This window comes from Granulicella sp. L60, from assembly GCF_009765825.1.
In the GTDB taxonomy this organism is placed as follows: Bacteria; Acidobacteriota; Terriglobia; order Terriglobales; family Acidobacteriaceae; genus Edaphobacter.
Genome location: NZ_LMUR01000003.1, coordinates 154,314 through 379,666 on the forward strand (window position 1 = coordinate 154,314; position 225,353 = coordinate 379,666).

Below are 225,353 nucleotides of genomic sequence, written 5' to 3' on the forward strand. Positions count from 1 at the left end.
AGCCTTCTCTAAATATTTCCAAATAAAGGGGTTACGGGTAAATATTTGGAAACAAAAGAGTTGCTAGCGCCGTTACGGAGCATGCAAAAAAGCCCCCGACGGTTCTCAGGGGCTTTTTTACTCTAATTCAAGTATAGAGCTTGGAGAGAAACTAGTACGCAACGCGAAACTCATTGATTAGGAATGATTTGCCCCATTCTTGGGGTTGACAACGTGGGCCAGAGACTGGCGAAAGCCAGGCGGAATAGCATGCAGACTATTGGGCCAAATGGGACGATCTTGCTGCTGTCGGTTTCTGATGTCGCGTCACGTTGACGCATATTTTCCGATATGGACGAATCATGTTGACCGATGATCTTCGCTGAGACATGATCTCTCTACCCATAACCAATCCAGAACGCGGAGAAGAACTCATGAACCGCCAGACCGGACTCGTGCTCTTTCTTTGTCTCGGAACCGCGATCTGCCACGCCCAGGAGAGCCAGAGCGGCCCTGAACGGTTGCAGATTGAAGGCGCTGAGCGTGCCGTCGGTAAGGCGATCGGCATGAGAGATTTTGCCACAGTCGAGAGGCTCTGGTCCCCGCAGATGCTCGTCAACAGCCCGGGCAATCGGGTCCTGACCCGCGAACAGGTTATCGCCGCCATTCACGAAGACAAACTGAGCTACTCCGGCTACACCAACGAGATTGAAGCCTTCCACCTCTACGGTGACATTGCTGTTCTGATGGGAAACGAGACCCTTATCCCTAATACTGGCCCCGAAGCGGGAACCAGGCTCTACCGTCGCTACACCGACATCTGGCAGCGCACGAACGGGAGTTGGGTCCAGATCGCTCGCCAAGCGACCTATACCGACGATAAGAAGATTCACTACAACAACAAAGAGAAGTAGGGCTTGATGCGCTTCTGACAGCGTTGCGATCAACCTACAGGGTCAATCTACTTTTTCTGGGATGATGCCGCGAAGGCAGATTGCTAAGAGGTATGACTGGCAAGGTCATGGTGTGGGATGGAAGGCTCAAAAGAGAGGGCAGGCATCTTTAGAGATGCCTGCCCTTTCTTTTCTACTGTTGCTCTGGTGCTGATTTGGTTTTACTGGAAGGCTTTGTTCCAGTTATTGACCAGGTTGTTTACGTTGAGAGTTCCGATACCGGTTGCGAAGTCCCATCCGGCGTTGCTGTTGTAGGCCTTCTGGTAGGCGTTGGTCTTGACCGAGAGAACGCCGTTGGTTCCGGAAGGTGTGTAGCAGTTGAAGGTGCCGAGGCAGTTGACGTCCATGTCGCCCTGGGTGATGTCGTAGAAGGTGCAGGACGCGTCGGTGCCGTTGCCGAGGGTTGAGTTGCAGGAGTTGTTGCCGCTGCCGCCAAACTCCTGGGCTGCGAGCGCGTAGTAGACGTAGTTGGGATTGCCCTGAACGGTTCCGGTGGACTGGTTGACCAGGGCCTGAATGCCGGCCACGATGGGAGAGGCGAAGGACGTTCCGCCGGCTCCGGACCAGTTGGCCGGGTCGCCGACGCAGGGTGCGCCGCCGGCGTTGGGTGTGGGATCGCTGTAGCAGAAGACGTAGTAGTGACCCCAGACTCCGTTGGCGGCGAAGAGAGAGACGTCGGGCAGATCGCGAACCTTATCGGTCGGATTGCCAAAGGCTCCGGTCTGGTAGTTGGGTTTGGGATAGCCCTTGCAGGTTCCGCTGACGGCAGGTGTGCCATCGAGCGGCGAGGTGTTGCCGTAGGCGCAGCCGCTGGGGCCTCCGCTTCCGCTGGCGGTGGTGAGGAAGAACGCCTCGCCCTCGGCGGAGTTGCAGAAGCCGTTGGCTCCGAAGGGAACGTTAAAGCCGACGGTGTTGGTGATGAGGGTGCTGGCGCAGGAGTCGTTCCAGGGGATCTCGGGAATGTAGGACTTGGCTGAGCCGAAGGTGGCGTTGTCGTTCTTCTTCCAGTACTGGCTGTTGGTCCCGGCGTAGGTGTCGCCGAAGTCGGTACCGCCGACGGCTACGTTATAGGGGGTGGAGGCAAAGCCGCTGACGGCGATGCCGAACTGCGCGGTGGGCTGGTCTGCATCGCAGCTTGCGGCACCCTCATCTCCGCTGGAGACGAAGACCGAGACGCCTTCGGAGGCTGCCTGTTCGTAGGCGAAGTTGAAGGAGGCGTTGCCCGCGGCACCGAGTCCGGCTTCGCACTCGCCGTAGCTGATGCTGATGATGGGCGGAGGAAGCGGCTTGTCGATCAGCGCCTGGAAGGCTATGAGGCCGCCGAAGGTGGTTTCGGTGTTGGCGCAGGAGGCCAGGACGATGTCTGCGTTGGGTGCGGCGGCGCTGGCGTACTCGGCGTCGAGGATCGCTTCTCCGTCGTCTCCGTTGACGCCGGGATTTTTGCAGCTGCTACCGGGATGGGTCTGCGTAAACGTGGCCTTGGTGTACTTCGAAAGGCCGAAGGTGTCGCGGAAGACGGCCCAATCTTTGAGCGAGTAGACGTTGGTGTCTTCGATGACGACGATGGTCTGATTTTTGCCGGTGATGTTGTTCTTGTAGACAGGGTTGAAGTTGTAGATGGTGTGGAGGTCGTCGGGAACAACGAGCTGCTCGTCGGCGCTGACGGTGAGGTCAGGGCTGGCGGCGGCAGCGGCTTTGGCTACGGCTGTTCTTGCGACGACGGCTTTGGAAGCCGAGTCGATGCGGGCGGAGCTGATGCCCTTATTGGCTGGGCGGGGGCGGAAGTTGTTGAGGGAGGTGATGCCGGTGACGACGCCGGCGAGGGCTGCGGGGATCTGGGGATCCTGCATGTTCGCGAGGTGGGTTTCGCCACGGACGCTGAGGTTATGGAGGTTGGCGTGGAAGGCGGTGTTGACCTGGGCGGCGGTGCCGGAGAAGTCGATGCTGATGCCGCTGGCGGAGACGCCGTTGACCTGGAATCCGTTGCTCTCGAGCCACTTGGTGACGGCGGCGATGTCAGAGGGGTTGGGGCCGTACTTTTCGCCCAGCTCGGTAGCGGTGAGCCAGTGATGGAACGAGGAGCTGCCGGGGCGGTAGAGGTCTTCGATCGCGGAGGTCAGTGCGGCTTGGCGGTCGGCGGGACGCTTGAGCTGGAGGAGCATGTGGTCGAGCTGGAGATCGTCGCTGACCTTGCCGCGGTCGTTGGCGGCGGTGGCTTCGTGACGCGTGTTGCCGGAGAGCGTGACCATCTTTGACTGGTTGATGGGTGCGGTGACGAGGACCTGTGCGGCAGAGGAAGTTTGGGCGGGGGCGAGCGGCGCGAAGGCGAGCATTGGCGCTGCGAGACAGAGACAGTAAGTCACTGTGCGGGGCAGGTGGAAGTGGTTCACGTAAGCCTCCAGAGATGGAATGTTTCTCACGATCTGCTGAGTGTCGAGAGAACGGCGTACTTATACAACTTCAGTTGTAGTGCTGGTGGAGGAATAGTAGAGGGTAAGGCGTGTCCCGTCAAATAACAAATATTGACGCGGATCAGGAGGGGAGTTGCCTTCGGCTGGGCATGCAAGTACTTGCAGGGTGTGTTTTTAGGATGAGGACTAACTCAGGGGGTTGGTTCGCCGAATCTTTGGCGGACCATCTCTATGCCTTCTTCCGTGGTTGTTGCTGTGCCTTCGAGCTGTGCGTCTTCGGCGGCTTCAAGCATGGCCTTGAAAGTTGGACCGGGAGGATATCCGGCGGCGATGAGGTCGCGGCCGGTGACCAGAAGCTTTGGGGCGATCGTCTCCGGTGGCGCGGTCTCGTAGTGCTGCTTTGCGAACTCGTAGAGGCGCAGATCGCCGTGCGCGGAGGTGCAGTCCATCCAGTGAAGGGCGAGGTGCTCGGGGAACTTCGGAAGGCGCAGGAATCGCTTCAGCGTGGACTCGCGCATCTGCAGGATGTCGCCGAAGCGCATGTGGATTTTGACCAGCGCGACGATCTGCTCTGTGTCTTCGTTTGAAAAGCGCAGACGAGCAAGAATCTCTTCGGCCATACGGACGCCTACTTCCACGTGGCCGTCGAAGCGGATGCGGTCGCCGGGTTTGTTTGGATCGGGCGGGCGAAAAGTTGCCGGCTTGCCGATGTCGTGCAGCAGTGCGCCCCACGCCAGCGTCGACGGCGCGCCTGGTTGCAGCTTTTCGAGCAGAAGCATGGTGTGGACCCAGACGTCGCCCTCGGGATGGTACTGCGGAGGCTGCGCAACGCCGTGCATCTTTACTGCCTCCGGCAAGACGTGCGCCAACAGGCCGGTGGTGTCGAGGAGTTCGAAGGCGCGTCGCGCATGGCCCTCGGTCAGCATCAGAGTCAGCTCGTCGCGAATGCGTTCGTTGCTTACCTGTTCGATCTCCGCTGCTGCGGCTCGCATGGCGGAGATGGTGCGTGGCTCGATTTCAAGCCCGAGATGTGCTGCAAATCGTACTCCGCGGAGCATGCGCAGCTTGTCTTCGGCGAAACGCAGTGCCGGATCGCCGATGGCGCGGAGTACTTTTGCTGCGAGATCTTCGCGGCCGCCCACGTAGTCGAGCGTTGCTGCTGCGGCGTTGTCGGTCTGGTGAAACACCACCGGGTCGAGCAGCATTCCGTTGATGGTGAAGTCGCGGCGTAAGACGTCTTCTCTTGAGTCGGTTGAGAAGCGCACCGCGTCCGGCCTTCGTCCGTCGGTGTATGCGCCGTCGTGGCGGAAAGTCGCAACCTCTGTGGCGATCTCGGCGTCATCGCCCTCAGGTGTGCAGACCAGCACCACACCGAAGTGTGCGCCCACGGAGTAGGTCTTCGCGAAGATGTCCATGACTACGTCCGGCGTCGCGCTGGTCGCTACGTCGAAGTCCTTCGGCCCCACTCCAAGCAGCAGGTCGCGTACGCATCCGCCCGCGAAGTAGGCCTGATGGCCAGCGGATCGCAGCGCGAGGACGATCTCTTGCGCTGCAGCGTACTTCGGGTTGTCGTTCCAGCGGTCTGCCATCTCTGTCCCTGTGCCACGCCTCTTCTCTATGATAGAGAGATGCGTGAAAACCTCCACATCGATCACAGGAGCGGGTCCAGCGGCAAACCTGTTGGTGGCCTGATACTCGGCATCGAAAGCTCCTGCGATGAGACCGCGGCAGCCGTGGTTCGCGCTGGAGGCGAGGCGCTCTCGAACGTTGTGGCTTCGCAGATGTCGCTGCATGCGAACTACGGCGGCGTCGTACCTGAACTGGCTTCGCGCGAACACCTTCGCAACATCGTCCCTGTCGTTCGAGAGGCGATGGCACGAGCCGGGGTAAGTTTCGCGGAGCTCGACGCTGTCGCGGTCACTGAAGGTCCGGGGCTCGCGGGTGCGCTTCTGGTCGGCATCACCTATGCGAAGGCTCTTAGTTTCGGGCTTGATAAGCCGCTGATTGCAGTCAACCATCTTGAAGGGCATATTCATGCCGTACTGATGGAGGCTCGCCAGCGTGCGGAAGCGCCGATGGAGCTTCCGCTGCTCGCGCTTGTCGTCTCCGGCGGCCACACTCATCTTTATCTTGCAACACATCAGCAGGGAAGTGCCGAGAGCTGGACCTACCGCAACGTCGGTCGTACCGTGGACGACGCCGCTGGCGAGGCCTACGACAAGGTTGCGAAGCTGCTTGGACTTGGCTATCCCGGTGGCCCGTGGATCGACGCGCTTGCACCGCTTGGAAACCCTCGCGCCGTGCAGTTTACCTTCGGCCAGATCAAGACCCGCGCACCACGCGAGGGCATCACCAATAAAAAAGCTCCCGCGCCCAGCGAAGGGCCGCACTTCGACTTCTCCTTCAGCGGCATCAAGACCGCCGTTTTGCGCTACGTCGAGACGCATCACCTGCGCGAGAGTATCGAGGCTCGCCGTGCTGTCCTCGCAGCCGACGCGACCATCACGCCGAAGAATGCGCAGGGTCTATGCGACCAGCAGACGCTCGATCTGATCGCGTCGTTCCAGTACGCCGTCGTCGGCAACCTGATGCGTCAGACCTTCGCTGCAGCCGAGGCGTTCGGTGCACGCAGCATCGTCGTCTCCGGTGGCGTGGCCGCAAACTCGGAGCTTCGCCGCCGTCTTCAGGCTGAGGGCGACCGCCGCGGCCTTCCTATCGCCTTTCCTTCGCTTGCGCTCTCTACCGACAACGCCGCTATGATCGCCGCCGCCGCGTGGCCGAAGTTTCTGGCACGAAACTTTGCCCCAGACAGCCTCGGAGCCACGCCTCAGCTCCGGCTCGGCCAGCAGTGATTCCCACCGCAGGCGCCTCCCACGCGAAGATGCCCATATATCAGCTAGAATCATCAAGGAATCCCAAGCGAGAGCAGTCTGCACCGCGCCACGCGCCCGGCTGCGGCGGAAGATAGAATACGTGGCAACGATTGAACTCTTCAACACTTTGGGCGGCAGGATCGAAGCCCTCGTCCCCGTCGATCAAAAGGCGCTGCGCATGTATTGCTGCGGCCCAACCGTCTACGACTATGGTCACATCGGCAACTTCCGCACGTTCCTGCACGTCGATGTGCTGCGCCGTGTGATTCGTCAGCAGGGCATCGCGGTCGAACATGTGATGAACATTACGGACGTGGACGACAAGATCATCCGCAACGCCGGGGCTGCTGGCGTCCCCATCGCACAATATACGGAGAAGTTCGAACGCGCCTTCTTCGAGGATCTGGATGCGCTTGCCATCGAGCGTCCCGAGTACATCTCCCATGCCACGGCGTGCATTCCCGACATGGTGGACCTGATTCAGAGGCTCGCCGCGAAGGACATCGCCTACCAGACCGAGGATGGGTCGTGGTACTTCCGCATCGCGCGTTTTCCGGAGTACGGCAAGCTCTCGAAGAAAGACTTCGACGGCATTGAGGACGGCGCTCGCGTCGATGTGGATGAGTACGAGAAAGATGCGGCACGCGACTTCGCGCTGTGGAAGGCGGTCAAGCCCGGCGAGCAGTCGTGGGAGACGTCGCTGGGCACAGGCCGTCCGGGCTGGCACATCGAATGCTCCGCGATGGCGACGAAGTTTCTCGGCGAGAACATCGACCTTCATGCGGGCGGCGAAGATCTTATGTTTCCGCATCACGAGAACGAGATCGCACAGTCGGAGTCCGCGACCGGTCATACGTTTGTTCGCCACTGGATGCACGTCCGTTTTCTGCTGGTCGAAGGCAAGAAGATGTCGAAGTCCGAGGGCAACTTCTACACGCTCCGCGACCTGCTGCTGAAGGGACACCGCGCCTCGGCCATTCGTTTCCTGCTGATCTCCGTGCCCTACCGGCACCAGATGAACTTCACCTTTGACAGCCTCATCGAATCGACCAATGCGATCGACCGTCTGCGCACCTTTCATCAGCGCATGTTGAAGGGCGGTTTTCCGCACGGCTGCGACGAGGTACTCTCGCAGCTCACCGGCGAAGCGCGGACCGCGTACACCATCGCGCTTGCGAATGACCTGAACACAGCTGAGGCACGTGCTGCCATCTTCGATCTCGTCCGCGCCGCGAACTCCGCTGCCGATGCGGGCACGCTGCGCTCGGAGAATGCGACGGAGATTCTCGGCGTCCTCTCGCTCTTTGATGAGGTCTTCGCTGTACTCGAAGACAAAGACGCCGCCATCACACGCGCTGCGCTGACGTGGGCCGAGGCTGAAGGACGCATCGACGAGGCCGCACCCGAGCTGGTAGCCACGCTCTCGTTCTCCGACGCCGACATCGACGCACTCGTTGCTGAACGCACCCAGGCGAAGAAGACACGCAACTTTGCTCGCGCCGACGCCATTCGCAACGACCTTCTCGCCAAAGGCATCCTAATGGAAGACTCCAAAGATGGCGTGCGCTGGAAACGCAAATAAATAGATGATCTTCTCCTTCATGCACCGAATCGCCGCCGCTTCCATACTCGCGGCAGTGTCTCTTGTGGCGGCTGCACAGACACCGGCTCCCAACACGACAGCGTGGGAGAGCGACACGCTCAATCTGCGCCTCTTCTATCCCTCCGATCTTGTTAAATCCGACGCGGCTCAGGTGATGCACGATGGCCACCTCACTCTGTCCGGCATCTCCGGAACCGCCGACCCGCAGGTCGCAGACGCTACTCATTGTCTGCGGCCCATACTTTTGCTGGAGCACCCGGCGTCGAGCACGCCTGACACGGCCAAGCCGCAACCTACCCCGGATGGCGGCCTCACGGAGACGGCCACAGCTGCAGCCTCCGCGACCGTGCTGCTTGCTGAACTCGACCTCGACTGCCTTACGCCCGAGCAGCAGATGAAGGCGACGAATCTGCTCTCCGAGATGGCCGAGACAGTGAACAAAGTTCCAGGCATGAAGTCCATCGCGCAGCCGTCCACGTACACCATCGGCTGGCAGAAGGTTCACATGGCCGCCGCGCAGGGTGTGCCTTCGGGCGCTGCCGCGCAACTTTATACCATGGGCATCTCGACCAACTGGAACAGCCATCTGCTGGTCTGGTACTTCTCTTCGAACAACATCGACGCGCTCAACCGCATCACCAAGACGACGGTGCGATTTGGCCGCGCCCAGGCTGAACCGCTCTATCCCGTAGCTATCGGCACAACGGCCCGCTGATTCGTTCGACCAATTCCATCTCGCAATAATTTTTTAGAGGTTCCGTGACTAAAGATCTCCTTCCTATCGAAGCCATCGTCGCAAAGCTTAACCTGCCCGAGAAGTACGTCGAACGCCTTGGGCTTTACGGCGCAAAGATCAAACTCGATCTGCTCGAAGACGCCGCACTCCCGGTTCGCGGGAAGCTGATTCTCGTCACGGCGACGACGCCCACCGTCTCGGGCGAGGGCAAGACCGTCACCTCCATCGGCCTCGTGCAGGGGCTGGAGAAGATCGGCAAGAAGGCGATCATCACCTCGCGTGAACCGTCACTCGGCCCGGTCTTCGGCATGAAGGGCGGAGCGGCAGGTGGTGGACGTTCGCAGGTCGAGCCGGCGGAGAAGATCAACCTGCACTTTCACGGCGACTTCCACGCCATCACCTCGGCGCACAACCTTCTGGCTGCGCTTATCGACTCGCATCTCTTCCACGGCAACCCGCTCGATCTCGATCCCGATGCGATCACATGGCCGCGCGCGCTCGACATGAACGACCGTGCCCTGCGTCATGTCATCGTCAGTGCGGGCGGCAAGCGTGACGGCGCCAATCGCCACACCGGCTTTCTCATCACGGCTGCCAGCGAGATCATGGCGATCATGACGCTGGCCGACAGCAGGGAAGACCTTCGCGCGCGTCTGGGCCGTATCGTCATCGGCCAGAACCGCTCCGGCAAGCCTGTCTTTGCGCGCGACCTGAACGCCACCGGACCGATGATGGCGCTATTGAACGAAGCCATCCTGCCCAATCTCGTCCAGACCACCGAAGGCACACCCGCGTTCGTCCACTGCGGCCCTTTCGCCAATATCGCTCACGGCACCAGCTCCGTATTGTCGCAGCACATGGGTCTGCGACTGGCTGACTACGTCGTCAACGAGACAGGATTCGCCTCCGACCTCGGCTTCGAAAAGTATCTCGACATCGTGATGCCAAGCTCCGGCATCAAGCCTGCTGCCGCCGTGCTGGTCACCACCGTGCAGTCGGTGCGCAATCAGGGTGCGGGCGATCTCGAAGCGGGGTTTGAGAATCTGAAAAAACACATCGGCATCGTACGCGGCTTCAACCTTCCCGCGATCGTGGCGATCAACCGCTTTCCCAACGACACTGACGAAGAGTTGAAGTTCCTCGAGACCTACTGCGAGGCACAGGGCGCGGCGTTCGCGCTGTCGGAGGCCTTCGCCAAGGGTGGAGAAGGCGCAACCGCACTCGCCGAGAAGGTCGTCAGCGTCATCGCTGCAAATCCAAACGTCGCTCCGACGAGTAGCTACGAGAGCAGCGCATCTCCGCTGGAGAAGATCACTGCGGTAGCGCAGAAGGTCTACGGTGCGGCTGCGGTCGAACTCACGCCGCAGGCCGAAGAGAAGCTTGCACGCTTCACCGAGTGGGGTTACGGAGCGCTTCCGGTCTGCATCGCGAAGACGCAGTACTCGCTTACCGACGATCCGAAACAGATGGGTGCGCCTACGGGCTGGACGCTGCACATCTCTGACATTGTCCTCTCTGCTGGCGCGGGTTTTCTCGTCGTCATCTCCGGCTCCATGATGCTGATGCCGGGGCTTCCCAAGACCTCTCGTGCGATGAGCATCGACGTCGATGCAGCGGGCGAGATCACCGGCATGTCGTAGCTTTCGGCGTCGAAGTGACAGCAGAGATCGCATTGCACGAGGGCGCAGAAACGACCTTTCGAATGACGAGAAAAGTGGCGTCCAGGATTCATTTTTTTCTCTTATTTTTTTCGTGTGTAAGGCGCCTTACACGCGTCTCCCAACCCTGCTCCCGGTGCTACGATATTTGCATGATGCTTCGTTCTACGGCATTTTCCCTTGCTCTCCTCGTCTGCGTTTCGGTCTGCGTTTTGGCTCAGTCTCAAAGCTCCGCTCCGGCCAATCCGAATATGCCCAGGAGCTTCCACGACCCTTCTCTGAACGTGACGTACTTCTACCCTGGACGCTTCGTTCCTGATACCGCGAGCACAAGCACCTCGGCGGATGCGTCGGCCGCGCCGAAGTGTGCGCAGTCCACGCTCTTCGCCAGTTCCGTCACGCCAGTTGATACTTCGTCTTTCGTGCTTTCGACGATCGACAACACCTGCCCCAATATTCTGCGCGGCGCCATCACGCTTGGCCCCTTCATTCGCGAGCAGATCCTCCGCCAGCTTAAGCAGTTCGGCGAGCCGACGGTCACGCAGGAGCCTACGAACTACGCCATCAACGGCCACCCTGCGGCCATCGTCCTTGCCTCCGTTCCCATGACCGAATCTGCGGGCAAGATTCCTCGCATCACGTACGCCGCCAAGGTGTGCATGCTCGGCAACATTCCCGTCAAGCCGCGCAAGCGATCCGATCCCGTCGAGCCCACGCGCCACGTCCTCTGCTTCGACTTCACCACGCTGCACAGCGACATGCTCAACCTGATGTTCGGCTTCACGATGCAGTTCGACAACGATTCTCCGCAGGCTATGGTTCCTGGCAGCGTGATTCGCTAGCGCCGTTGGTTCGCACCGACGCTCGCGGGGTAGTTCGTGCAATGAAGTTTGATGCCTTTTCATCTGCATCTCTATTCTGACGTAGCCTGTTCTGATGGAGCCATTTTTAACGACAGGCCCCGCGCTCGCCGTCGTCCTCGAAGAACTGACGCAGCGCGAGCCAATCTTTCATCGTCCGAAGTTCGGCAGATCGCGAACCGACTTTGAGAATATGATGCACTCCGACTTCTGGGAGATCGGAGTTTCGGGCAAGCGGTACAGCCGCGAGTATGTTCTCTCCGAACTCGAGAAACGCTTCCCGCACAACGCCGACAGCGCAGAGGGCTCCGACGGCAAAGAAGACGACATTTGGGAGACCAGTGACTTTCACTGCCGCCAGCTCGCTCCCGACATCTATCTTCTGACCTACACGTTGCTGCAGGACCACATCCGCAAGACCCGTCGCACCACGCTCTGGCAACGCAGCGATGCTGGCTGGAAGATCCTCTTCCATCAGGGAACCGTCGTTCAGGAGCCGTAGCTAGGGATAGCTTTATGCACTCTTAATGCGATCTGTGGTAAGCTGGGCGGCACAGGCACACGGCGCATGAAACTCCTTTTCTCCATCGACGCAGCCCGGACACAACGAGGCAATATCTCGGAGTGCCGGTCCAAGCGGCACCAGATGCCGCGTCGACACCTGCGCGTCCTGCCCAGCCTTACGCGACCTAGTCTCTTCGCCGGCGACTAACGCACACCAGCCGGCGAAGTCCCGCCCTCAGAGCACCGTTCCTGCATCTCGCAGATTTGCCGCTGTTCCTCCCTGAAACCAACGGGAGACAGCCTGGCACGAACGGATAGACTCAACGTACCGCTGCCCAGAAGGAGAAGACTCGCATGACCACACTTACTGAAAATCAGATCGAACGCAAGGCTGAGAGTGCTTACACCTCGACCCAGGCATACAGCCAGTACGGCCCCAAGCTGAAGACCGCGCTTCCCGGGCCGCTCGCCCAGAAGATCGTCGCAGAAGACGACCGCCTCATCTCCCCCAGCTACACCCGCAGCTACCCCATGGTGGCCAAGTCCGGTCGCGGCATCCGCGTTACCGACGTTGACGGCAATGAGTTCCTCGACTTCGCCGCCGGCATCGCCGTCAACTCCACCGGCCACTGCCACCCTGAAGTGGTGAAGGCGATTCAGGATCAGGCTGCCGAACTCATCCACATGTCCGGCACCGACTTCTACTACGAGCACATGACCGCGCTGGCCGATCGTCTCTCCGCCATCGCGCCCATGCCCGGACCGCACAAGTTCTACTACGGCAACTCCGGCGCCGAGGCGGTGGAGTGCGCCATGAAGCTCGCGCGCTACCACACCGGCCGCCAGAACATCATCAGCTTCTTCGGCGCCTTCCACGGCCGCACCATGGGCGCGCTCTCGCTCACCGGCTCCAAGCCACAGCAGAAGCGCCGCTTCGCCCCACTGGTTCCCGGCGTTCACCACATCCGTTATCCGTATGCGTATCGCGGCACCACCGGCGGTCCCGATGAGCAGGAGGCCTTCGCCTTCGACTGCGCACGCTACATCGAAGAGCGGCTCTTCAAGACCATCCTGCCGGCGGAAGAGGTCGCCGCGATCATCCTCGAACCGATCCAGGGCGAGGGCGGCTACGTGGTCGCGCCTGATAACTTCCTCCGCGAGATCCGCAGCATCTGCGACCGCCACGGCATCCTCCTCATCGCCGATGAGGTGCAGTCCGGAGCAGGCCGAACCGGCAAGTGGTGGGCGATCGAGCACTCCGGCGTGCAGCCCGATATCGTCACCATCGCGAAGGGCATTGCGTCCGGCATGCCGCTCGGCATCTGCATGGCCAAGGCCGAGATCATGGACTGGGTTCCTGGCTCGCATGCCAGCACATTCGGCGGCAATCCCATCTGCATCGCAGCCGCACTTGCGACGCTGGACATCATCGAGCGCGAAGGCCTGCAGAACGCCTCTACCGTAGGCGAGAAGATGCTAAGCCGCCTGCGTCCCTGGGTGGCTAAGCACGCGACTGTCGGCGATGTGCGCGGACGCGGCCTCATGATCGGCGTCGAGATTGTCAAAGACAAGCAATCCCGCAAGCCCGTAGGCCCGATGCGCGACAGGATCGTCGATCTGGCATTCGAGCGCGGCCTGCTTATACTTGGCTGCGGCGAGACCACACTGCGTCTCTGTCCGCCGCTCATCCTCAATCAGTCTGAGGCCGATGTCGCGCTCGACATCCTCGAAGAGTGCATCGCCGTGGCTGCCAGCGAGAGCAGTTCAGCCGCCTAACAAGACACTTCGTCCTTCATTCAAACTTCATCACTCCAAACGGACTTCGACTCATCTTGTCGAAGTCCGTTTTTTTCTTGCGCAATTTCTCTTGCTGAGTGCGAGCGAGGCTTATCCGAATCCGGCAGGAGCGATGCACCGCGCGCAACTCTCATCGGCAAGCTATCCTTTTAGAAGCATGCCTTCCGCCGCACAACACGAACTCTTCATGCAGCGCGCTCTTAAGCTCGCCGCCGAGACCACAGCCCTCACCTCGCCGAATCCGAAGGTAGGCTGCGTTCTGGTTCGCTCCAGCGCGGCGACGGACGTTCCCAAAGTCATCGGCGAAGGCGCACACCTCTACGACAACTTCGACCACGCCGAGATCGTAGCCCTCAAGCAAGCCGCCCAGCGCGGCCTCTCGCCCAAAGGCGCCACCGCCTACGTCACGCTGGAGCCGTGCAGCCACCACGGCCGCACCGGCCCCTGCGCCGACGCGCTCATCGCCGTCGGAATCGCACGCTGCGTCGTCGCAACGCAGGATCCCAATCCGCAGGTCAGCGGGCAGGGAATCGCCCGACTCCGTGCCGCCGGTATCGAAGTCACCGTCGGCGTCCTCGAGCAAAGAGCACGCGATCTCAACGAAGCCTTCGCCCACTTCATCCAGCATCGAACGCCCTTCGTCACGCTCAAGGCCGCGATCTCAGTAGACGGCAAACTGGCGCCACCGCCAGCCTCCCGCTTTCCCAACCAGCCACACTGGCTCACCGGACCCGCAGCCCGCTACGAGGTCCAGCTCCTCCGCCACGCCTCTGACGCCGTCCTCACCGGCATCGGCACCGTGCTCGCGGACAACCCCCAGCTCACCGACCGCAGCGGCGTCTTCGGACCAAATAATCTCCCACGCCGCCGCCCGCTTCTGCGCGTCATCCTGGACACCCACCTCCGCATCCCGCTCAGCTCGCAACTCGTCCGCTCCGCTGCGAACGATCTCCTCATCCTCTGCGCAAAGACCGCGCTGAGCGCCAAACGAACTGCACTGGAAGAACAGGGCGCCGAGATCGCCATCCTTCCCGACCACGCAGGACGCCTCAGCCTTCCGGCCGTCCTCACCACGCTCGGCGAGCGCAACATCCTCAGCCTCCTGCTGGAGTGCGGCTCGCACCTCAACGGTAGCTTCATCCGCCAGAACCTCGTCGACAAGGCCATCCTCCTCGTCGCCGAGACCGAGCTTGGCGAGCAGGCCATTCCGTTTGCTGAGGGCATCGCCTCACCCTACCTCTTCGAGCAATCCCTCCGCCGCGTCACACACGTCAGCTACGGCCCCGACGCAGGCATCACCGGCTACCTTCACGACCCATGGCAATCAACCTCAGCGCCTAAACCCTAAGTTTTTTTCAAACACCGTACCTCTGTCGTCGAACCCTCAAGCCTTGTAACCTATAAGTATGTTCACCGGACTGATCGAGACCACCGGCACTCTCCTCGCCATCACCCCCACCGCAGGCGCGACCCGCATCACCATAGCGTCGCCCACGCTCACTGCTCGCCTCAACACCGGCGACAGCATCGCGGTCAACGGCGTCTGCCTCACCGCGCTCAGCATCGAGCCCAACGCCTTTCCCCCGCGCTTCTCCGCCGACCTCGCCGCCGAGACCATCGCCCGCACCACCCTCATACATCTTCGCCCGGACTCCGTCGTCAACCTCGAACTCCCCACCCCCGCCGGGTCACCTCTTGGCGGTCACGTCGTTCAGGGCCACGTGGACGGCACCGCAACGCTGCTATCGCTCACGGCCATCACGCCCGACCAGACCGAGACCGACTGGCGCCTCCGCATCCAACTGCCCGAGACCCTCACCCGCTACGTCGTCCCCCAGGGCTCGATCACCATCGAAGGCATCAGCCTCACCGTCGCCTCCATCCAGGGCGGCATCGTCGAAGTAGCGATCATCCCACACACCTACGCTGCCACCAGCCTCCACACTCTCACTCCGGGTAGTCTGCTCAACATCGAGGTCGACGTCCTGAGCAAGTACGCCGAGCGTCAGCAGAGCTCGCCCGCAGGATTCACTCTCACCGAGCAGTACCTCATCGCCAACGGCTACTAGGACGCCCTGCGCGGACGGCGGTCACTTCGTGACTTATATACCCCTTCGGGTGCTGCTCCCGTTGGTCGCCTGATAAATCTTTCCGCCGACCATCGGGAGGCCCATGCGAAGCGGCATACACCCCACGAAGTGGGCGCTCTCCGCGTAGGAGGCCCGTCCGGCAGGACGTGTTTGCTTTGCGCAAAAACAAAAGAGCGCAGCCACAAAGGGCTGCGCTCTTTCGCATATACGGCTCGACTAGATCGAGCTCATGTTGTGCAGGAACTCCTGATTGTTCCGAGTCTTCGCCAGCTTATCGGTCAGCAGCTCCATCGCCTCTACCGGCGAAAGCGGATTCAGCACCTTGCGCAGAATCCAGGTCCGCTGCAGGTCTTCCTTCGGAATCAGCAGCTCTTCCTTACGCGTACCGGAGCGCTGGATATCGATCGCCGGGAACACGCGCTTATCGACCAGCTTGCGATCCAGGATCACTTCCATGTTGCCCGTACCCTTGAACTCTTCGAAGATGACCTCGTCCATGCGCGAGCCCGTATCGACGAGCGCCGTCGCAATAATCGTCAGCGAACCGCCCTCTTCGATGTTGCGTGCCGCACCGAAGAACCGCTTTGGCCTCTGCAGCGCATTCGAGTCCACACCGCCTGAGAGCACCTTGCCCGAAGGCGGCACAATCGTGTTGTACGCACGCGCCAGACGCGTAATCGAGTCCAGCAGAATCACCACATCGCGCTTATGCTCGACCAGGCGCTTGGCCTTCTCGATCACCATCTCGGCGACCTGTACGTGGCGCGCTGCCGGCTCGTCGAAGGTAGAGGAGATCACCTCGCCTTTGACGCTGCGCTGCATGTCGGTAACTTCTTCCGGCCGCTCGTCGATCAACAGAACGATCAGCACAACCTCAGGGTGATTCGACGTAATGCTGTTCGCAATCGACTGCAGCAGCATCGTCTTACCCGTCCGAGGAGGAGCGACGATCAGACCACGCTGTCCCTTGCCCACCGGCGTCAGCAGATCCATCACGCGGCCCGAGATATGCTCCCGCACCGTCTCCATCTTGATCCGTTCCTGCGCGTACAGCGGCGTCAGGTTATCGAACAGAATCTTGTTCCGCGTCTCTTCCGGCGACTCGAAGTTGATCGCCTCGATCTTCACCAGCGCGAAGTACTTCTCACCCTCATGCGGCGGCCGCACATTGCCGCTGATGGTGTCGCCTGTCTTCAGGTCAAACTTGCGGATCTGTGAGGGCGAGACGTAGATATCGTCCGGTCCGGGAAGGTAGTTGTAGTCAGGCGAGCGCAGAAAGCCATAGCCGTCGGGCAGGATCTCGAGCACGCCCTCCGCGAAGATGTGTCCTTCCTTCTCGCTCTGCGCCTGAAGGATCTTGAAGATGAGGTCTTGTTTGCGAAGTCCGCTGGTTCCAGCGATGTCAAGGCCGCGCGCGAGCTTGCCCAGCTCCGCAATATTGTGTTCTTTCAATTCAGAAATAGTCATGTTTTACCTGGGATTTTTAACTTTTAGGGGGGATTGTTTGGAACGGAGGCGGGATCTGCTTGACTCTGCTTGTAGAAGAGGGGTCGTGCGGAAGGCCAGAATTTAGAGAACTTTGAAGGCAGAAGGGGTAGTGCGGATAAAGGTTAGTTTTCGTGGAAGATCGGAGGTGAAACTGCCGCGCATTAAGCTGCGCGGCGTTCGCGTAATTGTACCTTTTCGACGACTGCTTCGGAAGACTCATCCATAGGAATCGTGTCCTTGAAGCGGTCGAGAACCTCATTGGTCGTGTCCTGGAGCCTCGTGTTCGGCTTGTGCAGCTTACGGGTCGCCTTGGAAGCCAGTTGGCAGAGCTCGTAGCGGTTGTTCACGTGCGTGAGAGCTCCAAAAATAAGATCCGAGCGCATAGTTTTCTCCCTTTCATTTCTGAGGCGTAAGCGTCTAGTTGGCGCTCACTCGCCTACATGTACACAGTTATGGCAGCCGAAATCGGGAAACTCAGCCGTGTTTCAACCACACTCTTTAGACGCGGACAATCCCGTAGGGGACTCATCATCCATCAACTCTATTCAAATAAACAACGTTAGCTTTCGGCAGACAGAACAATCTCATCTGGCAAGCCAGTGTCGCACCTCAAACTGTCTCTCCGTATGGTTCAGCGCTCGCCGCGCCCCAGGCTTGAAACAGAGGCAAACCAGAAACTCTGGCTCGCCGGAAATTTTCATCGCATCCTGCCCCGTTAGCTTTAATTGCAGCTCGGAATCAATTGCGACAGTCTGGAAAATAAACTGTATGGAAGCTCAGGTCAATACTTTTTTTGGGAACCTGTTAATAAAAGTATTCCAAAAATAGAATTATAGCCTAAATTCGACACGAAAAATCCCATTAAGACCAGTAACTGCGGTCCAACGTCCGGTACTGAATCGCCTCCGCGATATGCTTCACCGCCACATCCTGCTCCCCGCCCAGATCCGCTATCGTCCTTGCTACCTTGAGGATACGGTCATGTGCCCTGGCACTCAACCCCTGTTGCTGCATCGCACGCTCCAGCAGCCGCTCCGCGTCCGACGACAGCTCGCAGAACGTCCGTATCTGCTGAGTGTTCATCTGGGAATTTGCGAAGATTGGACGCGAAACGGCCTTCGCGGAGCCCTTCGTCCTCTCCGCAGCCTGCCCAAACCGCTCATGCTGCCGTTCCCTCGCCGCCAGCACGCGCTCCCGTATCTGCGCCGACCCCTCCGCCGCCGCCCCGCCACGCAACTCCTTATATTGAACCGCAGGAACCTCAATATGGATGTCGATGCGGTCGAGCAGCGGCCCCGAAACCTTGGAGACGTACCGCTGAATCATCGGCGGCGTACACATGCACTCCCGCGACTTGTCGTTGAAGTAGCCGCACGGACACGGATTCATCGCCGCCGCCAGCATAAACCGCGCCGGAAAACTCAGGCTCATCGCCGCCCGCGCAATCGTCACATGTCCATCCTCCAGCGGCTGCCGCAGCACCTCCAGCACATTCCGCGGAAACTCCGGCAACTCGTCCAGAAACAGCAGCCCATTGTGCGCCAGCGAGACCTCGCCCGGACGCGGCATCATCCCGCCGCCAATTAATCCTGCGTCGGAGATCGTATGGTGAGGCGAGCGAAACGGACGATGCGCCACCAGCCCCTGCTCCGCATCCAGCACGCCCGCCACCGAATGAATCTTCGTCGTCTCCAGCGCCTCTTCAAACCGCAGTGGTGCAAGGATCGAAGGCAACCGCTTGGCCAGCATCGTCTTGCCCGAACCCGGCGGCCCGATCATCAGAATATTGTGCCCACCCGCCGCCGCAACCTCCAGCGCGCGCTTGGCCACCTGCTGCCCGCGAACGTCCTTGAAGTCGAACGGAAAGTGCTGCATCTCGTTCAGCAGACTGTTCGTCTCCACCTTCAGCGGAGTCACCGTAATCCCGCCCATCGCCGCGGAGTTCAACAGCTCCCGAACCTCCAGCAGCGACTTCACCGGATAGACATTCACTCCCTCGACCACCGCCGCCTCGCGTGCATTGCTCGCCGGAATAATCAGGTTCGGAATCCCCTTCGCCCGCGCCGCCACCGCAATCGGCAACATCCCCTGAACTGCGCGCAGGCTGCCGTCCAGCCCCAGCTCGCCCACCAGCAGATAGTCCGTCAGGTCTTTGATATGCAGTGCGCCGTATGCGCCCAGGATTCCAATCGCAATCGGCAGATCGAAGCCGGAGCCTTCTTTTTTCAGATCCGCCGGAGCCAGATTGATGGTGATCCGTGTCGTCGGAATCTCAAAGCCGGAGTTCTTGATCGCCGACCGCACCCGGTCGCGGCTCTCGCGAACCGCCGCGTCCGGCAGTCCCACCGTGCTGAACTGTTCTTTGTCTAATTTGATGCCGGAGAAGTCGACTTCAACATCGATGATGTGGGCGTCAATCCCATACACAGCAGCGCTACGAGCTTTAAAAAGCATTATCTAGGCCTGATTCATCCCTGAGGCAGTGGAGTTCCGCGAGTATAGCATTTGGCGCATCTATAGATGATCATGTCCTGCCGGACGGGCCGCTTGCTCAGCGGGAGGTCACTTCGTGACATGCATACCTTGTCGGGGCGCCCCAGGCGGTGAAGGACCTCCCGCTGGTCGGAAATAAGATGATGATCCCGACCAACGGGAGGACCCAACCGATCATCCCATTAAGACAAGTTAAAGAGGCGTGCGAACGCCCGCCCTCCGCGCAGGAGGCCCGTCCGGCAGGACATCATCATGCCCAAACCCACTCAACAAATCGTCCTCTTCCGCAAACTCGCCCTCAGCCTTGAAGGAGCCGTCGAGAGCGCACACATAGACCATCCCGACTTCCGTCTCAACAACCAAATCTTCGCCACGCTCTACGGTCAGGAGAAGGGCTGCGGAGTCCTCAAGCTCACGCCCGAGCAGCAACAGTCCTTCCTCGCGGAACAACCACAGGTCTTCTCTCCCGTCGCTGGAGGCTGGGGTCGCAACGGCATGACCTACATTCATCTCGACCAAGCCGACGAGGCCGTCATCGCCGGAGCACTTACCACCGCCCATCACAACCTGCAGCAGAAGCAAGCCCAGAAGAGATCCCCAAACAAGAAGTCCCCAGCCAAATCAACCCCAAGCAAATCGAAGAAGACCAAGTAGAGAAATAGCTCCGCCTTGCACCAAATCACCGTGCTCTCATCTCCAGCGCCTACAATAAAACTCAACGTGAACACCAGCCTCTTCGAACTCTTCAAAATCGGCATCGGCCCCTCCAGCTCCCACACCGTCGGCCCCATGCGCGCCGCCCTCCGCTTCACCGGCATCCTCGAATCCACCGGCCTGCTCCCACGCACGGCAGCGGTCAACGTCGATCTCTACGGATCGCTCGCCCTCACCGGCATCGGCCACGGAACCGACCGCGCCATCCTCCTCGGCCTCCTCGGCGAAGCCCCCGACAAAGTCGATCCCGCAACCGTCGAATCCAAGATCGCAAACCTCCGCTCCACCGGCACCCTCGCGCTCAACGGCACCCACACTATCCCCTTCACCGAACCCGCCAACCTCCGCTTCCGCTGCGACCAGATGTACCCCGACCCCGCCGTCATCTCCCACCCCAACGGCATGCGCTTCATCGCCCTCGACGCCTCGGGAGCACTTCTAGCCGAAGCGATCTTCTACTCCATCGGCGGCGGCTTCATCGTCTCCGAGGCCGAGCGCACCGCCGAATCCCTCACCAGCGCACGCACCGTCCCCTATCCCTTCCGCAGCGCCGCCGACCTCCTCACCACCGCGAAGCAGCACAACCTCACCATCGCCAATCTTCTGCTCGCCAACGAGGTCGCCCTCCTTAATGATCCGAACATCTCCATCGCGCGTCCCGCAGAAGCCTCATCGCAGCCAAGCCAATCCGCCGAGCAGACGATCCGCACCAGCATCCTCACCCTCTGGCACACCATGCAGCGCTGCACCGAACGCGGCATCGCCACCGAAGGCATCCTCGCAGGAGGCCTCAACGTCCGTCGCCGCGCCCATCGTCTCGCCGAACGCCTAAACACCATCGGCTCCAAAGATCCGCTCGCGCCCATCGACTGGGTCACCGTCTACGCCATGGCCGTCAACGAAGAGAACGCTGCCGGCGGCCGCGTCGTCACCGCGCCCACCAACGGAGCCGCCGGCGTCATCCCCGCCATCGGCCACTACTACACGCGCTTCATCGAAGGCACACGCGAAGAGAAGGAAGACGGCCTCATCCGCTACTTCCTCACCGCCGCCGCCATCGGCATCCTCTATAAAGAGAACGCCAGCATCTCCGGAGCCGAGGTCGGATGCCAAGGAGAAGTCGGCGTCGCCTGCAGCATGGCCGCCGGAGGTCTCGTCGCCGCACTCAACGGCACCAACGCCCAGGTCGAACACGCCGCCGAGATCGCCATGGAGCACAACCTCGGTATGACCTGCGACCCCATCGGCGGCCTCGTTCAGATCCCCTGTATCGAACGCAACGGCATGGGCGCCGTCAAAGCCATCAATGCCTGCCGCATGGCCATGCACGAGACTGGCGATCACAAACTCTCTCTCGACCAGGTCATCGCCACCATGTACCAGACCGGCCTCGACATGCAATCCCGCTACAAAGAAACCTCGCTCGCCGGCCTGGCCCTCAACATCATCGAGTGCTGAACTTGGAGATATAAAGCTCATGCAAGTTACGAAGAGCGCTAAGCGTGTCCGTCTCTGTCAACTCCCCACTCCCGGCAATATTGCAGGACGATCCTCTAGCATCACAAACGCGTTTTTCAATTCCATTATTCCTATTGATAAGCCCTCAGAAGCTGAGGAGCTCGAAGCTCTAGCGATTCTAAAGATAGAGCCGAATGACATTCGTTGTGCGTATTGTGGCGATAAGGCTACAGAATGGGATCATCTTCGTGCCATTATCCAAGACCAAGAGCCCACCGGGTACATTACAGAAATAGCAAATCTAGTACCGGCTTGCGGCAAATGCAATCAGTCAAAGGGAAATCACATTGGCGCAAATGGATGGAAAGCAGTGCTCGTTTGTCTCCCAAGACTCGTGGCATTTCTGACCTCAAAGAGCGCGTAGCGCGCCTCACAACCTACGAAAATTGGCGTAAACCGAGGAAAATCTCTTTTGTAGAAGTAGTTGATGCTGATACGTGGGAGCAACATAAAGTGAACTGGCGAGCCGTTCTCGAACTTCTGGAACGAAGCCAAATTCTCGCGAAAGAGATTCGGCAAATTGTTGCGAAAGCTAAGTCACTCGATGCAATCGAGTGATTCAAGATTTCACGGCCTCTGCTTCGAGAAATCGGTAAGAAACCTCTCTCGCCGGTTTCGCCCTCAACATCATCGAGTGCTGACCCGCTAAGGCAACGCCACCGTCTCCTTCGGCGTAACGTTAATTGTCGTTCCCGTCGCGTTCGGCACAAAGTGCATCGTGACCACCGACCGCTTCCCACACGCACGCACCGTCCACTTCTCATCCCACGGCACCTTCGTATTATCGCTTGGCTCGCCGTTCGGCAGCGATGTCTCCAGAACATCCACCGCACAGTTATCCGCAGCGCCCGCGCCCACACCCGCATACTGCACCGCGTCATGCTGCAGCACCGCGCCCGCCGCCGACTGCCCGGGAAACAGCGCATACACCGCAGTCTTCCCATCCTTGATCGTCACCGACGCCACATACGACCGCTTCTCTCCACACGCAACTCCATCGGTCGTCTCCTTCCAGTGCGCGTTCACGATATCGCCGTTCGCATTCGTCTGAATCGATCCATACACCTTCGCCTGACTCGTATTCATGTTGATATCGATCTTCGCGCAGTGCGTCGAGAGCCGGCTCTCGTAGTCCTGATACACCCCGAGAACAGCCTGCCGATAAGAGTCGCTGCTGCGGATCGTATCGAATGCTCTGGGCGGGTCCTGTTGCTGCGCCACAACCGGAATGCAAAGCGTCGTCACAATCAAAGTCAATTCACAAAAACGCATCATCACTCTCCAGGCCGAGCCACAGCCGCCGATCACAATCTGTTGAACAGTTATCTTCCCGAACGGAAACCTCACCTAGCGGAATCTGCCGCAAGCCACCCGGCAGACCGTCCTCATCACCACCACGTCATCCGTCTGCCACTTCGAAAAGAAGTCCCGCAGCGCCGACTGCATACCCTCATACTTCGCATGCCCTTGCGCAGGCGTCACTGACAGCGACTGCGTCTGTCCCAGCAACTCTTCCAGCGTCAGCCTCTGCTCGCCGTAGATCTCCTCGCGGAACAACTCGCCGCCCGCAAAGAACGCATCCACCTTCGGAGCCATCTCACTCCGCTCCCGGTTCGCCGGATAGTCCGTGCCATGCTCCTGCAACACAGCTTCATATGCCACCGATATCGGCGACTCATCCCTCACGCGGCTATTGCTCGCCAGCACCACCCATCCACCGGGCCGCAGAATCCGTCGAAACTCCTTCGCCGCCTTCTCATGATCGAACCAGTGAAACGCACGCCCCACCGCAACGAAATCCGCCGAAGCGTCAGCGAGCGCGGTCCTCTCCGCCGTACCCTTCTTCACCGTCAGCCCAGGCCACAACGACGCCAGTCGTTCGCATCCGGCACGCATGTCATCGTTCGGCTCCACCGCGACCACAGCATTCCCATGCTCCAGAAACAGCTCCGCCAATATCCCCGTACCTGCGCCCACATCCACCACTTGGTGCTCTCGCTGCAGGCCGCATCGGCCCACCAGAATCTCGATCACCTTCGCCGGATAGCGCAGCCGATACCGCTCATAGTCCTCCACCCTGCCCGTGAACCGCTCCGTATGTTCACCCACGACAGCATCTTCGCTCATGCGCACCTCGTCACTCATGCCTAAGCCTTCGCTCATATAAAAGTTGGATGCACTTCGACCCTCGCGCGAAGTGCATTTCTCGAAGCTCATCCGTCTCTGTCGTCAGTTCATTCCCGTTTCTGTCCTCGCTAACTTCAGACAACCGAACTACCGTTCCACCGCCAGCGCTACTGAGTTCCCACCGCCCAGACAAAGCGCCGCCACACCCTTCTTCACATCCCGCCGCATCATCTCGTGGATCAGCGTCACCAGCACACGCGCCCCACTCGCTCCAATCGGATGCCCGATCGCCACCGCACCGCCATTCACATTCACCTTCGCGGCATCCAGCCCAAGCTCCTTCATCACGCCCAGCGCCTGCACGCTGAACGCCTCATTCAACTCAAACAAATCAACTTCGTCCCGCTTCCACCCTGCACGTTGCAACACCTTCTGCACGCCCGTCACTGGAGCCAGCATCACCCACTTCGGCGCAACTCCGCTCGTAGCCTGCGCCCGGATCGTTACCAGCGCCTTCAAACCCAACTCCTTCGCCTTCGCAGCCGACATCACCACCACCGCAGCCGCAGCATCGTTCACCCCCGGAGCATTTCCCGCGGTCACCGTTCCATCTTTTTTGAACGCAGGCTTCAACGCTGCCAACGCCTCAAGCGCCGCGGCCGGCCGATCGACCGCATCCTCCCGAACACTCTCGTCGCGGCTCACCACCGTCACCGCGCCCTTCTTCCCCGGTACACTCACCGGCACCACCTCCGCATCGAACCGCCCTTCCTTCCACGCCGCGCTCGCCTTCCCGTGCGAGGCCAGCGCATACGCATCCTGCTCTTCACGCGTAATCGAATGCTTCTCCGCGACGTTCTCTCCCGTGATGCCCATGTGATAGTCCTCGCAAGCGCACCACAGTCCATCCTTCACCATCGAATCCACCACCGCCGCATCGCCCATGCGAAATCCCTTCCGCCCCTGCGGCAGCAGATAAGGCGCATTCGTCATCGACTCCATTCCACCCGCGACGACGATCTCCGCATCGCCCGCCATCACCGCCTGCGCAGCCAGCGCCACCGCCTTCAACCCCGATCCGCACACCATGTTGATCGTCATCGCCGACACTGTATCCGCCAGCCCACCCTGCAACGCCGCCTGCCGCGCCGGATTCTGTCCCAGCCCCGCAGGCAGCACGCATCCCATCAGGCACTCGTCCACGCTGGCCGCGTCGATCCCGGCGCGCTTCACCGCCTCGCGCACCGCAATCGCTCCAAGCTGTACCGCCGTCATCTCCGCAAACGCACCTTGAAACTTACCCACCGGCGTCCGCACCGCAGCCACAATCACAACATCGTTCATCAGAAAAATACCTCGACCAAAACTCTACTCCTCCATCGCACTCCGCACTAGCGAACGCCGCGCATCCTTGTCATCGCTGCTCATTTCATTCATCCATCATTCGCCGATCACTCACACATCGTGTCTCTTCTTTATGTCTCTCTTATAACGCGAAGGCCTTCTCTTCCGTCGCGCAGGAAACCAACGCCGCATCGTCTCACTCTCTTTTTCACCATCGAGCCGACGACAGCGAGAGTCGAAACGAGCAAGAGAAAATCTCTCCGACGACGTTCTCCTCATCTCCACGCGACGTCGAAGCATCGTCCGCGCAAAAAAAAGAAGTGCCTTCGCATCATTTTTTTCTTGACAGTGAATTTACGTAAATCTATACCTTCGTTAGCTGCAATGAAGCGTGTTGCAGAGTCAATGTCTAATCACTAGGGAGAATAGGCAAATGGCAGTCAAAAAAGCAGCGAAAAAGGCTCCAGCGAAGAAGGCAGCAAAAAAGGCAACCAAGAAGTAATTCAACCAAGGCAAACAAAGAGGGGGACGCGATAAGCGTCCCCCTCTTTGCGTCTACAACTATCGTTCGCTACTGCGCGCTCGCCTTCCCACCGTTCTTCGGCGTCGACAGATATCCCGACACCTTGTTCTTCTCAATCACGTTCACCACCAGCTCATACAGCACCGGATCCTTGCCCGTGTAGAACTGCACCGGCTCATCCAGTCCCTTGTCCTTCTTCTCGATATTGCGATCGTCCGCGCTCACATCCAGCGTGTAGCGCGAGTGCTTTTCGTCCGCCTTCTTCAACTGCAGCTTGATCGTCGACAGCAGCGTCGGCTTCGCACCCTTCTGCAGTGTGAACTCCAGGTAGTTGCGATCGCCCTTGTGCTTCAACACCTCCAGCTCGTCGTGATTGGTCGCGATCAGCCCGCTCATCACGCCCGCATCGCCTACCACCCGACCCAGCTTCGTCTTCGTCTCTTCCAAATCGGACTTCGTTGTCGCAACATCCGTCTTCACGCCGCCCACATCCGTCTTCACGCTGGCCACATCGGTCGACACCGCGCCGATCTGCTTCGAGTTCTTCGCCTCTTCCTCTTCCAGCCTGCTGTTCGCAGCCTTCTGCTGAGCAATGATGCTCTGCGTCCGAATCTCAATCTGCTTCTGCGTCATACCGACGCTCTGTCCCAGCGTCTGGCTCGTCGCCCGCAGCCGCGCATTGGTCGCCTCCAGCTGTTGCGACAGTTCAGCGTTCTTCTGGTCCGCCGCCACGATCTTCTGCTCCGTGGCACCCAGGTGATTTTGCAGCGCATAGCACCACACCAATCCGCCCAGCGCGGCGATCAACGCCACCGCAACCACCGCAAACAGCGCTCCCGAATAAGACCTCTCGCCTACGTACTCTTCGCTCATCACACTCTCCTCGTTCTCTACTTCAAGTTCTCTGCACTTCCTCTGCTGCTTCTACATCATCTCGCTGCGGCACAACCAACCCGCAAATCCCGGTAAACCAACACACCCAAACTATATCTCTCCGTCCGACTTTCTCTCCCACTAAACTTATCCCATGCCCCATCCCGACGTCTGCATCGCCGGAGCCGGTATCATCGGCCTCTCACTCGCCCTCGAACTCCACCATCGCGGCCTTCGCGTCACCGTCTTCGATCAAGGCGCTCCCCTCACTGAAGCCTCCACCGCCGCCGCGGGCATGCTCGCCGCCGCCGATCCCGACAACCCGCCCCAGCTCCGTCCGCTCGCCGACCTCAGCCTCTCTCTCTATCCCGACTTCCTCGAACGTCTCCATCAGCTCTCCCACCTCCGCGTCCCCTTCCAAACCCACACCACGCTGCAGTCGCTCCCGCATCACATCCCCAGCCAGCCCAACGAACTCACCGCATCCGATCTCTCTCATCTACTCCCCGCGCTCGTCCCCGCCCACCACCGCTTCCTCCTCCTCGACGAGCACAGCCTCGATCCCCGCCAACTTGCCCCCGCTCTTCACGCCGCCGTTCGCGCCACCGCCATCGACCTCCGCCTCAACACCAAAGTCCTCTACCTCCATCAGACGGATCTCCATCAGCCGAAGTTCCAGCCGACGAATATTCCTCAGACGAACGTCGAGGTCCAAACATCATCCGGCAAACTCCACGCCGCGCGCTTCATCGACTGCACCGGAGCCTGGTCCAACTCCCTCTCCCCCCTCCACCATCTGCACGTCACGCCGAAGAAGGGACAGATGCTCTCCATCACGCTTCCTCCAAAGTTCCCCTTGCACTTCGTCGTCCGCACGCCGGAGATCTACATCGTCCCTCGCACCACCGGCCCCAGCGCCGGCCGCGCCGTCATCGGAGCCACCGTAGAAGACGCCGGCTTCGACAAGACCCTCCACCCCGTCGACCTCGATCATCTCCGCACCCTCGCCTCTGCTCTCATCCCACCGCTCGCCCACACCGCGCAGGCCGATGCGTGGGCCGGTCTGCGGCCTGCCACTTCAGACGGTCTCCCCATCCTCGGCGCCTACACCAGCCATCCCAATCACCTCATCGCCACCGGCCACTACCGCAACGGAATCCTCCTCGCCCCCGCCACCGCACACGTCATGACGCAACTCATCGCAGGCGAAACACCCTCCATCGATCTCGCCCCATTCTCCCCGCAGCGAACCTAGCCGCTTCCGCGCATAATCCCTTTCTCGCACAGCCATATCGATATTCGCCCACTCCGTCGTGACAATGCTTTCTCCGCTGCGCTATAACCAAATGTATTAGTTTCACACTCGGAGAAACGCCCATGTCTACTACTGTCGTCGCACCGAAAGGCCTGGAAGGCATTGTCGCCACCAGCTCCGCCATCTGCTGGATCGACGGCGACGCTGGCGTTCTCTCCTACCGCGGCATCGATATACATGAGCTCGCCCAGCACTCCACCTTCGAGGAGTGCACCTACCTCCTCTGGTTTGGCAAGCTTCCCAACGCCGCCGAGCTAGCCGACTTCTCCAAACACCTCGCTGACGCGCGCAAACTCGATCCCAAGATCATCGACCTCCTCCGCAGCGTCCCCACAGACGCCACGCCCATGCAGGTCCTCCGCACCGCCACCTCGCTCCTCAGCATCTACGACGCCGACGAAGCCGACTGCTCCCACGACGCCAACGTTCGCAAATCCTTCCGCCTCACCTCGCAGATCCCCATGATCGTCGCCGCCTTCGACCGCATCCGCAAAGGCAAGTCCGTCGTCGAAGCAGACCCCGCGCTCTCTCACGCCGCCAACTTCCTCTGGATGCTCAACGGCGAGAAGCCCTCCGCCACCGCCACCCGCACCTTCGACGTCGCCCTCATCCTTCACGCCGACCACGAACTCAACGCCAGCACCTTCGCCGCGCGCGTCATCGCCGCCACCCTGGCCGACATCCACTCCGCCATCACCGGCGCCATCGGCGCACTCAAAGGCCCGCTCCACGGCGGAGCCAACGAGGCCACCATGCGCCTCCTATACGCCATCGACAAAGCCGGTGCCGACCCCACCGAGTACGTCAAGCTGATGTTCGCCGAGAAGAAAAAGATCTCCGGCTTCGGCCACCGCGTCTACCACACCGAAGATCCACGCGCGACCCACCTCCGCCGCTTCTCCGAGCAGCTCGGCAAAGACTCCGGCGACTCCAAGTGGTTCGACATGTCCCGCAAGATCGAGCTCTTCGTCAAAGACGCCAAGAAGCTCAACGCCAACGTCGACTTCTACTCTGCCTCCACCTACACCATGCTCGGCATCGACATCGACCTCTTCACCCCCATCTTCGCCATCAGCCGCATCTCCGGCTGGGCCGCACACGTCATAGAGCAGCACGACGACAACCGCCTCATCCGCCCCCGCGCCGACTACACCGGACCATCCTACCCAGCGCCCTACATCCCCCTCGAAGCCCGTTAATCCGTCTCCTGCTGCGTGCGGAATACCCGCGCAAGCTGTCAAGCCCCAAAACAACGAGGACCCGCTCCAACCGCGGAGATTCGCGTGGCGTACAAGTTACCTCCAACCAGCTATACTGGATATAGAAGATAAAAAGCCTCGGCAGATGCCGAGGCTTTTTGCATTGGAACAGGATAAGGAGGCATCTGACGAATCCGCGCTGTAGCTTCTGTGTACCCAACGTTCCAGTAGCCTGTGCACTCCAAGACCTTAGCCTCGACGCTCTAGCCCTGTGCGCCAACGCTCTAGCCCCTGTGTACTCCAAGACTTCACCTTGGCACCCTCATGCTTTTGCTTCTGAGGTAACCCAAGGCTTTAGCCTTGGGCCTCTCAGCCTCGAAAAAAAAGGGGGCTTTAGCCCCTGGGGTATGCCTTCTCGTCAGCGGCCAAGCAACCCAAAGCACGGCAAATTTATCCCCCAAACGCACTAAATCCTTTGGATGGAAATATTTACCTGTAACCCACATAGAATGAATATTTTACAAGGAGCTAAATTATCAAGTATAAGAAAATAAGCAATTTAGATATACCAACCCCCAGGGGGTGGGGTACCCCGGACGACCCATCGAACGGACGCACTCACCTCCCATCGCAGTAAGGCGTCATAGTCCCCACCGACATCTAGTTCGACCTCGCGGAGTGTCTTCCGTCCAACACACGCCACATAACAAACCGCAATCTGCTCTAGACTGTTGAGTCACACGACCATGACGAACTCGCGCCGCCACAAACCGACAGGCCTCCTCACCACCATCCTCCTCACCGCCAGCCTCGCCGCCACTGCGCCCGCAATCCAAGCCTCTCCGCAACACACCACCGCACTCCAGCCCGACGCCACCGCCCCCCATCGCACCCGCCTCATCCTCAAGGACGGCACCTACCAGGTCGTCATGAGCTACCGCGTCACCGGCAATCTAGTCCGCTACATCAGTGCAGAGCGCGGCGGAGCCGAAGAAGAAGTGCCGCTCTCGCTCGTCGACCTAGACGCAACCCACCGCTGGGAGCAGAGACACGCCCAAGCTCCCACTCCCAACCCAAACTCTGACGACCAGCAGACCCCTCCTGCCATCGACCCCGAGCTCCTCAAAGAGGAGGCCGACCGCGCCGCCCTCACCCCCGAGGTCGCCAAAGATCTCCGCCTCCCCGAGCAGGACAGCACCCTCGCGCTCGACACCTTCCACGGCACACCCGAACTCGTTCCCCTCGCCCAGACCGACAGCGACCTCAACCGCAACACCGGCCACAATCTCCTGCGGGCCTCCATCAACCCACTCTCCGCCGCCCACCCCATCGTCCAGCTCAAAGGCGAGGCCTCTCCCCTGCAGCTCCATGTTCCCGATCCCGTCTTCTACCTCCGCATCGGCGACCAGAGCGTAGGCGACACCGCCGGCACCCCGCTCACCGTAGACACCCACGGCGCCACCAGCCGCGCCGAAAACGACCCCAGCGGAGGCGCAGCCACCAGCCGCTACGTCGTCGTCCGCGCCGACATCCGCACCAATGCTCGCCTCATCGCCAGCTTCCGCATCAACCTCTTAGGCTCCGGCCAGCGCCAGGAGGATGTCGTCGAGACCACCACCGAACTACTCCCCGGCGGACACTGGCTCAAGATCACTCCGAGCAAGCCTCTGGACTTTGGCGAGTTCGCGCTGATGGAGGTGATCTCGGACAAGGCCGTCAACCTCGGCGTCTGGGACTTCGGCATCCACCCCGTAGCCGCCGAAAACCGCGACGTCATCAAGCCCGAAGCCCGCCACCGAGTCAATCTTGAACGCCACGCCCCCGACTAACCCAATCCCGAGCAACGCGAGGACCCAGCCGATCACTCACCCCGACCGGTACAAAAGTCACGAAGTGACCTCTCCACGAGCAGTGGGCCCGTCCGGCAGGACAAATATCCCCAAGAAAGAGTTAACGAAAAAGAAAACAACAGGGAATCATCGATCGCGAGGCAGCGCCTCGCGCCCAGCATAGATCTCGCCAACTGCCTGCCGCGAACCGCTTCCCGTCCTGGCAGCATGCGGCCTTCCCACCAGGCCTCTGCCCGCAACCGCAACGTTGTCCCGCGTCACTTTCGCTTCATACATCATCGTGTCCGCGGAGCGCAGGATCGTCGCCACCGTATCTCCGTCCTCCGGATAAGTGGCCAGTCCAAAGCTTCCCGACACGCTCAGCGAAAGTCCCGCGCCCTCCAGAAACCGCGCCGCCCGCAGATCGTCGGAGAGTGCCATCGTGGTCCCGGTCGCCGCCGCCTTGCCCATCCCCGGCAGCAGCGCCACAAACTCGTCGCCGCCGTACCGGAACGCAGCATTATTCGGTCCAAGCGAGCGCTTCATCAACCCGCCGATCTCCGCCAGCAACCGGCTTCCTACCAGGTGGCCATGCGTATCGTTGACGGACTTGAAGTAGTCAAGATCAACGAACATCAAACTAAACGCCCCACGCTTCGCCACCTGCTCCTCCAGCATCGTGTACAGATGACGCGCATTGAAGAGCCCGGTTACGTCGTCCGTAATCGTCAGCTCCTGGATCAGCGTCATCGACCGTGCATTCTGGATCGCGATCGCAGCGTAGTCGCACAGAATGCGCAGAAAGGAGATCGAATACTCGGACATCAGGTCGAGCTTGCTGTTCAGCAGCTGGATCACGCCCAACGTTGTATTGCCGGACTTCACCGGTACGCAGGCAATCGACTTGATCTTCAGGTCCGGATGCTTGTTCGCAAACGCAGACCAATGAGCGTCCAGCGCAACGTCCGGCACCACCAGCGGATTACCCGTAGCCGCCACCCAGCCCGCCACGCCCTCGCCCAGCGGAACTCGTAGACCCTTCAGGCTCTCCGCGTTCTCCGCAACTGCGATCGCGTAGTACAGCTCCCCGGCCTTCTCGTCGACCATCAGCAGCGACCAGCGTTCAGGGCCGAAAAACTGTGCCATCTTGTTCATGATGGCCCCCAAGATCTCTTCCAGCTCCAGGCTCGAGGTCAGCGAACGCGCCACATCGTGAAACACCCGAAGGTGATCCATTTGACGGCTCTCGATCACCTCAAACGGTCGTCTGTCTTTCACTCACTGTTCCTTCTTCAGGTCTATCACAGCTCAGATATCACGGGTGCAAGGATCGCGTGATGTCCCCGGATCGGAAGCTCAGGAATACACACCAATCAACCACCAATATGAACCATGTTGCGAGACGGCTTCTGGAAATCGGATTCGCCAATGTGATGCCGCGCTTCTTTGCGCATCACGATCTTACGGATATACGCAGCCAGTTCATCATCCGTTCCGCCGCGTACCATTTCACCATACAGGTCATGGTCACTCTGAGAAAACAGGCAAGTTCTGATCTTCCCATCCGAGGTCAGGCGAACGCGGCTGCAATGACCGCAGAACGGCCGAGATACCGGAGCGATAATCCCGATCTCACCCAGACCATCGTCAAAGGTAAACCGCTTCGCCGTCTCGCTGGCCGCATGCGGAGGCAGTTCCACCAGTGGACGGTACCGGTGAAGCCGCTCCACAATCTCGTCCATCGAGATCACGGACTCCCTCTTCCAGCTTCGGTCCTCTTCAAGCGGCATCCACTCAATGAATCGCACGATCACGCCCTCGCGCCGAGAGAACTCCGCAAACTGCTCGATCTGTCCGTCGTTGAACCCGCGCAGCAACACGCAGTTCACCTTCACCGGTCCCAGTCCGACCGCCTGAGCCTTCCGCACACCTGCCAACACCCTGTCGAAGCTACGCGGGACGCGAGTAATCGCAGTAAAGGTCTCCGCATCGACAGCGTCCATGCTCACCGTGACGCGACTGAGCCCAGCATCTTTCAGGGGTTGGGCGAGACCTTCCAGCAGATGGCCATTCGTCGTCAACGCAATATCCAGCGGCAGACCCGCCTTCGCCGAATCATCGGCCTTGGTTCCATCAGGAAGGTAAGCCGTGCGCATCGCCGACAGCTCGCGCACCATCTCCACCAGTCCTGACCGCAGCAAAGGTTCACCACCCGTCAACCGGACCTTCTCTACGCCCAACGAGACGAACACCCTCGTCATCCGGAGATAGTCTGCGATTGCAAGCTCGGTGTACTGAGCGCCCTCGTTACCGGTCCGGCAGTAGACACACTTGTAGTTGCAGCGATCGGTCACCGAAACGCGCAGGTCCGTTATGGCCCGGCCAAACTTATCCCGTAGCCTACTCAGGCCCTCAGGGGTTTGCTCCAGAACCGCGGTACTTCCATCGCGAATCGTTCGAGAAAACATCGTGGCCGCCATGTGCTTCGCTTCTATGGAAATTAGATGCGTTCGCTCAAAAATGGGACCAAAATCCGCGCCCATCCCTCTCTATTCAGGGTAAATGATCCAAACATCGGAGTTCGAGCTAAATTTCCGTCCTAGGCGATACGTTACTGCGTCCGGCACTGAAAAAATAGTTCAAACTCATGGCGTACTTTCAGGTCCCGAGATGCGACCTGCTCATAACCACGTTTACCACGCAATTCACCACAACTCACCAGCGAAAGACCACGTTCGGGCATTCATTTTTTACAAAATACGCCCAAATAAGCGAAAAACGTCAGCCGGCCACCACGCAGATTTTTGGCAATAGCGAGCAAGGCAGATGTCGCCAAAAGGGACAACCCAGCGTTGGCTGCTCCCTCGCAAACGCGGCCCGGCAGTCCACTCGACCGTTAGTAGCTGATGAACTCGTTGCTTCCGCGCTTCAGACGAACGCCCAGAATGCCGAACACAAGAGCCGCTGTGAACGTGATTGCGTTCCAGTACACGATCGGATGGGCGAACCCAGGCGACAACGTGCTGTCCTGCCCGCTCCACAGCGTCAGCAACGTCGCAACGATCAAGCTCTGGAAGCAGAGTACGAGAAACAATTGGCCGCGACGCCGGCGCTTATCCAGCAGTTCCACCTCATCCGGTGTCAGGTTGCGTTCTTCGATGGGAAGCAGGGTGTTCGCCATTGCGTCTTGATCTCCGCGTACTCTTCGGTCTGTATGAGGAGACGATATCTTGCGGACATCATCTCCTGATGTATTAAATCACAGCCTGTGCAAATGAAACCAGATCAGAGAAGACTCTGGTTTGAAAAGTTCGAAAACGGGCTAAATAAACGCGACAGACTGAATTCCGACTACATCGAAGCGTTTGCGGCAACGGACGTTTTTGCAGCCCATCGGGTCGTCGCGACGGACCATGTAGCTCTGGGCTTTGGCAAATCTGGCGCGGTCGCGATCATCGGCTCCCCGAGGCAGTTGTGCCTTCTTCCGCCTTACGACCCATTCGATCTGATACTCCCCCTGCTGCCCGCAGTGCGGACATGTCATGACATGGGTACGTTGTTCCGGCCGCTCATCAAAAAAATCTCTTTCTTCCATAAATCACCCCTTGGCCCGCATCCTGGAGAGCGCTACTACATGGCTGATAGTCGAGCTTCAGACGATCCGCGCAGTCGCTTTTATTGTATAAGCTCAGGAGTACTTCGGCGGGTTATGACTGAACCTCAGGACCAACACTCAGGCATAATCACGAAGTACGTTCGAGAGGATATGGACGGTTCAGGTTCATCATGACTAAATCGAAGAAGAAGACATTTTCGAAGATTAAAGCGGTCAAAGCAAACGCCAGGACTCGCGTCGGCTCTCCGCCACCAGAACGCGTCCTGCCTGATCCTAAACAGAGGGCCGCGTCTAACCCGAAGCACAAAGAGACCCTTGCGAACCTGCTTGCTACGGAAGGAGATCCAGCATGAACATCTCTCGCCTCACTGCCATCGCGCTGTGCAACATCGCGTTTGTATTCGCCCTGCCTCTCGGTGCTCAGACCATCGCAGTCAATAAGGAAAACCGTACTATCGCGATCACCGCGACGGACAAGGTCGTCGTCATGGCTGACACCGCCAGCGTCCATATCGGCTTCATCGCCTACGGCCCCGACAGCGACTCCGCCTACGCCACAGGATCGCGTAGCTCAAACGCAATCATCAAGGCAGTGAGTGCGGCAGGTGTTCCCTCTGACGCGATCGAGAGCGAGAGCCAGAACGTCGCGCCGGTGCAGGAGTACCAGGTAGATAAGCTGACTCCTGCCGAGAAGGCCCAGCGCAAGTTCCAGGTCACCCTGAGCTGGACCGTCCGCACCTCTGCCGACGACGCTGCACGGATACTGGACCTCGCCGCTAAGGCAGGAGCGAATCAATCCGGCCAGATTGATTGGATGCTGAAGGATGAGAATGCTTCTCAAGCCGAGGCTGCAGCGAAGGCTCTGCAGCGGGCCCGTACTGTTGCGGAGCAGATGGCAAAGGGGCTCAGCGTACGGCTCGGAGCGCTTATCTACGCCAGCAACGAGACCCAGGCTGAGCCGCCGCGTCCTATGATGATGCGTGCCGCACCCGCAACCATGGCTATGGCGGACAAGGTGCTTCCTTTGGCGATCAACCCTCGCCGTATCGAAAAATCAGCTACCGTTTATGCCGTCTTTGCCATCGAATAAGAAGACAGGCAAATCCGAGACAACCGAAAGTTACTGAAAACTATGCCAATCCTTCCATACCGCGAACTCAAGCCGACTCCCGAGGCCGAATCCATCTATACCCGTTGGCTGGCGTATCTGAACGAAGAGTTCACCCGGCACCCATCGCCTGACCGCCGGGCCGACGTCGTGCGCGACGAACTCTATCAACTCTACCTGGGACATCCTCGCGGAGGCCGCGGCAAGCCGACTCTCAACAGCGAACTTGGTATGTACTCTCTGCAAGAGTCCTTTGACTGTCGCAATGTAACTCTTGAGCCGGAGTACTACGGAGACGTCAACGCCGAGCAGTATGCGCTGCGTAAGCCTTTGATCTGGTTCTGGCAGATGTTCGACCGCTCGCCTCTGGGACTCAACCACTGGCTGGGCTTCCGCTTTCGCTGCATGCTCGGAAAGCACATCTTCAAACATCTCGGTCAGGGCGTGAAGATCTTTCACAATGTCGAATTTACCTATGGCTATAACCTCACCATCGAAGACAAGTGCACGATCCACAAGAACGTCATGCTCGACGATCGTGGCGAAATCATCCTTCACGAGGGGACGAGCGTCTCCGACTACGCGAATATTTATAGCCACACCCACGACATCAATCACCAGGCCGACGTTACGAATAAGGTCACTGAGCTTGGGCCGCGTGCGCGGGTTACATATCATGCGACTGTGCTGGCCGGCGCCAGTATTGGAGAGGATGCGATGCTGGGTGCGCTCGGCCTTGCGACGAAGCCAGTTCCACCGGCTACAGTTGCGGTTGGCATTCCAGCTAAGGTCAAACGCAGCAAGAGTGCCCCGGAACAAGCACAAGAGCAGAAGTAGATGTTTACGGTTTCATCACGCGAAATTAAGTAGACTTGAAGCTCTATGAATCAGCAAGTTGTTCTTATCGTCTTTCAAGTCGTTGTTTTGATTCTTGCGTTTAGCGTTCATGAGTGTGCGCACGCCTGGACTGCATGGCGTCTTGGCGATCCCACTGCGCGGATGCTGGGCCGTGTGACGCTCAATCCGATGAAGCACCTTGATCTATTTGGCTCGGTGATCTTTCCGCTGATCTCGCTTGTATATGGTGGATTTGTGGTGGGTTGGGCGAAGCCTACGCCAGTAACGGCGCGTAACTTCAAGAACTACAAGCGCGATGACATTCTGGTGACGCTTGCCGGGCCTGCGAGCAATCTGCTTTCGGCGAGTATTGCGCTGGTGCTGCTTTTGTTGATGAAACACCTGGTTCCAGATGGTATTCAGTCGATTGCGACTGCCATGGCGCTGGCGCAGCATGTTCCGGGCGTAACGACAGAGGGTTTGCCTGCGCTGTTTCCGATTGCGCTGTTTCTTTACTTCGTTATCCTCATCAATCTGTTGCTGTTTGTTTTCAATCTGATTCCGATTCCTCCGCTGGATGGAAGTCATGTTCTGCGGCACTTTCTGCCGTATAGGGCGGTGCAGGTGTATGACCGGATGGGCATGTTTGGGCTGATCATTCTGTTCCTGGTGGGGGGGCGGTTCATCTCGGCTCTGTTCTCGCCGCTTTTTGCTACGTTCAACCACATTTTGTTTACCCTTTAGGACATTTTTTTCGCAGAAAAAATCCGCGCTGGTGGGGTGCGGTTTTTTTGCGGTTTATGGGCGTTTTTGAGGGGTGTTTTGGGAAAAGCGGGTGGTTGGATGTGGTTTTTTGCTGGTGAGTTGTGGTAGTTAGCGTGGTGGATGTGGTGGCTTCGCGGTCACTTTTGAGAGCGGAAAAATACGCCACGGTTTTCAACTATTTTTTGCCTCCTTCCTGGACCCGGAGAAGGCTCTGTCCTGCCGGACGGACCGCCTGCTCGGCGAGAGGTCGCTTCGTGACTTGTATACCCCTTCGGTGGGTGCTCCCGCTGGTCGCAAGTCAAGAATCTTTCCGCCAACCAGCGGGTGGCCCAGGGAGGAGCCGGTGTACCTGTCACGAAGTGACCGCTGCCCGTGCAGCGCGAGAAGGTGGCTGGGTGCTCTATTTTCGGCCTGGATCATTTACCCTTGCAGTTGACCGTAATGACTGAAAACTTCGAAGACTCCAAAGGCAATAGAGATACTCTCGTTTCCCCCCGCGCGCGGGTGCTCTCCGGCATGCGCCCCACGGGCAAGCTGCATCTGGGGAACTACATGGGTGCGCTGTATAACTGGGTGCGGCTTCAGCACGAGTACGACTGCTTCTTCTTTATCGCCGACCTTCACGCGCTGACGACTGACTACGCCGATCCGACGGCGCTGCGGCAGAACATCCGGGACGTTGCGCTGGATTTTCTCTCGGCGGGATTGGACCCTGAGGTTTGTACTGTGTTCATCCAGTCTCATGTTCCCCAGCATGCGGAGTTGTTTACGCTGTTCAGCATGTTCACTCCGCTGCCGTGGCTGGAGCGCGTTCCTACGTACAAGGATCAACAGGAGCAGCTACGGGAAAAGGACCTGAACACGTACGGATTTTTGGGCTATCCGCTGCTGCAGTCGGCAGATATTCTGCTCTACCAGCCGGACTTTGTTCCTGTGGGGCAGGACCAGGTGGCGCACGTTGAGCTGACGCGCGAGGTCGCACGGCGATTCAATGCGCTCTACTGTTCGCAGGCGACTCCGGCGATTGCGAAGGCGAGGGAAGACCACTCCGACAAGGAGATTCTGACTGCCGAGCTCTCTGCGAACAGCGTGGTCACGGGGATTCTGCCTGAGCCTAAGGTGCTGCTTACGCCTTCGCCGAAGCTGCCGGGGCTGGATGGCCGCAAGATGTCGAAGAGCTATGGGAACACGATCATGCTCTCGGAGCCTGAGGCCGATCTTCGTGCGAAGTTGAAGACGATGGTGACCGATCCAGCTCGGGTACGGCGCACGGATGTCGGCAATCCGGAGATCTGTCCGGTGGGCGATCTGCACAAGGTATTTTCGACCGAGGAGGTTCGTGCCGAGGTGTGGCAGGGCTGCAGGACGGCGGGAATCGGCTGCATTACGTGCAAGGGATGGTTGGCCGATGCGATTGTGCGGGAGATTGCGCCGATCCAGGAGCGCCGCCGTGCGCTGGAAGCAGACCCGAGCCAGGTAGATGCGGTACTGTGGGATGGCTCCGCACGTGCTCGGCAGCGGGCGATCCAGACATTGCAGCATGTACGCCAGGCCATCGGCCTCGAATAATGACCATGCCAGATGAAACCCTACCTCCCGAAGTGAACGCCGAAGAGGTGAAGCCCTCTGAAGTGAACGCGGCTCCGTCCCTTGCCGCTGACGAGTCGGTTGCTGAAGAGACTGTCTCTGATGGTGAGAGTCTTTCGGCTGAGACGACGGATGACTCTGCTTCGGACGCTTCTGTTTCGGATATCTCTTCGGATGTTATTCCGGAGGCGAGCGAGCCCTTTGCGTTGCAGCATCCTCCTGTGCCGCCCAAGGCGCCGGAGCCAAAGCGGGCTGCGGCAAAGGGGAAGGATAAGGATAAAGAAGAGGCCTCGCAGTCGCCGTTTTCGATTACCGTGGGGCTGGTCTATGACGGGCCGCTCGATCTTCTGCTGGACCTGATTCGCAAGCAGAATATCGACATCTACGACATTCCGATTGCGAAGATTACGAGCCAGTTTCTGGAGTACACGCACCATCTTAAGCAGGTGGACGTGGATGCGGCGGGCGAGTTTATCTATGTGGCCTCGCTGTTGATCCATATCAAGTCGAAGACGCTGCTGCCGCGCGATCCTTCGGACGTGCTTGGCGGCGATGCGGAAGATCCGCGGCGTGAGCTGGTGGAGCGTCTGCTGGAGCATGAACGCTTCAAGGCTGCGGCGCAGATGTTGTTGCAGAAGCAGCAGATTGAAGAGGCGACGTGGACCAACTCCGGGCTGAAGAACTTTCGGCGTGATATTGGCGAGACCGGCGCTCCGGTGCTGGATGAGGACCGCGAGATTGCTGCGGATACGGTCGACCTGGTGCGGGTGTTTCAGGATGTGTTGAGCAGGCTGCGCGAGCGTCCGATTCTGAATGTAGATGAGGAGTCGGTGACGGTGGCGCAGATGATCGAGTATGTGAAGCGGCGGCTGATGATGGAAGACAAGCCGGTAAGCCTGCGCCGCATGCTGCACAACACCCATACGGAGCGTGCGGTGATCTGCATGTTCCTGGCGATGCTGGAGCTGGTGCGGCTACAGGCTGTGCTGCTGCATCAGCCAGTGATCCAGGGCGACATTCTCATCAAGAAGACCGAGAACTTCGAGCAGGTCCTTACGGATCATGCACAGGCTCGGGACGACTGGCGTTAAAAAGGGAAAAGATTCTGTCCTGCCGGACGGGCCGCTTGCTCAGCGGGAGGTCACTTCGTGACTTTTGTACTTGTGTTGCCCGTGCTGGCGGTGGAAGTCCTCCCGTTGGTCGGAATGATGATTGTGCCGACCAACGGGAGGCCCTTTGCCAATGACTCGCCCCGACGAGGTATACATGTCACGAAGTGACCTCCCCACGAGTAGTGGGCCCGTCCGGCAGGACCTTCTTTCGATCTTTTAGGGGGCGGAAGGGGCTTTGTTGCAAAGGTTTGCAGAGTAAAGAGCGCGGGGGGCCGCGAGGGTGGGAGGCCAAAAGAACTCCCCACTTTCACAGTCCTGTAACACGGTGTTCGCAATTACGGCCTATCTTGAGGCTGACCGCACAATACTCTGCATTCAAGGTGACCTTATGGCAACTCCAACACTATCTCCTCCCGGCTCACTGCTCGACCAGAAGATGAAGAAGTCGTCCCCCGGCAAGATTGGGATGATCGCGTTTGCGGTTATGCTCGTCGGCGGCGTTGGCTACATTGCCAGTCGGATCTACTCCGATCTTCTGCCGGTTCATGAGGGCTCGATCTTTCCTTATCTTCTGCTGGGCGTGGCGCTGCTGATTGCGCTTGGCTTCGAGTTCGTCAACGGCTTCCACGATACGGCGAATGCGGTGGCGACGGTGATCTACACGCATGCGCTGGAGCCGCATGTGGCGGTGGTGCTGTCGGGTATATGCAACTTTATCGGCGTGCTGACGAGCTCGGGCGCGGTGGCGTTCGCGATCATCTCGCTGCTGCCGGTGGAGCTGATTTTGAAGGTGAGCAAGGGCTCCGGATTTGCGATGGTGTTTGCGTTGTTGATCGCGGCGATTTTGTGGAACCTGGCTACGTGGTGGCGCGGACTGCCGGCGTCGAGCTCGCACACGATGATCGGGTCGATCATCGGCGTGGGCGTGGCGAACCAGTTGATGCATGGTTCGAGCGGCACGAGCGGCGTGGACTGGGGACAGGTCACGAAGGTGTTCCAGGCACTGCTGATCTCTCCGGTGATCGGGTTTGGTTGCGCGGCGCTGCTGTTTGGGCTGTTCAAGCTGGTGATGAAGGATCCGCGGCTGTATGAGGCACCGAAGGGCAATGAGCCGCCGCCGCTCTACATCCGCGTGATGCTTTGGGCTACGTGCAGCGGCGTCAGCTTCTTCCATGGATCGAACGATGGACAGAAGGGCATGGGATTGATCATGCTAATCCTGGTCGGTACGGTGCCGACGGCGTATGCGCTGAATCATACGGTCGGGTACAACCAGGTGGAGACGTTTGCTGCGGTGTCGCAGCAGGTGATCGGCGCGGTAGGGAACTACGTGGATCCGAACACAACGGTGGGAGACAGCGGGCCGGAGCTGGAGGCGTTTGTGAGCACGCACCAGTTCACGCCGCATACGATGCTTGCACTGCAGGAGATGGTCGGCGATATCCGCAACGAGGCGACGCAGTACAAGTCGCTTGGAGCGGTGCCGTCGAACATGCAGGCTAACGTCCGCAACCAGATGTACCTGACGAGCGAGACGCTTCGCCTTCTGCCGAAGTATGGGCCGAAGGTGAGTGAAGGCGATCAGAAGGTGCTGACGAACTACAAGGGTCTGCTCGACCATTCGACGAAGTTCATTCCGACGTGGGTGAAGGTCGCGGTGGCACTGGCTCTTGGCCTGGGAACGATGATTGGCTGGAAGCGCATCGTTGTGACGGTGGGCGAGAAGATCGGCAAGACGCACCTTACGTATGCGCAGGGGCTCTCGGCGGAGATTACGGCGATGTTCACGATCGGATTGGCGGATGGGTATGGGCTGCCGGTGTCGACGACGCACGTTCTCTCTTCGGGGATCGCGGGTACGATGGCGGCGAATAAGAGCGGACTGCAGATGTCGACGATTCGCGATATCGCGCTGGCGTGGATCTTTACCCTGCCGGTGGCGGCGCTGCTCTCGGGCTGCCTGTTCTGGTTGTTCAGCAGCATGGTGAAGTAGCTTCGGCGGAACTGTAACGAGGACGGCCTGCGATGATTGCGGGCCGTCTTTGTTTGCGCTGAAGGGTCTTTTCCGGGGATTGAGGCTAGCGCTTCTTTGCTTTGTCCAGGGCTTGTCGCAGGGCGAAGAAGGCGGGTGTGGGGGCGTAGTCGGCGTCGAAGGGCAGGGGGCGCTGGAGGCGGTCGGGATGCTGCTTGCGGAACTTGGTTCCTTTGTTGAGCCAGGTGTTCCTGTCGCTTGCTCCCCAGGTGAGGACGGCTTTGACTTCGGGGCCTTCGAGCGCTGTTTCGAGATAGCTGCGATAGACCTCGGCTACAATCTTGTCGCGTTCGGCGATGTCTTCCGTGGCGACTGCGTCGTCGTTTACGTCGAGCTCGGTGAGGAAGACCTGGAGGCCTAGCGCCTTTGCGCCGTCGATGAGCTCGCGGAGGCCCTGGTGGAAGCCAACGGTGCCGCCTGCCTTGATGTGGGATTGAATTCCGAGGGCGTCGAGTGGAACGCCGTCGGCTTTCATTCTTCGGATGAGGGCCAGGACTGCGGCTCTCTTTTTGCCGTCTTCGTCGTTGTCGTACTCGATGCTGTAGTCGTTATAGGTGAGCAGGGCGTTCGGATCGACCTCGCGGGCGGTTCGGAAGGCGAGGTCGATGTAGCCGGGACCGAGCATCTCGAACCAGGGTGAGGAGCTGCGCAGACCGTCGGGGCGGTTGTCCGGTATCCAGATGGCCTCGTTGACGACGTCCCAAGAGTGGATCTTGCCCTTGTAGCGTCCGCCTACGGTGCGGATGTGGTCTACGAGCATCTTCCTGGCGTTGTCCTTGTTGACGGTTCCAGCGAACCAGGTGGGGAGTGCCTGGTGCCAGACGAAGTTGTGGCCCCGCACCTTCATGCCGTGTGCCTCGGCAAAGGCTACGAGGCTGTCTGCGTCTTCGAAGGCGTAGGTGTCGGGCGTGGGGCGCAGGATGTTCCACTTCAGGCAGTTCTCCGGCACGACGATGTTGTACTGTTCGGCGAGCAGATTCCGGAAGTTTTCATCGTCGCGGAAGAGGGCCGCGTTTACGGCGCATCCGGTCAGCAATCCACGCGCGGCGGCGTGTGCCTTCAGCGAGCCCGGTCCTGTCGTCCCTTCGGGAGCGGGGCTGCCTGCTGCTAGGGCGGACTGCCTCAAAAACAAAGGCGTTGCGGCGGTTGCGGCGACTCCAGCGGCCTGCCTGAGCCACTGCCTGCGGGTGATCCTGTTCTTCGTCTTCGTCATCGATGCCGTCATTTTTTCCTGCTTCTGAACTTTGCTCCGGACGCCTGCAGGAGATCATACCCGGCGATTGGTATGCTTAGAAGTACACCTAAGAGACCATGAGCCTTAAAGCAAAGATCGAAGCAGTCATCTACGCCTCCGAAGAACCAGTCACACTTGCGCAGCTTGCGGGGCTGCTTGGCCACGAAGCCCAGGCAGAGCTGGACCACCTTGACTCCGCCCAGCACCAACTGGCCCTGGACGAGCCTGCTGTTGGAGGGGATGCGGTCGACCCCGACTCCCTGAACAGCGAGGTACTTTCCGGCGCCGACGAGCCTGCGACGGGCGATGACAACGCCGGTGTTCAGGCTGACGATCAGTCTGAACTTCGGGCCGAGCATGAACACGCGGAGGTTCTGGAGCAACACTTGCATCAGGCCGCCGCGGAAGAGGCTGCTCATGCCAAGGCTCTCCGTGAGCACGCTGCTGCCGATGCCGCTGCGATGAGCTCCGCGGATTCGGACGAGGCTTCCGATGGCGAAGTTTCCGCTGCGGAGGCTGAGGATGGCTCCGCAGGGGCTGAGGCCGCGTCGGCAGGGCAGGGGATTGATGTTCCTGCTGTAGTTGCTGAGGCTGCGGTAGACGAGAAGAAGCTGGCGCGCGAGTCCAAGGAGAGGGAACGCCGTCTGCGTGAGTACTTCCGCACGATTCTTGATCAGCTCATCGCGGACTATGCGACCTCCGACCGTGGGCTTGAGATCCGCGAGGTGGCCGGGGGCTACCGTCTGGCGACCAAGCCTGAGTACCACGATGCGGTGCGTGGATTTGTGAAGTCGCTGAAGCCTCCGTTGAAGCTGTCGCTGCAGGCGCTGGAGACGCTGGCGGTGGTGGCTTACAAACAGCCGGTGACCGCGCCCGAGGTCTCCGAGATTCGCGGCGTCGACTCCGGCGGCGTGCTGGGTTCGCTGATGACGCGCAAGCTGGTGGCTACGGCGGGACGTAAACAGGTGATTGGACGACCAATCCTGTACAAAACAACCAAGGACTTCCTCCTTCGCTTCGGTCTCAAAGACATCAACGAGCTTCCGAGCATCGAAGAGTTTGAGAAGATGGCCGGCGAGCTGGCCGAGCAGGAGGAGATTCCTATGGAGCATCACGCACCCGAGACCGCCGACGAGGTGGAGCAGGAGAAGGACCAGAGCGAGCCTCAGGCTGACGGCGACAGCAGTGGGCCAGCCGAGACCGTGGCGGACGAGGCAATCGTGGACGGGCGTCTCTCTAGTTTGCCACCGAACTATGACACCGACGCGCAGGTCGATGGCGCGGATTCGCCGGCAGTGGATGCCGAGGTTCAGGTGCACTCGGAGCACGAACCTAAGGAAGATTAGGGAAGGCTAGCAAGGCTAAGGAGGGAACGATGACGGACGGCAACCTCGATCCTGCACCCGATCCCCGGGACTCGCCTGACTCACCGGAAGATAATGAGCCCGACACCGTCGGCACGCCGCAGGGTGACGGCGAGGGACTGCCCGACGCTCCTTTGCAGCCTGTGCCCGAGGGTATGCAGAGGCCTCCGTCTATCGATACGAATAAGCTGTAGAGTCCTTCGAGACTATTATCTTCTCGCCGCTGTTCAATGAAAAAAGGGCGCGAGCGCGTAGAAGCTCTGGTACGCTATTGCTGTTCTTCCGGGCCCCCACTTCGTACGATAGGAGCTTCGATGCAACCTGTGAAGTCGTTTACAGTCTTTGGTGAGCCGGACGACCTGCTCGTCGACGGCGCCATGAGCCACGGCACGGCAGCTGTGATGATCCAGACAACGCGGCCCGGAGGCGGGCCACCGCCGCACATGCATACCAGAGAGGACGAGACCTTTACCGCTCTCGAAGGCGAGTTCGAGATTCTCAGCGAGGGAAAGTGGTCAAAGATAGCGGTCGGCGATGTTGTCTTTGCGCCGCGTGGCCATGTCCATACCTTTCGCAACTGCGGAAGCACCTCAGGCAAGATCCTCATCTTTGTGTCGCCCGCAGGCTTCGAGAACTATCTTCAGGAGGTAGGTCCACTCTCGCCCGCGACCGACATGGAGAAGATCGTTGAGATCTCGAAGCGGTTCGGCATATCGTTTCATCCTGCCTGACCTGGCTCTGATGTATCTCATTGGGACATCATCCTGAATCGAGCTTAGCTTTCTGAATCGAGCTTAGTCCGGCCTATGACCTCTCCGCCCTCGAACTCCGACCTGCTCGTTCACATCCGCGTCGTCATCTCGATCATCGTCGGTCTGTGCATCACGACGCTGCTCAGTGGATTTGCGCGCTTTGTGCAGCACCCGAAGCGAGCTAAGGTCTCGATTCTGCACCTGGGCTGGGCGGTCTCGCTGCTGCTGTGGATCATCCACTTCTGGTGGTGGGAGTTTCGCCTGTCGATGGTGGCGCAGTGGACCTTCGAGATCTACTTCTTCGTCATCCTGTACGCGATCCTGTACTACTTCCTGTGTACGCTGCTGTTTCCTTCGGACCTGACCGACTATGCGGGGTATGAGGACTACTTTCTCTCGCGGCGTAAGTGGTTCTTCGGTATTCTTGCTGCGACGAATATTGCCGACATCGCCGACACCACCCTGAAGGGCTCGGCCTATCTGCACTCCTTCGGGATCGAGTATCCCATCCGCATCCTCGGGATGCTGACGATCTGCATCCTTGGGATGATTACGCCGAAGCGTCGCGTCCAGCTTATATTGCTGGCTGTGTCGTTTATCTATCACATCGGTATCATCATCTTCATTTACAGTATCGAGTAGCACGACGGGCCAGATGAGATTTTACGAAGCGGTTGTTTGCAATAGCTTTGATCGAAGTTTGATGATCCTCTGGAGGTCCTATGCTGCGTTCTCTTCGCATCCTCTCGTTCTTGTTATCGCTGCTTCTGCTTAGCGCGAGTTCGTTCGTTCATGCGGAAACGCTGACCTTCAACGACCTTGTCTCGTCGGACGGGGCGCTGTACACAGTCGGAGACTATCGTGGCTTCGCCTTCTACTACTTCGACTATGCGAGTCCCTCGTCTTATGGCGAGGCGTTTCCGGGCGACAATACGACCTACCTGCTCTCCGCGTACTATCCCTTCGAGCCGCCTCCGTATCCCTTCTACTCGGTGCTCGATCAGAACGGAAATCCGGTAGATCCTTCGGAGACTCCGAGCTTCTACACGACGGATGGTCAGGCGTTTACGCTCAATAACATGTTGATCGCGCCTACCTCCGCTGCTATCTCGATTCTTGGATATCGCGATGGCGTTCTGGTCGATTCGACGACCTCCCTTGCGGCTGGGCCGGATGGACTACTTACTCTGAACTGGACAGGCATCGATGCGATTCTGTTTCCGAATACGCTGGGCTTCGTCGGCGTCGAGCTCGACACGATCAACATCAATGAACCAGTAACGCCGGTGGGATCGACGCCTGAGCCATCGACCTTCGTTCTGCTTGGTTCCGGTCTTGTGGGTTTGGTCACGCTTGCACGACGAAGGCTTTCGGCGTAAGGCAGCGCAGTTTCTCGTAAAACAGGCGATAATAGTGGAAGAGCTTCGAAGTTCGCTTTGGAGCGATGATGCGTTCGGCCTCGATGCCGGGCGCAGGATCCACCCGACCGCGATGAGCATCTCCGCAGTCAGAAAGCCGGAAACATATGACGAAGTCCCCCTCTACCCCGAAGCCTGAACCGAACGACGAACCCAAGGGCGACCGCCTGCAGAAGATTCTTGCGCAGGCCGGAATCGCGAGCCGCCGCAAGGCCGAGGAGATCATCCTCGAAGGACGCGTGCAGGTGAACGGCACGGTGGTGACGACGCTGGGCACACGCCACGATGCGACGAAAGACCACATCCGCGTGGACGGCAAGCTGCTGCAGGGACCGGAGCAGCAGCGCTACTACATGTTGAACAAGCCGCGCGGTTATGTGACGACGCTGGACGATCCGGAGAAGCGTCCGACCGTGATGCAATTAATGACGCAGAAGCGTGGTCCTCATGGCGATCAGGTGCGTCTGTATCCTGTAGGCCGGCTCGACTACCTGAGCGAAGGTTTGCTGTTGATGACCAACGACGGCAACCTTGCCAACTCGCTCTCGAAGGCGGCCGCTGGTGTGGAGAAGACGTATCTGGTGAAGATCAGCGGCATGCCGACGGCCGCAGGGCTGGAGCAGATTCGCCGCGGCATCATGATCGATCGCGGACGATTGGACGAGGTTCGCAGCGGACGCCGCGACCGCATCATTACGTCGCCCGCGAAGGTGGAGCTTGTGCGTGGAGGCGATAACCCGTGGTACGAGCTGACGCTGACCGAGGGACGCAATCGCCAGATCCGCAAGATGTTCGAAGAGATCGGCAACCATGTGGAGAAGATTCGCCGCATCGGTTATGGTGCGCTGCGTCTGGACGTGCCGCCGGGAGACTACCGCGAACTCACGCTGGGTGAGGTGATGGCGCTGGATCGCGCGGCGAAGGGCAAGAAGGTTGTACCGAAGAAGAAGACGCCGGAGTTCGCGCAGTTGAAGGCTCCAGCGAAGAAGAAGTTCTCGAAGCCTCGGCGACAGCCAACGGGGACGAAGTCGGCGAGCCGTCCGCGCAGGCCGAGCTAGCTGCTTCTAAAAAACGATCCGGTGATCGAGATAGTAAAGAGCCGATAGGGGAACGCAGAAAGTTGCAACATCTGCTTAATCGATCTTTCTTCTGCGATTCATAGTGATCCACGGCAATATCAAAAGGTCTGCTTCACTGTGGAAATTCACAGTTGGCTTTACTGTTTTTTTACAACTTCTGTTCGCTTGACACTTCTCTCTGTGTGCGCCCAGAATACTCCCGCTATTAACCTTTTGCGTGATGACAATCCTGGATCGAGAGCATCCAATAGGTGCAGTAAAGGAGCAACAGAGTGGCAACGGAAAAAGCAGTATTTGGTGCAGGATGTTTTTGGGGTGTAGAGACCCGTTTTGGTGAGATTACCGGTGTTATCGATACAGCCGCAGGATACGCAGGCGGCGATCTCGAACACCCAACATATAAAGAAGTCTGTACGGACCGCACCGGCCATGCGGAGGTTGTGCAAGTCACCTTTGATCCATCCCGTCTATCGTACGAGACGCTGTTGGACACATTCTTTGCGATGCACGATCCTACCCAGGTGAATCGCCAGGGTCCGGACTGGGGCTCGCAGTATCGCAGCGTCATCTTCACAAACTCGAACGAGCAGTATGCGCAGGCTCGCGCAAAGATCGCCGAGCTGAATGCGTCCGGCTCTTACCGGCAGCAGATCGCAACTCAGGTGGTGCCATCGATGACCTTCTGGAAGGCGGAAGAGTATCACCAGAGATACCTGGAAAAGCGTGGCATGGTGAGCTGTCACATCTAACAAACAACGCCCGAGTCGCAGGTCACAGGAGCCATGGGCCGCCAAACTCATGGCTCGGACTTTTTAAGGACTAGACGAGAATTCCGAGACCGTTGCTCTCCTTGAACTCGTGAAAGCTCTTACCCGTCTCTCGTGCGATCGCCGTTACGGCGGCCTTCACCGCGGGAAAGCTCTGCGTGTCGTGGAAGATGACACACTTCGACCGATGCGCGCTCCACCGTCCGCACGTGTAGGTATCCGAATATGTATGAATAATATCGACGTGAATCAGGTCGTACGTGCTTTGGTCGTTCAGAATCCAGTCGCGGTAGTCGTTTCTCTTGAGCTCAATATTTTTGAAGGTGGAGAGCCGATCGCGGGTGTCAGCGTAGATATCCCGAATGCTGCCCATATGCTTGTCGCCGACGAAGGTATCGACTCCAACGACGTTGTCGAAAAATGACGACAGGGCAACGGTCGAATAGCCGTAATCGACGCCGAACTCCAGGCATCGATCCGTCTTTACCTCAAACTTTTCGATAAGGTCCGATAAGATGCTTTCGATACCTTTCCACGCCGAGCCTACCTGCAGAACTCTCTCCGGAAGGCGTCGTTTTTCGGGTATGTATTCGATCACAGGAACCTTGGGTTTTGTCAGGCCATGTAGTACAGCCTGCCAGTAGGCATACTCCCATTCGAGCTTCATCGAAGATTCTCGCTTCCTTGTTCAAGACTTGGGAAAGTTATTCAGAAATGCAAGCTAGTGTATCGCTCTTATCAGGGCGGCGATAGCCTATTCGCCTGTGGCTAAAAAAATTAACCTACCTGCAATCTGCAGGTATTGGGCGATGGAAAGACAGGTCCTGCCGGACGGGCTCACTATGCCGGTCCAACCCACAAACGAAGGCCTGTTTGCGGGGACCCCGCCACGAAGTGGGAGCCTGTCGCGTAGGCGTTTTTTTCAGAAGTATTATTCGGTGCGCAGTGCTATGGTTGGGTCGACCGTGGAGGCGCGGCGTGCGGGAATGATCGCCGCGACCAGAGCCACGACTGCAATCAACGCCACTGCCGCTGCTAGCGTAATCGGATCAGCGATCGAAACCCCAAAGAGCTGGCTTCGCAGAAGTCTCGCAAGCACCACGGAGACGGGAACCGCAACGACGATGCCGATGCCCGCAAGCCGCGCCATATCCAGCAACACTGTGCGGACCACGCCTAGCCTTGAAGAGCCAAGCGCGATTCGTATGCCGATCTCTCGTGTGCGCTGCGCCGTCGAGTAGGCGAGGACACCGTAGAGGCCAACACCTGCAAGCACAGTCGCCAGTGCGCCAAAGGCTGTGGCCAGCAGAGAGATCATGCGCTCATCCGAGAGGTTGTCATCGATCTGCGCATCCATGGTCCGGAGCGCAACGACGGCGAGCTTCGGATCGAGCTGCTGCATGGAGCGGAGGATGGTGGAGAGCATCTGCGCGGAATCGCCGGAGGTGCGCAGGTAGAGAAAGAGAGCGGCGGGGGTAGAGTTCTGTTTCAACGGGCGGAACCAGGTGGGCGCGGCATCATCTCGAACGCCCGTGTGTTTTGCGTTGCGGACGACGCCGACGATCTCTGTGTTGAGTTTGACGTTATTACCACCGCCGGCGGTCGTCTGACGCCCGACGCAGCTTGTGATGGTTCCGCAGAAGTGCTTTGCGAAGGACTCATTGACGATGGCGACGAAGGGGTGGCTGGCATCATCGTCGTCGGTGAAGAGGCGTCCGGCAATCAGTGGAACCTGCAGGGTGGAGAAGTAAGACGGTGTGACGAACGGGTGTTCTACGTCGAAGTCTTCATCGGTAGGCGCTATGTAACCTGCGACCGAGACGTTGCCCGTTTGACTATTGCCAGAGAGCTCCGGGTTGTCGGTTCCCGCGACAGACTGGACTCCGGGCAACGCCGGCAGACTGTCGAGAACGCGTTGGTGAAGGGCGGGGACTGCTGCGGGAGCATAGCCGGCGAGCTTGGGGTTGATGCCGAAGGTGATCAGGTGCGAGGTGGTGAAGCCGACGTTGGTATGCCGAAGGTTTTGCATGGTGCGGACGAAGAGGCCGGCTCCGACCAGCAGAATAATGCTGATTCCAATCTGCAGGCAGACGACCAGGCGGCGAAGACTGAAGGCGGCTCCTGTGCCTGAGGCGCTCTGTTGCCGCATCTCCGCGGTAAGGTCGAGCCTGCGTAGCTGAAGAGCAGGAGCGAGACTGAAGAGGATGCTGACTCCAACGGCGACGGCGAAGTTGAAGACGAGCAGCCGGAGGTCTATCGTCGGGTTGAACGCGACAGAGGTCTGGTCGCCGGCGAGTTGGCGGATCAGCGCCCGTAAGGCGAACGGTGCGATCAGCATGCCCAGTGCGCCTCCGGCCAGCCCTGGCAGCAAGCCTTCGATCATAAGCTGACGCAGGATGCGCGAGCTCTCCGCGCCCAGTGCGAATCGTAGTGAGAACTCGCGGGCGCGGCTGGCCGAACGGACGAGAAGCAAGCTGGCGACGTTGACGACGGCGATCAACAAGACCAGCAGCGCCATTCCCATGACGGCGAGCAGAGGTCCGCGGAAGTCGTCCCGCTGATAGGAGAAGCCACGCATTCCCGGCAGCAGAAGCATGCGGCTGTTGGTCAGGAAGTCGTCTTTGAAGCGCTGCGATTGTCTGCCCAGCGCCTTCAGCTCCTCTGCGCGAAGTGCATGCCAGAGCGGGTTCATCGCAACCTCGGCGTGGACTCTCGACTCACCTGGCTTCAGCCTGCCGAGGATGTTGATCCAGCGATCCGTATGGTCGATCAGGCGCTTGTCTCTGCCGGGGAGGACCGGCCCGACCATCGACATCGGGACAAAGACGTCCGGCGTCTCGCCCCATATGGCGCTGTGAAAGTGCGGCGCCGAGACTCCGACGATCTGAAACGGATGGTCATTGATTAACGCTGTCGTACCTACGACCGAAGGATCCGCTCCAAGCTGATTCTTCCAGAAGTCGAAGCTGAGGACCGCAACCGGGTTCGCATCTTTCTGCATGTCTTCGCTCTGGGTGAAGACGCGGCCCAACGCGGGTCTCACGCCAAGCAGGGTGAAGTAGTTGCCGCTGACAAGCTCAGCTCGTCCGTGCTGTGGAACTCCGTTGTGAGCAAATCCAATGTCGGCGGGAGCGGTGGCCAGCAGGCCTTCGAAGACCTGGTTGCGGTCGCGCAGGTCTCGATACATCGGATAGGAGAAGTAGGCCTCACTGTCGCCGCCGTGGTTGCTGAAGTGACCCTCCCAGGCCTTTCCTGTGCCTTCGAGGATGACTAGCCCCCCTGGGTCGCGCACCGGCAGAGAACGCAGCAGCGCCTGGTCCAGCAGGGAGAAGATCGCCGTATTGGCTCCAACGCCCAGCGCGAGCGTGAGGACGGCGGTGAGCATGAATCCAGGCGACCGGCGGATCTGGCGAAAGGCGAAGCGGAGGTCCTGGGTGAGTGAGTGCATTTTCGCCTTTGTCTCGATAGCTCGATAGAGTGTGAGATCGATAGAACGTTAGACCTATCTCAGAAGCACTTGTGCTGCCAATCGCAGGAGGGGCTAACCTCTTGAAAATGAGCCTGTGCCTAGTCGCGTACGTGGCGGGAGCTGTTCATCCATGGATTAGCGTGTCCGTTTGCGGACGCCCGTTTCGTGTCCTTGCCTAGCCTGCGTCTACCATCTCGATTCTTCTATCGCGTACGGCAGCCGGAGTGTGATATAGTTGGTTTGTACTCAGTTCAAAACTGGTACGGGCATCGCAGGCAAGGACTCCTCGTGGAATTCGGAGTTTGGCCAGAGACTGCGATTCGCCTCACCCACCGCATTCCTTCCCGCACTACCGGAAGCCGCGCTGGTTGCTCTGGCTGGTAGACCCGTCAACGGACGAGTCTCGCCGTGCAGCAGCAGCGCTTCGAACCCTGACAGCAATGCTGACTAGTTGAATCCATGGTGCCCATGTGGCACCCCTGCACACCTATGCCGCTTCACAACGACCTTTAGACAGGAAAAACTTTGAACTCCGCAACCTTGGAACAGAACGAACAGCAGTCACAGAACCAGCAGAACCCCTCTCCCTCAGCCCCCGCACAGCCCGCTCCGGTAGCATTTGCTCCGGCCAACCTTCCCGTCAGCGATGTGCGCTTCACCGACTTCAACATCTCGGACTCACTGAAGACCCGCCTGACCAGCGCCGGCTTCGTGAACCCGACGCCCGTGCAGGCCAAGGCGATTCCGCCCGCGCTTGAGGGATCCGACATCCTCGCCACCGCCTCGACCGGCACCGGCAAGACCCTCAGCTTCCTCATCCCGATGATCCAGCGCATGGATGCAAACTCCGTGCCCAGCACCAAGGGCAAGCGCGGTCCTATTCGCGCCCTCATCCTGCTGCCGACGCGCGAGCTCGCCATGCAGGTCCTCGAGGCCTACTGGAAGCTCGTTCCCGGTTCGAAGAACGACGCTGTGCTCGTCTGCGGCGGCCTCTCGGAGAACAATCAGCTCGACCAGCTCGACCGCGGACCACGCCTCGTCGTCGCAACGCCGGGTCGTCTCGAAGACTTCCTTCGCCGTCGCGAGATCAACATCAACTCCGTCGAGATGTTCGTCCTTGACGAGGTCGATCGCATGCTCGACATGGGCTTCCTGCCCGCGATCCGCCGCATCGTCGGCGCCATTCCGAAGACGCGCCAGACCATGTGCTACTCGGCGACGCTCGATGCGAACATCCGCGAGATCGTCCGCGACTACGTCAACAACCCCGTCCGCATCGAGATCGGCACCACCTCGAAGCCTTCGGACCGCGTTGAGCTTCGCGTCTACACCGTTATGCAGGACCAGAAGCTCGGCCTGCTCGACCAGATGCTGCGCCAGGAAGAGGGAACCTTCCTCGTCTTCTCGCGCACCAAGCACGGCGCGGACCGCATCGCGAAGAAGCTTGAGAAGCTTGGCCACGACTCCGACGTCATCCACGGCGACCGCAGCCAGTCGCAGCGCACCGCGGCTTTGAAGGGCTTCGCCACCGGGCGTCACCGCGTTCTCGTCGCGACCGACGTTGCCGCTCGCGGCATTGACGTCAATGACATCGCGCACGTCGTCAACTACGACCTGCCTAACGCCTCTGACGACTTCGTTCATCGTATCGGCCGCACGGGCCGCGCCGGCAAGAAGGGTGTTGCGACGACCTTCGTCATGCCGCAGGAGAAGCACGACGCCCGCAAGCTCGAGCGCGAACTCAAGATAAAGTTTGAGTGGCGCGAGGCCGATAAGAACCTTGAGAAGGAAGTTCGCAACCAGCCCCTCGACACAACAGCCAAAGGGCAGGACCTGATGCAACTTGAAACCCGCACCTGGAAGGGCAACGATCCCGTCACCCCGATGACTACGCCGAGCAACAACTACGGCGGAAACAAGGGTGGCTTCCGCAGCCGCAGCGGTGGCGGCGGCTTCTCTGGCGGACGCAGCGCGGGTGGACGCGGACCAGCTGGTCCCGGCGGCCGCGGTGGACGGCCAAGCAGCCGTTCCGGAAGCAGCCGCTCTGGCCCCGCACGCCGCGGTCAGTAAGCTCTGTTCTCAGCAGCCCCGTACTTAGACAAAGACGCTCCACTCTGCCAGCCAACCAGCCGTAGAGTGGGCGTTTCTCTTTAGCCTCCTGCTGCTGGATCGAAGCTGCCGAAGCGCCTCAATGTTCCATAACGCTGAGACTGAAATCACAGACAGGCAATTCCGCTGATCTTCAGCAAATCTCATGCGCGAAACGATTCGGTCCGAGATAGATTGGACGGATGAGTTCAACCTCCACGGCACCGACCGACCCAAGCTGCCGCCCTCATCGCGCTCTTCTGCCGCTGCTTGTCATCTTCACCCTGGCCCTTGGCCTGGCGACGGCGTGGAGCTTCAACCACACCGTGGACGAATCTCTCTTTCAGCTGGCAAACCTTGTAGGTCCAACTACCGAAAGCCTTCTGCACGGCGGCGGCCTCACCACCTGCACCACCGCCATGGGAACGCCGGACTACCCCATCTGCTTCCACGCCGGACGAATGCCCCTTCCTTCGCTCGTCATCGCACTGGGCGTAACCCTCTTCGGCGATCACTTCCTTCGCGTCGATTTCTTCAAGACAACCCTTCTACTGCTTCCGCTTGAACTCGCCTTCGCGCTGGTGGTGCGCCGTCTTCCCATCGCGCGCGGCAGGCGATGGGCCACCGTCCTTCTACTTCTTGTGCCGTTTACGATGACGGCTTTCCTCGCCGACGTGGTCAACATGCAGGTGGAAGAGGGCTACGCCTACAGCATGCTTGCGCTCGCCGTCGCGCTGCTGCTCTTTCCAGTCCGGCCAATGAGACAGGGATCGACTCGCAGCCAGGTGGCTCAGGCCATCCTCTTCGCGGTCGCGGTCGATGGCGTCTACCTCGCCAAGAGCTCCATGGCCCCAGCTGCCGTCGTTCTTCTCTTCGGCTATCTCCTGTTGCAACGCCGTCCAGCGCTTCGTCTTCTGACTATTCTGCTGGTCATCGCCGCTCCCATCGGCTGGGCGCTGCACCAGCACCACGCCAGCGGACGCTACAGCCTCGGCACCAGTATCGACGGCATCAATCTTCACAAAGGAAATAATCCAATGTTTCTCTCCCACTATCCTGCTCCGCTCGGCGGCTCTCTGGACGTCTATGACTCCGAGCTCAACAGCGGCCTGCACTTCAGCGACGAGTGGAGCTTCAACGACTATCACCAGCACACCGCGGTCCTGTTCCTCCGCACGCACCCGCAGCAGACCATGCAGGCCGATCTGCGCAAACTCGGCGTCTTCTTTTTCAGCATTCGCAAGTACGGCTCCTCGGAGAACGGCGGTCTTCTTCGGCAGGTGGAGCGCACCGGCATGACGATATTTCGTCTCATCTTCTGGGCCGCCATCCTCGGAGCCGCCTATCGTCTTATCCGGCCATCCCTATCGTCGTTCCGCCCAGATGCCCTGTCGCAACGCGCAGCCGCCGGAATCTTTCTTGCCCTGGTTGCAGCCTGCGCCCTGCCGTATCTCCTGGGCTTCGTCTTTACCCGCCACGTCAGCGTCCTCATCTACCCCTCGATTCTGATGTGCTGCCGCCTGATCGCGGACTCCACCCCGGTCTGCGAGGAATAATCAGGCGTCCCGGCGAAGTTCGCTTCCCCTGTAAGCTCATACGTGCATAAACCTCGCAAAACATGCGAGAATAGAGAGGGTCGTCTGCATCGGACTTACTGTCGTCGCCAGGTTCGCCGCTGCTTGTTTTACCCGGCATCGCCTTTCATCTTTCAGCCTTCGTTGAGAAGGCAAACCCTCTTCAACGGCCTGTTGACAGGTCTGTCGTGACCAAAGCCGCGCCATACACCGCGCTGCAACCGAATCACCCACACATAGGGAAAACATTATGATCTCCGTCTCCAACGTCACCATGCGCTACGGCTCGAAGCTCCTCTTTGAGGATGTCTCGGTCACCTTCACCACGGGCCGCCGTTACGGCCTCACCGGCCCCAACGGCGCCGGCAAATCCACCTTCATGAAGTGCCTCACCGGCGAGATCGATCCGCAGAAGGGAACTGTCGTTCGCCCGAAGAAGCTTGGCGTACTGAAGCAGGACCAGTATGAGTTCGACGCCTACCGCGTGGTCGACACCGTCATCATGGGCAACAAAGCCCTCTGGGCGGCTCTCGAAGAGCGCGAGATCATCTACGCCAAGCCTGAGATGACCGACGAAGACGGCTCACGCCTCGGCGAACTTGAGGGCGTCGTCGGCGACGAGGACGGCTACGAGGCCGAGTCCAACGCCGCCGTGCTGCTCCAGGGATTGGACATCCCCGACGAGCTCCACGAGCGCAAGATGTCCGAGCTGCAGGGCGGCCAGAAGGTCCGCGTCCTGCTCGCCCAGGCCCTCTTCGGCAACCCCGAAGCCCTGCTCCTCGACGAGCCGACGAACTATCTCGACCTCGAGTCCATACACTGGCTCCAGGACTTCCTGCTTCGCTACAACGGCACCGTCATCACCATCTCGCACGACCGTCACTTCCTCAACAACGTCTGCACCCACATCGCCGACATCGACTACGAGACCATCATCACCTATAACGGCGGCTACGACGATATGGTCTTCCAGAAGACCAGCGTCCGCACCCGCATCGAGAGCCAGAACGAGCAGCGCGAAAAGAAGATTGCCCAGCTCAACGACTTTATCGCCCGCTTCTCCGCCGGTACGCGCTCCTCGCAGGTAAACTCCCGCAAGAAAGAAGTCGAGCGCCTCGCAACATCAGAGCTTGCCCGCTCCAACATCGCGCGCCCCTTCATCAGCTTCAAGATGGAGCGCCCCTCGGGCAAGAACGTCCTCGAGTTTGAGCATGTCAACAAGTCCTACACCCAGCCCGACGGCAAGGCCGAGCACGTCATCAACAACTTCTCCGCCTCGGTCAATCGTGGCGACAAGGTGATCCTGATGGGCCGCAACGGTCAGGGAAAGACCACGCTGCTCAAGGCCCTGCTCGCCAACGGCCCCGGCATCGAGGAGAAGGACGTCTCCATCGACACCGGCTCGGTCAAGTGGGGTCACGAGGTCTCCATCGGCTACTTCGCTCAGGACCACAAGGGCTCCATCCAACTCGGTATGACCGCCTCCGACTGGCTGCACCAGTTCGACCCCCAGGCCACCAAGGAAGACATCCGCGGCATCCTCGGCCAGATGCTCTTCAAGGGCGAAGAGGGCCTCAAGAAGACCGACGCACTCTCCGGAGGCGAGGCCGCCCGTCTGCTCTTCTGCAAGATCATGCTGCAGAAGCCCAACGTGCTCGTCCTCGACGAACCCACCAACCACTTGGATCTCGAGAGCATCAACGCGCTCAACCAGGCCATCCAGAAGTACGAAGGAACCGTCTTCCTCGTCACCCACGACCAGGACCTGATCGAAGAAGCCGGCACACGCATCTGGCACTTCGAAGGCGGCCCCACCGACTTCCACATCACCGACCACAAGGGCCCCTACGAGGAGTACCAGCAGCAGCTGGCCATCTCCGCAAAGTAACGAACCCGCACCGTCGCGATGAGGCCGCCGCGAACGATCTGTTTTAGATCAGTCCTCTGCAGCCTCATCCGGCCAGCGGCGCCGGCGCAAATGGTAGGATGTCGCGTGGAGACAAGCTCCGAGACAGACTCCAAGGCAAGCTCCGCAGCACGGTGTGGAATCGACTCTTAAAGAGGAAGTTTTTGGCGAGTTCACCAGATCAATCCCTCCTTCGCAAGCACATGCCCGAGCTGGATGTGCTGCGCGGCGTCGCCATCCTCGTCGTCGTCCTCTACCACGGCCTCTATCACGCCGGTGCCGTCTCCTCCAATCGCATCGGTCAGCTCTTCATCAATCTCACCGTATTCGGCTGGCTCGGCGTCAACCTCTTCTTCGTTCTCTCCGGATTCCTCATCACCGGCATCCTGATCGACAGCAAGGGCAAGCCCGACTTCTACCACAAGTTCTACCTGCGCCGCGCACTCCGCATCCTTCCAGCCTTCTTCGCCATCATCGTGCTTCTGGTCATCCTGCACAGGATGTCGTTCCGAACCGCCACGTTCTCCATGTTCTTCCTCGCAAACTACATGGACACCTTTCACCTGGTGGACGCCTACTTTCCACTCTGGTCCCTCTCCGTCGAAGAGCAGTTCTACTCCGTCTGGCCTGCCATCGCCGGTAACGTCAGCGTCCGCACCCTCACCATCCTCTCGGCCGCCCTCTGCGTGGTCGAACCCCTCCTCCGCTGGTTTGTCGCCTCCGGACATCCCAGCCTCGGCGACATCCACATGAGCACCTACCTCATCGCCGACAACCTCGCCCTCGGAGCACTCGCCTCCATCTTCGCCCGCTCCCGCTTCGGCACCCTGCGCAACGGTGTCCGTGTCGGTCTTGCCACCTGCGCGGCGGCGCTGGTCATCCTCTTCGCCGGACTCCCCTTCGGCATTCTGCATCGCACCAACGTCTTCGGAGCTGCTCTCCAGACCCTCCCCTGGAATCTCTTCTTCACCGGAACCCTTCTGCTCCTCCTCGGCCTGCAAAGCCCGCTCTTCAGCAGCGTCTGGACCGCCCCGCTCCGCTTCCTCGGCTACATCAGCTACGGCCTCTACCTGATCCACATGCTCGTCAACACGCTCTACCGCTGGAGCGTCCTCCACATCGCCAACACGTCGGCGCGCAACGCACTATCCGGCGCCTACACCCAACTCATCCTCTCCACCGCTCTCTCTATACTCCTCGCCTGGCTGTCGCGCCGATTCTACGAAGAGCCCTTCCTTCGCATCGGCAGAAAGCCAAAACCCGCGCCGATCCGATCCACAGTCTGACGTCGCAGCCTCCCCTGCACACATCACCGCAATAGTGGGATACTGGAACTTAGAAAGAAGACCTATGCCCACCGTAGAACCCATCAGAAACCGCGGCAAAAACGTCCTCGGCCAGCCTCTCGACATCTGCGGCTGCGAGCCCATGACCGGCTTCTACCGCACCGGCTGCTGCGAGACCGGCCCCGACGACCACGGCGTCCACACCATCTGCTGCGTCGTTGACACGCCCTTCCTCGAAGCCTCCAAAGCCCTCGGCAACGACCTCAGCACCCCCATGCCCCAGTACGGCTTTGCCGGCCTCAAACCCGGCGACCGCTGGTGCGTCTGTGCCGCCCGTTGGCTCCAGGTCCAGCAAGCCGGAGCCGCCTGCCCCATCATCCTCGAAGCCACCCACGAGAACACCCTCAAGATCGTCCCCTTCGAACTCCTCATCCAGTACGCCGTCATCCCTAGCCAGCTCCACTGATCCCGGGTGCCGCCCGGTACCGGTATATGAATTGACGACCAAAATAGAGCCTAAATCCCAATAAAAGCCCAATTTGTAACATTCTATTAACAATTCTTCTTGACACGCTCCTCCCCCAAGCCTGAGTCTTAAACCACAACAAAATTTAGATATTCGTCGTACGTGAACGTCTCCGGCAGACACGACAGCCGCACTCAAAGACGAACCACATACCTTCACGCACCGCACTTTTTTGCCGGTGCACTTTCTAGGAGCCAGAACATGAATCGACCTCCCCGTTACAAGGACCTGCTTACCTGTGCCGCCGCCCTCCTCCTCGCCTTCCCGACTTGTCTCGCCACAGCCCAGACCTCCGGCAACGGAAACATCGTCGGCACAGTCACCGATACCTCCGGCGCCGCTGTTCCCAACGTGACGGTCATCGTCCTCAACAACGACACCGGCATCTCGCGCTCCCTCACCACCAACTCCGACGGCTCCTACACCGCCAACTTCCTTCTGCCCGGCCACTATGAGGTCATCCTCGGCGGCGGCTCCTTCGGTAAGGTCGATCGCAAAGATATCCTCCTCACCGTCGGCCAGGTCCTCACCATCGACGCCGCGCTCTCCGCTGCCTCCGTCTCCACTCAGATCGAGGTCAGCAGCACCACGCCGCTGCTCGACACCGAAAAGACCGAGGTCTCCCAGACCTTCAGCGAACAGCTCATCACCAACCTCCCCGTCGCCTCGCGCAACTGGAGCGCCTTCGTCCTCAACACCCCCAACGTCACCCAGGACGGCGGAACCGGCCTCGTCAGCTTCCATGGCATCAGCGGCCTCTACAACCAGAACTACGTCGACGGCTCCAACAACAACCAGATGCTCTTCTCCGAGGCCCGCGGCCGATCCTCCGGCGCGCCCTACGTCTACTCCATCGACTCCATCAAGGAGTTCCAGGCCGAGACCTCCAACTACTCCGTCGAGTTCGGTCAGTCCGCCGGTGGTCAGGTCAACGCCATCACCAAGAGCGGCACCAACCACTTCCACGGCGACGCCTTCTACTACCTCCGCTATCCCGACCTCAACGCCCTCGATCCCTACAGTAAGTTCCAGGCCCTCCACAACGGAGCCACGCCCTTCCTGCTCACCCAGCCCATCCACCAGCAGCACCAGTTCGGCGGCTCGGTCGGCGGCCCCATCATCAAGGATCGTCTCTTCTTCTTCTTCACCTACGACGGCTTCCGCAAGGTAGGCCGCGTCCTCTACTCCGACACCAACAACATCTCCCTCACTCCCTCCGGCACCACGACCAACACCTCGACCATCACCCCCACGCAGTGCCCCACCACCATCACCGCCGCCCAGTGCGCCTCCGGTATCACCTTCCTGCAGACCGCCGCGAACATCGCTCCCGGCCAGTCGCCCCCGCCGCGCTTCGCTAAACAGAACCTCTTCTTCCCGCGCCTCGACTATCACATCAACCAGCGCAACGACGTCTTCGTCGACTACAACTTCGCAGACTTCGACAGCACCTACGGCTACAACTCCGCACCGACGTTTAGCAACAGCTCCCCCACCACCAACGGCCCCACCAGCTATCACGAGCGCTTCCTCGTCGCCGGTCTCACCACCCAGGTCGGCAACGCCTCCGTCAACCAGGTTCACTTCCAGTACGGACGTGACCTCGAGACCGCAGGCGCCAACGCAGCCGGTCCCAGCGTAGGCATCGGCAGCGGCTCCAGCGGCGTCCTCACCTACGGCATGCCCAACGCCCTGCCGCGCGTCGCAGAGCCAGACGAGCACCGCACCCAGTTCACCGACATCTTCTCCACCACCAAGGGTCGCCACACCTTCAAGTTCGGCGGCGACGCCAACCTCGTCCACGAGGTCATGATCAACCTCTTCCAGGGCGGCGGTATCTACAGCTACGGCGAGAGCACCCCCGTGGCCAACTTCAAAGACTGGATCGCAGACGCCTTCGCCGGACAGGCAGGCGACACCGACCCCTACGCCGGATATCACTACAACACCTTCGTCCAGACCATCGACGTCGTCAACACCGCCGCCGGTACCCAGGGCAAGGACGACTTCTGGATGAAGATGTTCGATGGCTTCGCCGAAGACTCCTGGAAGCTCCGTCCCAACCTCACCATCAACGCCGGTATCCGCTACGACATCCAGCTCACCCCGGCCCCGGGCCTCGTCAACAACAACTACCCGCCCCTCTCCACCCAGTACAGCCAAACCATCAAGAACGTCACGGACCGCGTCCAGCCCCGTGTAGGCTTCTCCTGGTCGCCCTACACCGGCACCGTCGTCCGTGGAGGTTACGGTCTCTTCTCCGCGCTCAACCAGGGCAGCACCTACTACGCCATGCGGGTTGAGAACGGCATCGTCCAGATCAACTACAACTACAACGGCTGCCTCGCCTCGGTCGGCACGCCCACCAGCACCTGCCCCACGGTTCCCAGCGCGGCCAACAGCCTCCAGTATCCCTTTGTGCCGTTCCCGGTCACCGGGCCGCCGCTCTCCTCGTCCATCATCCCCGTCGGTGGTGCCGCTCCTGCGGTCAACGGTCCCGCGAAGCTCGGTCCTCAAAGCTTCCACGGTCTCGATCCTAACTTCGTTCCGCCACTCGCGCATCAGTTCCAGATGGCCGTCGAACAGACCCTGCCTGGCAAGATGACGCTTTCGGTCGGCTACGTCGGCACCCGCGCCCTGCGCCTGCCCGTCTTCATCGACGCCAACCTCATCGGCCAGTCTCCGCACGGCCTGCGCACCTACAACGTCACCGATGCCAACAACAACATCCTCAGACAGCTCACCGTTCCGGTCTACCTGCAGTCGGACCGCCGCAGCTCTGCGATCACCTCGCTCAACACCGGCTTCAGCTCAGCCAACACCTGGTACAACTCGCTCGCAGTCACCGTTCGCCGTCCATTCAGCAACGGTCTTGAAGTGCTGGCCAACTATACCTGGGCACGCGCCACCGACACCGGCCAGGTCGGCGGAGCCAACGGAACCTTCTTCGGCGGCGACACCCCGCTCGATCCCAACAACCTACGTCGCGACAACGGACCGTCCGACACCGACATCCGCAACCGCTTCACCATGAGCTTCGTCTACCAGCCGAAGATCTGGCAGGACAACAAGATCGTCAAGCACGTCTTCGACGACTTCACCTTCTCCGGCGCGGAGATCGCCTCCGGCGGCCAGCCCATCTTCATGAGCATGAGCGGTACCGTCTACAACGGCACCGGATCCAGCTACGGAGCCGACGGCAACATCTACGGCGGCGCCATGAGCTCCAGCTCCGGTTCCGCCACCACCGGCCGTCCCCCGCAGATCGGACGCAACAGCATCTACGGACCCGGCTTCAACGACTTCGACTTCCGCGCCGCACGCAACATCCCCATCCACGAGGGCATCTACATGCAGCTCTCCGCGGACGCCTTCAACCTCCTCAACCACACCATCATCACCTCGGTGAACGGAACCCAGTCGCTGTACCTCGGTACCGGGGCCACCTCCGGAACGCTGAAGTGCAACACCAGCACCGTCCCCACCGGCTCTACCCTGCAGGGCTGCATCGCTCCCTACAACGGAACCGGCCTCTCTGCCTTCGGCGTCAGCTCAGGGACCAACAACGGCCTCTACGGCCCCCGCCAGATGCAGTTCTCCGCAAAGCTCTTCTTCTAACCTCAGCGAATCACTCACCCAACTCAAACGGCTCCGGAGACCCCTCCGGAGCTGTTTTGTCATGCAGGACTACCGCCGCAAAAAAAGTTGAAATCCGTGGCGTACTTTTCGCGGACGAGAGACGTGGTGTCTCCTCTCCACGTTCAGCACGCAAATACCACGAACTCACCAGCGAACTACCACGCGTCGGCACCCGTTTTTCCGCAAACCACCTCAAACCAGCAAAAGTCTTCCTCGACACACACCCAAAACCTGTCAACCCCCAAAATCGTAAATCCCCAGTAAAGACGCACCGAATCGCGTGGCGCAGAAGTTACCTCCAAAACGATATAATTGAATTAGATAGAAAAAAGAAAGCCCCCGAGCACCTTCGGGGGCTTTTCTGTACCACAAATAATCCATAGAAAGCCGCTAATGCCGATAACCCTTTTAGAAAGAAATATTTACCCGTAACCTATTTAGAATGTGATATTTGGAGACATCGTTTTTTGCATATCATTGAATAGAAATGAGTTAGCAGGGGGGGGTGCCCCCCAGGGGGTGGGGTACCCTCCGTCCGGTACTTCCATCTGCCATGCAGAACCGCTGCGGACGACGAGCGATACTTAGCCAGACTTTTGAAAAGCACCCTGCTCCAGCTTCTATCCCGGACAGAAGACAGCGCAATCGCCGCATCCATCAGAGCCCACCATGGCCGGCTTTTTGTCGAAGAGGAGTGAAAAAGGATGGTGCGCCCGAGAAGATTCGAACTTCTGACCTACAGCTTCGGAGGCTGCCGCTCTATCCAGCTGAGCTACGGGCGCGCTCCTCTAGCCTAGCATGATCCCACCGGGTTGACAGCCCGTACCGCCCCGGTGGAGCATCAACTCCAGTACTTTCGCTCACTTGGCCGCAACTCAGGCCCAACGCAAATCTACCCGCGCAATATCTATCGGAAAGAGAGACTCACCCATGCATCTCCGCTCCCTCGCCCTCGCTGCCTGTTGCACCCTCCTCACCACCGCAAGCTTCGCCCTGCCAACCGGCCAGATGGGCGATATGAAGATGGCTGCGCCTGCCACCAAGGCCCTCCCCAGCCCCGCCGCCACCGCCAACGTCACCCTCAACGGCAAATCCGTCGTCATCCACTACAACTCACCCCGCATGAAGGGCCGCAAGATCATGGGCGGCATAGTGCCCTACGGCCAGGTATGGCGCACCGGAGCGAACCCCGCAACCACGCTCATCACCGCTACTAGCCTGAAGATCGGCACTCTGACCGTCCCCGCCGGCACCTACACGATCTACACTCTTCCGAACGCCGATCAGTGGCTCCTCATCGTCAACAAGCAGACCGGCCAGTGGGGCACCGAGTACACCCAGGCCCAGGACCTTGGCCGCACACCGATGCAGCACAAGACCCTCTCCGCACCGCAGGAGAACATGAGCATCTCCTTCGAACACACCCAGGGAAGCAGCACTGAACTCCACGTAAAGTGGGAGACCACAGACGAGTACGTAACCGTCCAGGCCGAGTAACCACTACACTTATGCGTCTTCGCACCGCCAAGCGCGACTGCGAAGGCGCATCTACTTTGTTTCGCTAGAGATGTTGAGAGGTCTGGGCGAGATCTCCGCAGCCTCTCTCTCCTGCCGCAGCTTTTCCATCACCGAAGCAACCAGTTCCTTCGCTCCATTGAGATTGGTCACTATCGCCTGCAGATCAATCGCAGGAACGTTCGGATTGCGCGCGCTCGTGCAGTACACGCCATGCTGCCCCACAAGAATCAACGCGTCGGTGAGGGTGTCCAGCGTCACAGCCAGTCGCCCGCGAGCCTCGCCCATCATGAACTCGTACTTTTCAAGCTCCTGCTGCCGGTCATAAAAGACAGACACGCTACCACTCCTTCGCAGCAGTATCGACCGCAAGCGGAGTCGCAGCCACCGGAGCCTTCCAGCGAAGGATCGGCTTCCGCGCCGCGGTTGTCTCGTCGAGCCGTTGTATGCGTGTGGAGTGTGGAGCCGTCTGCACCAGCTCTGGATTCTCCTCCGCCTCGCGTGCAATCTGCTTCAGCGCATCGATCAGAAGGTCCAGCTCTTCGCGAGACTCGCTCTCGGTTGGCTCGATCATCATCGCGCCAGCCACGATCATCGGAAAGCTGACGGTGTACGCATGGAAGCCGTAGTCGATCAGCCGCTTGCCCATGTCACCGGTCTTGACACCGTTCTTCGCCTGAATCCGGTCGGAGAAGACAACCTCGTGCAGCGTCGCCGTCTTGTACGGCAGCTCAAAGGTTCCATCAAGCTTCGCGCGAATGTAGTTGGCGTTCAACACAGCATCTTCAGTCGTCTGCCGCAGTCCATCCGGGCCGTTGGCGAGAATGTAGGCGAGCGCACGCACGAACATGCCGAAGTTGCCGTAGAACATCCTCACCCGGCCTACGCTCTGCGGACGGTTGTATTCGAGCCCGAGCATGCCATCAGCCTTGGTTACGAGCACTGGCGTAGGTAGAAATGGCTCCAGGATCTTTTTGCAAGCTACCGGACCTGAGCCCGGGCCTCCACCTCCATGCGGTGTGGAGAAGGTTTTGTGCAGGTTCAGGTGCATTACATCGACACCGAAGTCGCCCGGCCGCGTCTTGCCTACCAGCGCATTCATGTTCGCGCCATCCATGTACAGCAGCGCGCCCTTCGCGTGCAGGATGTCCGCAATCTTCTTGATGTCTGACTCGAAGACGCCGATGGTCGAGGGATTGGTCAGCATCAGCGCAGCCGTATCCTCGTCCACCATCTTCTCGAGCTCCGCGAGATCCACCATGCCTTGCGCGTTCGACTTGAGATTAGCGACTTCGTAGCCGCAGACCGCAGCCGTTGCCGGGTTTGTTCCGTGTGCGGAGTCAGGAATCAAAACTTTCTTTCGCGGATTACCTTTGCTCTCGTGATACGCCCGGATGAGCAGAATGCCCGTAAATTCTCCATGCGCACCCGCTGCCGGCTGTAGGGTAATCGTGTCCATGCCTGTGATCTCGATCAGAGCATCGGACAGCGTCTTCATAATTCCCAGGCAGCCCTGCGAGAGCGACTCCGGTTGATATGGATGTGCTTCGGCGATACCTTCAAGCCGCGCGACAGCTTCGTTCACGCGTGGGTTGTACTTCATCGTGCAGCTACCCAGTGGATACATGCCGAGGTCGATCGCATAGTTCCACGTCGAAAGCCGCGTGAAGTGGCGAATGATCTCAATCTCACTCAGCTCGGGCATCACGCCAAGGTCTTTGCGCGCCGATTCGCCCAGCAGGGAAGCGGCATCCACCGCTGGTACGTCGAGTTCTGCCAGCCGATACGCTTTCTTGCCTGGCGAAGACTTCTCAAATATCAAGTCTTCGCTCTGATTCGTGTGCGTCGTCGCCTTTTTCGGTGTTCCCACAAACTTTTCAACTGACATGATTAAAACTCCTGCGCATCGACTGCGCTTCCGGTCTCCGAGTAGCTTCCAGACTCCGGTCCATCCAGATCTTCTTCGCGCAGAGAAAGCCCAAATACCGTGCCGTTCTCAAATTCAATCGTTAGCGCGTTGCCTTCTTCAAGCGAGACCTGCACTACCTTGTCACCGATCTGTGCGCATAGTGCATTCCGATACTCCGGCTCGCCATACGCCACAGAAAACTCAGGAAACAACACATGCGGCCACGCGTAAAAGATGAGGAGGGGAGCGTCAAAGCGGAGTTGCAGAAAATCTTCGACGAACTCAACTGCCTTCAACTCTTCGCCAATAATCGCAGAGACATCCATGATTATGCCTTTTTGTCCGCAAGCGCCGTAGCGACTGCGTCCATCTGCTTTCGGGTGGTCAACTCGGTCGCACACCACAGGCTTGCGTTCGGTCCAAGCTCCGGATACCACTTTGCCAGTGGCAGTCCACCAATGATCTTGTGTTGAAGCAGCGCGGTGTTGGTCTCTTCAGCGGTCTTCGGCAGTTGAAGCACAAGCTCATGAAAGCGCGGCGCACCGTCAAACAAAACCTTCGCGCCTGCAGCAGCACTCAGTACGCCCTTCAGATAAGCAGCCTTCGCAAGGTTCTGCTCCGCAAGCTCCTTCATGCCCTGTTTGCCATAGACGGTCAGGAAGATGGTCGTCATGAGCGCGACGAGCGCCTGGTTGGTGCAGATATTCGAGGTCGCCTTCTCGCGCCGAATATGCTGCTCGCGAGTGGACAATGTCAGCACAAATCCACGTTTGCCATCTTTGTCTTTGGTCTCACCGATCAGACGGCCCGGCATCTGCCTTAGGAACTTCTCTTTGCAGGCGATCACGCCGCAGTACGGGCCGCCGTAGCCGACGGCCACGCCGTACGACTGTGCTTCCAGCGAGACGATATCCGCTTCAGCCGGAGGTCTGACGATTCCCAACGAAACTGCCTCCGCGATGGAGACGATAAGCAAAGCACCCTTCGCATGAGCAATCTCTGCAATCGCTGCCACATCTTCAATGGTGCCAAAGAAGTTCGGCGATTGAATCAATACGCAGGCAGTGTCTTTCGTGACTGTAGCGTCGAGAGCGGCAAGATCCACACGTCCGTTCTCTGTATAGCCGACTTCGGTAGTTGGAATCTCCTGGTGCTGCGCATAGGTCGCGATCACCTCTCGATACTCCGGGTGCACCGTCCGCGCAATGACTGCGCCGTCTCGTCCGGTCACGCGCACCGCCATCATGATCGCCTCGGCCGCTCCGGTCGAGCCGTCATACATGGACGCGTTTGCAATCTCCATGCCGGTCAGCTCGCAGATCATCGTCTGGAACTCGAACATCGCCTGTAGCGTGCCCTGCGATATCTCTGGCTGGTATGGCGTATAGCTCGTTAGAAATTCACCGCGTTGCACCAGCGAATCGATGATGACGGGCCGATAGTGCCGATACACACCGGCACCAAGAAAGCTGGAATAGCCGACGGCGTTATTGTCTGCAAACTCACGAAAACGATCCAGGATCTCTGACTCCCCGTGCTGCCGTGGAATCGCGAGATCACGTTTCAACTGAAACTCCGCTGGAATCGTGGAAAACAGATCGTCGATCGACGTCACGCCGATTTCGGCAAGCATCTCCTCGCGATCTACAGGGGACTTCGGCAAATAACGCATCTTTTAGTGTCCGGTCTCTTCACTGGTAAATTTTTCGTAGTCTGCTGCGGTCAAAAGTCCATCGACCTGCTTCACATCGGAGAGCTCAACCTTCAGCAGCCAAGTGATATTGGCATCGGTGTTGATCTTCTCCGGTGCATCCTTCAACTCTTCATTGATCGCCGTCACCTTGCCGGAGACGGGCGCGAAGAGATCGGACACCGCCTTGACTGACTCGACCGAACCGAAGCTTTTGCCTGCTTCCACTGCATCGCCAACTGCTGGAAGATCGACAAATACGATATCGCCCAGTGAGTTCTGCGCGTAGTCCGTGATGCCGACTGTGCCTGTGTTGCCGTCGACTTTGATCCACTCGTGTTCCTTCGTGTAGCGGTAGTCCGCAGGGTAAGCCATTCGATCCGTCTCCTTGGTCTGGACTTCAATTTGAAGTGGAACTTTAATTGTAGATGTTGTGGTCTATGTCGAAGCTACAGACTCAAGCTGTTTTCTTTACTCTTTTGTAGAAGGGCAGGGGAACGACCTTTGCTTTGACCATTTGGCCGCGAATCTCCACGGCAACCTCTGTATCGAGAGCCGTAAGATCGACCGGCACATAGGCCATAGAGATGTTCTTCTTGAGGAAGGGAGAAGGGGAACCGCTAGTAATTTCTCCGACCCGTTTGCCATCGAGAGAGAATACTGGATAGCCATCCCGTCCGATGCCGCGCTCGATCATCTCCAGGCCCACCAGCTTGCGCTTCGTCCCACCGGCAGCCTGAATCTCGAGCAGAGCGTCTCGACCCACAAACTCCGGCTTGTCGAGTTTTGCATACCGCCCGAGTCCAGCCTCGAGTACGTTGATGTTGTCTGAGATCTCATGTCCATAGAGCGCCATGCCGGCCTCGAGACGTAGCGTGTTCCGCGCACCCAGTCCGCAGGCCAGAATGCCGAACTCTGCACCAGCTGCGAGCACCTCACCCCAGACCCGTGCGCTCGTTGTCTCGTCGGATGGGATATAGATTTCGAATCCGTCCTCGCCCGTATAGCCGGTACGCGCGATCATCACGTTATGCAGGCCGCACACCTGGCCCCACGTAAACCAATAGTTCTTGATCGTACCCAGGTCGGTCGAGGTCAGCTTTTGCAGTGTCTCAGCGGCTCGCGGTCCCTGGATGGCTAGCTGTGTGTAGTAGTCGCTGAAGTCGTTTACATGAACGCCAGGCATGTGTCCGATGGTCTTCCGCACCCATTGGATATCTTTCTCGCGCGTTCCAGCGTTGATCACGATCAGGTAGTCGTTGTCGGAAAGTTTATGCACAACCACGTCATCAACAAATGTGCCGTTGGGATACAGCATGGCTGAATAGTGTGCCTGACCTACTGCTAGCTTCGAGGCGTCGTTCATGCACAGGTGCTGCACCGCAGCCAGAGAACCGGGCCCGCGCAGCTGAATATCACCCATGTGCGAGACGTCGAATACGCCCACCGCCGTGCGCACAGCCATATGCTCCGCAATCAGGCCGCAGCAGTCGACGGGCATGTCCCATCCACCGAAATCGACCATCTTTGACTTCGCCGCTCGGTGTACCGCGTTCAGTGCTGTCTTGCGAAGTTCCATTGTCTCTGCCATAGCGATACTTCCTTCAGTCTTTCTCGTGGCTGCCGCCCCTAAAACGATAGCATCCAGCGACCGCATCCAGCCACTCGCACCCGCAAACAGCTAGTGCAGCAGCATGAATAGGCCTTATGTAGCCGTCATTTAAGAGCTGACGGAAATCAAATGTGAGGAGCCTCACGACGACACAATTCGTGTGTAAAAGCTTGCGCCTTAGTGCATTCCACTAGGCAAGGACTTCGTCAATCTCGCCGCATCAAGCACCAGGTTTGAGACCGCCTCATCGAAGTTGTGGTCATGCGTCTTTTGCAGATTTGCTGGCAATACCGACTCCGTCAGCGCCCAGAGAGCATAGTGGGTTGGGCGATCGTAGATCACCAGCCGAATCATCGGTAGCGGATCCGATGCGCCCTTCGATTTATCTGCGTTCGACGGTCCGTTTGGAGCGGAGAGCTGTAACTCGAAGACTAGATCGGCCTTATCGGGGCTCGCGACCAACTGATAGCGTCCCCAACTCACTACGCCGGCATAGAATTCGTTGTACGCACGATCCGGATCGCCGGTGAATGGATGAGGAAATAGTCCGCTATCTGCCCCGGCGTTAGAGATGAAGATCGTCTTCGCACTGAATAGCCGAGGCGGAATTGGCGCCATGGCAGGAGATATCTGCTGGCTCCTAAGTTTGAATCCCGAACAGACAACCAGGACGCATAAGCCTGCAGTTAGTCCAGATCGTACAATCTTCATCTTCAACCTCCGCGCGACAGATGAACCGAAGAGCAACTGTCCGCTATAACCAAGACGCGTCTTTACTTACAAATGTTTCGCGAATCTTGAGTTGACACGCGATCTAAACCGTAACCGACTCGCGGTATTCCCCGAAAACTCCACGCAGCGTCTCTGCGATCTCGCCGACGGTCGCATAGCTCTCCACCGCGTTGAGTATCGGAGGCATCAGGTTTTGTCCATTGCGTGCAGCATCTTCGATGCGTCGTAACGCAGCCGTATGAACCCAAGCATCCCGCCGCAGACGCAACGCTCGTATGCGCTCCACCTGCCGATGCTCCATCGCCTCATCGATTCGCTGAATCGGGACGGTGACTTCCTTATCACTGGCGAACTGGTTCACCCCGACGACGATCGTCTCCTTCGCATCTACAGCTTGCTGGTACGCATAGGCGGCGTTTTGGATCTCCCGCTGGACGTAGCCTCGCTCGATCGCACGCAGCATCCCATACCTGCCCTGATCGAAGCCGGCAATCGTAGTCATGTAATCCTGCGCCCGTCGTTCGATCTCATTCGTTAGCGACTCTATGTAGAACGACCCCGCCAAGGGATCTACTGTCTGCGTGACACCGCTCTCATGCGCAAGAATTTGTTGGGTTCGCAGAGCAATCCGCGCGGCATTCTCTGTGGGCAGGGACAGCGCCTCGTCGAAGCCATTCGTGTGCAGACTTTGTGTTCCACCAAGGACAGCTGCCAGCGCCTGCAGCGTCGTCCGCACGGTATTGTTCTCCGGCTGTTGCGCTGTCAGGGTGGAGCCCGCTGTCTGTGTGTGGAACCTCAGCATCCAGCTCCGTTCCTTCCTTGCGCCGAAGTGCTCTCGCATAATGCGCGCCCACATCCTTCGCGCCGCCCGAAACTTTGCTACCTCTTCCAGCAGATTATTGTGAGAGTTGAAGAAGAAGCTCAGCCGTGGCGCAAACGCATCCACGTCCAGCCCCGTATCAATCGCCGCCTGCACATAGGTCATGCCATTGGCCAGCGTAAACGCCACCTCCTGCACCGCGGTGCATCCTGCTTCGCGCATGTGATAGCCGGAGATCGAGATCGTGTTCCACTCCGGCACCTCCTCCGCCGACCACGCAAAGATGTCGGTCACCAGTCGCATTGCGTGCGTCACTGGATATATGTACGTCCCGCGGGCGATGTACTCCTTGAGAATGTCGTTCTGGATTGTGCCACTAAGCCGCTTCGCCTCAGTGCCTGTCCTGCGCGCTACGGCCACATACAGCGCCAGTAGAATCGACGCCGTTGCATTGATCGTCATCGAGGTCGAGATGGTATCCAGAGCGATTCCATCGAACAGTCGCTGCATGTCCTCGATCGAATCGATTGCAACCCCAACCTTTCCGACCTCGCCCAGCGCCAGCGGGCTGTCCGAGTCGTATCCAATTTGCGTGGGCAGATCGAAGGCTACACTCAAGCCCTTGGTTCCATTGGCAAGCAAGAACTTATATCGCTTATTCGACTCTTCCGCGTCGCCCATGCCTGCGTACTGGCGCATCGTCCACAGTCTTCCGCGATACATCGTCGGTTGAATACCACGCGTGTATGGGTACGCGCCCGGATCGCCCACTGTTGCCGCGGCATCGGCGCCATCAAGGTCTTCGACCCGGTAGACAGGCGCCACCGTAATCCCGGAGCTGGTTTTAAATGTGTCTGACATGACGCTGTAGTGTACCTGCTGATCGATCCCGTTGGCTGCGATGGCTAGTGGCGCTTGCCTCTGCGATTCGCTTTCACAAAGCTACTGACGCAAAAGTATCCGAAGACCGCAGCCATCAAACTTGAGAGCAGAAGGTGAACATGATCTTTGTGATTCGAGCCGATATCATGCAACGACCCGCGCAGCTTCCAGACCCCTCCGCCCGCAAAGAGTGCGAAGACCCCAAAGAAGACGCCTGTAACCTCCAACCACAGTACGCCGGACAGCTTTGCAACCGGCCCCCACGCCGCCTCGCCAAATCGTTTCCCGCCCTCCTTCAGTCCCTTCCGAGTCTGCTGCACCTGGGTTGCTTTCCGTGCAACCTGTTGAGCCACGCGTTCTCCCGAAGCCTGTGCTTTACTCGCGCTCGAACGTGACCCGGAAGATGATCCTGAGGCTCCCTTGGCGGCCCCGACCGCAGAGGGATTCGGCGACGTCGCTGCATCCACCGCCGTCACCAGCGTCTTGGCGGCTGCACGAGCCCCTATCCCAAGCGCACGACCAAAACGAACCGAATCCATACCAAGAGTGTAGCCGCTCACTCTCGCACACGGAAGTCGCCTTCAGTCCGCCAGTATTCGTATACGCATCCATCTCTAAACAAGCTGCATCGAAGAGAAAAGACGAGGATAACGCAATGAAGAGGGCTCTTTGGATGATCGGCGGCTTCTGCGCGGCCGCTGCAGGATTTCTGGTCTGGGATTCACGCCGTACTCCCCCGGTGGAACTTTTGGCGCATCGTCTCGAAGCAGCCTGGGCTGACCATCACACTGTTGTAGAACCAAACTAATCACTTTACCCACCTCTTTTACGAATGCCATTGCAGGGTCCGCAGCGATGGGCGTATCCTTTTAAAAGTAACTAGTAACTCCTGCAGTACCCGCAATGCCGTTCCCGCCGGTCAATCCTTTGGGCCGGGAATACCCGATGCGCGGAGAGATTCGAACCCATAGGGCAGCCCGGAGGTGGCATTGAATCAAAAGGTCAAAAACCTGATCCAGAAACTAGGCGAGGCGATCCACGAGTCCGTTTCGGAGTCGGAGGATATCGCTGGTGTCGTCAAAAACATTCGCGAGCAGGGTTTCGATGTTCTTCTCATGCTTGAGGCCACCATCGGTCTCAATGAGGTTGAAGCAGAGGCCGCGGACGACACCGAGTCCATGGAGGAAGTGGCGGATGGGCCATTCACTCACAACGATCTGACCTTCTTGAAATCCTTGCGCATCAGCCTTACCGAAGACGATGTCCAGACAGATTCACCAGCTGAAGCCGACGAAGCTTAGGCAATATCTTTTCTCTCTTGGCCAGGCCCACGCGCTGGGGCTTGGTCATGCCTGTTAGACAGACCAACCTTGACTCGAAATCTAGCGCATCATCGTAGACTCGCGTTTCCCAGTGACACGTGAGTCGTAAGATGCATCTGACTCATGTGGTTAGAAGTTCGATGCATTACCGGAGTTGATAGATCTATGAGAGATACGCTTGGTGTTCTGCTTGCCGGTGGTGCCGGCGAGAGGCTTTTTCCCCTTACCCGCGATCGCGCCAAGCCAGCCGTTCCCTTTGCCGGCCAGTACCGCATCATCGATATCACGCTTTCAAACTGCATCAACTCCGACCTTCGTCACGTCTACATCCTCACCCAATACAAGGCTCTCTCGCTCAATCGGCACATCCGCGAAGGCTGGGGGCCGGTCGTTGCGAACGAACTCGGCGAATTCATCGAGATTCTCCCGCCTATGCAGCGTGTGTCGAAGTCCTGGTATCAGGGAACCGCAGACGCCGTGTACCAGAATATTTATTCCATTGGCTCCGAAGAGCCCAAGTACGTTCTCATTCTCTCCGGTGACCACATCTACAAGATGAACTACGCCCTTATGATGCAGCAACACTGCGACTCAGGCGCCGATGTCACCATTGCGACTCTTCCCGTGAAGCCCGACGAGGTGTCCGCATTTGGTGCCGTTGAGATCGCACGCAATGGTGAGGTCACCGGCTTCGAGGAAAAACCAAAAGAGACCAGTATCCGTTCGCCCTTCAACCCCGATATGGTTGACGTCTCCATGGGCATCTATCTCTTCAACACCGACGTGCTCCTGCCCGAACTCATCAAGGACGCCGAGGATCCCAACTCAAAGCATGACTTTGGCCATAACATTCTTCCTAACATCTTGGGCCGCGTCAAAATGCATGCCTATAACTTCGTCGACGAGAACAAGCAGAAAGCTCTCTACTGGAGGGATGTCGGCACGCTTGAGGCCTACTACGAGGCCAACATGGATGTCGCAGGCGTCACACCTACCTTCAACCTCTATGACAAGTCCTGGCCTATGCGCACACGGCCGTATCAGTACCCGCCTGCTAAGTTTGTCTTCGGCGAGCCGGGCAGGACTGGCATGGCCATCAACTCCATCGTCGCGGCTGGCTCTATCGTCTCTGGAGCAGTAGTACGCAACTCTGTTGTCTCTCAGGATGTCCGAGTTAACTCCTACGCGGACGTGGACTCCAGCATCGTCTTCTCTCACGTCAATATCGGTCGCCATTGCCGTATTCGCCACGCCATCATCGACCGCGACGTCCACATTCCGGATGGCACGGTTATTGGCTATGACGCCAACGAAGACAAGAAAAACTACTTCGTCTCACAGAGCGGACTCACTGTAGTCACCCGTGACTACTCCGTCTACGAAAACCCCGTCTCGCCGGAGTTTCTCCAGCAGGGCAACTCCTGGTAAATCAACGAATCGAACTTTGCAAAATAAAAGCGGGGCGACTTATGTCGTCCCGCTTTGCCATGTTTAAGAGATTTCTAGTTCTTATTTTTGCTTCCCAATTCTGTAGATAACGCCGCCCGAGATGGCAAAGAACTCGCGTGTTTCGGTGCCGAAGTGTTCGAGGATGAGATCCGGAGAAAGCCTTATCGCCAGATTCTTCGAGCGGTTGAAGTCGATGCTTCCACCCAATGCGGCGATCGGCTTCGTACGGTTCGAGTAAAGTCCGACCGTCGGTAAGTAGAGCGGATCCACGTTTTTCAAACTGTAGTTGAAGGTCCCGTGCGAGACGCCTCCGTAGGCGTGATAGTTCACCGCAACATACTGGTTCTTCGGGCCGCGGTACTGCGCTCCCAGCATGAAGGTATTCAGATATACCAAGGGCCGATTGTTGATACCGGTCCCGTTGAGGGATGGCGGTGTAACCCCGCCATTGGCAAACACCGGCGTCGTTCCTGCGTCGATGCGATAATCTGCACCCACTCCGAGCTGCGAGAACCAATGGCCTCCTGGAAGCCAGTAGGTTCCCAGAATCTCACCACCGCCAAGGTTCATCCTCTTAGGCAAATTCTGTCCTGCCTGAAAGTTCATGAAGTTTAGACCACCGAAGATCTCATACTTGTTGTCGTAGGTCACCGGTGCTATCGGGCCGATCTTTCCAGAGCTCAGCGGTCTCGGCGGTGTCGTCGTATCCGTCGTCGACGAAGAGGTTGACTGCGCCCGTCCCTGCATCGCAGCTACCGTCAACAAACTCATCGCCAGAAATCCAGCTCCTGCGCGAGTCCAGATCCTTCGCGCCCCAGTTATCCTTACAGCCGTCCGCATTCCCGTCATCTTCAATCGCAACATCTGTCTCCACGTCTCTTCCAACATCTGCTCCTGCAGTTGCTTCAATAACCAAGATATAACGTTCAGGCGACATCTGCTTCCCGCGAGCAGACGTATCTATCAGCAGACTGCAGTTGTGCGACAATAGGTAGCGGTGGCCGGAGGGCAAGCCTGCCGGCGACAGGGAGAAAAGTATGGGAGAACTATTTACACCAACACATCTGATTGTCCTCGCCGTGGTTGCCGTCGTTCTCTTCGGCGGCAAAAAGCTGCCTGAGCTTGGCAAAGGACTCGGCGAAGGCCTTCGCGGCTTCAAGGACGGTATGAAAGGTGTCACCGAAGACACGAATAAGCCTACGGAGACCACTCACGCCGTCACCCCCAAGCCTGAAGAATCAGTTAAATAGCACGGTTTAACAATCCTCACTCTTCCGCAACCGTAGCCTCGGCCGTGTGTGTTCTTTCCCATGAAGATAAGATCGCCCTACCTCATCAAGCCTAACGAGCACGTGCGGCTTGCCAAGAAATCAACCTCGGACACGGGCGGCTATAAGTCTGAAGAGTCTGCGGCTGCTGTCCTCGTCAAGCACCGCACGCAACTTGCCGATCTACAGGATACCCTCTACGCCAGCGAGAGTAAGGCACTGCTCATCGTGCTACAGGGCATGGATACCGCGGGGAAAGATGGCACGATTAGCCACATCTTTTCCGGCGTCAACCCACAGGGCTGTGATGTCGCATCCTTCAAAGTGCCTACTCCCATTGAAGCCCGCCACGACTTTCTCTGGCGTACGCACGCCCAGGTTCCACCCCGCGGCATGATTGGCATCTTCAACCGCTCCCACTACGAGGACGTCCTCTCACCGCGCGTGCATAAGATCATCTCCGACAAGGTCATGCGCCGCCGTCTCGATGACATCAACTCCTTCGAAAGCATGCTCTTCGACAACGACGTTCTCATCCTCAAGTTTTATCTGCATATCTCTCGCGACGAGCAGACTCGCCGGCTCCAGTCCCGTATTGATAACAAGAAAAAGCACTGGAAGCTTTCGGATGCCGACATTCACGAACGCAAGTTCTGGCCTGATTACATGGACGCCTACAATCGCATCCTGTCTACCACCAGTCACAAACATGCGCCCTGGTTCGTCATCCCGTCAGACAACAAGTGGTATCGCAACGTCGCTATTTCCGCCATCATCGTCGATCTTCTCGATGGCCTGAAGCTGAAGTTCCCCAAACCCACTCTCGATGCCTCCGAGATCAAGCTCTAAAGAGCGCTCCAAGCTACCACCTCGAAGCTAAAGCGTAATCATTACAACGGCAGCCAACGCCACCGCCATCCCAAGCCCTTGCCTCGGTGTGGGCCGCTCGTGCAATGCCCAGGCTGCCAGCAGAATCGTTGACGCCGGATAAAGAGAGGCCAGCACCGCAGCCACATCCAGCCTGCCCGCGCGTGTCGCTGCGATGAACAGCAGATTGCCTGAAGTATCGAGCAGAGCCGTCCCCAGCGCCCAGAACAGCACCTTACGCGTCACCACTGCCTTTGCTCCGGCTTTCCTTCCTGTCAAGGACATTCCCGCCACCATCAGCAGGCACACAGCGATACTTCCCATTCTTGCCGTAGCCAGGGGCCAGATCACGCCCGTCGATCCTGCCAGCTTGAGAGCGACAAAATAAACTCCGAATCCGAGGCCTCCAGCTACCGCCAGCCAAAACGTCCCCCGATCCGCTGGCTTAGCCTCCGGGTTTGGCCCTGCTGCAATAAGCCAGATGGCCATCCCTGCCACCAGAAACCCCATCACATGCAGTCGCCCGGGCGATCCTTCCATCCCAACTGAAACGGCTGCAGGAATGGCTGCCGCCAGCAGTCCGCTTACTGCAGCCGACGCTCCCATCGCACCACGCGACAGCGCGATATAGAAGCATGCCAGCGCGATCCCAGCAGTCATCCCTGCTACCAGGCCCCATACCAATGGTGCACCGTGGGGAAACACATCTCCACGCCATCTCGCGGCAAAGAGCAACACACTCAAACTGGCGCAGTGGCTGAGCAGAATCACCCGCAGGGCAGCTCCCATCGTGCCGCCAGCGTGCTTTACGCCCATGCCGCCCGAAAAGTCTCCACCGCCCCACAGCGCTGCCGCAGCTAACGCCAGCAGAGCATTTCCCTGCAGCAGCATCTCCATCAGATTCCGATCCAAACCTCAGTCCAGGGGCAAGGGCCTATTTGGGCTCAGGAGCTACCGCAGGCTTCACGTCAGCTGCCGTCGGATAGTAACCCAGCTTCGCCCGCACATCCAGGCTTGGCCGTAGCACCTTCACTTCCAGCGTCCGATACTTGCCATCGATGAACGGCTCATGCGTGTAGTAGCCGACCGTGTACTGTGTCCGCACCTCTTCCGCAATCTTCGCGAAGCTGTTTTCGATACCCTTCTGCCGGAACTCGCCGTCGAACTCTCCACCCGTCTGCTTCGCATAAGCCGGCAGGATGTTATCCCGCATCTGCAGTGGCAGATGAACCTTGTCCAGGAACCCGATGACGGGCAACGAAGAATCTCCCACTAGCGTGCCATAAACCGCGATCTTGTTCGTATTCAGATACTTCACGACCTGCGAAAACTTTGCCTGGCTCCCATATTCGCGGCCATCGCTGATGACATAGATAATTCTCCGCCGTCCGCTTGCAGTCTTCGAAAGTGCTGTCGCGGCGGCCAGAATCGCATCGTTTAACGTATGCACGTCCCTGGGCACGTTCTGGATACCGAGAATGCTCGTCCCATGGGTCGCATTCGTGTTTGGATCGGTATGGCTGTCGGCTCCTCCGTTGTTCACAATATTCTGTCCCAGTGGCCCGGAGGTGTCGTAGTAAAGCGCCTCGCGTCCAGGTCTCTTCGAGCGTTCCAGCACCGCCGTCAGACGAGCACTCTGGGCGCCGGTAAAGGCTGTCTCCATCTTCGGTCCGTTGTTGTATGTGAACACCGCGACCTCGTCGAACGGGGTAAAGGCTCCCTGAACCGCAGACAGGGAATTGTTTACCTTGGTCATGTTATCCACGGTCATGCTCTGATCGATGACCAGAGCCACCGACAGCGGAAATGGGTCAACCGTGAACAGACTCAACTGCTGCCGCAGATTGTTCTCATATACCCGAATGTCGCGCCACGTCAGACCCGGCACTAGCCGACCCTTGTTGTCCTTCACCGTAAACGGTACTTCCACGAAGTTCGTCTGCACCTGGAGCGTAAAGGCCTGCGCGCCCTGCCCCTGCTCAGGAATCTCCGGCTCCGGCCCCTCATCGGCCTTCTGCGCGGCTGTCTCGGGCAATTTGCCCGGTACCGCGCCATCCTGCGACGCTGGGGTGTCGCCGTTCGAATCCGGCGTCGTTCCCCGTCCTGGGGTCACCGGACCCACCGGCACGCCCTGCGGCCTCGGAGCATCAGGAATAGTCTGCTGCTGCGGTGCACTCTGCTGCTGCGCCTGCGATTGTGCCGGCTGTCCAAGCATCATGCACGCCAAAGCCCCTGCCAATACGTTATTCCTGACCACGCAAATCTCCCATTTCTTCCATCCCGGGCTCTAATGAACCCAAGGCTGTCCAACTATCAGACTACCAGCGCGGCATCTTCGCCGCCATACCCATCTCGCCGCGGCATAGTTAACAGCACATGGTCCCATGCACTTGGACGCAGCCGCATCCTGCACTGTTGCGCGTTTCCACGCCGCTCCGCTAACATTTCCTCAAACTCAGCCCCAACTTCGTCGTCTAATGAACTATGCGCATCCTCCGCCTCGCTGCCGTCATCCTCGCTCTTGGTCTTGCCACTGTCCTCCATGCGCAGGAGGCACCCTCGCCCGGAGGCCCGCCCCCGGCCAGCGATGCGGCACCTCAACCCATCAATCAAGACGACGTCCAGACTCTCAAGGTGAACGTCAACCTGGTCAACGTCTACTTCTCCGTCCGCGACCACAACGGCTACATTACGAACCTGCATAAGGACGACTGCGGCATCTACGAGGACAAGGTACTCCAGAAGACGAAGAACTTCACTCAGGAGAAAAATCTTCCTCTTACGATCGGTATTCTCCTCGATACCAGCGGCAGCCAGAAGAATGTCCTGCCTCTCGAACAACAGTCCGGTGCTGAGTTTCTGAAGGATGTGCTTACTCCGAAGGATGAGGCCTTCCTTATCTCGTTCGACATCAACGTCAACCTCCTCGCCGACTACACTAACAGCCCACGTGAGATTAAGCGCTCCATCGATTCAGCTGAAATTAACACCGGCGCCGGCACCGGCTCGGTCACCGGAAACGGGAGCGCCCGCGGGACCCTGCTCTACGATGCCGTCTACCTTGCTGCTCATGACAAACTTCGCCAGGAGGCCGGTCGCAAGATCCTGGTCATGCTTACTGATGGAGGTGATCAGGGCTCGCAGGAGAACCTCAAGACCGCTACCGAGGCCGCTCAGAAGGCTAATGCCATCGTCTACGTCATCATGGTCGCCGATCGCGGCTTCTATGGCGGGGGCTTTGGCGTTTACTCCGGCGATCGCGATATGGAACGCCTTGCCACCGACACCGGAGGCCGCGTCATCAACGTAGGCAACAACGGCAAGAAGCTCCAAGAGGCCTTCGATCAGATCCAGGACGAATTACGCACCCAGTATCTTGCCAGCTTTACCCCTACCAATACCAAGATCGACGGTACCTTCCGCACCCTCAACATCACCTGTGGCAAAGACCAGAAGGTCCAGGCCCGCAAAGGCTACTATGCGATAGCCGACTCTCTCGGCAAAGACGACTAATCAGCTTGGTAGGTGAGCTGGATCCGGGGAACTTGGTCGGCTAGGTACTCTTTTCGATGATGGAGTCGGGTTGTTGGGCGTACTCGGCCCAGGAACCGTCGTAGAGGCTGACTTGCGGTGCGCCGATGACTGCAAGGCTGAGGGCAATGACGGCAGCGGTGACGCCGGAGCCGCAGGTGGTTGTGATGGGCTTTTGCAGGTCGATGTTTTTTGCGGTGAAGAGTTCGTGGAGTTTATCGGCGGGTTTGAGGTGGCCGTCTTCGAAGAGTTCGGTGAAGGGAACGCTGGTGGCGCCGGGCATGTGGCCGGAGCTGAGGCCGGGGCGAGGTTCGGGGGCGGTGCCGTTGAAGCGGGCTGTAGAACGGGCGTCGAGGATCTGCTGGTGGGTGGCGATCTTTTCTTTGAGTTGGGCGAGGTCTTTGACGGCGTCGCGGTTGAGGTTGGCGTGGAAAATAGCGGGTGCGTGTTGGACGGGGCCGGATTCGATGGGGAGGCCGGCTTCAGTCCAGGCGCGGAGGCCACCGTCGAGCAGGTAGACGTGCGGGGCGCCGAAGGTGCGGAGAGTCCACCATGCGCGGGGGGCGGAGAAGACACCTTCCTGTTCGTAGACGACGATTGTGGCGTTGTCAGCGACGCCCAAGGCGGACATGTTGCGGGAGAAGGCTTCGGCGGTGGGAAGCATGTGGGGGAGCGGGGTGGTGTGGTCGGAGAGCTCTTCGATGTCGAAGAAGATGGCGCCGGGGAGGTGGGCGGCGAGGTAGCGGGCGTGGGTGTCGATGGTGGGAGTGACGCCGGCGGGCGGGAGGGTGGCGTCGAGGATGACGGTGTCGGGGTTGCTGAGGCGGGCGGCCAGCCAGGTGGGGGTGACGAGGGGGTTCATGGAGATTAGATTACTGCGTGGGTGGCTGAGAGAGGCTGGAGGCAAGTGCGGTCGTCCTTTGGGCGATGCCCACATCTCAGGGGCGAGACAGGGGGCACCCGGCTGGTGCGTTGGCTTTGGTTCGGAGGGGTACCCCCCTGGGGGGGTGGGTGTGGCTAAACTCCTTTCTTTCAGGGAGATGCGAAAACGGGTGCTTGTAAAAATGTCTAAACAAAGGACTTATAGCTAAATATGTCCATAATAAGGACTTACGCTCGGTCGGCTGCTCGCGGGTGAGTTGCTGGCCGAACTTTGAACTCTATATCTATTATTGCAGCTGGATAGAAACTAGTACGCCACGTGAATCTCCGCGGCTGGCGCGGGTTTTCGATGGTTTGGGGGTTGACAGGGAGGAGCGGGAGTTTTTTCAATGGGCTTGCTGTGCCCATATTTTCGAGTGGGGTGGAGGAGTGCGGTCGTCCTTCGGACGATGCCCACATCTCAAAATCGAGATATGGGGCACCCGGTAGGAGTTCCTCGAACGAATCCGTCTCGAATCTTAGCATGTTAGATAATTTCGAAAATACTAATATGTTTACTTGAAATAATCAGATAATATATGTTTTTAGTATTATGTCTAGGGGGATTAGTGGAATACACGCTCGAGTATGAGGCAGCTCAGAAGTTGGCTGTAACGGCCGCGAAAGTTTTGCAACCTCGCAGTCCAATTCGAACGCGCGAGTTGTTTGCTGGGCGTTGGAATGAGTTAACGACGGTGGCTAATTCCGTTGCTGAAGTCGGTCTTCATGCATTGATTTACGGCGAGAGGGGTGTTGGGAAAACCTCGCTTTCAAATGTGATTGCGCCGACAATCTGGGCCTATGACGATACTGATCCGCCCGCGCCAAACCCCAAACTGCGCTTAGTAATAAAGGCAGTTACTTCTAGCGGAGACGATTTCGCAGCTCTATGGGAGAAACTTTTCAAGGAAGTCCTATGGCGCGACGACAAACCTACTAGCGGTTTTTTACCCGGCCCGAAACCGGCGGTCAACATATTGCAAGCGTACGGTCTGCAACAACAGTCTTTGACTGTCGACACAGTTCGCCGCGTATTGACTTCGCTTCCGGAAGGCGTCTTTATCATCGATGAATTTGATCGAGCAGCGCCGGAGACATCTCGAGAGTTTACTGATCTTATAAAGGCACTCTCAGACTTAGCGGTCGATGTCACAATTGTTCTGGTAGGAGTTGCTGATACGGTGGATAAGCTAATTGCCGACCATGCATCTATCGGTCGTCAATTAGTACAAGTTCATTTGCCACGGATGCTTGCCGATGAACTGAGAGGGATTCTCACCTACGCGGAAAAGTCACTTCCGGTGAAATTTAATGACGAGGCGTCCGATCTCATCATTAAAACATCACAAGGTCTTCCTCACTACACGCACTTAATAGGTCTTGAGTCTATTCGGCACGCAGCGCTTAAGCGCTACTCAAGCCAAATAACTCGGATGGACGTATTTGAGGCGCTTAAGACTGCAGTGAAGCATGCCGAACAGTCGACGGCAGCCAAATATGCGAAGGCCACGCACAGTGCGCAAAAGGATGCCCTTTATAAACAGATAATCCTTGCATGCGCTATTACTGCTACTAAATCGATGGACTCGATGGGCTACTTCAACCCTGCAGCTCTAGGCCCTACTTTGGGCAAAATTTTAAATAGAGCTGTTACAGTCGCAACATTCAATAATCACCTGAGCGACTTCATGCATGCGAAACGAGGTAGTGTTTTGGAACGCGAGGGTCAGGCCCGTAGTTATAGATATCGTTTTCAAGATCCTCTCCTCGTCCCCTATGTTTTTATGCATTCATTGGCAACTGGTTTGATAACTGACAAGGAACTCTTAAAGATGTTGGTCTAGTCTGCGCGCGGTCACAATTCCATGGCGAATTGGTGGGAGGGGTCGTAGGTATTGGGTTTGGGTTCGGTGGAGAGGTCGAGGATGAGGCGCTCGAGGACGAGGAGTTTGTTGGCGGGGGAGCTGCGGAGTTCGAGGTCGGCGCGGGCGACGAGGCGGATGGCGCGGGTGAGTTCGCGGCGGGATTTGTAGCGGCGGGCTTGTTTGATGAGGTCTTCGGCGGCGAAGGGGGGCATGCGGAAGCCCTGCCATAAGACCTGCCAAATGGCTCGGGAGTCGCGCACGTTTTTTTCCGAGATGATAAGCATCTGGCGGAAGGTGCGGGCGAGCATGTAGAGATGGCCGATGGCGGCGTCTTCGCCACCGTCGGAGGCGTTGAGGAGGCCGTGGAGAAGGAGCAGGGCGCGGGGACGGTCCTTGGAGGAGATGGCGTCGGTGAGCTCGTAGAGGCTGCGCTGCTTGGCGGCGAGAACCATGGTTTCGACGTCGCCTAGGGTGACGCGGTTTTTGGCTATGTCTGTGCCGCCGGCGCTGACGTAGAGGAGGAGCTTTTCGAACTCGCTGGCGATGAGCATCATGTCGGCGCCGAGGGAGTCGACGAGTTCGCGGGCGGCGTCGGGATCGAACTTTACGGAGCGGGATTCGGCGGAGGTGGTGACCCACTTGATGGCGTCGGTGTCTTCGACGCGGGCTAGTTCGACGAAGCCGCACCAGTCGCTGAGGGTCTCGCGGATGCGCTCGTAGCGCTCCTTGTCCTGGTAGTCCATCTTGCGGAGATCGGTGGGGATGCGGAGATGGTCGGCGACGAAGAGGATGACGGCGGAGGGGTTGGGTGAGCGGAAGTAGGCGTCAATGGCGGCGAATTCTTCTTTTTTGCTGCCGCGGCCGTAGAGGGCTTTGAGGTTGCGGACGAAGAGGACCTGGAAGGGCGCCATGAGGGAGGGGGTCTGGGCGCGGTCGAGGATCTCGAAGATGCTGGTGTCGGCGAGGTCGAGGTCGTGAAGGCAGAAGTCGCGAGTGTCTTCGGGGGCGAGGGTGGCGAGGACGGCTTTGCGGCAGCGATCGTAGAGGAAGACCTCGTCGCCAATAAGGACGTAGCCGGGGCGCAGGGCCGCTGGCGAGGCGATTTCGGCGACGAAGCGGTCGACGCTGGCGAAGGATTTGAGAGAGGCCATTAGAACGACTCCAGCATATCGCTAACTACGGCCTGGGCGAAGTCTTTTGCGACGCGTTTGACGGCGTAGCCGTCTTCCTGGATGAAGCCGCTGAGGTCCTGGGTGGACTGGTACTGCTCGCGGTAGACGATGGAGTCGTTGCGGTAGAGGATGCGGCCGTCGTGGGCGGTGAGGACGACCTTGGCGGTGATGGTGACGAGGTAGCTGGAGGACTGGCCGGTGTTGGAGTCGTAGGTGAGGGGGGCGACGGCCTGGGTGAGGATGGTGCCGTGGAGGGTGGCGTCGGCGTCGGTGGTGTCGGCGTTGATAATGCGGTACTTGGTGCGGGTGTCGAGCTCGCGGATGGTGGCCTGGGTGAAGGCCATCTCGGTGTGGAAGGCCTGGGCGTTGGTGGCGAAGATGGGGACGGCGAGGGAGCGGACGTCCGCGGGGATGTGGGTCGCGGAGCCGGCCTGGTGGTAGCCGCAGCCGGTGAGGAGGGTGACGAGAAGGAGGGTGAGGGTGCGCATGCGGCTCTTTTCTATTGTCGCACTGGAGTGAGGCGTGGATTTTTTGCAAAAAAGTTGGGTGTGGTGGAGTGGGTTTTTATTGGGGTTTTGCCAAAAACGTGGTGGCTGATCGTGTTTTTTTGCATGGTGGTCGTGGTAAAGATGTGGTGATTTGTGTGGCTGGAGATGCAGGCGGAGAGAGGGGCGAAAGATACGACAGGTATTCGAGATTTATTTTCGAGGTCTTGAGGGTAATGGCGTGTGGGGTTTGCGCGGGTGTGAAGTGTGAGGGAGCGGTTCGGGCGTGGTGCCGGATTCGGCGTTTGCATCCTATGGGAAGTACGCGGAACGGAAGAACGATAAAACGAGACTTGAGGACTTCCTATGTATCACCATGTCAAAAAGCTGATGTACACCGTCAATATTGGCGAACCGAATGTAAAGTTCGGCAACATGCTGCTGGAGCAGTTTGGCGGAGCGAACGGGGAGCTGGCCGCTGCCATGCAGTACACGATTCAGGGATGGAACTGCGTCGACGATCTGGGTCGGCGGGATATGCTGCTGGATATCGGGACGGAGGAGTTGAGCCATCTGGAGGTGGTGGGTGCGCTGATTCGCATGCACCTGAAGCCGCTGAAGACGAACCGAGAGGCTGCGGAGGCTGATCCGCTGGTGACGATTGCGGGCGGAGGTGGGGTGGGGCTGTTCGACTCGATGGGGAACGCCTGGACGGCAAACTATCTGAAGATCACCGGGGAGCTGGATGTGGATCTGCGGAGCAATATTGCCGCGGAGGCTCGGGCGAAGATCGTGTACGAACGGCTGATCGATCATACGGACGATCCGGGGACGATCGATACGCTGCAGTTCCTGATGACGCGGGAGATTACGCATATGAAGGCGTTTCAGGCGGCGTTGGACAGCATCGAGAAGTCGCCGTTCTCGGTTGGAATGTTGCAGCCTACGCCGGGGATTGTGGATGAGTACTTCAACGGTTCGACGGGAGACGGCAGCGAGGGCGATACGGATATGCGCGGGCCGTGGACGTCTTCGTTTGGGCTGCATCCGGTGGAGTCGCAGATGAACGGCGGTAAAGGGCTCTCGGTTGGCGATATCGATGGAAAGATCGATGGCGAAGACCGGGGCAAGCAGGATGAGGCACAGAAGGCGACGACTTCTCCGAATGGGTCGGCTATTGGGAAGAGGCAGGCCGGAGGTGCGAAGGCGGCTGATAAGAAGGTGTTGCAGGGTCGATAACTGTTGGGAAGTTGTTGGTTGGAGCAGAGGCAGCCTTATTGGCTGCCTTTCTTCGTTGGCTAAATGCGTTGGAGGTGGGTGTCTTTGAAGAAGGTGGGGTATTTGAGGCCGTAGCCCAGGAGGCGGTCGAGAGCGATGTGGGCGATCCAGATGAGGGCTATGGCTGGGGCGTTCTGCCAGTGCTGGAGATAGCTGGCGATCAGGAGGGCTATGGGTAGCGCGAGGTTGTGGACGAGGTTGTAGGTTGTGGCTCCGAGGCGGGGGGTTATGAGGTAGCCGAACATGAAGAGGTCGGGTGCCAGGAACAGGATGGCGAAGAGGAGCCAGCTGTAGTGCAGGTGCTGGTAGGCGAAGAGGGCGGCGGCTAAAAGGATGGCTTCTTCGATGCGGAGGAGGATGGCGGGGCGGGTGAGCACGGATTTGTCTCCTGAGGAGTTGGCTGGCAACTGAAGGCTTAGCTTGGATCTTCACGTTAAGGACGGGCAAAGGCAAACGCGAGATACAGGGGGCCTTCGCTGCGCTTAGGATGACGAGGTAAAACAAACAACTGCAGGAACGAGGTAAAACAAACAACTGCAAGAGCAAGGACAAGAGCTGGCTAGGGGAGGTTGTACATTCCCACCTTAGCGACGATGAAGCTGTCGCGAAGATGGGGCACCCATTGATTTGTGGCTATAACTGGAAGACGACAAAAGCAACGGCGTGCTGCGCGCACGGCGCGATCTGCCATCGAGGCTGACGCGCCTTCGGCGCCATTCTGGGCGTTGATTTTTGTTTGTTCGCCAAAAGAGAATGGCAGCCTGGTGGCTGCCATTCTCTTTGCTTGTTTGGTGTTGGTTAGGCGGGGCTGGGTTGACCTTCGCCGAAGCCGGGCTTGCGTCCGCCCTCCGGCTTGAGGATCTTCTGGGTCTCGCCACCGTCGCCTGGGTTCACGCCCGATAGGGCAGACTTGGCGGCGGGAAGCTCCTTGCCTTCGATGATGAGTTTGATCTCGGCGGCATCCAGGGTCTCACGCTCGAGCAAGGCGGCTGCCATGCGGTGCATGATGTCCTGGTTGGACTCGAGGATGGTGTAGGCAGACTTGTATCCGGTGTCCACGAAGCTGCGGACCTCGGCGTCGATCTGCTTGGCGGTGTCGTCGGAGAAGTCGCGTGACTGACCGATCTCGCGGCCGAGGAAGACCTCCTGCTCCTTCTTACCGAAGGTCATGGGACCAAGCTTGGACATACCGAACTCGCAGACCATCTTGCGGGCGAGCTCGGTTGCGCGCTCGATGTCGTTGCCGGCACCGGTGGTCATCTGCTTGAGGAAGATCTCTTCGGCGCAGCGTCCGCCCATGAGGGTGGCCATGCGGGTTTCGAGATAGTCCTTGGTGACGGTGTGCTGGTCTTCCTCGGGGAGGTAGACCGTGACGCCGAGGGCCATGCCGCGGGGGATGATGGTGACCTTGTGGAGGGGGTCGGAGTGCTCGCGCAACGCGGAGACGAGGGTGTGACCGGCCTCGTGATAGGCGGTGACGCGCTTTTCTTCGTCGGTGAGGAGCATGGACTTGCGCTCGGCGCCCATCATGACCTTGTCCTTGGCGACTTCGAAGTCATACATGTGGACGGCCTTGCGGTTGAAGCGGGCAGCGGTGAGAGCGGCCTCGTTGACCATGTTCGCGAGGTCGGCACCGGAGAAGCCGGGGGTTCCACGAGCGAGGATGTTGAGGTTCACATCTTCGGCCATGGGGACCTTCTTGGAGTGGACCTTGAGGACTTCTTCGCGGCCACGGATGTCGGGACGATCGACGATGACGCGACGATCGAAGCGGCCCGGGCGGAGAAGTGCGGGATCGAGAACGTCGGGGCGGTTGGTTGCCGCGACGAGGATGACGCCGTCGTTGGACTCGAAGCCGTCCATCTCGACCAGGAGCTGGTTGAGGGTCTGCTCACGCTCGTCGTGTCCGCCGCCGAGGCCTGCGCCGCGGTGACGTCCGACTGCGTCGATCTCGTCGATGAAGATGATGCAGGGGGCGTTCTTCTTACCCTGTTCGAAGAGGTCGCGGACGCGGCTTGCGCCGACGCCGACGAACATCTCGACGAAGTCCGAACCGGAGATGGAGAAGAAGGGAACGTTGGCTTCGCCTGCGACTGCACGGGCGAGGAGGGTCTTGCCGGTGCCCGGAGGTCCGACGAGGAGAACACCCTTGGGGATGCGTCCGCCGAGGCGCTGGAACTTCTGCGACTCGCGGAGGAACTCGATGATCTCCTTGAGCTCTTCCTTGGCTTCGTCTACGCCGGCGACGTCCTTGAACGTGATCTTCTTCTGCTGCATGGAGAGCAGGCGGGCGCGGGACTTGCCGAAGCTCATCGCCTTGTTGCCGCCGGACTGCATCTGGCGCAGGAGGAAGAACCAGAGGCCGAGCAGGAGCGCGAAGGGAGCGATGGAGATCAGCAGGTTGACCCACTGGTTGGGGCTCTGATCCTTGATGGTGATATTGACGCCGTGATCGCGCAGCGTCTTGTACATGTCGGGGTAGTTGCCCGGGATGGTGGTGTGGAAGAGATTCTTCGCGTCGTCGCGATAGTGGCCCGTGACCTCAGGACCGTTGACGATGACGTCGCCGATCTTGCCTTGGTCGGCGTCGTTGAGGAGCTGCGTGAGGCTGATGGTCTTCTCCTGGCCACCGCCAGTTGTTTTGACGACGACCTGCCACAGGAAGAAGAGGCAGGTGATCATGAAGACCCAAATCAGAATTTGTTTGACGGTCGAGTTCAAAGCGAATTTCCTCATTTTTTCTAGTCTACAGCCGCCAATGATCGCATTGGTACGTGTAAGGCGAGCTTACCGACAACTGCGCGAAAGGAAGCTAACAACGGTTAGACGGCGGCTGAGAAGGAATGTCTGGGCTGATGGGTAATTCTTGATTGTCAGTGCCAGGCCTGCTTCAGTCAAGTGATTAGATTCTACTCCCGGGCTTATGGATTCGGGATGCTAAATGGATATTCCACATGACTTTCGTGTGATGGAGGGTGAATTTTTGTCCTGAGGGGTTATTCGTGCAGGAAGAGGCGGAGTTCGCGGGGGGAGCGGTCGGCGCGGAGCTGGTGGGAGAGGTGGAGGGTGGAGCCGGTGCGGGCGGCGACGGTGGGGTCGGTGCGGAGGCCGCAGAGGGCGAGGAGGCGGGAGGTCTCGTCGAAGCTGAGGCGGGCGCCGAGTTGGCGGGCGGCGGCTCGGAGGACGCGGCGGCGGAGGGCGGGGTCGAGGGTGCGGAGGCGGTCGAGTTCGATGGAGATGGAGGATGTGCCGGGGGTGGTGCTGACGGAGCGGCCTCCGCCGCGGACGGGTTTTCCGGGCAGGAGAAGCTGGGGGAGGATTCTGCTGAGCTCGGTCTGCCAGCGGGATTCTTCTTCGCGGGCGAGTTCGGCGAGGTTGGCGAGGGTCTGGTCGAGGGACGGGTTGAGGGTGCGGAGCTGGGGGAGGATCTCGTGGCGGATCTTGTTGCGGGTAAAGGCGATGTCGGCGTTGGAGGAGTCGTTGCACCAGGGTTGATTGGAGGCTTGGAGGAAGGCTTCGATGTCGGCGCGGGGGGTCTCGAGGAAGGGGCGGAGGATCTTTCCTTTGGGGAGGTTGAGGACGGGGTGGATGGCGGAGAGGCCTTCGGTCCAGGCGCCGCGGAGGAGCTTCATGAGGACGGTCTCGGCCTGGTCGTCGAGGGTGTGGGCGGTGAGGATGGCGTCGGCTTGGTTAGAGGTGAGGAGGGTGGTGAAGTAGGCGTAGCGGAGGTTGCGGGCGGCCTCTTCGAGGCCTTCGCTGGTGGTGGCGATGCGGGTGGGGACGTCGGCGCGGTGGAGATGGAGGGGGATGTTGAGGCTGGCGCAGAGGTCCTGGACGAAGCGCTGGTCGGCATCGGCCTCTTCGCCGCGGAGGCCGTGGTGGATGTGGAGGGCGGAGAGGCCGATGCCGAGGCTGGCGCGGGGCGTGGCGTTGGCGGCGTGGAGGGTGAGGAGGAGAGCTACGGAGTCGGCACCGCCGGAGATGGCGGCGCAGATGCGGTCGCCGGGTTTGATGTGGGTGCGGTCGAGGGGGAGGATGGCGGGCATTGTTTCTATGTTATGGGAGATGCTTTTTAGACGCTGTTAGAGGCTTGTCTGCCGGACGGGCCCACTGCACTTGCCATCCCACAAACGAAGACCTGTTTGTGGGGACCCCGGTTCGGGTGGGCGTTCGCACGCTTTTTTAACCTTCGGGCGGGTCTCCCGTTGGTCGGCAAGGGAGATGTTGCTGCGGGGTTTTATACTGCTTCGATGTTCGAGACGAGAGTGGCTACGGTTGAGGATGCGGAGTTGATTGCGCAGCAGAGGCGCAGCATGTTCGTGGATGCGGGGCAGGCGGAGGATGCGAGTCTGCAGCCGATGGTGGAGAACTTCGTCCGGTGGGTAAGGCCAAGGCTGAAGGATGGGAGTTACATAGGGTGGATCGTTGAGACGGTGGAGGAGGACAGGCGCGTGGCTGCGGGAGCGGGGATGTGGATGATGGACTTTCCGCCGCATTGGATGGATGCGGAGCCGATGCGGGCGTATCTGCTGAACTTCTATGTGGAGCCGGTGTTTCGTGGGGAGGGGCTGGCGTATGGGCTGCTGAGGATGGCGGTGGAGGATGCGCGGAGGCGAGGGGTGAAGGTGGTGTCGCTGCATGCTTCGAAGTTCGGCAAGCCTATCTATGAGCGCAACGGGTTTGTGCAGAGCAGCGAGATGTTGCTGCGGCTTGAAGAGTAGACGCCGGGGTCAGAGGTTGCTGGCGGAGCCGGCGTCGCTGCGGGGGCCGCGATTGTTTTGCATCGGCGGTTGCATGAGGCGGTTGAGCTGTCGGATGTCCATGCCCAGCAGATAGATTGCCCTGGATATGGAGACTGCGATGATGATTGCGAATAGGTAGATCAACATGGCTTTCTCCTTTGGCCGCGATTTTGTGGTCGTTCATGCCGGTTGCGGGAACGGGGCTGCTGAGTAATGCGGATAGGAGTGGTGATTGGGGCCATGCTTTAGCCGGGATGTGTCGGTGGAAGCGAGGGCGAGGGTTGCGGGAAGCCAGATAGATACGCTGTGGTGGAGGCGGCGTCTTGTATACTTCGCTGGTTATGCGAGTTTTTGTGATACTTCCGGCAGCAGGGATGGGAACGCGGATGGCCGCGGGTACGGGGTCGACGGCGGCTCCAAAACAGTTTCTTGAGATTGGCGGAGTGCCGGTGCTGGTGCGGTCGGTACGGGCGTTTCTTGCGGTGGCGCGGGTGGACGCGGTGTGCGTGGCGGTGCGGGCGCAGGAGCGGGAGCGAGTGCAGGCCCAGCTGATGGAGTACAAGCTGGGCGCGCGGGTGCATATGGTGGAGGGTGGGGATAATCGGCAGCAGTCGGTGAGTAACGCGCTGGCGGCGCTGGAGTGCGATGCAGAGGACGTGGTGCTGGTGCATGATGCGGTGCGTCCGCTGATCGACCCGGCGACGATTGAACGGACGATCGATGCGGTGGTGAAGCATGGGGCGGCGATTGTCGGGCTGCCGGCGGTGGATACGATCAAGCAGGTGGAGCGGACGGCGGATGGGGCGATTGTGACGTCTACGATTCCGCGGGAGCGCGTGGTGCAGGCGCAGACCCCGCAGGGAGCGCTGTTTGGGCTGATGCGGAGAGCGTTCATTGAAGCGGAGGCCGATGGCTTTGACGGGACCGATGAGGCCAGTCTGCTGGAGCGGGCGGGGATCGAGGTTGCGGTGGTGGCGGGTTCGGCGAGGAACTTCAAGATTACGCAGCCGGGGGATATCGAGCTGGCGGAGTTTTATCTGGGACGGTAGATAGAGGAATCGAAGAAGCCGAACATAAATTGGCGGAATCGGTGACAATCAGTATTGAGTCTTTTTGGCTCCTGAGATGACGTCATGATGAGAATTGGTTACGGGTTTGATTCGCACGCGTTCAAGGCGGGGGTTCCGCTGGTGATTGGCGGCCTTGCGATTGAACATCCGGAGGGGCTGGCCGGCCACTCGGATGGGGATGTACTGCTGCATGCGATCACCGATGCGCTGCTGGGCGCGGTCTCGGCTGGAGATATCGGAACGTTTTTTCCGCCGAGCGATCCGCGGTGGAAGGGTGCGGCTTCGAGCGTGTTTTTGAAGACGGCGCTGGAAGAGGTGGCGACGGCGGGGTACAAGATCGTCAATATCGATACGGTGCTGGTGATGGCGCAGCCGAAGATTGTGCCGATTGCGGGCGAGCTGCGGGAGAGCGTGGCTGCGTTGCTGGGCGTGGAGCCTGGCGAGGTGGGGATCAAGGCTAAGACGCCGGAAGGACTGAACCAGGATCACGTTGCGGTGGCTCATGCGACGGTGTTGCTGGAGAGCCTGGCGATCTCGGAGCCGGTGGGTGTGATGGCCGCGACGGCTGATGCGGACGATGAGATCAATGATGTGGTGAAGACGCTGGTGGGTGAGTCGCGGGACGTCTCGGCGCTGGGGCGGAAGGTGACTCCGTTTGATACGGATGATCTGACTTAAGGATCTGAGAGGCTTTGTCCTGCCGAACGGGCCCACTGCTCGTGGGGAGGTCACTTCGTGACTTTTGTACCGGTCGGGGAGATGCTTTCTTCTTGGGGCCTCCCGTTGTTCGGGTTGGAGTGTGCTCCTGGTGGCTAGGATTTCACGATGGCGAGGGCGAATCCGTCGTAGCCCTTGAGGCCTACGGTTTGGATCGCTGTTGCGTCCAGTCTGGGGTTGCTGCCTAGCTGGTCGAGGAAGGTGCGTGTTCCGGAGACGATTGGGTCGGCGTGGTTTGGGTCGAGGATGTCGCCGTCGCGGATGACGTTGTCGCCGATGATGACGGTGCCGGGACGAGAGAGCTGGAGCGCCCACTGCAGGTAGGCCGGATTGTTTGGCTTGTCGGCGTCGAGGAAGATGAGGTCGAAGGGTGTGACGTCTTCGGCCTGGAGTTGCGCGAGCGATTCGAGTGCGGGACCTACGCGAAGATCGACGAACGGCGTGAGTCCTGCACGCTCGATATTTTCGGCGGCCACCTTGGCGTGGGCTGGGTCGAGTTCAAGTGTGACTAGTCTGCCTCCTGAGGGGAGTGCGCGGGCTAGCCAGATGGTGCTGTATCCGCCGAGGGTTCCGATCTCCAGGATTCGTGTTGCGCCCTGCATGCGGGCGAGCAGATGAAGCAGTTTGCCCTGGTTCGGCGCGACGTCGATGGCGGGTAAGTTGGCCTTGGTGTTGGATTGCACGGCGTCGTCGAGCACCTGGTCTGGGTGGACGAGTGCTTCGGTGAGGTACTCATCGACGGCGGTCCAGAGATTCTGGCCTTCGGGTTTCTTCGCAGCGTGAGCTGTCGCCATATTTTGCTCCATGCTCATCAGCATAGAGACAGTTTGCTGTGCGGGCAATCGTGCGCGATGCGGGCGCATGCTAGCGTGTTGGATAGAGAGTTGCGTGTACGAGGAGTGGGAATGCGAATCGGTTTGGCGTTGATGATGGCGATGGTGTCGAGTGGAGCGGCGCATGGGCAGACGGTGGCACAGGCTCGGTTGATGGACGCTCCGAAGGTGGCGGATTGCAAGGTGGAGGGTGCGGAGTGGGCGACTCCGGCGGAGAAGAGTTGTTATGCGACGACGCCGGATTATGCAGAGACGATGGCGTATCTGAAGCGCGTGCAGACTGCGGCGCCGGGGCAGGTGAGGGTGGAGGGGTTTGGAAAGACGGGTGAGGGGCGCGAGCTGGATATTGTGATCGCTTCGAAGGATGGGGTGTTCGATCCGGCTGCGATCCATGCGGCGAAGCGGCCGATTGTGCTGGTGCAGAACTCGATTCACGCGGGAGAGATGGACGGCAAGGATGCTTGTCTGGCGCTGCTGCGCGACATGGTGATCAACAAGACGAAGGCCGCGCTACTGGAGCGGGCGGTGTTTGTGTTTATTCCGATGTATAACGCGGATGGGCATGAGCGCAGGAGTCCGTATAACCGCATCAATCAGGAGGGGCCGGCGGAGATGGGGTGGCGCGGCAATGGGACGAATATCAATCTGAACCGCGACTACCTGAAGGCGGATGCGCCGGAGACGCGGGCGTTTATGGCGATGTTTCATCGCTGGCTGCCGGACTTTTTTGTGGACGACCATGTGACCGATGGTGCGGACTATCAGTATGACGTCGCGTTCACGATCGACGATGGGCCGAACGTTCCGAGCGGCACGGCGAAGTGGGTGAAGGAGGTTGCGACGCCTACGCTGGAGAAGTATGTGGATGCGCATGGGCATCTGGCCTCGCCTACGTACATCACTTTGGTGAACGATAACGATCCTGCGGATGGGCTTGGGTTTAATGACGATCCGCCGCGATTTTCGACGGGGTATGTGGTTCTCGAAGGGCGCCCGGGCATGCTGGTGGAGCTGCATATGTTGAAGGACTATAGGACGCGGGTGACGGGGAACTACGAGATACTTGCGGGTCTGATGGAGCTGATGAATCGCGATGCGGACAAGGTGATTGCGCTGAACGCTGCGGCGGACAAGGAGGCCGAGGGGCTTGGGTCGCATCCGTTGAGCAATGTGAGGTATCCGCTGGCGCTGGCGTGGGACGGGCAGACGACGCCGTTTCTGTTTCGCGGATACAAGTACACGCGGGAGTTGAGCGCGGTGTCGGGCGCGATGCGGGTGGAGTACACGCATGAGCCCTGGAACGTGTCGCTGCCGTTTCAGACGGGGGCGAAGGTGGTGACGGAGACGACGGTCCCGGCTGCATATATTGTGCCGGTGCAGTGGACGAAGGTGATTGATGTGCTGGCAGCGCACCAGGTGCAGATGGAGCGGACGACGGCGGCGTGGACGGGTGAGGTGGAGACGTATCAGTGTGCGGGGATGACGTGGCAGGACCCGCCGTTTGAGGGACGGCATCCGACGTTCAACGGCGAGGCGATGCATGGGCCGGGCAAGTTTGGGAGCTGCGTGCTGGTGCGGGAGAAGATGAGTTTTCCGGCGGGGTCGGCTGTGGTGCGGATGGATCAGCGGCTGTCGAAGGTGGCGCTGGAGTGGCTGGAGCCGGCGGCGCCTGACTCGGCGTTGCAGTGGGGGTTCTTTGATTCGATCTTTGAGCAGAAGGAGTATGGCGAGGCGTATGTGCTGGAGGTGCTTGCGCGCGAGATGATGGCGAAAGATCCGAAGCTGAAGGCGGAGTTTGAGAAGAAGGTGGCGAGCGATCCTGCGTTTGCTGCGAATGCTTATGCGCGGCTGGAGTTTTTTTATGAGCGAACGCCGTGGTTTGGGGCGAATCGTGTGGGCATGTATCCGGTGGGACGGTTGTTGAGTGTGGATGGGGTGCCGGTGGCGAGGTGATCGTTTCGCTGGCTAAGGCGATGGGCTATGATGGTGGGCTTCGAGTGGCAAACGAGGTGAGCTATGCATGATCTGGTCGTCGATCTGATTGCGGTTGCGGTCTGCGGAGGAGTTGGGGGATTTGCCAATGTGTTCATTGGGGACTCGGGTCTCCACCTGCCGACTATCGAAGATGGCATCTTTCGTCCGGGGTATATCGGTGTTGTGTTTGTAGGCATCGTGGCTGCTGTGGGAGCTTGGCTGGCGACGCAGACCTCGGCGCTGACTGGGAATCTGACGCCGTCGCCGCCAGTGACGCTGCGACTGTCGGAGTTGAGTACGGCGCTTATTGTGGGGTTTGGCGGGGCGCGGTGGTTCAAGTCGGAGGGCGAGACGACGATCTTTCGCAGGACGGCTGCGGTGGCGGCGAGCAGGAGTGCAAACAACGAGGCGGCGGCTGCTATTGCGGTGGGGACGCCAACGGAGGCGCTGAGTGCGGCGCTGAGGATGCAGTGATCTTTGGCTGATCTTCCAGCAGTGAGGGGCGCTTTGTGCTGGAGGTGCGGCCTGGGGCTGGGTCTTCGGTATGGATTTGTGAAATATCGTATTTCACCGGAGGCGCGGTCAGGATAGACTGCGAACATTCTGAATTTTTGAGGGATTCGATGAAGAGCAGGATTGCACTGGTTGTGTGTTTGCTGATGGTGGTTGGGCGCGGCGCGTTGGCGCAGGCTCCGGCGGGTCAGGAAGAGTTCATCAAGACGCACTATGCGAAGTTTGAATATCGCATTCCGATGCGGGACGGCGTGAAGCTGTTTGTGTCGGTGTATACGCCGCAGGCCGGTGCGTTCAAGGATGCGGGGCCGTATCCGTTTTTGATGACAAGGACGCCGTATAGCTGCGCGCCGTATGGTGAGGACCAGATGCCGAAGCGGTTGGGGGTGAGCCAGGAGCTGCTGGAGAGCGGGTACATCTTTGTGTGCGGGGATGCGCGTGGACGCTATGAGAGCGAGGGCGTGTTCCAGGAGATGAATCCGCACATCGACGATAAGAAGTCGAACAAGGATGTAGATGAGTCGACGGATATGTACGACACCGTGGAGTTTCTGCTGAAGCATGTGGATAACAACAACGGCAAGGTTGGGATTACGGGGATCAGCTATCCGGGGTTCTATACGTCGGCGAGCATTATTGATTCGCATCCGGCGATCAAGGCGGCTAGTCCACAGGCTCCGATGACGAACCTATTCTTCAACGACGATGGCTACCATGGTGGGGCGTTTATGCTGTCGGCTAACTATGGGTTTTATGTGTTCTTTAATCCGCAGAAGAATCCGACGCTGCCGGAGAAGCGTCAGCCGTTCGACTTCGGTACTCCTGACAGTTACAAATTTTATTTGAAGGCGGGGCCGACTGAGAGTCTGGATAAGGCGTTCGATGGGTCGAACTTCCTGTTCCACGATCAGCTGGTGCATACGACCTACGATGAGTACTGGAAGAAGCGCGATCTTTCCCTGCATATGAAGAACGTTCATGCGGCGGTGATGACGGTGGGCGGGTGGTTCGATGCGGAGGATCTGTCGGGGCCGTTCAAGACGTTTCATGCGATCGATGAGTTCAATCCTGGCGCGGTGAATACGCTGGTGGTGGGGCCGTGGACGCATGGCGGCTGGTCGATCTGGGATGGCGACAAGCTGGGCGATGTGAACTTCGGCTCGAAGACGGGGGTGTTTTTTCGGTCGCAGATTCAGTTTCCGTTCTTCGAGCATTATTTGAAGGGGCACGACGGCGGGGTGTTGCCGAAGGCTTATGTGTTTGAGACTGGTTCGAACGTCTGGAAGAAGTATGATGCGTGGCCACCGAAGTCGGCTGCTGCGAAGACGCTGTACTTCCATGCGAATGGAGGGCTGAGCTTCGAGGCTCCGTCGGAGAAGGCGGGAGTGGATGAGTATCTGAGTGATCCTGCACACCCGGTTCCGTTTGTGAACTTTACGACGGATTCTGTTCCGCAGCGGTATATGGACGACGATCAGCGTTTTGCTTCGCGGCGTCCGGATGTGCTGACGTATGAGACGGAGCCGCTGACTGAGGATGTGACGATCGCGGGGCCGGTTCGACCGAAGTTGAAGGTGGCTTCGACTGGGACGGATGCGGACTTTGTGGTGAAGCTGATCGATGTATATCCGAACGACTACCCGGATCCAGCCTCGGATGCGGTGGGGAAGAGAGTTCTTGGTGCGGCACCGATCTTGATGGGCGGCTATGAGCAGTTGGTGCGGGGCGAGCCGATGCGGGCGAAGTTCCGCGATAGCTGGGAGAAGCCGACGCCGCTGACACCGGGGAAGATGGTGTCGGTGAATGCGGAGATGCCGGATATCAATCACACCTTCCGCGCGGGGCATCGTATTATGGTGCAGGTGCAGAGCTCGTGGTTCCCACTGGTGGATCGGAATCCGCAGACGTTTGTGGATATACCGTTTGCTAAGCCGGAGCAGTTTGTGAAGGCGACGGAGAGTGTGTATCGCAGTGCTGATGCGGCTAGTGGGGTGGAGGTGCTGGTGGTGCCGCAGCACTAATTGCAGCTATGTCTTATTGGCTGATGCAGCCGGGGCATGAAGGCAAACAAACAGAAGCAGATCTCTACGGGATGACAAACAAAAGGACAGGCAACAAACGCTAAACCAAGTGAAAAGATCCCCCTTCGCAGGTTCGATGCGAAGGGGATCTTTTTGGGGCTGGAAGATTGCGCTACCAGATACGGACGCGATCTTTCGGTGCGAGGTAGAGCTTGTCGGTGGGCTTGATGCTGAAGGTGGTGTACCAGCCGTCTTCGTTGCGAACGGTGAGAGCGCGGTACTGTGCCGGCGCGTGGGGATCCGTAAGAACCTCCTGGCGCAGTGCTGCATCGCGGATGATGCCGCCCCAGTTCTGGCCGAAGGCGATGAAGAACTGCTGATCGCCGCTGAAGCCTGCGACGACGGGAGCGGCACTTCCTTTGAGCGAGGCGTGGAAGGCGTCGTAGGCGGCGGCGAGCCCGGCTACGTCGGCGATGTTTTCGCCAAGCGTCTGGCGGCCGTTGACGTGGAGATCGGGGAACGGAGCGTAGGTGTCGTACTGCGCGGCGAGTGCGGCGGTGACCGCGTTGAAGTGAGCGAGATCTTCGGGGGTCCACCAGTTGCGGACGCGGCCCATCGAGTCGAATGCTGCTCCTTCGGAGTCGAAGGTGTGGCTGATCTCGTGGCCGATGATGGTGCCGATGGCTCCGTAGTTGTGGGCGGCGGGAGCTTTGGGATCGAAGAAGGGCGGCTGCAGGATGGCGGCGGGAAAGTTGAGGCCGTTGTCGAGCGGCAGGTTGACGGCGTTTACGGTCTGGGGTGTCATGCACCACTCTTTGCGGTCGACGGTAGCACCGATGCGGCCTAGAGAGTAGTGATAGTCGAAGAGATCAGCCTTCCACATATTGGCGAAGAGATTGTCGGGCGAGACTTCGTAGCCGGTGTAGCTGCGCCAGTGGTCGGGATAGCCTACGCCGACCTGGAGCGTGCCGAGTTTTGCGATCGCTTCCTTTTTGGTGTTGGGCGCCATCCAGGTGATGCTCTCCAGGCGGACGCGGTAGGCAGCGAGCAGGTTGGCGACGATGGCCTGGGCCTGCGCTTTGGCCTCGGGAGAGAAGAAACGTTTGACGTAGAGCTGGCCGACTGCGTCGCCGAGTGTGGCGGAGACAAAGACATCGCCGCGGAAGTCGCGCGGACGCTGTTGGGTGACGCCGGAGAGCGTGGTGCCGAAGAAGGCGAAGCGCTCGTCGGCGAGTGCTTTGGAGGTCGCTCCGGCATAGTTTTCGATCACGTGGTAGGCGAGGAGATCCTTCCATGCATCGATGTGCTGTGAGGCCACGAGGGCGGCTTCGCCGGTGAAGGCCGCGGGCTGCCAGACGATGAAGGTGTCTTGCTTGTCGAGGCTGGCGGCGTGGAAGAACTCTGCCCAGTCGAGGCCGGGAGCCTTGGCGGCGAAGTCGGCGGCGTGCCAGGGGTTGTTGGCTTTGTGGATGTCTTCACTGTCGGCGAGTGAGACCTGCTGTTTTGCGATGGCGGTTTCGAGGGCGAGGACGCGGGCGGCACGGGCATCAGGATCAGACAGACCGACGAGACGGAACGTCGTTGCGATGTGGGCGAGATACTTTTCGCGGACCTGTTTCATTGCATCGGCGTCGGAGAGGTAGTAGTCGCGGTTCGGCAACTGGGTTCCGCCCTGGAGCAGGTAAGGAGCGTAGTGATCGGGGTCGTTGAAGTTGGGGGCGACCCAGAGTCCGAAGATATTAGCGGTGTGGAAGTTTGTGTTGTTGAGCGCATCGACGTCGGCGTGAAGGGTGAGGCCGAGGGCGTGGGCGAGTTCGTGCGGATTTTGGATGGCCGCAATCTCGGCCAGGTGTGGCTTGAGGGCGGGCAGGCCGTGCGACTCGATTGCGGCCTCGTCCATGAAGGAGCGGTAGAGATCGGCGATCTTGCGCTCGTCGGAGCCAGCGGGGGCGTTGCCTTTGGATGCGTCTTCGATGATGCTTGCCGTCTGTTTGAAGCTAAGGTCGGAGAGGCCGTTGAAGACACCGAGGGAGGCGCGGTCGGCGGGCAGTTTGGTGTGTGCGATGAAGCCGCCGTTAGCGTAGAGGTAGAAGTTGTCGCCGGGCGGGACTGCGGTGTCCATGTTGGGGATGGAGATGCCGGTGTCTGGGGTCTGCGCGTAGAGCTGGGTTGCGGCTGACGCGGTGAAGGCGCAGAGAAGTAGAGGCAGGATGCAGCGGATGGGAGGCGTCATTGCGTGGAGCTCCGGGCGACGGCTTTGGAGTTTTGGTGCTGTCGTCGATCGGACCATTATCGCCCAATCGGCTGGAGAAGAGAGAAAGGGAGAGCGGGGTTACGACGTGAAGAGGCATGTTGAAGGAATCAGAGGGCGATCGCGGGGAGGTCTTGCGCGATCGCCCCAGTTGTCTATCCGCGGAAGGCTGGTCCGCCAAAGGGTGTGCCAACGGCCCCGCCATCGACGAAGAGTTCGATAGCCTGCACGTAGGACGAGTCGTCGGAGGCCAGAAAGAGGACGGCTTTGGCGATCTCTTCCGGCTCGCCCAAGCGGCCGAGCGGAATGGTGGAGGCGAGGCGCTTTGCCAGTGCTTCTGCTTCGGCGGAAGGGCGGCCGGTGCGGTTCCAGATCGGGGTATCGGTGGCGCCAGGCGCGATGACATTGACACGAATGCCACGCGGCGAAAGGTCGGCAGCAAGGGAGCGTGCCATGCCGCGGATGCCTGCTTTGCTGGCGGCATAGGCAGCATAGCCGGCCTGGCCGAGGGAGCCAATGACAGAGCCGTTGAAGATGATAGAAGAGCCGTCCTTGAGAAGTGGAAGCGCGGCTTCGACGGTGAAGAAGGCCCCGGTCAGGTTAATGCGCAGGATGTTTTCGAAGGTGTCTTCGTCGGTGCTGCCCGCCTTTGTCTGTCCGGCGATGCCGGCGTTCGCGAAGACGATATCCAGATGTCCGAAGTCTTTTTCGATCTTTGCGAAGAGGTCTTTGCGGGCGGCGGAGTCGATGACGTCTGCGCGGTATGCTTTGGCCTTTGGACCAAGAGTCTGGATTGCGTAGTCCAGGGTCTTCTGGTCACGACCTGTAATAGCGACCTGAGCGCCTTCCTTGATAAAGAGCTTTGCGGTGGCGAGTCCGATTCCGCTGTTGCCGCCGGTGATGAGTGCTTTCTTGCCTGCGAGTTTCATGATGCGTCTCCTGTATCTTCGTTGGTTGCGATAGCGAGCCGTGACGATGGCTCGGGCGAATTCATTCAAGCATGATGGCCGTCATGCTTTGATCTTGTAAGCATGATGCTTGTCATGGATAATGTCAAGAGATGGGAAGAGAGGCGCTATGAGATATCCGGCATCGGAGACGGCAGAGAAGCACACACGCATCCTGAATGAGGCGACGCGACTGTTTCGCGAGCGAGGATTTTCGGGAGTCAGCGTCGGCGAGATCATGAAGGCAACCGGCCTGACGCATGGGCCGTTTTATAACCACTTCGATTCGAAGGAGGCGCTGATGGCCGAGAGCCTGTTGCACGGTATGCAGAAGACGCTCGATGGGCTGGAGACGACGGAGGGTTCGGCTAAGGGAAGGGCGGAGTATGTGAAAAACTATCTGAGTGGTGCTCATCGGGACGCTTGCGGGGCGGGATGCATGATGGCGGCGCTTGCGTCAGAGGTTCGCCAGCAGCCACAGGCGCGAGGGCCATTTACGACGCGTCTGAAGTCGATTGTCGCCAAAACGGCATCTCATTTTCCGTGGCCATCGAAGCGTTCGGCGCGTGGCGATGCGATCCGGATGGTGTCGTCGATGGTGGGTGCGCTGATCCTGGCGCGAGCGGTAGACGATGAGGCTTTTGCGGAGGAGATCCTGAAAGAGATGCGCAGGGGACTGGTATAAGCCGTGTTCACGTGTGCCAGGAGCAGAGAATATTCTCAGGCTTTGGCGAAGGGATGCTCCAGCGATGGGCTTTGCGGGGTGAACATTTTGCCGCCGTCTTCGGTGACGTGCCAGTCGTCTTCGAGGCGAACGCCGAACTCGCCGGCGATGTAGATGCCGGGCTCGTCGGAGAAGCACATGCCGGTTGCGAGTGGTGTGGTGTTGCCGCGGACGAGGTATGGCCACTCGTGCATGTCCATGCCGATGCCGTGGCCTACGCGGTGGGTGAAGTGTTTGTAGTCTGGGCCGTAGCCGGCGGAGGTGATGACGGCGCGTGCGGCTGCGTCGATGTCCTGGCATGGCACGCCGGGACGGGCTGCGGCCAGCGCGGCGGACTGCGCTTGACGAACGATGTCGAAGACCTTGCGCTGCTTGTCGAGTTTGGGCGATGCGGCGTTGCCGAGCACGAAGGTTCGGGAGATGTCGGACTGGTAGCCTTCGACGAAGCAGCCGTCGTCGATGAGGATGATCTCTTCTTCGCGGATGGTTTGTGGGTTTAATGAGCCGTGGGGAAGCGCGGAGTATTCGCCTATCTGACAGCTCGCCTCGCCGGTGACGCCGCAGCGGGCGTAGGCGAGGTCGATGAGTTGGGTGAACTGGCGATTGGTCATGCCGGGCTGGGCGGATTTGTAGGCTGCTTCGTAGACGGAGAGCGTAATGTCGTTGGCCAGTTGCATCAGCGCGAGCTCGGCGGCTGTTTTGATTCCGCGGCAGCCGAGGGTGATCGGTGTTGCGCTGGTGGTGGTGAGCGTGGGGCTGGCGTGTGCGATGCCGTCGGCGAAGACGAACTGGGTGCGTTCCTCGATGCCGATTTTGCCGGAGGTGAGGCCGGATTCTTTGAGTGCTCTTGCGACGAGCTTGTAGGGATCTTCGTCTTCGTTCCAGGTGTAGACGCGAGTGATGGAGGCTGAGGGCAGCGTTGCGGGTTTGGCTTCCATGCGTTCGCGCACACGGCCTTCTTCAAATACAGGGCAGACGATGAATGGTGCGCCGGTGGCGGGGAGAACCCAGGCGAAGAGGCGTTCGGACTGGCCCCAGCGCAGGCCGGTGAAGTAGGTGAGCGAGGTGCCTGTGGTGATGAGGATAGCGTCGATCTTGTCCTGGTGCATGAGAGCCCGGGCGCGGTCGAGGCGCAGTTCGCGCTCTGCGAGGGTGATGGGTACGGCTTCGCTGTGGCGGCTGGTAAGTGCGGCGATTGCGGGTGGGAGCTTCTCCTGCTGGGTGGACGGCTGCTGCTGCTGGGCGAGTGAGGCGGCAGGTGCAGCGGCTGCTGCGACGGCAGAGGTGAGGAGAAAGCGGCGGCGATTGATCATGGGTTTGGTGAGATTGTAACGTGGGTGCGGCTTTGGGATGAATGGTCGGCGCAAGAAATATCAGGAGCTCATGGTTAGAGCTGTACAACGACGAACGAACACGGGGTCGTTTCCAGAGGCTATGATTATTGAGACAACGGAGTGTAACGATGGCGATGATTACGACGGTGCAGCAGCATATTCTGCAACAGCAACAGGAGATGTTGAAGTCGACCGGACGTGAGGCGACGGGAACGTTTAGCTGGCTGCTGAGCGGGATCACGCTGGCTGCGAAGATGGTGGAAGCGAAGATTCGGTCGGCTGGATTGAGCGATGTGCTGGGCGCGTTCGGCGCAGAGAATGTGCAGGGGGAGCAGCAGCAGAAGCTTGATGTCTATGCGAACCAGGCGCTGCTGCACTGCCTGGGTCTGCGGGACAGCGTGGCTGCGCTGGTGAGCGAAGAAGATGAAGAGCCGGTGACGTTCAACCGCGATCCGGAGACGGGCAAGTACATCATCGTCTTCGATCCGCTGGACGGTTCGTCGAACATCGACGTCAATGTGAACGTGGGGACGATCTTCAGCGTGCTGCGCCGGTTGCCGGTGGAGAATGGCACGCTGGAGGAGTCGATTCTGCAACCGGGATTTCGCCAGGTGGCGGCGGGATATGTGGTGTATGGGCCTTCGACGGTGCTGGTGTATACGACCGGCAACGGTGTGCATGGGTTTACGCTCGATCCGGCGATCGGCGCGTTTGTGCTGAGCAATGAGCGCATGATGATGCCGGAGCAGGGAAGCTACTACTCGGTGAACGAGGCGAACGCGGCGGGATGGCCGGAGGAGTATCGCGGCTATGTGGAGATGCTGCGCACGGGTGGCCTGGAGCGGGAGTACAGCTCGCGTTACATTGGCAGTCTGGTGGCGGACTTTCATCGCACGCTGCTGAAGGGCGGAGTGTTTCTGTATCCGCCGACATTGAAGCAGCCGAAGGGCAAGCTGCGACTGTTGTACGAGGCTAATCCACTGGCCTTCATTGCGGAGCAGGCGGGCGGGATGGCGACCCACGGGGCTGGCCGCATCCTCGACATTCGGCCGGAGGGAATTCATCAGCGCACGCCGTTCTGCGTGGGCAGCAAACGTGAGATGGAGGCGCTGGTGGCGGCTGTGCGCAGATGAAGGAGTTTTCGAGCGTGGTGACGGATATACGCGAGGAGTCGCGGGTGGCGGGACGGCAGCGTTGGCTGATGGCGCTTGATCGCACGGAGTTTGGGGTTGGAGACGTTGGCGTGCTGGAGGCGGTGGCACGAAGTGGTGCACGGCTGTCTGTCCCTGTGCTGAGTGTCGTTGTTGCGGCAGACGAGGTGTGGCATCTGGTGGAAAAGCCGCTGGCTGCGGGCACGCCCGTGTCTGGGCGGGTGGGCGAAGTTACAGTGCGGCTGGGTGAGATGAGGGAGATTTGAGTCGAGCAGGGGCTTGCTGATACACTCAGTGAGATTGTTAGACGGCGCTGTGCCTGCGAAAGCGGTGTGCGATGCGCGTCTGGTGTGGGGCTGTAGCTCAGTTGGGAGAGCGCCTCGTTCGCAACGAGGAGGTCAGCGGTTCGATCCCGCTCAGCTCCACCAATAAAATCAATTACTTAGCCCAAAAATCTGGGAACAACAAACTACAAAATTGGTGACGTGGGAACAATCTGGGAACAAATCCCGGAGAGCTCCTACTTTTGTGTTGAATCACCCATCACAAGTGATGCCACCATCCTTCCCGCATCCCTCTTCTCATCGCCCACGGTCTGAGCATAGAGCCCCAGCGTCATCTCCGGAGTGGAGTGGCGCATGAGTTCCATGCTGACTCGTAGACTGATCCCACTTGATAGAAGCAGGGAAGCGTAAGACCTCCGGAGGGTGTGCCACCCGAGGTTTGACTTGGTGATCCCGGCCCTCTCTATGGCAGGGACAACGTTCCTGCGCCAGAGAGTGGCCGGCCAATAGGGCTGTTTCCCAAAGGAGATCTCCGAGGCGAAGATCCAGTCGTCGGGCTGACAAAAAGATGACTTCGCTCTCCACACTTGCAGCGCTTCCATAGCTTGTTGGGGGATTGGAAGCGCTCGGCGAGAAGATTCGGTCGCGTACTGAATCAGCTTGAGTGCACGAAATATCGGTAGGTTTAGTTTCCCGTCATAGCGCGCGTGAAGCTCGCGCCACCAATGGTTGAGGCCGTTCCCGGCTATGTAGCCGGCTCTGTGAAGTTCCATGGCTATGCTCTCCAAAATCTTAGTTACCAGCACTGGATGCTGTACTCCATTGTGTCCCGCAAGCCGCAGAACTGTGTCTCGGATTATTGCTCCAGATGGAATAATGCGTTCGAGAAAGTAATAATCGACCCTCCTTTTCTCGCCTACTGTCGCTCCAGACGTTGCAACGGAGAGTGCTCACTCGCCGGAGATGCAAACGAAAGGAGCAGATATGCAACCCAGCCTTCCCACCAAACGGCTTCACTTCCGGCGATTGCGTTCACAATGCCGGAGGTGGGCTATTCCATCGCTGATGTTCCTTGCCGCTCTGCCGGTCTATGCCCAGACTGGCGCGAGCCCGTGGGAGAACGCGGTCAACGCCCTTAAGACCTCGTTCACCGGCCCCATCGCACAGGGGCTGTCGCTCGTGGCCATTGTCGTCGGTGGCCTGATGTTCGCCTACGGCGAAGGCCAGTCGAAGAAGATGCTCGCCGGCATCGTCTTCGGCATCGGCATGGCGATCGGAGCAGTGAACTTCATGGCGTGGCTTTTCCCGTCGTAGCCGTCTGACGGCAGGCCCAACCAATACCCACAAACGACAGGAAGGAAGGAGGAAGCACATGGCAGAGGGCGGTTCACATCGCGACGCACGTAGAAACAAAGTCTACAAGGCAATGAACCGCCCGCTGACCGTGCTTGGCGCGGAACGCAGACTGTTCTTCGTCGCGCTGATTACAGGCGGCGCCATCTTCTCCATGTTGCACTCGCTGATCGGCGGCATCGGCCTCTTCGTCGTCGGCATCATCATCGCCCGCATTGCGACCAAACACGACGTAGAGATCCTGCGCATCCTCTTCAACTCCACGAAATTCCGCAGGCGCTACGACTCCATGAAGTGGGAGCCAACCGAGATCGTCATCAGGGGGCGTCGTGCTCAGGACTAGCAAGATCACGAAGGACTGGAACGAAGCCGGACCGTTTGCCGAGCAGCTCAACCTGTACGGCTTCTGGAACGAGCACTGCTTCCTGACCAAGACGGGAGATCTCGGCGCCGTCCTGAAGCTCGAAGGCATCGACTACGAGAGCCTCGACCATGCCGGACGCGACTACGCGGTCAAGCGGCTTGAAGCCGCTCTCCGCTCCCTCGATGACAAGACCCGCCTCTATCAGGTCCTGTTCAAGCACAACCATCCGGAGATCGCGCACGCCACGTATGACGACCCATTCGTCCGCGCCGCGGTAGAACAGCGTGCGGCATTTCTCAAGGAAAGGTCAGACCGGCTGTATTCCATCGAGATCTATTGGGTGGTCATGATCGACGGCAGTTACCGCAAGGCCGGTCTGCTGCATGCGCTGGCCCAGTTGCCGAAAGACCCGCGCTCGTCGCTACGCGACCTTCGCTCCCTGTTCTCAGGCGACAAGACGCGCACCCTGCTCTATGAGCAGGTCGAGCGCGACCGCGTCCGGTTGCAACAGAAAGTTCAGAGTTTGAGTGGGCAGCTTAACGATCTGACGAAGATCGAACTGTCAGGGGCGGAGAAGACCTTCCGGTTCATCCGGCGTCTCGTAAACTTCCGCCCCTCCAAGATCGATGACACTCCACTTCGCGGCTCGCGCCATCTGGACTGGCAGGTGTGCGGCTCGGAGTTAGAAGCGCACCGCGGTCATCTCCGCGTGAATGACGACTTCGTCCGCGTTCTCACGCTGAAGGAGATGCCCGCCGAGACTCGCCCCCTGCTGTTGCAGGGTTTGCTCGACGTCTCGGCCAACTTCCATGTCGTCACCGAATGGCATCCGGTAGACAACGCGAAGTCCCGCAAAGAGATTGCCTCACGCCGCCGCCATCACCATAACTCGAAGACCAGCTTCGTCTCGAACCTTCAGGACCAGCAGAACACCAACCCAAAGGACCAACTCGTCGACGACTCCAAAGAAGCCGCGGTGGCCGAGTTGGGTGGTGCCCTTACCTCGCTTGGCATGGAAGGCAAGAACTTCGGTGAGTTTGCCTTCTCCGTCGTGGTCTATGACGAAGACCGCCTGAAGGTGGAACACACTGTCGCGGAATTTCAGAAGCTGTTCACGCAGCACGACGGTCTGCTCTACGAGGAACGCTACAACCTGCTCAATGCTTTCTTCGCGACCGTCCCCGGTAACCGGCAGTTCAACCTTCGCAAGCAGTGGGCGCTCAACTCCAACTATGCCGACCTGTCTTTTCTCTTCTCGATCGATACAGGTTCAAAGTGGAACGCAGAGCTGAATAAAGAGTATCTGGCAGTCCTCGAGTCCACTCACGGCACTCCCTACTACCTGAACCTGCACTATGGCGATGTTCCTCATGCGCTGATCACCGGAGCCACGGGCAGCGGTAAGTCCTTCCTTACCTCGTTCCTGTTGCAGTCCGCACAGAAGTATCAGCCGCTGACCATCATCTTCGATCTGGGCGCCAGCTACGAGATGCTGACGCGGACCTTCGGCGGAACCTATCTCAACGTCGGGTTGAAGACCCCAGGCTTTAACATCAATCCGTTTTCGCTGGAACCGACTCACGAGAATCTCAACTTCCTTTATCTCTTCCTCCAGGTCCTGATCGAATCCGGAGGTCGCTATGAACTGACAACCGCGGATGAGAAGACGCTGTACGCTGCGCTGGAGCGCGTCTATAAACTCCCGCGCGAGATCAGGACGCTTACCAACTTCGCGTCCATCCTCGGGCCATTGGGAGAACGTCTCCATCGCTGGACGCGTGCCGGCCAGTTCGGCTATCTGTTCGACAACGTAGAGGACACGCTCACCTTCACGCGCTTCCAGACCTTCAACTTCAGCGGCTGGGATAAGTACCCCGATGTCCTCGAGCCGATGTTGTTCTACGTCCTGCAACGCGCTTCCTCGGAGATCGAGAAGCCGGAGAACGTCGGCATCTTCAAGCTCTTCGTCATCGACGAAGGATGGATCTTCTTCAAGAAGAAGATCATTCGCGACTGGATCACGAGGGCCGAGAAGACTTGGCGCAAGCTCAACGCGTCCATGATCCTCGCCACGCAATCGATGATGGAACTCAAAGACTCCGGATTGCTGGAGCTTGTGAACGAGTCCTGTCCCACCCGGATCTTCCTCGCGAATCCCGGCATAGACCGCAAGCTCTATGCCGAGACCTTCCAGTTGAAGGACACCGAACTGGAGCTGCTGGAATCTCTTGTTCCCAAGCGCGACCTCCTCTTCAAGCAGCCCCAGTATGCCAAGAAACTGCGGCTCGCGGTCGATCCCCTGAGTTATTGGACGGCTACCAACACGCCTCGCGACAACATCCGCAAACAGGATTACTTCGCCCGCTTCGGGCCGGAGCAAGGCTTGCTCCGGCTCGTTCAGGACCTTCCCAACCCACTCAACCAATAAGGAGACTTATGCACCGCTCGCCTATCTTCCCCCTTCTCCTCGGTCTTGCTGCCACCGTCGCACACGGCCAGCAGACCACCGCTCGCATCGTCAAATACCACGCCAACGACATCGTGAATGTCCGCGGCAAGATGAGCTACACCACGCTCATTCAGCTTCCACCAACAGAGAAGATTCTGGATGCGGCCACCGGTGACAAAGACTTCTGGATCGTCGATACGGTCGGAAACTATTGCTTCGTGCATCCGGCTAAAGCAGGCATTCATTCGAGTCTCGACCTGATTACCGACAAGGGCAGCGTTTATTCCTTCACCCTGAATGAAGCCGGGTCCTCCGATCCCGACCTGAAGGTCGTTATCGAGCCGTCCGACCCATCCTTGCTTGCCGCCGCCAACGGCGCGAGCAAGCTCGTCTCCGCTACGGAGATGATTGCTGCGCAAGAGCAGGCACGGCTCGCCCAGACTCATGCGGCGACTGCCGTCGAGCAGTTTCGCGCCGACTATCCCATCAAGGCTTTGAAGTTCGACTACATCTACCGCAACGAGAGTCCCTTCGATGTCTCCGCGATCTACCACGATGACAAGTTCACCTATATCAAGTCGTCTGCGACGGAGAAGTTCTCCATCTACGAGTTGAAGGACAAGAAGCCCGACCTGATCACCTTCCAGTTACAGGACGGGACCTATGTCATCCCCACTGTCGTCGATCACGGCTACCTCCAGATTGGCAAACACAAGCTCAGCTTCGACCGCACAGGTAAATAGGAGGCATCGTGCCAGAGGAAAAGCAGAATCCCGAAGTAGCCGAGGTGCAGGCTGCGCCTCCGTCCCCGGCCCCCCCCGGCATTGCGCGACAAGCGCGTTCTGCCGGAGGGTGTCGTCCCGAAGCAGGCGCAGGGTTACGTCGTTGCCGGACTCGCTGTGCTCATCCTGCTCGCCGTAATGTTCTCGAAAAACCACACTAAGACCGCGTCAGTCGCTCTCCCGAACACCACGCCATTCTCAAGCGATGCTAACGCAAGAAAAATCGCGGAGCTGGAGCAGAACCTCAGCGCGGAGCAGCGACAGAGCCAGCAACAGGCCCAACAACAAACCTCCGCAGCCGGCTCGACAACAGGAACCCAGGCTTCTAAGCAGCTCGGTGGCCCGTCGTCTCCTGCTGCGCAGTCGGTAACGCCTGCCGCCACCGAGCCGCCCCGCGATCCCATCGCGGATGCGGAGAAGGCAATGGCATTCAAAGCGCGGTTCGCCTCGAACCTTGTCTCTGCCGGTGCCGGCGCTTCGCGCCCATCGGCTCCTCCTTCGGACTCCGCTGACGCGATCGCCCGCCCAGAGAGCGACTCGGCCACATCTGCTCTTCGTTCTGCGAACTCGTCGTCGCAGGCTGCTGCTGCGCAGTCCGCCACTGCGAATAAGCGTGCGCCAGAGGTCAACATCAATTCCGCGCACGGCCTGCCCCTCGTCCTCTATGAAGGCACCACCATCGACACGGTTCTAACGAACCGGCTCGACGGTGAGTTTGCTGGGCCGGTCAAGGTTATGGTGTCGAACCCCATCTATAGCCATGACGGTCAGCATGTTCTGATCCCCGAAGGCAGCTTCCTTCTCGGTGGTACGCAGAAGGTTGCCGGCTTCGGCCAGAAGCGCCTTGCCGTCACCTTCCACCGCCTCATCATGCCCGATGGCTACTCTGTCGATCTCGACCAGTTCCACGGTCTCGATCAGATCGGCGATACCGGGCTGAAAGACATAACCAACAACCACTATCTCGAGATCTTTGGAACGTCGATCGCACTCGGCGTCATCGCCGGTGCGGCAGAGACCACAACGAATAGCGGCTACAACGAGACCGGCTCTGAAGCATACCGCCAGGGCATCGCTTCAAGCCTCTCACAGTCGAGCGCCAATGTTCTCGATCGCTTCATCAACATTCCGCCAACGATAACGATCCGCGAGGGGCATCGCATCAAGGTTTATCTCACCCAGGACATGCTGCTGCCTGCTTACGAAAACCACGACATGCCGGCGGTGTTTTGATGCGTGCCCTTCTCGTCGTCTGCTTCGGCTGCGTGCTCATGGGTGGCTGTGCCTCCCCCACGCCGCCGCCGAAACCCTCTCCCTATCGGTTCAAGACGCCGGAATGCGTTGAGGTGCACTCCCCATCCTGTCCCGCATCCATCCACCAATAACTCCTCGAGGTTCCACCATGAAAGCAATAAGAACTGTACTTTCCGTCTTCGGACTGTTTACCGCGTTCGCGCCCATGGCGCACGCTCAGTTCGGATCGGGCATCGTCTACGATCCCACCCAGAGCGCACACGCCTTGCAACAGATCGAGCAGGGAGAATCACAACTCCAGAAGTGGGCAACCGAACTCAATAATTGGCAACAGCACCTCCTCAAAGAAGCACAGATCTACACGACTGCCGAACAGACCCGCACGCAGATAGTCACCATGTACAACCTGGCCTACCAGATGTCCACCATGCCTCAGAACCTGGCGGCACGGTATCGGGCTGATTGGTCGCAATGGCAGAGCCTCGCGGCGCCCCCAAATACCTACGGCAACACGTCACCCCTGGTGAACGCGCTTAACTTTGGCGGGCTACCGCAGTCACAGCAGGGATACACCAGCGCCTACGTGCAGCCTCAGGGCTACCCCTCCGGCAATTACTCGTCTCTCGACTCTCGCACCCAGGCCACCGTTGCTAACCAGTACGCCACCTCAGAGCTCGCACAGACAACGACCACCAACACGCTCTCGACCCTTGGAACCATTCGCACCAACGAGTCGGCATTCGCCTCGAAGCTGACCAATCTCGAATCGGATACCTTCTCGACAGATCCAAGCCAGCAAACCCAGAACGCCCTGCTCGGCAAGATCAACTCGGCGACACTGCTCCAGATCCACTCGCAGCAGGACACCAATCAGCTGCTTGCAGCCTCCATACAACAGCAATTGATCGCGCAGAAACAGCAAATCGACGCTCAGAACCGCGCGATCAATAACTCGATTTACTTCCAGCAAAACTTCGCCAACACCATGCAGAACGTGAGCAGCGGCGTAAGTACCTCATTGCATGCCATCTCGCTCAGCACCACAGGACAGTAGACCGGAGGTCGTACATGCAGGACAATCCATTCACCTTTCTCGGCCAGGCTATCAGCCAGCTTCTGTCCTCGAACAGCGGGGCGCTACAAGCAGCGGGACTCGATATGTTCCGCGGCCTGGCCGTCATTCTTCTCGCCTGGTTTGGGATCAAATCCGCACTGTCCGCTTCGCAGGGACACGACGGATTCCATTTCGGCAAGTTCGCCGACCTAATCCTGCTGATCTCATTTGGTTTCGGGATGCTGACCTATTACTCGACGCCGATCCCAGGCGTCGAGTACAGCTTCAGCGATCTCGTCACCAAAGAGGCGCTTAGCATCTCTGGCCAGATCGAGTCAGACACCACTCAACAGATCGCCACCACGGTTACTGCAGCCGAGCAGCAACTCGGAGCGCCTCCGGGCAACTTCAACATCCTCGAAGACCTGGTCTATCTGATCCTCGCGCTCCTTCTGGCCGCGATGGAGGCGGTGTCTTTCGCCGTGATCGCTTATGGCTACGTCGCCGCCGCCGTATGCGTGCTGATCGGCCCAGTCTTCATCCCGTGGTTTGTCGTGCCGAAGATGGACTGGCTCTTCTGGGGCTGGTTCAAAGCCTTTATCGGCTTCAGCTTCTATCAGGTCATTGCGTCGGCGTTCATCTTCGTCTTCTCGAAGGTGCTGACCTCGATGTTCCAGGTCATTGGCACGATCAGTATCTCGAACGCTCTGATGGAGCTACCCGCTCTATTTATCACGCTCTTTGTCTGCATCTACGGACTGGTCAAGATCCCCGAGTTGACCGGCGCCATTCTCAGCGGACGCAGCGGAACCTGGGTCAACCCGATGGGACGGTAATCATGACGGATACAAATAAGACGTTTCCAATCACCGATGCTGGACGGAAGTTTCTGGAGTTGTACGCCGAGCCTGTCGTCACTAACACCTATCTGAAGGTGGCACTCCTTGTGCTCTCCACAGTCACACTTACTTCGCTCACGCTCCTCTATCGTGCCGAGACCGCTGCCTCGCGGCTGAAGCCGCTCGTCATCTCGGTCTCGGAGGCCGGACGAGGGCAGGTATCGAGCTACGCCGACTTCTCAAAAGTCCCCGTCGATCGCGTGAGCAAGTATTACCTCGCTCGCTGGACGGAGCTTTATTACGGCCGCAATCACGCCACATTGCAGCGTGATTTCACCGAGTCCCTCAACTTCTTCTCGAATGACTTGCAGGGTGCTACGCTGCTGCGCGTCACGAAGGCCAAGACGCTCGAAACCTTCCTCCTCGATCCCAGCGCTCCGAACATCGATATCGAAATTAAAGCAGTTGTGCTTGAGGACCTGCGGCAGGCTCCTTATCGCGCCCATATCGAATTCGAGAAGGTCTTCCGTTCACCAGGCGATCAGGACGAACAGCGCCGTGAGCGCTGGACTGCGAATATCGTCTATGGTTTCCGCGACGAAGTACCCAACAAGATGTTACTCACTAATCCTCTTGGCCTGGTTGTCAGCTATGTCCACGAGGATCAGGCTTTCGGGAGCTAAACTATGCGACCGAAGAAGCCCATCCTGCTCTATTGTGCTGACCGCGAGTTGCTCTCGACCATCCTGTTCGCATTGCAGCTGCACCCCTATGACGTTGTAGCTGTCCGTGACAGCGTAGAAGCTTCGCGCCTGGCGAACGACAGAGAAGCGCCCTTCGTCTGTGGCGTTCTGATCCACGCGCAACAGGCCGATCCAGCCGGCAGGCTCATCCATCGGCTACTGGAGTGTGGTTCGCAGATGCCTCTTCTGCTGGTAGATCGCGCTGGGGATCTGGCACCCGTCCGCTACGCAGACATGGTTCTCTACGGCCGTAATACGACAATGGCCCATATCCTCGCCGGTATCCAGGTGCTCTGCCGGCGCAAACCCAGTCCGAAACCACGGAGAGCCGCGTGACCCAGGCCTTCATCTTCAACAAGAAGGTCGCACTCCTCTGGAATGCCGTCACTGTTGTATTCAAAAGATCCGACGGTATCGTCCCCTATTCATGTTCGGACACCCGCTCGGTGCTGATCCTACGCCCTTGCGGACTGCGCCTTCTGCTTTTGCCGGACTCCTCCCCCAACCCAGTGCGTTGGGTCCCACCTGTTGCCTCGATCACCGCTGTGTACAACGGGGATGAACAGGTCGAAAAAGGAGGCAAACCTGTTCGTATCGTGAAGATGTTCATTCCGTATGGTGGAGGCTTAATTGCCTCAGCCATCTATAACGGTGAGATCGGTTTATTCACGATTGAATTCCGCGACAATGACGGTGGTTACCATGGCATGGTTTTTCGTATGCCAGTAAAGGACGCATCCCTTGGTTTGTCGCAATTGACTTCGCTGATTCAGACTCCCGCAGATGCATCGTCCCACCTTCCGGAGCCATCATGTAGTTCTGAGCTAACGGCTGGAAAGACGCTGATCGTAGATCCCATCACCTCGGATATAAAGCCTGGCGACCCGGCATTGCCTGCTGAATATAGGGCTTTGGTTTATGAACACCTCGTTCAAACGCTCGAAACGAAGGCGGATCTAGAGCATGTGTATCGATATGGCTCCAGGGAGCAGCATTGTGCAAACTACACATTGGACGTGACGATCAGGGGCTTCAAAAAGGGAAACAATGTCGTTAGAGCGTCAGCAGCCTATTTGGGGGCATTTATTGGAACGACGCAGCTTACGTATCATCTGCGGATCACGGACAGGAGTGGTCAGGTGGTTATCGAGCAGGATCTTAAGAAAACTGTCAGGGGAGAGCGCGAGAGTCTGGATGTGACGAATCAGATTGCAAAGGCGACAGCCAAGAGCCTTGTCAAAGCCTCCAAGAAATCACGAGCTTCATAGACCGAGAGCAGCGGATGCTCTGAGGCCGGCTCATATTGCCGGAGCACCCGACTGCTGATGCGATCTTTGTACCTCTCTCTCAACGTGGCACTACTGCGGTCTGCGTCGAGCGTTGGTTCCTGCTGTCGAAGGTGTCGCAGGGGCGTCGACAGTAGGAGACTTTCTCCGTAACCTCGACCAGCACCGAGAAGGAATTGAAAAATGATACGAATGTCTTTGGCTTGGGCAGAATGGCTTGGGCTGGTTTGCCTTATTGGCCTGGGGATCTCGGCTTCCGGTGTCGCTCAAACCAGATCCGACTCCGCTGATGAGCCGATCACCACTCGGCACACCGTGTCGATTCACGGAGAACCGCTCAACTATACAGCTCACGCAGGGTATCTCTCTTTGCTTGACGAGCAGGGCCGATTGCACGGTCGAATGTTTTTTGTGAGCAATACCGTAGATCGCCGCCCGTCTGACCCAGAGCGGCCAATCATGTTTGTGTGGAACGGGGGGCCAGGTTCGAACGCAGCACTGCTGCAGTTGGGCGCATTGGGGCCGAAGCGAATTCCCGATAGAGGTCTGAACTCGCCCGCACCCTCAGGAACCAATCTCGTGGACAATGAAGATACCTGGCTAAAATTTGCGGATCTTGTCTTCGTCGATCCGATCTATACGGGCTACAGTTATGCAGCATCGGCTGATTACCAGAAAGAATTTCTGAGTGATGAGGGAGACGCCGATGCCATGGCAGAATTTATCCGCCTTTATCTATCCCATTATCAAGTGCAGCAGCCGATCTTTCTAGTGGGCGAAAGCTATGGGACGTATCGTGCCGTGGGCGTGACAGATATTTTGATTCGTCGAAAGATACCGGTGAAGGGAATTATTCTCCTGTCGACGATCTTGAATTTCGAGACGAACCCCGATCTCGCTCATGCTTTCCTGCTTCCCAGCTATGCGGCCACCGCCTTCGCGCAAAAAAAACTGGCTGGAAAGCTGTCACTCAACCTGGAACAGACCATCGATGAGGTCCGCGAGTGGTCTGAAGGGCCCTACCTGACTGCCTTGACGCAAGGTGACCGCCTATTAGATCGAGACAAGGCCGCAATCGCGGATCGCCTCGCGAGTTATACTGGGGTTTCCAAAGACGAATGGATTAAACATAACCTCCGACTGTCTCCCGACCAGTACGCGGTCGCAGTTCTCGGGCCGGGTGGAGCAAAGTATGTCGGGCACTATGACACACGGATGATTGGCATAATGCCAGGTCCCGATGCGAGCTACGTTGTGGCCCAGGACCCGAGTCTCGATAATGGTGAAAAGGCGCGTATCACGTCATACCTTCGATCAGACCTCGGCTGGAAGAGTGACATGCTGTACGCGGGACCGTTTGGAGGCCGATGGCCTTCACCTGCGACTCCTAATGCTGATTGGACCGCTATGCTGTGGAATCGCAGCTCCTCGGATCGTGCAGGTCTTATCGCTAACTCCCTGCATGCGGAGTCAGACTTGCGAATCATGATTGCGTCGGGAGAGTTTGATCTGTCGACTCCGTTCTCCGCCGCTGAATACTCGATCGATCACCTGTTTCTTCCAGCCTCGGAGCGTGCCCGTATAAAGTTCATCCGTTATCCGGGTGGGCACGCAGCATATATCGATCATGCTGTCCGTACTCAGTTCTCGCATGATGCGGCAGAATTCGTGAACAGCACTCGATGACACGGCCTGAAATCGGCACTCGAGGTTCGTGGATCAAGTGCTGATTTTAGAACGCAGAGACAACCGATATTGCTTATTACGGTAATGAGCCCGATGGTGAGTCGGTCATCATGGTCTGAATGGACAGGTAGGGAATCGATGACTGAGCATCGTTGTATAGAGATTGCGTCAGTGGTACGTAGGGTCGTCTTTGTCATACTCCCTTTTGGGTTGCCAGTAACTCAACAGGACACACAAGACGGCCGGAGCTCGGACAAGTCGTACGGTTCCGCAGAGTTTGATTCTCCCTTCTTTCCGAACCTGGAGAGAGGCACGAGTGCAATAGATCAATGACATGGGATCCCGCCGTCTTCGTTCCCCTGTCACTCGTCCATGCTCTGTTCCTGCCGCAAAGAATGATGGAATCGGCAATAAATCCGATGAACGCTTGGCTATGGCCAGCCACCGACGCTTCCTCCACGATTTCGCCACACGTGGACCCGTGCTCGCGGGGGTGGACTGACCTCAACTTGCATGCGCTGCCTTACTGCATTGCAACTGATACAGATGAAATGTCTCTTCTTGCATTAGAGCAAAAGCATAGATGTACGCCGGGTCTACAGAAGTAAGAGAGGAATGGATAAGAGCCTTACCCCATGTTCATTCGAAACAGTCAGTCTAAGGGAGCGAGATATGTGCACGTCAGACCAGAATCCGTGTATGAAACATCGGCTCTCTGAGCTCGAGTCTGAGAACTCGCGGCTACATCAATTGATCGTAGAACTCCTGGTCAAGAATCAAAAACTTCGAGAGAGGAATCTGATCACAAAGAATTCGGAGCAAATACCCGATTAAGGCGTTGATTGCTGCTTTCCGTGCCGAGCAAGGGGCCCGCGATGTGTTCAGTGTTTTCGTCCAGGATTTGGCCTGCGAGCAACAGCGCCAACGACTTGACTGAAGCGCATGGTGGCAGATTTACTTCACAAAGTATGCGTTGAGCATCGGAACATCCGAGAGCAATGTGTCCAGGCGTTGAATCTTGTTACCACGGAGAGTCAGGATCGTTGTGAGGTGCTCGTCCAACAATCTCCCGTCTTTGCGCCCAGTATTGTGCAACAGAAAACCTACATCTTTGTAGCCGACCACAATGTGCTCGATCTGAACATTCACTTCAAACGCATCGAGTATCTCTGCCCGCATCAGGATTCCATCTACGCCATGCACCTCACCGGACATGAGACTCGTTCCAGGCAAACTCCATACAACGTCCTCGGTTACAAAGGATTGAAGCAATTCGGTATTGCGCGCCTTTAGTGCCGTCGCGAAATCGATAGCCAGTTCTCTTTTCTGCTCGGTTGTCATATTGGCTCTCCTGCCAGTATCGCGAGGTCCTTATGCCTGGTGGCCACAAAGACCACCCCTGAAGGATTGGATTGCGGCGGTTGGGGAAGCGTCGATTGAATCTGCGGTCTGTGTCGGACGAATATCTGTGAATGACAATGGTCGTAAAGATTTAGCCTGCAGCGCCGCTGTATATCTTCTCTTGCCAATTCGCCGTTCGCCGCGGCGCGAGAGATCAGATCATGCAGTCATCAAATGACAACGCACTACCGTCATATCGCGCCGCGGCTCCGGGGTTTATGGCATAACGTTGTGTTCGTGGGTAAACAGCAGTTCACAGCGCTTGCGATCCATGAAGGCTTCTTCATCAGGAATGACATTCTGCCGGTATGTATCCGAGGCGAAAAATGCCTTCGCTCCGGCCATGTCATCGAACCAAATCTCAGCGATTCCGTCGAACTTCGAGGCCGTTGTTCCTGGCAACGTATCGCCCGTGACGTGATTCTGGATGTACTTCCGAACATACTGCTTTGACGCTGGCTGAGCAGCAAACAGGGGACCGTGCACGTCGCGCCAGTGCTCGATGTACTGTTCATATGTCAGGTCGCTACGACGAACCATCAGAATACTTAGCTTAATCATTGTTTGTTTCCTTTCTCGATCGTGGTGGTTAATCTTGAGCAATGCCATGGAAGACAACGCGATTCTCAAAGGAGAGCCCTACAACTCGCGGTCTCTTGGGCTGTTCATCATTACGAAGCGGCACTTCATAACGACAAGCTTGCAAAACTCGAAGACTAAGCGGCTGTGAGTTGAAGCGCCGCAATGGTGTCGGCGGCGCTAATGATGTGGCTGGCATAAAGCGGAAGATTGATCTCCAGCGTCATCCGCATCTCTTCCCATTGATAGGTGGCGATCGCATTCTTCACAAGGGTTACGTCATATCCGAGCTCTACAGCAAAGCGCACTGTCGAGTCGATGCATGTATTCGCACGGAGTCCAATTACGATCAGTTTGTGAACCCCATGTCTCTTGAGTTGGAGATCCAGATCGGTGTTGGCGAAGCCGCTGGAGCACCAGTGTTCCTGAGCAATGATTTCGCCGGGTAGCGGCGTAAATTCATCGCGGAACGTCCCGCCCCAGGAGCCGGCTGTAAAGAGATGTTTTTCGTGACCCCACGTTTGAATCGGAGCGATGTACTTCCAGGTGTTGCTTTCGTCCTCCGCACCGCGGTCCCGGTGATGGGGCGCGAAGAATACCGGTATGCCTGCGGCACGAGCCGCTTTAAGCGTAGCAAGCATATTCGGCACGCAATTGACCGCTTCTGCTATCTCCTTGACCATGGGCCAAAGTATGCCCCCTTCCGAGATGAAGTCGTTGTATGGATCAACGACTAGAAGGCCCGTAAGGTTTTTCTCAAATACTGGTGCGCTCATCGTAAATTCCTCCTTGATTGGCGTAAATGTGATGGCGATGCTGCTCACTGGCCGAGGTTGGGAATAGAAGCGTTTCTTGCTCCAGGTCCGCAGTGATCATGCGCCGCCTACCGTAGCTTTGGCCAATACTGTATTGGGGAAGTTTTGATTGTCTATGCTTATCGTGAATCATGATTGCCACGCAGGCCTTCGAGCCTTGTGGACTGAGGTCTCAGACTGGGGCGAGCTTCGTCGCCTCCGCATCACGTATGAAGTCGAAACCGCGGCTCCCACAGCCGATCTCTTTTCGATACCATTCCGGTGCTTATCAAAAGCAGCTCTAGATTGTATTGATAATTCACGGCTAATGCCTGATCTAATCAGCCAGAGAGAAGTGAGCGGAACGACCCAAGACCTGCTAGTAGCTCGCTTACACCTTGGCCTCACACAATAAAGGAGAAGTATCGTGGCGATCCAGGAAGAATACGACGCTATTGTTATCGGTAGCGGTGAAGCTGGCAAATATATGGCCTGGCATCTGGCCTTGAAAGGTCAGCGCGTCGCGACTGTTGAAGACAAGCAGCTGGGAGGAGCCTGTCCGAATGTGGCTTGCCTGCCCAGCAAGAACATCATTCATTCTGCCAAAGTCGTGTCGTACTTTCGACGGGGTGATGAATTCGGCCTGGAGCACGGCGATTTTAAAGTTGAAATGGCCAAAATCAACAGCCGTCGGAAGCAGATGGTCGATGGGCTCCGCAAAGTCCATATCACTAACCCCGAAAAGAATCACGCCGAGATCATCATGGGTTTCGGACGGTTCGTCGGACAAGACTCCGTTCAGGTGGCTCTCAACGGAGGTGGAACTCGTACCCTGAGATCCAGCCAAATCTTTATCGATACCGGATCAAGAGCGACCATTGATCTCGTTCCTGGCCTCATAGAATCCAAACCCCTTACCCATGTCGAGGCTCTTGAACTCGAGACAGTGCCCGAACACCTGCTGATTCTTGGTGGGGGCCACGTAGGTCTTGAGTTCGCACAGGCGATGCGCCGCTTCGGGGCTCGCGTGACTGTCATCGAACGTAACCAAGCCCTTGCGCAATGGGAAGACCCCGACGTCTCTGACGGTATCGCGCAGTTATTCCAGGACGAAGGTATCTAGGTTCTTTGCGGCGCGACAGTTACACGTGTAGAAGGTCTATCTGGCAAATCTCTTACGCTTCATCTCAGGCAGGGGGCCGACGGAGAGCACGGTCCTCGGCACACATCTTTTGATCGCGACGGGCCGCACACCTAATACCGAAAATATGGGCCTCGAACTCGCCGGCATCAATACGACTTCATCCGGGCACGTTCGAGTCAATGAGCGTCTTGAGACCTCGGCACCAGGCGTATGGGCAATGGGAGATTGCGCCGGATCGCCGCACTTCACACATATTTCGTTCGACGATTTTCGCATCGTGCGAGATAACCTCGCGGGCGGGAAGCGCTCCACCGTCGGGCGTCAGATTCCGTCCTGCACCTTCATAGATCCCGAATTGGCTCGGGTTGGACTTAACGAAACTGAAGCCAGACGCCAGGGCATTCCATATCGATTGACAAAGATTTCGATGCTCGCAGTTTTGCGCACTCGAACACTTGGTGAGACTCGCGGTTTTCTCAAGGCTCTTATCTCCGACGATGACCGGATCCTTGGCTTCACGGGTTTTGGAGTCGGCTCTGGAGACCTTCTTCCGGCCGTCCAACTCGCGATGAGTGTTGGTTTACCCTATACCGCTATCGGGGCGTTGACGATAGCTCATCCCACGTTCTCTGAGGGACTGCAGAGTCTGTTTTCTGCGTCCCCGGTTAGAGCGACATAATTTTGAATGGCAATTAGAAACTGCTCAGAGCTGGGGGATATCCAGAGACAACGCCAGCGTTTGGAATGGAAGATCGTCTTCACCAGCAGTCGCCGGCAGGAAGCGTACCTCCGGCGACTACTGGTGGACTAGCCGCTGCTGAGCCCTGTGGCGATCTGCTCGAAATCAGACCGAGGCGCCACATCCCGCCTCAACAAGAGTCGAGCTGCCGATACCGTCGGAGATCTCTTCTTCGGCGTTCGCAAACGCGGAGTGTTCTTCGAACACCTGAGCGGCCTCTTCCATCCTCCGGAGATACTGCAGGACGGCATTTCGAAGGCATTCGACCGCCTTTTCCTGGTGTCCGGCATATTTCGAATGAGCGATCCAAACGTCTTGTGCTGGAGAAAAGTCGCTGATGTGTAGCACTTGAAGTTGGTCTCGATATGGAGATGTCTGGTAGACCTGAGGCGGTATGACCGCCAGACCCAGTCCTCGAGAGGCCATAGAGAGTTGAAAATCCTTCCCATCGGCCTCAATTGCTATACGGAGGTCCAGGTTCCTCCGGCTGAAAGCGTCTTCCAGCGAGCGGCGAGTGCCGCAATCCTCGGCGTTCACAATCCAGGATTCAGTAGAGATGTCCTGAAGAGTCAACTCACCAGGGTAAGTCAGCGCATGTGAGGCTACCACGATCCCGGATTGCTTGCCCAGATATTCGGTGATGAGATTGGTCGGCGGTTCCGTACCCTGGGAAAAGAGCAACGCGGCCGCGTCAATCGTTTTGTTATGGAGTCGTTCCAAAAGCGTCTTCGTCCCCTGTACGTAAGCATGAAGGTGCAGGTGAGGGAACTGGGTGCGGAGAGCCTTCACAGGATCCAGGATCGCAAGGTCTCCCAGGCCACGAACCACACCGAAACAAAACTCTCCAGAAGGTTCATCGTTATGAACTACCGTCGCTTTGAGGTTGATCACATTAGCGAGGATCGGCTTTGCGAGATCATAGGTCGTTTGGCCCGCTCTTGTGGGTTGGAGTGGGCGCATCTGCCGATCGAGCAGGGAGACTCCCAGCGCATCCTCAAGGCTTTGAACTCGACGCGTAACCGCAGACTGTGTCAGGTGAAGACGTGCCGCCGCGGCCATCACCGAGCCACTATCGACTACTGCAACAAATGATTCCAAATCGAATAGGTTCATCTTTCCCCCCACTGAAACTACGTCCCGACCATTGCACTTCGATCATCAGTACTTCGGAGATGCCAAAACGAGTGACTTGCCTAATGCTGCCCGCGCCCGCGCCAGGCGGGACCTTGCTGCAGGCACGGATATTCCAACGGCATCCGCCATTTCTTTCATGGAGTAAGCCTCGGATTGGTCGGTTTTGACAACGCAACGGAGCGCTATCGGAAGTCCGCTTATTGCCTTTCTGAGACGGGCACTTTGCTCGGACGCCATGTATTGGGCCTCAGGATCCAGCGATGTGTCGGGGATGTCCCAATCTTCCCAGGTGTCACCTCCGTCGAGAGATCTCTCTACGGGAACCTCTTGTCCCCTCTTCCTCTTGCGCAAAAGGAGTAGAGCCGAGTTGATTCCAATCCGCGTGAGCCACGTACTAAAGCTGGAGCGTGCGTCGAATCGATTCAGATGAACAAATGCCTTCATCAGGGATTCCTGCAGCACGTCTTCGGAATCGTGGTCATTCTTGGTTATTTGTTTGATCGTTCTAAAAACCTGTCTGGAGCTGCGTCTGCACAGTTCAAGAAATGCCTGCTCATCGCCCATCTGCGCCGCAGACAATAACCGCTGCTCCGACATCTCGCCACGGTCTTCCTGTGTGGCAACATCACTAAACATTAGGTGGTATGGATTCATCGCTCTACTCTCCAGTCATCACGGCTTTATAGATCGTTTCAAGCAGCTGCAGCACATCGAAGGGTTTGCATAAGAAACAAATGGCACCTCCCTCAAGAGCCCGCTGTCGACTTTTCTCATCGTATTGAGCCGATATAAAGATGACGGGTAGATCGGGCCGCCTCAGTCTGACGCGACGTTGCAGTTCGATTCCGTCCATTCCTGGCATCCGCAGGTCGGAGATCAGGCAACTGGTTGTTGCGAGTATTCCGGCCTGAAGAAACTCCTCTCCTGAAGAAAAAACCTTTGGTGTATATCCAGCTGACGCCACCAGATTCTTAACCGACTCTCTGACCCCGTAGTCGTCGTCAACGCCAACTACAAGATGTTTTGAAAGAATGCTCAAGCTCAGAGTGCCTCGATTACGCATGATCGTAGTCGCAAAAGAGTGGGGTAGCTATATATAGGTTTATTTACGTGCTGTCGGATGCTCTTACCACCCCAAGCTTGTCGGACATCCTGACGAGTTCGGCCAACGATCGAGCCTCCATCTTGCGCATGATCCTGCCTCGCAAAACCCCTATTGTTATCTCACTCGTGCCAAGAGTCGAAGCCGTCACTTTGTTTGCCAGGCCAGCGACCACGAACGGCAGGACCTGGTGCTCGCGAGGTGTGAGAAGGCTGTAACGCCTTTTCAGGATCGAAAGCTCAGCAGCGGCCTGCCGGGCTTTCCGACTGAGAGCGATTCCGTTCTCGACCGCATTCAGCAGCTCCTTTTCCGCGAGTGGCTTCGACAAGAACTCAATCGCACCGGCCTTCATCGCTCGAACAGAGGATGGAACGTCTCCGTGTGCGGTAATGAAAATGATCGGAGGCGCAACCTGAGATACCAGTTTCTGTTGTAGCTCGAGACCACTGACATTAGGAAGTTCGAGATCCAGGATGAGACAGGTTGGAGCTTCCGACTTTGGGTGATCCAGGAACTCCTCCGCTGAGCCAAATGAAGTCACCTGAAATCCCATGGATGAGAGGAGATTGGAGACGGCTTCACGAACGTACATATCGTCGTCGACCAGAAGTACAACTGGTGTGTCTGTACTCATGCCGTTCCACCAGTCTGGACGGGAAGAGTGAAGCAGAAAGTTGTCCCGTGGTGCTGCCCAGGCATCGCCCATAGCCTGCCATTGTGGGCCTCTATGATTGACCGGCAGATCGTAAGCCCCATGCCCATGCCGTTCGGTTTTGTGGTGAAAAAGGCCTCGAAGACTTTCTCGGGACTTTCAATCCCAATACCGCTATCACTTATCTCAACAAGAATGCTCCGTCTGTCATGCTCTTTAGAGCGGACGAATAATTCTCTTGGGCGATCGGACACCGAATCCATCGCCTCAATTCCGTTGAGAAGCAGGTTGAAAACCACCTGCTGTAGTTGCACGCGATCACCCAGCGCAAAAGATAGAGCTGGATCCAAATCAGTCTTGACGAGGACGTTTCTCTTCGCGGTCTCGCTCCGCATGAGACGAAGAGCCTCGCTGATGACATCGTTTATGTCGATTGCAGATCTCTGGATCTCGGTAGTTCTTACAAAAAGGGATCGTAATCGTTGTATTACTTCGCTTGCGGCCTTACCGTTGAGCGCCAGCATCTCTGCGGTTTCATATGCCTTCGAGATATTGGGTGGATCGGCTGAAAGCCAACGGAGACAGGCGTGACCGTTAGAGACCACAGCCGCCAGCGGTTGGTTAATCTCGTGTGCGATCGAAGCAGCCAGTTCACCAATGGTTGCGATCTGAGTGGCTCTCGAAAGGCGAGATTGAGTATTGCGTAGTACCTCTTCAGCCCGCTTTCGGTCGTCGATGTCTATAGCTATCCCGTACCACCTGAGAATATTCCCGGCTGCATCTCGAAACGGGTTGGCACGGAACAGTAGCCACCGATACTCTCCATCAAATCTGCGCAGCCGTGTTTCGCACTCGCCTGGACTTCCAGAAGCCCTGAGGGACTGCCACACTGCTCCAAGGGTGGGTAGGTCCTCAGGGTGGACATCAGTTCTCCAGTCCAAATCTGGCAATTCAGCCGCAGTGATGCCCAGATAATCAAGATAATGTTGGTTGTAAAATTCGGGCTCGCCATCTATACGGGTCGACCATACAAATCCAGGAATCGCATTAATTGTCAGGTGTAGATTTGCTTCGCTCTCAAGCAGCACTTCCTCAATTCGCTTCCGAGCTTCAATATCTGAGGCGAGGTTGTACCAACGAACGATACGTCGATCGGCATCTCGCAAGGGAGTCCCACGCACCTCAAGCCAGCGGTATATGCCGTCCGCGCGTCGCACCCTGCATTCCGCCTCGAATGGATCTCCCGTCTCCACCGAATGTCGCCATAAATCTGTAAACTTTGAGACGTCGTCGGGGTGCAGATACGGTGTCCAGACTGTGATTGCCTCCAGCCGTTCACCCAGGAACTCCTGCATCTTTTGGTTGACGAACTGCATTTCGCCGGCGGCGGTCGTTGTATATATAAGTCCAGGAATGCTATTGGCTACAAGTCGATAGCGGAGCTCTGCTTCTTTCAGCGCTCGCTCTGCTCGTTTACGGTCTTCAATGTCGGTAATGAGTCCATAGGAACGGACGATCCTGCCTTCCACATCGTAATGTGGAAGTACCCGAGCATGAAGCCAGCGGTAGACACCGTCTGCGCGAAGCAAACGGAACTCGACGTCGAGAGTTCCACCGGTACGCACTGACTCACCCCACAGCTCCAGTATTCCGTCCCGGTCTTCGGGATGAAGGAGCGCAGGCCAGCTCGTCCTCAAGACCTCCAGAGTCGTACCGGTATAGTCAAGCAGTGGTTGGTTGACTATCTCAAGTTCGCCTGTAGGCGTATTGGTGCAGACAAGTCCGGGAATGCTGTCTACGATTAGACGAAACGTGTTTTCTCGCGCACGTGTGCTCTCTTCCGCTTTTTTCCGGTCGTCGATATCGGTGAGTAGGTTGTAGCACCGCAAAACGCCGCTATTTTTATCCGATAGCGCTATCCCTCGTACGTTAAACCAACGATAAACGCCATCGTCACGACACAATCGGTGGTCTAGATCGAAGGGTTCTCCCGTTTCTAAGGTCCTCAGCTGAGCGGCAGCGACGAGGTCGCGGTCGTCCGGATGGACAAGTTCGTTGTGATTCCAACCTCTCAACTCTTCGAGCGTCTTGCCAGAGTAATCAAGAAATTCTTGATTGACATGCTCAACTTCCGCGGATGGGGTCAAGCTAAATACCTGTCCAGGAAAGCTGTCCACCATCAATTTGAAATTGAACTCACTTGCGCGCAGGGAGGCGTCAAACTGTCTTATTGGACTGACATCCATTACGGTTCCAATGTATTGGAAACGGCCGTGCTCATCTCGATGTGCATGGGCGACGACGTGGATGTACCTGATTGTGCCATCCAATAATTGGAATCGGTGTTCGAAATCGAGGTCCGCTCCTATTTGAGAGGAGGTCTCTAAGATTTCTTTGACCTTGTCCCTGTCCTCTGGGTGGACCCGGTCGTACAACAGCTCGAGAGTGGGGATAACCGATACATCGTATCCGGCGATGCGAAGAGTCTCCGCGGACCAATATAGTTTGTTGGTGACGGGAGTCCACCCAAAGCTTCCAACATGACTGATTCTTTGTGCTTCTTCAAGAAAGGATTGGCTCTTTTGCAGCTCCGCTGCAATTTGGACTCGCCGGTCTTCGACCCGACGTTTAGCTTCGATCAGGATTGCTATAGCCAGTCCTATTGCAAGAAGTGCGAAAAGACGGAGCTGGGTCGTTGATTCGGCGGCCAGGTGGAATCTTGGTGATAAGAAGAGATAGTCAAAGATGAAGCCTGAAAGACCTATAGACAGCAGTCCGGGGCCGCGGCCCCCATATAGGCTACTCACCATAATGGCGAAACAAAAGCAGGACGCGGGTGCGTCTAAGAAAAACGCCGCCATTGTGGCCAGCACACAGGAAATAACGGCCAGTCCATAGCGTCGGAGTGTGATTGTACCTTTCATCTTGAGCCCATCCTGGGCCTTGACACTTTGACGCTCGGGAGGTGTGTACACATCCTACACCACCCCGGGGCTGAGATGTCGAATTAGCCAGGTCTTTCATTGATGGCAAATTGCCCGGTGCGCGACCTAAAAATGCATAGCGGGCACTCCGGGCAGACATAAGCGTACGACAGAATTATGCAACTTACGGATTGTCCGAAAGTGGGCATTCGTGCAAATCGCCAGTGAAAACGGGCTGATTGCGTTTTAGGAATGCTAGATATGAAAAGATTTCAGGCCGATTTTGATCAATAACGGAATCAAAGGCATGACGCATCCAATTGGGCTCACCATTGGACGTTGATCGAGAGAGTAAACCCGGAGATATTGTCATGCCCACATACGTTTGTCAGGTTCCCGCGGGTTTTCTCACCGTCCCCCAGAGGTCGGCCATCGCCGAAGCGATATCACATAGCCATAGCGAAGCAACTGGCGCACCTCCTTTTTTCGTTCAGGTCGTGATTGAAGAAATGGGAACGGGCGTCAGGTTCCTCGGAGGTGAACTCGTTGCGAACCACATTTGGATCTACGGTCATATCCGTGCCGGCAGGACCAAAGAGCAGAAGACAAAGCTGATGTTGCAGATCATGCGCGATGTAGCTAAGGTCACGAGCCTCCCCGAGGAGTCGATTTGGGTCTATCTGAACAATCTGTATCCGACCGATATGGTCGAGTACGGACACGTGCTTCCGGAGCCCGGAGCAGAACAGAAGTGGTTCGATAGTCTCCCGGAATCGTTGAAGACCTACCTCGTCGGGCTTGGGACTGAGAGGAACAGCTTCGTCCTCTGATTCGGGATAGCTTTGGAGCTAATCCGGCACGGTTGTTCCATTGCAGCGGTGAGACATTCTGCTGCCCTAACCAGAATAGAAGGAACGACATAATGGAAACATCGAGGCATCAATACGCACACCACACAACCAATAGACTTAGACGCGTCCTTTTGTTGGCCTCAGAGGCGGACGTCATTGGAATGCGATTTCTGAGATTTGCCCTTGTTGTTGTCCTCGTTTGGATCGGGGGCCTGAAGTTCGCGAATTACGAAGCCGACGGAATCGTTCCTTTGGTCTCAAATAGCCCACTGATGAGTTTCTTCTACCACTATCCGGCTCCGGAGTATCGAGGCTATATGAATCGGGAAGGGGAGCTAAAGAGCGCAAATAGGGACTGGCAAACGAATAACGGAACCTATCGCTTCGCGCACATCTTAGGCTGTGTGATCGTGGCGATTGGACTCATGATCGCCTGCTATAGCTTCGCTCCGGGACTTGCTGCGGTGGGTAGTTTCCTCCTGATTCTTATGTGCTTCACGACACTGTCATTCCTCGTAACTACGCCTGAGGCGTGGGTGCCGGCGCTTGGCGATTCCGCGCATGGATTCCCCTATTTGTCGATTGCGGGCCGGCTGATTATTAAAGACATCATCATGTTGGGCGCAGCCGTAGTAACCCTGGCAGAATCAGCTAAGAAAAAGCTCGCGGAGATGAACGCGTGAGTGGTGGAGGATATATTCCCGGCCGCTGAGTGACGGGAATGTATCCTCCATATTGATTACCTCATCCCGCCGGAGGCGATCAATATCTCCCCTGTAAGCCATCCGGACTGATCTGACGCCAGGAAAACTGCGATTGGGGCGATATCGGAGGGTTGACCGAAACGTCCGAGCGGGGTTTGTGAGATCAGATGCTTTTCGAAATCACTCCCTATAACGCCGAGGGTGTGAGCTCCCTCCGTCTCCGTCCCGCCGGGATTGATCGAGTTAACCCGAATCTTCTTCGGTCCCAGTTCTTTGGAGAGCACCCCGGTTATGCAGTCAACGGCTCCCTTGGTTGCGGTATAGATCACGGTTGCCGGTGATTTCACTTGGGTGCCTGCGGTTCCTATATTGATAATGCTGCCGCCCTTTGGACCGAATCTCTTGACGGCTGCCTGTGAGGACAGGAGTATGCCGAGCACATTGGTGTTGAACTGTCTGTGAAACTCCAGCTCGGTTACTGACTCCAATGGCCCAAAGGAGTAGACGCCTGCGTTGTTGACAAGCACATCAACCGCGCCGAAGGCCTTTACTGTCTCTTCAAAGAGGCGCTCGACGTCGGAAGAGCTGGCGACGCTTCCCTGTATTGCAATCGCTTCGCCACCGTTCCCTACGATATCTGCAACGACCTTGTCAGCGCCTTCTCTACTGGTGGCATAGTTCACAACAACCTTCGCACCTGCGTTGGCAAGTTCTCTCGCGATTCCGGCACCAATGCCTTTTGAAGCTCCCGTGACCACCGCAACTTTACCGTCCAAAACTCCCATGATTCTCCTCTCAACCTCAACGTGCAGCGCAATGTACTCTCGTACACGCTCAGGCACTATGGTATTCCTTGGATACCTAGTGTCAATTACGCACTTGAACTACACTAAGTAGCATTGAGGTAACCGATGAGCAAATTAGTAGCTATGTCGCTTCGCCTGGATAGGGTTCTGTTGGACCAGATCGCGGGCCAGTGGACTCTTCTTGTCTTAGGTGCGCTTTGCGATAACGAGGGGCGCGCACGTTTTAACGCGATCAAGCGTGCGGTCCCTGGAATCTCGCAAAAGACGCTGACCCACTGCCTTCGACAGTTGGAGCGAAACGGTTTAGTCGAGCGCCGAGTTCTTACCGAATCTCCTCTTGGCGTGGAATATTCATTCACGAAGTTGGGCGACACCTTGGAAACTCCAGTCTCTGCGCTTTACGAGTGGACCGGAAGATACTCGTCTGCGGTTAGGGCCGCGCAGACGCGTTACGATGCGAAGATCGCAACGAAGACCGGTTCCAGCGTGCGGGGGCGCGAAGTGCAAAAGCGATAACCAAAAGAATTCACGCCAATGGTTGGCCGCTTTAGGAAAATGGGTTTTGTGCGAGAACCTGTGAGAGTCCTGATCAGATAGGTCCAAATTCACTGTCGAATATGGAGCTGGGACTGGAGGAGTCCTCGCACGGCGTACCTGCCTCTTGCACCTGAAGGGCGAGGGTCTCTGTTTGCGTGTCGTCGTTGTTCTTTGTATCTCCGAAAAGATAGAACGTCGCGGTGGCGGCTACAGCGATCAGGAGAATCAAAGCGGGTGCTCCAATCGGGAAAGCCGTGTCAAAGCTCTGCCGGGCATCCCAGCCGGCTTCGGGCCTGTTCAGTCAGAGCATCATTGAGACGGACTATCTGCTCTTAACCTTTGGAGCATGAATTGGCAGTCCGACGGTTATAGAAGATGAGTGCCCATTTGATAAGCAGAGTCTATGAGGTGACTCGTTATCGTTTCGAGAGACGAAACTAAAGATTAGTCCGCGGTCGTGACTCAACGGTTGGAAGTGAATCTTATCGAACTGCTCTTATTTCAATGGCTTATCGGGCAAACGCAGAAGTTGGTTCGATTCATAAGCAGAAACAATCAAAGGCCGGTGCAAACAGTATTGGCTAATTCCTAAAGCCTGGCGCATCCTAACCTTGCTCTCTGGCCGTTCGGGTACGAGCCCGAGACCTTGGATGCCATGCGATTTGTTGATTGAGAGGTCTTATATGGTTGTGTCAGAAGACTTGCGCAAAGCGATGAAGGAAACGAAGGAAAGGTTTTGCTCCAAAGTCGTTGGAGAAGGGAAGTTCGAAGAGATTGACCATGTCTATACGGTCGACGCCCGAATTCTACCGCCAGGAGCGCCGCTCATGAGAGGGCGCGAGGCAATCAAGCAGTTTTGGCAGACAGGCATCGCAGCACTTGGGATCAAAGGGGCGCGACTGACGACGCTAGAGCTTGAGATGGCGGGGGACACGGCAGTAGAGATCGGGGAGGCAGAGCTGCATCTGGGAGAAAATGGAACGGCAATCGCCAAGTACATTGTGCATTGGAAACGAGTAGACGACCAGTGGCTCTGGGACAAGGACATCTGGAACATGAACTGAGCAACCTCCTCGAGAATCCGGCCGCTCAGGCGACCTCACATCGAACCACCGGTCTTCCTTACTTTTGAAGACCGGCAAAACAACCACCCCGACCGGTCCATAAAAAACTGAGTCGAGTCGAGAACGGTCCTTCAAGGCAGAGTGAGATGTGTGTACATCTCACTTTGCCAGGGGCGATAGAAAAGGAAGAAGCTCATGGTAGAAAACAAGCAATATGTGGATCCGAAGACGACGGCATTGGTGCTGATTGAGTATCAAAACGACTTTCTATCACCGAAGGGTGCAATGCACGCTGGGGTAAAGGATGTCGTAAAGAGCAGCAACATGCTTGCTAATACAGCCGAAACGGTTGAGAAGGCTCGCGCATTGGGCGCAACTATCATGTTCCTCCCGATCACGTTTGCCGATGGTTTTGGTGAGCTAGGTGATCATCCATACGGTCTCCTTTCAAAGGTGATTGAGGCAAATGCCTTTCGTAAGGGGACATGGGGCGCAGAGCTCGTCGATGACCTGCCTCGGCAGGCCGGTGACATCATCGTCGAAGGGAAAAGAGGATTCGACGGCTTTGCCACCACCAATCTCGATTTCATCCTACGTCGTCGTGGAATTACTACGATTGCGATCGGCGGCCTGTTAACGAACTGCTGTGTCGAATCCACCGCTCGCACTGGATACGATCTGGGCTACGATGTCGTCACGCTAACCGATTGCACCGCCACGATTGGCGAGGAAGAGCAGCGTGCGGCAGTGGAGAAGAACTTCTGGATGTTCTCACGCCCGCTCACGCACCTTGAATTCCTCGCACAGCTCAAGCCAAAGGCAGCTTAGCTTCGGTCTTTCTGGTCAACGGTTCAGGGGGAGGTATCACTTGCAAGCACCGCTGGTGCCCGTAAGTGATGCCTCCCCATAATTTATGCCCCGCACTGGACGGCTCTCTGATACTTGTAAGCCGACTCGGCAGCTTGTTGGGTTCAATAGGATGGGGCGATTACTGAGTGTCATCGCCCCATATAACAACTTCAACCATTTCCTATATCTTTGTCGCTACGCCACAATCTCGTGCTTTTGCTCGCCCAGATGGGTGATTCCGCACTCCAGGATATCGCCGATCGCCATATATTTGTTCTTTCCCATTCCGACGCCTGGAGGTGTGCCCGTCGCCAGAATGTCTCCAGGAAGAAGTCGCATGTGGTGTGAAAAGTAGGCGAGCATTTCATGAACGTGGAACAACATGTCATTAGTATTGCCCTGTTGCTCGTAGTGTCCGTTCAGCTTCGTCCAGACATCGAGGTTCATCGGATCAATACCTGTTGTCAGATAGGGGCCAACTGGACCGTAGGTGGGACGGGACTTCGCACGAACAAGGTGCTGTACGTTAGCTGAGTCGACCTGAGTGGATCGATCAGAGATATCGTTAATACATGTATAGCCGAAGATGTAGTCGGCGGCGTCGGCAGCACTGATATCCTGGGCCTCGCGTCCGACGACAATGGCCAATTCTGTCTCCCAATCGAGCTTCACCCCAGCATTTGGCCCGCGGCGAATCGGGTCATATGGACCGGTGAGGCAAAGTATTGATTTGAGAAAGACCTCCGGTTCAGTGGGGGCCGGAACTTTCAATTCCTCGATGTGTTTTTTGTAGTTGAAACCGGTCGCCGGAAATTGACGGATCCCAGCGATCGGCTGCAGATAAGTAACGTTTCCTGTCAGGACCTTGAACTTCGAGATGTCTATTTTATTCAAAATGCCGCTCGCGATCGTCTCAGGAGTTATATCGTGGATGATCGGGCGCAGATCTAGGAGAGTCTCATTGTTGAGGAGTACTGGAACGGTTGTTTCTGCCTGCAGAACTCGTGCAAATTGTTGCATGGATCGTTCTCCTCTTGTTGGTTGTGAAACAGCATGATCTAGGTGGGCCAAACCTAAAGATACTGCGCCCGCTTGTGCAAGAAAACTCCGCCTACTTAAGCTCATACGTCCCTTCAAATAGCTGTCATGTTTTTGGAAGTCATACAGCTAAGGTCTTTCTCTAACTAGGAATGCGTTGGAATCAGATCGTGGCTATCAGATGCCGGGCAACGGAAGACACATTACCGCGCTGCCATGAAAGTAGCAGTCGAACCTCACGCATCGTGTTCTTGATTGGGCGCGTTACAACATTCTCCCTTGTGAATGCAGACACGGAAGCCGGCATGATGGATACACCGACACCAACCGAAACCAGGCCGATCGCTGTCTGCCAAGTTGCTACTTCCTGGATCGACCTAGGTTTTAGGCCGTAGTCTGCAAATTCAAGCATTACGGCCTCGGAGAGAGTGGCTGCTACCTCTTTGGAAGGCAATATTAGCCGGTCATTTGTTAGATCTGTGACGTCGATAAAGCTCTGCTTTGCGAGAGGGTGCCGGCTATTCAGGACTACAATCAAAGACTCGGGAGCCAATTCACGACAATTGAACTCTTCGTTTGGAGTTGTGTAGGAGATTGCGATATCGATCTCCCCAACGCGCAATGCAACGGCCTGATCGTCACTTCCCATCTCTTTCAGCTGGATAGCGACGTCGGGATAGTGATCCGCGAAGTTCTTGACCAATTGCGGAACAACGACGACATCGGCCGCAGTTCCGAACCCAATCGCAAGATGGCCGAGTTCGCCTCGTCCTGCCCGTTGAGCTGCGAACTTCGCCCCTTCAAACCTTCTGAGGCTTCTCTCCGCTTCAAGGAGAAACACCTCGCCGGCAATTGTTAAAGAAAGCTTGCGGCCGTTGCGGTGGATTAGAGGTGTTCCCAGTTCTTCCTCCAACTGCTGGATATTCTGGGTTAAGGCAGGTTGCGCGATATGAAGTAGCTCCGCTGCACGTGTCATGTGGAGTGTGCGAGCGAGAACGCTGAAGTAACGGAGATGACGATTTTCGATCATATAATCAGCGACCTGCCTTTCTATTTCGGTTTGGCACCGCGGTGACCTCGAGAGGGCGCATATCAACAAGTTCGGTAATCGAGTGCCTGGAAAAGTGGCTCAATGGGGCTCTACAGTAAAGCGTTTCCTACGGATGACGCACTACCATTTGGAGGTCCGGAGTCCGTTCGCATACTCCCAATTTCGGTCTAGCGGAATACCTTAGTTCGTCGACCCTTGCCTACGAACTCAAGGTACATAGGTTTGGAGTCGAGTCGCGTCCATAAAACCCATGAAATGTTTGCATAGAGAGTATGTTCAATCTGCAATCAGCTCTCTGTCCTTAAGGAGACGATGCCAGAGCAATCTCTATCATCGCGTCTGTACTTCCACGATTCGCGAAGGTGGAACTTGTGTTTGAAATTGTGTCGGGGCGTCTGCTCCGCACACTCCTTTTGTCTTCATCTCTGATAGGAAATCGAGTGATTGTACGGGCTGTGCGGCCCCGGTTCTGGCGTGAATTGCCCGACCAACCGAGATGACGCCACGTCACAGATGCAGTCAAAAGGAACATATCAGACCGCTTGTACCCATCGCTCTTTGAAGAAGCACAACCCCGGCTACGCAATGCGAATAGGGAATAGATGAAATGACAAACTCTCATGCTGCGATTCGTTGTTCCGACCGAAGCTACTGAGCGTGCATTATCGGTTGCGATAGGAGGTTGTCTTGCATAAGCAGAAGCGATCATAAGACACCCAAAACAGTATTGGTTTGTTCGTTGAGATAAGAGCATTCTTATCTCACTCGTGACGGTGCTGACGGCGCACACGAACTTTAGGTCACTAAGGAGATCCTGGGATGTCGAAGACCGCACTGTATCAAAGCCGCAATCAATTGACCTACGCTGGGGCAGCAATCGCAATTGCCGCGGCAGTGTCTAAGTCCAGGGAGATTTCTGCACCGGAATGCATTGCGGTTGTTGACGCCGGTGGGAATCTACTGGCGTATGCTCGTGTCGAGGGTGCCGCAGCCTTGGCAGTCCAGCCGGCAATCGCCAAGGCGTCGACCGCAGCGGCCCTCGGGGGCCCCACCGGCGGGACACCTTTCGAGTTTGGTGCCAACCTCGCCTTAGCCAGCCTGGGAGGGATTACTAATCTCGGCGGAGGCTTCCCGATCATTTACAAAGATGAATTGCTTGGCGCCATCGGAGTCGGGTCCGGAAGCACCGAGCAGGACGTAGCCGTAGCCGAGGCTGGTCGCGACGCCTTATTGGCCGCATTGGAGTCCTAATGACAACTCAAGTCTGGCATCTTCGCCAATCGCACACGAGAATTATCTGGACCTGTCTCGCGTTCTGGCTCTTGTTAAACCTGCTTTTTACGGAAAAGGCGCGTTCCCAATCGTTCGGAGGTGATATGAAGAATACGGCTAGCTCCTTGGAACCTCATTCAGGCGAAAGAATCGCCACTGATCGCAGTATCGGAAGTATTGAGCCGGTATTTCGCTTCTTTGACGCAATGCCGACTGGGATAACGGTTGCTCAAGATGGCCGCATCTTCATAAATTTCCCACGCTGGGGAGACGACGTCCCGTTCACAGTCGGAGTGGTTCAGGATGGCAAAGTTGTGGCTTATCCGGATCAAACGATGAATACATTCGACCCGACACGCCCGGCAGAAACTCTCGCAAGCGTGCAAAGTGTGGTCGTCGACCCCGCAAACCGACTGTGGATTCTGGACACGGCCGCTCCAAAATTCTCAACCCCTCTGGCGGGTGCGGCAAAGCTCGTCGGTGTCGACCTAGCGACCAATAAAGTCGTGAAGAGCATTGTCCTTCCTCCGACGACGGTCCTGCCGACGACCTACCTCAACGACGTGCGATTCGACTTGCGGGAGGGCAAAGGTGGCATCGCTTATATTACGGATTCTTCTGCTAACGGCCCGGGCGGCATCATTGTGGTTGATCTCGAAACTGGGGAGAGTTGGCGCAAGCTCTCCGGTCACAAATCGACTACAGCCGATCTGTCCTTCGTCCCTATCGTCGAAGGCGACCGGCTTGCTATGAGAGAGAAGGGAAAGTCTCCTGTGGCGATGACCATCGCTTCGGATGGTATCGCAATATCCTCCGACGGAAGAACGCTCTATTACTGTCCGCTATCCAGCCGACATCTCTATTCTGTGCCGACCAAGCTTCTTTTGAATCGCTCAGGCAGCGAACAGGAGATCGCGGCATCGGTCGTGGACCTGGGCGAAAAAGGTGCGTCGGACGGTCTTGAAAGCGACGACAAGGGGCGGATTTACGCCGGCGATTTCGAGCACAATAGCATTCGGCAGATGCAAACGAATGGCGAATGGAAAACAATCGTTCATGATCCGAGGGTTCTCTGGCCCGACACCCTCTCCGTGGCAGCGGACGGCTACCTGTATTTCACCGCTAATCAATTTGAACGCCAGCCACAGTTTAATGAGGGTAGGGATCTGCGCGAAAAGCCGTACATGTTGTTTCGAGTGAAGATCGATGCGGGGCCTGTCCTGCTCAAATAGCAGAGGCTCGCAATTCGGAGAGTGCTAAAGTTCGTCGCTTCCGACCGTCTTCTATCCATTAAGGGCATTCCTAGTTGGTGTCGCCGCTGTTACATCGCAGGCAGCGACCTCGGCGGAACTGCGGCCATTGACCATAGCCTCGGCCTTTGCCAGCTCAAAATGAAAGGAGCACTATGACTTCGATAAGCCGTCTCAAACGCGCCAATGTGAGGGCCGTGCTTGTCCCGCTCCGACGACCAATCATCGCAGCCATTGGCAATTTCAAACAGTGGCCTTTGATCCTTGTAGACCTGGAGATGGAAGGCGGCACTGTTGGATCGAGTTATATCGCGCCCTATCGCGAGCAAGCAGTGTTGGCAATCATTGCCGAGATTGACGACATTGTGGCGCAACTTGCAGGTCGCTCGGCTCCTTTCGAGGCGTTTCAGAGTGCTCAGAATGCCCTCAACGTCGTCGGCGTAAGCGGTGTTTCGACCCTCGCGACTGCCGCGGTAGATATGGCGCTTTGGGACGCGCTGGCAAAAGAAGCCGGACTTCCATTGGCATGCCTGCTGGGAGGAAGCATAGGACCCATCCGCGCTTACAACAGCAACGGCCTGTGGCGGCACAGCGTCGACACGTTAGGCGTCGAGGCAAAAGAGCTGCTTGCAGAAGGGGGCTTCACCGCGGCTAAGCTTCGATTGGGCAATGAGCATCTGCGCGACGACTTGGCGGCGATTCGCGCTGTTCGCGATGCTGTGGGCGCAGAGGTAGACATTATGGTGGACTTCAATCAGGCTCTTGGGCTTGGCGATGCCATTCGAAGATGCTGTGATCTGGATAACGAGGGGCTTTATTGGCTGGAAGAGCCGATCCTCTACAACAACGTAGCCGGTTACGCGGAGCTCGCAAAACGCGTGAAGACGCCACTCCAAATGGGGGAGAACTTCTATGGTGAGCGTGATCTGATGAATTTCCTTAATGCAAAAGCATTGCACTACGTGATGCCCGATCTTATGCGTATCGGAGGTATCAGCGGGTGGATAAGGACTGCAGGGGTCGCTGCGGCAGCAGGGATACAGATGTCCAATCATGTCTACCCCGAAGTTTCTGCGCATCTGCTCCGCGTCACTCCCACCGCTCATTGGTTGGAGTGGGTGGACTGGGCGAATCCGATTCTCGCCGACCCTATTGTTCCCAGTAAGGGGCAAATTACCGCTCTCAATAAACCTGGGACCGGGATTGAGTGGAATGAGAAAGCCATCGCGAAGTACGGGCTGAAAGATTAGTCAATCGACTGCTGGTTCCTGCCCGCGTATCTCTGCGGAGGAGTGCCGAGTCCACACAGTCTACGAAGAGGAGAAAGAGATGGCGACCGTTAGGGAAGTGCTATTTGAATTGATGAGGCAGCTCGACATGACCAAGATATTCGGCAATGTGGGCTCGACTGAAGAGCCAATGCTGAAGGAGTTTCCGTCGGACTTCCAATACATTCTTGCACTTCAAGAGTCTGTGGCTGTCGCTATGGCAGACGCGTATTCCCAGGCGTCTGGCAAGGTAGTTCATGTCAATCTACATACGGCGGCCGGTAGCGGTAACGCCATGGGAAACATCGAGACCGCATTTTATAACCGGACTCCAATGATCATTACGGCTGGACAGCATATGCGAGAGATGCTGATCCATGAACCATATCTCACAAATAAAAACCCGTACCAGCAGGCTCAACCATGGGTTAAGTGGAGCTATGAGCCTGCTCGCGCTGAAGATGTGCCGGCGGCATTCTTTCGAGCTTACGCAACCGCAATTCAGGCGCCCGCGGGCCCCGTTTACCTCTCTCTACCGATGGACGACATGGACAGAGAGTGCCCAGATCTGCCTCGTCTGCGTAGGGTCGAGGCGCGACTCTCAGCCGGAAAAGATGTCTTACAGCCTGTGGCCGAGGCCCTCGCCGCAGCGAAGTCCCCAGCGCTAATATTCGGCGGTGCCATTGATCAGACCGGGGGCTGGTACGACGCAATCGCGTTGGCAGAGAAGCTGAATGCCTCCGTTTGGGCTGCCCCCTTCGAAGGTCGACCGGGTTTCCCGGAGAACCATCCCCTTTATCAGGGTGGGTTACTCAGCGGCATGAGTTCTGTGTGCAAGCAGCTTGAAGGATACGATTTGGTCGTAGTCATCGGTGCTCCAGTCTTTCGCTACTATCCCTATGCGCCGGGACATCCGTTGCCACATGGCACCAAGCTCATCCACCTTAGCGATAGCGCAGAAGAAACAGCTCGCGCTGTCGTCGGCGACAGCGTTGTTTGCGATCCGGCGCGAGCTTGTGCAACTCTGGTCGAGCTACTCCCCAAGACCTCCCGTAAAGCTCCGTCCCCCATACCTTCATCCCCCGAACCAAAAGTTGCGGAGGTCATCACGGCTGACTACCTCTATCACACAGTAGCGCGACTTCGTTCGAAGGATTCGGTCATAGTGCAGGAATCGCTGTCCACTCTGGGACCACTACACGATCGCATCAGGATCTCGGAGCCTAGATCATTCTTCTCAATGTTCAGCGGTGTTCTTGGCTATGGCCTTCCCGCTGCAGGCGGAGTCGCTTTGGCAGAACGAGACCTCGGAACGAATCGTAAAGTGATTTGCCTTATGGGTGACGGCGCTACTCAATATGTGATTCAGTCCTTTTGGACCGCCTCGCAGCACAAGCTTCCTGTCTTCTATATCATCCTCCGCAATCACGCCTACAACATTCTCAAAGCATTCAGTACTTATCTGGTCGCACCGGAGGTGCCCGGGTTCGATCTGCCTGGCATCGATACAGTACAACTCGCCAAGGGATACGGATGCGAAGGTGATTATGTCTCAAACCCCTCCGAGCTAGAGGCCGCAATTATCAAAGGACTCGCGTTCCCAGGACCTTACGTGCTGCAGGTGGAGGTCGATGCTACCCTTATGCCCCTTCTCGGAAAGGTTGGGCCTGCAACGCAATACTCCAATGAACTAAACGCGGGCGCCGAAACTCTGTAAGCGCAAAACGCATGAACTTTCGTTCATCTCTTTTAATCGGCGGAGTGAAACTTTGGATTAAACGGTAAGTAGTAAATCTCGCACGAGTCACACCGGAAGGAAGGTCTTTCCCATGTCATCTAGCTCAACATCCCTCTCTCTGTCTGAGGCAAATTTGCCTGTCGGTTCCGATGAAGAACTCGCTGGACCGCCGCATACCGCCCCCGTCATGCGCGCGGAACGAATCTCCAGCATAGATACCCTGCGCGGATTCGCCCTACTCGGTATCCTCGTCATGAACATGGACGGCTTTAGCGGACCCCAATTTTTCCATGACATTCCTGTTGGTCTGCCAAAACCAGCATTCATAGGCTCTCATGCGCATGTGAACCTCTTAGTCCTCCTCATCAAATGGATCTTCTTTGAAGGAAAGATGCGCTTCATCTTCTCCATGCTCTTCGGTGCAGGCGTTCTTCTGTTGACGGAGCGTGCCGAACGTCGTGGAGCGAGCGAGCGATCGGCGGACATCTTCCTTCGCCGCAACATGTGGCTAGTTCTTATTGGGGTGATTCACGGCACCTTTATCTGGAGTGGAGATATCCTTCTTCAGTACGGCTCGACCGCGCTTCTCTTTCTCTATCCTTGCCGCAAGCTCAGGCCCAGATCACTGTTTACAGTTGGCGCCTTTCTTTTGCTCGTTGTCTCAACCTACGGCCTCCTGCAATTCACTGGTACGACGACGAGCGTCCTGCTAAATAGAGAACATATACGCTTCATCGCCAGCCAGAAAGCGGGGAATCTTCCTACGCCAGAACAGAAGAAGATCGAGCAGAAGTGGGCGGACGAAGTCAAAGAGCATGAGATAACGAAGCAGAAGATCAATGAAGAGATGGCACAATCTCAAGTGGGCTATGTCGACCACTTGCTCGATCAGGGGATCGACTACGAGACGCACTTCGTCTCGCTACCTCCGGCTTTCACTTTCGGAGAAAGTGCGGGCATCATGATGATTGGAATGGGACTTTACAAGATCGGCTTTCTTTCTGCTGAGCTTCCGTACAGCACATATCTATGGACAGCCTTGCTCGGCTTCCTGATCTCGACCCCTCTGTACGTCGCGGGACTCTTGAAATCGTATCAAAGCGGTTTTTTCTTTCTGACAGTGGAAAAATGGGTCTACTTGCCCTACGAATTTACGGGGATGTGCGGCGGTCTGGCCATCGCTGCGACGCTCCTTATGATTATTAAGAGCGACGTCTTCCGGCGGCTGCTGAGGCCGGTGGCGGCCGTCGGGCAGACAGCCCTCAGCAACTACATCCTCACTTCTCTCATTTGCCAACTCATCTTCGTGTGGGGGCCATGGAAGCTCTACGGCAAACTTCAGTACTACCAGCTTGTCTATGTCGTTTTGGGTGTCTGGATTATGAACTTGGTCTTCAGCCCGTTGTGGCTCCGCGCCTTTGAATTTGGGCCGTTGGAATGGCTCTGGCGCTCCGCAACCTACTGGAAACTTCAGCCAATGTGGAAAAAGAGCGACCTCCAGCCAAACAGCAGGTAGCTTCAAGCAGCCTGCTTTCAGAAAATGGCGATCGACGATAACCCCTCACAAGAAAGATGTCAGTATGAACGCAAAAGCCATTCATAGGTCGCTGTCCGCTACCCGCTCTGTTCATCGGTGCGGCAGTCGAGGTCACGCAGGATGAAGCATGAAGAAATCGAGGAAACACAATGATTCATCCTGATGAGCTAAAACCGATCCCATTCTTTGCTTGCTTGTCCGAGGAGTTACGGCATCGCGTCGCACAAAATGCTGCAGATCTTCATATTGCAAAAGGCGACTGGTTGATACGGGAGGGCGAGGTGCCGTGGTTCTTCGTCCTACTCGAAGGGTGCGTAGAGATCGAGAAACAACATCGTGGAAAGAACGATGCGAGCTGGGAATATCATTCTGGCGACTTCTTCGGCGAGACGTCGATCTTGCTTGATGCTCCGACTATCGCATCCTTGCGGGCAAATGAGACCTCCAGAGTGGTCAGGCTGGATCGAATGCTATTCAAGGAGATCATCGACTCCTCCCCAGAGTGCAGCAACTTGGTTGTGCAGGTGATGATGAAGCGCGTCACGGCAATCCGCGATTACACCCGCGATCACAGCCCCCTACGCGCCCTGGTGGTCGCTTCACAGTACGATACCGAGTGTCGCGACATCCGAGTCTTCCTATCGCTAAACCGAATTCCTTACGAGTGGTGCGATAGCAGTCGAGAGACGGATCGCATCCCGACAGACGTACCTCCCGGTGTGAGCGCTCCGTTTGTACTCGTGGATAGGTCGATCGTCATTGACGCGCCATTGACAGTGCGCAAAGTGGCTAATGCCCTCGGTATCAACACGACTCCTTCTGAGAGCGACTACGACGTAGTGGTGGTGGGTGGTGGACCCGCAGGCCTTGCGGCTGCGGTCTACGGTGCCTCAGAGGGATTGCGCGTTCTTCTGGTAGAGAGGAGCGCTGCGGGGGGACAGGCCGGCACGTCGTCACGGATCGAAAACTATCTGGGATTTCCCAATGGTATCTCGGGAGACGACCTGAGCTCCCGGGCATTGAGGCAGGCCTCACGCTTTGGCGCTGAGATGGTTATGACCCGTGATGTGCAGCGGATCGACTGCCTGTCAAACGGCTATTGCGTAAACCTCGACGAGGAATGTCGTGTCACAACAAAGTCAGTTGTTCTTGCAACTGGTGTTGATTGGCGGATGTTAGAGGCGGATGGTATCGATCGGCTCCAGGGCAGGGGGGTGCTCTACGGTGCGGCAAGAACTGAGGCAGCCACCGTCGTGGGCAAAAAAGTTTTTATTGTTGGCGGTGGAAATTCAGCGGGTCAGGCAGCCATATTCTTCTCAAGCTATGCAGAGTCCGTGACGATTCTTGTCCGGGGCGCCGGCCTCGCGCTCACCATGTCACAGTACCTCATTGCCCAGCTTGCTCAACATCGAAATATCTCGATTGAACCTCACACAAGAGTCAACGCTGTTCACGGGACAGAGTGTCTGGAGGCAATTTCGACTGTTGCCGAAGAGTCCGACGAAGTGCGACGCCCTGCTGATGCGCTCTTTGTGATGATCGGAGCCCGCGCCAGAACCGATTGGCTTTCCGAAGCGATTCAACGCGACGTAAACGGATTTATCTGCACCGGCCGCGATATCGAGCACTGGTCGCAGACTCGGGAACCGTTCCTGCTTGAAACGAGTCTGCCGGGTATCTTCTGCGCGGGGGATGTGCGGCACGGTTCCATCAAGCGAGTGTCCAGTGGCGTGGGCGAGGGAAGCATGGCGATCGCCTTCATTCATCAATTTCTTGCTCTTAAGGAGCATGCGAATCACACAATTGCATGATTTTCAACTGAAATGCCGAACGATTTGATCGTTGCGCGAGTCACGAAAAGTAGTGTCCTTTACCGCTGCAGCGAGTTTGGCGAATATTGAACGTTCTTTACTTCATATTGATACGGAGACGAAATGAGTCCTGCAATGACTTCAGATGCACTTGTGTTTTTCGGAGCGACGGGCGATCTCGCTTACAAGAAAATCTTTTCGGCCCTTCAGGCCATGATCGTAAGGGGCACCTTGAACGTGCCGATAATTGGAGTCGCGAAAGCTGGTTGGACGCTCGATCAGCTCGTAGCAAGGGCTAAGGATAGCTTGGAGAAGCACGGAGGGCTGGATGAATCGGCGTGGTCCAAGCTCAGCAAACTCCTGAGGTACGTTGACGGTGACTACGCCGACTCGGCCACGTTCGCTGCGGTCCGCAAAGAGCTGGGAGACTCGCAAAGTCCCGCCCATTATCTGGCAATTCCGCCCTCCCTGTTCAATACAGTGGTGAAACAGATCGCCGAGAGCGGCTGTTCGCGGGGAGCCCGAGTGATTGTTGAAAAGCCGTTCGGGCATGACCTGGCGTCGGCTCAGATTCTCAATCAAATCCTCCTCTCGGAGTTCACCGAGTCCTCAATCTTTCGAATCGATCACTATCTGGCCAAGGGGCCAGTGCATAACATGGTTTCATTTCGATTCGCCAATTGCTTCCTCGAGCCCTTATGGAATAAGGAACACGTTGAAAGCATCCAGATTATGATGGCTGAAGATTTCGGGATCGAGGGGCGCGGAGCTTTTTACGATCAGACCGGGACGATACGAGATGTCATTCAGAACCATCTATTTCAGATAGTTTGCAATCTTGCGATGGAGGCGCCGTCAAACGACGACAGCGAGTCGATGCGAGATGAAAAGGTACGGGTCTTGAAGGCGATCCCCGAGATCGTGCCTGAAGATGTCGTGCGCGGTCAGTTTATCGGTTATCTGAACGAACCTGGCGTTGACTCCGGCTCAAAGATGGAGACCTTCGCCGCTCTGAAGCTGAAGATCAGTTCTCCTCGATGGGAAGGAGTTCCTTTCTACATTCGATCGGGAAAGAGTCTGCCAACTACGTGTACGGAGGTCGTGGCGCGTATGCGGAAAACGGCTCCCACAAAATTAAATCAGGCCTCGTGTCCGCAGAACTACATCCGCTTTCGAATCAGTCCCGAGGTGACCGTTGCAATGGCGGTTTCCGTCGTGTCACCGGCTGGGCAAGCAAGCCGACGTTCAGTAGAAATGATCGCCACGCGTCACGCGGAGGCGCACGAGATGGAGGCTTACGAACGAGTGCTGACGGATGCGATGGCCGGCGATCCCACCCTCTTTGCACGTCAGGATTACGTGGAGGAGGCATGGCGAATCGTTGATCCCATTTTACGCAATCCTGTATCGGTAATCAGATACGAACCAAATACGTGGGGACCGAGCGAAGCGACCGTCATTCCGCCAGGTGGCTGGCATACCCCTCGACCGGAACTTGCCGACGATTTTCGATTGGTCTAGATGCAATTTGCTAACTTTCGGTGCAAAGAACTTCACTTCGATCTGTCCCACGCACAACCAAACAATAGTTCCGTCCGAGGTAAGACAAAATCATGTTCGTACACGTACCAGCACCCCCAGTCCGGACTTCCCAAGAGACAACGTTGTCCTCCACGGCAGCCGTGAAGTCCACTAAGCCCATCATGCTGCCATTGAAAGTCGTTGATGGATATCCTCTGGTCCAATGCGCAGTCGACGGAAGCCGAGGCTGGATGCTCTTCGATACTGGGACGGACGGATCGATGTTACTGAACACCGCCAGCAAAGACTTTTCCAAGGAAGGTCTTGTAAAGAAAGGGGAGGGCACCTATAGCTCGGGGCAACGTTTCGTCGTATATGCGAAAACAGTGGAATCGTTGGACTGTGGCAGTTTGCGTGTCTCGCATTTCGAGGCGTACGCAGCTGACCAAACAGATCAGGACAAAGCGATGGGCGGCAATCTCATAGGCTTTATCGGACGACGAATTATGAACGATTATGCTGTGGTTTTCGACTTTTCCCGAAGCATTGTGCTCCTATATGCCTTCGATGAAAAGGATGATCCCAAAGAGATGGACCTTGCATACACCCATCCAGCAGTTGTCATACCTTACCACTCGATCGCCGGTCAGCCCTCTCCGGTTACAGATGTTTCTTTAGGCACGACGATGAAACGCTTAGATGGTATTGCTGTCTTCGACAGTGGAGCAAACCTGAACAGTTTGGTCGGTGGTATAGAGAAAGATAAAGCGCGGTCTCCGAACGTTAAGAGGGAAGGGAAGAAGGACGCTGACGGAACCCCCTTGTATCGATCCAAGATCGCGTTTGATGGCGCGTATGGAAAGATTTTCGATCTCAATGACCTCACCTTGCAGCAGTCCAACGAAGGGGCTGAGCCGCAGCCATTTGTCGTGACGATCGGCTATCCCTTTCTTAAAGAGCATGTCACCTTGTGGAACTTTAGGAAACATCAGATCTCGATCTTTTGAGGTGTTCGTGCGCCCAGGCTAGTGTAGTCGCGGGATCGCATTCAGGCGTGTGATCACAAGATCCAGACTGATCTCACCGGGTCCGCACGATGATAAGTGGCCTTTATCAAACGAGGTGTCAAACACTATCGACTTTTACGCGATTTCTAGCGATCTAACGCGGTGTGGACAGATTAGGTCTGCGGATCTACATATTTCAACGAAAAGCAAAGGATCGAACGATGACCACTCCGGAGAAAGAAATGATAAAGAAGAAGAACTCTAACGGAAGTTGGATTCCTGCAATGGTTCTGGCGCTCACATGTCTTGGAGGCTATGGCAATGCACAGACAAAATCTGCTGCCGTCAGCACAGCTGCCCGTATCGCGAATGCAGAGAGTGCAGGTCCCGATGCGATCGCGAAGCATGCAACAATTCTCGACTGGCCAGCGAAGATGGGAGACGATCTGGTTGTCCTTCGCCAAGGTTCCAATGGGTGGACCTGTCTCACAGATTGGCCCGTAACACCTGCAAACGACCCTATGTGTTTGGACGATGTCTGGATGGAGTGGATGCAGGCCGGTATGCAGAAAAGGCCAGCGAAGATTGATCGTGTTGGTCTGGCCTATATGCTCCAGGGGGGAGAGGCTTTCGATCAGAGAGACCCTTCTCGTCCCTCCTCGCCTCCGGGAAAGAAGCCGTATTTCGTGGGACCTCATGTGATGGTGATATCGCCGAATCCCAAGGAATTGACTGGCATAAGCCATGATGTCTACAACGGAGGACCGTTCGTGGAAGCTCTCGAGCGTGACCATCCCATTATTCTCATTCCGGTGGCACTCCCAGGATCAAAACTCAAGGTAATTCCAGGCACAATTCATCCTTAGGACATCGTCACGGGTCGCTGTAATCACACTAGCTATGACGTGGTTACAGCGGCTTGGTAAATCAACTATTGAATGGGGCCGAAGGGGAGTCACTCGATGTCAAAATATGAACGTTTTACCAGCGCGACAGGGTCTCCAGTCGCAGACAACACGAACATTCTCACCGCTGGTCGCCGTGGCCCCGCATTACTTGAGGACATTTGGCTCATCGAGAAGCTCGCGCATTTTGATCGGGAAGTAATTCCTGAACGTCGTATGCACGCCAAGGGATGGGGGGCGTACGGAGTTTTTACTACGACTCACGATATTACTCGCTACACGAAAGCATCTATTTTCTCGAAGGTTGGGAAGCAGACACCGATGTTCGCACGATTTTCTACCGTGGCCGGCGAGCGGGGAGCGGCCGATGCCGAGCGGGACATACGTGGCTTCGCTGTCAAATTCTATACCGAAGAAGGGAACTGGGATATCGTCGGAAATAATACCCCGGTCTTCTTTTTTCGCGATCCTCTGCGTTTTTCTGATTTGAACCATGAGATCAAACGGGACCCACGTACGGGCCTAAGGAGCGCCCAGAATAACTGGGACTTCTGGACGTTGCTTCCAGAGGCTCTTCATCAGGTCACAGTGGTAATGTCCGATCGAGGAATCCCCAAGTCATTCCGCTACATGCATGGCTTCGGCAGCCATACCTTCTCCATGGTCAACAGCGAAGAAACAAGAGCCTGGGTCAAGTTTCACTTTCGGACCCATCAGGGCATCGAGAACCTGACCGATCAGGGAGCAGCCGCTATTGTCGCCAATGACCGAGAGAGCCACGGGCGAGATCTGCTTGATGCCATCGAGCGCGCGGATTTTCCTCGGTGGACATTGTTCATCCAGGTCATGACGGAGGATCAAGCTCGAATGCATAAGCACAATCCCTTTGACCTGACCAAGGTTTGGCCTAAGGCAGACTATCCCTTGATCGAGGTTGGAATCATGGAGCTGAATCGTTACCCTGAAAACTACTTCGCTGAGGTTGAGCAAGCTGCTTTCTCCCCTGCCAACGTGGTCCCCGGGATCGGATTCTCGCCGGATAAGATGCTGCAAGCCTGTCTCTTTTCTTACGGGGACACGCAGCGATATCGCCTAGGGGTGAACTTCAATCATATTCCCGTCAACGCACCGAAATGTCCATACCACTCGTATCATAGAGACGGTCAGATGCGTACCGACGGTAATCTCGGAGCCACGACCTCCTACAATCCAAACAGTCAAGGTCTCTGGGACGATCAGCCGGAGTATGCAGCGCTTCCTCTTGCGCTCGAGGGTGCAGCCAATCACTATGACCATCGCTTAGAAGACGATCATTGGGAGCAGCCCGGGAATCTATTCCGTATGATGAGCAGCGAACGGAAGCAGCTATTGTTTGAGAACACTGCTCGCGCCATCGCAGGTGCATCACCCCAGATGCTCGAACGCCATATCGAAAATTGTCGCAGAGCCGATCCCGCCTACGGCGAGGGTATCGCCAACGCATTCAATTCGGAGATGCAGAGAAATCCATAGTGAGTAGGAACGAACTAAGGCTGAAATTGCTGTATCTAAGCCATAGCTTATATCTACATTGATCTCTATCCTTTTCTCTGTATGAAAACCGTCCTAGGAGGAATTCAATGACCGCTGCTACATCCACGGTATCCATCGCTCGTGAAACCATCTCCGGCGTACGTGTGCCGGACTCGAAGCTTGCGCGCGAGATCACTGAATTTATTCGCGATACAGAAACGGAACTTCGCTTCAACCATTCCAGTCGTGTCTATTACTTCGGCGCTATGGCGGGTCGGCGGCGGAGCCTCGCATTCGACGCAGAGTTACTCTACGCCGGGGCTATGTTCCACGATATCGGGCTAATGCATGATCACAGCAGCACGACGGAGCGCTTCGAAGTCGATGGAGCAAACGCCGCGCGAGCATTCCTTAGCCAGCGCGGTATTCAGCCGCGTGACGTCGATATCGTATGGACCGCGATTGCCTTACATACCACCCCAGGCATACCCCAGTACATGCATCCCGTCGTGGCGCTCGTGGAGATGGATGTGCTTGGCCTCACATATTCTCAATACTCAGATGGGGAGAGAGAGGCCGTGGTCTCCTTATATCCACGCACGCCACACTTCAAAGAAGACATCCTGCAGGCCTTCTATGATGGAATCAAGGCGAAACCGGAGACGACCTTTGGGAACGTGAAAGCCGATGTATTGGCTGACAAAGACCCCACGTTCGTTCGCGGTAACTTCTGCAGCGTAATCCGCAACTCCTCATGGGAGGGCTGACTGGTCTCTGGTTATTGTCATCTGGGTGAAATGCGAGGTGCTTCGTTCACGGATGGTTGCGGGATATGTGATTGATCCAGTCTCGCAGCGACTCATATTGACACTCGCAGAGGCCTCAAGGCCACTCTTGTAAAGCGATCATAACGTCTGGATTTTAGGAGTGCAAAATCATGAATACAGCTTCGCAAGAAGTAGATCTGCAGGAAGATTCCATTCTGGGACGATTCAAGGTAGCTCAGTCGGTCATCCGAAAGGCTGGATCGCTTGCCAACGAATACTTCGGACGGCTCGGTAGCTTAACGATCAAGAGCAAGGGATCTCACGACCTGGTCAGTGAAGCCGACGTCAATACGGAATTGCTTATCAGGAACAGCTTTAAAGAAAAGTTTCCGGACGATTCGTTTTTTGGAGAAGAGAGCGGACATACCGAGTTCTCACCGGGACACGGTATTTGGGTTGTAGACCCTATCGATGGGACGCAACCCTTCCTCAGTGGAATGCCTAATTGGTGTATTTCAATTGCATATGTGCTCGATGGACAGCTTCAATTCGGCCTTGTCTACAATCCGCCATGTGATGAACTATTTGCTGGTGGAAGAGCATTTCCCGCGACAGTCAACGGGAATCCCATCGCGGCCCATTCGGGAACGGATCTTTCAACAGGCCTAGTCAGTATTGGCTTTTCGCCGCGCTCGCCGCACTCGTTCCTCTTCGACTCGCTGACCAAGCTTCTCGACCAAAAGGGGATGTTCTTTCGCAATGGCTCTGGGGCATTATCGCTTGCCTACGTTGCCGCAGGACGACTCCTGGGGCACGTTGAGCCGCACATGCACTCCTGGGACTGCCTCGGTGCAATAGCCATCATTGAAGCTGCCGGAGGTCGAGTGAACGAGTTTCTGGTCGGGGATGCTCTGCTCAAGGGAAATCGCGTAGTGGCGGGCGGGGCTGCTGTCTATCATCAGCTCGACTCACTATTGGGTTATAACCGTTAGATCAAGGAGGCAACGTGCTTAAGGGAATTAGTCCATTACTCTCTCCTGAAATCCTCCACATTCTGAGTTCCATGGGGCACAGGCACGAATTGGCGATAGTCGATGCAAACTTTGCGTGTGACGGAAGTGGACCTCGAGTCACAAGGCTTGACGGGATCTCTGCTACGGCCCTTCTCGACGCAGTTCTCTCTGTATTTCCGCTAGAGCGAAAAGATGCCCAGGTCTGCTGGCGGATGGTCGCTAACGGCAACCCCGAGGATGAAACGCCTATATTCAAAGAGTTTCGGGAGATTATCTCCAAACGAGAGGGCGCAGATCTGGAACTCTTCCCCTTGGCGTCGGCGGACTTTAAAGAGCGTGCCTCGAAGGCTTACGCCGTGATTGTAACTGGCGAGAGAAGGCCTTACGGGAATGTGATCGTACGAAAGGGCGTAGTTCTTGCGGAGTAACCCTGCGGCGATCTGTTTTCGTTCGAGAAGTAATGGCGACTCGCATTTACTACGGCCCCGTGTCATTCGGGAGAGTTTTATCTCCCTCTAATGTCACGAGGCCCGATCTAATCTTCGTCAGATTAGCTTAATTTCCATCCGTAAGTCCTTCCGGGCAGAGACATTTAGGACTGAAAGGCAGTCTAGCGATGAATTTCAAGACGAAGAGGTCGGTTGGGGATGGGATCGGAGCTTGACCATTCGGTAAGTGGACTTTCCTACACATACAATATGGCAATCGTGAGGGTTCTTCAGAGCGAGTGTGCAAGTGTTTCAGCGGTAGATCTAGCAGTTGTTCGTGCCGCTTTATCAACCTCTGGACCCAAGAGTGTCTTCTCGATCGCCAGAGTGTGAACGTTCTCGATTCCGACCATACGCGACCACGTTTTCAGGTAGGCGATTTGGTGATCAAAGTCTCGCTCAGGAAAATCGCCGCCAAGCTGCGCACCTCTCGCGGCAATAATGACAGTGGTCTTCCCACCCAGTAAACCGAGTAATCCTCGTTCATCGAATGTAAAGAGGATGTCTTTATGTGAAACGGTGTCGATCAGATGCTTCAATTTATATGGAATGCCAAAGTTCCACATCGGCACACTAAACAGGATTAGGTCCGCGCGGAGAAAAAGATTCGCCAGATCTTTGATCTTGCGCCAGGCTTTCTCCTGCTCGGGTGTGAGCTGTTTCCCTTCGAGGCTGGCGTATTTCGCGGCAAGAGCTTCTCTATTGAAATCAGGGAGCTGCGCATCCCAGACATTGAGAGTTTCTACAACGCCGCTCGGATGTTTCCCATGCCACGCGTCAATGAACGCATTCGCTACTTCGATCGATGCTGACCGCTCTTTACGCGGCGAGGAGACGACATGAAACAAGTTCATAAATGGGAGGCCTTTCCAGACTCGATGATATATAGATGATTCCGGCATCTCTCCTCTCGACGCATTTAATAAGGCAGTTCGGTTCGTGAACTGCCCAGAGTGGACATATCGGACACAACAGAGACGGTCGCCCAATTCTCTCCTCGGTCGCTCCGGATTGGAACTAACTTGAGTCAACAAATTGACGTCAAAGCGGAAGTGAGGAAATAATCAACGCTAATGCTCCCCGAGATGCATACAGCCAGATGGATGCGCTTAGTGTTGGTCGCAATCGTCCTGCTCTGCGTTCTCGGCGCTGCGACCCCCGCCTCCAGCCACATCCATTTCGCTTCTGGGGGGCGGGGGGACTTACACTGTAGCCTCTGCGCGCTTGCCGCGGCACTCGTTGCAGTCGTGGTCGCCCTTACGATCGGTATCGTGCGGTCTCTCACCTCATTTCTTCAGACACGGGATTCTGAAGTGCGAGGTTCAAATCGTTTCTACGTCCATTTGATCCGCCCTCCGCCACAAGTCGAATCCTTAGCCTAGAATTGCGCCCTTTGAAGGGCGGCCTGCAGCTCCACGAGAGCGATGACAGTTTGGCCCTTTCAGCACAACCATATGCAATGTTTGAATTCCTCTCATTTGAGGAGCGCTAAGGAATTTTCTATGGCAACAGCATTTGTCTCCGATGTTGAGCGTGCAGCAATCGCTCAACGCGGACACTATCTAGAAGTGTTTACCATCTGCTGGGCGATTCTTGAAGCTACCATCGCACTGACTACAGCAGTGAAGTCACATAGCGTATCTCTGGCCGGATTCGGTTTCGACTCCTTGATCGAAGTGGTTTCCGGGGCTGCATTGATGTGGAGAATGTCCCATGAGATGGATCACAATCGACGTCACCGCGCCGAACAGATCAGTCTTCGCATAGCAGGCGTGTGTCTGCTTCTATTAGCTGCTTACCTCTTTGTCGAGGCTGCATTCAACTTGGCCTATCATCGCGAGTCTGAGGCAACATGGGCGGGAATGGCTGTTACGACAGCAGCCGTGATTTTTATGCCTCTGCTTTCCAGGGCGAAGCGCAGGGTAGGGCGTGCGCTGAATAGCACGGCGATGATGACTGACGCGAAACAAACCGACTTCTGTATGTACCAAGCGATGATCGTGCTCTTCGGTCTGATTGTGCACGCCGCGTTCGGTACTAGTTGGGCCGATAGTGTCGCCGCCATTCTATTAGTTCCACTGCTCCTGAGAGCTGGGACGCTTTCCCTTCGTGGAGAAACTTGTTGCGCCCATCATCATGATCATCCATGAGTCGAGGTCGAGGCCGTAGGTCTCAGTAAATATTGGACATAGCAACACTTGCGCAAGTGTGCAGGTATTGCTATATTCGTTTTGTGAAGATCGAACCAAAGCCCGCATGTTCCACCGAAAGCCACGGATCCCAGAGGCTCCATATTCCTGTTGGAGAACCCGCCATCGAGCGAACTGCCAGAATCTTTCGCGCCCTCGGGGAGCCCGCGAGGATTCGGCTTCTGGCAAGGCTTGCACAAGGGGAAGCCTGTGTCACGGAGTTGGCTGAGCTCGAGGGTGAGTCGATCACGGTGATCTCACAACGCCTTCGAGTTCTCCGCGCAGACAATATTGTCGGTCGGCGGCGCGACGGCAAACACATTTTGTACTATTTGGCCGACCAGCACGTTCTCGACCTGGTCTTCAACAGTCTGGCCTATGCTTCGGAACAGCCATCAACTGTCCCTGCAACATCTAACTCGCGCCTGCTGGCGCTCTTCAAAGGAAATAGATCAATGTGGAATCAGCACGAGACCCACGAGAACCATCCTCATCAGCACGGCAAAAATTGCGGTCACACAGAGGTCATCCATAACGACCACACGGACTATCTGCACGACGGACATCTGCACTCGCCTCACGATGGTCATATCGATGAGCACAAACTCGACGTCAATTCCGCAAATCCCGCTAACTGCACCAAAGGACACGATTGCGGATCACATGGCACCGAGCACAAGCATGGCGAGGATTGCGGACACGAAGCGGTTCCACATGGCGATCACATTGATTATGTGGTTGATGGGCATCTGCATCATCCACATGAAGATCACTGTGACAACCACGGTCCCATTCAGCTCGCAATCTAGGCGTAGCGAATGTGCTCCAGAGAAGGGCGAACGCGTGGAGCGTTCGCCCTTCTTATCATTGCCAATGACCAATCAATGAGTTGGCGGCATAAATAACAACTACTCCAAGAGCGACAAGCGGTAGAAGAAATCTGCGAGAACCCTTGCAGTGACGTATCTCTGGCAGGAAATCGCTTGCTGCCATCTGGATGAAGAACCCCGCCGCGAGAGCCAATAGCAAGACCGAGTTCTTAAGAGAAGAGAACCACCACATCGCAGCGAGGCCTCCAAGTAGCGGAGCGATCGCGTCCAGACCCAGGAGGAGATAATCTCCCTTCGTCGGCTTTTCTCCACGAGTGGTCAACAGGATCGTGTTCATTCCGTCTCCCAGGTCGTGGGCTGCAACGCCGAGTGCCACGGCATAACCCGCGGGATGCGAGGCAACATAAGATGCTCCTATCGCCATGCCATCACGGAAGCTGTGAAAGATGAGCATGCTGCCAGCGATACGTCCGACAACTTTCTGCGAGTTCTGGTCTCCTTGCTCAGCACTCATTGAATCCAGGAAATTTTCGATTCCGAAGAAGAGCAACAACGAAATCAAAGTGAGTGTCAGGACGTTAGCGGCCGAGATCCCCGCAGAAGCTCCAAGAGTGATTGCCTCTGGTAAGAGATCAAGAAAGGCGGCACCTAGTAACAATCCGGCTCCGCTCGCGAGCAGCATCGTTGTGAAGTGACGAAAACGAACAGCTACGAGTCCGCCTGCAAGAGTAGAAATTACGGGAACAATTAAAAGCAGACCAGGAAAGGACAAAGCGCAGCTTCTTTCTAATGATAAATTGATCTCAATATTACTCGATTTACCTTACGACTGGTGTTTGGTTCAACGGCTACCTGATAGGGTTGCTCATCCAGTCTCGATTTCGCTCGCAAATCGGGTCGCTTCTGGCCAGTCTCGCCGGATCGTGACGGCAAGGCCACGATTCGGGGAATAGTCCAGGAGTGTTCTTAGGTACTCTCGTGGACGTCTATCCCCGGCCCACCGGGCCTAAAGAATCCTCGCAGCAAACGAACGGAGCAAGTACGGCGTCATGCCACTCGATTCGTCGTTTAGCGTCGCGGAGAACTATCAACGACAATGAGCATCAGCCTAAGACCGATAGGGGGCAGAGGATTTGCGTCCACGCAAGATAGCCAATAGTGATCTTGATTTGTCAGGAAACAGATCCGCTCTATCTTCTGAGGGGATGCTGCAGATAAATCATGAGAAAGGGAAGCAGCAAGAATGGGATTTCTATAAGCGCGCCCCTAATGTCGCGAACTCGTAACTGCAATACTGTTACGACGAGAATGAGGGTAGCTCCCAGCAGGTTTCCCGCGACAAAAGTCGCAGGGAAGAGAATCAATACCGCAGAACCCAATATAAGCCAGGCAAGAGCCAGTTGGGCCGTACGGCTCAGCCGCAAATCTTCCGCCAATGCCCTTTCTTCAGAGGATGAACGCAGCATTCCCAATCCATGCTTCAGGGAGAGAATCACTGTCAAGCAAATCAATGCGGCGCTTAGAACTTTGATCGCCATGAAAGGCCTTCCTTCGTTCCGTTAGACGTTTGTCTCTGACAGCATCGCGTCGACGGGGCCACTCGCCATTTTGATCATGAGGTTGGGCGCTATCCTCGAACCAGCCCGCAAAACCTTGCTTAGGCCTGGAAGGATCTCTAGGCGATCTTTTCGCAATCCGTTGATTGCTGCAGCGACCATTTTCTTCAACTCCATCATGGGAGCTACCTTGAGGTCCGCCGCCGTAAACGCGCTCTGCAACGGCGTGTCCGTTGCAGGCGGCGCTAACTCAAATACTTTGATTTTGCTGTTCTTGAGCTGAACTCGCAGAGATTGCGTAAAAGAATGAATCCCTGCTTTCGTAGCGCAGTAGATCGGTGAAATTGGAAAAGGGCTGAAGGCTAGTCCGGAGGATACGTTCACAATAGCAGCGCTGGGTTGGGCACTTAATATGGGCAGGAACTGCTTCACCATGCGTATCGGTCCTAAGAGATTCGTCTCGATCTCCAAACCAATATCGTTAAGATCACTCCCCTCGCCCTGGAGGTTAATCTTCCGCATAATGCCCGCGTTGTTGATCAAAATATTAAGTCCCGGAAACCGTTCAACCACAGTCTGATAGAGAGTCGCAATTGCCTTTGGATCGCTGACATCGCTCTGGATGGTGTGCAGAAAAGGGTACTGAGCTGCGATCTTTTGAAGCTTGACCTCGTTCCTCCCGGTGACAATGACGGTATTGCTTAGCGCCATGAGTTGAAGCGCCAACTCCAGTCCGATACCGGAGGTTGCCCCTGTAATGAGAACCGTATTATCAGAAAGTTTCATGTGTGCCGTTTCTCCCCCGCCTGAAGAAACGGGCGTGTGCTGTTCTTACCAATGTGCCTGTCGACAACAATGTTGTCAACAGGCACATTGAGCGGCGTGGTTGTGAACGAGATATTGGAGATGTAACACTAGTCAGGTGACTGACACGAAACGCCCCTATCATCACGGAGACTTGCGCGCCGCTCTTCTTCAAGCCGCCGAGTCGGCACTGGCATTGGGCGATAGCGAAGGTCTTTCGTTGAGGGAACTCAGCCGCAGCTTGGGTGTAAGCTACACAGCTCCGCGGCGGCACTTCGCGAACAAGCAAGCTCTTCTGGATGCTTTAGCTCTAGAGGGATTTGAAAGGTTGGGAGCGACCCTCAATCGGGCTGTTTCGGATCGAACCGAGGAATTCGATCTGAGAATGACCAAACTTGCGCGTACCTACGTCCGTTGGGCCATGAAACACTCAGCCCTGCTTCGTCTCATGGTGGCAGCCAAACATAAATCAGACGCACCTCCTGCTCTGATCGAAGCGAGTAATCGGGCGTTGTCAGCTGGTCCCTTGACGATCGTGGACGGTCAATCCACTGGAGCCGTTGTCCAGGGAGATCCCCTGCGTCTCGCATTAGCAGTGTTTGCGGCGGCCGAGGGATTGATTGCGATCTGTACAAACGGAGAATGCGATGGCGTCCCCATCGATCGTTTGGTTGTCGAGATTGTCCAGCAAATCATTGTGGGCATCCGCCCGCGGATTTAACTGGCTTACGCATCGTGTTGTCGGCATTTCGCCATGTTATAAGTTCGCCTTATCAAAACTCACGTTAAAGAGTATTGGCCACAGTGCAGCGGGCACGTAATCCTTTTTCCTATCTCTTGTCGTCAGATATTTCGGGTGGGCGAGAGAGATACAGAGCGTGAATCACAACATCCAAAATCCTGATTAATGAGAGTCATCTCTTCCGTGACACATGAATCCGATCGGGGAGCAATGTCTGTCCGCATGGAGATGGCCTAGAAGTTGCGTTTTGAGGAGCGATCTACGATGCGGAGATTGGAAAACCTGGCCGCTTTCTGGAGTGGTTAGCGAGTCAGTCGCCACACTGCAAGCTATCTCAGATGAGATCTCAGAAAAGCCAGGTTTGGTCTTTCACGTTAAGGTCTCCACATAGAACAACAATACGAAATGATCCTTGGATGAACGAATGAGAATTCTAAAGTAGTCAATCGCTGCTTTGATTCTGGCCCTGCTGGCTCAACTAGGCATTTATCCGCAAATTGCTCTTGAGAAGCCACCTGCGAGACTTCCCGGTGTCGATCTTCGTCTGATTGACGCAACCGCGGACCCCTGCGTCGATTTCACGAAATACGCATGTGGCAACTTCGCAAAGATTCACCCTATCCCGGCCGACGAGTCAAGCTATGGAACCTTCGATGTCGTTAGCGATTATGTTTCTTATTCTGTACACGCGATGTTGGAGAAAGCCAGCAAAGGAGGGACGGAGCGTGATGACAATGAGCAAAAGATTGGTGATTACTATGCAGCCTGTCTCGATGTGCAGACGATTAACGCGCGTGGCCTGAGGTCTCTTAAGACAGAACTGGATCGAATTCGGAGGCTGCAACGGAAGCCGGACTTAGCATCTCTCCTGGCACATTATCGGCTACTTGAAGTCAGCGCTTTTTTCGAGTCGCGGGTCAGCCAAGACCTAAAGGACGCGCGCAAACAGATCCTCGTGTTTGACCAAGGTGGCCTGGGGCTGCCTGAGCGCGCCTATTACCTGCGTGAAGGCGAAAAGGACAAGCGGATACTTCAACTCTACGAAACCCACATCGCGAAAACACTAGCGCTTTCAGGTGAGTCGGATTCCGAAAGCAAGATCGATGCGCGTAATGTTCTGTTGATTGAGAGTGCTTGGGCCGGTGCGTCCCTCGACGTCACCGCGAGGCGCGATCCAATGAATGTCTATCATCCAATGTCAATTCGACAACTTCAGACGCTTGCATCAGAATTTCGTTGGAGGGCCTTTATAGATCAGGACGGAATTCCCAACGTGTCCGAAGTCAACGTAGCAATTCCGAGTTTCTTCAAACGGTTCAACGTCATTCTAGCCAGGACCAGCCTGAGATCAATCAAGGCCTATCTCAAGTGGCAATTGCTCTCCTCTTTGCCTGGTGTTAACCTGCCCAAACCCTTGGACGGCGAAATCTTTGATTTCGATAGTCGACTCCTGCGAGGGCAACCAGAGCAATCCCCAAGGTGGAGGCGTTGCGTTCGAAATACGATTTACAATCTGGGCGATGCGGTTGGGCAGGTGTATGTCGCCCAGGAGTTTCCGGCATCAAGCAAAGCGGCGACACTGCAGATGGTTCATGACATAGAAGCTGCGATGACCGACGATATCGATCAACTGGACTGGATGAGTCCGCAAACGAAATTGCGGGCGAAAGAGAAGTTGAACTTATTGGCCAACAAAATTGGCTATCCAGAGAGGTGGCTGGACTATTCAACAGTGGAGATTCGACGCGATGATGCACTGGGCAATTCGCTCTGAGCGACCCGATTTGAACAGCGCAGGGAGCTAACCAAAGTAGGCCAGCCCGTGGATCATGGAGAGTTCATCATGCCTCCCGCAGTCGTTGGTGTTATTACACTCCTGCGACGAATGACATCAATTTCCCGGCCGGAATTCTGCAACCTCCTTTCTATGACCCGAATTCTCCCGACGCAGTAAACTTCGGGCACATCGGCTCAATCATCGGTCACGAGTTGACTCATGGCTTCGATGATCAGGGCCGCAAGTTTGACGGAAATGGTAATTTTGCAGACTGGTGGACTACTGAGGATGCGAACCAATTCCAACAGAGGTCGAGCTGTGAGGTGAAGGAATATAGCGCATTCACCGTAGATGGGGACGCGCATGTAAACGGCGAACTAACACTGGGTGAGAACGCCGCAGACAACGGTGGGCTCCGTTTGGCCTACATGGCGATGCTGGCCAATGCGAGACGGAAGCATGTCGATCTGAGCCGAGAAACTGACGGCTATACACCGATACAAACGTTCTTCTTGGCATTCGGTCAGGATTGGTGCGGAACAGCCCGTCCAGAATACGAGAGGATATTGGTCCAGACTGATCCCCATACGCCCGATCGATTTCGTGGGAACGGAGCTCTGCAAAATATGCCGGAGTTAGGCAAAACATTCGGCTGCCGACAGGGCCAGCCTATGATGCCTGTCAATGTCTGTAGCGTTTGGTAGCAAATCGCGAGGTCTGGACGCGTATTCTTGCCGATCGTTCCAGGTCCGCTCAGATTGCCGAACGAATTGACATCAGCTGAGTGCGGGGTCCGAGGTCTGCTCGACACAATCCGCAAGCCGATTGAGCTCTTGCATAAACGCAGTGTATTCTTTGGAGCCAAAGCTGCTGATGATTCGAGTTTGAAGATCATCCCAGCCCGAGCCAGCACGGGCCAGAAGTCGATCTCCCTTTTTTGTAATCTTGGCAGTCTTCGTCCCAGGTGCTGGTCCGTCCGCAAGTACGATCCAACCGTCTCGGATCATCGGTGTAAGCGCTCTGTAAAGGGAGGTCTTTTCCAACTCAAGTTCGTGAGCAACTCTCGCCAATGGCTCTCCCACTCGACGAGAGATACACCGCATAACGGCCAACTGGGTTATGCTGATTCCGGAATCCGCGAGCGCGGCGTCGTAATTGCGCCCCAGGATGCGGGACAGCTTCTTCACGGTGGTGCAGGCGCAGGGAATACTTCCAGGCTTGTTCGATGTATACACATCTGGTAGACTATCACTCCAGCCCAGCCTGACCCAAACCTCTTTCGTGTCCGACGCTAAATGACAGAAAGCAAATGCTTTACATTACTAGAAACTTCGTTTTTTCTCCAGAGTACCGACAATCGAACTCCATTACATGCGCTCAGAATAGGGCGAATAGCTACGCCCTCCCGTTGTAGCACCTGTACTGAAGCCGGCATTAGCGACACTCCGAGACCAGCCGAAACCATGCCAAGGGCCGATTGATAGGTCGAAAGCTCTTGGGTCGAGTGAGGTCTAAACCCAGTACTTGAGCATTCCGCAAGGATGGCGTCGGTCAATGTTGCGGCAGCGTATCTCGTCGGGATGATGAGCGTTTCCTCCGTCAACTCGCCAACGGAGATGATCTTTTGGTTCGCCAGCGAATGTTGAGTGTGGAGGGCGATGACCAACTGTTCAGGTTTAAGTTCACGGCTCTGAAATTCATCGCTTGGAGGTGCGTAGGCTACCGCGACGTTAATCTCACCGCTTCGAAGAGCCGCTAGCTGCGGTTCCATCCCCAGCTCTCTTAGCTGGATCGCGACATCTGGGAACATGGCACGAGCTCTCTTCACGAATTGGGGAATGAACTGGAGACCTGCCGAGCTGCTGAAGCCAACAATGACCTGTCCAACCGGAGGTAATCCAGCCTTCCGGGCCGCTGTCTTGGCGAATTCGAACTGCTCGAGGCTAAGCGCCGCCTTTATCTGGAACGCGATTCCCGCATCTGTCAATGTAAGGTTACGTCCTGATCGACGTATGAGCATCGTGCCTAGCTCTTTTTCCAATTGCTGCATGTTTTGCGTGAGAGTAGGCTGGGAAATCTGTAAATGGGCGGCGGCCTGCCGCATATGGAGCGTCTTCGCAAGAACAACAAAGTAGCGTAGATGGCGATTTTCGATCATTGGTTCTCCCAAGCTCGGTGCATAGTGATCCTTCGATGACGAATGCCCCCAAAAGGCCGCGTTGGTTATTTGATTTGCACATCTGCGTTCAGCGATAGGTAGCACTTATCAAATACCGCCATAGATCCTATCGAGCCTAGTGCGAAATCTTCCAATCTAAAACTGGTAGGTAGTTCAGCCCGTAACTCATCTGGGTGGGCGATTTGCAAGCGAGGGATGGAAGCGATGAATGAAGTAGCAAGAAGGGAACTGGCGCTGGGTTTTGTTGCCGGTGTGAAAGCTGGAGACCGACACTTACTCCAGTCCATAACAACTGAAGATGTCGTTTGGAGTCTGCCGGGTGACAATGTGATATCCGGCGAGGCATATGGCGTGGACGCCATATTGGAGCGCGCCAACACCCTTCAGGCATTCGAGGTCAATGTTCGACTTGAGCACGTCGTGTTCGGGTATAAGGACGTCGGTCTTATCTTGCACAATACAGGAACCAAAAACGGACGGGTACTCGATATGCATTTAACGACGGTCATGCTACTTCGTGATGGCAAGATCCAAAGACTCAACACTCTCCTCCATGACGTCCCTATGGTGAATACCTATTTCAACAGCTAACCTGACCGTGTCCGCTAAAGAGACCGAAAGTCGGTCACGCGACCCAGTCAGCACCATCCCCCAGTGTTCGGGCCGCTTAGTCATAAGCTCATCGCAATTCTTCCGGGCACTTCGAGCACTAGATCTGTGCCGAAGCTCGATCGGGAGTTGCACTAACCGAAAGGGTGGAATCTGTGTTTCACAACATCATGGTGGCCTACGACAAATCTCTGGAGGCGAGCAACGCTTTGAACGTAGCCATCGAGCTGGCAGCCTCCCTCAAGTCCGAGCTAATTATCGCCAGCGTAGTGAAGCCGCCTCCGTTTTATGCCAATTTCGCAGCCATGACCTTCCCCGATCTTCCAGGCACGCTGATCGAAGCAGCAGCTGAGGACCTGCAAGCAGAACTCTGGGCAGCAGTTAAGGTAGCTCGCGACCGAGGCCTCTCAGTCAGAGGCGTGATCAAAAGCGATATTGAGGTTTCAGGCATCATCGGAATTGCTCGGCTTCAAAAGGCTGATCTACTCGTCATCGGCCTCAGAAAGCATGGAACGTTCGGGCCAATAAGCGGCACTCTCCACCAAATCGCGCAGGAGAGTCCATGCCCTGTGCTGGCGGTGAACGCAGACATAGCCTCGCCGGTGTCCACTGTGATCGTGATTCCAGAGCCATGACACAACGAAAAATCTGCACATTGGAACTGGTATCAAATGTTTCCATCCCTCAACTTAAGAATTTCACACTGGATTCTTTGAGATGGAAAGTCGGCATTGTGAATGTCGCCAGCGCACCGAGGAGCAAATGTCTGTGGAGTGGATGGAATCGGCTTTGATAAGCCGCGCTTATTCACACCGAACACCCACGATTGATAAGTAGAGGCTATCGTTTGCCTCGCAATATCCTATCGATCCGAAGCGTTATTAAACCTGTCTAATCTCAATAGCGGCTATTGACGCTGCAATAGCAACTAAGGACAGGATTTCCAACGACACTCGGAAAACACCGTGAAAATTGCGTTTGTTGGGCTTAAGCTGCCAGACTATCTTCCTCCCATGATTACCCTTGCTCGCAAGCTACAGGAGCGAGGTCAAAATGTAGCGTTCATATCCGTAGTCGATGCGGAGATGATGGTTCGAGCAGCTGGTCTTTCTTTCATCCCATTTTGCCAGGAACAATGCTCGTTAGGCACGAGCGACAAAGTGATCAATGAATTGAGACACCTCGAAGGGGCAGAGATGCTGAATTTCAGCGTTCGGACATATTCTCAAACCCTAGATGCTGCTATGACAGATCTGCCTCGGGTACTGAAGGAATCTGCGGCAACAGGTGTTGTCCTGGACACTGCTCTCATCGGTCTAGGACTTGTGCCGATGCACCTTGGGATGCCATATGTGCATGTGTCGACCGATCTTCACTATGATTTTTCAGGTATTACGCCATTGTCCATTTTTAGCTGGGGTCACGAATCAACTATTGAGGCAGTCGAAAGGAATCGCGGGGCCCTCAAGTCACTCGCTAAGGTATTTGAACCAGCGAAGGCCGTAGTGCAGCGTTATGCTGAAGCGGCGGGCATGGATCTGGACTGGAGTGATCCGTGGGTGACCATATCCAAGCTTGCCTGGATATCACAAACACGACTTGAATTCGATTTTAAGAGCACTCATCTACCTCAGCAGTTCCATTACACCGGTCCCTTTGATGACGGCTTGTCCAGTTCGGAAACTGAATTCCCGTGGGAAAGTTTGACCGGAGATCCTCTTATCTACGGCTGCATGGGGTCAATGCAAAAGGATGCCGAGCACATCTTCAACCTAATCGCAAAAGCGGTTGGCGATCGCGAGGGTCTGCAACTTGTTCTATGCATCGGACTGACGCTGGAAGTTGAAAAGATCGAATCACTGCCTGCGAATGCAATCGTGGTGCGACAGGCGCCTCAATCTGCTCTTCTTCGACGGTCTGCACTCTGCATAGCCCACGGCCAGCTGAACTCCGTTCTCGAAAGCCTGGCCCATGGGGTTCCTGTTGTTGCAATTCCGCGGATGCACGATCAGCCGGGGGTTGCGGCAAGGATCGCATATACAAAAACCGGAGTCTTCATACCGGCGCAGGAAATAACTTCGCTTATTCTCCGGTCATTGATAGACGAGGTGTTGAACAACCCGGAGTACCGCATCAACGCCGTACGCATGAAGGAGGCAATAGCGGAGGCACGGGGACTGGATAAAGCTGCCAATCTGCTCGTACACGCCTTCGACCTTGAAGGTTCGATATGCACAGGGAAGATCCCCTGTGTGAACGCTCGCTCCAGAACTCACCTGGCTTTGCACAACTACAGCTCCGCTACCGAAGGAGAGGGAACTACTTTTGACTGCTAAGAAAAGATCTCGTTGTCCAAAGGAACAAATGTGCGATTAGTAACTTATTCCCATAATTCTAAGATCTTCGCTGGGCTTCTTTCCGCATCCTTTAGACATATCTTCCCACTCGATAATCTCGGATATGGAGGTGCACTCGCCTTCGTCGTGGCAGGTGAAAAGGCCTGGAAAAATGCCTCGGAATGGGCGAACATGGTCTCGACAAGAGAGATGGTTGCCCGTTCGGAGGTCGCACTGCTTCCGCCCTTGCCGAGACCAGGCAAATTCCTTTGCATTGGCGCCAACTATCGCGATCGGGCATCTGAGGTGGGACTCAACAGAACGGCAGTTCCTGAAATCTTCACTAAGTTTCCAAGTGCGATCGTCGGCCACGGTGCCAACGTCATCATCCCATCGATGACCAAACAGCCGGATTACGAGGCTGAGTTGGCTATTGTCATCGGTAAAACCTGTAAACGGGTTGCTGCAAAAGACTGGCAGGAATATGTCTTCGGCTATACGATCGTCAACGATATCAGCGCAAGAGATCCCGAACTTGCGAACTCCCCATGGAACAAGGGTAAGAACTTCGATACGTTCGCGCCGGTGGGCCCGGCGATCGTATGCAAGAATGAGATCCCTGATCCCCACGTGCTAAATATCAGTTTGGCGATTGACGGGGTGGTGATGCAGAATTCAAATACCCGTCGTCTGATCTTCAAGATTCCTGAGCTGATAGCGTATCTCTCGAACAGCATAACCCTGGAGCCAGGAGACATTATCAGCACTGGTACGCCTGCAGGATGTGGATTTCGGCACAACCCACAACGCTGGCTCAGGCATGGGGATACCGTGACAATCAAGATTGAAGGTATCGGTTCATTGCGAAACAAATTCCTTTCAGAATCACTTGGCGGCGAACACGCTGACCTGCAAACCTCTAACAAGAGAGAGGAGCACGGACGAGGTGTCTCTCATGCCCGTCGGAGCAGAGCGAGAAGTCGAGGTTTGCTTCGGGACAGGCGAGACTTTGTTGCTGAAACGGAAATCTGATTGGCTGAGGCGATATCTCGTACCGAATGTCCCCGAATGAAGTGCATCTCAACGATGGAGCGGTGACTTGCCGGGAGCCCATTGATCGCTCCCCGGAGCCGCTGATTTCGCTCCCGAGTGGCGTAGAGTTCTTCGGGATTTGGAGAGGTATCTGAAAGTTCGACCATGGGCTCTCCCGCCTCATTGGTATTCAGCTCTTCAAGGGAAACAGCGAAGTGCCGCTTTCTTTTGCGCAGAATCATTAAAGCTGAGTTGATACCAATTCTGGTGAACCATGTTGAGAAGCTTGATCTCCCGTCGAAGGAATCGAGCCGTCGAAAAGCCCGAAGAGTGGCGTCCTGAAAGGCATCCTCTGCATCCTCGAGATTCTTGGTGATCCGAAGGATCGTCAAAAGCACGCGTTTTGAGTTGTGTTCGCACAATTGCGAGAACGCCTCATTATCACCCGATTTTGCTGCGAACACTAACGAGGCGTCTGCGCACATCGGCTCTGAACTCATTTGAGATAGCTCAGTGTTGGCGCGAGTTAGCTCCATAATTCATGCCTTCCTTGACCCTCCTCTTATCATGGTCAGTGAGAGAGTAAACGGCTAAGACTTGCTGTATGTCGTAACAAAATTGACGTGTGATCGCGATCTCTCGAGGCTCCGTTCATGACCAGTTCTCGAAGCCACCTAACTCGCTTATAACGACGGCTATGCAGGCCCTGTTGAGCGCGCTTTATCTACTGGCCTCCAGACATAGAGCATGGCGTTAGCTTGCCCAGAATGCCAATACTGTTTAAGAGGAGTTTTGATTCGGATTACTTATGATGTCGGCGTTAGATGAGGGCCATAAAATTGCCGACTACCGGAGAAATGTCTCCGCGCTTCCATAGAAGTGATAACCCGATTTCACTGTGAGCATCTGCCAGCTTTTTCATCACAACACCCGGTCGAGCGAGAATACTTACGGTTGCCGGGATCAGCAGGACGCCGTAACCGAACGCGACAAGCCCGAGGGCCGCTGGCCAAGTCGTTACCTCTTGGATATTGCGCGGTTCGAATCCAGCGTTCTTGCACAGCGCCAGCATTGCATTCGAAAGGCTTGCAGCGACGTACATAGCAGGAACGATCAGAAGCTCGTCGGTTAGCTCGCTCAGCGAAATAACTTCCCGGTCGGCCAGGGGGTGACCGGCATTCAACGCAAGCAATAGCTGTTCAGGGGGGAGCTGTCTTGCGCAAAACTCCTCGTCCGGCAGAGCGTAGGTAATCGCGACGTCAATCTGTCCTGAACGCAACGCGCCGAGCTGAGCATCCATTCCCATCTCCCTCATCCGAATGTTTACATCTGGGTACCTGTTTTTGAAGACGGTTACAACTTCTGGGATCAGCTGGATGCCGGCTGTGCTATTGAAGCCGACAGAGACGTGTCCTAGTTCTCCTCTGCCTGCTCTCTGAGCAGCGAGTTTCGCTAGTTCGAACTGTTGAAGACTATTCTCTGCCTCCTGGAGGAAAACTTCTCCAGCCGCCGTGAGCGACAGCTTGCGTCCCGTTCTCTGAATCAGCGTAGTCCCTAACTCTTCCTCCAATTGCTGAATGTTCTGGGTCAAGGCGGGCTGTGCAAGATACAACTGTTCCGCGGCCCGCGTCATATGAAGCGTTCGAGCCAGCACTGTGAAATATCGTAGGTGTCGGTTCTCAATCATCTTGTCTCTCGGATCCGTGCTCCAACAGGGAAGCTGTGATCCTTGGTTTTCGAAATCGCCGAAATATGACCGGACGGCGGGAGTCTAACAATCCAATAACGGGACGGGAGGTCATTGCCGAACGTTGTCGCGATGAGGCTCGTTCGTGGAGCCCCCGTCTCAATCTCTCACAAGACGATGTTGGGCAGATTCTCTCGTTCTTTGTTTTGCAGCGCCGAAGGGTGGGGTCCCAGTCCTAGATAATACTTCTGAATCCTCCCGCCGACCAGAGATGTATGCACACCTCCAAAGTAGCACGGCGTCGCGATCAGCGATAAGCAATGCTTATCAAAACCTGTCGAAAGTTCTATCGAGCATCAAGCCGAATAGAACAGTCTAACCAAATAGGGCGCTTTTAAAATTAGGTGCCAACTCGTAACTCCCGCGACGCGCGCTGGCGAACCTGGAATCAACAATAGCAATTGCGCAACCCTACCTCTGCGATGCAGATATGGAGAGTCCTTGAATACCAATAATCGCGGTGAACTTCCGGCTGGCAGATCCTTTTCACTCTTTGGTCGCCGCTCGTTCTGTGGGGCACTCCTGGCGTCGGTGGTCTTCTGGTTTATAAAGAAGTCCGCAGCGTTGGCTCACCACAGTCGAGAAGGAACACCGGCCTCGGCAAATCATGACCCACAACCCATCGTTTCCCTAGGAGGAGATGTGCCTTTAGTCCGCATCGATTTAATCGAAGGAACGTCAGAAGCGTATCGCACGAAGGTCGGCGAGATCGTTTACCAGACCCTGGTAGACGTGCTTAAAGTCCCGGAACACGATCACTTTCATGTCATCACGGAACATCCGAAAGGTGGACTGCCTTTCGACCGCAATTACCTGGGAATCCACAGATCTGACGCCTGCATTTTCTTTCAGATCACATTGCTTAGTGGAAGATCCGTCGAGCTAAAGCAAAGCTTCTACAAGACACTCGTAGATCGCCTCCACGAAGAGGTCAAACTGCGCAAGGAGGACGCATTCATAAACCTTGTCGAGGTGCCGAAGGAAAATTGGTCGTTCGGCAACGGTGAGGCTCAATACGTCACAACCGTTTCGTAACCGAGTGACACTTCGTAACGTTCTGGGGTGTGTGTCGATTAATTCTCGCCGCACACCTGTTTTCATCTTGGTGCGCTCATCTCGTCATCAGGAGGATAGATTTTTGTCTTCCAGTGAGGGCATGGATGGCACAGCCCGTCAAAACAAGGGCACAACCAAAACCACAGACCCCCGCCCATCCAAACCGCTGCCATAGCGCCGTGCCAGCGTAAGACCCAAATGCTCCGGCAGTGAAGTAGCAGATCATGTAGACCATATTCAGCCGACTCCGGGCTTCCGGAACGAGGCTGTAGATCCGGGTTTGATTGGAAATATGCCCTGCCTGCACGCCTACATCAAGGAGGATGACCCCCGCGACCAACCCGGCCAAGTGGATGCCCCACAGATACATGACGGCGAATGACAGTAGCGTCAGCAGCAATGCGACCAAAATATTCCGACGGGCTCCATATTTATCTGCCGTACGACCGATTAGTGGGGCGCATATAGCGCCCGCAGCACCGACAAGTCCAAATAAACCGGCGACACCACTTCCGTAGTGATACGGCGGGGTCTGCAAGAAAAATACCAGAGTCGTCCAAAAGGCACTGAAGGCGCAGAAGAATGTAGCTCCGAGGAGAGTTGATTCTCTCAACAATGGCTGGGTGCGTATGAGGTTTCCAGTTGATCGGATCAAAGAAAACCACGAAAGCTTCAGTTCCGGTTCACTACGAGGAAGCCAGTTGTGAATCAGCGTGGCAACGAAGATCATCATTGCCGCCGCAATCCAGTAAATCGCACGCCAACCGAACCAGGCCCCCACGAGACCACTCAGTGTTCGTGCCAATAGGATTCCAAACAGGAGGCCTGACAAGACGGTCCCGACAGTCGTTCCGCGGCGCTCGGGATGTGAAAGATTTGCGGCATAGGGCACGATCAGGTGGACAATAGCACCGGAGAAACCTACACCAAGGCTGGCCGCAACAAGTCCCATGAGATTCTTCGCGGTCGCCATTCCGACAAGGCAAATTGCAGCACCAGCCAAAAGCCGAACAATTAGCTGCCTGCGTTCCTTCGTATCCCCTAAAGGCACAAAGAGCAGCATAGCGACTGCTGTGCCCAATTGAGACACCATCGCAACCGCCCCAACCGTGGTGACCGAGACGTTGAAGTCATCCGCAATAGCAGACAACAAGGGCTGTATGTAGTAGACGTTAGCTACGATAGCGCCTGCGCTGAATGCCATCATCCAAACGTGGGCGGAGGTCAGATATGTTAACGTGGCGGCACTCGGTCTTATTTGCCTCTCCACTAAGACCCTCCTCGCGACGCTCATTTCGCGACCTGTGCGGAGATCACGGGGCAAAGATATCCAGGTATTGATGTGATGCCGAGCTGGCGCAAAATAGGCAGCCGGAAGACTTGATCTCGACTAGATGTATACACACCCATAAGGCTACCACGCATCGGATGCAGAATTGCGCGTTTTGTGGGAGTTCTATGGGGATTCAAGCCGAAATGCTCTTCGTCGCGAGATGTTCTTCGCCCCTATAAGTAAGGCCTATCAAAAACCCTGGTAAAGCCTATTGGATTCTCTTAGAAGGTTTGGTACATCCTCTATGAAGTGGCAACGGGAGTTCTACACCTGAGGTGTGGATCTTCAGTGGCATCGGCTTTAAGCATCGCGAAGAGGAACGTTGATGGAAATTAGAGTCATCATTTGCCCCATCGATTTCTCGTCGATATCAGTGAGAACATATCGTCATGCGCTGTCGCTGGCGGAGCACTATCAAGCGAAACTACTGGCCGTCCATGTAATTGAAGAATGGCGATACTCTTCGGCGGATTTTGCGGCCTCGGCTCACGACCTGAACGAGTTCTATAGGGGCCTGCACGAGGTCGGTTCTCGACGGCTTCGTGAGTTTGTGAAGAACCATACGCACAATGAGCTCGATCCCGAGCTTATCGTGGAAAGAGGTTCAACTTCGGATTCAATTCTTACGCTCGCGGAGACCCAAAAGGCCGACGTGCTCGTCATGGGAACACATGGGCAGCGAGGTTTCGACCGTCTCGTGCTGGGGTCGACTACGGACCGCGTCATGCGAACCGCGCCCCGCCCGGTCATTGTTGTCCCGCCACAAGACACGATGGCGCTGGGTGATGATTTGCACAGTATTCGACACTTGAAACGCATTCTCTTCTGTGCAGACTTCTCAACGAATTCTGAAGGGGCATTGCGATATGCGATTTCTGTGGCCGATGAGTATGATGCGGAACTGATTCTCGTCCATGTGCTGGAGGACGGCCCAAGTCCGGACAAAGTAGAGGAGAACAAGGCGAAGGCGATGGATCAACTTAATGGGCTGCTTCCGGCGGATCCTCTCCGCAAGATTAGGACCGCCGTGCGCATTGGAAAGCCATACCGAGAACTTATCCGGTATGCTCAAGAAGAACAACCTGACCTCGCAGCGATGGGTGTGCGTGGTCGAGGGGCGCTGGATATCGCTGTATTCGGTTCGACCACTTATCGCGTGATGCAATTAGGAGCCTGCCCGGTTCTCGCGGTTCATGTATAAGCACGAGTCTTCACACCGAGCCGAGGAGGATAGCAGGGAGTCTCATTTGAAGCAAAGTCAGCTCCTGGAACATCCAACGTCAGAGTGATAAGAACTTGATCATCAGAAATTTCGAATATTTGTTGGCCTTGAATAAAGAGAAACATTTCGCTCGTGCAGCTTCCGCTTGCAGCGTTTCTCAGCCGACGCTCTCAGCAGGAATCAAACAATTGGAAGAGGATATGGACGTGCTTATCGTGAAGCGCGGCCGAAGGTTTGAGGGACTGACGCTGGAGGGGGAGCGCGTTCTCGCCTGGGCTCAGCAGATGCTCGAAGATTGCATGCGCCTGAAACAAGAACTACATGGCCTACGGGATTCACGGATGCGAGGGCCATTTCGGTTGGGAATGATCCCGGCGACCGCGGGTTTGGCCTCCGTGTTGAGTGTGGCGTTCGCAGATCAGTTTCCTGATTTGCAAATCTCGACGGATACGGGTGAGCCAGACCATCTCCGCAGCCTGGTGCGGCAGGGCGAGATGGATGTGGTACTGATGTACCTCGACGAGGCTGTGAATGAAGGGCTGGACTCGTATTCTCTATATCGAGAACGCTTATTTCTGTTGACCGGGATGGATGTGGACAACAGTCGACGTGTGTCCTGGGATGACGTGGCGGCTCTCCCACTTTGTCTTCTGAAGTCCGCTGTACCAAGTACAGCGGAGGCACAATTGAAAAAAGCTCCCCGAGTGCTGCATACCGATTCTGCTGCAGTGTTGGCGGCACACATCGGGACTGGCCGCTGGGCGACAGTGCTCCCGCAGTCCCTCGTTTCCGTTCTGCCCAAGTCGCCCTCGCTGAAGGCGGTCGGGATTACAAGGCCAAACGAGCAAGTCAGTGTCGGATTTGTAACCCTAAAGCGCGATCCTTTGCCTGCTGTGGTGCATGCGCTGATGGAGACAGCCCATACTCCGGATCTTGTCCAGGCAATACGCGAGATGCTGGCAACCTTCGAAGACTATGCGCCTAAGTATTCCCGAGGCTCTAGGCGCACAACGCTTCTCCAACCGTAGCTCGTTTCCGCTCATCCTGCGGCTTGATAGACAGAAGCTATCAACGATCAGAATTTCCTGTTTGATCGGCACCGCGTCCGGTGCGACTCTAACGAAGATATGTCCCACGGCTGCCTTGAACAAAGGAATTATTCTTCGAATCAAGTCCTGATACTAAAAGAGCTAGAACGCACTCTTCTAGACCTGGACGACATGCAAGTCTCTGGAGCGGTAGCGATGCTCCTTGCAGCAAAGCGCATATTCACAACGGGAGCTGGGCGGAGCGGTTTGGCGTTGCAGATGGCCGCCATGCGGCTGATGCATCTCGGTTTGACCGTGCATGTTGCCGGCGAGGTCACGACTCCGGCAATTGGTTGTGGCGACGTATTACTTGTTGCCTCGGGGTCGGGGACGACGGCAGGTGCAGTCCATGCTGCAGAGGTGGCGCGACAGGCAGGCGCAAGTGTCTTGCTGATAACCACGACATCTACGTTGAGACTGAATGAATTGGCGCAGATCTCAATAGTGGTCCCGGCACCAACTAAGCAGGACCATGGCCGCACCAAGTCAGAACAATATGCAGGAGCTCTGTTTGAGCAGTGTGTGCTGCTTCTAATGGACGCAATGTTTCAGGTGATGTGGCGCGAACGCGGAAGAGTTGTGGAAGCGTCATGCAAATCTGGAATAAGAAGTATGCAGCCCAGGCATTCTTTCCTGTCGTTAGATTAACGGGGCGGAATTTTCGACCGTCGTTATTTTGATGGCTCATTTTTCAAAATCAGAAGAAACGGAGTACATAATGAAACTGCAAGTTGCAATTGATCTACTTTCCACCGCGGACGCTCTTACGTTGCTCAACAAGGTCGCTCAACATGTAGATGTCATCGAACTTGGGACTCCACTCATCAAACAGCAGGGGCTAAGTGTTGTGACCAACGTCAAGGCAGCCCATCCTGGCAAGCTGGTATTTGCAGATATGAAGACCATGGACACGGGAGAGCTTGAGGCAGACCTCGCTTTTAAGGCCGGAGCAGACATCATGACTGTATTAGCCTCGGCGGCAGACAGCACGATTGCAGGCGCTGTAAAGGCCGGAAAAATGCACGGTAAGGCTGTTGTAGCTGACATGATTGGTGTATCCGATAAGGCAGCGAGACTTCGTGAGCTGAAGGGTCTCGGTGTCACTTGGGTTGAGTTGCATGGGGGCCTGGATGAGCAGGCTCAGGCGAGATACTCTTTTGAAAACCTACTCGAAGTGGGTCGCAGCGCAGGTATGCCGTTTTCAGTCGCGGGCGGTATAAACATTGATCGAATTGCAGGAGTTGAGTCGGCAGGCGCGACCATTGCAGTCGCAGGCGCGGCGATCTATGGCGCGAAAGATCCTGGAGCTGCCGCCAAAGCACTTCGTGAGAAGATCAAGCAGTTAGGATAATTTGGCGGCTCATCCGAGCGCGGTTTGGCTGTGCCGTCACGTTGGACCATCTGTAATAACAACGGAGAATATAAGATGAAGGCTCAGTTACTAACCGCGTTCGGAGGCACCGAGAATTTTCAACTAGCTGATGTCCCGAAGCCTGTAGTGCAAGATGGAACGCTCTTGATCCGTCTCGCAGCGACGTCCGTGAACTCTCTTGACATCAAGATTCGAGAGGGTGGCATCTCCGTAGCACCGGATTTACCGGGCATCCTCGGTTCCGATATCGCGGGCACCGTCGAAGCGGTTGGCGCCGGTGTGATTGGGTTCGCACCTGGCGATGAAGTGTACGGTTGCGCTGGAGGAATCAGAGGCTTTGGCGGGACACTGGCCGAATACATCGTAGCTGATGCTAGGCTGATGGCTCCGAAACCAAAGACATTGTCCATGCTTGAAACTGCCGCTCTCCCTTTGGTGTCGATTACTGCGTGGCAGGGCCTCGAGCGCGCAAAGACATCAGCTTCTGATCATGTGTTGGTGCATGGTGCTACAGGTGGGGTCGGCCATGTCGCGCTACAACTCGTAAGGGTAATCGGAGCTCGAATAGCGACGACAGTTGCCTCAAACGGCGATTCCGAAACCGCCAGAAGATTAGGCGCGGACGAGGTCATCAACTATCACGAAGAAACGGTGGAGCAATATGTCGATCGTCTTACGGCGGGCCGCGGGTTTGACGTAGTCTTCGATACGATTGGGGGAAAGAACCTCGAACTGTCTCTGACTGCTGCTGGCTCGAATGGCCGTGTATCGACCACCAACGGTCGCACGACATTGGATCTGAGCGAGGCGCACTCGAAGGGGCTCTCCTTCCACGTTATTTTCATGATGTTGCCTCTAATTGAAGATCGCGGCAGGGAAGGGCACGGAAAGATTTTGAGAGATGTAGCGAGACTTGTCGACGATGGAAAATTACGACCGCTGCTGGACGCAGAGAGGTTTACTCTCAGCACTGCTCCCGACGCACATCGCCGACTGCAATCAGGTAAAGCGACGGGGAAAATAGTTATTGACCTCAGCTGAGAGTCCGGCACGATTGCACAGCATCCCTCCTTCGATATAATCGAAGAATCAATTCGGAGTGTTGGATGACGCGTGAAGAAGCGCTGGTAAATTTACAGATGATTAAGAGCAGGGGTGTCCTGGCTCTTCGCTTACTCGAAGTGACCCCGCGCACGCCGGCTACAGAGAACGAGATTCGTCGCCTCGTCAGCGACCTTAAGAACGATTTACAAAGGGAGTTCGAGCGGACTTCTCCTGAGAGCTCTCAAAAGAAAATGACGATGTTCGAGCTTAGTATCTATTCGCCCACGATTGAGGAACATGGATGACAACCGGGATCTGCCGTCTCAAGGTTGATGGAGCGATCAGCGAGAAGTGGTCAGAGGTATTCGAAGCCACTATCTATGCAGTTTCTAAGTACATCTCTTAAGTGAGGCCGCAATTCGCTTGGGCAGCGCCGCGTCGATTGGCTTGCCGGCACGTCCGATAAAGGAGCGAAGCCTGTGCGCAACAAGCTATCGCTCCCCTGGAACCTTAACTATGGAGTCGACCCTGATGTTGGATGGATACAGCTTTCGCTCAGCGCCCGATCCAAGGCAATCTCGTTGAGTTTCGATGCGCCTTTATGGTGAGCTTGAAGATAATTGCCGATCGCAGTAGCCATTTCAACTCGGCAATTCGCCCCCGATCTTATATCTTTCGTTGAAGCCAGCTCTGCGATGAGTTCTGCCTGCAACTGATCCAGTTCGGGCCGTATCGTCTTGGCCAAGTCAATCGGAGTGTGGGCCGGAGCGCCACCATCTCTCCTCCAATCGGCTAGCAGAGAGTATTGAACGACCTTGTTTGCTTCTATTTGGGCTTTGAAAAATCTCGTCATCGACACTGAATCAATGCCTTTCGCGTCTCCGGCTCTAATCGCGCCAACGATTACCTGGGCCTCACGGGTTTCATCTTCCACAGCGGCACCGCTGTCCCACTTGGAGAGTGCAACCTGCTCCGCGATAGCTAACCTACGGGCTGAGGCCCTAACTAGAGGGTCGAGCCGACTGGGGGGAGTTTGTGCAGATACCGATCCCGTCGTCATAGTCACGAAAACTGCTGCCATCAATCCATTCGCCCAAGAAATCCGTCTTGCACTGGGAATCATATTGTTTCTGTAGGATGTATACACACCCTGATGATATCAGCGGATGATTCATTGACCAAATTCGGAACCGCGAGTTTGCCGGGCAGCGCATCCTGTGATCCCATCTTTCGTTGAGAGGCCACTGACTAGTGAACATTAATCAAACAATTCTTCGAACAAATGTATTGCTCATAAGTTTTACTGTTTCTTTCGCGGGTGTAATCAGCGCTCAGGGAAAGAAGACACCCAGCGTTAAGCCGCAGGAAGACGGCGGAACAGTCTATGCTGCCTCCGATTTGGCTTCTTCCACTCCATTAGCACGGCCAGCTGATGTAGCCTCGCCGGAAGCGCTGCTCGCCGCGCTTCATGATTCGGTGTCTGGTCCTCAAGGTCCGGTCGATTGGGATCGCTTTCGATCCCTGTTCTTGCCCTCGGCTCGTCTGGGATCCACAAGGACGGACGTCAATGGCGTAACGCGAATCACAAGTTCTACCGTTGAAGAACTGATTTCATCAGGAGCTGCGGAACGCGAAAAGGTCCCTTGGTATGAGGAAATTCTCGTAAAGCATTTAGAACGGTTCGACCATATTGCCGTAGCGTTCTACAGCCATGACGACAGATCGAGTTTGCAAGGGCCACCAATACAACAAAGCGTCAATGTCTGCGTGATGCTTTATGACGGTAGTCGTTGGTGGATTCAAAGCGCCAGTTGGGAAGCCGTTCCAAAATTCCGAAGCTTGCCTCCCGAACTCGATCCACGGGTACACACACGATGAATGCTTCGCTCAGGATATACATGCGGGCTCAGCGGGTTCGACGAAGAGGTTGAGATCGCCAATATCAGAGCTGCCACACATTTTTCATAGAAAAGTACCTGCTAGGATGTGTATACATCCGCAGTGCCAACCTGGTGCGTTGACAGCTTCCTCCCGACAGCCTCCGCATGATTTAGGGGCAATGTCTGCGCGATGGGAACGATGTTCTCTGGCTAACCCCAGAGAACATCGTTGAGTCCAAGGGGAAGTCTTGATGAATAGATATTTGAAAGCCGAGGAACGAAATGTCGCTAGCTTCTCTCTCTAATCTCTCCGAATCACATTCGGGGGCTATACCTGGGAATCTAGGAACTCTTGAGGGGATACAAGAGTTCTTCTGGGCCACAGAGCCGACGAAGAGCCGCCTCGCGCTGGTGGTCGCAGAAGTAGTTGGTCCTTCAATTCCAGAGGATTGGAAAAAAGCGCTAAAGAAGCTCCGCCAGAGATATCCTATTCTGGCGGCAAGGATCTCGAAGACGCCTGGAGTTAGGCCTCACTTCGTGCCTTCTCTCCTTGGATCGATCCCCTTTAGAGTGGAACCTTATCGCGAAGATCTGAGTATCGATCAGCTGATGGCGGGGGAATTGGCCATCTCATTTGATCGAGGCGAGGCGGCCTTAGCGCGGGTCGTACTATTTCACGGTCCGGAACGGTCGCTGATCGTGTTTGTTGGTCACCACGCAGCGTGCGACGGCTTGACTCTCGTTAATATGGTGCAGGATCTGATTTCGGCTGCAGCTGGTGAGCCGCTTGGGACGGTAGTACCAATTCTCCCTACAACAGGTGAACTCTTGGGGCTGCCCGAGCCTCCACCGTATTCCTCCTTTCTCGGAAAGAACGCGGCTACGGAGTGCCCTGTGCTCGGTTTTCCGTTCCCGGTTGTATCGAGCCAACAGTTGGAAGCCGACACACTCGCCAAAGTGATTCTTCGTGCGCGGCAGGAAAAGACCACTGTTCATGGGGCGCTGGTTGCTGCGTTTATCAGTGCCGGGAAGGCCTCCTTTGCCCCGTGGAGAACCGAGCCCGTCGCTTGTCTGTCACCTATCGATCTTCGTCCTCTCCTTAAGCTGGGTTCGGCAGCTGGCGTGTTGACGACGATACATCCAACAATAGCGATGCCCTCCGACAATCCGCAGTTTTGGGATTTCGCGAGACTGGTCAGCGGCGCAATGCCTGGTTCTCGGACTATTGAGGCGGCTCGTGGAGGTACGCTTGCCGTTCGTGAGGTCGTCAGTCAAGAACCGGACCCGTATGACCCAGCCACAGTCGATCTTCGGGGCTTCTTCAATCATCATCTTATGGTCAGCAATTATGGCGCCGGAGAGTATCGTACCGACTTCGGATCGTTGAAGCTGGCTGCACTTTATCCCTCCCACATCAGTGGGGGAACTCCCGACACTCAAACCATTTCAGCAATCACCATCGCTGGAGTGCTTTATGTGACTCACGCAAGCCGTGCCCCTATACAGTCGTTTCTGAAGGACTCGCTGACACTTCTTATTGCATCCTGCGATTAGCCTCGTGACCTAATTCTTTGGCCACGAGGTCATGGAAAAGCGGGAACTAGTTTCAATGAGTATTGGCACGATTGGTGGTTTTGGCCAACTCATAGTAGCCCGCGGCCCAGTCTGCGTCTTTGAGGCCGGCGCTGATCGCTCTTTCAAAATTCGCGCGGTAGAGATCGCCCAGAGGTGTCTGCACCTTTGCACTTTCTGCTGCTTCCAGATAGAGCCGGGTGTCCTTATCTCCCAAAGCAATGGTGCCGCCTGGCTGTTCGGGTGGATGAACCATCAGTTTGATATAGCTTTCATAGAACGGCGAGCGGAACAATGCGTTGTTTGCAGTTTCAGCGAAGAGCTCCGGTTCAATGCCATTAGCCTCGGCATAGATCATGCTTTCGGAGAGCGCGGCAATCATCGAAGTGATCAGGAAATTTCCACCTAGCTTGAGAGCGTGAGCGCTTGAGGGCTTTGAGGAGACCACAGTAATTCCACGGCTAAAAGATTCCAGTAGAGGCTTCACTGTTTCCACTGCGTGTGATTCCCCGGCAACGGCGACCCACAGCTTGCCGTCTTCAGCAATATTCGGGCGTCCAAAGACCGGCGAGCCCAGATATTTCTGATTTCTTGCGTGGTGCTCGGCGGTAAGCTCGTCGGAGAGTGCCACGCTAATGCTGCTCAGTGCGACGTGGATGGCACCTTTAGGTATGGCCTGTAAGACTCCCTGGTCAAAGAGAAGGTCCCGCAATGCGGCATCGTCGATAACCATGGTAAATACGACCTCAGCATCGGCAACGGCGTCCGCAGGAGAATTGGCGATTCTGGCGCCGAGTAATGACTGAGCGCGCTCCGGCGTGCGGTTCCAGACCGTCAACTCATGATTCGCTTCGATCAGATGACGGGCAATAGCCGCGCCCATCTTGCCCAGTCCAAGAAACGCAATATGCATCGTGTAGCTCCTTAGGTATAAACAAACGTATCAAGCGAGAAAACACCCATCAAGCATTGGATGTCTCAGCCGCGTAGAACGGTTTCGGGAATCGAAGACGTGTCCGTGGATGGTGGATCCTGACCGAGTCAGATTCTTGCGCCCGGGGGGCTGCGCTATAGCGAGACAAGTAGATGCGGCCACGCAGTCATGACGATGATTTTCCTATGCTTTTTGATCGAGAAGTCCGGCGACCGAACTTGCGCTTGTCGTAAGCGATCCGATTACGCTTAGACTTCTTGCTGACGCAAATCTTTAGCAGCTAAGCCGGCGTTAAAATTTGTACTTCCGATGGCGCAAGTACGATTGGTAGCGAAGCTATCTGCGGCATGGACGAGGACGAGCCTCCGGCATAGATCGTTCCCGCTGCAACTGAAGTCTTGCTTGTGGCGACCGTGCCGCAATTGCTGTAGGCGACATTGAATGTCTTGCCAGCCCGATTGAGATCGACGTCACAAAGGATCGCGCCGGCAAACCTATTCGAGCCACTGGTGTTTGCGACGACGATCACTTCACGGTTCGAGAGAATCCGCGAGAATGCGATGAGGCCACCCGAGCCCGTCGATTGCCCGAAATCGTGTCCGTTACCCGAAACTTCTCGGAAATAAAGGCGCCCATAGCGCAACGCTGGATCGGCTTTGCGCAATTTAGCGATGGCCTTTAGGGATGTATAGAAGCTGGAGGTTTGGTCGAACGGGTTTGGGGTGTTGCCCCAAATTGCTTCTCGAACGGATTCGCAGGCATCGAGACCGTCGATGGTGCCTTGCAGGCCTTGTTCCGTACCGTAGTAAACGCAGGGAATTCCCTGAAGGGAAAAAAGCAGGGCCAAGGCCATCGTGACCTGCCCGGGCGGTGTGCCCGGCGCGTTGAAGCGCGAATTCTGGTCATGGTTATCGATGAAGCTTACGAAGTATTTACCTGCCTCGCCGTGAGAGGAGATTTGGCCTTCCTCGGCAATGTTGCGATTGTTGAAAAGTGCCGCGATGGTTTCTACGCCGGGAGGATTGGGGCCGAGCGCCTTGATGACTGAAGGGAGCAGAAAGAACAGCGGAAAATCCAGCTCGGAGTCCATGCCGAAACCCTGATCACTGGGCGCGTTGCGCCCGACGAACCTGTCGATCATGGCCTGGGAATCGTAAACCTCACCGAACGTGAAGAAGTTACGTTTGCCTGCGCTTTGCGCGAATTCACGCATGGCGTTCCCAAAAGTCTCGATCATGTCGGCGCGTGCATATTTCACGGTGTCGATGCGATACCCGTCGATGTCGTACTTGGCCATCAGGTACTGGTAAGCATGAACAAGATTGATCCACAACGTCCGGATTGCATTCTTGGGTAGAGCAGGCGATGCTCATCTAAGGGCGCATCGCAATGGAAAGACTGCTGTTTATTGCCATCCTGTTGATGCCGATCTTTGATGACTCGCGGTATCGGAGAGACGGCGACTGACAAAGAGCAAAGTGAATAACGAGCGACATCGCTGCATTAGAATCGTTCCATGTCCGACATCACCCTTGCCTCTCTCGCTTCGCCCGATGTTTTGGCCCGTGCCCGAAAGATCAAACTGTTCCTGATGGACGTGGACGGCACGTTGACCGACGGTGGCGTATGTCTCATCTCGACGACCGCTGCCGACGGCTCCGGGGATTCGATCGTCACCGAAATGAAAGTATTCAACGCGCAAGATGGACAAGGACTCTCGCTCGCCCACACGACGGGAATCCAGACCGGCTTTATTACCGGTCGCTCTTCACCGGCCGTGGCCAGACGCGCCGAAGAGCTCAAGGTCGACTTCGTATATCTGGGTCAGGCGAAGAAGACCGAAGCTTTCGAGCAGTGCATGCTAAAGGCTGGAGTTACCGAAGAACAAGTCGCTTATATGGGTGACGATCTGCCAGACATTCCCTTGGCGCAAAGAGCTGGTTTAGCCGTGTGCGTGGCCGACGGCGCACCCGAATTGAAGGCGATCTGTCACTTCACTACACACCGACTGGCGGGACGTGGCGCCGCGCGCGAAGTAATAGAACTTATCTTGAAGGCGCAGGGACGCTGGGAAGAGGCTATACCGCTGGCACTTGCATAGTTAAATCAATAGGGGATTCCAATCCAGCGTTCGAACTGGACTGTCTTGGGGCTGGTATAGGTCTCGGTAAATGAATCGGCTGGCTGGACCTCAGGCGGATCGAAAACAAAATGCCCACATCAAATAGGTCATGAGTTCATCAGATGCTCCCGTGATCGCATCGCCCACAAACTCCGTCCCCGTAAGCCCCTCTGTGCAATTCAACTTCGAAAATACCTATGCGCGACTCCCGGACCGCTTCTTCTCACGGCTGGCCCCGACGCCGGTAGCAGCTCCCCGTCTAGTAAAGCTAAATGTGGAACTGTCTCGGAGCCTAGGACTGGATCCGGACGCTCTAGCGAGCGCGGAAGGCGTCGAGATCCTGGCGGGAAACCGCCTGGCTGAGGGGGCTGAACCTTTGGCGATGGCCTATGCCGGGCACCAGTTCGGACATTTTGTGCCTCAACTTGGGGATGGCCGCGCCAATCTGCTTGGAGAGGTGATTGGGCAGGACGAAGTACGCTACGACATCCAGCTCAAGGGCTCCGGCCCGACGCCTTTTTCAAGGCGCGGTGACGGCAGAGCCGCGCTCGGTCCGGTCTTGCGCGAGTACATCGTGAGCGAAGCCATGGCGGCACTTGGTGTGCCGACGACAAGAGCCCTGGCGGCGGTGACCACGGGAGAACGAGTGCTGCGCGAAAGAATATTGCCCGGAGCTGTGCTCACCCGTGTAGCGGCGAGCCACCTCCGCGTGGGCACTTTCCAGTACTTCGCAGCCCAGGGCGATATAGAAGGGACGCGCACACTGGCCGATTATGCGATCGCCCGGCACTACCCTGATACTGCGCAGGCAAAGCAGCCATATCGAGCGCTACTGGATGGCGTGATCGCCCGTCAAGCTCACCTCATCGCAGAATGGATGCTTCTCGGCTTCGTCCATGGCGTGATGAATACCGACAATACCTCCATCTCGGGCGAAACCATCGATTACGGTCCCTGCGCCTTCTTGGAGGTGTACGATCCGGCCGCGGTGTTCAGTTCCATCGACCATCAGGGACGTTATGCCTATGGAAATCAGTCCCGTGCCGCGCTCTGGAACCTCGCGCGTCTCGCCGAGGCGCTGCTGCCCGTTCTGGAACAGGTGAAGGGAAGCGAAGAGGCAACGCTCATTTCAGCAAAAGAGGCGCTCGCCGCTTTCGATCCGCAGTTCGAGGCCGCTTATGGCGCAGGAATGCGCCGCAAGCTCGGACTCTTTACCGAGCGGGAGGGCGATGGGGCACTTGCTCAGGACCTGCTGCAGATCATGGCCGCCAATCGAGCCGACTTCACACTGACCTTCCGTCGGTTGTGCGATGCCGCGGCCGTACCGGAACGCGATAAGGAAGTGCGTGCTCTGTTTGCTGACCCGGGCGTATATGATTCGTGGGCTACCGGATGGCGCCGTCGCCTGGAAGCAGAGCCAGCCTCAGCACAGGAGCGCGCTGCAGCCATGCGGATGGCAAATCCGGCATTCATTCCGCGCAACCATCTGGTGCAGGCGGCGCTCGATGCCGCCGTCGAGCGGCAGGACCTCCAGCCGTTCGAGGAATTGCTGGACGTTGTAACACGCCCATATGAGGACAGGGCGAACCTGGAACGGTACGCCACGCCAGCCCGTCCCGAGGAATGCGTCAGTCAGACTTTCTGCGGTACGTAGGCTGCGGTATTTGAGCACTCATTGAGTAAGAAGGCGATTTGTCACTAGCCGAGAGCTTTTCTTTGCCTAGCGACAAGCTGCTAATTCGTGCGATTGAAATCAACCGCTCTTTGAACGCGCACATGGAATTGCCTCTAACAGGACACCAACGCTGAAAAGGCCTGCATCGACGGTTCGATCCCGCCTCTGGCCACCATTAGCATTCACCATCTCGAATCCTCCGAGTACCCTTGACGGGGGTTCTGTTGAATCCTGCCAGAATACCGCATCTATGTGAATTTATTACCATTCGGTGATCATATGAGGCCCCCTTGCGCCTGCTGGGCGATGAACGGAACACGCTTGATACCTGAGTTGGTATGCCGTGACGGGAGGGACACCGTGCCTTCGCCGCGTGAAATTAACTTCTTGGTTATGAAACACATGCGAATATAGTTACGTACCTTACTGCCGTCATAACTGGAATCCGGATTCTGTCACAACAGGATCCGCTTGTGTTCAGCAACCGTATACGAGGGCCTGTTCCAAATTCTACTTACGTGGAACTAAATAGGCGGATCTCCATCTAAGCTAAGGGGTACTCATCGGATGGCAAAGCGTCGCGGCAATCCAAATTGGGGCAAAGCAGACCAGCAGGGGCCGGTCGTGATCGTTCCGAGTTCGTTTGAGCAGATTGTGGAGGAGTTTGGCCTTACTCCGGCACAGTACATCTCCTCCGCGCGTCTTCGTGAGTGGGCACGTCTCAACAAGAATTCAAAATACGTTCCGGAAATGCTGCTGGAAGAATGGGGCTTTGGGGTGGATTCGGCAGTCTAGACGTGGGTATCCGTCTTGGCGATCAGATGCGCGATGCGTCCAGCCTGAACGCTGCTTCCGAATTGCTCTCCAGGATAATGCGGGCCACCTTCAAGTCATCATGTTCAAAGATGAATTTACGCCTCAAGTCGGAACACATGGACTGGAACCCATCGTAGTAGCCCATGCCTCCCCCGATGTCTTCTAAAGCAAATGCCATCTCTCCCGAACAAAAATGAGTATCAGATTGCGCGCCTCTTCTAATCGTGAGCATTCCGACCGTCAGGTTCACCATCGCGATTATCTCCTGGACCTGCCATACCTTAAGCTTCTTGCGATGATCCTATTGGAATCACCTCGGCGTCGCAAACCAATGTGCAATTCGGACTGGAGCTGAGCTCCGACACAACGTTGCTTATGTCGATTTACTACACCGCGGTAGACCTGTGCCATGTCGGAAGCAATCACGCTCTACGCACAAAGGTCAATCACGGCCAATCAGAAATTTGGCCAGGGGTAGAGTACAAAGTACTCACGCAACGGCGGACACTCGCGGCAAACGAGGTACCAATGTAACGCGCCGCTGCTGTGCCCCTGAAGCGTTCGAAGCATTTTACGCCGACTACAGCGCCGCTATAGGTCGCATCGCCGCATTCCCGGGGATTAACGTGAACGAGGTAGCAGCTGCGTTGAGACGGAAGCCATACCGTTCGGACTACCGCCGCCACTGGAGGAATTCGATGATACTGCTAACAAAATGCGTGTCCCGCGAGGGCCTTGGGGCACTCGCGCGTCGGCTCGTAGTTTCTCGGCAAGAGAAGACTCCTCCGGGCGGATGTCTTAACCGTATGTTTGACCCGGATAATTGTCTTTAGATTCGAGGCCAGGGACATGCCGATACAAGGTCCCTCATGTGTAATCAAGCAGCGATTATCAGTGCGGGGCGGAACAGGTTTTTGTCTTCAGCTTTTCGATTCTTGCAGTGATTTGTTCGAAGTCCGTTTGAGTGGAGAGTTGGGCCTGAAGATGATTCACGGTCAGAGGGAACATCCTCTCGACGACGCGGGAATACGTTTCGAGCACCATGATGCGGCTTAGGGCGACCTTCGTTTAGGGAGGAGGCATTGTAGGAGAACTCAAAGCGTCCCAGAATCCTTGAGGAAGAGGTGCAAGATCAGGTTCCGCTGCAGGTCTTCCGAAGTGGTGTCCTTGCATGAGGCCAATTCCAAGTTTGATCACTGTCCATGCATCCTCCCCCTGCTCGACGCCCTCGGCTACAACCCTCGCGCCGATGTCTGACGCTACGTTTACGAAGTTTTGGACGACGCTTCTCTTTACGAAACTGCCCGCTATCCCCGCAATGAAAAACCGGTCTAGTTTGATGATGTGCGGTTGCAGTTCGCAAACGAGGCGCATGCTTGCGAAACCCGCGCCCACGTCATCGAGGGAGAGTGTGATGCCTTCATCGAATAGCGGATCGCATATTTTGAGGAGAGAAGCTGCATCGTGAATAGGCTCGTGTTCAGTGAGTTCCAAGATGATTTGGGACGGATGGAGACCGGCAGTCTTGATGGCGTTTTGAAGGTGAAGCGGAGCAAAGGCCGAGCTCTGCAAGGTACTCGGCTGGACGTTCAGGAAAAGTTTGCCAGGCCATTGAAGTCGAGCAAATGATTTGAGGACAATTGTGTAGGCCGCTTCGTCGAGTATAAGAGACATGCCGGACTCGTGTGCAGCCTGAAAAAGTTCCATCGGAGCTTCCAGGGCGTTCCCCGCAGGGCCCCTGATGAATCCCTCTACGGCAAACGGGGAGCTTTCGCCGACCGCGTAAATGGGCTGAAAGCTTGGGGTCAATCCACTTCTAACAATCCTCCGAACTCGACTCGACCGGCTGGTCGGGGTTCCGTCCATCAATGCGGTACTCGAAAACCTTCGGCTCACTTGAGAGATCTCCCGGACTCGTGTCACAAGGTTCCATCGGCGTATGACAAAAAGTAGCGCCAAGATACGCCAAGTCTGGACGCCGTGGAGAATAGGAACGATCGATGGAAATTTGGAGAGAGCTCGGGAGTGTCTCCAGTACAACACTGTCTAGCTTGCGGTGCGAGGACTATCTTGAACGCTTTTCCTGGTGACCTCCTGTTTCCAGCGACGTATGTCCACTGGCTCATCCGCCGTCTTCGGCATTTGGAACTGCAGCGCGAACTTCTCGATGATCACGATGGCCGCTGCAAGTACGACGATAAAGCTGACGATGCCCACTCCGAAGCCGAGCGCAAATACGAATCCATGTAAGAACACTCTTCTTCTCCGTTCCGAGCAGGGCACCAATATGGCCTATGGCACATAGTATCGAAAGGATGTTTCCAGGATGTTGTCGAGTCCCTGCGGGGCGAGCCCGTTGGGGTCGGCCCAGGTCTTACGTTGCGCGTAACCGTACTGGATTCCCTGGCGGAATCGCCCCCTGTTCCCTCGGTAGAAATCGTACCAGTAGCCCACGCTGAACTCCTGTATGTCACGATTTACCCCGGAGCAGTTGCTTGGGTTGGACGGGTAGTTGGTAAGGCCGCCGGTTCCTGTGGGCAGCGGCTCGGTATTGCAGCCAGAGTTGTTCAATCCCACCGCATACCCCAATGGCAGTCCCGTAGTGAGGTTGGTGTAGCTGGTACGTCCGACATAGTCGCCACCGTAGTTTGCGTAGACATCAAAGCGAGAGGTAGCGTGCCAATCAAGGGTTGAAAGGGCGGAGAAGGTGTGTAACGGGGAGAACTTTCCGTCGGGCCGCACGGTCACGTCCGCGATAGTCGATGCTCCATAACGTCCCATACCCGTACCCCAAAGTCCTTTCAACCCAAGATCGAATCGTTTGTGCAGGACAGGTACCCGTGCGCTGGCGCCGAGGCCGCCACTACCTTCTGTATCGTTAAACGCACCTACCGTTGTCGCTGTCCCGGCTTTGATCTCCGCGGCGGTTGCATTCGGGAACAACCGAGACCTGAAGAAACGTGCGATACCAAAGAGTTCATAGTGGCCGCCCCACGTTGGTTCATACACGATCTTCGCGATGAAGTCGGGGACGGGGTTCATGCTGTACGTGGTCAACAACCCCGGCGTAGAGCCATTTGAAGTATTCGCGGCGGCGTTGTAGTTTCCTCCGTTGGCGCCTGGACTTGCCCACAGGATGAGGGGCAGACCCGTCGTATCTCCGTTCACGACAGGGGTTAACGTCTGCGGATTTTCGAGGGATATGCCAGCCCAAAATCTAGGATTGATCTGCTTCACAATACGGAAGCCGTACTGCCGTTCCCATACGAAGCCAGGCACGTAGTTCGGATCGATCGTCTGTGGTGGAGCTTCGGAGCGTAGGGACAACCCGCTTCTGTACTCTGTCGCCAGAGACCACATCTGGCCAGCGGAAAACGCCCATCCACTTTGCGTCTCCAGTTGCGCCCACACCTGGCGCTGACGCAAGGTATAGCTGTTGCTTTCATTATTATTGGACGTCGTTCCAGTGCCGAGGAAGTCAGCTTCATAATATCCACGGTACGTGAGGGACGATCCCTTACCTTCGGCAAGTAATGCAATACGCGATTGTCGGCCTGAGCCAAAGAATTCGCTGGTTTGCGCGAGGTTCGCGGAGGTAAATGGAATCGCGGTAAACGAGGTTCCGATATCGCCACCCGTCGCATGGTTCCGGTCCACGGTTTCGCCAGCCAGGAAGCTACCATTAGGCGAAAGCGTAATACCCTTGTAGTGCAGAATGTCCGGATGTTCGAAGTCCGCTTTGGCCTGCTTCTGATCGGCCTGGACCTTCTGGATGGCGGTCGAGGAACTGGCCTTCAGATCCGTTACGGAAGTCTGGAGCGTAGTGACGGCCTCCGCGTTCGCTCCTGCACTTTGTTGGACGGCGTCCGTCCTCTTCGCGGCTTGCTCAGCCGCCGCTTGGGCCGTGGCTGCGGCAACCTTCGCCTGCTGCAACTGCTCCTTCATCTCAACCATATCGCGTTCGAGTTGTTCCATCTTCTGGCTCATCTGCTCCAACCGTTTCTGGTCTTCGGTCTTCGGAAGGTTCTGCGTTTGAGCCGCAACAACACCCACCGCCAACAACAACATCACCAAAATCTTCTTGCCTGCATTCATTCGATTCTCCTTGATCTTTCGGTTCGAAAAGCGCAAAACCTCCCTGTGGTCGCTGAACAGATCAGCCGACTGAGCGAGTCATCGGGTTGTCTTCAGAGGCAGAGTGAAATCAAACTCACGTCACGGTGGGACAACGACGTTGAATCGCGGTTGTCGATATCCGTACAGAGGAAGCCTTCGGACAGAAGTAGCCGATTCACTATGCCTTCCTCTCGGAACTCAATTCCGATATCACCGCTCCCTTCCAGAGCCTCGTCTAATGTCTGTGTCGCCCCACATAATCTCTGTCTGGAGAGAAGACCCTGGTGGGCAGCCATCTTCGCGAATTGATATTTCGAATTGCTCAACCTTCCTCAATGAAATGTTTCTGTCTCGGAGGTAATCTGACTTTGCGCCGCCCGTCTCTTCGCGCGTGCCGTGAATGACCCGATCAGCAATGTACACTGGCAGCAATACAGTCGCTACGATAAGGACAACTGCGTCCAATAAGAACCTTGACCCGAATTGAATTCCGACTAGATGCATAACTGCCTTCTTCTGCAATCGCTCTATATTCAGAGAGGCCAGCCGTCAGCGGTGTACCTCTTCTATGGGTTATTGGGTTACGTTGAGGGTTAGCGTCACGGCACTAGAGACGTTGGGGGAGCCGTTTGCGCCCGTACCCGTCGCTGTCACGATCACTGGAGTCGTACCTGCCGGCGCATTGCCTGTCATTGACCCGCCGCCGCATGCCGTCAGCCCAGCAGCTCCGGCCATAAGAATCATCAGCACGAATAAGTGTTTGCCCCACACGCTTGATGTCAGCCGTTTACGACGGTAGGCCAGAAATAGGCCAGTCAAACCGGCAGGAAAGAAGAGAATGGACGCAGACAGAATTGCGGATTTTCCAGTTGGTCGCAGCATGGAGGCTACAGGTGAGGTTGCACTTGTATTGAGGGTGAGCGTGGTACTTACCAGTCCGGCGCTGCCATTATTGGTAGGTGTCAGCGTGACTGTCGCGGGACTGAACGTGCAAGTGATGTTGACGGGCAATTGACCACAGGAGAACGCTACCGTGCCCTGATAGTTGTTGAGGACCGTGAAGCCAATCTTCGTTTGTCCAATATGTCCAGATTCGACGGTTACCGTGGTAGGTGTCGCGGTTGCAATCAGACCCGGCGCGCCTGAAATTGTGAGGGTCCCGTTCACGAAGGCAAAGGTATAGTTTGTGGAGAGCAATCCACCCGTGCACGGCGTGGCTGGGGACAGCACAGTTGAGCAGGGCGTATTCTGACACGCTACACTTGTGCACGGAATGCCCAGGCCAGCCACGATGGGATAAGTGCCGGGAGACGATGCGGCTGTTGCAGGTGTCGTAATAACAGGCACTCCGCTCAAAACGCTTGCATTATTGCTGTCACCCGCAACAAAGCCCATGATCGTGTAGGTAAACGGCGGGATCGGCTGACCTGCACCGGTGATTACTGGGTTTGGGGTAATGGTCAAAACTGCGGGCATTGAAGAGAAGCTCTGCTTCGCGGTGGCACTGGCATGGTTCGCATCTCCTGCCTGCGTAGCCGTGACTGTCACCTCTCCCACTCCCGTAAAGAGCAACGTAGATATTGAGGTAAGTGTGGCTGGTCCAGTCACCGTATATGTCACCGGCAAGCCGGAACTGGCGGTCGCACCCAGGGTCACCGTTCCGCCATAGGTGCCAAAGGCAATCGGCGGGAAATTAACGGTCTGCGTACTGTTTGCCACAGTCAACACCGCAGGTACAAAGACAAAACTGTAGTTATTCACCGATGATGCTGGAGACAAAGAGAGAGTTCCCTGACTGACGGTGATTGGATAGGTCGTCCCGACTGCCGAGGTTGGCGTATAGGTAGTCGTTATCGCGGGCGTTCCCGTTGTGATGTCGCTGCCTACCAAACCTGTGATGGTAACCCCGGAAAGCAATTGGGACGCTGCCACAGGCGTGCCAAAAGGCTGCGAGACATTAGCTGTCGTGACCGTGATCGTGCCTCTAGCTACATTGAATGATTGAATGGCAGGAGCAGCCTGGGCAAATTGCGCATTACCGACCGCGTTCGCGGTGACTGTTCCAGGACCCGCACCGATGATATTCAGCATATAGCCCGTTCCCACCGACCCAATCAGCTGGGCTGACCCGGTCACCGTATATGTGACAGGCAGTCCTGCGCTGGAGATCGCAGAAAGCGGAACCGGTTTGCTTCCGTACATAATGTTCGACGGCAGAGCCGGGAAGCTGATCGTCTGCGACTCGTTGCCGCTTACGGTCAAAGTTCCTGGGACGAGCGTCGGTGTGTTGTAGTTACTTGCCAATGCAGGCGCGACAAATGTAAAAGATCCCGGCGTGATAGTGATGGGCAGACTGGTGCCGATAGGCGTGGTCGTGGTGTACCCCGTCACCGTCAGGGTTGGAGTGGTGATCGCGTCGCTTCCTATCAGACCAGATACTGTAAAGGGAATCTGTGTTGACAGCGGCTGACCAAACGATTGCGAAAAGCCATTCGGAGCAGCAGTGATGGTGAACGATGCGGGAGCCACCGTGAAACTCTGGGAGGAGACGGACTTCGCCGCTGCGAACTGAGAGTTTCCTGGCTGGGTCGCTGTCACCGTGACACTTGTTCCGGCTGCGGTGGCCCCAGTGATCGTCAGGATAGAGTTGGAGCCGGATGTGGATACTGTGGCGCATGCCGTGCAGCCAGAAACTGTATAGGTGATCGGTAATCCAGAATCCGAGGAGCCCGTCAGATTAATAGGTTGGGCACCATACGTTACATTTGGGAAAGACTGGTTGAAGGTGATCGTCTGTGGCGTGAGCGGCACACTGCCTGCACCGGTTACTCCACGGATAACAAAATTGGCTTGGTCAGCAAGATATAAGTTGCCATAGGTATCGAGAGCAAGAGCTACCGGCCCCGCAGTCAGGGAAGATGTTGCGAGGCCTCCATCGCCGCTAAAACCAAAGGAGCCCAGTGTTCCAGCAATCGTGGAGATGTTGCCAGTATTTGCATTAGCTTCTCGAACTACTCCGTCACTAAAGTCGGCGATAAACAGATTGCCTGTTCCATCGACCTTCACATCAAAAGGAAAGTTCAACGATGCATTTATTGCCGAGCTGCCATCGCCGCATGAAGGAGGGGAACACGCTGCACCCGTACCTGCTGCAGTTGTGATCTCTTCAGTCAGAGAGTCAACCCTCCGAATCCGGCTGTCTCCGCTGTCAGCGATGTAGAGATTGCCAGAACTGTCAACGCCCACGCCATTTGGGAAATTAAGCTGTGCAGCCGATGCTTGGCCTCCGTCACCGCACGGAGAGGTGGGGTCGGAACATAGATTGCTGTTGCCGGCTACTGTAGTGATGATGCCTTGTGCATTCACTTCGCGAATGACATTGTTATTGGCGTCTGCAATGTACAGATTATTTGCACTATCAATAGCGATACCGCTTGGACCACTGAGGCTTGCACTTGTCGCAGGACCCGTGTCGCCGCTATAGCCGGCGGGGGCGGAGGGGTTGCCCGCGATAGTGTAGATCAATCCTGTCGTCTTCACTTCGCGAATGACATTTTGGCCCGAGTCCGCGAAGTAAATGTCACCCGAAGAATCCACCGCCAGACCCGCGGGAAGGCTCAGAAGGACTGAAGTAGGCGATACTCCGTTAGTATTTGTTTGGTCTGAACCTCCGCCGGCAAATATCGTTATATCTCCTCCAGACGCCGCATTTACTTTGTAAATCACTAGTGTGGTTTGGTCGGAGATATACAGATTCCCAGATGGATCAACAACAACTCCATATGGAAGTTGCAGTACCGCCTCGGTCGCAGCCTGCCCGGAGGGGGGGCCTCCTGACTGTGGGTTGGTACCGGCAATCGTGTTGATGAACCCTTGAGCTAAGAATCCCGGAACTACCGGAACTGCAGTAGGTGTGGGCACCGGAGTTTCAGGAGTGTCCTGACGAGCTTTCGCAAAGCTGTTAGAAACGCTCGACAAAGAGTCGGCGGCAATCGACACTATGGGCGATACAGTATCGTTCATGCGCTTGCGTCCAGACAATGTTCCAGAGACTTTATATATATATCCGGGTACTGGTGCTGGAATGCCCCAGATCTTCCCTCCCCCAAAGACAACGCTAATGGAATTCGCGCCGCCGTCAAAGATATACACGTTTCCGTTTTGATCGACTGCTACACGATCTGGCTTCACGAAGCCGGTTTCGGTTGCTAGGCAGGAACCATGATCTAAACTTATAGCTCCTTGACATGAGGGAACAGCCGATCGATTACCCGCGATTATGTAGCTATTGCCGGACATCGGCGCAGGGACTGTAGGCAGCGAAGGAATTGCTTTCCGACCTGAAGCAACAACGTGGATCATCCGATCCGCAGGTCCGACGAAGTAGAGGTTCCCGTCCTTATCGTATATTCCATGCTGCGACGCTTGGCCTGGAGTATTGAAATTGGATGACGCACCCTGTGCTCGCGCAAAACTGCTCATCAACAGAAGGACCATCAAAGCTGACAGTGGCATGAACGCACAGGAGCGTATTGAAGCAGATAAATGTGACATATGGCCTTTCTCGCAAATCGGATCCATGATCGTTACCCTTCTCGTAGTCACTTCCAACGTTGAAACGAAGAACCGAACTTTTAACGTGCTCATTGCTGAAACAGATAGATTCCCATGTCGTGCTGCGTGGTGGCGTCGTATGCCGCGAGGAAGATGGCGTACTTCCCACCGGCATTACCCGCGACAATAACTGCCGCAACTGTGCATGTAGCATTCCCGTTGACATCGGCACCGGGTGTTCCATAGGACGGATTGTTCTTGGAGCAATTCTGCTGCGGGTCCGGAAGCGTAACCGTCGCGCCCGTGTAGAGACCGTTGTTCGCAGAATCCTGTGTGCCGAGAGTGAGCGTCAGATTGGGGAGCGGTAGTTGCGTCACATCATCGTTGGGGAACATGCCCCCGGTGAGACTGCTGCTCGATCCAACGGTTGGATTGAAGCTGGCTGGTTGGGTGGATACGCTTCCCGCCCCACTACTCTCGTAGACAAAACCGAGATAATTCCCAGCTAAGACCGTCGCAGTTGCGACCGGGGAAGAGGGTTGAACCATTCCAACGAAGGAATTGGGTGACAACACAGACGGCTTGATGACATTCCCAATGCTCTGGTCTGCGATCACAAAGCCCGACGCGCTGATCGCAAACGTAGTTGGTTCAGGCACAATTGCGTTCGCTGATGCTGTAATCGTCGTTACTCCGTTGGTCGACCCGCAGGTTGCAGCGAACTCAGACACATAAGCAGGGCCATTGATAGTTGTGCCAGGAGTGTGTGTAGTTGTGCCGGTCAGAGGTACTACATATTGAGTCAGCGCTCCAAAGTTCCAAGCTTTTCCCGTCGGATCAGTACTCGCGACGATGCCTCCGTAACCAGCGCCAAAGCCATTTGAGAAATACTCCACGTATGGCGATGGCATTCCGACAAACTGAAACCGGACAAAGCCTCCGATAGCAAAACAGCCGCTCTGCTGAACCGAGACGACCGGAGGCGTCGTATCATCGCCTGGACGAAGCACAGCCACATTACCAGGCATTTCGGTAGCGTATTCGGAAGCCCCCGAACTCGATGGCCCCAAGTTCATAAATCCATTGGAGGCGAAAAAGCTTCCACCGACAGAGGCAGGCGTCGATGGATAGGTCAGAGATTGGTATGCGAACGCATTCTGACTGTGGTCGAGGCTCAATGACCAAACGCCGGGGCTCTGGGTGCCGATATAGGAATTGCTCTGGCTGACAGCCTGAGCCGGAGGTAGTCCGGGCGGCACTGTGCTTGCATTCGGATTATTGGAACCGGCGCACCCGGTAGCCACGAGCGTAGCGGCCAACGTTAGTGAGGCGAGCAAATCGCGGCTCTGAGAACGTCCTTGGAACGCCGGCTCTATTTTCTTTCCCACAATCATCCCGCTCGCTTTCGTCATGGTCCCTCGTGTTGCACCATTTCGTTGTTGATAAGTCTTAGAATTCTCTACTTCAGACATCGCGTAGTCTCCTTTCCCGCTCTCGATCAGAAGGCGAGTTTCAAAGCAAACTGAATGGTGCGCGGACGGTGGGCGTCCACCGGATGCAGGAAGGAGCTGCCAACAAGGCAGTTGGTTCCATCTCCACCCGCCGCCGAGTACCCTGACGCATAGCCGCCATAACAACTGATGGTGTTGTTCGCCTGATTGCCGAGGGTTGGATCGTAGATACGAAATTGAGTCGCGTTGAAGACGTTGAAGGCCTCTGCGCGTAACTCTAAGTTGGTGTTGTACGGCATTGCGAAGTGTTTCAACATCGCAACGTCGGTGTTCCAACGGCGTGGATTGTTGAGGTCATTTCTACCTGCATTGCCGAATGTGAGACCACGCGGAGCAACGAAGGCTGCGGGATTGAGCAGCAATGGACCTACACTCTTCGGGTTGTTGCCGCCTACGGGTTTCGGCGATTTTGCAGAAATACCCGACAGATCAGGATAGGAACCCGAGCCGGTTCCGTTCGCGACGCCCGCATTGTCGAGAGTCGCAATTCCTCCAGGGCTGCCGTTGTTGACGACCGTGAATGGAATACCAGATTCGAACAACGTGATGCCGGACAACTCCCATCCACCCAGCACCGCTTGTACGACTGTGTCGGCCTGCCACTTGGGATTCGGACCATGAGCCGCGACATTCGTCGGATCATCATCCGCGCTGTGCAGAAAGGCATCGAAGAACTTCAATAACGGCAGTTGGTAGACATAACTGACATGGAGCAGATGACGTTGATCAAAGTTGGAGCTGGCCCGATTGGACTTCAGATCATCGGAGTTGACGAAGGACGCATCTGATCGGTCGGACGCATCATCCAGCGAATGGCTATAGGTGTAGGCGACCCCTAGATTCAGAGGGCCTTGTGTCCGACGAATCACCGCTTGGAAGGCGTTGTAAGCGGAGTTGGCGACGTTCTGTAGCGAAAAGATTTGGGCTAACCCAGGCGCATAGGTACGCAAGGAGTTGGGATCAATTGTGTGTTGGCCCTCACCGAAACAGGCAGCGGCCAGGTTCGTATATGCCTGTTGGCCGGGCGTCACGGACGCCCCATTGCTCAAAAAAGTCGCGCCTGATACGTTGAAGAGACTGCAATCGCCTTGTGTGCCTGCCGCGACCGCGGGATTGATTCCGCGGTACATCAGCGGTTGGTGGGGACCAAACGGATTCTGAGCAGCGGGCAGCGGCGTAAGCTGATTGATCTGCTCTTCCACGGTAAGATGCGTTCCCTTCGATCCGACGTAGGCAAAACTCACGAGAAAGTTTTTTGGAAGCTGCTGCTGAACACTGAAGCTCCATTGCTGGATATAAGGCCATACCGCTTTCGTCGGAATCGAAGTTACGTTGATCGGAAAGGCCACGTTGGGAGTGCTTCCGGCATATCCAATCTGGCCCCAGCTGTCTGGAGCGTTCTGCGTCATATCCAATACCATGGGAGCGCCGCCCTCCAGTGAACCTGTGTTGGCTTCATCTGCCGTCCCATGCTCGAAGAACATTCCATAGCCTCCACGGATCGCGGTCTTTCCGTTGCCGAAGAGATCCCATGCAAACCCAATGCGAGGGGCTGGGTTGAAGAGATGACCGGACATGCAGCTTGAAGGAACACCGTTCTTACCACACTGAACGATGCCGTTGGTAATTCGTGGGTCCAGCCCACTTCCGGGATTGCTAGGGTTGATCTGAAGAGGCTTCCCTGTCGTCTGATCGATCAGATTGCCGTGATCGCCAGCCACGGTGAGGGTCTTGGCAACATTCGCGTCAAATCCGCCGGGGGACCCGGCAGGAACCCAGTTATAGGCCTGGTTGTTCGCCTCGTGATAGGTTCCGAATAAACTGAGGCGCACTCCGAGGTTCACCGTCAAACGCGGGGTTGCCTTGAAGTCATCCTGAAAATACGGCTCTACGATCTGATAGCGCTGTCGATAACGCGCCTGCGCGCTATCTTGTTGAAAGCTGGCGAGGTGCTCCCCGCTGGAAGTTGTTGGGCTCGCGGTGGAGTTTCCACCGTAATAAAGGAAATCGGCGAAGGCATTGCCTGTGCTACCGCTGCCCTTGACATTGCTGAAGGTCACGATGCCTTGGGTGTCTCCGGTCGAAGCGCCGATAGGGCCATTGATCTGGTTTCGTTGAAAAATCACCCATTGCGCGCCGAACTGAAGATTGTGCTTCCCGACGATCTTGGTGAGGTTGTCGGCAAAACTGTATGTTGGGTTCGTATGATCCCACGGCATGTAACTGGGATCGACAGAGAATCCCGTACCACCGTACGCAGCGTTGTTGCCGCCGATCACGAGACCTGGCAACTTCGGTACACCATTGAGACCAGCATTGCCGTTATCAAAGATCGTGCCGATAGGACATTGATAGCCGGTTTGAGCACCGAGAGTACCAATCGGTCCTAGAGCGCAGGAGGCATCCAAGGCCGAAGGGCGCTGAATATTTACATTAGCCGCAGGAATATCATTCAGCGTGATATGGGAGTTGGTGTAACTTGCGACGAATTCATTGAGAAACGTCGAAGAAAAGGTATTGGTCAAACGGGCCACTAAGCTAATACCGGGTCCATAGAGGCGGTTCTGAATCGTCGGAAAGCTATTCTGGATGAAACCGTACTCTGGAACAGGGGTGGTTTCGCTCCAGTCGTCATGGATATATCGGAAGCTCGCCTCCATCTTTTCGCTGATAGTGTGGTCGATACGAAAGAGTTCTTCCCGCCATGTCGTCGGAAGTGAAACCTCTCCGTTGAAGCAAGAGCCAATCGTGGAAGTGCAGCCGGTGGTGGCATTGGGCGCGGGAATGATGCCGGTGCTCAGAATTGCAAGCGCGTTGCGGTTGAGCGTACCGCTATCCGATAGTCCCTGACCCTGAAGATAATAAGGTCCTATTTTGGACGTGGTTGGGCAATCGCTTCCTGGGCAGACATCGCTGAAGTCTCCATTCCTTTCCGCTAAAGAGGGTACAGCCTGCCGGTAGGCATAGGGATCTTTCTCGATGCGGGCCTCTTCCGAGAAGAAGAAGTGTGTCTTGCCTCGTCCGTTATAGAGATGTGGGATGACAAGCGGACCGCCAATCGTGCCGCCAAAGTCGCTCCGGCGGTATAACGGCGCGCCGTTCGTCACGTCGAAATACCCTTTACTATTGAAGATTTCATTGCGAAAGAACTCATAGATATTGCCGTGAAACTGGTCTGTGCCCGACTTCGTGGTGACGATGGTCGTCCCGTTTCCGGTGCTGGGGTACTGGGCTCCGTAGTTCGAGGTGAGTACTTTGATCTCCTGGATCGCGTCAATGCTAGGCGTCACAATCAAGCTGCTGTGGTTCTTGTTGATTCCGACGTTCAACGTCTCCGAGCCATCGACCTGAAAGCTGTTGTACTCGGTACGGCCACCGTTCACGCTGTATGAAACGCTCCCTGCCAGCCCGACTCTCGCTTCATCTTGTTGCGTCTGATTGCTGACACCAGGAACCAGGTCGATGAACTGGGTGAAGTTGCGCCCATTCAGTCCAAGGCTCGTCACCTCTTTGCCGGTGATGGTGCCGCTTATCTCCGCATTCTCGGTTTGCACTTCGGCGACGCCGCCACCTCCTTGTACGTCTACCGTTGACTGCGTCGAACCAACCGTCAGTTGGATGTTGAGATCGACAGCCTGGCCGACACCAAGAAGGATGTCGTTGTTAACCACCTGGTTGAAACCGGGAGCCTGCACCAGGATCCGATAATGTCCTGCCGGAAGATAGGGAACGGTGTAAGAACCGGATCCGTCGGTCTTCGTCTCCAGAGCGACGGTCGTGTCCTTATTCACCACCTGAATCTGGGCACCGGGCACCGCCGCACCCTGCGGGTCAGTGACGACCCCGGTAAAACGAGCGGTCTGGCCGAAGGCGTAATTAGCAAAGGTCAGAAAAAAAAGACACGTCAAGCATCGTACTAATATCGATCGCATTCTTTATGAATTCCTATCGCTGCATGTTGAGTGCTTTGGGGGCAGGGAAAGACCGGTCAGGAAAAAGGCCATCGGCGGCGTTCCGTTCCGCGGTATGGCGCAAGAGGACCACATTATTTTCGATTTGGGTCACGAGCGATGGCACCGATTGCTGCGACTCGTCTTGACCGGAGGTAAGGTTCATGCAGAGCTGAAAGTTCTGTTCGCCCTCCGCGGCAATATCAATACTGCCGGGAGCCACCGTTGGGTCGGGACTACGCGTATGCGGATAGGTCTGAGCTAAGAGAGACTGCTCTCGGTCTAGAGCCACGAGCAACTTCATGGTCTGATCCGAAAGAAGCATTCTAAGAGCTCCTTTCGCATCTTTTGTCAGACCTTCCCCGGAACCATACTGCCGCGTCATGTCCGAAAGAGCTTTGCTATGCCGACTGATTTCGAGAGAGCGTCCCATTAATTCTTGCGCAAGGGCGCTGACTGTTGTGTCATTCTCCCCGGTCGCCGATAAGAATCGTTGAAGGGCCGAGGGCTCTGCAGTTTCCATCGATTGAGTGATCACCGTTGTTGGCCCGGCAGTTCGTGGGTCTCGCTGTTTATCCTGCATCTCCTGAAAGGTCATAAGGGACGGAATAACGTTGGCAACGAGCTTTAGTTTCGTCTCGATCTCGTGCTTCCGCGCGTTTGTCGGAACGATACCCTTCACCTCGACGCCATCCGAACGACGAACAATCTCGATCCGCTCGCTGGTATATGCGTTGAGGCGGGTCAACGCGAGCCTGACCTCCAAATCCGCTTCATCAAGTTGTCCCGCAGTCGGAGGGACGCGCAGGTGCAAAGCCGGAAAGTCTGAAAAGTGCAGCCTGGGATCCAGATCTGGAGATTTGACTAGAAGTGGCTCGAATATATCCTGGCCGACTTCCTCCCACGGCAAGATGCTGTAACTTAGTTCTGATATTTCAACCAGACCAGTGTCCCGGAACTTCACAGTGCGTTCGATGGGGTGGAAGTCGCTCGCGCGGAGCGTGAGAGTCTCGGCAGAAACCGGACCTGCGGAAACGGTCGTGGTCAATGTTAGCCGGTCTTCCCCGGTACGCTTGACCTCGTCTTGCGAACTTCCTTGTTGCTTACGCCAATCGCTGTATGTAGTCGCCGCGAGCGGATCATCCCAGTTCACTCCCGCTGCAGTCAACTCCGCTTCAAGCTTTACGGCCTGCCCTTGTAATGGAATTTTCCTCGCATGGCGCTTGCCCTGCAAATCACGATAGATCGAGCGATCCATAGTCTGCTTCGAGGTGCGAATGCGAACCTTTTGAAGGATTACGCCTTTCTGAGTGCCGATCTTACTTGACTGATTTGCAGACTCTGCTCGCGTAAGAAGGTCGGCAGCTGTCATGCCGGAAGAGCGTTGCTGGCGGATGAAAACTGTAACCGAGGTTGCGATGATCAATAAAAGCGCAATGCCCAGGCCTAGAGCTCTAATTGGAATGACAGAGTCCAGGAGTAATGAGAACAGCCTTGGGAGGCGGGATGGGCGGATTACAGCCGGAGGAAGAGCCACCGCGCCCAAATCAACACCCCGCTCCAGTCCGCTCACGCCATCGCCAAGTTCCCGCTCGTAGAGTATGCTGGCCTCTCTAGTTTCTCCCGAGTGATACATCGGATCTTGGTAGCAGATCTCCACGATGCAGCCGTGGCTGGTAAAACTTACGAGCGCATCGATGCTCCGCTCGTCGCTTAGGCCGACGTGTTGCCTCATGGTCGGAGCACAGTCGGGAGGTACGGCATCTATTGCCAGCGACAAGAGGCACACGTTTTGATTGGTGATCACCTCAATAAAGTCGGAGGCCACACACGATCGAATTCCCACTGTCTGCCGATTAACAGAAGACTGTACCTCTTGAGACGCAACGACTTCGCCGTTGACTAAGAGAAGCAGCACTTTCGGTCGATGTTCAAATACCTCTCGAAGCCTCTGCTCGCCCATACGGAGCGATTCTTTGAGGCCATATGCGCGTGATTTATCTTTCTTGATCGACTTGCCTGACCGCTTTGCGAACCCGAGCGATTCTTCTGGCGATCGTCCCGAGTGGGTTGGCATGTCGTAGTATCTACTTACTAAGTCAAGACACTCTCGGCAGCTCACGATATGTGCCAGCAATTCTGTTTGAATCGGCTTTGGGTTCTCGGTGATGTAATTTTGGAGAAGTTGCTCTTTCTTCAAACAAGGTGTGCATCGAGCCCGCGAGAGCGTTGCGCGAAGTTCTTCCATAAGATGGTCGGCATCCGATGCCGTGTGACTTAAGTGGACTTCTGGCGGGGCGTCATTATTCATGATGCGCAGACGGCTCGGCTCCTCCAAATAAAGCTGGACCTCTTCTCTTGCTGCATTGATTCCGAAATCGACGGATTGGCGAGAGAGGATACAAATCTTCATGATTTCTTCCGGAAAGTAGCCGTGGAAGAATCGAAGAATGAGCAAGCTTGCATATTTTGAAGACTGCTTTCGCCAGCATAGATAGGCAACAATCAACCTCAGCGAATCCTGCACTTCTATAGGATCGGCTGGCCGACGGAGTCCCATCTGAAGCGTGTCGAAGTCAGATACCGAATAATTCAGAAAAGGATGACGTTGAGCCTGCCTCAGTCCCGAGAGATGAACATGCTTGAGATAGGTGTACAAGATACGTTTCGCCGCCACCGGATCATCGTCGTCAAACTCGGACTGCTGAAGCACGAACCGGACGAACGTCTCTTGAACCATATCTTCAGCAGTTTCGCGATCTTCACCTACGAAATGGAGCGCCCAATCCAACAGAAATTTATAATTTCTGGCGAATGCGTCAGCCGGCGTCGTGCGTGCCTTGGGTTTCATGTTGAGGATTTGCATTGGGTCTCTATCTAAATAGTCCAGAAAGGAGGTTCATCTTAGATCGACTGCCGATAATTTCTCGGTCCTGTAACAAAGTAGTCGCGGCACCGATGGACAAGCGCCTGATGTTATCCAATGGCGATGCGAGAGAGCATCTCTGTAGGTGATATGGAGGAGTCTAACATCACTTCTTTCGATCTTTGGCCTTCCTATTTGTTCACGCTTTCGACGCGACATACCGTCGCTATGTCAAAGGAAAAATTCTACCGCACACCTTCTTGTTCGATTGAACACGCGCGCTGTTACAGCAAGTGACGATGTCTCGCGACTAATGATCTTCCGCCGAACTGGCTAAGTCCTTCATTTCCCGTAAATAGCTTCATCTTAGATTCGCCGGCGTATTTTCCGGCCATTTTCTATTTTTTTGTTGCAGCGTTCAAGAGAACTTCACTCACACTTAACGGGCAGATCCTCGTCTTGTGGTTGGGAATCTGGCATAGTTAGTTCGCGCTCACAGGAATCAATCGCGAGCGTCTGCAGAGTTCGCATCAGCAGTAGATCCTGCAACCATAAGATATTCGTCTCTTCAAACAACTTAGCCCACGATGTCTTTGGGCTTGGCACAGGAACTCTTTTCCTTTTTTCTCGGTCGGCGTTGCAGTTATTGTTCAATCTCGAAAATAGCGCGCAGTGTTTCTTGGTCCAGACCTTCCAACCAACCGCTACTACCGAAACAGGAGAGTCCAATGTTCCGAACTAAACATGCAGTCGCTGCGGGAGCCTTTCTCGCTGCTTCTTTACTCGCTCCATTGAGCCAAGCTCAAGCCCAAACGTTTGTAGTAAAAGTTCTCACGGGAGGTTCCTCCGCGCAATTTGGAGTCTTCTCTGCCGCCGCTCAACAACTCGCTGGTGGACCCAGTGTAGCCAGCCACTTCACAACCAAGGGAACGTGTGGATCCACTCCTTGCGCCTTCCTTACGGATCAGCGATCGGGAAATACAACGCCGTCCCAGAGCGGCACTTTGTCGGTCGTATGGGCCCCGGATCCGACCGTCGCAAATCAAACCGATATCTGGGCGTATTTGTCGATAGACTCGGTCGTCGGAGTAAGCCTGTTTGAAGCAACACCGAGGGCGCATATGGAGATTGGAGCCAATCCGTTGGCAACAAACTCTCTGAATATCTGGAGCGCCGATACCACTCCTCCGGCAGGCGTGCTCGCAGCGATCAATGGCGTTCCGCTCACCGCAGTGAATACAGACGTGCGGCCCGAGGACGGATTGTTCGCCACCAATCATGCATTGAATACGTTGCACTACACAACGGCGACGGGGGTTAAGGAGGCATCAACTATCGGCACCAGCTTTGCCTCTCCAATTCCATTCGGGCTCAGCACTGATCCGATCACTGGAGACGCGGTTCCAGCATTTGTCACAATTCCCATCGGGGCTGCACCGGTAATCTTCATCGCGAATGCGGCAAATACTGGGGTAGGGCACACAGGAAACAGCGCCGTAACCAACATTGACGTGAATACTGGAACTAATCAAGCTGCACGCCTGTTCAGTGGTACGGAGTGCGATGCAACCGTAGTAGGAGGATCTTCTACGAATGCCGTCAGTGCCATTTTGAGAGAGCCTACTTCGGGCACCATGAACACGACCGAATTCACCAGCTTTCAGGTCAACGGAGGTCTAAGTCAGGAGACGGGAGTTAGTGCTTCGGCTAACAACCCACTCAGCGCGACTTGCACTTCTACTGGTGGCTCCGGTGGTGGTTCGCGCTTCCGAGCAATTGGAACGGGTGACGAAGTCAAAGGCGTAGGACTCACGGCAGATAGCTTAGGCTACCTCTTCTTCAGCTTTGAAGCGGTGCCTCCAACCACCATTGGGGCCGCAAATAGTTACAAATACCTCACGGTTGATGGTATTGATCCCATCAACGCTACCTACTCCACTGGAGTAACACCAGCTTGCCTTACTGGCACGATCACAACCTGCCAAGCTACCCATAGCGCCACAACACGCGAATATACGAACTTTCCAAACCTCCGGAATGGCACCTACCACGAGTGGACTATGTATCGCATGATCGCCGATTCCACCCAACCCACAAATGTTGCTAATGCTCAGGCTCTCGTCAACGCTGCAAATATCGTTGCCGATACGTCGCTGCCTGACTTCATCCCGATTGCATCCGCTTGCGATGGAACCAACGGTCTGCTCGCCGATGAGCCGGGCTGGCAGCTATACCGCGAACACTATACCCCTTCGGGAGTAGTACTGCCTACGGTATCTCCGTTCAATCCTCCCGTCGGTGGCGTTGAAGAGCCAAACGACGGTCCGAACCTCTTCAGAAACGCTAACCCAAGCGGTCTGCATTGCACCACGACGGGCAAGACCTATTTCTCTTGGACCTTGGCCGGTACTGATCCCAGCCACGTAAACACTGAGGTCGGTGGCGATGTCGGCGGCACCATCGTCAACAACGCTGGTATGCAAAACACCTCTCCCGGAGCGACTGCTCCTGGAGCAACGGAACCCACACCTCACTAAGAACGATGTAGTCGATTGACTGCTCATAACCATGAGGCAGGCTGCTGCAAAGGCAGTCTGCCTCATCTCCTGTAGAAGTTAACCTTTGCTTAGAGCCACGCAATTTGATCTGATAATGGAGATCCTAAGATGAACCTCCTCCGAGTGCTCGCAATCATTCTGGTATCTCTCGCGATTGTCCAGCCCCGCTGCGTTTCACAAGAAAGCACTGCGAAAGATCTCACGAGCCCATCGCCCGTCGCAGGCGCCCTGGACGCGACCTCGAGTCAATCAGTTACACATGAGCCATGGGACGTTCTTTCTACGGCGGACATGACCCTCAAGCCGGAACCTCCGATCGTTGGCGAGAAGGTTAGTCTTCCAGGATTCACGCGTGAGCTTCTTCGCGTTGAATGGAGAAAGGGAGATCCCATCGATTTATATGTCATTCGCCCGGTCAACGTGGCTCATCCTCCTGTGGTTCTCTACTTGTATAGCTTTCCTTCTGAATCAGAGCGGTTTCTCAACAATGCCTTCTGTCGAATGCTGACCAAAGACGGCTATGCCGCGGTAGGCTTTGTGTCAGCCCTGACTGGCCCCCGCTACCATGATCGGCCAGTAAAGGAATGGTTCATCTCTGAGCTTCAGGAATCGCTGGGGACGTCGGTCCATGATGTACAAATGGTCCTGAACTATCTCTCGACGAGAGGCGATTTAGACATGAACCGCGTTGGCATGTTTGGACAGGGATCTGGTGGAACGATCGCGATCCTCGCTGGCGCTGCGGACCCACGGATCAAGGCGATCGATGTCATGGACCCCTGGGGGGACTGGCCTGATTTTCTCGCGAAATCTCTCATCGTTCCTGAATCGGAGAGAGCCAGCTACCTAAAACCGGAGTTTCTCGCACGCGTGGCTCCACTCGATCCTGTTAGGTGGATACCTCAACTCAAAACACGTCCGATCCGTCTCCAAGAGGCCCTGTTCAATCCGCTGGTACCGGACTCTGCGCGCAAACAAATCGAGACAGCGGCCCCGGTCGGTGTAGAACTGGCTCAATACCGTGACACGAAAGAATATTCGGAAAAGGTGAGTGCTAACGGCAAGATGCTCGATTGGCTGCATACGAAACTTCAGCCGACCACAGAGAGCTTGACTGCAAAAGCTTTGTTACAACATGCGGTAGTCGCCGACAAACAGGAAAAGGCGCAATGAGAAAAAACTAGCATCACCGAGGCGCCGGGCAGTCGCTTCGAGAAGCCCCTGCACGGAGATGGGTCCGACATCGATCCTGAAGACTATTCTGCAGGTATTGCAAGATATTTGGTCAGGGCGACGTCTTATTACCTGCTCTACGGTGCAACGTGACTGATTGTGTGTTGAAGAACCCTTTATCGCCCACAATATTGAGATGACCCGGCAGGCTTACGGACTCAATCGCTTCGCACAGCACGAATTTCCCGCAGAGACGACGGTGGAGGCTGCTGACCCGGCAAATAACCAGCCCACTATCCAGAATATCCGTCTATGGGACTGGCACGCCCTACAGGATACGCTGCGTCAGGTGCAGGAGATCCGCACGTATTACGACTTTCCAGACATCGACATCGATCGTTACAAGATCGACGGCACGACACGTCAGGTGATGCTGGCAGCGCGAGAACTAAACGTCGAAAAACTCCCGGTAAGTAGTCGTAACTGGATCAACGAGAAGCTGATCTACACCCACGGCTACGGCGTGACGATGAACCCGGTCAGTGGCTTCACGGCGGAAGGTTTGCCAACGCTGTTGCTGAGCAACATGCCCGTCCAGAGCACGGCGCCCGGTCTCAGCGTAACGCGCCCCCAGATCTACTTTGGCGAACTGACCGACACCGACGTGTACGTCAAGACGAGGCAGCAGGAATTCGATTATCCGCAAGGTCAGAACAACAATCTCACGTCCTATCAAGGTACCGGAGGCATTGTGCTGGGCGGATTCGTGCAGCGCGTCATCCTGGCGATCGACCGCGGCGATCTTGGAAAGTTGCCGTTCAGTGACGATGTCAATGCGCAGAGTCTGCTCCTGATGCGGCGCAACATCCGTGAACGCGTGACGACATTAGCTCCATTCCTTACCTTTGATCAGGACCCCTACATGGTTGTAGGTGACGATGGACGGCTTTCCTGGATCATGGATGCGTTTACTGTCTCGAGCAACTATCCGTATTCGACCCACTACAATCTCGGCGAGAACTCGATCAACTACATGCGAAACAGCGTTAAGGTAGTTGTAGATGCCTATACCGGGGCTACAACGCTTTACGTCTTCGACTCAGAAGATCCCTTCGCAAAGGCGGAATGAATGCCTCTGGATCAAGGAAGATGTCGATGTCTTCGGAAAAACGCTGAATCGGGTCCCAGCTCTTCAAAAGGCATATCCGTCTTGAAGATGATTTATTGCTGGCGACAGGCGCGAGGATCCACCGAACCTGCATGACGCATCGGTTCTTCTCAATGACACTTGGCCAGAGCTCTTAGCGCACAAAGTGTGCGGCAGCACGTTGAATAGCCTGATCAAAATCGGGCTGTTCAACAGTCTCGTGTTCGTTACGTTCTCTCAATTGCTACTTGCGAGCTACAGCTCAAGTAGATTTGCCGCTGAGTAGCCAGAATAAGAGGACGGTTTTCGTGTTTGGCATGAGCCCGAGAATGGCATTCAGGCTAATTTTACTTATTCCTGGAGATTTCATGGCAAGCGTTCGTGAAGGCGCACATGAGATGTCAAGTGCGGGTTTCGGACGGGAAGCATGCGACTTAATTCAGCAGAACAATTCATAGTTGCAAAGGAACATTCTGGGAACAATTAGGATTTTCATCCATTGCTTTCCGCGTAAAAGTGCCTTCTTTTGTATTACTAAGTTGCTTAAAATACGTTCCTAAGCGTTTTTGTTACAGCCGCGCTTTTATGGGCGGGTCATGAAGTACATCAGCAGTCTGGGCATTCAAGATCATTCCATCCGGTCAGGGGGCCCGCTGTGTTCTCCCACGAAACTAGGTCGTAAAGCTTCTGAGAGCTGAGCGGCCAACGAATCCTCTGCATGATGCTTGGAGGGCAAGTCCAGGTTTCGTTCTTGGCCCCACGGCTGGTGTCGTCGTCGGCCGGATAGCTGGCGTATCTTCGCCCTGTGACTACGACGCAGGCAGTCTTTACCTGCAAGCGTCGGTGTTGCTGTCTAAGGGACCGGCTCTTGGACTCCAATCGAGTTCAAAACGTGAGCCTCTCCAGAGGCTTCTGGGAGCGGTGATTAAAAATAAAGAATGAGTTTGCTTGAAATGTTTTTTTAGACTCACCTCAGCAAGTGGGACCACGACGAGCTACATCTGAGGCTAACCAACCTCCATACTTCTAAAGGAGATCGTGAAGCCCCACAAGTCATGCATTTTTCAAGCTCTGCTTTGCAGTTCTGATCGGACGAAACAGGACGAATTCTTCTCATCCCGATGAGGCAGCCTTAAGAAAATGCCCGGACCACAGCGTCAAGCACCGCGCCGTCAGGCGAGGCCACCATCTCCGTTATCGTAAAGTGGTTAAAACCAGGCGCTGAAATCTCCTCCACCGACTCGTCGCTTGCCCGTAGAGAAGAGGCGTAATGGGCGGTCTGGCGCCTCAGTTCGGATAGTTCAGCACTTCCCACGGTCAACAGGGTTCGCGCGCCAGCGCCGATGTGTCTTTCAGGGCTGTAGGCCGCGACCTCGGCTGGGGTAAGATCGAGCTTCTCATTCAAATAGGAGAGCCGGATCGGCTCGAGATCGTACAGCCCGCTCATGCAGAGCACGAGTGAGACCCCCGGATGATTCCGATGGCAGGCTGCGAGATGGCCGCCGGCGGAATGGCCCGCAAGGCAGAGACGCGTGGGATCGGCTCCCCATTCCTCGAAATGGGCCACCAGGAAATCGATCGCCTGACCAATCTCGCTGACCATAGTGCCAATGCGTGCCTCGGGCGCGAGCGTATACTCGATAAGCGCTACGTTGAAGCCGTGCGCGAGTGGACCGGCGGCAATATGGGCAAATTTCTCCTTGGATAGGCTCTGCCAATAACCTCCGTGAATGTATGCAAGAGTCGGCGCACCGACGCGAGAGCCGGGGATCCAATCTATTCGCTGGCTCGCGCCTTCACCATAGGCCAGGTCTCGCTTGATACCGATACACTCGTAGATCGCAGCGCTGCGACGACCGAAGTCGGCCATCGTTTCCGCCACATCCGGCACTGCGGCGACGTTGTTGTAGGCGCGGTCAAGCGCCTCCCGATTCATCCCCCGATAGCTGTCCATTCGTCTCCTTATCTGTTAATCAATATGCAGGGTCCGCGATATCAAGCGCATCCCGCCCGAAGTGCTCAAACTTTATTCATCTGACTGAGAACTCACCGCCAGTACTCCTACTCATAGCGTTGGCTGTGCGGACGATGAAGCGCATGCGGAATGCTTGAATGCAACCGCAATGCCAAATGTGAATGCCCTATTCCACAGTCCGCTGCGGAAGCTAAATTCTTCTTGGCGTTACACGAGTGCTCCGCGAATCTGCACCAATCTCACTTACTTGCTGACGGACGCGTGACAGATATCCGACACTGACGGGAATTTGGCTCTGGGAAGTCAAGGCCATGGACGGGGCGGTCGCGTGGGCGATGTGCCGCCCAATCCGTGCCGGGACCGTGCGAGATCGAAAATCGAGATGTCGGCATATGGGAAGTAATCTCGTTATCGATGAGTGCATTGGCGATTTGATGACGGTGCCGAAGCTGTCGCGTTCCGGGAGGCACAATGCCGACATGGACCAAGAGTATGCGTGATCGTTAGCGTCTGGTCGAAGTTCTTGTTTGCCAGCAGCACGCTCACCCGGCTGCGCTTGCCTGCGTTTGGGTCGTTCTTGCCCTCTCCAACTCCGTCGTGATTGTGGCACGCGTGTACAGCGTCGGCCGGAAGCGGCTTTTCGGCTCTCCACACCACAATACGTGACACTTCGCAGGCGATCTCCAACGACATCGTACAAATCATGGGTACATTCAAAACTTTTGCAATATACGCGGGCGCCATCATCTGTTTCGGCGGACTTATCTTCGCTGGAATCCGCATGATGAGCGGACGGTTTCAAGATGCAGTTCCAGGCTTGTTCGGTGCAGGCGTACTCGGATGGGGTGCAGGCTGGATTCTTCATTTGTTCGGAGAGATCTTTTCAACGCGGCAGACGAAGAATGTTACAGCCGCAAGAAAAGACAGATCGCTACCCCAGACCAAGCCCCGTCTAAACGAATCGACGGCGAATGGTCAAAAAGATTTAGAATCCAGCAGATTTCTCTTCGATCCGGATGATGCTGAACATACCGCGTTTCTTTTCAAGACTATCCAAACGACATGGATGAAGGTGTTTCAGCCCTTCCGCGCGTGCGCTGCATCACTTCCTAGACACGCGAAGCTCTTGCTCGATTGTCTATATGAAAGTTCGATGACAGACCCGAACTTTCATGCCCTTCATTTGTCTCTCCAGTAACAGCACAATTGAGATTGGCAATTCTCAAGTAAGGAAGAGTCTGTCCCGGCATGGAGAACGAAAACAGCGCGTTATTACGGCCTCACCTAAGCCTCTTCGCTACAGAAGAGCGCAAGGGGGCAGCCCATCGCGCCTGCTTGGTCGAGCTGTTTCGTGAATTGCGGCTACCGCTCTATGGCTACCTTGTCTGCATCGGCCTCACGCCGCCTGAGTCGGAAGATGTAACTCAGGAGAGCTTTCTGCTCTTGCACCAGCAGCTCAGCCAGGGCACAAAGATCGCGGACTTTCGCTCCTGGCTGTTTCGCGTGGCACATAATCTGGCGGTCAACCTGCAACGGTCGTCGCGTCGCTTCCTCCATAGCGAGGAGGAACAGACCGCCATGAGCATCCAGGAGGAGCCGGGGAAGGGGCCGACGCCAGAAGACTCCTATCTGCAAAAAGAACTGGACCGGAAACTAGATCATTGCATGACGCAGCTTACCGAGCAGCAGAGGCAGTGCTTGCAACTGCGCGTTGAAGGGTTGAAGTATCGCGAGATTGCTGCGGTGATGGGGGTCAGCGTCTCCAGCGTTTCGGAGCTGATGCAGCGCGCCGTCGTTCGCTTAACAGGAGCGCTCCATGAATAAGTTTACGAGCTGGCTTCTGTGGAGTGCGGATAATCACCCGAGCGACGAACAGATGGTCGCGTTTATTAATGGCGAACTTACTCTTCGCAAGCATGCGGCCGTTGCTCATCATCTGGAGGGTTGCTGGAATTGTCTTGCAAAGAAGAAACAGATGGAAGAGGCAGTCTTTGCGTTGGTGGAGCGGCGCGAACGACGGTTGCGACCTCACCTGCCGCCTTCTGCCGGCGCGGAGGGGCGACTGGTTGCATTGCTAAACGAGCAGAGCATCCGAGAAGAACAATCCTCACGAAACTCTTTATTTCATGGCCTCACCTCATTCCTGCCCTCCTCTATGAATCCGGTTTTAGCAAGCATTTTTGTTGTTGCCCTAGCGTCGATAACGCTGTTCGTCATCTGGCAGCAGGCTGCACCATCGCTGAGTGCCTCCGATCTTCTGGGGAAGGCGATGGCGAATGAGCATGCGGCCGCCGAGCGCGCGCAGCCTGGAGTGGTTTATCAGAAGCTGTCGATTCGGCGTGGCACGCACAGTATAGAGCGCACGGTCTATCGCGACCTGCAACGAAAGCGCGTGGCCAAGGTGCAGCATTTGGATGAAACCGCGACGGCGATGAAGCATGCGCTCGAGGCCGGCGGCGTGAGCTGGGATGAGCCGCTTTCGGCCATTGACTACAACCGTTGGAGAGAGAATCAGCGCTTCGCCACGGACCATGTGAAGCAGGCCGGAGATGGGCTTGTGAGCGTAATCACCAGCGTGCAGGATGGCCCGATCCTGCAGGAGTCGCTGACCATGCGAACCTCGGATTTTCATCCTGTGCGCCGCACAATTGAGACCCGCAGCCAGGACACGCTGGAGATTGCTGAGCTCAGTTACACCGAGCTGAAGTGGAGCGAGGCCAATGAAGCGTTGTGGGAGCCGCCCTCTCTGATGCTCCATGGAGAGAGTGAGCCCACGCTAAGCCTGCCGACAAGAGAGTTGCCGAGCGGCGAGCAGCTCGATGTGGCCGAACTGGAGGCAAGGCTCGTTCTGAATAAATTGAACGCCGATGCAACCGAACAGATTGAAATTAAGCGATCGAGGAACACGGTGCATGTGGAAGGCATCGTGGATACCACGGAGAGGCAGCGCGCTCTGAGTGCCGAGCTGCGGCAGGTAGCCCACGTCGTTCCTTCGATCCTGAGTCTGGAGGAGCTCAACGCGCGCCGCAATGCGGAGTCTGGCGCGGCCGCTGTCATCGAGAATGCGGCGACGGCGCAACCGGCGCCGCTTGAAGCGTTCTTCGACGAAAAGTCCAGAAGCGCGGAGGAGATGGACAGGGTTTCCAACCAGTTGCTCAGTCTATCTCTTGAAATTCAGCGGGAGGGTAATGCTCTTAGCGAGCTCAACCGGCGTTTCCAGGGGGATGAGGAGTTGGACCCGTCGGGACGTTCCGCTCTGACTCAATTACTCACCAACCACTCTTCTATGCTTCGAACCGCTCTGCATTCGGAGATGGAGATACTTCATTCCATCTCGCCCGTGCCTGAGCCGAGCACCGAAGATGGTCAAACCATACCAACCATAGGCACCAGTCTTATGGAACAAAGTAAGCGCAATGTGGCGTTATGCAGAGAGCTTATCTCCTCGAGCAACTCCTCATCCCGCACGGCGCAATCGATAGCCTCTGAAATGGCTAAGACCCTTCACTTACTGAGCAGGAATACGGTCTTACTCGCCTCGGAATCAAGCTCCAGTCACTAACAAATAACTTTCCCAGAATCATTAACTACATGGAGACAAGCAATGCTTAAGACAGTAGTGCGCATCATGGCGTCCGTAGTACTCCTGATTTTTGGGTATTCGGCGAATGCACAGACGACGGCCCAGTTTTCCGGACGAGTGACCGATCCGCAAGGGGCAATCGTCCGAAACGCGGAGGTCCGCGTTGTCAACCAGGCTACCGGCGTAGAACGCAGGATGGTGACCAATAACGACGGTTTGTATACCGTGCCTTTCCTGAACCCCGGGGTGTACCAGATCTTTGTGCAGGCCAATGGATTTTCAACGACCTCAAGCGAGCCGATCACGATCAACGTTGGCCAGTCGCTGAGCTTCGATGTGCAGCTGCGCCTGATGTCCTCACAGCAACAGGTGGACGTCGCAGCCAGTGTGCCGATCATTGATCAAACGAGCTCCTCGCTGGGCACGATCGAGACGACACAGCGTATCGTCGATCTTCCTCTCAACGGCCGTAACTTCCTGCAACTGGCGTATCTGGGGGCGGGAGCAAACCAGGGTGCGCAGAATAATGGCGCCCTCCGCGGCACGACTGACAATAACAGGCCGGGAATCCAGGTAGCGGTCAACGGCCTTACCAGCTTCGATAACAACTTCCTTTTGGATGGTGTCGATAACAACGAGTTCGGACAGGGTACCCTGGTCATTCAGCCCGCACCGGACGCGATCCAGGAGTTTCGCGTGGAGGAGAACTCCATGCGGGCTGAGTTCGGGCGGGGAGGCGCCGCGGTGAATGTGCTGCTCAAGTCAGGCACGAATAAGTTTCATGGTGGTGTCTATGAGTTCATCCGTAACGATAGGTTAGATGCACGGAATTACTTTGATCCGCAACGGCCTCCATTCCAGAGAAACCAGTTCGGAGCTTTACTGGGTGGTCCGATTATTCGCAACCGAACCTTCTTCTTTGCCGATTATGAGGGCGAACGGATTCGTCAGGGTGTTTCGTATGTCAGCTCGGTGCCTACGTCTCTTATGCACAATGGCGACTTCAGCGAGTTGAAGACGAACCTTTATGATCCGCAGACAACGAACCCTGTTAGCTCGCAACGCACACTGTTGAATCCCAGCAATCCATTTGTGATTCCGGCGAACCGCATCGACAGCGTAGGGCAGGCTGTTCTGAATGTCCTGCCATTGCCGAACCTGCCCGGTACGGTGAATAACTTTGTGTATACCCCGAAGCAGGTAACGAATGGAGACCAGTTCGATGTTCGCATCGACCACAATATCCGTCAGACGGACCAACTGTTTGGACACGCGGCTTTGCAGGATGTCCGGTTCTTGAAGCCTGCGCCGCTAGGGGAGGCCGGAGGCTGCTGCCAGGGTTTCGGAAGTAACATTGATGGACGTGAGCAGAGTTATGCCATTGGCGAATACCATGCCTTCGGCAAGAGCATTACGAACGATGCTCACTTTGCCTTCCTTCGCTGGCAGATCAATACCCAGCATCTGGATGAGGGGCAGGATCGCTCGCAACAGTTAGGAATTCCCAATGCGAACCGTGGAGATAACCCTTACTCCAGTGGTCTCTCGCTGTTCACTCTCTCCGGCTATACCTCGTTCGGCGACTCGAGTTATGTTCCTGAGATTGCTACCGACGATACGTACCAGATCGCTGATATTGTGACGTGGCTCAAGGGACGTCACGCCTTCAAGTTCGGTGGCGACTTCCGTTATCTCTCCAGAGATTTCTTCCAGGCTGAGGCACCCTTTGGAACATTCTCTTTCTCTGGCCAGTACACGCAAAATGTTGCCACGGGAGATGGCGGCAGCGCGATTGCGGACTTACTGCTGGGTATTCCTGTGAGCAAGTTGCAGGACAACCTAGCCAGCATGGACAAGACCAATATGAGGGAGTTCGATACTTTCTTCCAGGATGACTGGAAGATAGCTCCCGGGCTTACTCTCAACCTTGGCTTCCGTTATGACCTTTACTCGCCTGTAGGGGGTAGGGTAGGGAACTTCAACCTGCAGACGGGGGTTGTCGATAACAACTACGGCCCGAATGCTATCCCCAACGCCGGCGTAGCGTATGACAAGACCGACTTTGGTCCGCGCGTTGGATTCGCCTATTCGCCTCAGAGCCAGCAGACCCTCGTGGTCCATGGCGCGTTTGGCATCTTCTACTCGCCTGAAGGCAACATCTTCAACGACCTTGGTGAGAACCCACCTTTGCTGGAGCTATACTCGGCTGCTTATAATCCGGCGCAGATTCCGCAGACAGCACAGCTTCTTCGCTCCGGGTTCCCGGCAACGCTTCCGGCGATTGATCCTCTTCATCCGACCGGACAGGTGAAGACGAGTGGGCCGCAGCGGCTTCTTCCGCGCATCACGGAGTGGAATCTGGGTCTTGAGAAAGAATTGCCGGGAAGCTGGGTGATGAGTCTTGCCTATGTGGGCACGCAAGGGCAGCGCCTGTGGGATAACGAGGCGAGCGATCTGAACCAGGCTCCTGTGCCGCTCGATTCCAACTTCGGCCCTGCTCCTAACTATGGCCGTCCTTACTTCAACACCGATCCAGGCCTGAGCGATATTCTTACGATCGACTATCCGCGGTTCAATCTCCACTTCAATGCGCTCGAAACCAAGCTACAGAAGAAGGTCTCGAATAGTTTGACCATGCTTGCCTCCTACACATGGAGCAAGGACATTGGAACAAGCCACGGAACAGCGGGCACTTCGGTGCAGGACTCCTATAACACCAATGGCGAGAGGGGCTATGTGGAGCCTGATTTCCGTCATCGCTTCACCATCAGCTATACCTACAAGCTTCCGTTCGGTAAAGAACGCCAGTTCGGCGGCAACATGGGACGGAGTGCCGATCTGGCCTTTGGCGGATGGGAGCTGAGCGGGATTACCGTGGCACGCACGGGCGAGCACGCGAAAGAAGGTACCTCGATCGATTACACGAACACGGGTAGCTTTGGTCCGCGGCCCGATCAATTGGGTAACCCCGCGGACTTCTCCATCGATCCGACGGATCAGGCACGGCTTGGATGTACGCCGGGCAAGAGGACACTGGCCTGTTGGTACAACCCGGCCGCGTTCGCGATCCCCGCACTCGCACCGGGGCAGACCTTTGCCCATAACTTCGGCAATAGCTATGCGGGTTCGATTGTTGGTCCTTCGCAGCTCAACTTCGATCTTGGATTAATGAAGAGCTTCCGTATCGTCGAGGGACAGCAGCTGACGTTCCGGGCGGAGATGTTCAACGTAGCCAATCATGCTCAGTTCCAGATACCGAGCACTGCGCCGGATGTCCCGGGCGGAGCTTCGATATCCTCGACGCTGCCTGACAACCAGCGTGAGGTGCAGTTCAGCTTGAAGTACATGTTCTAGTGCAGGCCGGGCAGCCTTCGACATGCGTTATACGGCGTCGCTGAGGGCTACCCCGGTACTTACCAGCCAAGGAAACAGCTAGCAATTTCGAATGGAGTCGATCATGCCTCTTGCTTTTTCCAATTCTTATCTGAAGGTTCCTGCGGTGGTTCTGTTTGCGTCGCTCGTAGTTACGGCTCCGTGCTTTGGGCAGGCAACGGCAACGAATGGCGCCCCCCGAACGATTATGACGAGCGCCCATCGCGGTGAACACACGCATCATCCGGAGAACTCAATCCCCGCTATCCAGGGCGCGGTTGATGCGGGTATGGACTATGTCGAAATCGATGTGCGCACCACGTCAGACGGCCAACTTGTGTTGATGCACGATCCGTCGGTCAATCGCATGACTGACGGCAAAGGACTGGTGAAAGACATGACCCTCGCGGAGATCAAGAAGCTCGATCTGGGCGCTCGTCTTCCTGGCCAGTTTCCCGGCTTGCAGGTGCCTACGTTTGACGAGGTGCTGGAGTTCTGCAGGGGGAAGATCGGCATCTACGTCGATACGAAGGATGCTGCACCTGAGACGCTGGTCGCGGCAATTGAGCGGCACGATATGGGAAAGCATGTGATGTTCTGGTCGGAGCATCCTGATTTTCTGAAACAGATCGCTACCTTACAGCCGAGCTGGCTACTTATGCCGGAGGCGTTCAATCCGCAGAATGTGCATAAGCTGGTGGACACGCTTCATCCACAGTTGCTGGGCGCCGATGAGCGCGACTTCAATGCTGCGACGATTGCAGCTGCGAAAGAGGTCAATGTAGGCATTTTTGTCGATCGTCAGACGGAAAAAGAGTGGCAGGATGCGATCGATAACGGGGCCGTTGGGATTCAGACCAACTTTCCCGCGGAGCTCACTGCGTACTTGCGTGCTCGTGGTTACCATCAATAGGCAAAGATGTGGTTTTTGTGTGGAACAAACAATAGGCTAGGCAAGACAAGCATCTACGATAGTGAGTCTTGCCTAGCCTCGGCGAATCGAGCGATAAAGACCTGAGCGAGGTCTCCCTACCGAAGCCAAGCTTACACTCCGGCAGGCTTCCTGCTATGAGCTACTTCGCCGGAAAGGCCTGTCCAAGGGCTCCTGTTGAGGAGCTTTTGAGGACTGTGTCCGGATAGCTCGTAAGTCCTCGCAATCCACAGGTACTGAAGATACTGATGGACTCCCTACGGTAATGGGTGACGGAGATGCATGTCGACGGTTTCTGCTCGCTGCCACACTGGCCCGCGAACTGCACGATGTAAGCCGGTTTTCGTCGTTCTTCGACACCATTCACCAGGATCCCACGCTCGCAGACGTCAAACTCATCGCAGAGCCGTGGGATGTGGGTGAAGGCGGCTATCAGGTCGGTCAATTTCCTGTATTGTGGGCCGAGTGGAACGGGCGCTATCGAGACACGGTCCGGCGCTTCTGGAAGGGTGACGAGGGCCAGCTCTCTGACTTCGGTAATCGCCTCACAGGTTCGAGCGATCTATATCAATATGACCGACGAAAGCCATATGCAAGCATCAACTTCGTCATCGCGCATGACGGCTTCACGCTCTGTGACGTGGTAGCTACAACGAAAAGCACAACGAAGCGAACAAAGACGGTACCGACCATAACGAATCCTGGAACATGGGAGCCGAAGGACCAACGGACGATCCGCAGATCAATCCATTGCGAGCCAGGCAAATTCGAAACTTTCTTGCGACCCTCATGTTGTCGCAGGAGTTCACGAGCCAACTTATCCATTTTCGGCTTTCTCACCCGAACCTTCACCGAAGAAAGTTCTTTCAAGACCGCCAGATTCGCGTAAAGGGTCATCCAGTTTCCACAGTGTTAGTAGTACATTGATATCTATAGGCACTATCTCAATTCTATTTGAGTTTGATGAATTTCTCACCGCTCAGCCTCACCCGTACCGGGCCCTCGCGATCTTCCGGTTTCTTCTTTGTACCGAATCGGCCAGACGCCACGCGGATTTTCTCAGTCTGCCGAACGCAGCTTACGGCGTAGAGGTGTATTCAGGTCCTCCTCGAGAAAATCTCCATCTGCTGTGCACAGATCAGTCCGTGCTTGAGCGTAAGCACGATCAGTGAGCCTTGGTCAGCATTGGCCCTCGAAGATTGCGTAGTAAGTCTTTACGTTGGCCTTTGTTGTTCGAAGTTGCATCGATCCCATCAACGGGAAAGCTCGTTCCGATGATCCAGTAGGAGACATCATTACGGCGCGAACAACAGCCATATGTCCTTCAGTATCTTGCTCGGGCGATCCATTTGCGTGCCAAGCCGAAAACTCTTCCGGTCTCATGACGACGAAAAAGGTCAGTTCGCCGAAACGGTTACAACTATAACTACCGGAAACTAAACCATCTAGTTCTATGCGAGACAGCCTAACGTTTGGATCGTCAACTGTAAGAAACAGAGGGAACGGCACATTTAACCATCCCTCACCTTCGACGGTGATGCGAACACTTTCTCCTGTGGCCTTCAAGTCACCACGATTGTTCTGGATGCTCATGTTCCTCGACCCTTCGCTATGCGCTCACGAACAGCGTCGTTTGCATTCCGATGCAAATGGACGCAGAACAGGTTCATCATCTCGGAAGACGTCCTGAACGAATTCCCTTCTCAAGCCAGATATGTACGGCTACTACGTCGCGGCATGCACTCAAGCAGCCCCCTGGCAACGGGCTCTACCTCCTGCGGCAGACCCAGCCGCTCCAGCAAGATCACAAACTCATCCCCGCCCAGCCTCGCCACCGTGTCCTCCCGGCGAGCACACTTAATCAGGTGTTCGGAAAATGCCTTGAGCAGCGCTTGTCTCCGGCCGAGTGTCCGAGCGAATCGTTAATCGTCTTGAAACCGTCCAAGTCCATGAACATCACGGTAAAGGAAAGCCCGTTGCGCTGCGACCGGCTAACAGCCTGCTCGGCCCGCTGTATATACGAGCTGCGGTTCGGTATCCCCGTTAGCGGATCTTCGGTCGCCAACACGAGTAGTTGCTTATTCGCTTGTTCAAGCGATACGTTCATCCGATAAGCCTGCAAATCGAACCGCCTATCCATTATGGAGACAAGCAAAGTCACCGATAGGATGCACAGGATAGAACCCGTCGCTGTAAAGGCCAGCCAGTTCGTACTCGACCCGTTGGAGACACTGCAGATTGATCCGGTCGGAAAGATCGCCGCGTTCATGCCGGTGTAGTGCATCCCGGCTACGCCCACGCCCATCATGACACCGCCCACCATCAGGCGACGCCAGCTCAACTCATTGCTCGTGACCACATGCAGCGCAAAGTAGGAGATTGAGATCGCAGTCAACAGGGACAAGCCCGTTATCCCTACGTGGTAGCCGAGCTCAATCGGCATTCGGAACGCAAGCATCCCGATAAAGTGCATTGACCAGACGCCTGTCCCCATCGACATAGCGCCGCCAGACAGCCAGTACAAGCGTCGCCGCCCTCCCCTTCAATCGAGCGTATCCGGGCCACCAGGTCCAGCGTCGTATAGGAGGCAAGTATTGCGACCACCAGCGACAACGTCACCAGGTACCAGTTGTAAGAACCATGCATCAGAGAAATTCAGCACTCGAAGGCTTCAACACTTCAGGAATGCCCCACTCTTGCCAGCAGTATCCTCCCGGCGATGCGACTGGAGATTGTGCTCTGTTTCATGCATCGGCGAATTATATGGATACTTCAGGTTGCGTGAGTGGTTTGCACGAAAGAGTCTCAGCAATGTATCTGCAGATCATGTCCTCTGATTTTCAGACATTATTTCCCACTCAGGCTTTGCGTCTCGGCGTTTCAGCAGTATGAGCTCGGTTTCCAGGCTGGGACCGATGGCATGCCGTGTGATGGTGAGACTTGCAGATTGCCAACGTGGCTGGGCGCACACGCAGGAATAACACGCGGTGGTCTGGTCGATGATGCGACCGATGCCCTCCACCATACGGACCAACTGGGCACATGTTCTATGGCACTTAAGCCGCTTCTTAATGGCAAAAGCCTGTCACTGGACCAATGCAGACAGATCAAAAGGATGGCAGAGGACTTTTTGGTGTTTAGTGTGGAGGCCGATGTGTCACTCCGACAGTCTACGATTTGGTCAAGAATTTCCATCCACCGAAGTTGCATGACCAATGCCGCATCGGACGGCTTCGAATCCAAAGGTGTCATTGAACGACCACACAGAGGATGACGGGTAAGATCTGGTGTCTATAGCGTTGTGGAGCCGAGGTCGAAGTCGTCGAAAATTCTCGGCGATTCAAGTCTCTCTCCCTGGTTGGGCCGTAGTGATCCCATGCACAGTATGGAAGCCCAAGAAGCTCAGGAGGACGGGGGCTAAGCCACACGAAGTATCGCATGCCATTCTTACACCTAATGGGAATGACCCCCTGCGGTGTAAGGGGCGCAATCGGAATACCTTCGTATGCGAGCGCTCTTTCCAAAGAATCGTGCAGGATTTTCCGCTTACGGATAAGCGCACGATCATGTTCTGCATGACATTATGCAACGGTTCATTGTCGAAGACGACGTCAGCGAAGTAATTGCGGAGTATTGGAAGCAAGAAGCCAGAAATTCTATTTCAGCTGAATGCTTTCGAAGGAGCAACATCGAGGGACCAAAATGGGAAAGTACAGTGGACTCTACAAAAGTTGTATCCAAACTGTACTCGAAAAGCCTATGCTGTGAGGCATTGTTCGATGTTCGTTTATTCCAACGTTTACCTAATCTATTCTGCCGGGATTCGTCTTGGTATTTTTCAATTCATCCAACACCTGCGTTTTAGCGGGATCTCACCAGGAGCTTAGCCACCAGAAAACAGATCGCGGCACGATGCCGAACCCACATCATCTCCGGAGTCCCTTCTTATGCCGAGCAACAAAGCAACTTCACTCTTCAAACTTATGTTTACCGCCCTCACACTCATTCCTGGTTCGCAGTTTGCCTTCGCTCAACTTAACTCGACCGCAGCTACCATAACCCTGAACGCGACTCTCGCCGAATCCCTTAGCGTTAGCGCCACCCCAAACACAGTCAACTTCGCACTCCCCACTGTTCCTGGCACCGCGCTAGGCAGCGTTCCTGTGGTCATCGTAACAACCTGGTCATTAGCCGTTGGCCGCGCCAACGTGATTCTGGTTGCTTCTCTGTCGAGCCCCACTGCTGCCTTGACTTACGCAGGACCACCGGTATCGAACATCCCTTCGTCGGCAGTGCTTGGCGAAGATCTGCTCGGCTTGCCGACGACCTACACCGCATTTACGCAGACAGACGCTCTCGGTACCGCAGGCGCAGGCCTGCAAATCTATACCGTTCCTCTGACGGCGCTTAACCGGTCCTTCGTTCGCACCGACAGTCTGCTTCTGGAGATCAGCACCACGGGGCTGACGCTTGCTGCCGCAACCTATACGGGAACCATGACTCTTCAAGCGCAGGCACTCTAACAGGAGGGTTTGCGAAATATTCCGGCGTTTCGGACGGACGAGGGAGATCTCATGTCGTTTCGAATTCTCGTAGGCATAGTTTGGCTTAGTGCGTCCTTGTTGGCACAGACTGTTCAACCAGTCATCGTCGAATACAGAGGCAAAGCGGATGGAAAACTGATGCTTACCAATAACACTTTGTCCCCGATGGTTGTGATATTGGAGCCAAAGAGCTTCAGCATCACCGCGGAAGGGAAAGGGCAGTTTCGACCGCTTGACAGCAATATCCACGTACAGCTTTCGTCGATGAGTGTCCGGCTTCAACCAAAGCAAACCTACTATGTCTTTTACAAAGCCACAGCGGATAAACTACCCGCATGGTTTACCGTGTACGCCACGTTTTCAAACCCGCGGCACAGCGACGGTTTAGATGTGCGAATAATGCTGCCTCATACGGTCTATCTCTATCAGAAGCAGCCTCTGACGGTGAGTGAAGTCCAGGTAAAGAATCTCTCGTACAGCGTCCGAACCCGCCGATTGAGCTGCGACATTGAAAACGATGGTGAGGCTCTCGCCAGAGTTCAATCGGTCAAAGCCACTGGAGATCATGCGAGCGGCGATCTTGCCGGCTTTCCCTTGTTGCCCGGCGGATCAAGACATATAGAAATGGACTGGTCTGAGAGTCGGTCTCCCACGGAGATCGACTTTCGTTTTGAGCACTTCGACCTCAAGCGGCCGATTACAGGCAGCACACAGTAAGAACGAGACAGCGGGAAGGAGGTCGCGATGAGATTACTCGTTCTGGTTTTAATCTTTGCGGGCGGAGATTTTCTCAAGTCCCAGATCGTCGAATTAAGCGGCGGAACCTCGTCGCTCTACCAGTCGCAAGGAGGAACGGTGAGCGTCCGCAATGGGGCTTATACGACGTCGGTGGGGGCGGGTACGGTGGGTGGGCAGTTTTATGGTGGAGCCCAGCTAGTGAAGACAACGGAGCGGGCAAAATACACATTGGGCATCGACAACATTCCTTTTAATCTCCCGACGGATATCTTCGATAGCGGTCACTACTTGACTGGAATCGGCGCGGGAGTAACAACCAGGGTGGGCGGCGCAAATCTCTACGCATTTGCAGGAGCCACGTCAAACACGTTCAACAGCCCATTCTTCAATGGCGCTCGCGCTGTCACTCCGGCAGGCATTCTATTTGTAACCGGAAAAGTCACACCACAATGGACGGCTTCGGCACATTTCATCGTGGCGAGCCAGGTAACTGCGCTGTACAGCATGGCATGGAACTCAGGCACAGGGACACAGATCGCGTTCTCTGGAGGAATGGGATCCTACCAGCCTTACGCTGCCGCGAGTCTGTCACTCACTCGGCAACGAATTGACCTCAAGGCGGCCTATTACGAATCCGGGAGTCAGTTCAGGCGCACGGATGTGCAGACTCCAATCTCCTCGGAGCCCTATCGCGAAAATATCCTGCTAACGGTGAGGGCGACGCCGTATCTCACTTTGACGGCAGGAAGGCAGAACTATCTGACGCCGGTTTATGAGTCTCAAAATAATCTGCGCAGCACAGTGAATCAGGCCTCAGTCAGTCTGCAGGTCGCGGGTGTCGCAATGTCTGCGATGTTACTTCAGTCGACCTACGATGGCAGCGGGGATGTCTCGATGGTCTACTCCGCAAGCCGGGATGTAACATCGCGAATCCATGTGGGCGCTAGCTATCTCGTTAGTCGGCCGGAGGGTTCAAGCAGTACAGATGAACTTGTCTCTAATGTTCAAGAGACATTGAGCCCTCGGTGGGTTTTATCACAGACTGTCGACACATCGAACGGGCAGAACACCTTTGGCTTCGGGGGATCGTTTTTGTCCAACCTGGCGACGTTAAGCGCGGACTATCAGACCTATTATGTTCCTGCCAGGGTGCAGTCTCCCTTCGAACAAGCCTTAATCCTCAATGCTCAAATCCATCTTTTTGGAAGGCTCGCATTGAATGGTGGAACCTTTGTCGCTGCCGACGGACAGTTGCTGTACACGGCTGAGACGGAAGGAGCAGTGTCGCGACAACAAGGCATGGACGCCTCCGCTTATCAGCGCTATTCGATGGGCAGCATGATGGTTCGCGGAAGAGTGCTCGACTCACTTGGGCAGCCCGTCATGGGAGCAGCGCTTTTGCTCGATCAGCTTTCGGTTTATACAGATTCGGATGGGTACTTCTACGTGAGAGAGCGCAAACCGCGCACCCATCCCTTGAGGGTACTGGTGGATCAATTCTTGAACGGTGGAAGCTATCGCGTCGTGTCTGCTCCGGGGGAGGCGACCAGCAGTGCAAACGAAGATCAGACAATCACGACGGTTGTAGTGGAGAAGATTCTACGGGGCAAAAGTTAGGATGATCCTGATAAATCAAAAGAGGCCACATCGGCTGCTCGCGTGGATTGCGGGGTGCGTGTGGTTTGGCACTGCACAGGCACAGGTTTTATCGGTTAGTACTACGCACAGGCCCGCGTCTCCTAGCGTAGGAGTGGGCACCATTCAAGTGACGGCAATCCCTGGCGCGGTTAGCTTTAATCTGGTTCCAGGTGGAGTTGCCCCCGGTTCGAATTCGATTGCGGTGACAACTATGTGGAGCGGATTGACGCTTCTATCCGCTGTGAACGAGTATGCTTTTTTCGGCAGTGCTGCGATGGCTCTTAGCAGTAGTGCGCCCATCACTTCCATACCGTCTTCATGCGTCAGCGGGCAGGTCCTAACTGGGTCTCCCACCACTTTTACTCCATTCACTCAGGCGAGTCCCTTTGGAGCCGGCAGCAGTCTTCAGCTCTTCACGATAAGTTCCATCCTTACCGTCGGCAACTCCAGCCGCACGGACAACCTAAGCCTGAGCATCAACCTGTCGAGCTTGCCGCAACTCCCTGCAGCTACTTATACGGGAGTTCTATTTATAGTTGCGCAGGTCATGTAAATCGAATCACTTCGAGGCCGTTTCCAACTACTGTAATCATAGGGGATCAGCGGTCGCGCGTACCTTGGTGAGAATGGCACAAATCTTCATAGGGGGGCGAACGTATCGACACATGGTGACCGTCTTCCACGACGCAGTTACATAGCCAACGCAACGTGGAAATGCCCCGATGTTCAAATCGATGGATAACCGGTTCTTTGCCGTTTCCAAGGTGTTGATTCGGCTTGCAATGAAGTGGTAAAACGCCAAATAGCTATCTTTTTATGCAGGAGGTTGCATATAATTTATCTACCTGCTCCAGCCGAGTATCATAATGTAGATAGGTGATTATGAACGATTCCATTGAAGAGTTGCACATGAATCGAGTGCTCACTGAAGAAGTTCTGGCAAGCTGCCAGAATCACATCGAGTCACTCCAAGATCTCAGCAACCTAATCTCCCAGGACGCTGAGTACCTAAGCCCAGTCAGGCTCAACATCAAAATGATGGAATGGCATATCCGCAACCTCGCGGAATTGATCCTGCCTACACTGACGTGATGCTGCTAACAGCCTAGTTGGGTTGGGACAGGTTCGTAATAAGACTTCGTCACTATCAAAGTGAGAAAGCGGCTACCTAAGTAGTCTCTGCTTATGTAACCTTCTGGCTCGCTTTCTTTGACTTCGCCCAACACAGTCTCTGCACCTCGGCGATTTTTGCCTTCTCCTCAATACTCGTTCCACGCTTAGTTGGCTTGGCCGCCGCGATGTGTGCGGGCACTGTGCCCTTAGACCTGTCTACCGAATTATCAGCCCCACACCTTGTAGCAAAGACTTAGACTCTTGTAACTTAGCAAACTGAGCATTAATTGACGCAATTATTCATTTGTATTCAAAGTGTTCTGCTGTGATTGTTGTATCGAAGACATAACTGTGATGAGTTGGGCACCTCCAAAACCGTCAACCAGTAAAATTGTGATCAAGGCTATACTCCTCCGCGTGCCGCTAGGCGGAGTATAGGCTTATGTCGTATGACTGACACACGGAAGAGCAAAATCACTCAATCTTGTATGCATAAATTTGCATGAGGCTGTGACCGTTCTTCAGAAATGAAGCTAAGTGACTACATTTTTGATAGGATGAAGTTCCTCCCCTATTGTTATTTGCCCTGCCGAGGAAGTTGGGTTTGTGAAAAAGTGCCGTTCTGCTGAGTTTGCACTTGTATCTATTGTTCGAGAAATTCTATCTGTCGTCGTTATCCTCTTAGCCGCCATCCATTTAGTTTGGTGCCGACTCAGAGGCGACACGCGCCTCGAACGATCCAATCCACGCCTTATGTGCAGGTTTGTTCATTTGGCTGAGCGCGTGGAAGCTAGGTACCAGAACTTGCGGAGGTTGATATAAGTGTCAATGTCAGGCTGACAAACACTAGAGGGTGCTGGGTTAGCCAACGCCTTTATTGCCCATTTATTTACCGATAGACGTTTTGCTCCCGTTTATTCTCTTCGTCTTTGATAACAGTTGAGCACTCGCCCCACTCCGCACCCTCGCCCAGCGATCTGGCGGATGTTAGGCCGGAGTTTCGTCGGTTGATCATCATCCGATCTGCTTCAACGTGAAGGCTATGGAGCCTTGAATTATCGGCTAACTCGACCAAGGCTGCCCAAATAGTTCTATCGGGCGCACGTTCGAATACGATGCTTTCTGACATGGTATGTTCCCTTCATTACTCTTGAGGGAGAATCACTATGAGGATTGGTGGGCGAAATACTGGCTGTCAATCGTCTACTAGGCAGCTGGCAAAATTAGGCTAACAGTAGGCAGAATCAACTCCGCGAGATTACGGATATGCCACTCCATCATTCTGGTGTTGAGCCTGACTTGGGATGGAGATTCAGCTTCTAGGGAAGTTAGATGGCTGAGGTTTTGGAGTGACTCTATGTGATTGCGGCAACTCGCCAGGGCTTCTTTGGTGAGCATTTGATTCTCATAAGACTCTTCAGTGGAATCGGACATAATCACCTATCTGCATCATTGATACTCAGTTGGAGCAGATAAGTAGTGTGATGCCGCCTTTGCCGGTGAAGATAGTCCTAAATAGTATTTAGATGTTAGCTGTGAGTTATATCAAGGCTTATGAAGCTGACGTTGCCTTCGGAAAGAGCAACGAGCCTGCTGTTGGCGATGCCGACGCGATGGGTGTAGGCGCCAAGATAGCGCAGGGCATGTTCCGGCCCACCGAAGGGGCGCTTCGAGTAGACGACCCAGTCCTGACGGAACAGGACTCTGAGCCACGCTGCGAAGCAGCGTGGCTCAGCGAGCGATGCGAGGTGGCCGTGGAACTGGAGCCTGCCTTCGTGGAAGGCGGTCTTAAGACCGGCGACGAACTTGCCGCGGAAGACGCGTCCGAGCACCCTGACGGGTAAGAAGAAGGATCGTCGCGAGGAGATCCAGCCGGAGTGATCCGGAGAGAGGCCGCCAGCAGCGATCACAGTAGACATGAGGATGATGTTGCAGCCTCTGGTCCCAGGTATGGAGCACGCTGAAGAAGCCGATCTCGGCGCCCAGGTGTCGAGGATCACGAGCGACCTCGAGTAACGTGGCGGCGCTGGTGTGGAACAGCAGACCATAGACCAGCCGCTTGTTCTGGAGCGCGAGCGGAGCCAGTTCACGCGGCAGCGTGAACACGGCATGTACGTAGCGCGTGGGCAGCAACTCGCGCTCTCGCTGCTCAAGCCAGCGGATGCGGGCGTTGCCCTGGCACTTCGGGCAGTGCCGGTTACGGCACGAGTTATAGGAGATGGCCGTGTGTCCGCAGCCGGAGCATCGATCGCGATGGCCGCCAAGAGCAGCGGTGCGACAACGCGCGATGGCCGTCAGCACCTTCTCATGCTGTCCGTTGAGCCACCGTCGGTTGCGGTCGATGAAACCCTGGCCTGCATAGCGAACGATGTCAGCCATCTCCAGTGGAGACCGGCTTAGATACTGCATATGGCTTCTCCTGGTGTTCCAGGCGGAAGCCTGTCGAGCGGACTGGAGGTGGCGCTCAAGTGCCTCTTCGAGAGGTGCAGATAGATCGTTGTCTCTTCAAGATCACGGTCCCCGAGCAGGACCTGGATGGTGCGCAGATCGGCTCCGGCTTCGAGCAGGTGCGTCGCGAAGCAATGGCGCAGGGTATGAGGGTGGATGTGCTTGTGCTCGAGGCCGGCGCGAAGCGCGGCCTGCTGGCACGTAGTCCAGAGCACCTTGGTTGTAATCGGACGGCTCGAGGTATGCCACCGGTTGCCAGGAAAGAGCCACTCGCTGGGCTTGTGTCGAAGCCCTCGCCAGTAAGAGCTCAACGCTTCGAGAAGCACCGGACTCAGCATCACGTCGCGGTCCTTGCGGCCCTTGCCTCCGCGGATGTGAATCACCATCCGCTGGCTGTCGATGTCGGCCACCTTGAGGCGTGCCACTTCCGCACGCCGCGCACCCGTGGCATAAAGCGTCATGACCAGGATGCGCTGGAAGGGCGTCTCGGTCGCATCGATCAGACGGGCGACCTCCTGTTGGCTGAGGATCTCCGGTAGGTGCAGGACCTTCTTCGGGTACGGAGTCTCGGCTGCGCTCCAGCCTCGCTTCAACCCCTGGATGTAAAGGAAGCGCAACGCAGCCAGACGTTGCGTCACTGTGTTGGGAGCCAGCTTCCAGGTGCGAAACATCGCAGCCTGGTACTGACGTATATGCTCTAGGCCGAGCTTGTCCGGCGAACGATGAAAGTGTTGAGCAAAGTGCTCAACGGTGCGGATGTATGTGCGAATCGTCCCAGGAGCGTAGTTGCGGCGCTCCAACTCTTCCAGCATGATCTGACGTAGATGGGTCACAGAGAATCCTCCTTCTCTGCGACAAAACGCTAGATCATCGCCTCAACCGCTGGCCCGGCACACGCGAACGCGTCTGCGGCACAGCGGCTTCGTTCAAGTCGGCATGTCGGAAGTAATCCGTCCGTTCAATGAGGTCGCGGTAGGGACGATCATTACTGATCGCCCCCCGCACAGATCCACACGAGCGCTCATTAG

195 protein-coding genes, 2 tRNA genes and 2 pseudogenes are annotated in these 225,353 nt (G+C 56.4%); 119 read left to right on the forward strand and 80 right to left on the reverse strand.

Annotated elements, in window-relative coordinates:
- The first annotated feature begins 413 nt into the window (after positions 1–413).
- Complete coding sequence (locus GSQ82_RS01390) at positions 414–893, forward strand: nuclear transport factor 2 family protein (RefSeq protein WP_158790225.1); 480 nt, start codon at positions 414–416, stop codon at positions 891–893.
- A 200-nt stretch (positions 894–1,093) separates the two neighbouring features.
- On the opposite strand, the gene GSQ82_RS01395 is transcribed toward GSQ82_RS01390, so the two are convergent.
- A complete protein-coding gene (locus tag GSQ82_RS01395; protein ID WP_158790226.1) occupies positions 1,094–3,352 on the reverse strand; it encodes a protease pro-enzyme activation domain-containing protein in 2,259 nt (752 codons plus the stop codon).
- A gap of 182 nt (positions 3,353–3,534) precedes the next feature.
- Entirely contained in the window at positions 3,535–4,932 is a 1,398-nt protein-coding gene (locus GSQ82_RS01400) for a CCA tRNA nucleotidyltransferase (RefSeq protein ID WP_158790227.1), read from the reverse strand.
- Positions 4,933–4,971: 39 nt separating this feature from the next.
- Between GSQ82_RS01400 and tsaD the strand changes: the two genes are divergently transcribed.
- The 9 genes from tsaD to GSQ82_RS01445 all read left to right on the forward strand — a co-directional run bounded on the left by tsaD (position 4,972) and on the right by GSQ82_RS01445 (position 15,443).
- On the forward strand, positions 4,972–6,195 hold the full coding sequence (gene tsaD / locus GSQ82_RS01405) for a tRNA (adenosine(37)-N6)-threonylcarbamoyltransferase complex transferase subunit TsaD (protein WP_158790228.1): 1,224 nt from the start codon (positions 4,972–4,974) through the stop codon (positions 6,193–6,195).
- Between the two features lie 121 nt (positions 6,196–6,316).
- Positions 6,317–7,798: a cysteine--tRNA ligase gene (cysS, locus tag GSQ82_RS01410; protein WP_158790229.1), complete on the forward strand. Its 1,482-nt coding sequence runs from the start codon at positions 6,317–6,319 to the stop codon at positions 7,796–7,798.
- A 4-nt stretch (positions 7,799–7,802) separates the two neighbouring features.
- Positions 7,803–8,534: a hypothetical protein gene (locus GSQ82_RS01415; RefSeq protein WP_158790230.1), complete on the forward strand. Its 732-nt coding sequence runs from the start codon at positions 7,803–7,805 to the stop codon at positions 8,532–8,534.
- Between the two features lie 44 nt (positions 8,535–8,578).
- Positions 8,579–10,195 carry a formate--tetrahydrofolate ligase gene (locus GSQ82_RS01420; RefSeq protein WP_158790231.1) on the forward strand — a complete coding sequence of 539 codons (1,617 nt, stop codon included), beginning with the start codon at positions 8,579–8,581 and terminating at the stop codon, positions 10,193–10,195.
- Between the two features lie 170 nt (positions 10,196–10,365).
- A complete protein-coding gene (locus GSQ82_RS01425; protein WP_158790232.1) occupies positions 10,366–11,055 on the forward strand; it encodes a hypothetical protein in 690 nt (229 codons plus the stop codon).
- A 94-nt stretch (positions 11,056–11,149) separates the two neighbouring features.
- Positions 11,150–11,575 carry a DUF4440 domain-containing protein gene (locus GSQ82_RS01430; RefSeq protein WP_158790233.1) on the forward strand — a complete coding sequence of 142 codons (426 nt, stop codon included), beginning with the start codon at positions 11,150–11,152 and terminating at the stop codon, positions 11,573–11,575.
- Positions 11,576–11,931: 356 nt separating this feature from the next.
- On the forward strand, positions 11,932–13,353 hold the full coding sequence (locus GSQ82_RS01435; RefSeq protein WP_158790234.1) for an acetyl ornithine aminotransferase family protein: 1,422 nt from the start codon (positions 11,932–11,934) through the stop codon (positions 13,351–13,353).
- 178 nt (positions 13,354–13,531) lie between these two features.
- Positions 13,532–14,722, forward strand: coding sequence for a bifunctional diaminohydroxyphosphoribosylaminopyrimidine deaminase/5-amino-6-(5-phosphoribosylamino)uracil reductase RibD (gene ribD, locus GSQ82_RS01440; RefSeq protein WP_158790235.1), 1,191 nt, complete (start codon positions 13,532–13,534; stop codon positions 14,720–14,722).
- Between the two features lie 58 nt (positions 14,723–14,780).
- Positions 14,781–15,443 carry a riboflavin synthase gene (locus GSQ82_RS01445; protein ID WP_158790236.1) on the forward strand — a complete coding sequence of 221 codons (663 nt, stop codon included), beginning with the start codon at positions 14,781–14,783 and terminating at the stop codon, positions 15,441–15,443.
- A 237-nt stretch (positions 15,444–15,680) separates the two neighbouring features.
- On the opposite strand, the gene rho is transcribed toward GSQ82_RS01445, so the two are convergent.
- The 3 genes from rho to GSQ82_RS01460 form a co-directional block, all read right to left on the reverse strand.
- A complete protein-coding gene (gene rho / locus GSQ82_RS01450; RefSeq protein WP_158790237.1) occupies positions 15,681–16,931 on the reverse strand; it encodes a transcription termination factor Rho in 1,251 nt (416 codons plus the stop codon).
- A 182-nt stretch (positions 16,932–17,113) separates the two neighbouring features.
- On the reverse strand, positions 17,114–17,335 hold the full coding sequence (locus GSQ82_RS01455) for a DNA-directed RNA polymerase subunit omega (protein ID WP_158790238.1): 222 nt from the start codon (positions 17,333–17,335) through the stop codon (positions 17,114–17,116).
- Between the two features lie 478 nt (positions 17,336–17,813).
- Positions 17,814–19,406 (reverse strand): YifB family Mg chelatase-like AAA ATPase, encoded by a 1,593-nt coding sequence (locus GSQ82_RS01460; protein WP_158790239.1) that lies wholly within the window; start codon positions 19,404–19,406, stop codon positions 17,814–17,816.
- Between the two features lie 291 nt (positions 19,407–19,697).
- Between GSQ82_RS01460 and GSQ82_RS01465 the strand changes: the two genes are divergently transcribed.
- The 4 genes from GSQ82_RS01465 (at position 19,698) to GSQ82_RS24640 (ending at position 22,235) form a co-directional block, all read left to right on the forward strand.
- A complete protein-coding gene (locus GSQ82_RS01465) occupies positions 19,698–20,099 on the forward strand; it encodes an MmcQ/YjbR family DNA-binding protein (protein ID WP_158790240.1) in 402 nt (133 codons plus the stop codon).
- A gap of 66 nt (positions 20,100–20,165) precedes the next feature.
- Entirely contained in the window at positions 20,166–21,617 is a 1,452-nt protein-coding gene (locus tag GSQ82_RS01470) for an L-serine ammonia-lyase (RefSeq protein WP_158790413.1), read from the forward strand.
- A 19-nt stretch (positions 21,618–21,636) separates the two neighbouring features.
- Positions 21,637–22,041, forward strand: coding sequence for an HNH endonuclease (locus GSQ82_RS25495; protein WP_216846981.1), 405 nt, complete (start codon positions 21,637–21,639; stop codon positions 22,039–22,041).
- Positions 21,939–22,235: a hypothetical protein gene (locus tag GSQ82_RS24640; RefSeq protein WP_216846990.1), complete on the forward strand. Its 297-nt coding sequence runs from the start codon at positions 21,939–21,941 to the stop codon at positions 22,233–22,235. The genes GSQ82_RS25495 and GSQ82_RS24640 overlap by 103 nt, the downstream gene beginning before the upstream one ends.
- 87 nt (positions 22,236–22,322) lie before the next feature.
- On the opposite strand, the gene GSQ82_RS01480 is transcribed toward GSQ82_RS24640, so the two are convergent.
- The 4 genes from GSQ82_RS01480 to GSQ82_RS01495 all read right to left on the reverse strand — a co-directional run bounded on the left by GSQ82_RS01480 (position 22,323) and on the right by GSQ82_RS01495 (position 26,544).
- Complete coding sequence (locus GSQ82_RS01480) at positions 22,323–22,952, reverse strand: hypothetical protein (RefSeq protein WP_158790241.1); 630 nt, start codon at positions 22,950–22,952, stop codon at positions 22,323–22,325.
- Between the two features lie 72 nt (positions 22,953–23,024).
- Positions 23,025–23,822 carry a class I SAM-dependent methyltransferase gene (locus GSQ82_RS01485; protein WP_254061342.1) on the reverse strand — a complete coding sequence of 266 codons (798 nt, stop codon included), beginning with the start codon at positions 23,820–23,822 and terminating at the stop codon, positions 23,025–23,027.
- 129 nt (positions 23,823–23,951) lie between these two features.
- A complete protein-coding gene (locus tag GSQ82_RS01490) occupies positions 23,952–25,148 on the reverse strand; it encodes an acetyl-CoA C-acetyltransferase (protein ID WP_158790242.1) in 1,197 nt (398 codons plus the stop codon).
- Positions 25,149–25,719: 571 nt separating this feature from the next.
- Positions 25,720–26,544 carry a hypothetical protein gene (locus GSQ82_RS01495; protein WP_158790243.1) on the reverse strand — a complete coding sequence of 275 codons (825 nt, stop codon included), beginning with the start codon at positions 26,542–26,544 and terminating at the stop codon, positions 25,720–25,722.
- 154 nt (positions 26,545–26,698) lie between these two features.
- Here GSQ82_RS01495 and GSQ82_RS01500 point away from each other — a divergent pair, with 154 nt between their 5' ends.
- From GSQ82_RS01500 to GSQ82_RS01510, 3 genes are all read left to right on the forward strand, one after another.
- Positions 26,699–27,799, forward strand: coding sequence for an FAD-binding oxidoreductase (locus GSQ82_RS01500; RefSeq protein ID WP_158790244.1), 1,101 nt, complete (start codon positions 26,699–26,701; stop codon positions 27,797–27,799).
- 122 nt (positions 27,800–27,921) lie between these two features.
- The gene (locus GSQ82_RS01505; protein ID WP_158790245.1) at positions 27,922–29,058 is read left to right on the forward strand and encodes a citrate synthase; all 1,137 of its coding nucleotides are present in this window, start codon (positions 27,922–27,924) and stop codon (positions 29,056–29,058) included.
- 746 nt (positions 29,059–29,804) lie between these two features.
- On the forward strand, positions 29,805–30,887 hold the full coding sequence (locus GSQ82_RS01510) for a hypothetical protein (RefSeq protein WP_158790246.1): 1,083 nt from the start codon (positions 29,805–29,807) through the stop codon (positions 30,885–30,887).
- Between the two features lie 147 nt (positions 30,888–31,034).
- Here the strand turns inward: GSQ82_RS01510 and GSQ82_RS01515 are convergent, their stop codons facing one another.
- The 4 genes from GSQ82_RS01515 to GSQ82_RS01530 all read right to left on the reverse strand — a co-directional run bounded on the left by GSQ82_RS01515 (position 31,035) and on the right by GSQ82_RS01530 (position 34,482).
- Positions 31,035–32,165, reverse strand: coding sequence for a sensor domain-containing diguanylate cyclase (locus GSQ82_RS01515; RefSeq protein ID WP_254061343.1), 1,131 nt, complete (start codon positions 32,163–32,165; stop codon positions 31,035–31,037).
- Between the two features lie 95 nt (positions 32,166–32,260).
- Entirely contained in the window at positions 32,261–33,367 is a 1,107-nt protein-coding gene (moaA, locus tag GSQ82_RS01520; RefSeq protein WP_254061344.1) for a GTP 3',8-cyclase MoaA, read from the reverse strand.
- Between the two features lie 416 nt (positions 33,368–33,783).
- Complete coding sequence (locus GSQ82_RS01525) at positions 33,784–34,068, reverse strand: hypothetical protein (RefSeq protein WP_158790247.1); 285 nt, start codon at positions 34,066–34,068, stop codon at positions 33,784–33,786.
- A 141-nt stretch (positions 34,069–34,209) separates the two neighbouring features.
- On the reverse strand, positions 34,210–34,482 hold the full coding sequence (locus GSQ82_RS01530; protein WP_158790248.1) for a hypothetical protein: 273 nt from the start codon (positions 34,480–34,482) through the stop codon (positions 34,210–34,212).
- Between the two features lie 370 nt (positions 34,483–34,852).
- On the opposite strand from GSQ82_RS01530, the gene GSQ82_RS01535 reads away from it, so the two are divergent.
- The 6 genes from GSQ82_RS01535 to GSQ82_RS01560 all read left to right on the forward strand — a co-directional run bounded on the left by GSQ82_RS01535 (position 34,853) and on the right by GSQ82_RS01560 (position 41,905).
- Complete coding sequence (locus GSQ82_RS01535) at positions 34,853–35,593, forward strand: SIMPL domain-containing protein (protein WP_158790249.1); 741 nt, start codon at positions 34,853–34,855, stop codon at positions 35,591–35,593.
- 42 nt (positions 35,594–35,635) lie between these two features.
- Positions 35,636–36,448 carry an acyltransferase gene (locus tag GSQ82_RS01540; RefSeq protein ID WP_158790250.1) on the forward strand — a complete coding sequence of 271 codons (813 nt, stop codon included), beginning with the start codon at positions 35,636–35,638 and terminating at the stop codon, positions 36,446–36,448.
- A gap of 45 nt (positions 36,449–36,493) precedes the next feature.
- On the forward strand, positions 36,494–37,192 hold the full coding sequence (locus tag GSQ82_RS01545; RefSeq protein WP_158790251.1) for a site-2 protease family protein: 699 nt from the start codon (positions 36,494–36,496) through the stop codon (positions 37,190–37,192).
- A gap of 462 nt (positions 37,193–37,654) precedes the next feature.
- The gene (gene trpS, locus GSQ82_RS01550) at positions 37,655–38,782 is read left to right on the forward strand and encodes a tryptophan--tRNA ligase (protein WP_158790417.1); all 1,128 of its coding nucleotides are present in this window, start codon (positions 37,655–37,657) and stop codon (positions 38,780–38,782) included.
- Positions 38,783–38,787: 5 nt separating this feature from the next.
- The gene (locus tag GSQ82_RS01555) at positions 38,788–39,891 is read left to right on the forward strand and encodes a ScpA family protein (RefSeq protein WP_254061346.1); all 1,104 of its coding nucleotides are present in this window, start codon (positions 38,788–38,790) and stop codon (positions 39,889–39,891) included.
- A 409-nt stretch (positions 39,892–40,300) separates the two neighbouring features.
- Positions 40,301–41,905 carry an inorganic phosphate transporter gene (locus GSQ82_RS01560; RefSeq protein WP_158790252.1) on the forward strand — a complete coding sequence of 535 codons (1,605 nt, stop codon included), beginning with the start codon at positions 40,301–40,303 and terminating at the stop codon, positions 41,903–41,905.
- A gap of 85 nt (positions 41,906–41,990) precedes the next feature.
- Here the strand turns inward: GSQ82_RS01560 and GSQ82_RS01565 are convergent, their stop codons facing one another.
- Positions 41,991–43,169 (reverse strand): endo-1,4-beta-xylanase, encoded by a 1,179-nt coding sequence (locus GSQ82_RS01565; protein ID WP_254061347.1) that lies wholly within the window; start codon positions 43,167–43,169, stop codon positions 41,991–41,993.
- An 86-nt stretch (positions 43,170–43,255) separates the two neighbouring features.
- On the opposite strand from GSQ82_RS01565, the gene scpB reads away from it, so the two are divergent.
- The 7 genes from scpB (at position 43,256) to msrA (ending at position 48,540) form a co-directional block, all read left to right on the forward strand.
- Positions 43,256–44,524: an SMC-Scp complex subunit ScpB gene (gene scpB / locus GSQ82_RS01570; protein ID WP_158790253.1), complete on the forward strand. Its 1,269-nt coding sequence runs from the start codon at positions 43,256–43,258 to the stop codon at positions 44,522–44,524.
- A gap of 29 nt (positions 44,525–44,553) precedes the next feature.
- Entirely contained in the window at positions 44,554–44,736 is a 183-nt protein-coding gene (locus GSQ82_RS01575) for a hypothetical protein (protein ID WP_158790254.1), read from the forward strand.
- Between the two features lie 120 nt (positions 44,737–44,856).
- Positions 44,857–45,273 carry a cupin domain-containing protein gene (locus GSQ82_RS01580; protein ID WP_158790255.1) on the forward strand — a complete coding sequence of 139 codons (417 nt, stop codon included), beginning with the start codon at positions 44,857–44,859 and terminating at the stop codon, positions 45,271–45,273.
- 75 nt (positions 45,274–45,348) lie between these two features.
- Complete coding sequence (locus GSQ82_RS01585; RefSeq protein ID WP_158790256.1) at positions 45,349–45,936, forward strand: hypothetical protein; 588 nt, start codon at positions 45,349–45,351, stop codon at positions 45,934–45,936.
- Between the two features lie 80 nt (positions 45,937–46,016).
- Positions 46,017–46,673 carry a PEP-CTERM sorting domain-containing protein gene (locus GSQ82_RS01590; protein WP_158790257.1) on the forward strand — a complete coding sequence of 219 codons (657 nt, stop codon included), beginning with the start codon at positions 46,017–46,019 and terminating at the stop codon, positions 46,671–46,673.
- Between the two features lie 146 nt (positions 46,674–46,819).
- Complete coding sequence (locus tag GSQ82_RS01595; RefSeq protein WP_158790258.1) at positions 46,820–47,770, forward strand: pseudouridine synthase; 951 nt, start codon at positions 46,820–46,822, stop codon at positions 47,768–47,770.
- Between the two features lie 293 nt (positions 47,771–48,063).
- The gene (msrA, locus tag GSQ82_RS01600) at positions 48,064–48,540 is read left to right on the forward strand and encodes a peptide-methionine (S)-S-oxide reductase MsrA (protein WP_158790259.1); all 477 of its coding nucleotides are present in this window, start codon (positions 48,064–48,066) and stop codon (positions 48,538–48,540) included.
- A 70-nt stretch (positions 48,541–48,610) separates the two neighbouring features.
- Here msrA and GSQ82_RS01605 read toward each other — a convergent pair whose 3' ends face one another.
- Together GSQ82_RS01605 and GSQ82_RS01610 are read right to left on the reverse strand one after the other, a co-directional pair.
- Positions 48,611–49,225: a class I SAM-dependent methyltransferase gene (locus tag GSQ82_RS01605; RefSeq protein ID WP_158790260.1), complete on the reverse strand. Its 615-nt coding sequence runs from the start codon at positions 49,223–49,225 to the stop codon at positions 48,611–48,613.
- A 264-nt stretch (positions 49,226–49,489) separates the two neighbouring features.
- On the reverse strand, positions 49,490–52,006 hold the full coding sequence (locus GSQ82_RS01610) for an ABC transporter permease (RefSeq protein WP_158790261.1): 2,517 nt from the start codon (positions 52,004–52,006) through the stop codon (positions 49,490–49,492).
- A gap of 546 nt (positions 52,007–52,552) precedes the next feature.
- Between GSQ82_RS01610 and GSQ82_RS01615 the strand changes: the two genes are divergently transcribed.
- The 6 genes from GSQ82_RS01615 (at position 52,553) to GSQ82_RS01640 (ending at position 63,025) form a co-directional block, all read left to right on the forward strand.
- Positions 52,553–54,097, forward strand: a complete 1,545-nt coding sequence (locus GSQ82_RS01615; protein WP_158790262.1) for a DEAD/DEAH box helicase — start codon at positions 52,553–52,555, stop codon at positions 54,095–54,097.
- Between the two features lie 221 nt (positions 54,098–54,318).
- Positions 54,319–55,671 (forward strand): hypothetical protein, encoded by a 1,353-nt coding sequence (locus GSQ82_RS01620; RefSeq protein WP_158790263.1) that lies wholly within the window; start codon positions 54,319–54,321, stop codon positions 55,669–55,671.
- Positions 55,672–55,939: 268 nt separating this feature from the next.
- A complete protein-coding gene (locus tag GSQ82_RS01625) occupies positions 55,940–57,577 on the forward strand; it encodes an ABC-F family ATP-binding cassette domain-containing protein (RefSeq protein ID WP_158790264.1) in 1,638 nt (545 codons plus the stop codon).
- 182 nt (positions 57,578–57,759) lie between these two features.
- Positions 57,760–58,881, forward strand: coding sequence for an acyltransferase (locus GSQ82_RS01630; RefSeq protein ID WP_158790265.1), 1,122 nt, complete (start codon positions 57,760–57,762; stop codon positions 58,879–58,881).
- 64 nt (positions 58,882–58,945) lie between these two features.
- The gene (locus GSQ82_RS01635) at positions 58,946–59,347 is read left to right on the forward strand and encodes a DUF2237 family protein (protein ID WP_158790266.1); all 402 of its coding nucleotides are present in this window, start codon (positions 58,946–58,948) and stop codon (positions 59,345–59,347) included.
- A gap of 261 nt (positions 59,348–59,608) precedes the next feature.
- Positions 59,609–63,025 (forward strand): TonB-dependent receptor, encoded by a 3,417-nt coding sequence (locus GSQ82_RS01640; RefSeq protein ID WP_158790267.1) that lies wholly within the window; start codon positions 59,609–59,611, stop codon positions 63,023–63,025.
- Positions 63,026–63,751: 726 nt separating this feature from the next.
- Here the strand turns inward: GSQ82_RS01640 and GSQ82_RS01645 are convergent.
- Positions 63,752–63,828 (reverse strand) — tRNA-Arg (locus GSQ82_RS01645).
- Positions 63,829–63,976: 148 nt separating this feature from the next.
- Between GSQ82_RS01645 and GSQ82_RS01650 the strand changes: the two genes are divergently transcribed.
- Complete coding sequence (locus GSQ82_RS01650; RefSeq protein ID WP_158790268.1) at positions 63,977–64,543, forward strand: DUF2911 domain-containing protein; 567 nt, start codon at positions 63,977–63,979, stop codon at positions 64,541–64,543.
- Positions 64,544–64,594: 51 nt separating this feature from the next.
- Here the strand turns inward: GSQ82_RS01650 and GSQ82_RS01655 are convergent, their stop codons facing one another.
- From GSQ82_RS01655 to GSQ82_RS01695, 9 genes are all read right to left on the reverse strand, one after another.
- Complete coding sequence (locus GSQ82_RS01655) at positions 64,595–64,900, reverse strand: hypothetical protein (RefSeq protein ID WP_158790269.1); 306 nt, start codon at positions 64,898–64,900, stop codon at positions 64,595–64,597.
- 1 nt (position 64,901) lies between these two features.
- Complete coding sequence (gene gcvPB / locus GSQ82_RS01660; RefSeq protein WP_158790270.1) at positions 64,902–66,449, reverse strand: aminomethyl-transferring glycine dehydrogenase subunit GcvPB; 1,548 nt, start codon at positions 66,447–66,449, stop codon at positions 64,902–64,904.
- 2 nt (positions 66,450–66,451) lie between these two features.
- The gene (locus GSQ82_RS01665) at positions 66,452–66,796 is read right to left on the reverse strand and encodes a hypothetical protein (protein WP_158790271.1); all 345 of its coding nucleotides are present in this window, start codon (positions 66,794–66,796) and stop codon (positions 66,452–66,454) included.
- 2 nt (positions 66,797–66,798) lie between these two features.
- The gene (gcvPA, locus tag GSQ82_RS01670; RefSeq protein WP_158790272.1) at positions 66,799–68,142 is read right to left on the reverse strand and encodes an aminomethyl-transferring glycine dehydrogenase subunit GcvPA; all 1,344 of its coding nucleotides are present in this window, start codon (positions 68,140–68,142) and stop codon (positions 66,799–66,801) included.
- A gap of 3 nt (positions 68,143–68,145) precedes the next feature.
- Positions 68,146–68,535 (reverse strand): glycine cleavage system protein GcvH, encoded by a 390-nt coding sequence (gcvH, locus tag GSQ82_RS01675; protein WP_158790273.1) that lies wholly within the window; start codon positions 68,533–68,535, stop codon positions 68,146–68,148.
- An 82-nt stretch (positions 68,536–68,617) separates the two neighbouring features.
- Positions 68,618–69,751, reverse strand: a complete 1,134-nt coding sequence (gcvT, locus tag GSQ82_RS01680; protein ID WP_158790274.1) for a glycine cleavage system aminomethyltransferase GcvT — start codon at positions 69,749–69,751, stop codon at positions 68,618–68,620.
- A gap of 198 nt (positions 69,752–69,949) precedes the next feature.
- On the reverse strand, positions 69,950–70,390 hold the full coding sequence (locus tag GSQ82_RS01685) for a hypothetical protein (RefSeq protein ID WP_254061348.1): 441 nt from the start codon (positions 70,388–70,390) through the stop codon (positions 69,950–69,952).
- 196 nt (positions 70,391–70,586) lie between these two features.
- On the reverse strand, positions 70,587–72,185 hold the full coding sequence (locus tag GSQ82_RS01690; RefSeq protein WP_158790276.1) for a methylmalonyl-CoA mutase: 1,599 nt from the start codon (positions 72,183–72,185) through the stop codon (positions 70,587–70,589).
- Between the two features lie 44 nt (positions 72,186–72,229).
- The gene (locus GSQ82_RS01695; RefSeq protein WP_158790277.1) at positions 72,230–72,745 is read right to left on the reverse strand and encodes a hypothetical protein; all 516 of its coding nucleotides are present in this window, start codon (positions 72,743–72,745) and stop codon (positions 72,230–72,232) included.
- 116 nt (positions 72,746–72,861) lie between these two features.
- On the opposite strand from GSQ82_RS01695, the gene GSQ82_RS01700 reads away from it, so the two are divergent.
- From GSQ82_RS01700 to glgC, 3 genes are all read left to right on the forward strand, one after another.
- Positions 72,862–73,014, forward strand: a complete 153-nt coding sequence (locus GSQ82_RS01700; protein ID WP_158790278.1) for a hypothetical protein — start codon at positions 72,862–72,864, stop codon at positions 73,012–73,014.
- Between the two features lie 175 nt (positions 73,015–73,189).
- Positions 73,190–73,507 (forward strand): hypothetical protein, encoded by a 318-nt coding sequence (locus tag GSQ82_RS01705; protein WP_371417146.1) that lies wholly within the window; start codon positions 73,190–73,192, stop codon positions 73,505–73,507.
- 186 nt (positions 73,508–73,693) lie between these two features.
- Positions 73,694–74,956: a glucose-1-phosphate adenylyltransferase gene (glgC, locus tag GSQ82_RS01710; protein ID WP_158790280.1), complete on the forward strand. Its 1,263-nt coding sequence runs from the start codon at positions 73,694–73,696 to the stop codon at positions 74,954–74,956.
- Positions 74,957–75,037: 81 nt separating this feature from the next.
- Here the strand turns inward: glgC and GSQ82_RS01715 are convergent, their stop codons facing one another.
- A complete protein-coding gene (locus GSQ82_RS01715; protein WP_158790281.1) occupies positions 75,038–75,841 on the reverse strand; it encodes a hypothetical protein in 804 nt (267 codons plus the stop codon).
- A gap of 173 nt (positions 75,842–76,014) precedes the next feature.
- On the opposite strand from GSQ82_RS01715, the gene GSQ82_RS01720 reads away from it, so the two are divergent.
- Together GSQ82_RS01720 and GSQ82_RS01725 are read left to right on the forward strand one after the other, a co-directional pair.
- Positions 76,015–76,227 (forward strand): twin-arginine translocase TatA/TatE family subunit, encoded by a 213-nt coding sequence (locus GSQ82_RS01720; RefSeq protein ID WP_158790282.1) that lies wholly within the window; start codon positions 76,015–76,017, stop codon positions 76,225–76,227.
- Positions 76,228–76,287: 60 nt separating this feature from the next.
- Positions 76,288–77,094 (forward strand): polyphosphate kinase 2 family protein, encoded by an 807-nt coding sequence (locus tag GSQ82_RS01725; RefSeq protein WP_158790283.1) that lies wholly within the window; start codon positions 76,288–76,290, stop codon positions 77,092–77,094.
- Positions 77,095–77,121: 27 nt separating this feature from the next.
- Here the strand turns inward: GSQ82_RS01725 and GSQ82_RS01730 are convergent, their stop codons facing one another.
- Together GSQ82_RS01730 and GSQ82_RS01735 are read right to left on the reverse strand one after the other, a co-directional pair.
- On the reverse strand, positions 77,122–78,024 hold the full coding sequence (locus tag GSQ82_RS01730; protein WP_254061349.1) for a DMT family transporter: 903 nt from the start codon (positions 78,022–78,024) through the stop codon (positions 77,122–77,124).
- Positions 78,025–78,046: 22 nt separating this feature from the next.
- Entirely contained in the window at positions 78,047–79,330 is a 1,284-nt protein-coding gene (locus GSQ82_RS01735) for a VWA domain-containing protein (protein WP_158790284.1), read from the reverse strand.
- Positions 79,331–79,596: 266 nt separating this feature from the next.
- Between GSQ82_RS01735 and GSQ82_RS01740 the strand changes: the two genes are divergently transcribed.
- Positions 79,597–80,625, forward strand: a complete 1,029-nt coding sequence (locus tag GSQ82_RS01740) for a VWA domain-containing protein (protein ID WP_158790285.1) — start codon at positions 79,597–79,599, stop codon at positions 80,623–80,625.
- A gap of 40 nt (positions 80,626–80,665) precedes the next feature.
- Here the strand turns inward: GSQ82_RS01740 and sseA are convergent, their stop codons facing one another.
- Positions 80,666–81,550 (reverse strand): 3-mercaptopyruvate sulfurtransferase, encoded by an 885-nt coding sequence (gene sseA / locus GSQ82_RS01745; RefSeq protein WP_254061350.1) that lies wholly within the window; start codon positions 81,548–81,550, stop codon positions 80,666–80,668.
- A 583-nt stretch (positions 81,551–82,133) separates the two neighbouring features.
- Between sseA and GSQ82_RS01750 the strand changes: the two genes are divergently transcribed.
- On the forward strand, positions 82,134–83,408 hold the full coding sequence (locus GSQ82_RS01750; protein ID WP_158790287.1) for an ATP-binding protein: 1,275 nt from the start codon (positions 82,134–82,136) through the stop codon (positions 83,406–83,408).
- Between the two features lie 11 nt (positions 83,409–83,419).
- Here the strand turns inward: GSQ82_RS01750 and holA are convergent, their stop codons facing one another.
- Together holA and lptE are read right to left on the reverse strand one after the other, a co-directional pair.
- Positions 83,420–84,580 carry a DNA polymerase III subunit delta gene (holA, locus tag GSQ82_RS01755; protein ID WP_158790288.1) on the reverse strand — a complete coding sequence of 387 codons (1,161 nt, stop codon included), beginning with the start codon at positions 84,578–84,580 and terminating at the stop codon, positions 83,420–83,422.
- Complete coding sequence (lptE, locus tag GSQ82_RS01760) at positions 84,580–85,089, reverse strand: LPS assembly lipoprotein LptE (protein WP_158790289.1); 510 nt, start codon at positions 85,087–85,089, stop codon at positions 84,580–84,582. The genes holA and lptE overlap by 1 nt, the downstream gene beginning before the upstream one ends.
- Before the next feature lie 363 nt (positions 85,090–85,452).
- Between lptE and GSQ82_RS01765 the strand changes: the two genes are divergently transcribed.
- Entirely contained in the window at positions 85,453–86,325 is an 873-nt protein-coding gene (locus GSQ82_RS01765) for a manganese catalase family protein (RefSeq protein ID WP_158790290.1), read from the forward strand.
- Positions 86,326–86,384: 59 nt separating this feature from the next.
- Here GSQ82_RS01765 and GSQ82_RS01770 read toward each other — a convergent pair whose 3' ends face one another.
- From GSQ82_RS01770 to tilS, 3 genes are all read right to left on the reverse strand, one after another.
- On the reverse strand, positions 86,385–86,741 hold the full coding sequence (locus GSQ82_RS01770; protein WP_158790291.1) for a DUF4260 domain-containing protein: 357 nt from the start codon (positions 86,739–86,741) through the stop codon (positions 86,385–86,387).
- Between the two features lie 421 nt (positions 86,742–87,162).
- Positions 87,163–89,085: an ATP-dependent zinc metalloprotease FtsH gene (gene ftsH, locus GSQ82_RS01775; protein ID WP_158790292.1), complete on the reverse strand. Its 1,923-nt coding sequence runs from the start codon at positions 89,083–89,085 to the stop codon at positions 87,163–87,165.
- A gap of 275 nt (positions 89,086–89,360) precedes the next feature.
- Positions 89,361–90,410 carry a tRNA lysidine(34) synthetase TilS gene (gene tilS, locus GSQ82_RS01780; protein WP_158790293.1) on the reverse strand — a complete coding sequence of 350 codons (1,050 nt, stop codon included), beginning with the start codon at positions 90,408–90,410 and terminating at the stop codon, positions 89,361–89,363.
- A 219-nt stretch (positions 90,411–90,629) separates the two neighbouring features.
- On the opposite strand from tilS, the gene GSQ82_RS01785 reads away from it, so the two are divergent.
- Positions 90,630–91,085 carry a GNAT family N-acetyltransferase gene (locus GSQ82_RS01785; protein ID WP_254061351.1) on the forward strand — a complete coding sequence of 152 codons (456 nt, stop codon included), beginning with the start codon at positions 90,630–90,632 and terminating at the stop codon, positions 91,083–91,085.
- A gap of 9 nt (positions 91,086–91,094) precedes the next feature.
- Here the strand turns inward: GSQ82_RS01785 and GSQ82_RS01790 are convergent, their stop codons facing one another.
- Positions 91,095–91,253 carry a hypothetical protein gene (locus GSQ82_RS01790; RefSeq protein ID WP_158790294.1) on the reverse strand — a complete coding sequence of 53 codons (159 nt, stop codon included), beginning with the start codon at positions 91,251–91,253 and terminating at the stop codon, positions 91,095–91,097.
- A 194-nt stretch (positions 91,254–91,447) separates the two neighbouring features.
- Between GSQ82_RS01790 and ispD the strand changes: the two genes are divergently transcribed.
- The gene (gene ispD / locus GSQ82_RS01795) at positions 91,448–92,155 is read left to right on the forward strand and encodes a 2-C-methyl-D-erythritol 4-phosphate cytidylyltransferase (protein WP_158790422.1); all 708 of its coding nucleotides are present in this window, start codon (positions 91,448–91,450) and stop codon (positions 92,153–92,155) included.
- Positions 92,156–92,242: 87 nt separating this feature from the next.
- Positions 92,243–92,854, forward strand: coding sequence for a 2-C-methyl-D-erythritol 2,4-cyclodiphosphate synthase (gene ispF / locus GSQ82_RS01800; RefSeq protein ID WP_158790423.1), 612 nt, complete (start codon positions 92,243–92,245; stop codon positions 92,852–92,854).
- Positions 92,855–92,988: 134 nt separating this feature from the next.
- On the opposite strand, the gene GSQ82_RS01805 is transcribed toward ispF, so the two are convergent.
- Positions 92,989–93,687 (reverse strand): O-methyltransferase, encoded by a 699-nt coding sequence (locus GSQ82_RS01805; RefSeq protein WP_174243019.1) that lies wholly within the window; start codon positions 93,685–93,687, stop codon positions 92,989–92,991.
- A 111-nt stretch (positions 93,688–93,798) separates the two neighbouring features.
- Between GSQ82_RS01805 and GSQ82_RS01810 the strand changes: the two genes are divergently transcribed.
- The 3 genes from GSQ82_RS01810 (at position 93,799) to GSQ82_RS01820 (ending at position 98,234) form a co-directional block, all read left to right on the forward strand.
- Positions 93,799–95,679 carry a M14 family metallopeptidase gene (locus tag GSQ82_RS01810; protein WP_254061352.1) on the forward strand — a complete coding sequence of 627 codons (1,881 nt, stop codon included), beginning with the start codon at positions 93,799–93,801 and terminating at the stop codon, positions 95,677–95,679.
- Between the two features lie 63 nt (positions 95,680–95,742).
- Positions 95,743–96,174: a hypothetical protein gene (locus tag GSQ82_RS01815; protein ID WP_158790295.1), complete on the forward strand. Its 432-nt coding sequence runs from the start codon at positions 95,743–95,745 to the stop codon at positions 96,172–96,174.
- A gap of 149 nt (positions 96,175–96,323) precedes the next feature.
- Positions 96,324–98,234: a CocE/NonD family hydrolase gene (locus tag GSQ82_RS01820; protein ID WP_158790296.1), complete on the forward strand. Its 1,911-nt coding sequence runs from the start codon at positions 96,324–96,326 to the stop codon at positions 98,232–98,234.
- Between the two features lie 172 nt (positions 98,235–98,406).
- Here GSQ82_RS01820 and GSQ82_RS01825 read toward each other — a convergent pair whose 3' ends face one another.
- Both GSQ82_RS01825 and GSQ82_RS01830 read right to left on the reverse strand, forming a co-directional pair.
- Positions 98,407–100,467 carry a M13 family metallopeptidase gene (locus GSQ82_RS01825; protein WP_158790297.1) on the reverse strand — a complete coding sequence of 687 codons (2,061 nt, stop codon included), beginning with the start codon at positions 100,465–100,467 and terminating at the stop codon, positions 98,407–98,409.
- A gap of 173 nt (positions 100,468–100,640) precedes the next feature.
- Positions 100,641–101,414, reverse strand: a complete 774-nt coding sequence (locus GSQ82_RS01830; protein WP_158790298.1) for an SDR family oxidoreductase — start codon at positions 101,412–101,414, stop codon at positions 100,641–100,643.
- Positions 101,415–101,562: 148 nt separating this feature from the next.
- On the opposite strand from GSQ82_RS01830, the gene GSQ82_RS01835 reads away from it, so the two are divergent.
- Complete coding sequence (locus tag GSQ82_RS01835; RefSeq protein ID WP_158790299.1) at positions 101,563–102,117, forward strand: TetR/AcrR family transcriptional regulator; 555 nt, start codon at positions 101,563–101,565, stop codon at positions 102,115–102,117.
- 35 nt (positions 102,118–102,152) lie between these two features.
- On the opposite strand, the gene GSQ82_RS01840 is transcribed toward GSQ82_RS01835, so the two are convergent.
- Entirely contained in the window at positions 102,153–103,523 is a 1,371-nt protein-coding gene (locus tag GSQ82_RS01840) for a Xaa-Pro peptidase family protein (RefSeq protein WP_254061353.1), read from the reverse strand.
- A 95-nt stretch (positions 103,524–103,618) separates the two neighbouring features.
- Between GSQ82_RS01840 and fbp the strand changes: the two genes are divergently transcribed.
- The 3 genes from fbp (at position 103,619) to GSQ82_RS01855 (ending at position 105,069) form a co-directional block, all read left to right on the forward strand.
- On the forward strand, positions 103,619–104,623 hold the full coding sequence (gene fbp / locus GSQ82_RS01845; protein WP_158790300.1) for a class 1 fructose-bisphosphatase: 1,005 nt from the start codon (positions 103,619–103,621) through the stop codon (positions 104,621–104,623).
- Entirely contained in the window at positions 104,620–104,907 is a 288-nt protein-coding gene (locus GSQ82_RS01850) for a hypothetical protein (protein ID WP_158790301.1), read from the forward strand. The genes fbp and GSQ82_RS01850 overlap by 4 nt, the downstream gene beginning before the upstream one ends.
- An 86-nt stretch (positions 104,908–104,993) precedes the next feature.
- A tRNA-Ala gene (locus GSQ82_RS01855) sits at positions 104,994–105,069 on the forward strand.
- 92 nt (positions 105,070–105,161) lie between these two features.
- On the opposite strand, the gene GSQ82_RS01860 is transcribed toward GSQ82_RS01855, so the two are convergent.
- Positions 105,162–105,698 carry a tyrosine-type recombinase/integrase gene (locus tag GSQ82_RS01860; protein ID WP_158790302.1) on the reverse strand — a complete coding sequence of 179 codons (537 nt, stop codon included), beginning with the start codon at positions 105,696–105,698 and terminating at the stop codon, positions 105,162–105,164.
- Positions 105,699–105,909: 211 nt separating this feature from the next.
- On the opposite strand from GSQ82_RS01860, the gene GSQ82_RS01865 reads away from it, so the two are divergent.
- From GSQ82_RS01865 to GSQ82_RS01915, 11 genes are all read left to right on the forward strand, one after another.
- The gene (locus GSQ82_RS01865) at positions 105,910–106,239 is read left to right on the forward strand and encodes a TrbC/VirB2 family protein (RefSeq protein ID WP_158790303.1); all 330 of its coding nucleotides are present in this window, start codon (positions 105,910–105,912) and stop codon (positions 106,237–106,239) included.
- Between the two features lie 58 nt (positions 106,240–106,297).
- Positions 106,298–106,621: a VirB3 family type IV secretion system protein gene (locus GSQ82_RS01870; RefSeq protein ID WP_158790304.1), complete on the forward strand. Its 324-nt coding sequence runs from the start codon at positions 106,298–106,300 to the stop codon at positions 106,619–106,621.
- Complete coding sequence (locus GSQ82_RS01875) at positions 106,608–109,070, forward strand: VirB4 family type IV secretion system protein (RefSeq protein ID WP_158790305.1); 2,463 nt, start codon at positions 106,608–106,610, stop codon at positions 109,068–109,070. Before GSQ82_RS01870 ends, GSQ82_RS01875 begins: the two co-directional genes overlap by 14 nt.
- 8 nt (positions 109,071–109,078) lie before the next feature.
- Positions 109,079–109,834, forward strand: a complete 756-nt coding sequence (locus GSQ82_RS01880; RefSeq protein WP_158790306.1) for a TrbG/VirB9 family P-type conjugative transfer protein — start codon at positions 109,079–109,081, stop codon at positions 109,832–109,834.
- An 81-nt stretch (positions 109,835–109,915) separates the two neighbouring features.
- The gene (locus GSQ82_RS01885; protein WP_158790307.1) at positions 109,916–111,106 is read left to right on the forward strand and encodes a TrbI/VirB10 family protein; all 1,191 of its coding nucleotides are present in this window, start codon (positions 109,916–109,918) and stop codon (positions 111,104–111,106) included.
- Positions 111,107–111,275: 169 nt separating this feature from the next.
- Positions 111,276–112,181, forward strand: a complete 906-nt coding sequence (locus GSQ82_RS01890; protein WP_158790308.1) for a hypothetical protein — start codon at positions 111,276–111,278, stop codon at positions 112,179–112,181.
- A gap of 14 nt (positions 112,182–112,195) precedes the next feature.
- Complete coding sequence (locus tag GSQ82_RS01895) at positions 112,196–113,017, forward strand: type IV secretion system protein (protein ID WP_158790309.1); 822 nt, start codon at positions 112,196–112,198, stop codon at positions 113,015–113,017.
- A 2-nt stretch (positions 113,018–113,019) separates the two neighbouring features.
- Positions 113,020–113,703 (forward strand): VirB8/TrbF family protein, encoded by a 684-nt coding sequence (locus tag GSQ82_RS01900; RefSeq protein WP_158790310.1) that lies wholly within the window; start codon positions 113,020–113,022, stop codon positions 113,701–113,703.
- A gap of 3 nt (positions 113,704–113,706) precedes the next feature.
- The gene (locus GSQ82_RS01905) at positions 113,707–114,099 is read left to right on the forward strand and encodes a hypothetical protein (RefSeq protein WP_158790311.1); all 393 of its coding nucleotides are present in this window, start codon (positions 113,707–113,709) and stop codon (positions 114,097–114,099) included.
- Positions 114,096–115,031: a hypothetical protein gene (locus tag GSQ82_RS01910; RefSeq protein WP_158790312.1), complete on the forward strand. Its 936-nt coding sequence runs from the start codon at positions 114,096–114,098 to the stop codon at positions 115,029–115,031. Before GSQ82_RS01905 ends, GSQ82_RS01910 begins: the two co-directional genes overlap by 4 nt.
- A gap of 210 nt (positions 115,032–115,241) precedes the next feature.
- Complete coding sequence (locus GSQ82_RS01915) at positions 115,242–116,735, forward strand: hypothetical protein (RefSeq protein WP_158790313.1); 1,494 nt, start codon at positions 115,242–115,244, stop codon at positions 116,733–116,735.
- A 954-nt stretch (positions 116,736–117,689) separates the two neighbouring features.
- Here GSQ82_RS01915 and GSQ82_RS01920 read toward each other — a convergent pair.
- From GSQ82_RS01920 to GSQ82_RS01930, 3 genes are all read right to left on the reverse strand, one after another.
- Complete coding sequence (locus tag GSQ82_RS01920) at positions 117,690–118,076, reverse strand: nuclear transport factor 2 family protein (protein WP_158790314.1); 387 nt, start codon at positions 118,074–118,076, stop codon at positions 117,690–117,692.
- A gap of 276 nt (positions 118,077–118,352) precedes the next feature.
- Entirely contained in the window at positions 118,353–118,697 is a 345-nt protein-coding gene (locus tag GSQ82_RS01925) for an EthD domain-containing protein (protein WP_158790315.1), read from the reverse strand.
- Positions 118,698–118,852: 155 nt separating this feature from the next.
- Positions 118,853–119,491 (reverse strand): isochorismatase family cysteine hydrolase, encoded by a 639-nt coding sequence (locus tag GSQ82_RS01930; RefSeq protein ID WP_158790316.1) that lies wholly within the window; start codon positions 119,489–119,491, stop codon positions 118,853–118,855.
- Between the two features lie 445 nt (positions 119,492–119,936).
- Here GSQ82_RS01930 and GSQ82_RS24840 point away from each other — a divergent pair, with 445 nt between their 5' ends.
- Together GSQ82_RS24840 and GSQ82_RS24845 are read left to right on the forward strand one after the other, a co-directional pair.
- A complete protein-coding gene (locus GSQ82_RS24840) occupies positions 119,937–120,632 on the forward strand; it encodes an FAD-dependent oxidoreductase (protein WP_254061354.1) in 696 nt (231 codons plus the stop codon).
- Between the two features lie 145 nt (positions 120,633–120,777).
- On the forward strand, positions 120,778–121,332 hold the full coding sequence (locus GSQ82_RS24845; RefSeq protein ID WP_254061355.1) for an FAD-dependent oxidoreductase: 555 nt from the start codon (positions 120,778–120,780) through the stop codon (positions 121,330–121,332).
- Positions 121,333–121,497: 165 nt separating this feature from the next.
- Here GSQ82_RS24845 and GSQ82_RS01940 read toward each other — a convergent pair whose 3' ends face one another.
- From GSQ82_RS01940 to GSQ82_RS01960, 5 genes are all read right to left on the reverse strand, one after another.
- Complete coding sequence (locus tag GSQ82_RS01940) at positions 121,498–122,517, reverse strand: LysR family transcriptional regulator (protein WP_158790317.1); 1,020 nt, start codon at positions 122,515–122,517, stop codon at positions 121,498–121,500.
- Between the two features lie 33 nt (positions 122,518–122,550).
- Positions 122,551–123,180, reverse strand: coding sequence for an RNA polymerase sigma factor (locus tag GSQ82_RS01945; RefSeq protein ID WP_158790318.1), 630 nt, complete (start codon positions 123,178–123,180; stop codon positions 122,551–122,553).
- Positions 123,181–123,184: 4 nt separating this feature from the next.
- Positions 123,185–123,565, reverse strand: a complete 381-nt coding sequence (locus GSQ82_RS01950; RefSeq protein ID WP_158790319.1) for a response regulator — start codon at positions 123,563–123,565, stop codon at positions 123,185–123,187.
- A 67-nt stretch (positions 123,566–123,632) separates the two neighbouring features.
- Positions 123,633–124,262 carry a response regulator transcription factor gene (locus tag GSQ82_RS01955; protein WP_158790320.1) on the reverse strand — a complete coding sequence of 210 codons (630 nt, stop codon included), beginning with the start codon at positions 124,260–124,262 and terminating at the stop codon, positions 123,633–123,635.
- On the reverse strand, positions 124,259–127,204 hold the full coding sequence (locus tag GSQ82_RS01960; protein WP_158790321.1) for a PAS domain-containing protein: 2,946 nt from the start codon (positions 127,202–127,204) through the stop codon (positions 124,259–124,261). The genes GSQ82_RS01955 and GSQ82_RS01960 overlap by 4 nt, the downstream gene beginning before the upstream one ends.
- Before the next feature lie 371 nt (positions 127,205–127,575).
- On the opposite strand from GSQ82_RS01960, the gene GSQ82_RS01965 reads away from it, so the two are divergent.
- Both GSQ82_RS01965 and GSQ82_RS01970 read left to right on the forward strand, forming a co-directional pair.
- Positions 127,576–128,034 carry a tautomerase family protein gene (locus GSQ82_RS01965; RefSeq protein ID WP_158790322.1) on the forward strand — a complete coding sequence of 153 codons (459 nt, stop codon included), beginning with the start codon at positions 127,576–127,578 and terminating at the stop codon, positions 128,032–128,034.
- A gap of 92 nt (positions 128,035–128,126) precedes the next feature.
- Positions 128,127–128,738 (forward strand): DUF417 family protein, encoded by a 612-nt coding sequence (locus GSQ82_RS01970; protein ID WP_158790323.1) that lies wholly within the window; start codon positions 128,127–128,129, stop codon positions 128,736–128,738.
- A 56-nt stretch (positions 128,739–128,794) separates the two neighbouring features.
- Here the strand turns inward: GSQ82_RS01970 and GSQ82_RS01975 are convergent, their stop codons facing one another.
- Complete coding sequence (locus GSQ82_RS01975; RefSeq protein WP_158790427.1) at positions 128,795–129,544, reverse strand: SDR family NAD(P)-dependent oxidoreductase; 750 nt, start codon at positions 129,542–129,544, stop codon at positions 128,795–128,797.
- Positions 129,545–129,688: 144 nt separating this feature from the next.
- Between GSQ82_RS01975 and GSQ82_RS01980 the strand changes: the two genes are divergently transcribed.
- On the forward strand, positions 129,689–130,081 hold the full coding sequence (locus GSQ82_RS01980) for a helix-turn-helix domain-containing protein (RefSeq protein WP_254061368.1): 393 nt from the start codon (positions 129,689–129,691) through the stop codon (positions 130,079–130,081).
- A 73-nt stretch (positions 130,082–130,154) separates the two neighbouring features.
- Here GSQ82_RS01980 and GSQ82_RS01985 read toward each other — a convergent pair whose 3' ends face one another.
- Positions 130,155–130,331 carry a hypothetical protein gene (locus GSQ82_RS01985; protein ID WP_158790325.1) on the reverse strand — a complete coding sequence of 59 codons (177 nt, stop codon included), beginning with the start codon at positions 130,329–130,331 and terminating at the stop codon, positions 130,155–130,157.
- Positions 130,332–130,785: 454 nt separating this feature from the next.
- Here GSQ82_RS01985 and GSQ82_RS01990 point away from each other — a divergent pair, with 454 nt between their 5' ends.
- The gene (locus tag GSQ82_RS01990; protein ID WP_158790326.1) at positions 130,786–131,166 is read left to right on the forward strand and encodes a DUF4440 domain-containing protein; all 381 of its coding nucleotides are present in this window, start codon (positions 130,786–130,788) and stop codon (positions 131,164–131,166) included.
- Between the two features lie 195 nt (positions 131,167–131,361).
- The gene (locus GSQ82_RS01995; protein ID WP_216846982.1) at positions 131,362–131,994 is read left to right on the forward strand and encodes a cysteine hydrolase family protein; all 633 of its coding nucleotides are present in this window, start codon (positions 131,362–131,364) and stop codon (positions 131,992–131,994) included.
- 216 nt (positions 131,995–132,210) lie between these two features.
- Here GSQ82_RS01995 and GSQ82_RS02000 read toward each other — a convergent pair whose 3' ends face one another.
- Both GSQ82_RS02000 and GSQ82_RS02005 read right to left on the reverse strand, forming a co-directional pair.
- Positions 132,211–133,035: a fumarylacetoacetate hydrolase family protein gene (locus GSQ82_RS02000; RefSeq protein ID WP_158790327.1), complete on the reverse strand. Its 825-nt coding sequence runs from the start codon at positions 133,033–133,035 to the stop codon at positions 132,211–132,213.
- A 181-nt stretch (positions 133,036–133,216) separates the two neighbouring features.
- Positions 133,217–134,083 carry a LysR substrate-binding domain-containing protein gene (locus tag GSQ82_RS02005; RefSeq protein ID WP_158790328.1) on the reverse strand — a complete coding sequence of 289 codons (867 nt, stop codon included), beginning with the start codon at positions 134,081–134,083 and terminating at the stop codon, positions 133,217–133,219.
- Between the two features lie 840 nt (positions 134,084–134,923).
- Between GSQ82_RS02005 and GSQ82_RS02010 the strand changes: the two genes are divergently transcribed.
- The 13 genes from GSQ82_RS02010 to GSQ82_RS02070 all read left to right on the forward strand — a co-directional run bounded on the left by GSQ82_RS02010 (position 134,924) and on the right by GSQ82_RS02070 (position 150,133).
- A complete protein-coding gene (locus GSQ82_RS02010; RefSeq protein ID WP_158790329.1) occupies positions 134,924–135,355 on the forward strand; it encodes a heme-binding protein in 432 nt (143 codons plus the stop codon).
- Entirely contained in the window at positions 135,355–136,608 is a 1,254-nt protein-coding gene (locus tag GSQ82_RS02015) for an L-dopachrome tautomerase-related protein (RefSeq protein ID WP_216846983.1), read from the forward strand. Before GSQ82_RS02010 ends, GSQ82_RS02015 begins: the two co-directional genes overlap by 1 nt.
- 173 nt (positions 136,609–136,781) lie before the next feature.
- Positions 136,782–137,876 (forward strand): enolase C-terminal domain-like protein, encoded by a 1,095-nt coding sequence (locus tag GSQ82_RS02020; protein WP_158790430.1) that lies wholly within the window; start codon positions 136,782–136,784, stop codon positions 137,874–137,876.
- Positions 137,877–137,955: 79 nt separating this feature from the next.
- On the forward strand, positions 137,956–139,611 hold the full coding sequence (mdlC, locus tag GSQ82_RS02025; protein WP_158790330.1) for a benzoylformate decarboxylase: 1,656 nt from the start codon (positions 137,956–137,958) through the stop codon (positions 139,609–139,611).
- 154 nt (positions 139,612–139,765) lie between these two features.
- Positions 139,766–141,148, forward strand: coding sequence for a DUF418 domain-containing protein (locus tag GSQ82_RS02030; protein ID WP_254061357.1), 1,383 nt, complete (start codon positions 139,766–139,768; stop codon positions 141,146–141,148).
- Positions 141,149–141,318: 170 nt separating this feature from the next.
- Positions 141,319–142,980 (forward strand): FAD-dependent oxidoreductase, encoded by a 1,662-nt coding sequence (locus tag GSQ82_RS02035; protein WP_158790332.1) that lies wholly within the window; start codon positions 141,319–141,321, stop codon positions 142,978–142,980.
- Positions 142,981–143,103: 123 nt separating this feature from the next.
- Positions 143,104–144,501, forward strand: a complete 1,398-nt coding sequence (gene zwf, locus GSQ82_RS02040) for a glucose-6-phosphate dehydrogenase (protein WP_254061358.1) — start codon at positions 143,104–143,106, stop codon at positions 144,499–144,501.
- Between the two features lie 143 nt (positions 144,502–144,644).
- Entirely contained in the window at positions 144,645–145,508 is an 864-nt protein-coding gene (locus GSQ82_RS02045; protein ID WP_158790333.1) for an aspartyl protease family protein, read from the forward strand.
- A gap of 221 nt (positions 145,509–145,729) precedes the next feature.
- Positions 145,730–146,374: a hypothetical protein gene (locus GSQ82_RS02050; RefSeq protein WP_158790334.1), complete on the forward strand. Its 645-nt coding sequence runs from the start codon at positions 145,730–145,732 to the stop codon at positions 146,372–146,374.
- Positions 146,375–146,470: 96 nt separating this feature from the next.
- A complete protein-coding gene (locus GSQ82_RS02055) occupies positions 146,471–147,925 on the forward strand; it encodes a catalase (RefSeq protein WP_158790335.1) in 1,455 nt (484 codons plus the stop codon).
- A gap of 107 nt (positions 147,926–148,032) precedes the next feature.
- Positions 148,033–148,692, forward strand: coding sequence for an HD domain-containing protein (locus GSQ82_RS02060; protein ID WP_158790336.1), 660 nt, complete (start codon positions 148,033–148,035; stop codon positions 148,690–148,692).
- 170 nt (positions 148,693–148,862) lie between these two features.
- A complete protein-coding gene (locus GSQ82_RS02065) occupies positions 148,863–149,684 on the forward strand; it encodes an inositol monophosphatase (RefSeq protein WP_158790337.1) in 822 nt (273 codons plus the stop codon).
- A gap of 14 nt (positions 149,685–149,698) precedes the next feature.
- Positions 149,699–150,133, forward strand: a complete 435-nt coding sequence (locus GSQ82_RS02070) for an RbsD/FucU family protein (protein ID WP_158790338.1) — start codon at positions 149,699–149,701, stop codon at positions 150,131–150,133.
- Positions 150,134–150,423: 290 nt separating this feature from the next.
- On the opposite strand, the gene GSQ82_RS02075 is transcribed toward GSQ82_RS02070, so the two are convergent.
- Entirely contained in the window at positions 150,424–151,047 is a 624-nt protein-coding gene (locus tag GSQ82_RS02075) for an FMN-dependent NADH-azoreductase (protein WP_158790339.1), read from the reverse strand.
- 648 nt (positions 151,048–151,695) lie between these two features.
- Between GSQ82_RS02075 and GSQ82_RS02080 the strand changes: the two genes are divergently transcribed.
- Together GSQ82_RS02080 and GSQ82_RS02085 are read left to right on the forward strand one after the other, a co-directional pair.
- Positions 151,696–152,343 carry a cation transporter gene (locus GSQ82_RS02080; protein WP_158790340.1) on the forward strand — a complete coding sequence of 216 codons (648 nt, stop codon included), beginning with the start codon at positions 151,696–151,698 and terminating at the stop codon, positions 152,341–152,343.
- A gap of 83 nt (positions 152,344–152,426) precedes the next feature.
- A complete protein-coding gene (locus GSQ82_RS02085) occupies positions 152,427–153,191 on the forward strand; it encodes a helix-turn-helix transcriptional regulator (RefSeq protein WP_216846985.1) in 765 nt (254 codons plus the stop codon).
- Positions 153,192–153,246: 55 nt separating this feature from the next.
- Here GSQ82_RS02085 and GSQ82_RS02090 read toward each other — a convergent pair whose 3' ends face one another.
- The 3 genes from GSQ82_RS02090 to GSQ82_RS02100 form a co-directional block, all read right to left on the reverse strand.
- Positions 153,247–153,984: a ZIP family metal transporter gene (locus GSQ82_RS02090; protein WP_254061359.1), complete on the reverse strand. Its 738-nt coding sequence runs from the start codon at positions 153,982–153,984 to the stop codon at positions 153,247–153,249.
- Between the two features lie 418 nt (positions 153,985–154,402).
- Positions 154,403–154,750: a hypothetical protein gene (locus GSQ82_RS02095; protein ID WP_158790341.1), complete on the reverse strand. Its 348-nt coding sequence runs from the start codon at positions 154,748–154,750 to the stop codon at positions 154,403–154,405.
- Between the two features lie 21 nt (positions 154,751–154,771).
- Positions 154,772–155,554: an SDR family oxidoreductase gene (locus tag GSQ82_RS02100; protein WP_158790342.1), complete on the reverse strand. Its 783-nt coding sequence runs from the start codon at positions 155,552–155,554 to the stop codon at positions 154,772–154,774.
- 172 nt (positions 155,555–155,726) lie between these two features.
- Here GSQ82_RS02100 and GSQ82_RS02105 point away from each other — a divergent pair, with 172 nt between their 5' ends.
- The 3 genes and pseudogenes from GSQ82_RS02105 to GSQ82_RS25500 all read left to right on the forward strand — a co-directional run.
- Positions 155,727–156,293: a TetR/AcrR family transcriptional regulator gene (locus GSQ82_RS02105; protein WP_158790343.1), complete on the forward strand. Its 567-nt coding sequence runs from the start codon at positions 155,727–155,729 to the stop codon at positions 156,291–156,293.
- A 475-nt stretch (positions 156,294–156,768) separates the two neighbouring features.
- On the forward strand, positions 156,769–158,088 hold the full coding sequence (locus GSQ82_RS02110) for a M13 family metallopeptidase N-terminal domain-containing protein (RefSeq protein ID WP_158790344.1): 1,320 nt from the start codon (positions 156,769–156,771) through the stop codon (positions 158,086–158,088).
- 104 nt (positions 158,089–158,192) lie between these two features.
- Positions 158,193–158,795, forward strand: a pseudogene (locus GSQ82_RS25500) (M13-type metalloendopeptidase); the annotation flags it as partial.
- A 587-nt stretch (positions 158,796–159,382) separates the two neighbouring features.
- On the opposite strand, the gene GSQ82_RS02120 reads toward GSQ82_RS25500, so the two are convergent.
- A complete protein-coding gene (locus GSQ82_RS02120) occupies positions 159,383–160,249 on the reverse strand; it encodes a LysR family transcriptional regulator (RefSeq protein WP_158790345.1) in 867 nt (288 codons plus the stop codon).
- A gap of 225 nt (positions 160,250–160,474) precedes the next feature.
- On the opposite strand from GSQ82_RS02120, the gene GSQ82_RS02125 reads away from it, so the two are divergent.
- The 4 genes from GSQ82_RS02125 (at position 160,475) to GSQ82_RS02140 (ending at position 164,247) form a co-directional block, all read left to right on the forward strand.
- Positions 160,475–160,861 carry a nuclear transport factor 2 family protein gene (locus GSQ82_RS02125; protein WP_158790346.1) on the forward strand — a complete coding sequence of 129 codons (387 nt, stop codon included), beginning with the start codon at positions 160,475–160,477 and terminating at the stop codon, positions 160,859–160,861.
- A gap of 173 nt (positions 160,862–161,034) precedes the next feature.
- Positions 161,035–161,514: a universal stress protein gene (locus GSQ82_RS02130; RefSeq protein WP_158790347.1), complete on the forward strand. Its 480-nt coding sequence runs from the start codon at positions 161,035–161,037 to the stop codon at positions 161,512–161,514.
- 330 nt (positions 161,515–161,844) lie between these two features.
- Complete coding sequence (locus GSQ82_RS02135; RefSeq protein WP_158790348.1) at positions 161,845–163,215, forward strand: nucleotide disphospho-sugar-binding domain-containing protein; 1,371 nt, start codon at positions 161,845–161,847, stop codon at positions 163,213–163,215.
- A 30-nt stretch (positions 163,216–163,245) separates the two neighbouring features.
- Positions 163,246–164,247 (forward strand): fumarylacetoacetate hydrolase family protein, encoded by a 1,002-nt coding sequence (locus tag GSQ82_RS02140; protein ID WP_158790349.1) that lies wholly within the window; start codon positions 163,246–163,248, stop codon positions 164,245–164,247.
- Here the strand turns inward: GSQ82_RS02140 and GSQ82_RS25505 are convergent.
- A complete protein-coding gene (locus GSQ82_RS25505) occupies positions 164,169–164,783 on the reverse strand; it encodes a sigma-70 family RNA polymerase sigma factor (RefSeq protein WP_158790350.1) in 615 nt (204 codons plus the stop codon). The genes GSQ82_RS02140 and GSQ82_RS25505 overlap by 79 nt on opposite strands.
- A 284-nt stretch (positions 164,784–165,067) precedes the next feature.
- The gene (locus GSQ82_RS02150; RefSeq protein ID WP_158790351.1) at positions 165,068–165,934 is read right to left on the reverse strand and encodes a LysR family transcriptional regulator; all 867 of its coding nucleotides are present in this window, start codon (positions 165,932–165,934) and stop codon (positions 165,068–165,070) included.
- Positions 165,935–166,435: 501 nt separating this feature from the next.
- Here GSQ82_RS02150 and GSQ82_RS02155 point away from each other — a divergent pair.
- Complete coding sequence (locus tag GSQ82_RS02155) at positions 166,436–167,029, forward strand: tautomerase family protein (RefSeq protein WP_254061360.1); 594 nt, start codon at positions 166,436–166,438, stop codon at positions 167,027–167,029.
- 76 nt (positions 167,030–167,105) lie between these two features.
- On the opposite strand, the gene GSQ82_RS02160 is transcribed toward GSQ82_RS02155, so the two are convergent.
- Complete coding sequence (locus GSQ82_RS02160) at positions 167,106–168,320, reverse strand: MFS transporter (RefSeq protein ID WP_216846986.1); 1,215 nt, start codon at positions 168,318–168,320, stop codon at positions 167,106–167,108.
- Positions 168,321–168,708: 388 nt separating this feature from the next.
- Here GSQ82_RS02160 and GSQ82_RS02165 point away from each other — a divergent pair, with 388 nt between their 5' ends.
- From GSQ82_RS02165 to GSQ82_RS02190, 6 genes are all read left to right on the forward strand, one after another.
- Positions 168,709–169,584 carry a universal stress protein gene (locus GSQ82_RS02165; RefSeq protein ID WP_158790352.1) on the forward strand — a complete coding sequence of 292 codons (876 nt, stop codon included), beginning with the start codon at positions 168,709–168,711 and terminating at the stop codon, positions 169,582–169,584.
- A 95-nt stretch (positions 169,585–169,679) separates the two neighbouring features.
- Positions 169,680–170,633: a LysR family transcriptional regulator gene (locus GSQ82_RS02170; RefSeq protein WP_158790353.1), complete on the forward strand. Its 954-nt coding sequence runs from the start codon at positions 169,680–169,682 to the stop codon at positions 170,631–170,633.
- Positions 170,634–170,732: 99 nt separating this feature from the next.
- A complete protein-coding gene (gene hxlB / locus GSQ82_RS02175; protein WP_305794659.1) occupies positions 170,733–171,341 on the forward strand; it encodes a 6-phospho-3-hexuloisomerase in 609 nt (202 codons plus the stop codon).
- A 70-nt stretch (positions 171,342–171,411) separates the two neighbouring features.
- Positions 171,412–172,044 carry a 3-hexulose-6-phosphate synthase gene (gene hxlA / locus GSQ82_RS02180; protein WP_158790354.1) on the forward strand — a complete coding sequence of 211 codons (633 nt, stop codon included), beginning with the start codon at positions 171,412–171,414 and terminating at the stop codon, positions 172,042–172,044.
- A gap of 75 nt (positions 172,045–172,119) precedes the next feature.
- Entirely contained in the window at positions 172,120–173,106 is a 987-nt protein-coding gene (locus GSQ82_RS02185) for a zinc-dependent alcohol dehydrogenase family protein (RefSeq protein WP_158790355.1), read from the forward strand.
- A gap of 65 nt (positions 173,107–173,171) precedes the next feature.
- Complete coding sequence (locus GSQ82_RS02190; RefSeq protein WP_158790356.1) at positions 173,172–173,414, forward strand: hypothetical protein; 243 nt, start codon at positions 173,172–173,174, stop codon at positions 173,412–173,414.
- Positions 173,415–173,623: 209 nt separating this feature from the next.
- Here the strand turns inward: GSQ82_RS02190 and GSQ82_RS02195 are convergent, their stop codons facing one another.
- On the reverse strand, positions 173,624–174,232 hold the full coding sequence (locus GSQ82_RS02195) for a chorismate mutase (protein ID WP_371417147.1): 609 nt from the start codon (positions 174,230–174,232) through the stop codon (positions 173,624–173,626).
- 128 nt (positions 174,233–174,360) lie between these two features.
- Here GSQ82_RS02195 and GSQ82_RS02200 point away from each other — a divergent pair, with 128 nt between their 5' ends.
- Positions 174,361–174,987 carry a hypothetical protein gene (locus tag GSQ82_RS02200; RefSeq protein ID WP_158790357.1) on the forward strand — a complete coding sequence of 209 codons (627 nt, stop codon included), beginning with the start codon at positions 174,361–174,363 and terminating at the stop codon, positions 174,985–174,987.
- A gap of 896 nt (positions 174,988–175,883) precedes the next feature.
- Positions 175,884–176,543 carry a hypothetical protein gene (locus GSQ82_RS02205; protein ID WP_158790358.1) on the forward strand — a complete coding sequence of 220 codons (660 nt, stop codon included), beginning with the start codon at positions 175,884–175,886 and terminating at the stop codon, positions 176,541–176,543.
- A gap of 52 nt (positions 176,544–176,595) precedes the next feature.
- Here GSQ82_RS02205 and GSQ82_RS02210 read toward each other — a convergent pair whose 3' ends face one another.
- Both GSQ82_RS02210 and GSQ82_RS02215 read right to left on the reverse strand, forming a co-directional pair.
- Positions 176,596–177,474, reverse strand: coding sequence for an NAD(P)-dependent oxidoreductase (locus GSQ82_RS02210; RefSeq protein ID WP_158790359.1), 879 nt, complete (start codon positions 177,472–177,474; stop codon positions 176,596–176,598).
- Positions 177,475–177,775: 301 nt separating this feature from the next.
- Positions 177,776–178,828 carry an alpha-amylase family glycosyl hydrolase gene (locus GSQ82_RS02215; RefSeq protein WP_158790360.1) on the reverse strand — a complete coding sequence of 351 codons (1,053 nt, stop codon included), beginning with the start codon at positions 178,826–178,828 and terminating at the stop codon, positions 177,776–177,778.
- A gap of 183 nt (positions 178,829–179,011) precedes the next feature.
- On the opposite strand from GSQ82_RS02215, the gene GSQ82_RS02220 reads away from it, so the two are divergent.
- The 3 genes from GSQ82_RS02220 (at position 179,012) to GSQ82_RS02230 (ending at position 182,087) form a co-directional block, all read left to right on the forward strand.
- Positions 179,012–179,596 (forward strand): HAD family hydrolase, encoded by a 585-nt coding sequence (locus GSQ82_RS02220; protein WP_158790361.1) that lies wholly within the window; start codon positions 179,012–179,014, stop codon positions 179,594–179,596.
- Between the two features lie 130 nt (positions 179,597–179,726).
- Entirely contained in the window at positions 179,727–181,271 is a 1,545-nt protein-coding gene (locus tag GSQ82_RS02225; protein ID WP_158790362.1) for a YdiU family protein, read from the forward strand.
- A gap of 588 nt (positions 181,272–181,859) precedes the next feature.
- Entirely contained in the window at positions 181,860–182,087 is a 228-nt protein-coding gene (locus GSQ82_RS02230; RefSeq protein ID WP_158790363.1) for a hypothetical protein, read from the forward strand.
- A 22-nt stretch (positions 182,088–182,109) separates the two neighbouring features.
- Here GSQ82_RS02230 and GSQ82_RS02235 read toward each other — a convergent pair whose 3' ends face one another.
- From GSQ82_RS02235 to GSQ82_RS02270, 8 genes are all read right to left on the reverse strand, one after another.
- Positions 182,110–182,361 carry a hypothetical protein gene (locus GSQ82_RS02235; protein WP_158790364.1) on the reverse strand — a complete coding sequence of 84 codons (252 nt, stop codon included), beginning with the start codon at positions 182,359–182,361 and terminating at the stop codon, positions 182,110–182,112.
- 815 nt (positions 182,362–183,176) lie between these two features.
- Positions 183,177–183,974, reverse strand: a complete 798-nt coding sequence (locus GSQ82_RS02240; protein ID WP_254061370.1) for an EAL domain-containing protein — start codon at positions 183,972–183,974, stop codon at positions 183,177–183,179.
- A gap of 180 nt (positions 183,975–184,154) precedes the next feature.
- Positions 184,155–184,364 (reverse strand): hypothetical protein, encoded by a 210-nt coding sequence (locus tag GSQ82_RS02245; protein WP_158790366.1) that lies wholly within the window; start codon positions 184,362–184,364, stop codon positions 184,155–184,157.
- A gap of 36 nt (positions 184,365–184,400) precedes the next feature.
- On the reverse strand, positions 184,401–186,203 hold the full coding sequence (locus tag GSQ82_RS02250) for a hypothetical protein (RefSeq protein ID WP_158790367.1): 1,803 nt from the start codon (positions 186,201–186,203) through the stop codon (positions 184,401–184,403).
- A gap of 594 nt (positions 186,204–186,797) precedes the next feature.
- Positions 186,798–190,805, reverse strand: coding sequence for an MBG domain-containing protein (locus GSQ82_RS02255; RefSeq protein ID WP_158790368.1), 4,008 nt, complete (start codon positions 190,803–190,805; stop codon positions 186,798–186,800).
- Positions 190,806–190,867: 62 nt separating this feature from the next.
- Positions 190,868–192,190 (reverse strand): hypothetical protein, encoded by a 1,323-nt coding sequence (locus tag GSQ82_RS02260; RefSeq protein ID WP_158790369.1) that lies wholly within the window; start codon positions 192,188–192,190, stop codon positions 190,868–190,870.
- A gap of 86 nt (positions 192,191–192,276) precedes the next feature.
- Positions 192,277–196,197: a carboxypeptidase-like regulatory domain-containing protein gene (locus GSQ82_RS02265; protein WP_158790370.1), complete on the reverse strand. Its 3,921-nt coding sequence runs from the start codon at positions 196,195–196,197 to the stop codon at positions 192,277–192,279.
- 37 nt (positions 196,198–196,234) lie between these two features.
- Positions 196,235–199,105 (reverse strand): RNA polymerase sigma factor, encoded by a 2,871-nt coding sequence (locus GSQ82_RS02270; RefSeq protein ID WP_158790371.1) that lies wholly within the window; start codon positions 199,103–199,105, stop codon positions 196,235–196,237.
- Positions 199,106–200,247: 1,142 nt separating this feature from the next.
- On the opposite strand from GSQ82_RS02270, the gene GSQ82_RS02275 reads away from it, so the two are divergent.
- The 3 genes from GSQ82_RS02275 to GSQ82_RS02285 all read left to right on the forward strand — a co-directional run bounded on the left by GSQ82_RS02275 (position 200,248) and on the right by GSQ82_RS02285 (position 203,965).
- Positions 200,248–201,642, forward strand: a complete 1,395-nt coding sequence (locus GSQ82_RS02275; protein ID WP_158790372.1) for a hypothetical protein — start codon at positions 200,248–200,250, stop codon at positions 201,640–201,642.
- A gap of 129 nt (positions 201,643–201,771) precedes the next feature.
- Positions 201,772–202,836 carry a S9 family peptidase gene (locus GSQ82_RS02280; RefSeq protein WP_158790373.1) on the forward strand — a complete coding sequence of 355 codons (1,065 nt, stop codon included), beginning with the start codon at positions 201,772–201,774 and terminating at the stop codon, positions 202,834–202,836.
- 157 nt (positions 202,837–202,993) lie between these two features.
- Positions 202,994–203,965 (forward strand): UPF0182 family protein, encoded by a 972-nt coding sequence (locus GSQ82_RS02285; protein ID WP_371417148.1) that lies wholly within the window; start codon positions 202,994–202,996, stop codon positions 203,963–203,965.
- A 1,150-nt stretch (positions 203,966–205,115) separates the two neighbouring features.
- On the opposite strand, the gene GSQ82_RS02295 is transcribed toward GSQ82_RS02285, so the two are convergent.
- Complete coding sequence (locus tag GSQ82_RS02295) at positions 205,116–205,937, reverse strand: alpha/beta hydrolase (RefSeq protein WP_158790375.1); 822 nt, start codon at positions 205,935–205,937, stop codon at positions 205,116–205,118.
- A 724-nt stretch (positions 205,938–206,661) separates the two neighbouring features.
- Between GSQ82_RS02295 and GSQ82_RS02300 the strand changes: the two genes are divergently transcribed.
- From GSQ82_RS02300 to GSQ82_RS02320, 5 genes are all read left to right on the forward strand, one after another.
- Entirely contained in the window at positions 206,662–207,156 is a 495-nt protein-coding gene (locus tag GSQ82_RS02300) for a hypothetical protein (protein ID WP_174243014.1), read from the forward strand.
- A 50-nt stretch (positions 207,157–207,206) separates the two neighbouring features.
- On the forward strand, positions 207,207–207,782 hold the full coding sequence (locus GSQ82_RS02305; protein WP_158790377.1) for an RNA polymerase sigma factor: 576 nt from the start codon (positions 207,207–207,209) through the stop codon (positions 207,780–207,782).
- A 331-nt stretch (positions 207,783–208,113) separates the two neighbouring features.
- The gene (locus tag GSQ82_RS02310) at positions 208,114–209,520 is read left to right on the forward strand and encodes a hypothetical protein (RefSeq protein WP_158790378.1); all 1,407 of its coding nucleotides are present in this window, start codon (positions 208,114–208,116) and stop codon (positions 209,518–209,520) included.
- A 42-nt stretch (positions 209,521–209,562) separates the two neighbouring features.
- Complete coding sequence (locus GSQ82_RS02315; RefSeq protein ID WP_158790379.1) at positions 209,563–212,895, forward strand: TonB-dependent receptor; 3,333 nt, start codon at positions 209,563–209,565, stop codon at positions 212,893–212,895.
- 103 nt (positions 212,896–212,998) lie between these two features.
- The gene (locus GSQ82_RS02320) at positions 212,999–213,826 is read left to right on the forward strand and encodes a glycerophosphodiester phosphodiesterase family protein (protein WP_158790380.1); all 828 of its coding nucleotides are present in this window, start codon (positions 212,999–213,001) and stop codon (positions 213,824–213,826) included.
- 160 nt (positions 213,827–213,986) lie between these two features.
- On the opposite strand, the gene GSQ82_RS02325 is transcribed toward GSQ82_RS02320, so the two are convergent.
- The 5 genes from GSQ82_RS02325 to GSQ82_RS02345 all read right to left on the reverse strand — a co-directional run bounded on the left by GSQ82_RS02325 (position 213,987) and on the right by GSQ82_RS02345 (position 216,344).
- Entirely contained in the window at positions 213,987–214,289 is a 303-nt protein-coding gene (locus GSQ82_RS02325; RefSeq protein WP_158790381.1) for a hypothetical protein, read from the reverse strand.
- A gap of 122 nt (positions 214,290–214,411) precedes the next feature.
- Positions 214,412–214,741, reverse strand: coding sequence for a hypothetical protein (locus GSQ82_RS02330; protein WP_158790382.1), 330 nt, complete (start codon positions 214,739–214,741; stop codon positions 214,412–214,414).
- A 282-nt stretch (positions 214,742–215,023) separates the two neighbouring features.
- Positions 215,024–215,437 carry a hypothetical protein gene (locus GSQ82_RS02335; protein ID WP_158790383.1) on the reverse strand — a complete coding sequence of 138 codons (414 nt, stop codon included), beginning with the start codon at positions 215,435–215,437 and terminating at the stop codon, positions 215,024–215,026.
- A gap of 110 nt (positions 215,438–215,547) precedes the next feature.
- Complete coding sequence (locus GSQ82_RS25510) at positions 215,548–215,679, reverse strand: hypothetical protein (protein ID WP_371417149.1); 132 nt, start codon at positions 215,677–215,679, stop codon at positions 215,548–215,550.
- Positions 215,680–215,705: 26 nt separating this feature from the next.
- Complete coding sequence (locus GSQ82_RS02345) at positions 215,706–216,344, reverse strand: GGDEF domain-containing protein (RefSeq protein ID WP_158790384.1); 639 nt, start codon at positions 216,342–216,344, stop codon at positions 215,706–215,708.
- Positions 216,345–217,791: 1,447 nt separating this feature from the next.
- Between GSQ82_RS02345 and GSQ82_RS02350 the strand changes: the two genes are divergently transcribed.
- The 4 genes from GSQ82_RS02350 to GSQ82_RS02365 all read left to right on the forward strand — a co-directional run bounded on the left by GSQ82_RS02350 (position 217,792) and on the right by GSQ82_RS02365 (position 221,317).
- Positions 217,792–218,367 carry a hypothetical protein gene (locus tag GSQ82_RS02350; protein WP_158790385.1) on the forward strand — a complete coding sequence of 192 codons (576 nt, stop codon included), beginning with the start codon at positions 217,792–217,794 and terminating at the stop codon, positions 218,365–218,367.
- A gap of 99 nt (positions 218,368–218,466) precedes the next feature.
- Positions 218,467–219,105, forward strand: a complete 639-nt coding sequence (locus GSQ82_RS02355; RefSeq protein ID WP_216846988.1) for a hypothetical protein — start codon at positions 218,467–218,469, stop codon at positions 219,103–219,105.
- A 27-nt stretch (positions 219,106–219,132) separates the two neighbouring features.
- Complete coding sequence (locus GSQ82_RS02360) at positions 219,133–220,743, forward strand: carboxypeptidase-like regulatory domain-containing protein (protein WP_158790387.1); 1,611 nt, start codon at positions 219,133–219,135, stop codon at positions 220,741–220,743.
- Positions 220,744–220,891: 148 nt separating this feature from the next.
- On the forward strand, positions 220,892–221,317 hold the full coding sequence (locus GSQ82_RS02365; protein ID WP_158790388.1) for a hypothetical protein: 426 nt from the start codon (positions 220,892–220,894) through the stop codon (positions 221,315–221,317).
- A 2,089-nt stretch (positions 221,318–223,406) separates the two neighbouring features.
- Here GSQ82_RS02365 and GSQ82_RS02375 read toward each other — a convergent pair.
- Positions 223,407–224,286, reverse strand: a pseudogene (locus GSQ82_RS02375) (transposase).
- Positions 224,274–225,158, reverse strand: a complete 885-nt coding sequence (locus GSQ82_RS02380) for a site-specific integrase (RefSeq protein ID WP_158790391.1) — start codon at positions 225,156–225,158, stop codon at positions 224,274–224,276. Before GSQ82_RS02380 ends, GSQ82_RS02375 begins: the two are co-directional and overlap by 13 nt.
- Positions 225,159–225,353: the final 195 nt, after the last annotated feature.

What these genes read in the sequence shown, in the direction of transcription:
- GSQ82_RS01390 (WP_158790225.1), top strand. Translation starts at nt 414, where the DNA reads ATGAACCGCCAGACCGGACTCGTGCTCTTTCTTTGTCTCGGAACCGCG.
- GSQ82_RS01400 (WP_158790227.1), bottom strand. Translation starts at nt 4,932, where the DNA reads ATGGCAGACCGCTGGAACGACAACCCGAAGTACGCTGCAGCGCAAGAG.
- tsaD (WP_158790228.1), top strand. Translation starts at nt 4,972, where the DNA reads ATGCGTGAAAACCTCCACATCGATCACAGGAGCGGGTCCAGCGGCAAA.
- GSQ82_RS01415 (WP_158790230.1), top strand. Translation starts at nt 7,803, where the DNA reads ATGATCTTCTCCTTCATGCACCGAATCGCCGCCGCTTCCATACTCGCG.
- GSQ82_RS01425 (WP_158790232.1), top strand. Translation starts at nt 10,366, where the DNA reads ATGATGCTTCGTTCTACGGCATTTTCCCTTGCTCTCCTCGTCTGCGTT.
- GSQ82_RS01430 (WP_158790233.1), top strand. Translation starts at nt 11,150, where the DNA reads ATGGAGCCATTTTTAACGACAGGCCCCGCGCTCGCCGTCGTCCTCGAA.
- GSQ82_RS01435 (WP_158790234.1), top strand. Translation starts at nt 11,932, where the DNA reads ATGACCACACTTACTGAAAATCAGATCGAACGCAAGGCTGAGAGTGCT.
- ribD (WP_158790235.1), top strand. Translation starts at nt 13,532, where the DNA reads ATGCCTTCCGCCGCACAACACGAACTCTTCATGCAGCGCGCTCTTAAG.
- GSQ82_RS01445 (WP_158790236.1), top strand. Translation starts at nt 14,781, where the DNA reads ATGTTCACCGGACTGATCGAGACCACCGGCACTCTCCTCGCCATCACC.
- rho (WP_158790237.1), bottom strand. Translation starts at nt 16,931, where the DNA reads ATGACTATTTCTGAATTGAAAGAACACAATATTGCGGAGCTGGGCAAG.
- GSQ82_RS01455 (WP_158790238.1), bottom strand. Translation starts at nt 17,335, where the DNA reads ATGCGCTCGGATCTTATTTTTGGAGCTCTCACGCACGTGAACAACCGC.
- GSQ82_RS01460 (WP_158790239.1), bottom strand. Translation starts at nt 19,406, where the DNA reads ATGCTTTTTAAAGCTCGTAGCGCTGCTGTGTATGGGATTGACGCCCAC.
- GSQ82_RS01465 (WP_158790240.1), top strand. Translation starts at nt 19,698, where the DNA reads ATGCCCAAACCCACTCAACAAATCGTCCTCTTCCGCAAACTCGCCCTC.
- GSQ82_RS25495 (WP_216846981.1), top strand. Translation starts at nt 21,637, where the DNA reads ATGCAAGTTACGAAGAGCGCTAAGCGTGTCCGTCTCTGTCAACTCCCC.
- GSQ82_RS24640 (WP_216846990.1), top strand. Translation starts at nt 21,939, where the DNA reads ATGCAATCAGTCAAAGGGAAATCACATTGGCGCAAATGGATGGAAAGC.
- GSQ82_RS01480 (WP_158790241.1), bottom strand. Translation starts at nt 22,952, where the DNA reads ATGATGCGTTTTTGTGAATTGACTTTGATTGTGACGACGCTTTGCATT.
- GSQ82_RS01485 (WP_254061342.1), bottom strand. Translation starts at nt 23,822, where the DNA reads ATGAGTGACGAGGTGCGCATGAGCGAAGATGCTGTCGTGGGTGAACAT.
- GSQ82_RS01490 (WP_158790242.1), bottom strand. Translation starts at nt 25,148, where the DNA reads ATGAACGATGTTGTGATTGTGGCTGCGGTGCGGACGCCGGTGGGTAAG.
- GSQ82_RS01495 (WP_158790243.1), bottom strand. Translation starts at nt 26,544, where the DNA reads ATGAGCGAAGAGTACGTAGGCGAGAGGTCTTATTCGGGAGCGCTGTTT.
- GSQ82_RS01500 (WP_158790244.1), top strand. Translation starts at nt 26,699, where the DNA reads ATGCCCCATCCCGACGTCTGCATCGCCGGAGCCGGTATCATCGGCCTC.
- GSQ82_RS01505 (WP_158790245.1), top strand. Translation starts at nt 27,922, where the DNA reads ATGTCTACTACTGTCGTCGCACCGAAAGGCCTGGAAGGCATTGTCGCC.
- GSQ82_RS01510 (WP_158790246.1), top strand. Translation starts at nt 29,805, where the DNA reads ATGACGAACTCGCGCCGCCACAAACCGACAGGCCTCCTCACCACCATC.
- moaA (WP_254061344.1), bottom strand. Translation starts at nt 33,367, where the DNA reads ATGGCGGCCACGATGTTTTCTCGAACGATTCGCGATGGAAGTACCGCG.
- GSQ82_RS01525 (WP_158790247.1), bottom strand. Translation starts at nt 34,068, where the DNA reads ATGGCGAACACCCTGCTTCCCATCGAAGAACGCAACCTGACACCGGAT.
- GSQ82_RS01530 (WP_158790248.1), bottom strand. Translation starts at nt 34,482, where the DNA reads ATGGAAGAAAGAGATTTTTTTGATGAGCGGCCGGAACAACGTACCCAT.
- GSQ82_RS01535 (WP_158790249.1), top strand. Translation starts at nt 34,853, where the DNA reads ATGAACATCTCTCGCCTCACTGCCATCGCGCTGTGCAACATCGCGTTT.
- GSQ82_RS01540 (WP_158790250.1), top strand. Translation starts at nt 35,636, where the DNA reads ATGCCAATCCTTCCATACCGCGAACTCAAGCCGACTCCCGAGGCCGAA.
- GSQ82_RS01545 (WP_158790251.1), top strand. Translation starts at nt 36,494, where the DNA reads ATGAATCAGCAAGTTGTTCTTATCGTCTTTCAAGTCGTTGTTTTGATT.
- trpS (WP_158790417.1), top strand. Translation starts at nt 37,655, where the DNA reads ATGACTGAAAACTTCGAAGACTCCAAAGGCAATAGAGATACTCTCGTT.
- GSQ82_RS01555 (WP_254061346.1), top strand. Translation starts at nt 38,788, where the DNA reads ATGCCAGATGAAACCCTACCTCCCGAAGTGAACGCCGAAGAGGTGAAG.
- GSQ82_RS01560 (WP_158790252.1), top strand. Translation starts at nt 40,301, where the DNA reads ATGGCAACTCCAACACTATCTCCTCCCGGCTCACTGCTCGACCAGAAG.
- GSQ82_RS01565 (WP_254061347.1), bottom strand. Translation starts at nt 43,169, where the DNA reads ATGACGGCATCGATGACGAAGACGAAGAACAGGATCACCCGCAGGCAG.
- scpB (WP_158790253.1), top strand. Translation starts at nt 43,256, where the DNA reads ATGAGCCTTAAAGCAAAGATCGAAGCAGTCATCTACGCCTCCGAAGAA.
- GSQ82_RS01575 (WP_158790254.1), top strand. Translation starts at nt 44,554, where the DNA reads ATGACGGACGGCAACCTCGATCCTGCACCCGATCCCCGGGACTCGCCT.
- GSQ82_RS01580 (WP_158790255.1), top strand. Translation starts at nt 44,857, where the DNA reads ATGCAACCTGTGAAGTCGTTTACAGTCTTTGGTGAGCCGGACGACCTG.
- GSQ82_RS01585 (WP_158790256.1), top strand. Translation starts at nt 45,349, where the DNA reads ATGACCTCTCCGCCCTCGAACTCCGACCTGCTCGTTCACATCCGCGTC.
- GSQ82_RS01590 (WP_158790257.1), top strand. Translation starts at nt 46,017, where the DNA reads ATGCTGCGTTCTCTTCGCATCCTCTCGTTCTTGTTATCGCTGCTTCTG.
- GSQ82_RS01595 (WP_158790258.1), top strand. Translation starts at nt 46,820, where the DNA reads ATGACGAAGTCCCCCTCTACCCCGAAGCCTGAACCGAACGACGAACCC.
- GSQ82_RS01605 (WP_158790260.1), bottom strand. Translation starts at nt 49,225, where the DNA reads ATGAAGCTCGAATGGGAGTATGCCTACTGGCAGGCTGTACTACATGGC.
- GSQ82_RS01610 (WP_158790261.1), bottom strand. Translation starts at nt 52,006, where the DNA reads ATGCACTCACTCACCCAGGACCTCCGCTTCGCCTTTCGCCAGATCCGC.
- GSQ82_RS01620 (WP_158790263.1), top strand. Translation starts at nt 54,319, where the DNA reads ATGAGTTCAACCTCCACGGCACCGACCGACCCAAGCTGCCGCCCTCAT.
- GSQ82_RS01625 (WP_158790264.1), top strand. Translation starts at nt 55,940, where the DNA reads ATGATCTCCGTCTCCAACGTCACCATGCGCTACGGCTCGAAGCTCCTC.
- GSQ82_RS01635 (WP_158790266.1), top strand. Translation starts at nt 58,946, where the DNA reads ATGCCCACCGTAGAACCCATCAGAAACCGCGGCAAAAACGTCCTCGGC.
- GSQ82_RS01640 (WP_158790267.1), top strand. Translation starts at nt 59,609, where the DNA reads ATGAATCGACCTCCCCGTTACAAGGACCTGCTTACCTGTGCCGCCGCC.
- GSQ82_RS01650 (WP_158790268.1), top strand. Translation starts at nt 63,977, where the DNA reads ATGCATCTCCGCTCCCTCGCCCTCGCTGCCTGTTGCACCCTCCTCACC.
- gcvPB (WP_158790270.1), bottom strand. Translation starts at nt 66,449, where the DNA reads ATGTCAGTTGAAAAGTTTGTGGGAACACCGAAAAAGGCGACGACGCAC.
- GSQ82_RS01665 (WP_158790271.1), bottom strand. Translation starts at nt 66,796, where the DNA reads ATGGATGTCTCTGCGATTATTGGCGAAGAGTTGAAGGCAGTTGAGTTC.
- gcvPA (WP_158790272.1), bottom strand. Translation starts at nt 68,142, where the DNA reads ATGCGTTATTTGCCGAAGTCCCCTGTAGATCGCGAGGAGATGCTTGCC.
- gcvH (WP_158790273.1), bottom strand. Translation starts at nt 68,535, where the DNA reads ATGGCTTACCCTGCGGACTACCGCTACACGAAGGAACACGAGTGGATC.
- gcvT (WP_158790274.1), bottom strand. Translation starts at nt 69,751, where the DNA reads ATGGCAGAGACAATGGAACTTCGCAAGACAGCACTGAACGCGGTACAC.
- GSQ82_RS01685 (WP_254061348.1), bottom strand. Translation starts at nt 70,390, where the DNA reads ATGGCGCCAATTCCGCCTCGGCTATTCAGTGCGAAGACGATCTTCATC.
- GSQ82_RS01690 (WP_158790276.1), bottom strand. Translation starts at nt 72,185, where the DNA reads ATGTCAGACACATTTAAAACCAGCTCCGGGATTACGGTGGCGCCTGTC.
- GSQ82_RS01695 (WP_158790277.1), bottom strand. Translation starts at nt 72,745, where the DNA reads ATGGATTCGGTTCGTTTTGGTCGTGCGCTTGGGATAGGGGCTCGTGCA.
- GSQ82_RS01700 (WP_158790278.1), top strand. Translation starts at nt 72,862, where the DNA reads ATGAAGAGGGCTCTTTGGATGATCGGCGGCTTCTGCGCGGCCGCTGCA.
- glgC (WP_158790280.1), top strand. Translation starts at nt 73,694, where the DNA reads ATGAGAGATACGCTTGGTGTTCTGCTTGCCGGTGGTGCCGGCGAGAGG.
- GSQ82_RS01715 (WP_158790281.1), bottom strand. Translation starts at nt 75,841, where the DNA reads ATGTTGCGATTGAAGATGACGGGAATGCGGACGGCTGTAAGGATAACT.
- GSQ82_RS01720 (WP_158790282.1), top strand. Translation starts at nt 76,015, where the DNA reads ATGGGAGAACTATTTACACCAACACATCTGATTGTCCTCGCCGTGGTT.
- GSQ82_RS01725 (WP_158790283.1), top strand. Translation starts at nt 76,288, where the DNA reads ATGAAGATAAGATCGCCCTACCTCATCAAGCCTAACGAGCACGTGCGG.
- GSQ82_RS01735 (WP_158790284.1), bottom strand. Translation starts at nt 79,330, where the DNA reads ATGATGCTTGGACAGCCGGCACAATCGCAGGCGCAGCAGCAGAGTGCA.
- GSQ82_RS01740 (WP_158790285.1), top strand. Translation starts at nt 79,597, where the DNA reads ATGCGCATCCTCCGCCTCGCTGCCGTCATCCTCGCTCTTGGTCTTGCC.
- holA (WP_158790288.1), bottom strand. Translation starts at nt 84,580, where the DNA reads ATGGCCTCTCTCAAATCCTTCGCCAGCGTCGACCGCTTCGTCGCCGAA.
- lptE (WP_158790289.1), bottom strand. Translation starts at nt 85,089, where the DNA reads ATGCGCACCCTCACCCTCCTTCTCGTCACCCTCCTCACCGGCTGCGGC.
- GSQ82_RS01765 (WP_158790290.1), top strand. Translation starts at nt 85,453, where the DNA reads ATGTATCACCATGTCAAAAAGCTGATGTACACCGTCAATATTGGCGAA.
- tilS (WP_158790293.1), bottom strand. Translation starts at nt 90,410, where the DNA reads ATGCCCGCCATCCTCCCCCTCGACCGCACCCACATCAAACCCGGCGAC.
- GSQ82_RS01790 (WP_158790294.1), bottom strand. Translation starts at nt 91,253, where the DNA reads ATGTTGATCTACCTATTCGCAATCATCATCGCAGTCTCCATATCCAGG.
- ispD (WP_158790422.1), top strand. Translation starts at nt 91,448, where the DNA reads ATGCGAGTTTTTGTGATACTTCCGGCAGCAGGGATGGGAACGCGGATG.
- ispF (WP_158790423.1), top strand. Translation starts at nt 92,243, where the DNA reads ATGAGAATTGGTTACGGGTTTGATTCGCACGCGTTCAAGGCGGGGGTT.
- GSQ82_RS01805 (WP_174243019.1), bottom strand. Translation starts at nt 93,687, where the DNA reads ATGGCGACAGCTCACGCTGCGAAGAAACCCGAAGGCCAGAATCTCTGG.
- GSQ82_RS01810 (WP_254061352.1), top strand. Translation starts at nt 93,799, where the DNA reads ATGCGAATCGGTTTGGCGTTGATGATGGCGATGGTGTCGAGTGGAGCG.
- GSQ82_RS01815 (WP_158790295.1), top strand. Translation starts at nt 95,743, where the DNA reads ATGCATGATCTGGTCGTCGATCTGATTGCGGTTGCGGTCTGCGGAGGA.
- GSQ82_RS01820 (WP_158790296.1), top strand. Translation starts at nt 96,324, where the DNA reads ATGAAGAGCAGGATTGCACTGGTTGTGTGTTTGCTGATGGTGGTTGGG.
- GSQ82_RS01825 (WP_158790297.1), bottom strand. Translation starts at nt 100,467, where the DNA reads ATGACGCCTCCCATCCGCTGCATCCTGCCTCTACTTCTCTGCGCCTTC.
- GSQ82_RS01830 (WP_158790298.1), bottom strand. Translation starts at nt 101,414, where the DNA reads ATGAAACTCGCAGGCAAGAAAGCACTCATCACCGGCGGCAACAGCGGA.
- GSQ82_RS01835 (WP_158790299.1), top strand. Translation starts at nt 101,563, where the DNA reads ATGAGATATCCGGCATCGGAGACGGCAGAGAAGCACACACGCATCCTG.
- fbp (WP_158790300.1), top strand. Translation starts at nt 103,619, where the DNA reads ATGGCGATGATTACGACGGTGCAGCAGCATATTCTGCAACAGCAACAG.
- GSQ82_RS01850 (WP_158790301.1), top strand. Translation starts at nt 104,620, where the DNA reads ATGAAGGAGTTTTCGAGCGTGGTGACGGATATACGCGAGGAGTCGCGG.
- GSQ82_RS01860 (WP_158790302.1), bottom strand. Translation starts at nt 105,698, where the DNA reads ATGGAACTTCACAGAGCCGGCTACATAGCCGGGAACGGCCTCAACCAT.
- GSQ82_RS01865 (WP_158790303.1), top strand. Translation starts at nt 105,910, where the DNA reads ATGCAACCCAGCCTTCCCACCAAACGGCTTCACTTCCGGCGATTGCGT.
- GSQ82_RS01870 (WP_158790304.1), top strand. Translation starts at nt 106,298, where the DNA reads ATGGCAGAGGGCGGTTCACATCGCGACGCACGTAGAAACAAAGTCTAC.
- GSQ82_RS01880 (WP_158790306.1), top strand. Translation starts at nt 109,079, where the DNA reads ATGCACCGCTCGCCTATCTTCCCCCTTCTCCTCGGTCTTGCTGCCACC.
- GSQ82_RS01890 (WP_158790308.1), top strand. Translation starts at nt 111,276, where the DNA reads ATGAAAGCAATAAGAACTGTACTTTCCGTCTTCGGACTGTTTACCGCG.
- GSQ82_RS01895 (WP_158790309.1), top strand. Translation starts at nt 112,196, where the DNA reads ATGCAGGACAATCCATTCACCTTTCTCGGCCAGGCTATCAGCCAGCTT.
- GSQ82_RS01900 (WP_158790310.1), top strand. Translation starts at nt 113,020, where the DNA reads ATGACGGATACAAATAAGACGTTTCCAATCACCGATGCTGGACGGAAG.
- GSQ82_RS01905 (WP_158790311.1), top strand. Translation starts at nt 113,707, where the DNA reads ATGCGACCGAAGAAGCCCATCCTGCTCTATTGTGCTGACCGCGAGTTG.
- GSQ82_RS01915 (WP_158790313.1), top strand. Translation starts at nt 115,242, where the DNA reads ATGTCTTTGGCTTGGGCAGAATGGCTTGGGCTGGTTTGCCTTATTGGC.
- GSQ82_RS01920 (WP_158790314.1), bottom strand. Translation starts at nt 118,076, where the DNA reads ATGACAACCGAGCAGAAAAGAGAACTGGCTATCGATTTCGCGACGGCA.
- GSQ82_RS01925 (WP_158790315.1), bottom strand. Translation starts at nt 118,697, where the DNA reads ATGATTAAGCTAAGTATTCTGATGGTTCGTCGTAGCGACCTGACATAT.
- GSQ82_RS01930 (WP_158790316.1), bottom strand. Translation starts at nt 119,491, where the DNA reads ATGAGCGCACCAGTATTTGAGAAAAACCTTACGGGCCTTCTAGTCGTT.
- GSQ82_RS24845 (WP_254061355.1), top strand. Translation starts at nt 120,778, where the DNA reads ATGGGCCTCGAACTCGCCGGCATCAATACGACTTCATCCGGGCACGTT.
- GSQ82_RS01945 (WP_158790318.1), bottom strand. Translation starts at nt 123,180, where the DNA reads ATGAATCCATACCACCTAATGTTTAGTGATGTTGCCACACAGGAAGAC.
- GSQ82_RS01955 (WP_158790320.1), bottom strand. Translation starts at nt 124,262, where the DNA reads ATGAGTACAGACACACCAGTTGTACTTCTGGTCGACGACGATATGTAC.
- GSQ82_RS01960 (WP_158790321.1), bottom strand. Translation starts at nt 127,204, where the DNA reads ATGAAAGGTACAATCACACTCCGACGCTATGGACTGGCCGTTATTTCC.
- GSQ82_RS01965 (WP_158790322.1), top strand. Translation starts at nt 127,576, where the DNA reads ATGCCCACATACGTTTGTCAGGTTCCCGCGGGTTTTCTCACCGTCCCC.
- GSQ82_RS01970 (WP_158790323.1), top strand. Translation starts at nt 128,127, where the DNA reads ATGGAAACATCGAGGCATCAATACGCACACCACACAACCAATAGACTT.
- GSQ82_RS01975 (WP_158790427.1), bottom strand. Translation starts at nt 129,544, where the DNA reads ATGGGAGTTTTGGACGGTAAAGTTGCGGTGGTCACGGGAGCTTCAAAA.
- GSQ82_RS01980 (WP_254061368.1), top strand. Translation starts at nt 129,689, where the DNA reads ATGTCGCTTCGCCTGGATAGGGTTCTGTTGGACCAGATCGCGGGCCAG.
- GSQ82_RS01990 (WP_158790326.1), top strand. Translation starts at nt 130,786, where the DNA reads ATGGTTGTGTCAGAAGACTTGCGCAAAGCGATGAAGGAAACGAAGGAA.
- GSQ82_RS01995 (WP_216846982.1), top strand. Translation starts at nt 131,362, where the DNA reads ATGGTAGAAAACAAGCAATATGTGGATCCGAAGACGACGGCATTGGTG.
- GSQ82_RS02000 (WP_158790327.1), bottom strand. Translation starts at nt 133,035, where the DNA reads ATGCAACAATTTGCACGAGTTCTGCAGGCAGAAACAACCGTTCCAGTA.
- GSQ82_RS02005 (WP_158790328.1), bottom strand. Translation starts at nt 134,083, where the DNA reads ATGATCGAAAATCGTCATCTCCGTTACTTCAGCGTTCTCGCTCGCACA.
- GSQ82_RS02010 (WP_158790329.1), top strand. Translation starts at nt 134,924, where the DNA reads ATGTCGAAGACCGCACTGTATCAAAGCCGCAATCAATTGACCTACGCT.
- GSQ82_RS02015 (WP_216846983.1), top strand. Translation starts at nt 135,355, where the DNA reads ATGACAACTCAAGTCTGGCATCTTCGCCAATCGCACACGAGAATTATC.
- GSQ82_RS02020 (WP_158790430.1), top strand. Translation starts at nt 136,782, where the DNA reads ATGACTTCGATAAGCCGTCTCAAACGCGCCAATGTGAGGGCCGTGCTT.
- mdlC (WP_158790330.1), top strand. Translation starts at nt 137,956, where the DNA reads ATGGCGACCGTTAGGGAAGTGCTATTTGAATTGATGAGGCAGCTCGAC.
- GSQ82_RS02035 (WP_158790332.1), top strand. Translation starts at nt 141,319, where the DNA reads ATGATTCATCCTGATGAGCTAAAACCGATCCCATTCTTTGCTTGCTTG.
- zwf (WP_254061358.1), top strand. Translation starts at nt 143,104, where the DNA reads ATGAGTCCTGCAATGACTTCAGATGCACTTGTGTTTTTCGGAGCGACG.
- GSQ82_RS02050 (WP_158790334.1), top strand. Translation starts at nt 145,730, where the DNA reads ATGACCACTCCGGAGAAAGAAATGATAAAGAAGAAGAACTCTAACGGA.
- GSQ82_RS02055 (WP_158790335.1), top strand. Translation starts at nt 146,471, where the DNA reads ATGTCAAAATATGAACGTTTTACCAGCGCGACAGGGTCTCCAGTCGCA.
- GSQ82_RS02060 (WP_158790336.1), top strand. Translation starts at nt 148,033, where the DNA reads ATGACCGCTGCTACATCCACGGTATCCATCGCTCGTGAAACCATCTCC.
- GSQ82_RS02065 (WP_158790337.1), top strand. Translation starts at nt 148,863, where the DNA reads ATGAATACAGCTTCGCAAGAAGTAGATCTGCAGGAAGATTCCATTCTG.
- GSQ82_RS02075 (WP_158790339.1), bottom strand. Translation starts at nt 151,047, where the DNA reads ATGAACTTGTTTCATGTCGTCTCCTCGCCGCGTAAAGAGCGGTCAGCA.
- GSQ82_RS02080 (WP_158790340.1), top strand. Translation starts at nt 151,696, where the DNA reads ATGGCAACAGCATTTGTCTCCGATGTTGAGCGTGCAGCAATCGCTCAA.
- GSQ82_RS02095 (WP_158790341.1), bottom strand. Translation starts at nt 154,750, where the DNA reads ATGGCGATCAAAGTTCTAAGCGCCGCATTGATTTGCTTGACAGTGATT.
- GSQ82_RS02100 (WP_158790342.1), bottom strand. Translation starts at nt 155,554, where the DNA reads ATGAAACTTTCTGATAATACGGTTCTCATTACAGGGGCAACCTCCGGT.
- GSQ82_RS02120 (WP_158790345.1), bottom strand. Translation starts at nt 160,249, where the DNA reads ATGATCGAAAATCGCCATCTACGCTACTTTGTTGTTCTTGCGAAGACG.
- GSQ82_RS02125 (WP_158790346.1), top strand. Translation starts at nt 160,475, where the DNA reads ATGAATGAAGTAGCAAGAAGGGAACTGGCGCTGGGTTTTGTTGCCGGT.
- GSQ82_RS25505 (WP_158790350.1), bottom strand. Translation starts at nt 164,783, where the DNA reads ATGGAGCTAACTCGCGCCAACACTGAGCTATCTCAAATGAGTTCAGAG.
- GSQ82_RS02150 (WP_158790351.1), bottom strand. Translation starts at nt 165,934, where the DNA reads ATGATTGAGAACCGACACCTACGATATTTCACAGTGCTGGCTCGAACG.
- GSQ82_RS02165 (WP_158790352.1), top strand. Translation starts at nt 168,709, where the DNA reads ATGGAAATTAGAGTCATCATTTGCCCCATCGATTTCTCGTCGATATCA.
- hxlB (WP_305794659.1), top strand. Translation starts at nt 170,733, where the DNA reads ATGTCCCACGGCTGCCTTGAACAAAGGAATTATTCTTCGAATCAAGTC.
- hxlA (WP_158790354.1), top strand. Translation starts at nt 171,412, where the DNA reads ATGAAACTGCAAGTTGCAATTGATCTACTTTCCACCGCGGACGCTCTT.
- GSQ82_RS02185 (WP_158790355.1), top strand. Translation starts at nt 172,120, where the DNA reads ATGAAGGCTCAGTTACTAACCGCGTTCGGAGGCACCGAGAATTTTCAA.
- GSQ82_RS02190 (WP_158790356.1), top strand. Translation starts at nt 173,172, where the DNA reads ATGACGCGTGAAGAAGCGCTGGTAAATTTACAGATGATTAAGAGCAGG.
- GSQ82_RS02195 (WP_371417147.1), bottom strand. Translation starts at nt 174,232, where the DNA reads ATGATTCCCAGTGCAAGACGGATTTCTTGGGCGAATGGATTGATGGCA.
- GSQ82_RS02210 (WP_158790359.1), bottom strand. Translation starts at nt 177,474, where the DNA reads ATGCATATTGCGTTTCTTGGACTGGGCAAGATGGGCGCGGCTATTGCC.
- GSQ82_RS02220 (WP_158790361.1), top strand. Translation starts at nt 179,012, where the DNA reads ATGTCCGACATCACCCTTGCCTCTCTCGCTTCGCCCGATGTTTTGGCC.
- GSQ82_RS02225 (WP_158790362.1), top strand. Translation starts at nt 179,727, where the DNA reads ATGAGTTCATCAGATGCTCCCGTGATCGCATCGCCCACAAACTCCGTC.
- GSQ82_RS02230 (WP_158790363.1), top strand. Translation starts at nt 181,860, where the DNA reads ATGGCAAAGCGTCGCGGCAATCCAAATTGGGGCAAAGCAGACCAGCAG.
- GSQ82_RS02235 (WP_158790364.1), bottom strand. Translation starts at nt 182,361, where the DNA reads ATGGTGAACCTGACGGTCGGAATGCTCACGATTAGAAGAGGCGCGCAA.
- GSQ82_RS02240 (WP_254061370.1), bottom strand. Translation starts at nt 183,974, where the DNA reads ATGGACGGAACCCCGACCAGCCGGTCGAGTCGAGTTCGGAGGATTGTT.
- GSQ82_RS02250 (WP_158790367.1), bottom strand. Translation starts at nt 186,203, where the DNA reads ATGAATGCAGGCAAGAAGATTTTGGTGATGTTGTTGTTGGCGGTGGGT.
- GSQ82_RS02255 (WP_158790368.1), bottom strand. Translation starts at nt 190,805, where the DNA reads ATGGATCCGATTTGCGAGAAAGGCCATATGTCACATTTATCTGCTTCA.
- GSQ82_RS02260 (WP_158790369.1), bottom strand. Translation starts at nt 192,190, where the DNA reads ATGACGAAAGCGAGCGGGATGATTGTGGGAAAGAAAATAGAGCCGGCG.
- GSQ82_RS02270 (WP_158790371.1), bottom strand. Translation starts at nt 199,105, where the DNA reads ATGCAAATCCTCAACATGAAACCCAAGGCACGCACGACGCCGGCTGAC.
- GSQ82_RS02280 (WP_158790373.1), top strand. Translation starts at nt 201,772, where the DNA reads ATGAACCTCCTCCGAGTGCTCGCAATCATTCTGGTATCTCTCGCGATT.
- GSQ82_RS02295 (WP_158790375.1), bottom strand. Translation starts at nt 205,937, where the DNA reads ATGGACAGCTATCGGGGGATGAATCGGGAGGCGCTTGACCGCGCCTAC.
- GSQ82_RS02300 (WP_174243014.1), top strand. Translation starts at nt 206,662, where the DNA reads ATGGGTACATTCAAAACTTTTGCAATATACGCGGGCGCCATCATCTGT.
- GSQ82_RS02305 (WP_158790377.1), top strand. Translation starts at nt 207,207, where the DNA reads ATGGAGAACGAAAACAGCGCGTTATTACGGCCTCACCTAAGCCTCTTC.
- GSQ82_RS02310 (WP_158790378.1), top strand. Translation starts at nt 208,114, where the DNA reads ATGAATCCGGTTTTAGCAAGCATTTTTGTTGTTGCCCTAGCGTCGATA.
- GSQ82_RS02315 (WP_158790379.1), top strand. Translation starts at nt 209,563, where the DNA reads ATGCTTAAGACAGTAGTGCGCATCATGGCGTCCGTAGTACTCCTGATT.
- GSQ82_RS02320 (WP_158790380.1), top strand. Translation starts at nt 212,999, where the DNA reads ATGCCTCTTGCTTTTTCCAATTCTTATCTGAAGGTTCCTGCGGTGGTT.
- GSQ82_RS02330 (WP_158790382.1), bottom strand. Translation starts at nt 214,741, where the DNA reads ATGACCCTTTACGCGAATCTGGCGGTCTTGAAAGAACTTTCTTCGGTG.
- GSQ82_RS02335 (WP_158790383.1), bottom strand. Translation starts at nt 215,437, where the DNA reads ATGAGCATCCAGAACAATCGTGGTGACTTGAAGGCCACAGGAGAAAGT.
- GSQ82_RS02345 (WP_158790384.1), bottom strand. Translation starts at nt 216,344, where the DNA reads ATGTCGATGGGGACAGGCGTCTGGTCAATGCACTTTATCGGGATGCTT.
- GSQ82_RS02350 (WP_158790385.1), top strand. Translation starts at nt 217,792, where the DNA reads ATGCCGAGCAACAAAGCAACTTCACTCTTCAAACTTATGTTTACCGCC.
- GSQ82_RS02360 (WP_158790387.1), top strand. Translation starts at nt 219,133, where the DNA reads ATGAGATTACTCGTTCTGGTTTTAATCTTTGCGGGCGGAGATTTTCTC.